General features: G+C 68.5%; 212 protein-coding genes and 2 pseudogenes (1 of these 214 cut by a window edge). 143 read left to right on the top strand and 71 right to left on the bottom strand.

Features of this window, described 5'->3' with window-relative positions; translation table 11 throughout:
- The 11 genes in view from DFQ14_RS09100 to DFQ14_RS09050 are tightly spaced (at most 24 nt apart) and all read left to right on the top strand, a layout consistent with a single transcriptional unit that may run on beyond the window.
- A protein-coding gene (locus tag DFQ14_RS09100; RefSeq protein ID WP_114452736.1) for a carbamoyltransferase family protein crosses the window boundary here: on the top strand, positions 1–946 show its 3' portion. The gene continues 689 nt to the left of window position 1, outside the view; the window shows 946 of its 1635 coding nt (coding positions 690–1635); its start codon lies beyond the left edge, outside the window; it ends in the stop codon at positions 944–946.
- Positions 943–2457, top strand: a complete 1515-nt coding sequence (locus DFQ14_RS09095; protein ID WP_114452735.1) for an HAD-IIIA family hydrolase — start codon at positions 943–945, stop codon at positions 2455–2457. The genes DFQ14_RS09100 and DFQ14_RS09095 overlap by 4 nt, the downstream gene beginning before the upstream one ends.
- Complete coding sequence (locus DFQ14_RS09090) at positions 2454–3470, top strand: glycosyltransferase family 9 protein (protein ID WP_114452734.1); 1017 nt, start codon at positions 2454–2456, stop codon at positions 3468–3470. Before DFQ14_RS09095 ends, DFQ14_RS09090 begins: the two co-directional genes overlap by 4 nt.
- On the top strand, positions 3467–4432 hold the full coding sequence (locus tag DFQ14_RS09085; protein WP_114452733.1) for a glycosyltransferase: 966 nt from the start codon (positions 3467–3469) through the stop codon (positions 4430–4432). The genes DFQ14_RS09090 and DFQ14_RS09085 overlap by 4 nt, the downstream gene beginning before the upstream one ends.
- Positions 4429–5652: a glycosyltransferase gene (locus tag DFQ14_RS09080; protein ID WP_114452732.1), complete on the top strand. Its 1224-nt coding sequence runs from the start codon at positions 4429–4431 to the stop codon at positions 5650–5652. Before DFQ14_RS09085 ends, DFQ14_RS09080 begins: the two co-directional genes overlap by 4 nt.
- Positions 5649–6254: a D-sedoheptulose-7-phosphate isomerase gene (locus DFQ14_RS09075; RefSeq protein ID WP_114452730.1), complete on the top strand. Its 606-nt coding sequence runs from the start codon at positions 5649–5651 to the stop codon at positions 6252–6254. Before DFQ14_RS09080 ends, DFQ14_RS09075 begins: the two co-directional genes overlap by 4 nt.
- Positions 6251–7651 (top strand): PfkB family carbohydrate kinase, encoded by a 1401-nt coding sequence (locus DFQ14_RS09070; RefSeq protein WP_114452729.1) that lies wholly within the window; start codon positions 6251–6253, stop codon positions 7649–7651. Before DFQ14_RS09075 ends, DFQ14_RS09070 begins: the two co-directional genes overlap by 4 nt.
- A 24-nt stretch (positions 7652–7675) precedes the next feature.
- Positions 7676–8365 carry an SDR family oxidoreductase gene (locus tag DFQ14_RS09065; protein ID WP_114452727.1) on the top strand — a complete coding sequence of 230 codons (690 nt, stop codon included), beginning with the start codon at positions 7676–7678 and terminating at the stop codon, positions 8363–8365.
- Complete coding sequence (locus DFQ14_RS09060; protein ID WP_246195446.1) at positions 8356–9333, top strand: glycosyltransferase family 9 protein; 978 nt, start codon at positions 8356–8358, stop codon at positions 9331–9333. The genes DFQ14_RS09065 and DFQ14_RS09060 overlap by 10 nt, the downstream gene beginning before the upstream one ends.
- The gene (locus DFQ14_RS09055; RefSeq protein ID WP_114452723.1) at positions 9330–10247 is read left to right on the top strand and encodes a UDP-glucose/GDP-mannose dehydrogenase family protein; all 918 of its coding nucleotides are present in this window, start codon (positions 9330–9332) and stop codon (positions 10245–10247) included. The genes DFQ14_RS09060 and DFQ14_RS09055 overlap by 4 nt, the downstream gene beginning before the upstream one ends.
- Positions 10199–11512 (top strand): UDP-glucose dehydrogenase family protein, encoded by a 1314-nt coding sequence (locus DFQ14_RS09050; RefSeq protein WP_114452862.1) that lies wholly within the window; start codon positions 10199–10201, stop codon positions 11510–11512. The genes DFQ14_RS09055 and DFQ14_RS09050 overlap by 49 nt, the downstream gene beginning before the upstream one ends.
- A 72-nt stretch (positions 11513–11584) precedes the next feature.
- On the opposite strand, the gene DFQ14_RS09045 is transcribed toward DFQ14_RS09050, so the two are convergent.
- Positions 11585–11845, bottom strand: a complete 261-nt coding sequence (locus DFQ14_RS09045) for a DUF6480 family protein (protein WP_114452721.1) — start codon at positions 11843–11845, stop codon at positions 11585–11587.
- 134 nt (positions 11846–11979) lie between these two features.
- Between DFQ14_RS09045 and DFQ14_RS09040 the strand changes: the two genes are divergently transcribed.
- Complete coding sequence (locus DFQ14_RS09040) at positions 11980–12648, top strand: HemK2/MTQ2 family protein methyltransferase (protein ID WP_114452719.1); 669 nt, start codon at positions 11980–11982, stop codon at positions 12646–12648.
- Entirely contained in the window at positions 12623–12862 is a 240-nt protein-coding gene (locus tag DFQ14_RS09035) for a CDGSH iron-sulfur domain-containing protein (protein ID WP_114452717.1), read from the top strand. The genes DFQ14_RS09040 and DFQ14_RS09035 overlap by 26 nt, the downstream gene beginning before the upstream one ends.
- A gap of 40 nt (positions 12863–12902) precedes the next feature.
- Here the strand turns inward: DFQ14_RS09035 and DFQ14_RS09030 are convergent, their stop codons facing one another.
- Genes DFQ14_RS09030 through DFQ14_RS09020 form a run of 3 tightly spaced genes read right to left on the bottom strand, consistent with a single transcriptional unit; the run spans position 12903 to position 16271 of the window.
- The gene (locus tag DFQ14_RS09030; RefSeq protein WP_114452715.1) at positions 12903–13928 is read right to left on the bottom strand and encodes an iron-containing redox enzyme family protein; all 1026 of its coding nucleotides are present in this window, start codon (positions 13926–13928) and stop codon (positions 12903–12905) included.
- A gap of 58 nt (positions 13929–13986) precedes the next feature.
- Entirely contained in the window at positions 13987–15159 is a 1173-nt protein-coding gene (locus DFQ14_RS09025) for a carboxylate-amine ligase (RefSeq protein ID WP_114452713.1), read from the bottom strand.
- Positions 15160–15197: 38 nt separating this feature from the next.
- Complete coding sequence (locus tag DFQ14_RS09020) at positions 15198–16271, bottom strand: NAD-dependent epimerase/dehydratase family protein (RefSeq protein ID WP_114452711.1); 1074 nt, start codon at positions 16269–16271, stop codon at positions 15198–15200.
- Between the two features lie 234 nt (positions 16272–16505).
- On the opposite strand from DFQ14_RS09020, the gene DFQ14_RS09015 reads away from it, so the two are divergent.
- From DFQ14_RS09015 to DFQ14_RS08995, 5 genes are all read left to right on the top strand, one after another.
- Positions 16506–18302 carry a thiamine pyrophosphate-requiring protein gene (locus DFQ14_RS09015; protein ID WP_114452709.1) on the top strand — a complete coding sequence of 599 codons (1797 nt, stop codon included), beginning with the start codon at positions 16506–16508 and terminating at the stop codon, positions 18300–18302.
- A gap of 70 nt (positions 18303–18372) precedes the next feature.
- Positions 18373–21486 (top strand): FAD-binding and (Fe-S)-binding domain-containing protein, encoded by a 3114-nt coding sequence (locus DFQ14_RS09010; RefSeq protein ID WP_114452707.1) that lies wholly within the window; start codon positions 18373–18375, stop codon positions 21484–21486.
- A 124-nt stretch (positions 21487–21610) separates the two neighbouring features.
- A complete protein-coding gene (locus DFQ14_RS09005; RefSeq protein WP_246195444.1) occupies positions 21611–22030 on the top strand; it encodes a phage holin family protein in 420 nt (139 codons plus the stop codon).
- A complete protein-coding gene (locus DFQ14_RS09000; protein WP_158546682.1) occupies positions 22027–22389 on the top strand; it encodes a DUF3618 domain-containing protein in 363 nt (120 codons plus the stop codon). The genes DFQ14_RS09005 and DFQ14_RS09000 overlap by 4 nt, the downstream gene beginning before the upstream one ends.
- A gap of 41 nt (positions 22390–22430) precedes the next feature.
- A complete protein-coding gene (locus DFQ14_RS08995) occupies positions 22431–23297 on the top strand; it encodes a glycosyltransferase family 2 protein (protein ID WP_476702817.1) in 867 nt (288 codons plus the stop codon).
- 48 nt (positions 23298–23345) lie between these two features.
- Here DFQ14_RS08995 and DFQ14_RS08990 read toward each other — a convergent pair whose 3' ends face one another.
- Complete coding sequence (locus DFQ14_RS08990; RefSeq protein ID WP_246195443.1) at positions 23346–24785, bottom strand: MFS transporter; 1440 nt, start codon at positions 24783–24785, stop codon at positions 23346–23348.
- A 489-nt stretch (positions 24786–25274) separates the two neighbouring features.
- On the opposite strand from DFQ14_RS08990, the gene DFQ14_RS08985 reads away from it, so the two are divergent.
- Both DFQ14_RS08985 and DFQ14_RS08980 read left to right on the top strand, forming a co-directional pair.
- Complete coding sequence (locus DFQ14_RS08985; RefSeq protein WP_114452698.1) at positions 25275–26078, top strand: SDR family oxidoreductase; 804 nt, start codon at positions 25275–25277, stop codon at positions 26076–26078.
- Between the two features lie 74 nt (positions 26079–26152).
- Positions 26153–26446, top strand: a complete 294-nt coding sequence (locus tag DFQ14_RS08980; protein WP_141921306.1) for a DUF3040 domain-containing protein — start codon at positions 26153–26155, stop codon at positions 26444–26446.
- A gap of 39 nt (positions 26447–26485) precedes the next feature.
- On the opposite strand, the gene DFQ14_RS08975 is transcribed toward DFQ14_RS08980, so the two are convergent.
- Together DFQ14_RS08975 and DFQ14_RS08970 are read right to left on the bottom strand one after the other, a co-directional pair.
- The gene (locus tag DFQ14_RS08975) at positions 26486–26893 is read right to left on the bottom strand and encodes a DUF6292 family protein (RefSeq protein ID WP_114452694.1); all 408 of its coding nucleotides are present in this window, start codon (positions 26891–26893) and stop codon (positions 26486–26488) included.
- 100 nt (positions 26894–26993) lie between these two features.
- Positions 26994–27449, bottom strand: coding sequence for a hypothetical protein (locus DFQ14_RS08970; protein ID WP_114452692.1), 456 nt, complete (start codon positions 27447–27449; stop codon positions 26994–26996).
- Between the two features lie 181 nt (positions 27450–27630).
- Between DFQ14_RS08970 and ligD the strand changes: the two genes are divergently transcribed.
- Positions 27631–28626, top strand: coding sequence for a non-homologous end-joining DNA ligase (gene ligD, locus DFQ14_RS08965; RefSeq protein WP_114452690.1), 996 nt, complete (start codon positions 27631–27633; stop codon positions 28624–28626).
- 117 nt (positions 28627–28743) lie between these two features.
- On the opposite strand, the gene DFQ14_RS08960 is transcribed toward ligD, so the two are convergent.
- Together DFQ14_RS08960 and DFQ14_RS21850 are read right to left on the bottom strand one after the other, a co-directional pair.
- Complete coding sequence (locus tag DFQ14_RS08960; protein ID WP_114452689.1) at positions 28744–29727, bottom strand: TIGR03557 family F420-dependent LLM class oxidoreductase; 984 nt, start codon at positions 29725–29727, stop codon at positions 28744–28746.
- 89 nt (positions 29728–29816) lie between these two features.
- Positions 29817–29984, bottom strand: a complete 168-nt coding sequence (locus DFQ14_RS21850) for a hypothetical protein (protein WP_158546681.1) — start codon at positions 29982–29984, stop codon at positions 29817–29819.
- Positions 29985–30238: 254 nt separating this feature from the next.
- Here DFQ14_RS21850 and DFQ14_RS08955 point away from each other — a divergent pair, with 254 nt between their 5' ends.
- Both DFQ14_RS08955 and DFQ14_RS08950 read left to right on the top strand, forming a co-directional pair.
- A complete protein-coding gene (locus tag DFQ14_RS08955; RefSeq protein ID WP_114452688.1) occupies positions 30239–30805 on the top strand; it encodes a hemerythrin domain-containing protein in 567 nt (188 codons plus the stop codon).
- A gap of 156 nt (positions 30806–30961) precedes the next feature.
- Positions 30962–32023, top strand: coding sequence for an AI-2E family transporter (locus DFQ14_RS08950; protein WP_114452686.1), 1062 nt, complete (start codon positions 30962–30964; stop codon positions 32021–32023).
- Between the two features lie 67 nt (positions 32024–32090).
- Here the strand turns inward: DFQ14_RS08950 and DFQ14_RS08945 are convergent, their stop codons facing one another.
- Positions 32091–32291 carry a DUF2795 domain-containing protein gene (locus tag DFQ14_RS08945; RefSeq protein ID WP_114452685.1) on the bottom strand — a complete coding sequence of 67 codons (201 nt, stop codon included), beginning with the start codon at positions 32289–32291 and terminating at the stop codon, positions 32091–32093.
- A gap of 107 nt (positions 32292–32398) precedes the next feature.
- Here DFQ14_RS08945 and DFQ14_RS08940 point away from each other — a divergent pair, with 107 nt between their 5' ends.
- Positions 32399–32692 (top strand): hypothetical protein, encoded by a 294-nt coding sequence (locus DFQ14_RS08940; protein ID WP_114452861.1) that lies wholly within the window; start codon positions 32399–32401, stop codon positions 32690–32692.
- 63 nt (positions 32693–32755) lie between these two features.
- On the opposite strand, the gene DFQ14_RS08935 is transcribed toward DFQ14_RS08940, so the two are convergent.
- Positions 32756–33598 carry an MBL fold metallo-hydrolase gene (locus DFQ14_RS08935; RefSeq protein WP_114452684.1) on the bottom strand — a complete coding sequence of 281 codons (843 nt, stop codon included), beginning with the start codon at positions 33596–33598 and terminating at the stop codon, positions 32756–32758.
- 158 nt (positions 33599–33756) lie between these two features.
- On the opposite strand from DFQ14_RS08935, the gene DFQ14_RS08930 reads away from it, so the two are divergent.
- Complete coding sequence (locus DFQ14_RS08930; protein ID WP_114452683.1) at positions 33757–34296, top strand: DUF488 domain-containing protein; 540 nt, start codon at positions 33757–33759, stop codon at positions 34294–34296.
- A gap of 89 nt (positions 34297–34385) precedes the next feature.
- Here the strand turns inward: DFQ14_RS08930 and DFQ14_RS08925 are convergent, their stop codons facing one another.
- Positions 34386–34565, bottom strand: a complete 180-nt coding sequence (locus DFQ14_RS08925) for a helix-turn-helix domain-containing protein (RefSeq protein WP_257233610.1) — start codon at positions 34563–34565, stop codon at positions 34386–34388.
- A 479-nt stretch (positions 34566–35044) separates the two neighbouring features.
- Between DFQ14_RS08925 and DFQ14_RS08915 the strand changes: the two genes are divergently transcribed.
- A complete protein-coding gene (locus DFQ14_RS08915; protein ID WP_114452681.1) occupies positions 35045–35836 on the top strand; it encodes an SDR family oxidoreductase in 792 nt (263 codons plus the stop codon).
- A gap of 40 nt (positions 35837–35876) precedes the next feature.
- Here the strand turns inward: DFQ14_RS08915 and DFQ14_RS08910 are convergent, their stop codons facing one another.
- Positions 35877–36677 carry a 3'(2'),5'-bisphosphate nucleotidase CysQ gene (locus tag DFQ14_RS08910; protein WP_114452679.1) on the bottom strand — a complete coding sequence of 267 codons (801 nt, stop codon included), beginning with the start codon at positions 36675–36677 and terminating at the stop codon, positions 35877–35879.
- A gap of 272 nt (positions 36678–36949) precedes the next feature.
- Between DFQ14_RS08910 and DFQ14_RS08905 the strand changes: the two genes are divergently transcribed.
- From DFQ14_RS08905 to DFQ14_RS08875, 7 genes are all read left to right on the top strand, one after another.
- Positions 36950–37432: a nuclear transport factor 2 family protein gene (locus DFQ14_RS08905; RefSeq protein WP_114452677.1), complete on the top strand. Its 483-nt coding sequence runs from the start codon at positions 36950–36952 to the stop codon at positions 37430–37432.
- A gap of 124 nt (positions 37433–37556) precedes the next feature.
- Positions 37557–38747 (top strand): hypothetical protein, encoded by a 1191-nt coding sequence (locus DFQ14_RS08900; RefSeq protein WP_114452675.1) that lies wholly within the window; start codon positions 37557–37559, stop codon positions 38745–38747.
- Between the two features lie 4 nt (positions 38748–38751).
- Entirely contained in the window at positions 38752–39546 is a 795-nt protein-coding gene (locus DFQ14_RS08895) for an SDR family oxidoreductase (protein WP_114452674.1), read from the top strand.
- Between the two features lie 20 nt (positions 39547–39566).
- Positions 39567–40727 carry a sulfotransferase family protein gene (locus DFQ14_RS08890; RefSeq protein WP_114452672.1) on the top strand — a complete coding sequence of 387 codons (1161 nt, stop codon included), beginning with the start codon at positions 39567–39569 and terminating at the stop codon, positions 40725–40727.
- Positions 40728–40907: 180 nt separating this feature from the next.
- On the top strand, positions 40908–42071 hold the full coding sequence (locus DFQ14_RS08885; RefSeq protein WP_114452671.1) for an acetyl-CoA C-acetyltransferase: 1164 nt from the start codon (positions 40908–40910) through the stop codon (positions 42069–42071).
- A gap of 44 nt (positions 42072–42115) precedes the next feature.
- Positions 42116–43306 (top strand): NADH:flavin oxidoreductase, encoded by a 1191-nt coding sequence (locus DFQ14_RS08880; protein ID WP_114452859.1) that lies wholly within the window; start codon positions 42116–42118, stop codon positions 43304–43306.
- A 62-nt stretch (positions 43307–43368) separates the two neighbouring features.
- Positions 43369–44409 (top strand): MBL fold metallo-hydrolase, encoded by a 1041-nt coding sequence (locus tag DFQ14_RS08875; protein ID WP_420810143.1) that lies wholly within the window; start codon positions 43369–43371, stop codon positions 44407–44409.
- A 109-nt stretch (positions 44410–44518) separates the two neighbouring features.
- Here the strand turns inward: DFQ14_RS08875 and kstR are convergent, their stop codons facing one another.
- Positions 44519–45145, bottom strand: a complete 627-nt coding sequence (kstR, locus tag DFQ14_RS08870; protein WP_114452858.1) for a cholesterol catabolism transcriptional regulator KstR — start codon at positions 45143–45145, stop codon at positions 44519–44521.
- 134 nt (positions 45146–45279) lie between these two features.
- Here kstR and DFQ14_RS08865 point away from each other — a divergent pair, with 134 nt between their 5' ends.
- Genes DFQ14_RS08865 through DFQ14_RS08855 form a run of 3 tightly spaced genes read left to right on the top strand, consistent with a single transcriptional unit; the run spans position 45280 to position 48332 of the window.
- On the top strand, positions 45280–46518 hold the full coding sequence (locus DFQ14_RS08865; RefSeq protein WP_114452668.1) for a glycosyltransferase family 4 protein: 1239 nt from the start codon (positions 45280–45282) through the stop codon (positions 46516–46518).
- A gap of 4 nt (positions 46519–46522) precedes the next feature.
- A complete protein-coding gene (locus DFQ14_RS08860; protein WP_114452667.1) occupies positions 46523–47248 on the top strand; it encodes a class I SAM-dependent methyltransferase in 726 nt (241 codons plus the stop codon).
- A complete protein-coding gene (locus DFQ14_RS08855) occupies positions 47241–48332 on the top strand; it encodes a prenyltransferase (protein ID WP_114452666.1) in 1092 nt (363 codons plus the stop codon). The genes DFQ14_RS08860 and DFQ14_RS08855 overlap by 8 nt, the downstream gene beginning before the upstream one ends.
- On the opposite strand, the gene DFQ14_RS08850 is transcribed toward DFQ14_RS08855, so the two are convergent.
- On the bottom strand, positions 48288–48926 hold the full coding sequence (locus DFQ14_RS08850) for a class I SAM-dependent methyltransferase (protein ID WP_114452857.1): 639 nt from the start codon (positions 48924–48926) through the stop codon (positions 48288–48290). The two genes, DFQ14_RS08855 and DFQ14_RS08850, sit on opposite strands and share 45 nt — an antisense overlap.
- 198 nt (positions 48927–49124) lie before the next feature.
- On the opposite strand from DFQ14_RS08850, the gene DFQ14_RS08845 reads away from it, so the two are divergent.
- The 6 genes from DFQ14_RS08845 (at position 49125) to DFQ14_RS08820 (ending at position 56391) form a co-directional block, all read left to right on the top strand.
- Positions 49125–51341 (top strand): acyl-CoA dehydrogenase family protein, encoded by a 2217-nt coding sequence (locus DFQ14_RS08845; RefSeq protein ID WP_114452664.1) that lies wholly within the window; start codon positions 49125–49127, stop codon positions 51339–51341.
- A 93-nt stretch (positions 51342–51434) separates the two neighbouring features.
- Positions 51435–52538, top strand: coding sequence for an acyl-CoA dehydrogenase family protein (locus tag DFQ14_RS08840; protein ID WP_114452662.1), 1104 nt, complete (start codon positions 51435–51437; stop codon positions 52536–52538).
- A gap of 8 nt (positions 52539–52546) precedes the next feature.
- Positions 52547–53719 carry an acyl-CoA dehydrogenase family protein gene (locus DFQ14_RS08835; RefSeq protein ID WP_114452661.1) on the top strand — a complete coding sequence of 391 codons (1173 nt, stop codon included), beginning with the start codon at positions 52547–52549 and terminating at the stop codon, positions 53717–53719.
- 19 nt (positions 53720–53738) lie between these two features.
- Positions 53739–54776 carry a bifunctional MaoC family dehydratase N-terminal/OB-fold nucleic acid binding domain-containing protein gene (locus DFQ14_RS08830; RefSeq protein WP_114452660.1) on the top strand — a complete coding sequence of 346 codons (1038 nt, stop codon included), beginning with the start codon at positions 53739–53741 and terminating at the stop codon, positions 54774–54776.
- Between the two features lie 2 nt (positions 54777–54778).
- Entirely contained in the window at positions 54779–55222 is a 444-nt protein-coding gene (locus DFQ14_RS08825) for a hotdog family protein (RefSeq protein WP_246195438.1), read from the top strand.
- Entirely contained in the window at positions 55219–56391 is a 1173-nt protein-coding gene (locus tag DFQ14_RS08820) for a lipid-transfer protein (RefSeq protein ID WP_114452658.1), read from the top strand. The genes DFQ14_RS08825 and DFQ14_RS08820 overlap by 4 nt, the downstream gene beginning before the upstream one ends.
- 97 nt (positions 56392–56488) lie before the next feature.
- Here DFQ14_RS08820 and DFQ14_RS08815 read toward each other — a convergent pair whose 3' ends face one another.
- The 7 genes from DFQ14_RS08815 to kstD all read right to left on the bottom strand — a co-directional run bounded on the left by DFQ14_RS08815 (position 56489) and on the right by kstD (position 64558).
- Positions 56489–58243, bottom strand: a complete 1755-nt coding sequence (locus DFQ14_RS08815) for a P-loop NTPase fold protein (protein ID WP_114452657.1) — start codon at positions 58241–58243, stop codon at positions 56489–56491.
- A 221-nt stretch (positions 58244–58464) separates the two neighbouring features.
- Positions 58465–59256: an SDR family oxidoreductase gene (locus tag DFQ14_RS08810; RefSeq protein WP_114452656.1), complete on the bottom strand. Its 792-nt coding sequence runs from the start codon at positions 59254–59256 to the stop codon at positions 58465–58467.
- The gene (locus DFQ14_RS08805; RefSeq protein WP_114452655.1) at positions 59253–60134 is read right to left on the bottom strand and encodes a MaoC/PaaZ C-terminal domain-containing protein; all 882 of its coding nucleotides are present in this window, start codon (positions 60132–60134) and stop codon (positions 59253–59255) included. Before DFQ14_RS08805 ends, DFQ14_RS08810 begins: the two co-directional genes overlap by 4 nt.
- Positions 60135–60143: 9 nt before the next feature.
- Positions 60144–61211 carry a ferredoxin--NADP reductase gene (locus DFQ14_RS08800; RefSeq protein WP_114452653.1) on the bottom strand — a complete coding sequence of 356 codons (1068 nt, stop codon included), beginning with the start codon at positions 61209–61211 and terminating at the stop codon, positions 60144–60146.
- A gap of 10 nt (positions 61212–61221) precedes the next feature.
- Positions 61222–61566 (bottom strand): hypothetical protein, encoded by a 345-nt coding sequence (locus DFQ14_RS08795; protein WP_114452651.1) that lies wholly within the window; start codon positions 61564–61566, stop codon positions 61222–61224.
- A gap of 5 nt (positions 61567–61571) precedes the next feature.
- Positions 61572–62732 (bottom strand): 3-ketosteroid-9-alpha-monooxygenase, oxygenase component, encoded by a 1161-nt coding sequence (locus DFQ14_RS08790; RefSeq protein WP_114452649.1) that lies wholly within the window; start codon positions 62730–62732, stop codon positions 61572–61574.
- 86 nt (positions 62733–62818) lie between these two features.
- Entirely contained in the window at positions 62819–64558 is a 1740-nt protein-coding gene (gene kstD, locus DFQ14_RS08785; protein WP_114452648.1) for a 3-oxosteroid 1-dehydrogenase, read from the bottom strand.
- A gap of 131 nt (positions 64559–64689) precedes the next feature.
- Between kstD and DFQ14_RS08780 the strand changes: the two genes are divergently transcribed.
- The 7 genes from DFQ14_RS08780 to hsaB all read left to right on the top strand — a co-directional run bounded on the left by DFQ14_RS08780 (position 64690) and on the right by hsaB (position 72433).
- Positions 64690–66306 (top strand): FAD-binding protein, encoded by a 1617-nt coding sequence (locus DFQ14_RS08780; protein WP_246195436.1) that lies wholly within the window; start codon positions 64690–64692, stop codon positions 66304–66306.
- Between the two features lie 123 nt (positions 66307–66429).
- Positions 66430–67353: an acetaldehyde dehydrogenase (acetylating) gene (locus DFQ14_RS08775; protein WP_114452646.1), complete on the top strand. Its 924-nt coding sequence runs from the start codon at positions 66430–66432 to the stop codon at positions 67351–67353.
- A complete protein-coding gene (gene dmpG / locus DFQ14_RS08770) occupies positions 67350–68411 on the top strand; it encodes a 4-hydroxy-2-oxovalerate aldolase (protein ID WP_114452645.1) in 1062 nt (353 codons plus the stop codon). The genes DFQ14_RS08775 and dmpG overlap by 4 nt, the downstream gene beginning before the upstream one ends.
- A gap of 139 nt (positions 68412–68550) precedes the next feature.
- A complete protein-coding gene (hsaA, locus tag DFQ14_RS08765) occupies positions 68551–69729 on the top strand; it encodes a 3-hydroxy-9,10-secoandrosta-1,3,5(10)-triene-9,17-dione monooxygenase oxygenase subunit (protein ID WP_114452643.1) in 1179 nt (392 codons plus the stop codon).
- Positions 69730–69979: 250 nt separating this feature from the next.
- The gene (hsaD, locus tag DFQ14_RS08760; protein ID WP_246195435.1) at positions 69980–70858 is read left to right on the top strand and encodes a 4,5:9,10-diseco-3-hydroxy-5,9,17-trioxoandrosta-1(10),2-diene-4-oate hydrolase; all 879 of its coding nucleotides are present in this window, start codon (positions 69980–69982) and stop codon (positions 70856–70858) included.
- 26 nt (positions 70859–70884) lie between these two features.
- Positions 70885–71787, top strand: coding sequence for an iron-dependent extradiol dioxygenase HsaC (gene hsaC, locus DFQ14_RS08755; RefSeq protein WP_114452640.1), 903 nt, complete (start codon positions 70885–70887; stop codon positions 71785–71787).
- A gap of 61 nt (positions 71788–71848) precedes the next feature.
- Positions 71849–72433, top strand: a complete 585-nt coding sequence (gene hsaB, locus DFQ14_RS08750) for a 3-hydroxy-9,10-secoandrosta-1,3,5(10)-triene-9,17-dione monooxygenase reductase subunit (RefSeq protein ID WP_114452855.1) — start codon at positions 71849–71851, stop codon at positions 72431–72433.
- A gap of 92 nt (positions 72434–72525) precedes the next feature.
- Here the strand turns inward: hsaB and DFQ14_RS08745 are convergent, their stop codons facing one another.
- Both DFQ14_RS08745 and DFQ14_RS08740 read right to left on the bottom strand, forming a co-directional pair.
- Positions 72526–74157, bottom strand: a complete 1632-nt coding sequence (locus DFQ14_RS08745; protein WP_114452639.1) for a FadD3 family acyl-CoA ligase — start codon at positions 74155–74157, stop codon at positions 72526–72528.
- A gap of 7 nt (positions 74158–74164) precedes the next feature.
- Positions 74165–75328: a steroid 3-ketoacyl-CoA thiolase gene (locus DFQ14_RS08740; RefSeq protein WP_114452638.1), complete on the bottom strand. Its 1164-nt coding sequence runs from the start codon at positions 75326–75328 to the stop codon at positions 74165–74167.
- A gap of 247 nt (positions 75329–75575) precedes the next feature.
- On the opposite strand from DFQ14_RS08740, the gene DFQ14_RS08735 reads away from it, so the two are divergent.
- A complete protein-coding gene (locus tag DFQ14_RS08735) occupies positions 75576–76802 on the top strand; it encodes a cytochrome P450 (protein ID WP_114452637.1) in 1227 nt (408 codons plus the stop codon).
- A gap of 112 nt (positions 76803–76914) precedes the next feature.
- Here the strand turns inward: DFQ14_RS08735 and DFQ14_RS08730 are convergent, their stop codons facing one another.
- From DFQ14_RS08730 to DFQ14_RS08710, 5 genes are all read right to left on the bottom strand, one after another.
- Positions 76915–77349, bottom strand: coding sequence for a nuclear transport factor 2 family protein (locus DFQ14_RS08730; RefSeq protein ID WP_114452636.1), 435 nt, complete (start codon positions 77347–77349; stop codon positions 76915–76917).
- A gap of 118 nt (positions 77350–77467) precedes the next feature.
- Entirely contained in the window at positions 77468–78337 is an 870-nt protein-coding gene (locus DFQ14_RS08725; RefSeq protein WP_114452635.1) for a TIGR03619 family F420-dependent LLM class oxidoreductase, read from the bottom strand.
- Positions 78334–79506: a thiolase domain-containing protein gene (locus DFQ14_RS08720; RefSeq protein WP_114452634.1), complete on the bottom strand. Its 1173-nt coding sequence runs from the start codon at positions 79504–79506 to the stop codon at positions 78334–78336. Before DFQ14_RS08720 ends, DFQ14_RS08725 begins: the two co-directional genes overlap by 4 nt.
- Positions 79503–80564, bottom strand: a complete 1062-nt coding sequence (locus tag DFQ14_RS08715; RefSeq protein ID WP_114452632.1) for a thiolase domain-containing protein — start codon at positions 80562–80564, stop codon at positions 79503–79505. Before DFQ14_RS08715 ends, DFQ14_RS08720 begins: the two co-directional genes overlap by 4 nt.
- Before the next feature lie 16 nt (positions 80565–80580).
- Positions 80581–81579 (bottom strand): Zn-ribbon domain-containing OB-fold protein, encoded by a 999-nt coding sequence (locus DFQ14_RS08710; RefSeq protein ID WP_114452854.1) that lies wholly within the window; start codon positions 81577–81579, stop codon positions 80581–80583.
- A 111-nt stretch (positions 81580–81690) separates the two neighbouring features.
- Here DFQ14_RS08710 and DFQ14_RS08705 point away from each other — a divergent pair, with 111 nt between their 5' ends.
- The 3 genes from DFQ14_RS08705 (at position 81691) to DFQ14_RS08695 (ending at position 85096) form a co-directional block, all read left to right on the top strand.
- A complete protein-coding gene (locus DFQ14_RS08705; protein ID WP_114452853.1) occupies positions 81691–82767 on the top strand; it encodes an LLM class F420-dependent oxidoreductase in 1077 nt (358 codons plus the stop codon).
- Positions 82768–82849: 82 nt separating this feature from the next.
- Positions 82850–84391, top strand: a complete 1542-nt coding sequence (locus DFQ14_RS08700; protein WP_114452852.1) for an acyl-CoA synthetase — start codon at positions 82850–82852, stop codon at positions 84389–84391.
- Positions 84392–84625: 234 nt separating this feature from the next.
- Entirely contained in the window at positions 84626–85096 is a 471-nt protein-coding gene (locus tag DFQ14_RS08695) for a pyridoxamine 5'-phosphate oxidase family protein (RefSeq protein ID WP_114452631.1), read from the top strand.
- A 67-nt stretch (positions 85097–85163) separates the two neighbouring features.
- Here the strand turns inward: DFQ14_RS08695 and DFQ14_RS08690 are convergent, their stop codons facing one another.
- Positions 85164–85982, bottom strand: a complete 819-nt coding sequence (locus tag DFQ14_RS08690; RefSeq protein ID WP_114452629.1) for a crotonase/enoyl-CoA hydratase family protein — start codon at positions 85980–85982, stop codon at positions 85164–85166.
- A gap of 87 nt (positions 85983–86069) precedes the next feature.
- Here DFQ14_RS08690 and DFQ14_RS08685 point away from each other — a divergent pair, with 87 nt between their 5' ends.
- Both DFQ14_RS08685 and DFQ14_RS08680 read left to right on the top strand, forming a co-directional pair.
- Complete coding sequence (locus DFQ14_RS08685) at positions 86070–87716, top strand: acyl-CoA synthetase (RefSeq protein ID WP_179951527.1); 1647 nt, start codon at positions 86070–86072, stop codon at positions 87714–87716.
- 42 nt (positions 87717–87758) lie between these two features.
- Positions 87759–88862: an NAD(P)H-dependent flavin oxidoreductase gene (locus DFQ14_RS08680; protein ID WP_114452625.1), complete on the top strand. Its 1104-nt coding sequence runs from the start codon at positions 87759–87761 to the stop codon at positions 88860–88862.
- 89 nt (positions 88863–88951) lie between these two features.
- Here DFQ14_RS08680 and DFQ14_RS08675 read toward each other — a convergent pair whose 3' ends face one another.
- Both DFQ14_RS08675 and DFQ14_RS08670 read right to left on the bottom strand, forming a co-directional pair.
- Positions 88952–90079 (bottom strand): acyl-CoA dehydrogenase family protein, encoded by a 1128-nt coding sequence (locus DFQ14_RS08675; RefSeq protein ID WP_114452623.1) that lies wholly within the window; start codon positions 90077–90079, stop codon positions 88952–88954.
- Positions 90080–90112: 33 nt separating this feature from the next.
- Positions 90113–91291, bottom strand: coding sequence for an acyl-CoA dehydrogenase family protein (locus DFQ14_RS08670; RefSeq protein WP_114452621.1), 1179 nt, complete (start codon positions 91289–91291; stop codon positions 90113–90115).
- A 325-nt stretch (positions 91292–91616) separates the two neighbouring features.
- Between DFQ14_RS08670 and DFQ14_RS08665 the strand changes: the two genes are divergently transcribed.
- From DFQ14_RS08665 to DFQ14_RS08595, 15 genes are all read left to right on the top strand, one after another.
- A complete protein-coding gene (locus DFQ14_RS08665) occupies positions 91617–91829 on the top strand; it encodes a ferredoxin (protein ID WP_114452619.1) in 213 nt (70 codons plus the stop codon).
- A gap of 84 nt (positions 91830–91913) precedes the next feature.
- Entirely contained in the window at positions 91914–93002 is a 1089-nt protein-coding gene (locus tag DFQ14_RS08660) for a Zn-dependent alcohol dehydrogenase (protein ID WP_114452617.1), read from the top strand.
- A 139-nt stretch (positions 93003–93141) separates the two neighbouring features.
- Positions 93142–94650 carry an aldehyde dehydrogenase family protein gene (locus DFQ14_RS08655; RefSeq protein ID WP_114452615.1) on the top strand — a complete coding sequence of 503 codons (1509 nt, stop codon included), beginning with the start codon at positions 93142–93144 and terminating at the stop codon, positions 94648–94650.
- 18 nt (positions 94651–94668) lie between these two features.
- Positions 94669–95424: a glucose 1-dehydrogenase gene (locus tag DFQ14_RS08650; RefSeq protein ID WP_114452613.1), complete on the top strand. Its 756-nt coding sequence runs from the start codon at positions 94669–94671 to the stop codon at positions 95422–95424.
- A gap of 73 nt (positions 95425–95497) precedes the next feature.
- Complete coding sequence (locus tag DFQ14_RS08645) at positions 95498–96292, top strand: MlaE family ABC transporter permease (RefSeq protein WP_114452611.1); 795 nt, start codon at positions 95498–95500, stop codon at positions 96290–96292.
- 5 nt (positions 96293–96297) lie between these two features.
- Complete coding sequence (locus DFQ14_RS08640; RefSeq protein ID WP_114452851.1) at positions 96298–97176, top strand: MlaE family ABC transporter permease; 879 nt, start codon at positions 96298–96300, stop codon at positions 97174–97176.
- Complete coding sequence (locus DFQ14_RS08635) at positions 97173–98534, top strand: MCE family protein (RefSeq protein WP_114452610.1); 1362 nt, start codon at positions 97173–97175, stop codon at positions 98532–98534. The genes DFQ14_RS08640 and DFQ14_RS08635 overlap by 4 nt, the downstream gene beginning before the upstream one ends.
- Positions 98531–99568 carry an MCE family protein gene (locus DFQ14_RS08630; RefSeq protein ID WP_114452608.1) on the top strand — a complete coding sequence of 346 codons (1038 nt, stop codon included), beginning with the start codon at positions 98531–98533 and terminating at the stop codon, positions 99566–99568. Before DFQ14_RS08635 ends, DFQ14_RS08630 begins: the two co-directional genes overlap by 4 nt.
- Positions 99565–100593, top strand: coding sequence for an MCE family protein (locus DFQ14_RS08625; protein WP_114452607.1), 1029 nt, complete (start codon positions 99565–99567; stop codon positions 100591–100593). The genes DFQ14_RS08630 and DFQ14_RS08625 overlap by 4 nt, the downstream gene beginning before the upstream one ends.
- A 2-nt stretch (positions 100594–100595) precedes the next feature.
- Positions 100596–101792: an MCE family protein gene (locus tag DFQ14_RS08620; RefSeq protein ID WP_420810147.1), complete on the top strand. Its 1197-nt coding sequence runs from the start codon at positions 100596–100598 to the stop codon at positions 101790–101792.
- Between the two features lie 6 nt (positions 101793–101798).
- The gene (locus tag DFQ14_RS08615; protein WP_114452604.1) at positions 101799–102989 is read left to right on the top strand and encodes an MCE family protein; all 1191 of its coding nucleotides are present in this window, start codon (positions 101799–101801) and stop codon (positions 102987–102989) included.
- The gene (locus tag DFQ14_RS08610) at positions 102986–104158 is read left to right on the top strand and encodes an MCE family protein (protein WP_246195433.1); all 1173 of its coding nucleotides are present in this window, start codon (positions 102986–102988) and stop codon (positions 104156–104158) included. Before DFQ14_RS08615 ends, DFQ14_RS08610 begins: the two co-directional genes overlap by 4 nt.
- Positions 104159–104307: 149 nt before the next feature.
- Positions 104308–105258, top strand: coding sequence for a DMT family transporter (locus tag DFQ14_RS08605; RefSeq protein WP_114452603.1), 951 nt, complete (start codon positions 104308–104310; stop codon positions 105256–105258).
- A gap of 212 nt (positions 105259–105470) precedes the next feature.
- Positions 105471–106340 carry a dihydropteroate synthase gene (gene folP, locus DFQ14_RS08600; RefSeq protein ID WP_114452602.1) on the top strand — a complete coding sequence of 290 codons (870 nt, stop codon included), beginning with the start codon at positions 105471–105473 and terminating at the stop codon, positions 106338–106340.
- A gap of 90 nt (positions 106341–106430) precedes the next feature.
- Positions 106431–107411: a glucosyl-3-phosphoglycerate synthase gene (locus DFQ14_RS08595; RefSeq protein ID WP_114452601.1), complete on the top strand. Its 981-nt coding sequence runs from the start codon at positions 106431–106433 to the stop codon at positions 107409–107411.
- A 96-nt stretch (positions 107412–107507) separates the two neighbouring features.
- Here DFQ14_RS08595 and DFQ14_RS08590 read toward each other — a convergent pair whose 3' ends face one another.
- Together DFQ14_RS08590 and DFQ14_RS08585 are read right to left on the bottom strand one after the other, a co-directional pair.
- Complete coding sequence (locus DFQ14_RS08590; protein WP_114452599.1) at positions 107508–107765, bottom strand: hypothetical protein; 258 nt, start codon at positions 107763–107765, stop codon at positions 107508–107510.
- A gap of 252 nt (positions 107766–108017) precedes the next feature.
- Positions 108018–108806 carry an IclR family transcriptional regulator gene (locus DFQ14_RS08585; protein ID WP_114452850.1) on the bottom strand — a complete coding sequence of 263 codons (789 nt, stop codon included), beginning with the start codon at positions 108804–108806 and terminating at the stop codon, positions 108018–108020.
- 181 nt (positions 108807–108987) lie between these two features.
- Between DFQ14_RS08585 and DFQ14_RS08580 the strand changes: the two genes are divergently transcribed.
- Complete coding sequence (locus DFQ14_RS08580; RefSeq protein WP_114452597.1) at positions 108988–110106, top strand: 5-methyltetrahydropteroyltriglutamate--homocysteine S-methyltransferase; 1119 nt, start codon at positions 108988–108990, stop codon at positions 110104–110106.
- Positions 110107–110279: 173 nt separating this feature from the next.
- Positions 110280–110984, top strand: coding sequence for a class III extradiol dioxygenase subunit B-like domain-containing protein (locus tag DFQ14_RS08575; RefSeq protein ID WP_114452595.1), 705 nt, complete (start codon positions 110280–110282; stop codon positions 110982–110984).
- On the opposite strand, the gene DFQ14_RS08570 is transcribed toward DFQ14_RS08575, so the two are convergent.
- Entirely contained in the window at positions 110939–112654 is a 1716-nt protein-coding gene (locus DFQ14_RS08570; RefSeq protein WP_170206309.1) for an FUSC family protein, read from the bottom strand. The two genes, DFQ14_RS08575 and DFQ14_RS08570, sit on opposite strands and share 46 nt — an antisense overlap.
- Positions 112655–112700: 46 nt before the next feature.
- On the opposite strand from DFQ14_RS08570, the gene DFQ14_RS08565 reads away from it, so the two are divergent.
- Together DFQ14_RS08565 and DFQ14_RS08560 are read left to right on the top strand one after the other, a co-directional pair.
- Positions 112701–113255: a MarR family winged helix-turn-helix transcriptional regulator gene (locus DFQ14_RS08565; RefSeq protein ID WP_114452593.1), complete on the top strand. Its 555-nt coding sequence runs from the start codon at positions 112701–112703 to the stop codon at positions 113253–113255.
- Between the two features lie 49 nt (positions 113256–113304).
- The gene (locus DFQ14_RS08560) at positions 113305–114084 is read left to right on the top strand and encodes a 3-oxoacyl-ACP reductase (RefSeq protein WP_114452848.1); all 780 of its coding nucleotides are present in this window, start codon (positions 113305–113307) and stop codon (positions 114082–114084) included.
- A gap of 20 nt (positions 114085–114104) precedes the next feature.
- Here the strand turns inward: DFQ14_RS08560 and DFQ14_RS08555 are convergent, their stop codons facing one another.
- Together DFQ14_RS08555 and DFQ14_RS08550 are read right to left on the bottom strand one after the other, a co-directional pair.
- A complete protein-coding gene (locus DFQ14_RS08555) occupies positions 114105–114527 on the bottom strand; it encodes a PPOX class F420-dependent oxidoreductase (RefSeq protein WP_114452591.1) in 423 nt (140 codons plus the stop codon).
- Positions 114528–114674: 147 nt separating this feature from the next.
- Positions 114675–116402: an AMP-binding protein gene (locus tag DFQ14_RS08550; protein ID WP_276513325.1), complete on the bottom strand. Its 1728-nt coding sequence runs from the start codon at positions 116400–116402 to the stop codon at positions 114675–114677.
- Between the two features lie 154 nt (positions 116403–116556).
- Here DFQ14_RS08550 and DFQ14_RS08545 point away from each other — a divergent pair, with 154 nt between their 5' ends.
- The 4 genes from DFQ14_RS08545 (at position 116557) to DFQ14_RS08530 (ending at position 120214) form a co-directional block, all read left to right on the top strand.
- Entirely contained in the window at positions 116557–117423 is an 867-nt protein-coding gene (locus DFQ14_RS08545; protein WP_246195431.1) for a LuxR C-terminal-related transcriptional regulator, read from the top strand.
- A gap of 148 nt (positions 117424–117571) precedes the next feature.
- The gene (locus DFQ14_RS08540; protein ID WP_114452590.1) at positions 117572–118018 is read left to right on the top strand and encodes an NUDIX hydrolase; all 447 of its coding nucleotides are present in this window, start codon (positions 117572–117574) and stop codon (positions 118016–118018) included.
- A gap of 400 nt (positions 118019–118418) precedes the next feature.
- On the top strand, positions 118419–119165 hold the full coding sequence (locus DFQ14_RS08535) for a formate/nitrite transporter family protein (RefSeq protein ID WP_114452845.1): 747 nt from the start codon (positions 118419–118421) through the stop codon (positions 119163–119165).
- 80 nt (positions 119166–119245) lie between these two features.
- Positions 119246–120214 (top strand): NAD(P)H-dependent flavin oxidoreductase, encoded by a 969-nt coding sequence (locus DFQ14_RS08530; RefSeq protein WP_114452588.1) that lies wholly within the window; start codon positions 119246–119248, stop codon positions 120212–120214.
- A gap of 9 nt (positions 120215–120223) precedes the next feature.
- Here DFQ14_RS08530 and DFQ14_RS08525 read toward each other — a convergent pair whose 3' ends face one another.
- From DFQ14_RS08525 to DFQ14_RS08515, 3 genes are all read right to left on the bottom strand, one after another.
- The gene (locus DFQ14_RS08525) at positions 120224–120718 is read right to left on the bottom strand and encodes a hypothetical protein (RefSeq protein WP_246195429.1); all 495 of its coding nucleotides are present in this window, start codon (positions 120716–120718) and stop codon (positions 120224–120226) included.
- A 176-nt stretch (positions 120719–120894) separates the two neighbouring features.
- A complete protein-coding gene (locus tag DFQ14_RS08520; RefSeq protein ID WP_158546680.1) occupies positions 120895–121605 on the bottom strand; it encodes a class I SAM-dependent methyltransferase in 711 nt (236 codons plus the stop codon).
- A 134-nt stretch (positions 121606–121739) separates the two neighbouring features.
- The gene (locus DFQ14_RS08515; protein WP_114452585.1) at positions 121740–122627 is read right to left on the bottom strand and encodes an MBL fold metallo-hydrolase; all 888 of its coding nucleotides are present in this window, start codon (positions 122625–122627) and stop codon (positions 121740–121742) included.
- A gap of 205 nt (positions 122628–122832) precedes the next feature.
- On the opposite strand from DFQ14_RS08515, the gene DFQ14_RS08510 reads away from it, so the two are divergent.
- Positions 122833–123669, top strand: a complete 837-nt coding sequence (locus tag DFQ14_RS08510) for an aldo/keto reductase (RefSeq protein ID WP_246195427.1) — start codon at positions 122833–122835, stop codon at positions 123667–123669.
- A gap of 7 nt (positions 123670–123676) precedes the next feature.
- On the opposite strand, the gene DFQ14_RS08505 is transcribed toward DFQ14_RS08510, so the two are convergent.
- A complete protein-coding gene (locus tag DFQ14_RS08505) occupies positions 123677–124693 on the bottom strand; it encodes an AraC family transcriptional regulator (RefSeq protein ID WP_114452582.1) in 1017 nt (338 codons plus the stop codon).
- A gap of 122 nt (positions 124694–124815) precedes the next feature.
- Between DFQ14_RS08505 and DFQ14_RS08500 the strand changes: the two genes are divergently transcribed.
- The 3 genes from DFQ14_RS08500 to DFQ14_RS08490 all read left to right on the top strand — a co-directional run bounded on the left by DFQ14_RS08500 (position 124816) and on the right by DFQ14_RS08490 (position 128894).
- A complete protein-coding gene (locus DFQ14_RS08500; protein WP_114452580.1) occupies positions 124816–126276 on the top strand; it encodes a flavin-containing monooxygenase in 1461 nt (486 codons plus the stop codon).
- Between the two features lie 73 nt (positions 126277–126349).
- Positions 126350–127270 carry an alpha/beta hydrolase gene (locus tag DFQ14_RS22265; RefSeq protein ID WP_158546679.1) on the top strand — a complete coding sequence of 307 codons (921 nt, stop codon included), beginning with the start codon at positions 126350–126352 and terminating at the stop codon, positions 127268–127270.
- A 28-nt stretch (positions 127271–127298) separates the two neighbouring features.
- On the top strand, positions 127299–128894 hold the full coding sequence (locus tag DFQ14_RS08490) for a GMC family oxidoreductase (protein ID WP_476702818.1): 1596 nt from the start codon (positions 127299–127301) through the stop codon (positions 128892–128894).
- Between the two features lie 6 nt (positions 128895–128900).
- Here DFQ14_RS08490 and DFQ14_RS22550 read toward each other — a convergent pair whose 3' ends face one another.
- The gene (locus DFQ14_RS22550; RefSeq protein ID WP_158546678.1) at positions 128901–130499 is read right to left on the bottom strand and encodes an aldo/keto reductase; all 1599 of its coding nucleotides are present in this window, start codon (positions 130497–130499) and stop codon (positions 128901–128903) included.
- Positions 130500–130786: 287 nt separating this feature from the next.
- Here DFQ14_RS22550 and DFQ14_RS08480 point away from each other — a divergent pair, with 287 nt between their 5' ends.
- The 5 genes and pseudogenes from DFQ14_RS08480 (at position 130787) to DFQ14_RS08460 (ending at position 135202) form a co-directional block, all read left to right on the top strand.
- Entirely contained in the window at positions 130787–131689 is a 903-nt protein-coding gene (locus tag DFQ14_RS08480) for a sugar phosphate isomerase/epimerase family protein (RefSeq protein ID WP_114452572.1), read from the top strand.
- 134 nt (positions 131690–131823) lie between these two features.
- Positions 131824–132739 (top strand): annotated as a pseudogene (locus DFQ14_RS08475) (RtcB family protein).
- Entirely contained in the window at positions 132736–133173 is a 438-nt protein-coding gene (locus DFQ14_RS08470; RefSeq protein ID WP_114452571.1) for an archease, read from the top strand. The pseudogene DFQ14_RS08475 and the gene DFQ14_RS08470 overlap by 4 nt, the downstream one beginning before the upstream one ends.
- Before the next feature lie 107 nt (positions 133174–133280).
- On the top strand, positions 133281–134252 hold the full coding sequence (locus tag DFQ14_RS08465) for a hypothetical protein (protein ID WP_114452569.1): 972 nt from the start codon (positions 133281–133283) through the stop codon (positions 134250–134252).
- Positions 134253–134359: 107 nt separating this feature from the next.
- Positions 134360–135202: an SDR family oxidoreductase gene (locus DFQ14_RS08460; RefSeq protein WP_114452568.1), complete on the top strand. Its 843-nt coding sequence runs from the start codon at positions 134360–134362 to the stop codon at positions 135200–135202.
- Positions 135203–135225: 23 nt separating this feature from the next.
- Here the strand turns inward: DFQ14_RS08460 and DFQ14_RS08455 are convergent, their stop codons facing one another.
- The 3 genes from DFQ14_RS08455 to DFQ14_RS08445 all read right to left on the bottom strand — a co-directional run bounded on the left by DFQ14_RS08455 (position 135226) and on the right by DFQ14_RS08445 (position 138993).
- Complete coding sequence (locus DFQ14_RS08455) at positions 135226–137595, bottom strand: lysylphosphatidylglycerol synthase transmembrane domain-containing protein (protein ID WP_114452567.1); 2370 nt, start codon at positions 137593–137595, stop codon at positions 135226–135228.
- Between the two features lie 120 nt (positions 137596–137715).
- The gene (locus tag DFQ14_RS08450; RefSeq protein ID WP_114452566.1) at positions 137716–138384 is read right to left on the bottom strand and encodes a YbhB/YbcL family Raf kinase inhibitor-like protein; all 669 of its coding nucleotides are present in this window, start codon (positions 138382–138384) and stop codon (positions 137716–137718) included.
- A gap of 90 nt (positions 138385–138474) precedes the next feature.
- Positions 138475–138993 carry a mycothiol transferase gene (locus DFQ14_RS08445; RefSeq protein WP_114452565.1) on the bottom strand — a complete coding sequence of 173 codons (519 nt, stop codon included), beginning with the start codon at positions 138991–138993 and terminating at the stop codon, positions 138475–138477.
- Between the two features lie 207 nt (positions 138994–139200).
- Between DFQ14_RS08445 and DFQ14_RS08440 the strand changes: the two genes are divergently transcribed.
- Genes DFQ14_RS08440 through DFQ14_RS08430 form a run of 3 tightly spaced genes read left to right on the top strand, consistent with a single transcriptional unit; the run spans position 139201 to position 142885 of the window.
- Positions 139201–139704: a 2Fe-2S iron-sulfur cluster-binding protein gene (locus DFQ14_RS08440; protein WP_114452564.1), complete on the top strand. Its 504-nt coding sequence runs from the start codon at positions 139201–139203 to the stop codon at positions 139702–139704.
- Positions 139701–140678 carry an FAD binding domain-containing protein gene (locus DFQ14_RS08435; RefSeq protein ID WP_114452563.1) on the top strand — a complete coding sequence of 326 codons (978 nt, stop codon included), beginning with the start codon at positions 139701–139703 and terminating at the stop codon, positions 140676–140678. Before DFQ14_RS08440 ends, DFQ14_RS08435 begins: the two co-directional genes overlap by 4 nt.
- Positions 140679–140734: 56 nt before the next feature.
- Entirely contained in the window at positions 140735–142885 is a 2151-nt protein-coding gene (locus DFQ14_RS08430) for a xanthine dehydrogenase family protein molybdopterin-binding subunit (RefSeq protein ID WP_114452562.1), read from the top strand.
- 31 nt (positions 142886–142916) lie between these two features.
- On the opposite strand, the gene DFQ14_RS08425 is transcribed toward DFQ14_RS08430, so the two are convergent.
- Entirely contained in the window at positions 142917–143564 is a 648-nt protein-coding gene (locus DFQ14_RS08425) for a TetR/AcrR family transcriptional regulator (RefSeq protein ID WP_114452561.1), read from the bottom strand.
- Between the two features lie 108 nt (positions 143565–143672).
- Between DFQ14_RS08425 and DFQ14_RS08420 the strand changes: the two genes are divergently transcribed.
- Positions 143673–145745: a fatty acid desaturase gene (locus tag DFQ14_RS08420; protein ID WP_114452560.1), complete on the top strand. Its 2073-nt coding sequence runs from the start codon at positions 143673–143675 to the stop codon at positions 145743–145745.
- Between the two features lie 43 nt (positions 145746–145788).
- Here the strand turns inward: DFQ14_RS08420 and DFQ14_RS08415 are convergent, their stop codons facing one another.
- On the bottom strand, positions 145789–146592 hold the full coding sequence (locus tag DFQ14_RS08415) for an IclR family transcriptional regulator (RefSeq protein ID WP_114452559.1): 804 nt from the start codon (positions 146590–146592) through the stop codon (positions 145789–145791).
- A gap of 308 nt (positions 146593–146900) precedes the next feature.
- On the opposite strand from DFQ14_RS08415, the gene DFQ14_RS08410 reads away from it, so the two are divergent.
- The 3 genes from DFQ14_RS08410 to DFQ14_RS08400 all read left to right on the top strand — a co-directional run bounded on the left by DFQ14_RS08410 (position 146901) and on the right by DFQ14_RS08400 (position 149972).
- The gene (locus DFQ14_RS08410; protein ID WP_114452558.1) at positions 146901–148265 is read left to right on the top strand and encodes an MFS transporter; all 1365 of its coding nucleotides are present in this window, start codon (positions 146901–146903) and stop codon (positions 148263–148265) included.
- A 36-nt stretch (positions 148266–148301) separates the two neighbouring features.
- Positions 148302–149420 (top strand): 5-methyltetrahydropteroyltriglutamate--homocysteine S-methyltransferase, encoded by a 1119-nt coding sequence (locus DFQ14_RS08405; RefSeq protein WP_114452557.1) that lies wholly within the window; start codon positions 148302–148304, stop codon positions 149418–149420.
- A gap of 135 nt (positions 149421–149555) precedes the next feature.
- Positions 149556–149972, top strand: coding sequence for a DUF5313 family protein (locus DFQ14_RS08400; protein WP_114452556.1), 417 nt, complete (start codon positions 149556–149558; stop codon positions 149970–149972).
- A gap of 119 nt (positions 149973–150091) precedes the next feature.
- Here the strand turns inward: DFQ14_RS08400 and DFQ14_RS22020 are convergent, their stop codons facing one another.
- Positions 150092–150247: a hypothetical protein gene (locus DFQ14_RS22020; protein ID WP_170206293.1), complete on the bottom strand. Its 156-nt coding sequence runs from the start codon at positions 150245–150247 to the stop codon at positions 150092–150094.
- Between the two features lie 57 nt (positions 150248–150304).
- Here DFQ14_RS22020 and DFQ14_RS08395 point away from each other — a divergent pair.
- The 5 genes and pseudogenes from DFQ14_RS08395 to DFQ14_RS08375 all read left to right on the top strand — a co-directional run.
- Positions 150305–150949 (top strand): annotated as a pseudogene (locus DFQ14_RS08395) (glycoside hydrolase family 2 TIM barrel-domain containing protein); the annotation flags it as partial.
- A 48-nt stretch (positions 150950–150997) separates the two neighbouring features.
- Complete coding sequence (uidB, locus tag DFQ14_RS08390) at positions 150998–152365, top strand: glucuronide transporter (RefSeq protein WP_114452554.1); 1368 nt, start codon at positions 150998–151000, stop codon at positions 152363–152365.
- Between the two features lie 62 nt (positions 152366–152427).
- Positions 152428–153666: a D-mannonate dehydratase ManD gene (gene manD / locus DFQ14_RS08385; protein ID WP_114452553.1), complete on the top strand. Its 1239-nt coding sequence runs from the start codon at positions 152428–152430 to the stop codon at positions 153664–153666.
- The gene (locus tag DFQ14_RS08380) at positions 153656–154216 is read left to right on the top strand and encodes a gluconokinase (RefSeq protein WP_114452552.1); all 561 of its coding nucleotides are present in this window, start codon (positions 153656–153658) and stop codon (positions 154214–154216) included. Before manD ends, DFQ14_RS08380 begins: the two co-directional genes overlap by 11 nt.
- An 80-nt stretch (positions 154217–154296) precedes the next feature.
- Complete coding sequence (locus tag DFQ14_RS08375) at positions 154297–155127, top strand: SAM-dependent methyltransferase (RefSeq protein ID WP_114452551.1); 831 nt, start codon at positions 154297–154299, stop codon at positions 155125–155127.
- A gap of 206 nt (positions 155128–155333) precedes the next feature.
- Here DFQ14_RS08375 and DFQ14_RS08370 read toward each other — a convergent pair whose 3' ends face one another.
- Together DFQ14_RS08370 and DFQ14_RS08365 are read right to left on the bottom strand one after the other, a co-directional pair.
- Complete coding sequence (locus DFQ14_RS08370; protein ID WP_246195424.1) at positions 155334–157256, bottom strand: bifunctional sugar phosphate isomerase/epimerase/4-hydroxyphenylpyruvate dioxygenase family protein; 1923 nt, start codon at positions 157254–157256, stop codon at positions 155334–155336.
- Positions 157243–158154 (bottom strand): shikimate dehydrogenase, encoded by a 912-nt coding sequence (locus tag DFQ14_RS08365; protein ID WP_114452550.1) that lies wholly within the window; start codon positions 158152–158154, stop codon positions 157243–157245. Before DFQ14_RS08365 ends, DFQ14_RS08370 begins: the two co-directional genes overlap by 14 nt.
- A gap of 321 nt (positions 158155–158475) precedes the next feature.
- Between DFQ14_RS08365 and DFQ14_RS08360 the strand changes: the two genes are divergently transcribed.
- Both DFQ14_RS08360 and DFQ14_RS08355 read left to right on the top strand, forming a co-directional pair.
- Complete coding sequence (locus tag DFQ14_RS08360) at positions 158476–159159, top strand: TetR/AcrR family transcriptional regulator (protein ID WP_246195422.1); 684 nt, start codon at positions 158476–158478, stop codon at positions 159157–159159.
- A gap of 254 nt (positions 159160–159413) precedes the next feature.
- A complete protein-coding gene (locus DFQ14_RS08355; protein ID WP_246195421.1) occupies positions 159414–160781 on the top strand; it encodes an MFS transporter in 1368 nt (455 codons plus the stop codon).
- Positions 160782–160851: 70 nt separating this feature from the next.
- On the opposite strand, the gene DFQ14_RS22250 is transcribed toward DFQ14_RS08355, so the two are convergent.
- The 3 genes from DFQ14_RS22250 to DFQ14_RS08345 all read right to left on the bottom strand — a co-directional run bounded on the left by DFQ14_RS22250 (position 160852) and on the right by DFQ14_RS08345 (position 162833).
- Positions 160852–160980 carry an MFS transporter small subunit gene (locus DFQ14_RS22250; protein ID WP_257233605.1) on the bottom strand — a complete coding sequence of 43 codons (129 nt, stop codon included), beginning with the start codon at positions 160978–160980 and terminating at the stop codon, positions 160852–160854.
- Complete coding sequence (locus tag DFQ14_RS08350) at positions 160977–162356, bottom strand: L-lactate MFS transporter (RefSeq protein WP_114452549.1); 1380 nt, start codon at positions 162354–162356, stop codon at positions 160977–160979. The genes DFQ14_RS22250 and DFQ14_RS08350 overlap by 4 nt, the downstream gene beginning before the upstream one ends.
- A gap of 210 nt (positions 162357–162566) precedes the next feature.
- A complete protein-coding gene (locus tag DFQ14_RS08345) occupies positions 162567–162833 on the bottom strand; it encodes a GlsB/YeaQ/YmgE family stress response membrane protein (protein WP_114452548.1) in 267 nt (88 codons plus the stop codon).
- A gap of 288 nt (positions 162834–163121) precedes the next feature.
- Between DFQ14_RS08345 and DFQ14_RS08340 the strand changes: the two genes are divergently transcribed.
- Positions 163122–163673 carry a hypothetical protein gene (locus DFQ14_RS08340; RefSeq protein WP_338072589.1) on the top strand — a complete coding sequence of 184 codons (552 nt, stop codon included), beginning with the start codon at positions 163122–163124 and terminating at the stop codon, positions 163671–163673.
- Here DFQ14_RS08340 and DFQ14_RS08335 read toward each other — a convergent pair.
- The 6 genes from DFQ14_RS08335 to DFQ14_RS08310 form a co-directional block, all read right to left on the bottom strand.
- Positions 163619–164233, bottom strand: coding sequence for an SAM-dependent methyltransferase (locus DFQ14_RS08335; protein ID WP_114452547.1), 615 nt, complete (start codon positions 164231–164233; stop codon positions 163619–163621). The two genes, DFQ14_RS08340 and DFQ14_RS08335, sit on opposite strands and share 55 nt — an antisense overlap.
- 155 nt (positions 164234–164388) lie before the next feature.
- The gene (locus DFQ14_RS08330) at positions 164389–165426 is read right to left on the bottom strand and encodes a C40 family peptidase (protein WP_114452546.1); all 1038 of its coding nucleotides are present in this window, start codon (positions 165424–165426) and stop codon (positions 164389–164391) included.
- A 181-nt stretch (positions 165427–165607) separates the two neighbouring features.
- A complete protein-coding gene (locus DFQ14_RS08325; RefSeq protein WP_114452545.1) occupies positions 165608–166474 on the bottom strand; it encodes a cytochrome c biogenesis CcdA family protein in 867 nt (288 codons plus the stop codon).
- Positions 166471–167190 (bottom strand): DsbA family protein, encoded by a 720-nt coding sequence (locus DFQ14_RS08320; RefSeq protein ID WP_114452544.1) that lies wholly within the window; start codon positions 167188–167190, stop codon positions 166471–166473. The genes DFQ14_RS08325 and DFQ14_RS08320 overlap by 4 nt, the downstream gene beginning before the upstream one ends.
- A gap of 59 nt (positions 167191–167249) precedes the next feature.
- Positions 167250–168200 carry a M56 family metallopeptidase gene (locus DFQ14_RS08315; protein ID WP_114452543.1) on the bottom strand — a complete coding sequence of 317 codons (951 nt, stop codon included), beginning with the start codon at positions 168198–168200 and terminating at the stop codon, positions 167250–167252.
- On the bottom strand, positions 168197–168574 hold the full coding sequence (locus DFQ14_RS08310; protein WP_114452542.1) for a BlaI/MecI/CopY family transcriptional regulator: 378 nt from the start codon (positions 168572–168574) through the stop codon (positions 168197–168199). The genes DFQ14_RS08315 and DFQ14_RS08310 overlap by 4 nt, the downstream gene beginning before the upstream one ends.
- 224 nt (positions 168575–168798) lie before the next feature.
- Between DFQ14_RS08310 and DFQ14_RS08305 the strand changes: the two genes are divergently transcribed.
- From DFQ14_RS08305 to DFQ14_RS08285, 5 genes are all read left to right on the top strand, one after another.
- Positions 168799–169119, top strand: coding sequence for a rhodanese-like domain-containing protein (locus DFQ14_RS08305; protein ID WP_114452541.1), 321 nt, complete (start codon positions 168799–168801; stop codon positions 169117–169119).
- A gap of 241 nt (positions 169120–169360) precedes the next feature.
- A complete protein-coding gene (locus tag DFQ14_RS08300; RefSeq protein ID WP_114452840.1) occupies positions 169361–169630 on the top strand; it encodes a metal-sensitive transcriptional regulator in 270 nt (89 codons plus the stop codon).
- A 219-nt stretch (positions 169631–169849) separates the two neighbouring features.
- Positions 169850–171277 carry an MBL fold metallo-hydrolase gene (locus tag DFQ14_RS08295; protein WP_114452540.1) on the top strand — a complete coding sequence of 476 codons (1428 nt, stop codon included), beginning with the start codon at positions 169850–169852 and terminating at the stop codon, positions 171275–171277.
- Positions 171278–171342: 65 nt separating this feature from the next.
- Positions 171343–171939 (top strand): rhodanese-like domain-containing protein, encoded by a 597-nt coding sequence (locus DFQ14_RS08290; protein WP_114452539.1) that lies wholly within the window; start codon positions 171343–171345, stop codon positions 171937–171939.
- Between the two features lie 21 nt (positions 171940–171960).
- Positions 171961–172773, top strand: a complete 813-nt coding sequence (locus DFQ14_RS08285) for a sulfite exporter TauE/SafE family protein (protein ID WP_257233604.1) — start codon at positions 171961–171963, stop codon at positions 172771–172773.
- 12 nt (positions 172774–172785) lie between these two features.
- On the opposite strand, the gene DFQ14_RS08280 is transcribed toward DFQ14_RS08285, so the two are convergent.
- Positions 172786–173250 carry a YgaP-like transmembrane domain gene (locus DFQ14_RS08280; protein WP_246195417.1) on the bottom strand — a complete coding sequence of 155 codons (465 nt, stop codon included), beginning with the start codon at positions 173248–173250 and terminating at the stop codon, positions 172786–172788.
- 311 nt (positions 173251–173561) lie between these two features.
- Between DFQ14_RS08280 and DFQ14_RS08275 the strand changes: the two genes are divergently transcribed.
- From DFQ14_RS08275 to DFQ14_RS08240, 8 genes are all read left to right on the top strand, one after another.
- Entirely contained in the window at positions 173562–174086 is a 525-nt protein-coding gene (locus tag DFQ14_RS08275; RefSeq protein ID WP_114452537.1) for a universal stress protein, read from the top strand.
- Positions 174087–174258: 172 nt separating this feature from the next.
- A complete protein-coding gene (locus DFQ14_RS08270; RefSeq protein WP_114452536.1) occupies positions 174259–174735 on the top strand; it encodes a hypothetical protein in 477 nt (158 codons plus the stop codon).
- A 252-nt stretch (positions 174736–174987) separates the two neighbouring features.
- Complete coding sequence (locus DFQ14_RS08265) at positions 174988–176196, top strand: site-2 protease family protein (protein ID WP_114452535.1); 1209 nt, start codon at positions 174988–174990, stop codon at positions 176194–176196.
- A 5-nt stretch (positions 176197–176201) separates the two neighbouring features.
- Entirely contained in the window at positions 176202–177314 is a 1113-nt protein-coding gene (locus DFQ14_RS08260) for a CapA family protein (protein ID WP_114452534.1), read from the top strand.
- A 215-nt stretch (positions 177315–177529) separates the two neighbouring features.
- Positions 177530–177811, top strand: a complete 282-nt coding sequence (locus tag DFQ14_RS08255) for a metal-sensitive transcriptional regulator (RefSeq protein WP_114452838.1) — start codon at positions 177530–177532, stop codon at positions 177809–177811.
- 49 nt (positions 177812–177860) lie between these two features.
- The gene (locus DFQ14_RS08250) at positions 177861–178070 is read left to right on the top strand and encodes a heavy-metal-associated domain-containing protein (protein ID WP_114452837.1); all 210 of its coding nucleotides are present in this window, start codon (positions 177861–177863) and stop codon (positions 178068–178070) included.
- A 50-nt stretch (positions 178071–178120) separates the two neighbouring features.
- The gene (locus DFQ14_RS08245; RefSeq protein ID WP_114452533.1) at positions 178121–180451 is read left to right on the top strand and encodes a heavy metal translocating P-type ATPase; all 2331 of its coding nucleotides are present in this window, start codon (positions 178121–178123) and stop codon (positions 180449–180451) included.
- Positions 180452–180598: 147 nt separating this feature from the next.
- Entirely contained in the window at positions 180599–181570 is a 972-nt protein-coding gene (locus DFQ14_RS08240) for an Acg family FMN-binding oxidoreductase (protein WP_114452836.1), read from the top strand.
- 149 nt (positions 181571–181719) lie between these two features.
- Here the strand turns inward: DFQ14_RS08240 and DFQ14_RS08235 are convergent, their stop codons facing one another.
- The 4 genes from DFQ14_RS08235 to DFQ14_RS08220 all read right to left on the bottom strand — a co-directional run bounded on the left by DFQ14_RS08235 (position 181720) and on the right by DFQ14_RS08220 (position 186017).
- The gene (locus DFQ14_RS08235) at positions 181720–182835 is read right to left on the bottom strand and encodes an acyl-CoA dehydrogenase family protein (protein WP_114452532.1); all 1116 of its coding nucleotides are present in this window, start codon (positions 182833–182835) and stop codon (positions 181720–181722) included.
- 130 nt (positions 182836–182965) lie between these two features.
- Positions 182966–184000 (bottom strand): acyl-CoA dehydrogenase family protein, encoded by a 1035-nt coding sequence (locus DFQ14_RS08230; RefSeq protein WP_114452531.1) that lies wholly within the window; start codon positions 183998–184000, stop codon positions 182966–182968.
- Positions 183997–185154 carry an acyl-CoA dehydrogenase family protein gene (locus tag DFQ14_RS08225; RefSeq protein ID WP_114452530.1) on the bottom strand — a complete coding sequence of 386 codons (1158 nt, stop codon included), beginning with the start codon at positions 185152–185154 and terminating at the stop codon, positions 183997–183999. Before DFQ14_RS08225 ends, DFQ14_RS08230 begins: the two co-directional genes overlap by 4 nt.
- An 11-nt stretch (positions 185155–185165) precedes the next feature.
- Positions 185166–186017, bottom strand: coding sequence for an enoyl-CoA hydratase (locus DFQ14_RS08220; protein WP_114452529.1), 852 nt, complete (start codon positions 186015–186017; stop codon positions 185166–185168).
- 134 nt (positions 186018–186151) lie between these two features.
- On the opposite strand from DFQ14_RS08220, the gene DFQ14_RS08215 reads away from it, so the two are divergent.
- Genes DFQ14_RS08215 through DFQ14_RS08205 form a run of 3 tightly spaced genes read left to right on the top strand, consistent with a single transcriptional unit; the run spans position 186152 to position 188803 of the window.
- Positions 186152–187333 (top strand): acyl-CoA dehydrogenase family protein, encoded by a 1182-nt coding sequence (locus tag DFQ14_RS08215; RefSeq protein ID WP_114452528.1) that lies wholly within the window; start codon positions 186152–186154, stop codon positions 187331–187333.
- Entirely contained in the window at positions 187330–188100 is a 771-nt protein-coding gene (locus DFQ14_RS08210; RefSeq protein WP_114452527.1) for an SDR family oxidoreductase, read from the top strand. Before DFQ14_RS08215 ends, DFQ14_RS08210 begins: the two co-directional genes overlap by 4 nt.
- Before the next feature lie 49 nt (positions 188101–188149).
- Positions 188150–188803 (top strand): TetR/AcrR family transcriptional regulator, encoded by a 654-nt coding sequence (locus tag DFQ14_RS08205; RefSeq protein ID WP_114452526.1) that lies wholly within the window; start codon positions 188150–188152, stop codon positions 188801–188803.
- 105 nt (positions 188804–188908) lie between these two features.
- On the opposite strand, the gene DFQ14_RS08200 is transcribed toward DFQ14_RS08205, so the two are convergent.
- The 5 genes from DFQ14_RS08200 to DFQ14_RS08180 all read right to left on the bottom strand — a co-directional run bounded on the left by DFQ14_RS08200 (position 188909) and on the right by DFQ14_RS08180 (position 193934).
- A complete protein-coding gene (locus DFQ14_RS08200) occupies positions 188909–189088 on the bottom strand; it encodes a hypothetical protein (RefSeq protein ID WP_114452525.1) in 180 nt (59 codons plus the stop codon).
- Positions 189089–189276: 188 nt separating this feature from the next.
- Positions 189277–190326 (bottom strand): acyl-CoA dehydrogenase family protein, encoded by a 1050-nt coding sequence (locus DFQ14_RS08195; RefSeq protein ID WP_114452524.1) that lies wholly within the window; start codon positions 190324–190326, stop codon positions 189277–189279.
- 113 nt (positions 190327–190439) lie between these two features.
- A complete protein-coding gene (locus tag DFQ14_RS08190; protein WP_114452523.1) occupies positions 190440–191246 on the bottom strand; it encodes an IclR family transcriptional regulator in 807 nt (268 codons plus the stop codon).
- Positions 191247–191350: 104 nt separating this feature from the next.
- The gene (locus DFQ14_RS08185; RefSeq protein WP_114452522.1) at positions 191351–192571 is read right to left on the bottom strand and encodes a M24 family metallopeptidase; all 1221 of its coding nucleotides are present in this window, start codon (positions 192569–192571) and stop codon (positions 191351–191353) included.
- Between the two features lie 10 nt (positions 192572–192581).
- Positions 192582–193934 carry an MFS transporter gene (locus tag DFQ14_RS08180; protein WP_114452521.1) on the bottom strand — a complete coding sequence of 451 codons (1353 nt, stop codon included), beginning with the start codon at positions 193932–193934 and terminating at the stop codon, positions 192582–192584.
- Positions 193935–194484: 550 nt separating this feature from the next.
- Here DFQ14_RS08180 and DFQ14_RS08175 point away from each other — a divergent pair.
- The 5 genes from DFQ14_RS08175 to DFQ14_RS08155 all read left to right on the top strand — a co-directional run bounded on the left by DFQ14_RS08175 (position 194485) and on the right by DFQ14_RS08155 (position 199912).
- Positions 194485–195849, top strand: a complete 1365-nt coding sequence (locus DFQ14_RS08175; protein ID WP_114452520.1) for an MFS transporter — start codon at positions 194485–194487, stop codon at positions 195847–195849.
- Between the two features lie 228 nt (positions 195850–196077).
- A complete protein-coding gene (locus DFQ14_RS08170; RefSeq protein ID WP_141921303.1) occupies positions 196078–196476 on the top strand; it encodes a hypothetical protein in 399 nt (132 codons plus the stop codon).
- A 73-nt stretch (positions 196477–196549) separates the two neighbouring features.
- Positions 196550–196933: a DUF5313 family protein gene (locus DFQ14_RS08165; protein WP_114452518.1), complete on the top strand. Its 384-nt coding sequence runs from the start codon at positions 196550–196552 to the stop codon at positions 196931–196933.
- A gap of 153 nt (positions 196934–197086) precedes the next feature.
- Entirely contained in the window at positions 197087–198418 is a 1332-nt protein-coding gene (locus DFQ14_RS08160; RefSeq protein ID WP_114452835.1) for an aspartate aminotransferase family protein, read from the top strand.
- Between the two features lie 135 nt (positions 198419–198553).
- Positions 198554–199912, top strand: a complete 1359-nt coding sequence (locus tag DFQ14_RS08155; protein WP_246195413.1) for a uracil-xanthine permease family protein — start codon at positions 198554–198556, stop codon at positions 199910–199912.
- Positions 199913–199917: 5 nt separating this feature from the next.
- Here the strand turns inward: DFQ14_RS08155 and DFQ14_RS08150 are convergent, their stop codons facing one another.
- Positions 199918–201054: an FAD-dependent oxidoreductase gene (locus DFQ14_RS08150; RefSeq protein WP_114452516.1), complete on the bottom strand. Its 1137-nt coding sequence runs from the start codon at positions 201052–201054 to the stop codon at positions 199918–199920.
- A 311-nt stretch (positions 201055–201365) separates the two neighbouring features.
- Between DFQ14_RS08150 and DFQ14_RS22015 the strand changes: the two genes are divergently transcribed.
- The 17 genes from DFQ14_RS22015 (at position 201366) to DFQ14_RS08070 (ending at position 220748) form a co-directional block, all read left to right on the top strand.
- Positions 201366–201518, top strand: coding sequence for a hypothetical protein (locus DFQ14_RS22015; RefSeq protein WP_170206307.1), 153 nt, complete (start codon positions 201366–201368; stop codon positions 201516–201518).
- A 302-nt stretch (positions 201519–201820) separates the two neighbouring features.
- Complete coding sequence (locus DFQ14_RS08145) at positions 201821–202525, top strand: class I SAM-dependent methyltransferase (protein ID WP_420810140.1); 705 nt, start codon at positions 201821–201823, stop codon at positions 202523–202525.
- A 507-nt stretch (positions 202526–203032) separates the two neighbouring features.
- A complete protein-coding gene (locus DFQ14_RS08140; RefSeq protein ID WP_114452515.1) occupies positions 203033–204946 on the top strand; it encodes a 2-oxoacid:acceptor oxidoreductase subunit alpha in 1914 nt (637 codons plus the stop codon).
- Positions 204943–206004, top strand: coding sequence for a 2-oxoacid:ferredoxin oxidoreductase subunit beta (locus DFQ14_RS08135; protein ID WP_114452514.1), 1062 nt, complete (start codon positions 204943–204945; stop codon positions 206002–206004). The genes DFQ14_RS08140 and DFQ14_RS08135 overlap by 4 nt, the downstream gene beginning before the upstream one ends.
- A gap of 155 nt (positions 206005–206159) precedes the next feature.
- Complete coding sequence (locus DFQ14_RS08130) at positions 206160–206843, top strand: polysaccharide deacetylase family protein (protein WP_114452833.1); 684 nt, start codon at positions 206160–206162, stop codon at positions 206841–206843.
- A gap of 141 nt (positions 206844–206984) precedes the next feature.
- Positions 206985–208346 (top strand): nucleotide sugar dehydrogenase, encoded by a 1362-nt coding sequence (locus DFQ14_RS08125; protein WP_114452513.1) that lies wholly within the window; start codon positions 206985–206987, stop codon positions 208344–208346.
- A gap of 10 nt (positions 208347–208356) precedes the next feature.
- Positions 208357–209772: a carboxylate--amine ligase gene (locus DFQ14_RS08120; RefSeq protein ID WP_179951524.1), complete on the top strand. Its 1416-nt coding sequence runs from the start codon at positions 208357–208359 to the stop codon at positions 209770–209772.
- Entirely contained in the window at positions 209769–210998 is a 1230-nt protein-coding gene (locus tag DFQ14_RS08115) for an NAD(P)-binding domain-containing protein (protein WP_114452512.1), read from the top strand. The genes DFQ14_RS08120 and DFQ14_RS08115 overlap by 4 nt, the downstream gene beginning before the upstream one ends.
- A complete protein-coding gene (locus tag DFQ14_RS08110; RefSeq protein WP_114452511.1) occupies positions 210995–212449 on the top strand; it encodes a sugar transferase in 1455 nt (484 codons plus the stop codon). The genes DFQ14_RS08115 and DFQ14_RS08110 overlap by 4 nt, the downstream gene beginning before the upstream one ends.
- The gene (locus tag DFQ14_RS08105) at positions 212446–213633 is read left to right on the top strand and encodes a glycosyltransferase (protein ID WP_114452510.1); all 1188 of its coding nucleotides are present in this window, start codon (positions 212446–212448) and stop codon (positions 213631–213633) included. The genes DFQ14_RS08110 and DFQ14_RS08105 overlap by 4 nt, the downstream gene beginning before the upstream one ends.
- Positions 213630–214619 (top strand): NAD-dependent epimerase/dehydratase family protein, encoded by a 990-nt coding sequence (locus DFQ14_RS08100; RefSeq protein WP_114452509.1) that lies wholly within the window; start codon positions 213630–213632, stop codon positions 214617–214619. Before DFQ14_RS08105 ends, DFQ14_RS08100 begins: the two co-directional genes overlap by 4 nt.
- Positions 214620–214635: 16 nt before the next feature.
- Positions 214636–215862, top strand: a complete 1227-nt coding sequence (locus DFQ14_RS08095; RefSeq protein ID WP_246195411.1) for a glycosyl hydrolase family 18 protein — start codon at positions 214636–214638, stop codon at positions 215860–215862.
- 27 nt (positions 215863–215889) lie between these two features.
- Positions 215890–217275, top strand: a complete 1386-nt coding sequence (locus tag DFQ14_RS08090) for a glycosyltransferase family 2 protein (RefSeq protein ID WP_114452831.1) — start codon at positions 215890–215892, stop codon at positions 217273–217275.
- A gap of 166 nt (positions 217276–217441) precedes the next feature.
- Positions 217442–218143, top strand: coding sequence for a LuxR C-terminal-related transcriptional regulator (locus tag DFQ14_RS08085; RefSeq protein WP_246195546.1), 702 nt, complete (start codon positions 217442–217444; stop codon positions 218141–218143).
- Between the two features lie 7 nt (positions 218144–218150).
- Positions 218151–219320, top strand: coding sequence for a glycosyltransferase (locus tag DFQ14_RS08080; RefSeq protein ID WP_114452508.1), 1170 nt, complete (start codon positions 218151–218153; stop codon positions 219318–219320).
- A gap of 60 nt (positions 219321–219380) precedes the next feature.
- Entirely contained in the window at positions 219381–220034 is a 654-nt protein-coding gene (locus DFQ14_RS08075; RefSeq protein ID WP_158546677.1) for a sensor histidine kinase, read from the top strand.
- A gap of 24 nt (positions 220035–220058) precedes the next feature.
- Positions 220059–220748 (top strand): response regulator, encoded by a 690-nt coding sequence (locus DFQ14_RS08070; RefSeq protein WP_114452829.1) that lies wholly within the window; start codon positions 220059–220061, stop codon positions 220746–220748.
- Between the two features lie 97 nt (positions 220749–220845).
- On the opposite strand, the gene DFQ14_RS08065 is transcribed toward DFQ14_RS08070, so the two are convergent.
- A complete protein-coding gene (locus DFQ14_RS08065; RefSeq protein WP_114452506.1) occupies positions 220846–222402 on the bottom strand; it encodes an acetolactate synthase large subunit in 1557 nt (518 codons plus the stop codon).
- A gap of 157 nt (positions 222403–222559) precedes the next feature.
- Between DFQ14_RS08065 and DFQ14_RS08060 the strand changes: the two genes are divergently transcribed.
- The 3 genes from DFQ14_RS08060 to DFQ14_RS08050 form a co-directional block, all read left to right on the top strand.
- Positions 222560–223729 (top strand): alcohol dehydrogenase catalytic domain-containing protein, encoded by a 1170-nt coding sequence (locus DFQ14_RS08060; protein WP_114452505.1) that lies wholly within the window; start codon positions 222560–222562, stop codon positions 223727–223729.
- A gap of 1282 nt (positions 223730–225011) precedes the next feature.
- Positions 225012–226697, top strand: coding sequence for a glycine/sarcosine N-methyltransferase (locus tag DFQ14_RS08055; protein WP_114452504.1), 1686 nt, complete (start codon positions 225012–225014; stop codon positions 226695–226697).
- 66 nt (positions 226698–226763) lie between these two features.
- Positions 226764–226936, top strand: a 173-nt coding sequence (locus DFQ14_RS08050) for an S-adenosylmethionine synthetase N-terminal domain-containing protein (RefSeq protein WP_257233617.1), incomplete at its 3' end; no start/stop codon positions are given.

The following is a 226936-nucleotide window of genomic DNA, read 5'->3' as shown; positions in this document are numbered from 1 at the left end:
CTGGTCCCGATGGGCTCCGCGCCGCGCGCCCGACGGGGAGTTGCTCGACGAGCACGCCGAACTCGCCGCCAGTGTCCAGGCGCGACTGGAGGAAGTACTGCTCGAACTGGCGGGATGGTTGCACCGCCAGACCGGCAGGCGGCGGTTGACGCTGGCCGGCGGAATCGCGTTGAACTGCGTGGCCAATACCCGGCTCGCCGAGGAGGGTCCCTTCGACGAGGTGTGGGTCCAGCCCGCGGCGGGTGACGCGGGCACGGCGCTGGGAGGTGCGCTGCACCTGGCCGCCGAGCACGGGGAGCACATCCGTCCTATGCCGGGGGCGGACCTCGGGCGGGGATTCGACGATGCCGAGATCGCCGCCCGGCTCGATGCCGCCCACATTCCCTACGAGAGGCCGGCCGATGTGGCCCGGGAGGCCGCCGAGGCGGTGGCCCGCAACGAGATCGTGGGCTGGTTCCAGGGACGCAGCGAGTTCGGCCCGCGCGCACTCGGGCACCGATCCCTGCTGGCCCATCCCGGCCACGCGGGCAACGTCGAGCGCCTCAACGAGGTCAAGGGACGGGAGCAGTTCCGTCCCGTGGCACCGATGGTGCTGTCCGAACGGGCCGGGGAGATCTTCGGCCGGGGACCATTGCCGAGCCCGTACATGCTGTTCGTGCACGACGTGGATCCGCTGTGGCAGGAACGCATTCCTGCGGTGGTGCATGTGGACGGAACGGCCCGGATTCAGACCGTGGACCGGGCGGCCGAACCTCTGCAGGCGCGGATGCTCGACGCGTTCGCCGCCGAAACGGGGATCCCGGCCGTGATCAACACGAGCTTCAACACCGCGGGCAGACCCATGGTCGACGATCCGACCGACGCGCTCGAATGCTTCGGATCCTCGCCCATCGACGTTCTCGTGCTCGGCCCGTTCGTCGTACGCAGGCCGGGGAGTGCGGCATGAGTACCGGCTGTATCGCTTACACGGTCGTGGTCCCCACCACGGGGCGCGCCAGTCTCGGCGCGCTGCTGGCGGCACTGGAGACCACACCGGCGCCGCAGGAGATCGTCGTGGTCGACGACCGCCCCGGTGCGGATGCTGCCCTGCCGGTGCCGTCCGGCACGGTCCCGACACGAGTCGTGCTCTCCGGTGGCCGGGGACCGGCCGGAGCGCGCAATGTCGGCTGGCAGCAGGCCACCACGCCGTGGGTGGTCTTTCTCGATGACGATGTCGTGCCCGCGGCGGGATGGTCCCGGGCCTTGCAGCGGGACCTGGCCGAGGTCGACGAGGAGACCGCCGGGTGCCAGGGAAAGATCGTCGTCCCGCTGCCGCACGATCGCGCGCCGACCGATCTCGAACGCGGCACCGCGGGGCTGGCGCAGGCATGGTGGATCACCGCGGACATGGCCTACCGGCGGGACGTGCTGGCCCTGCTGGGCGGATTCGACGAGGAATTCCCGCGCGCCTACCGGGAGGACGCCGATCTGGCGCTGCGCGTGCGGATGCTGGGTTACCAGCTGACAAGCGGCTCGAGGAACACCTTCCACCCGGTCCGGGCCGACGGGTTCTTCGCCAGTGTTCGTGCCCAGGCGGGCAATGCCGACAACGCCGTGATGCGCCGCAAGTACGGCAGGAATTGGCGCCGGCGTGCGGGGGAGGGACCGGGCCGTATCGGGCGGCACGCGGCCACGACGGCCGCCGCGCTGGTGAGCACGGCCGGAGCCGGACGACCGACGTGGCGACCGGTCGCCGCGGCGGGCGCGGCAGTGTGGCTGGCGTTGACCGCCGAGTTCGCCTGGCGACGTATCGCCCCCGGACCACGCACACCGATGGAGACCGCCAGGATGCTCGTCACCAGTGCCCTCATTCCACCCGTGGCGTGCTGGCACCGGGCTCGCGGTGAGTGGCGCAGCCGCTCGGGGCGGAAGCGCGGGCGGCACGGCGCTCCGGCGGCGGTGCTGTTCGATCGGGACGACACCCTCATTCACGACGTCCCCTACAACGGTGATCCACGGCGGGTGCGTCCGATCGCCGGCGTGCGCGAGGCATTGGAGACCTTGCGCAACCGCGGGATCGCGATCGGTGTGGTCAGCAACCAGTCCGGAGTGGCTCGCGGACTGATCGACGAGCACCAGCTGCGCACCGTCAACGACGAGGTCGAACGGCATCTGGGGCCGTTCGGTACCTGGCAGGTGTGCGTGCACGGCGAGGACGACGGATGCGCGTGCCGCAAGCCCGCTCCCGGGCTGATCACGCGGGCGGCGCGCGCCCTCGGCGTTCCCGCCGGCTCCTGCGTGGTCATCGGCGACACCGGGGCCGACGTGCAGGCCGCGATCGCGGCGGGCGCCCGCGCGATTCTGGTGCCGACCCACCGCACGCTTCCGGAGGAAGTCCGCAGCGCGGACCGGGTGGCCGAGGTGGCGCAGACGGTCACGTACGCGGTGCGGCGGGTTCTGGAGGAGGTCCCGCGATGAGCGAGACGGTTCTGGTGGTGCGGCTGGACAATGTCGGCGACGTGCTCCTGGCGGGCCCGGCGGTGCGCGCGGTGGCCGACGGAGCCGATTCGGTCGTGATGCTCGCGGGCCCCCGAGGACGTGCGGCGGCCGAGCTGCTGCCCGGTGTGGACAGTGTCATCGAGTGGTCGGCCCCATGGATCGACCCGGAACCGCGGCCCGTGGAGCGGGCCGAGATGCTCGAGTTCGTCGACCGCATCCGCGCGGTCGGACCGAGCCGGGCCCTGGTGTTCACCTCGTTCCATCAGTCCGCGTTGCCGCTGGCGCTGCTGCTGCGCATGGCCGGGGTCGACTGGATCGGCGCGATCAGCGAGGACTACCCGGGATCGTTGCTGGACCTGCGGCACACAGTGGACGGTGACCCTCCGGAGCCGGAACGGGCGCTGTCGCTGGCTCGCGCGGCGGGTTTCACGCTGCCGGAGTCGGACACGGGACGGCTGGCCCTCCGCAGGCCCCTGCCGGACGTCGCGGACAAGGTCGGCGATCCCGGATATGTCGTGGTGCACCCCGGCGCTTCCGTGCCGGCACGGGAGTGGCCGCCCGATCGGTGCGCCGCCGCGGTGCGGTCGCTGGCCGCGGAGGGATACCGCGTGGTCGTCACCGGCGCCTCGGGCGAGTCCGCGCTGACCGAGCGGGTGGCAGGCAACGTGGCGACCGATCTCGGTGGCCGTACCGGGCTGGCCGAACTGGCCGCGGTACTCGACCGTGCCTGTGTGGTCGTGGCCCCCAACACGGGGCCGGCCCACCTCGCCGCAGCGGTGGGCACCCCGGTGGTGTCCCTGTTCGCACCCGTGGTGCGCGCCGCGCGCTGGGCGCCCTACGGCGTGGCGACGACCCTGCTCGGCGATCAACAGGCACCGTGCCGGGACACTCGCGCGAGGGTGTGCCCCGTGCCCGGTCACCCCTGCCTGTCCGAAGTGGGCGCCGACGACGTCGTCGAGGCGGTCGAAGCGATGACGGGGGCGGTGGCATGAGGATCCTGGTCTGGCATGTCCACGGTGCGTGGAGCACCGCTTTCGTGCACGGCGATCACACGTACCTGGTGCCGGTCACACCGAACCGGGACGCCGACGGGCGGGGCCGTGCCCGGACGTATCCCTGGCCCGACAATGCCGTCGAGGTCACCGCCGACGAGCTGCGTAGCACCGACGTCGATGTCGTCGTCCTGCAGCGGCCGCACGAGATGGAGTTGACCGAGAAATGGCTCGGTCGCCGCCCCGGTATCGACGTGCCCGCGGTGTTCGTCGAGCACGACACCCCGCGTGGCGAGGTGGCGAGCACACGACATCCGCTGGCCGAGCGCAGCGATATCCCCATCGTCCACGTCACACACTTCAACGCGGTGTTCTGGGATTGCGGCCGGGCGCCGACCACGGTGATCGAGCACGGAATCGTCGATCCGGGACACCACTACACCGGAGAGCTCGAACGCGCCGGTGTGGTGATCAACGAGCCGGTGCGCCGCGCGCGCATCGCGGGGACCGACCTGTTGCCCTCGTTCGCACCGGTCACCCCGCTGGACGTCTACGGAATGCGGGTGGGCGAGCTGCCGGAATGGCTCGGCATCGCCCGGGACCGGCTCACGGTGCACGAGGATCTGCCGCAGCAACGGATGCACGCCGAGCTGGCCCGGCGGCGGGTCTACCTGCACCCGTTCCGGTGGACATCGCTGGGCCTGTCCCTGGTGGAGGCGATGCACCTCGGCATGCCGGTGGTCGCTCTGGCCGCGACCGAAGCGATCGAGGCGGTCCCCGCCGAGGCCGGTGTCGTGTCGACACGGCCGGATGTACTCACCCACGCCGTCCGGGAATTCCTGGGCGACGCCCACAGAGCCGAGCAGGCGGGACGGGCCGCTCGCGCCGCGGCGCGGGAGAAGTACTCGCTGGAACGGTTTCTCGCCGCGTGGGACGGACTGTTGCAGGAGGTGACCGGATGAGAATCGACATGGTCTCCGAGCACGCGAGTCCGCTCGCGGCGTTGGGGGGAGCCGATGCGGGTGGGCAGAACGTCCACGTCGCCGAACTGGCCAACGGGCTCGCCCGGAGAGGGCACCAGGTGGTCGTGCACACCCGGCGGGATTCGGCGGACCTTCCGGACACGGTCCGGGTCTCGCCGGGGGTCACGGTCGAGCACGTGCCCGCGGGACCGCCGCAGGCGATCCCCAAGGACGACCTCCTGCCGTACATGACGGAGTTCGGCGACCACCTGGCCGTCCGATGGCGCACGCAGCGCCCCGATGTGGTCCACGCTCACTTCTGGATGAGCGGTGTGGCCGCGCGGCGCGGTATCGCCGGGCTCGACGTGCCGATGTTGCAGACCTTTCACGCTCTGGGCCGGGTCAAGCGCAGGCACCAGGGCCACAAGGACACGAGCCCGCCGCAACGCGAGCGGATCGAGGCCGAGCTGGCCCGCAACGCCGATTTCGTGGTGGCCACGTGCTCGGACGAGGTGGTCGAGCTCACCGAAATGGGAGTCGCGCCCGAACACACCGCCGTGGTGCCCTGCGGGATCGATCTCACCAAGTTCGTTCCCACCGGCACCGTCGCCGACCGCACCGAGCGGCCCCGAATCCTCAGCATCGGGCGGCTCGTGGAACGCAAGGGTGTCGACACCACCATCGCCGCGCTCGCGGGTGTTGCCGATGCGGAACTGGTCATCGCGGGCGGGCCGGAACGCTCGACGTGGGACGCCGACCCGGAAATCGCCCGGCTGCGTTTCGTTGCCGAGCAGGCCGGGGTGGCCGAGCGGGTCCACTTCGCCGGCCAGCTCGCGCATTCCGATGCCCCGGCGATGTACCGATCGGCCGACGTGGTGGTCAGTGCCCCCTGGTACGAGCCGTTCGGCACGGTTCCGCTGGAAGCCATGGCGTGTGGGGTGGCCCCGGTCGTGACCGCCGTGGGTGGTCATCTCGACACCGTGATCGACGGTGAGACCGGGCTGCTGGTACCGCCCCGGGACAGCCACACCCTCGCGAGCCGGCTGCGCACCCTGCTTGCCCGACCCCGCTGGCGCTGCGACCTGGGCAGGGCCGGGGTCGGTCATGTCCGGGCGCGGTACGGGTGGGACCGGCTCGTCCGCGAGACGGAATCGGTCTACCGGCGGGCCCTCGAGCACAGCGGGGCGTCGGTGGCCGCGTCGACGGGAGGCAGGCCGTGATCGAAGAACACTTCACAGCGTTGGAGCGTGCGGCACGCAGAGCCCGAACGGCGGCGCCGACGCTGCACGCATGGGCCGGGCATCTGGCTGCGGTGCTGGAAGGTGGCGGCCGGTTGCTCGTGTGCGGCAATGGCGGCAGCGCCGCCGAGGCGCAGCACCTCACCGGTGAGTTCACCGGCCGCTTCCTGCGGGACCGCAAGCCCTATGCGGCCATCCCGCTGCATGCCGACACGTCCGCGTTCACCGCGATCCTCAACGACTACGGCGAGCAGGACGTCTTCGCGCGTGGCGTGCGGGCGCACGGTCGCGCGGGCGACGTCCTCGTCGCCCTGTCGACCAGCGGGCGGAGCCAGAACGTCGTCGCCGCGGCCAAGACCGCCCACGAGATCGGGATGACCACCTGGGCGCTGACCGGTCCGGGGCCGAACACCCTGGCTGCGGTGTGCACCGATGCCGTTGTCATCGACGCACCCGGTGTGGCCACGGTTCAGGAAGTCCACCTGGCGCTGATCCACGGGCTGTGTGCCGCGTTCGACGAAGTGACCGCAACGCACGGAGCGGCCGCGGCAGGTGAGACCTCGCGGGAGGAGGCTGTTCGATGAGGCGCGAGGCGAGCGGACACGCGCCGCTGGTGATCGTCGGTGACGTGCTGCTCGACGTCGATGTCGACGGCCACGCCGAGCGGTTGTGCCCGGACGCTCCGGTCCCGGTGATCGATGTGCTGGCGCGACGAAGCCGGCCCGGTGGCGCGGGTCTGGCGGCGTTGCTGGCTGCACAGGAGGGCACGCAGGTCACCCTCGTCGCCGGAATCGGCGACGACGAAGCCGGCCGGACACTGACCGGGATGCTCGACGAGCAGGTGGAACTGGTGCCGCTGGCTTTCCGGGGAACGACGGCGTGCAAGACGCGGGTGCGCGCGGCGGGCCAGTCACTGGTTCGCATGGACTCCGGCGAGGGAGCCGTGCTCGACGAGCCGCTCGGCGAACACGCGCGCGCTGTCCTGCAGAATGCCGGCGCCGTGCTGGTGGCCGACTACGGCCGGGGCACCACGCACAACGCGTCGCTGCGACACGCCCTCGGCGACCTGCCCCCGTCGGTGCCGCTGGTGTGGGATCCGCACCCCCGGGGTGCCGAGCCGGTGGCACGCGCCGATCTGGTGGTCCCCAACCGGTCGGAAGCAGCCGGGTTCGATGCGCTCGCGCAGCAGCCGAGCGCGCCGCCCGGCACGGCCGAGGCACTGCTGAAGCGGTGGGGCTGCGGGGCGGTCGCGGTGACCTTGGGGGCCGAGGGCGCCGTCCTGGCCTCCGGCGTCGGAACGGAGACGTTTGCCGCCTCACCGGTGGACCCGAACGTGGACGTGGATACCTGCGGGGCCGGCGACAGCTTCGCCGCCACCGCGGCACTGGCGATGTCCCGCGGGGCGAGTTGTGCCGAAGCCGTGGCAGCAGCGGTCGAGGAGGCCGGCCGGTTCGTGGCCCGAGGCGGGGCGGGCAGGCTGGCGGCGGCGATCCCGGACCGGCAGCAGCCGATGCCGTATTCCGGGAGAACCGACGCTTTCGACGTCGCCGCGCGGGTTCGCCGCCGGCGAGGGCGGCTGGTGGCCACGGGCGGGTGTTTCGACCTGCTGCACCCGGGGCACGTGCGGCTGCTCGAGCGCGCACGCGCCCTGGGGGATGCTCTCGTCGTCTGCCTGAACTCCGATGTTTCGGTGCGGCACCTCAAGGGGCCGGGCCGTCCGGTGGTGTGCGAACAGGACAGGAGGCGCCTGCTGCTGGCTCTCGAACCGGTCGATGCCGTGGCCGTGTTCGACGAGAGCTCCCCGGCAGCGCTGCTCGACGAGCTGCGGCCCGATGTGTGGGTCAAGGGTGGTGATTACGGCGGCGTGGCGATTCCGGAGAGCGAGGTCGTCCGCCGCTACGGCGGATGCACCGAGATCGTCCCGATCGAAGACGGGTACTCGACGAGCAGGCTGCTCACCTCACTACGAGCGGTCGGCTGAGGGAACACCTCGGAAAGGAGACACATGAAATCCCTGGGAAATGTCCTCATCACCGGTGGTGCGTCGGGACTCGGGGCCGCGACCGTGCAGGCCGTGCTGGACAACGGCGGCACTCCCCTGGTGATCGACCGGAACGCGCCCACGGCGGAGGTCGCCCACGTCCGGGCGGACCTCGCCGACCGCGAGGCGACCGAGAGCGCGGTGCAGGAGCTGGCCCGGTCGGCCGGGGACCGGATCGACGGGGTGTTCACCGCTGCGGGGGTCGACTCCTGCGGTGCCCTGGATTCGGTCGACGCGCAGGAATGGGAACGGGTGGTCCAGGTGAACCTGCTGGGCACCGTGGCGGTGGTTCGTGCTGCGCTGCCGTATCTGACGAGCAGCGCGGGGACGGTGGTCACGTGCTCGTCGACCCTGGGAATCAAGGCGGTCCCGGACGCCACGGCCTACTGCGCATCGAAGGCCGGCGTGCTGGGATTCTCCCGTTCTCTTGCGGCCGAGACCGCGGGACGTGTCGGGGTGACCACGCTCGTACCCGGCGGGATGCACACGGCGTTCTTCGACGGGCGCGACGAGCAGTACAAGCCGCCGGCCGATGCGAAGCTGAACCGGCCGGAGGATGTCGCCGAGACCGTGCTGTTCGCCTTGCGGCAGCCACCCGGCTGCGAGGTCCGCGAGATGGTGGTGTGCTCCTCCGAGGAATCGTCGTGGCCGTAACGGAGCAGTACACCGTTCTGGTCCTGCGTGCCCTGGGCCTCGGTGATCTGCTGACCGCCGTTCCGGCGTTGCGGGGGTTGCGGCGTGCTTTTCCGGACGGCCGGATCGTGCTCGCCGCTCCCGCCCCGCTCGCCGACCTGCTGCCGTTGATCGGAGCCGTGGACACGCTGTGGCCGACCGCGGGACTGCGGGAGTTCGGCCGACCGGACCGGGCCCCGGACATCGCGGTGAACCTGCACGGCAGCGGACCGGAGAGCATCGAAGCCCTCCGGGCGGCCGATCCTCGGCGCATCATGACGCATGCCCATCCGTCCTTTCCGGAACTCGACGGACCACAGTGGGTAGACGACCAGCACGAGGTGCGCCGGTGGTGCCGCCTTCTGGGCCACTACGGTACCGAGGCCGACGAGAGCAGGCTGGATCTTCAGCGTCCCGGGCGGGGCAGTGATCGGCCCGGTGCGGTCGTTGTGCATCCGGGTGCCAGCCACCGCGCACGGCAATGGCCTCCGGAATGCTTCGCCCGGGTCGCGCGCCGGCTCGCCGACCGCGGACACGACGTGGTGATCACGGGCAGTGCGCAGGAACGAGCGCTCGCCGAGGGCATCGCCGAGGGTGCGGGCCTGCCCCGTACGACGGTGCTGGCCGGAGGCACCGACCTGTACCGGCTCGCCGCGCTGGTGTCGGAGGCGAGCCTGGTGGTGTGCGCCGACACCGGGCTCGCCCATGTGGCCACCGCCTTCGCCACGCCCTCCGTGATCCTGTTCGGTCCGGTCTCGCCCCGGCACTGGGGCCCGCCCGACAAACCACGCCACGCCGCGCTGTGGGCGGGCAGCGTGGGCGACACGTTCGCCGACCGGCCGGATGCGGGGCTGCTGCGCCTGTCGGTCGAGGACGTGCTCGAGGCGGCGCAGCGAGTGCTCGCCCACGCCGCGGAACTCGACACCGCGGGCAGGGGAGGTGTTCGATGACGGCGCAGGAGCGCAGAATCACCGTCGTGGGCAGCGGCCCGGCAGGCCTGACCGTGGGGGCGGGCCTGGCCTCGCTCGGGCACCGTGTCGTGCTGTGCCCGGCGGCGGTGTCCGGCACGCAGGAGCACGAGCCCCGGTTGCCCGAACTGGTGCGCCACGGCCTGTTGACCGGCAGGCTCCGCTTCGTCCGCGAGGTCACCGACGGGATGGCCGATCCGGACACGGTCTTCGTGTGCGCCGATCTCCGCACCTTCGACGCACTGGCTCGCGCGGTGCCGCGGGGCTGCGTCGTCGTCAACGCCTCGACCTCCTCGCGGGAACGGGCCGAAACGCTCCACGCCCGGCTGCGTCCCGGCGTCCCGCTGGTGAGCAATCCGCTGTTTCTCCGCACCGGCACCATGGTGCGGGACTTCCTCCAGCCCGACCGCATCGTCATCGGCGCCGATACCCGCGATGCGGCCGAACACGTGAGTTCGCTGTACCGATCCGTCCGGGCCCCGCTCGTGCGTACCGATGTGCGCAGCGCCGAACTGGTCGGTCACGCGGTCGACGGCTACTTCGCCCTCAAGCAGTGCTACATCAACGCGCTCGGCGGGCTGTGCACAGCCGTCGGAGCCGACATCGACAGCGTGGCCGAAGCGCTGGCCTACGACGACCGGATCGGCGACTGTGCCATGACACCCGCACCGCTGCCCACCGATCTCCGGCACAGCCTGGAACTGCTGTCGCAGGCGGCCGAGCCGGGACAGGAGCTGCTGCACAGCGCGGTTGCTTTCGACCGTCCCGGGAGCGGCCCGCACGGACGGGGCGGGAGCTTCTCCGAGCGGCCGGACCGGGACGTTGACCCGAGGGGAGGGTGGTGCGCGTGTTCACCCGCCGGATCGTCATCGTGGGAACCGGATACGTGGGGCTGACCACGGGGGCGTGCCTGGCCTCGCTGGGGCACCACGTGGTGTGCAGTGACGTCGATGCCGCCAAGGTGCGGCACCTGTCGCGGGGCGAGGTGGACATCCTCGAACCGGACCTGGCCGAACTGGTCCGGGACGGGCTCGCCTCCGGGCGGCTGACGTTCGTGGTCGGAGCGGCCCGCGCTGCCGCCGAAGCGGAGATGGTGTTTCTGTGCGTCCCCACACCGATGGGTGCGGACGGAGGCGCCGACCTGGCAGCCGTGGAATCGGTGACCCGCGAGATCCGGGACCTGCTGCCGCACGGGTGTGTGCTGGTCACGAAATCCACAGTGCCGGTCGGCACCTCGGCACGGGTGACCGAGCTGGTGCGCCGCGAGGACGTGCCGGTGGTCAGCAACCCGGAGTTCCTGCGTGAGGGTTCGGCGGTGCGGGACTTTCTGCACCCCGACCGGATCGTGGTCGGCTCCGCCAGCCGGGATGCCGCGCAGCAGGTCGCGGACCTGTACGCGCGGCTGGAGGCGCCGACCGTGCTCGTCGACGCCGCCAGCGCGGAGATGGTCAAGTACGCGGCGAACTGCTTCCTCGCGCTGCGACTGTCGTACGTCAACGCCCTCGCGGAACTGTGCGAGCACTCGGGAGCCAACATCGCCGACGTCACCGCGGGGATGGGATACGACCGGCGCATCGGGTCGTCGTGCCTGCGGCCCGGACCGGGATGGGGCGGCTCGTGCCTGCCGAAGGACACCCGGGCGCTGATGCAGGTCTCGGAGGCGGTCGACTTCGACTTCTCGCTGCTGCGGGCCACGATCTCGGCGAATACCCGCCAGCGCGAGCAGATGGTGGCCAAGATCGCCGAGGCCTGCGGGGAAGGCCCGGAGAGCTCGCTGAAGGGCGCCCGGATCGGCGTGCTCGGCCTGACCTTCAAAGCAGGTACCGATGACCTGCGCGACTCACCCGCCCTGGGGGTGGCGCACCTGCTGGCCGAGCGCGGGGCCGAACTGGTCGCCTACGATCCCGGCGTGCGGGCCGACGATCCGCGCCTGGAGGGGATCGTGACGCTGGTGGACGATCCGTATCAGGCGGCCAAGAGCGCGGTCGGGATGGTGCTGCTGACCGACTGGCAGGAGTTCCGCACGCTCGACTGGCCGAGGGTGGCGGCCGTCCTGGACGGTCCGGTGGTCGTCGACACCCGCAACCTGCTCGACCCGGAAGTGCTGCACCGCGCCGGAGTCTCCTGGTACGGCGTCGGACATCCGCCGATGCGGACCTGAGTGCCCGTCTTCGAGCCCGGCTCTGTCGCTGCAGCGATCGGCCCGGTTCGGATGTCCGCGCAGGCGGGACTTTCAGGTCAGCATGCCGACCGCCAGCATGACGAAGAACAACGCCACCAGCACCGCGATCAGAGCGATGCCGATGAGCCACAGCCATTTCATCGGCCGCGCTTCGGCGCGCTGTGGGTGCGAGACGCTGTCGGTGGCCGAAGCCGATTCCGGGGGTGTCTCGCCCGGAGGAACCGAACCACCGGGCTCCAGGCCGGGGGTTTCCTCCGGGTCCGGGTGCTGCGAATCCTGGTTGTCCGGTTCCTGGGGGTCACGGGCTGACATGCTCGCTGGTTAACCCGAGCGCCGGATCTCGAAACCCGCTCGCGCTCGCCGGCCCGCTCGGCACGGTGCCTGTTGATACCGGCTCACCGGAGACGACCGGTTTAGGCACCGGCCGGCGAGGTACACCCGATGGTGTGTGGTTACTCAGAGCGCCCGGAGTGTACCGACCTCAGGCCGATACCCGACTTCTCGTCGAAGCCATGCGACAAGCCGCACTGCCGCTGGGGGCGCGCGTGCTCGATGTGGGGACCGGGACCGGCGTTCTCGCCGTGGCAGCGGCACGGGCCGGTGCCACGGAGGTGACCGCCGTCGACATTTCCCGGCGAGCGGTGCTGGCTGCCCGCCTGAACACCCGGATGCGGCGACTGCCCGTCCGGGTCGAGCACGGTGATGTGCCCGATCCCTCCACCGCGAGTCGCCGATTCGATGTGGTTCTGGCGAATCCGCCGTACGTGCCCTCGGCCGGGCCTTTCCCGCCGGAACGTGGTGGTGCCCGCTCCTGGGACGCGGGCAGCGACGGGCGCGCCGTCCTGGACCCGCTGTGCCAGCGGGCATCACATCTGCTGGTGCCGGGAGGGACGTTGCTGATCGTCCACTCGGCACTGTGCGGTGTGGACCGGACACTGACGCGGTTGCGGCAGTCGGGACTGAAGGCCACGGTCGTCGCCCGGCGACCGGAGAGGTTCGGACCGGTGATGCGCGAGCGGATCGACCTGCTGGAATCCCGCGGCATCATCGAACCCGGGCAACGGTACGAACAATTGGTGGTGATCCGCGGTGACCGACCCGAGCCCCCGGCCTGACCCGGAAGGCGGACAGCAGGGGCGCGACAGGCGCAGGGTGACCGTGGTGCCCGACGGCCCCCTGCTGATCGAGGGGCCGGTGGAGCTGGTGCTCGCGGACGGCACCGCGGTCGAATCGGACCGCTTCGTGGTGGCGGTGTGTGCCTGTCGCCGCAGCAAGCGCTATCCGTTCTGCGACACCAGCCATCGGCGGCGCGTCCGGACGAACGAGTGAACGCCAACTTTCGTTACTTCTATACGGGTGAAAGTTCCGTTCACTCCGTTCGTTCTGTGGAAAGAGGGCGCCGCAGCGACGTCCTGCCCTCGTGCCAGGCGCCGAACAGATGCCGGGCCAGCTTGCCCTCCAGCAGCTCGGTCGCCTGGATGCCGAAGACGACATCGGCGGTCAGTTCCGGTTCCCTGTCGAGCAGGTCCCCGATGACATCGCGGCGCATGATCTGCTCGTGGACCGCGTCGGCCTCGATGTGCTCGGTGAAGAACAGGATGCACTCCGCAGCGGCGCCGAGCCGTTCCAGACCACGGGCCAGGCGCTGTGCGCTGGGCGCGGTGCTGATCTCCGCGGCCGTGAAGTGACCGACCAGAGCGCCGCGCAGTCCCCGGTGCAGGCCCAGCATCGACATGAGGTTGACGATGCCGATCGCCGGGGCGGGCACGTCGTCGAGATAGTGCAGGTAGCCGGAATCCAGTCCCGCAGCGTCCATGAGATCGGCGAAGAGCCGGGCGTGGACCCGCTCTCCCCGGCCCCCGCCGAACTCGTCGAACTCGACCGCGACGAGAGCGGCCTTGGCCTGTCCCTGCAGGCGGGGAATCACCCAGGCATGCGGGTCGGCTTCCTTGAGGTGATAGATCGACCGGTGCGCGAAGTACTCGCGCATCTGCCACCACTCGGCTGTGTCCCGGAGATGGTGCGAGAGGCTTGCACCCGGCACCGGCTCGGTGAGCAGGTCGTCGAGGACGCCCGTGACATCGGTACCGCCGTCGACGTCCGAACGCAGCGCGTGCAGGAAGCTCCGTTCGAGCGCGGCGCGTGCCCGCAACAGCTCGGGATCCCACTCCCATGCCGCAGACACCGACCGGAAACCGCGATAGTGCAACTCGTAGCAGACGTGCAGGGCCAGCGCCAGGTCATCACCGTAGGGATCGGCCCGGTCCACCTCCGCCTGTGGCAGGGGGACCGGCGAGCGGTCGTGCGCGAGAGCGGTCACCACGGCCTCGGACAACGGCCCGCGCGGTTCGGGCAGTGTGGGGCTCACGACTCGGGCAGTGCCGATGGCACTCATGCCGACCTCCGAAATACGAAGAGAACTCTCACCGTCGGAGTACCCGCAGCCGCAGCTCCTACCCGTGCTCCGTGCCGATGGTTTCCGCCTTCGGGACACGGTCCGGGCAGCCGGGAGCGGTTCGTTCGGCGAGCATGTGGATCACCGCGTCGGAGCCGTTTCGCGCGGCGCCACGCTGCCGTTCGGCACCGATGCCCCACCGGAGAACGAACGCCAGGCACCGGCGAACGGCGCCGAGGTCCCCGGTCTCGTCGAGCGCGGGCCGCACCCGTTCGAGCAGCTCGTGGACGAGTTCGATCGCCGGAATCCGCTGCTCGGTCACCGGATGCACGCCGTGGCCGCGAAGCCCGAAACGCGCTGCCGCCCAGACCGCGGCCGCCGCGACCTGGTCGGGCACCGCAGGAGCCTCGACCCCCGCGGAGAGCTCGGCGAGCGCGGTGCGGACCAGGGCACGGCCCAGCGCGGCTTGCAGGGTCGCCTCCTCGGCCGTGATCGCCGCGTCGGCCACCCGCAGCTCCACGGTGGGCAACCGTGGTGACGGGCGGGCCAGCCAGAACGACATGCCGGTGTCCATGAGGACTCCGCAGTCGACCAGCTGTGACACCCGAGCGTCGTACTCGGCCGCCGAGGTGAACCACGGTGGCATTCCGGCCCCGGGGAATCGGGACTGCTGCACCATGCGCCAGCTCGCATAGCCGGTGTCGCTGCCGCCGTGGAACGGCGAGTTCCCGGACAGAGCCAGCAACGTCGGCAACCACGGCCGCAGATGGTTGATCACGGCCACGGCGGTGTCGCGATCCGGGACGCCGACGTGAACGTGACAGCCGCACGCCTGGTAGTCGGTGATCACTCCCCCGTAGATCCGTGCGCTCCGGGTGAAACGTTCGCCAGGGGAGACCGGAGGCGGGGGACCGCTCAGCGGGGGAGTGCCCGAGGAGACCAGCCGCACCCGTTCGAGTCCGGCCGCGGCGCCGAGGCGGTCACGGGCCTTCCGGAGCTGCCCGCGTAGCTCCGGGAGGGTGGTACAGATGCCGGTCGAGGCTTCGACCTGGGTCTCCATCAATTCCGGATGTACCGCCGCTGCCGGAAGCCGGTCGGCCACTCGCGCCAACACCGGCGAGGCACCGGGAAAGGGACGACCGGATACGTCGTCGACCAGCAGGAACTCCTCTTCCACCCCGAACGTCGCGCCCGTGGCGGTGGCAGCATCCGGCGGTGCGTGAGCACGCATCACATCTCCCCGGCAGGCCGGACCCGCCGCACGACTGCTTATTGGCGCTCACCGACGCCGGTTTTGAGTTCCTGCACCCTGCCGCCGGGGATCTCGGGAGCCAGCGGCGGTGTGTCGGCTCCCCCGTGGTGGCGCAGTCCCTCGACGAAGGCGGAAATGGCCTCGGTGGAGCTGTACCGGGGAGTCCACCCCAGTTCCGTGCGGGCTCGTGTCGTGTCCATGATCGGAAGGTGCAGCACCGCATCGAACAGCTGTGGTGAGGCGGGTACCAGGTGCAGGGTCCATGCACCGGCCAGAGCGGCGCGTACCGGCGCGCTGGGGATCCGGACGGTACGGGTACCGAAGAGTTCGGCGAGTTGCGGCCCGTCGATGATCGGATCGGCAGCGATGTTCACCGCTCCGCGTACCGGCGTGTGCACGGCCAGCCGATAGGCCTCGGCGGCGTCCGCCGTGTGCAGCGCCTGGAAGCGCAACCCCGGCATGTCGGGAATGGCGGGCAGCAGTTCCGGGTGCGCCAGGCGCTCGGGCAGCAGGGGGCCGGCGAACAAGCGCCGCTGCTGGGAGGCCGATTCGTGCTTGAAGATGAATCCCGGGCGCAGACGCGTGATGCGCAGGTCGGGGTGCTGCTGCTCGAACGAGTCGAGGCACCGCTCGACGTAGGCCTTTTCCCGGGTGTAGGCCGCAGCCGGCCACCCGTGCGTGGGCCACTGCTCATCGACCGCACGGGTCTTCGGCCCCGGAGAGTAGGCCCCGACCGAGGACGCGTAGACGAGGTTGCGCACGCCGGCCTCGGCGACCGCGTCGAACACGCGCAGACTCCCGTGCACGTTGTTGCGCCAGGTCGTGGCGGGATTGTGCGTGGGCTGGAAGATCCACTCCAGGTGCACGACCGTGTCGAGACCGCGAAAGCGCGACACCAGGTCATCGGTGCAGGCATCGGTACCGATCCACTGCACCTTCGGCGAGGACCACGTCGCTTCGCGGCGTGACAGAGCCCGGACCTCGGCGATCTCGGGATCGTGGCTCAACGCCTCGACGAGACTCGTACCGACATTGCCGGTCGCGCCGAGGACGGCCACGCGTGTGCCGCCGGACTGGGTGTGCTCGGCCATCGATAACTCCGTCGGGAACATGTCGGCAGGGGTTGCCTCGCGGATGCCCGGTCACTGCCGCGCCAAACCATCGACGCGGTCCTGCGGGCGGGGTCCGGTAGTTGCCGGGACGGGAGCACGGCGCGGGTCGCCGGGCGAGCCCGACTCGCCAGACACCGGAGAGTGTGACGCGGGCACTGATCGGGTAGCCGTGTCGACGACGAGGCAAGCGGCGAGAACAGGGAGCGAGCCCCCATGGCACAGCAGGTCGCGGATTTCGTGGTGCAGCGTCTCCGGGAATGGGGAATTCACTCCATCTACGGTTACCCCGGCGACGGCATCAACGGTCTTCTCGGTGCTTTGAACCGTGCCCAGGGTGACCCGGAGTTCCTGCAGGCCCGGCACGAGGAGATGGCGGCGTTCATGGCGACCGGCCATGCGAAGTTCACCGGCAACATCGGGTGCTGTACCGGCACGTCCGGGGGCGGAGCGGTACACCTGCTCAACGGTCTCTACGACGCCAAGCTCGACCGCAAGCCCGTGCTGGCGCTGGTGGGGCAGCAGAAACGGGTTTCGCTGGGTTCGAACTACCAGCAGGAGATCGACCTGACCACGCTGTTCCGGGACGTCTCGGAATTCGTCCAGGTCTGCATGGAACCTGCGCAGGCGCGAATGCTGGTCGACCGGGCGATCAAGACCGCACTGACCCGCCGCGGCGTGGCCACACTGATCCTGCCCGGTGACGTGCAGGAGGAAGAGGCCGTCACCTCGCCGCCGCGCATGCACGGTTCGACCTACACCAGCGTCGGCTGGAGCCGCCCGCGGATGTTGCCGGACACCGCCGAACTGCAGCGGGCAGCCGAGATCCTCAACGGCAGCAGCAAGGTCGCCATGCTGGTCGGGCAGGGAGCCCAGGAGGCCCGCCAGGAGGTGCTCGATGTCGCCGACAAACTGGGGGCGGGCATCACCAAGGGGCTCGTCGGCCGCGCGGTCGTGCCCGACGATCTGCCGTACGTCACCGGACCGATCGGGTTGCTCGGTTCCGCGCCCAGCGACGAGATGGTGATGAACTGCGACACGCTGTTCGTCGTCGGCTCGAGCTTTCCCTACGCCGAGTGGCTGCCCGAGGAGGGCTCGGCGCGAGGTGTCCAGATCGACAACGACGGCACGATGGTCGGTACGCGATATCCGATGGACGCCCATGTCGTCGGGGACGCCAAGGAGACCCTGCAGGAACTGCTGCCGCTGCTCGAGCACAAGCAGGACCGCTCGTGGCGGGAGACGATCGAAAGCAACGTGCGCGAATGGGAAGGCGTCCTCGATCGGCGCGCACACCAGGAGGTCAACAAGGTCAATCCCGAACTGGCGGCCCGGGAGCTGTCCCCCCTGCTGCCGGACAGGTGCATTCTCACCTGCGACACGGGGTCCATCACCAACTGGTGGGCGCGGCACCTGACACTGCGCGAGGGGATGGACGCCTCGCTGGCGGGGACGCTGGCCAGCATGGGGCCCGGCACTCCCTACGCGATCGCGGCCAGGTTCGCCTACCCCGACCGGCCGGTCATCGCCTTCGTCGGTGACGGGGCCTTCCAGATGAACGGCATGCTCGAACTGATCACCGTGCAGCGCTATCCGAACCGGATGCGCGGAGCCCCCCTGATTTTCTGCGTCTTCAACAACCGGGACCTCAACCAGGTCACCTGGGAGCAACGCGCGATGGCCGGTGATCCCAAGTTCGAGGCCTCCCAGGACATTCCCGACGTGCGCTATGCCGAGTTCGCCAGAATGCTGGGACTCGAGGGGATCCACTGCGACCGGCAGGACCGGGTCGCCGATGCGTGGCAGCAGGCCCTGGCCGCGGATCGGCCCGTCGTCCTGGAATTCGAGGTCGACCCGGAGGTCCCGCCGATCCCGCCGCACATCAAGCCCGATCAGGCCAAGAAGGCGGCCAAGGCCGTGGCGTCCGGAGACCCGCAAGCCGCAGGCATCACCAAGACCGGATTCCGCCAGAAGATGGCCGAGTTCTACGAGAAACTTCCCGGCAACAGCTGAACACGCCCGGCCCTCGGACCCGCTTCCGGAACCGTCGAGCACGGCTCGACAGAACAGGAAAGGTGTGACCATGGCCAGCGTCGACGTCGAGTTACAACCCCCTCGACGGCGTCCTGAGAACTCCGTGGACATCGAGGCGCTGCAGCGTGACCTGGATTCGCGAGTGGATGGCGAGATCCGGTTCGATGCGGGCAGCCTCGGGGCGTATGCCACCGATGCGTCGAACTACCGCCAGGTTCCCCTCGGACTCGTGGTGCCCCGGTCCGTGGAGGCCGGGGCCGAGGCGATCGCCGTGTGCCGGGAGCACGGCGCGCCGGTACTGTCCCGCGGGGGAGGAACCAGTCTGGGTGGGCAGGCCACCAACGCGGCGATCGTGCTCGACTGGACCAAGTACTGCCATCGCCTGCTGTCGGTCGATCCGGACAACCGCACGTGCGTGGTCGAACCCGGAATCGTGCTCGACGACCTCAACGCCCAGCTCGCCCCGTACGGGCTGGAGTTCGGGCCGCGCCCCTCCACGCACAGTCACTGCGCGCTCGGCGGCATGATCGGCAACAATTCCTGCGGAGCCACCGCCCAATGGTCGGGCAAGACCAGTGAGAACACTGTCGGCCTGGAGATGCTCACCTATGACGGTCTGCGTTGCTGGGTGGGACGCACCGGCCGGGACGACTACGAGCGCATCGTGGCCGAGGGGGGCCGCCGGGCGGAACTCTACCGGGGCCTGGCCGAGCTGGCCGAGCAATCGGGGGATCTCGTGCGGGAGCGCTTCCCCGACATCCCCCGGCGAGTTTCGGGTTACAACCTCGACGCATTGCTTCCCGAGCAGGGGTTCGACCTCGCGGGACTCCTGGTCGGCAGCGAGGGCACTCTCGCCACGGTGCTGCATGCCGAATTGGCGCTGGTTCCGGTGCTGGAGCACACGACGATGCTCGTGCTCGGCTACGACGACATCGTCGATGCGGCCCGTGCCGTGCCGGACATCCTGGCCAACAGCGAACCCACCGTCCTCGAGGGTGTCGACGACCGGCTCATCTACTTCGAGCAGGTGAAGCGGCTTTCCGAGGAAGCCCGGCAGATGCTGCCCGAGGGAGCCGGTTGGCTCCTGCTGCAGTTCGGCGCGCACACCCGCCAAGAGGCCAATGATCAGGCCGATCGGCTGCTGGAGGCGCTGTCCAGGACTCGCCACCACCCGCGGGTGAATTTCTCCGACGACACGGCCACGGAGCAGGAAATCTGGCGAGCCCGGGAGGCAGGGCTCGGTGCCACGGCCCGTCCACCGGACATGCCCGACACCTGGCCGGGCTGGGAGGACTCCGCCGTGCCCCCGGATCGGCTCGGTGACTACCTCGACGACCTGCGGGAACTGTTCACCGAGTACGGTCTCGGCAGGCCGTCCCTGTACGGGCACTTCGGTCAGGGGTGCGTCCATGTCCGCATCCCCTTCGATCTGTTGACCGCCGGCGGCATCGACAACTTCACGCGTTTCCTGCAAGCCGCCGCGGATCTCGTGACCGACTACGGCGGCTCGCTGTCCGGTGAGCACGGTGATGGCCAGGCACGCGGCCCACTGCTCGATCGCATGTTCGGTACCGAGGTCGTGGGCCTGTTCGAGCGGGTCAAGGAACTGTTCGATCCCGGCAACAGGATGAATCCCGGCAAGGTCGTGGCGTCCTACCGTGCCGATGAGAACCTGCGACTCGGTACGGACTGGCATCCCGAGCAACAGGACACGTATTTCGGCTATCCCGAGGACGACGGCAGCTTCGGGCGCGCCGCCATGCGCTGTGTCGGCATCGGCAACTGCCGCAGCCTCGAACAGGGGCAGGTGATGTGCCCGTCGTACAAGGCCACCGGTGAAGAGGAGCACTCCACCCGTGGCCGGGCCCGGTTGCTCTACGAGATGCTCAACGGGCACGGCGACGGGCCGATCACCGACGGGTGGCGTTCGGAACGCGTCCGTGACGCGCTGGACCTGTGCCTGGCCTGCAAGGGCTGCAAGAGCGACTGCCCGGTCAACGTGGACATGGCCACCTACAAGGCCGAGTTCCTCTCCCACCACTACCAGGGGCGCGTGCGGCCCGCGGCCCACTACTCGATGGGGTGGCTGCCGCTGTGGGCCACTCTCGCCGAGCGCGTCCCCAAGCTCGCCAACGCGGTGCTGCACGCGCCGGGACTGGCCGGGCTCGGCAAGCGCGCTGCCGGGATCACCCCGGAGCGCGACGCTCCGCTGTTCGCGGAGGAGACCGTCCAGCAATGGTGGCGCCGCCGGACCGAGCGCGAGCCCGACCCTGCAGGGCAGCGCACGGTCGTGGTCTGGCCGGACACGTTCACCAACCATTTCCATCCGCACATCGGACGAGCGGCGGTCCGCGTGCTCGAATCGGCCGGATTCGACGTCGTGGTCCCGCAGATGCCGGTGTGCTGCGGGCTGACGTGGATCTCGACCGGCCAGCTCGCCACCGCCCGAAGGGTGCTGCGCCGGACGTTGCAGTCCCTGCGTCCCTGGCTCGAGGCGGGAACTCCCATCGTCGGACTCGAACCCTCCTGCACGGCGGTGTTCCGTTCCGACGCGCCGGAGATGATGCCCGCCGACCAGGACGTGGCTCGACTGGCGGGGCAGGTGCACACCCTGGCCGAACTCCTGGTCGGCCGGGCACCCGAGGGCTGGCAGCCGCCGCAGCTGTCCCGACGCGCCGTGGTGCAGACCCACTGCCACCAGCACGCGACCGTCGGATTCGATCCCGACACCGAGATCATGCAACGTGCCGGGATCGACGTGCGGCCCGTCGGTGGCGGGTGCTGCGGTGTGGCGGGCAACTTCGGTTTCGAAAAGGGGCACTACGACGTGTCGATGGCCTGCGCCGAGGAGGCGCTGCTGCCCACCCTGCGGGAGACGACCCCCGAAACTCTGGTGATCGCCGACGGCTTCAGCTGCCGCACCCAGATCGAGCAGGCGGGCACCGGCCGGACCGCGATGCACCTGGCCGAGGCCCTGCATCTCGGACTCGTCGGGGACACCGGCGGACCGTATCCCGAGCGCGGTGCGGACCGCCCTGCCGCCGGCCGCACCGCGGAACGAGTGGTGAGCGCGGCCACCGCGGTGGCGGCGGGCTCGGCGGTGGCGGGGCTGGCCGGACTGCTGCGCAAGGGCCGCTCCGTTCCGGCGCGGCTGCCGAAGTGATGCATGTGCCCGCCTCGCAGTGGGTATGCAGCCGGGTAGCAGCAAGCGCGCCGGCAGGCGCGGGAGGGTGGGCTGTTCGAGGCGGCAGGTACGTGATCGGCCAGTGACGAGGAAGGCAATGACCGTGAACGAGACTCAGGACTTGCACAAGGACCCTGTATCGGAGCGCTCCACGACCGAGCTGGTCCGCGACCTCGGGGAGCAGCTCTCCACGCTCATCCGCACGGAACTGCGGCTGGCTCAGCGGGAACTGCAGCACAAGGGCAAGGAAGCGGGCAAGGGAGCCGCGCTGTTCGGCGTCGCCGGTGTGGTCGCCGGATTCGGTGGGCTGGCCATGCTCGCCGCCGTCATCCTGCTGATCGCGATCGTGCTTCCGGTATGGCTGTCAGCGCTCATCGTGGGCGCCGGGCTTCTGCTGATCGCCGCTGCCATCGCGGTGCTGGGGCGCTCCCAACTGCGCAAATCGACACCGCTGATGCCGGAGGACGCCGTCGGCGGAGCCCAATGGGATGCCCGGATCCTGAAAGAGGCGACGAAGAAATGACGAACACGCAATCGGGCGGGGAAGACAAGCGCCCGCCGTATCCGGGCACCCCCAGTACCGAGGAAGAACATCTGCACACCGATCGTGACGTGGCCCGGCGCGAACTCGGGGAAACCATCGACGCGCTGGCCCGCAGGGCGGACCTGCCCACCCGGTCCCAGCAGGCGGCGCACACCTACATGGTCAAGGCCCAGGATGGTGCCGCCACCCTGGCACGGTCCGTGCGCCGTGGCCGTGAGTCCGGGATGCAGTGGGTGCTTCTCGGGCTGCTTGCCGCCGCTGCCGCGCTGGCCTCGGTGCTGGGGCTCGTGAGGTTGCGGCTCCGTCGTCGCCGCTCGAACCGGTACTCCCGCCGATGACAGCCGGGAGAGAGGGCGACGCGAAGGTGACCGTGGCGGTCATGACGCACAACCGCCGGGAGGAAGTGCTCCGCACCCTCGAACACATGACCGCGTTGCCGGATGCGGCGCCGATCATCGTCGTGGACAACGCATCGGCGGACGGCACGGCCGAGGCCGTCGCCACGCACCACCCGCAGGTGCTGCTGCTGCGCAGCCGGGCGAACCTGGGAGCCGTGGCGCGGAACCGGGCCGTGGAACACGTCGACACACCGTATGTCGCCTTCTGCGACGACGACGTTCGCTGGCAGCCGGGTGCGCTGAGTCGCGCGGCCGAGCTGCTCGATCGGTATCCGGCGCTCGCGGCGGTGACGGGGCGTTGCCTGGTCGAGCCGGATCTCGCCGAGGACCCGTTGACGCCGGAGATGCGCGAGTCCCCGATCCCGGCACCGCCCTGGCTGCCGGGACCGGCCGTACTCGGGGGGTTGGCCGGTACCACGATGTTTCGCACCGCGCCGTTCCGCGAGGTCGGTGGCTATTCGACACGGCTGTGGTTCTGCGGGGAGGAGGAACTGCTGTCGATCGATCTCGCCGCCCGCGGTTGGTGGACCTGTTTTGCCGAGGACGTCCTCGTGCACCACAGTCCCTCCGAAGCCAGGGACTCCGGGTGGCGCCGCCGGATCGGTATCCGCAACACGCTGTGGACCACGTGGTTGCGCAGACCCTGGCGGAGCGTGCTGCGCCGCAGTGCCGCCGTGCTGTCCTCGTCCCCGAAGGATGCCCCCACCCTGCGGGCGGTGGCCGAGGCGGCCCGCGGGCTGCCGTGGGTTCTCCGGGAGCGGCAGGTCGTGCCCGCTCGGGTCGAACGGGACCTGTGCCTGCTGGAGGAACCGCAGCGGAACTCCCGAGCCCGTCGCTACGTCGGGTGAGGCTTCCCGCCACGGCCGGGGGTGGTGCTCGGCGTCGGCTGCCCGGTTTCAGTGCCCGGAATCCGTGATCGGTACGGCTTCCGTCGCGTGCTGCCTGCCCGTGCCGGGACGTGTCCGGTCGGCCGTCGTGGTCACCGGGTCCGCATCGGCGGGCTTGTCGATGCGGAACAGCCACCGCGGATTCCGTGCCGGGCGGGACCCCTCCCCGGCAGCCGGCTCCGGGGTCGGCTGGTGTTCCTGCGGCTGTGGCTGCCCGGTGTCCGGTGCGGGAACCGTGACCAGCTGAGCCCACTTGCGTTCGGCGGGCATTCCGCGCCGCTCCGGCATCCGGGCGAAGTGGACCCATGCAGCCACCGTTGCCAGCGAGGTCACCAGACCGGCCAGCTGCAGCGCGTGGCCGGGGCCGGCCTGCTCGCACAGCCACCCGAGCACGGGCCCGCCCACGGCGCCGGAGGCCGCCGTGACCATGCCCTTGGCGGACAGGACACGCCCGCGCATCTCCTCGTCCGAATCGAGCTGGATCCGCGTGCTCATGGTGGTGTCGATGACCACCGCGCCTGCCGCGATCGGCAGGAGGACGGCGGCGAAGAGCAGCAGTACCGGCGCTGTTCCGCTCAGCATCTGCAGCAGGCTCGTGCCCAGCGCCATGCCCAGCAGGATGCGCAGGGTGAGCTCCTGGCGGGAGGCGGCCAGGAAACCGCCGAGCACGGTGCCGACCGCGAACACCACCGACAGCACGCTGTAACCGGCGGCTCCGGCCCCCAGTGGGCCGTGGCTCATCGCCGCCATCGTCACCTGGTAGTTGCGTCCCAGGCTGGAAAGTACGAAACTCAGCACGAACAGCACGATCATCGGCCGGTGCCCGAGGACGTAACGCAACCCCGCTTTCGCGCCCGCCTTCTCGGGGGAACTGACGGCCAGCCGGTACATCGACTCCGGCCGGACCCGCTGGATCGCCACCAGCACACCGACGAAGCTCAGGGCGTTGAGCAGGAACAACCATCCCTCGCCGGTGACACTGACCAGTGCTCCGGCCAGGCTCATGCCGAAGATCCTGCCGCCCGAGCTGATGACCGAACCGAGGCTGAGGGCGTTGCTCAGGTCCTCCCGGGAGACGAGTTGGGAGCCGAACCGGCCCAGCGCCGGGCCGTCGAAGACGGTCACCGTGCCCGAGATCAGGGCGATGCCGAATATGGCGGCAAGCGGGGCACCCGTCCAGGCCACCACGGCCAGGCACAGGGCCAGCAGCGCGTGCAGGGTCTGCGTCACGAACAGCACGCGCCGTACCGGCCAGCGATCGGCGATGGCACCTGCCCACGAGGCCAGGAGCACGCGGGGCAGCGCCAAAAACATCAGCGACAGGCCGAGCAGGCTCGCCGAGCCGGTCATCGTGAGGACGAGCCAGTTCACTCCGAGGTTCTGCATCCACGCGCCGGTCACGGACACGAAGTCGGCAACGGCCCAGCGCCGGTAATTGGGATGCTTCAACGCGCGGAATGTGGTCGCCAAGGACGGGCGGGAGATCTCGGTCCTCCTGAAGACACATCGGCATACCCGGAAGCGGACCCGCAGGGCCCCGGCATGTCCGCGCTACGGAGTCACGAGTCGTGGAGACGAACGCCGGAGTCGGGGTCTGTGCCCGCGGCCGCGGGCACATATCGACATCAGCCACTCTGACAAAGCTATATCGATTCCGATACCGAATGTGTTTGCTATCTCAAGAAGTGCTTACCCATGAGTGGTAGTTGTGTGCTTTCTCGGAAGAAATTGACTACACAGGGTCAAAAAGGTGGCAATGATCAGGGACGTCTGCTCGCGCAGGCCCCTTCCTGCTCCGCGCGCCCGGCCGGGTTTCGGTATGCGCCGTGCCGGGAATTCCGCTGCTGACTCGAAGTCTGCGTTGGGGGAGGGGCGATCGTGACCAGGCGCGAGCAGGCACCGGGGCAGCAGCAGAAGCCCCCTGGAAGCACGGGCGAGATGGAGCCCGAGCCGGATGACGAGATGCGGGCCTACGTGGGCCGTGGCTTGCTCGACGGCGCGCGCACCCTGGTCACGGGGGGTGACTCGGGGATCGGTCGCGCGGTGTCGGTGGCTTTCGCGAAGGAGGGCGCCGACGTCGCGGTGGTGTATTTCGACTCGTCGGAGGACGACGATGCCGAGCACACCGCGAGCCTGGTGCGACAGGAGGGCAAGCGATGCTTGCTGTACAAGGGTGATCTTGCCTCGGAGGAGTACTGCGGGCACGTGGTCGACGATGTCGTGGACGGGCTGGGCGGTCTCGACGTTCTCGTCAACCACGCCGGAACCCAGTATGTCGAGTCGGACTTCACCCGAATCTCCACCGAGCAGTTCGACCGTACGTTCAAGGTCAACGTCTACAGCATGTTCTGGGTGATCCGTGCAGCTCTGCCGCATCTGACGCGGGGAAATTCGATCATCAACACCGGATCGGTCAACGGTCTTCGCGGCAACAAGTCGATGATGGATTACGCGACGAGCAAGAGCGCGGTGCACACGCTGACGAAGTCACTGGCCCAGTCCCTCGCACAGAGCGGTGTGCGGGTCAACTGTGTTGCGCCGGGACCGGTGTGGACCCCGCTGATCCCGTCGACTTTCCCGGAGGGCAAGGTCGAGGGGTTCGGTGGCCAGGCGCCGATGGGGCGGATGGGCCATCCGGACGAGATTGCCCCTTCCTATGTGTTCCTTGCCTCCGAGCTGCTGTCCAGCTACTACACCGGCCAGGTTCTGGCTCCGATCGGCGGTGAAACTCACCCGGGTTAGCGGGGAGGACAAGCCCGGGCGGGGAAGTGCTGTGCTTCGCGCTCGATCACCGAGGCGATGACGGGGAGGGCTCCATGCTCAGCAGACGAGAAAGAGAGACGCTGGCGGCTATCGAGCTCGGTTTGGCCGAGGAGGCACCACAGCTGGCTGCGCAGTTCCAGCGATTCGGCAGGGGGGACCCGCAGCTCGGCCACGAACGCGGGCGGCGACTGCTGTTCGTCATGATGCTGTTCTTCGCGGGACTGACGTTGGTGTGCCTGCTGGCCGGGCTCGTGCTCGGCGGCGTGGCCTCGGGGGTGCTCGCTGCCTCGATCGGTCTCGGAATGCTGTACTTCAAGAAGCGAGCGGGTCACCGCCGACCGTGGTGACTCGCGGACCCGGCCCTGCTCAGGCTGATTCCGGGAGTGTCAGCCGAAGTGGGAGAGCCGCCGCTCGAGATTGTCCTGATCGTTCGGGTGCCGAAATCCGGGAGGGGAGATACTGCCCGGATGGTTGCCCAGGGCAGCGTCTTCGAGGAACTGCCGCACGTCGCCTGCCTCCGGCAGAACGTCCCCACCGAGGTAGGACAGCGCGATCGTCTCGCCGTTGTCGTTGATCTGGATGCGCAGTGCCCAGCCGTTGACCTCGTCCCAGCTCAGCAGCAGGGGACGATCGGTGATGGTCGGCAGGCGGGAGGCGACCATGATGATCGCGATGGCCAGGTCCTCGTTGGCTTCGTAGTCGGTGGTGAGTGCCTCCTCGCCGAGGCACCGAGCGACCGTTTCCACGTAGTTTCCGAGTCCCGCCGCGATGCGGTTCGTCGGGTCCGTATACATTGTGAGCCCCCTCGAGTATCAGGCCTGCCCGCCCACCCGCGTGCACGCCGTGCGACGACATGCACGCGGGTGCGAATTCGTGCGTTCCGGCCGATGAGCACTACGGCCGGGATTCGGCTGTGCCGCTGCGGGATTCCCGGGCGGGAAATTGATCCGGCAGGGTCAGTACCTCGGCGATCACACCGGCCTCCTGAACCAGTACGGTGCAGTACGCCTCGGCGTAGGCACGCCGTACCAGCAGGGACCGGGCCTTGGACACGGGAGAGTTCGCCGGGGCGAGATCCCGGACCGTGGGCGTGATGGCCACCAGTGCTCCCTGCTCGTCGGGATGGCCGATTTCGGTGTTGCTGCGCCCGGTGGAGCGCAGCCACATGGCCACCGGGGAGTCGTCCGGTTGCACACGGACCCACACCTGTCCGGTCCGGCCCAACTCCCACGGAGTGCAGCGTTGCGCCAATTCACGAGCACTCTGCCGACCGGCGCTTTCCGCGGCGATGACGAGATCTTCCCATTCGCCGTGTGAGAGTACGGAATTGTTCAGGGTCTCCTTTTCCATCACCGGTCACCTCCGCCAAGAGCATTCTGCTCCGGGAATACCCACTACCGGAGGTCTCAATCCGAAAGACAGGCCGCGAGAATGCTCCCGGCCGAGTTGCTCGGTACCGGAGACACTTCTAGGTTGGAGATGATCGACAAAGTCGCCGGCACAGCGCCGGCCGTGCCGCGCGGGATGGCCGATGACACGGGATCCACAGGACATGCTGAGTGCCGAGGAACGCTCGCGGCTGCGCCGATGGACCGCCGGCGAGTGGGTGACGCCGATGCAGGCGACGCCGATCGATACACCGTTTTCCGATCCGGGTTGGTTGTTCGAGCCCAAGCTCGACGGTGTCCGGGTGCTCGTGGGTCGCGACGGCGGCGCGCCGACAATGTGGTCGCGCAACCACAAGCGTGTTGATCATTCCTATCCGGAGATCGTGGACGCCATGGCCGAGCAGGGTGTCGACCGGTTCCTCGTCGATGGTGAAGTGGTGGCCTTCGAGGGGACGCGGACCAGTTTCGCCGCACTGCAACGCCGGATCCACGTCGCCTCTCCCGAGGAGGCCCGTGCCACGGGTGTGCGTGTCCATCTCTACCTGTTCGACATGCCTGCTCTGGGTGGGGTGGACCTGCGGGCGGTGCCGCTGCGGACGCGCAAACGCCTCGTCGAGGCATGCTTCTCCTTCCGGGCACCGCTGCACTACAGCGGTCATCGCAACACCGAAGGCGAGAAGTTCTACCGGCAGGCGTGCGAGCGGGGCTGGGAAGGTCTCGTGGCCAAGAGGGCGGACAGCGGCTACGAGACCCGCCGCTCGCGGGAATGGCTGAAGTTCAAGTGTGTCGGTGAGCAGGAGTTCGTGATCGGCGGATTCACCGATCCGCAGGGCACACGCACGGGATTCGGCGCCCTGCTGGTGGGCTACTACGACGGCGCCCGGTTGCGCTATGCGGGCAAGGTCGGAACGGGATACGACGACAGGACGCTCCACGATCTGCGGCGGACAATGGCCGGGCTGGAGCGGAACGCCTGCCCGTTCGACGAACGGGTCGGTGAGCAGGGCGCTCACTGGGTCTCGCCGGAACTGGTGGCCCAGATCGCGTTCACCGAGTGGACCCGGGACGGCAAACTGCGCCATCCGCGCTTCCTCGGGTTGCGTCCGGACAAACCGGCACGGGACGTGGTCCGGGAATGAGCCACCGGAGACGTTGCGGGAGGTGGTTCCCCCGGGAGGCCGACGGGCGCCCGGACGTCCGGTGTCGGCAGACGGGGCGGTGATGACGCCGCCCCACCGATGGGTCGGGAAGAGGACTCAGCCCACGTCCTTCTCGGCCGCTTCGCGCAGCGCGGGCAACAGCTCACGCCCGGCGAAGTCGAAGAAGCCGTCCTGGTGCCGGTCACCACCGACCTGGACGAGCGCGATGTCGGTGTATCCGGCCTTCCAGAAGGCCGAGGCGGACGTGACGATGGGATCCGCCTCGGGGCCGCAGGGAATGCTGGCGGCCACGTCCTCGGGGCGGACGAACTGCGTGGCAGCCGCGAAGCTCGCCGGACCGGGCAGTTCGGCGTTGACCTTCCACCCTCCGGCGAACCAGCGGAACTGCTCGTGCGCGCGTTGCACCGCGGCCTGGCGGTCGGAGTCCCAGCACACCGGGATCTGACCGATCCTGCGCCCGGGGCCGCCTGCGTCTTCCCAGGCGCGGCACAGCTGCGCGTCCGGTTCCGTGCTGATCATCGCATCGACTCTGGGCGCGAATCGCCGGACCGACTGGGGGCCGGATACCGCGACCGCGACGGAGGGGCGTGTGCTCGGCAGGTCCCACAGCTTGGCCGAGTCGACGCGGTAATGGTCTCCGGCGTAGTCGAGGTACCCGCCGTCGAACAGCGAGCCGATGATGTCGACGGCTTCGGACAGCATTTCGTGGCGCACGTTGACCGGAGGCCAGCCTCGGGCGACCACATGCTCGTTGAGGTTCTCCCCGGCTCCCAGCCCCAGTGTGAAGCGATCATTCGACAGCAGCGCGATGGTGGCGGCCTTCTGCGCCACCACCGCAGGGTGGTAGCGGATGGTCGGGGTGGTCACGTAGGTCATGAGCTCGACCCGCTCGGTGGCCTGCGCAACCGCCCCCAGCACACTCCAGGCATAGGGGGAATGGGACTGCGAATCCAGCCACGGCGAGTAGTGGTCGCTCATGACCTCGAAGTCGAAACCGGCCCGCTCCGCCAACGGTGCGTGCCGCACCAGCTCCTGCGGGCCTGCTTGTTCGGTGAGCAGCGTGTATCCGAACCGGACCATGTCCTCAGCGTGGCAGAATCACGGATACCGGGCGCGCTGATGCACCGATGCGGTGAAGCCTTCCGGCCGCGCCCGGCCCGGAGCCCGCGTCAGTCGTAACCGCGGCAGATCGAGCTGTCCTGCTCATCGCCGTTCGCATCGATTTCGGCCGGAGTGGGAAAGCGGCTCGGATATGCACGCTGGCCGGGCGCGATGGATCCTGTGGTCGCCTCGTCGGCTTCCGGGTTCACGGTGATCTCCGGATCGGGATGGTGCATCGCAATCGCCTGTTTCTCCTCACACGAAGGCGGGGCGTGGCCGGTGTGCCACAACGTCGCCGCACAGCAGCTCGGTCGCACAGCGACTCCGCCGTCCCCGCCATCGGCGTTCTCACCAGGTTCTTCCCGGTTACCCCGCCCGAGCACGCGAAAACCTCACCCCCTTCGGTGCGACCGGGAATGTATGGACGCCCCCGCCCGTGGGTAGACACCGCGGTAGTAAGGCACCACTTCGATCTCAGGAGGACGAGTCGATGTCCGAGGCGACCCGGCAACGCGACATGATCGGCATGCTCATCGACGACCACCGCAGCGTGGAAGAGGCGTTCCAGCAATTCGAAAGCGGGGGGCTCACCCCCGAGCAACGGCGCAATCTCATCGACCACATCATCACCGAGCTCGTCCGGCACTCCGTTGCCGAGGAGCAGTACCTCTACCCGACGGCACGGGAGACCCTGCCCGACGGCAACGAGATCGCCGATCACGAGATCTCCGAGCATGCCGAGGCCGAGCGCACGATGAAGCAGCTCGAAAGCCTCGATCCGCACGACGAGCAGTTCACCAACACCGCCAACGAGCTGATCTCGTCGATCCGTCACCACGTGCAGGACGAGGAGAACGATCTGTTCCCGAAGCTGCGCCAGTCCTGCAGCTCCGAGCGGCTCGAGGAACTCGGCGGCAAGATCCAGCAGGCCAAGGAGACCGCGCCGACCCGGCCGCACCCCTCCTCGCCCACCAAGCCGCCCATGAACAAGATCCTCGACCCGGGTGCCGGCCTTGTCGACCGGGCCCGTGACGCGCTCACCGGCCGCTCGCACTGACGCTCGGTGGCGCGTACCGAGTCGCCCTTCGGTGCCGTTGCCCCGTTGACCGGTGGGCCGCTGACTCCTGCGGCCTGCCGGTCAGCACGGCTGGGCTGAGTCCCGAAGGGCAGCGTCGGTGACGGAGGTGCCGGGAAAGCTTCGGGGGACGGGTCGGTGAACAGCGGGCGCGCATCGAACAGCGAGGACGGGGGCGAAACGCCGATACTGCGAGCGGGGAAGAAGGCGTGGGCGGCGCTCGGCATCATCGCCGTGCTCGTGCTCGCGTGGCTGGCCGCCTCCCGGTTGGCTTCCGTCGTGGTGCCCGTGGTGCTGGCACTGTTCGTGGCGGCCGCGCTGGTTCCCGTCGTCGACGTGCTGTGCCGATTGCGCCTACCCCGGCCGTTGGCGGCATTGACGGCCCTGGTGGCCGCCCTCGCCTTGGTCGCGGGGGTGGTCGCGCTGGTGGTGCCGTCCTTCCTCGCGCAGTTGCCGGAATTGGGGTCCGCCCTCGGCCGCGCGACTGAGCGGCTCGATGCGATGCTGGCGCGCCTGCCCTTCGTCGGTGCGAACGTCGATGTGCGTGCGATCGCCCGGCAAGCAGCCACACGATTCTTCGGCGGCGGCTCGTTGCCTGCCGCACTCGGCATGGTGGTGACCGCGCTGGCATCGACCGTGCTGCTGCTCGTGGTGGTGCTGTTCTACCTGGCCGAAGGGCGTTGGTTGGCTTCGGCGCTGGTGGGATGGCTCCCCGCCTCCCGACAGGGGGAGGTCTGGGCGCTGGCCGTGCAGCTCTGGCAGCTCATCGGCCGATATTTCCGTGCCTTGCTGGTGGTGGCACTGTTCGACGCGGTGCTCATCGGCGTAGGCCTGTTCCTGCTCGATGTCCCGCTGGCGCTGCCACTGGCGGTGCTGGTCTACTTCGGAGCCTTCCTGCCCTATATCGGTGCCACCGTTTCGGGAGGGATTGCCGTGCTGGTCGCCTTGACCGAGCGCGGGGTGATCACCGCCCTCATCGCACTGGGCGTGGTGCTCGCCGTCCAGCAACTGGAGGGCAATGTCATCCAGCCCCTGGTGATGGGAAAGCTGATCCGGTTGCCCGCGTTCGTCGTGCTCGTCGCCATCGCCGTCGGTGCCGCGCTTCTGGGCGTGCTCGGTGCTTTCCTGGCGGTGCCGGTGACCGCCTGTGTGGAACGCGTGCTCGAACACGTGCGTGCGCGCGAAAGCTCCTGGCAGTGAGCACCCCGTCCCGTCGGTGCGCTCGGGATCGAGACGGTGGGTGCGGTGAGGCCACCGGGACGCGGGCTCAGGTTCCCTGCGCCACTTCGGCACTGACGGCATCGGCCCCGTCGTACGTCCGGTCCGGCAGGGTGCGCAGGGCGCGGAGCACCTCGTCGTCGGCTCCGGCCTGCTCGGCATTGCGGACCAGTTGTTCCTTGCTCACGGGATAGTCGATGATGCCGGTCAAGAATTCCTGCACGTGCAGCGGATCGGGTTGTTGCGTCATCGGTCACCTCCCGGTTCGATGCCCTGCTCTGCTGTTACCCGCCACGACGCGGATTAATCGACGAGCGTGCGTATGACTCGGCCGTGGCGGGGTAGCCGCGTGGCGTGATGCGAGGCAAACGCGACGGAAAACGAAGCCGTGCCGAGTACGAGCGCGGCCTGCCCGGTTACCACGACTACCTTGCCCGCGCCACCGGGGCGCCCTCCGGACTGAGCGCGCTGACACTGCGACTGTGGCTGGCAGGTTTCGGGTTCGTCTCCTGCACCGTGTTCGGGATACTGGTGCTGTACTTCCTTCCGCCGCTGGCCTGGTTCGGCTGGATCCTGCTCGTCCTCGCCGTGGTGGCGCTGATCGATTTCTTCTGGGTGCTGCACCGCAAGCGCCGCGGCGAGCCCGGCTGACGGCGACATTCCCCACCGTGCCCCGCTCATTGCGGTCGGCCGAGCACCGGATCGGTGGTGCGGTCAGCGTTCGGATCGCCGGAAGAAGTGGGATTCGCCGTGGGTGAGGTAGTGGAACTCCGTGTCGACGGAGGACTCGCCTGCCGCCTGCCGCAGATCGTCGAGCCCGGACTGGAAGACGGAGTAGTCGTTGTAGTGAATCGGTATCGCCTCGCGGGGATGCACGATCTCCACGGCACGCACGGCCTGCTGTCCGGTCATGGTCACCACGGTGCCCAGCAGCGTCGTTCCGCCCGCGTGGACCAGCGCCAGGTCGATGTCGGGATACCAGCGAGGAATGTCGTAAAGCCGCTCGTGCAGCAGCGTGTCCCCGGTGATGTAGAGCCGGAAGCGGTGATCGTCGCCCTGGTGGAAGTCGAGCATGGACCCCATGACCGGGGGCAGCAGACCCGCCACGTGGTCCGGGGCGTGCTTGCCGGGCATCGAGGTGATGCGCAGGCTCGCATCGCCTCGGACGACCTCCTGGGATTCCCAGGTGTCCAGTGCGTACCCGCTCGTGAATCCCTGCTCGGTGAGTTGCTGCACGGCGTGCTCGTTGGTGACGATCGGGATGTCCTTGTCCAGTTCCCGGGCGGCCACGTCGTCGAAGTGATCCCCGTGGTGGTGCGAGAGCACGATGAGGTCCAGCTCGCCGAGGTCGCCGATCTGGCAGGCGGGCTCCACCTCGCGGCGCGCGTAGGTGCCGTGTCCCAGGTGCACGTGCTCGCCCCGGTGCAGGAAGGTCGGGTCGGTCAGGATGGTGAAGCCCGCGTAGCGGATGAGGGTGGTCGCGTTGCCGATGAAGTACACCTCGCCCTGGTCGAAGTCCTCGGTTTCCCGCTGCGGCAACTCGATCGTCGTGTTCACGGCGACTCCTCTGCGTGGTTCGTGAAGGGATGCCGCCGGGATACCCGGCTGTTCTGTGCCGGGACACCATCCGGATGGAGGACGATCGGCGGAAGGGTCTGCAGGGCGGAAGAGCGCCGGTGGTACGGCACCGGTCGGCGAAGCGGAGACGAGTCGGCATGCGAGTGGTGACGGTTGGGCACGGCACCGCCTCACTGGAGGGACTCACCGAACTGCTCGGCCACGCCGGAGTGGTGACCGTGGTCGATGTGCGCAGCGCGCCCGGCAGCCGCAGGCACCCCTGGTTTGCCCGCAGCGAGTTGGAACGATCGCTGCCCGCACGGGGATTCGGGTATCGCTGGGACGAGCGGCTCGGCGGTTTCCGGAAACCGGCCGAGGACTCACCGGACCGGGCCTGGAAGCATCGCGCGTTTCGCGGCTATGCCGGGCACATGCGCACCGGGGAGTTCCGGGAAGCCGTGCGGGAGCTGCTGGCCGAGGTGGGTGAGCACCCGAGTGCGGTGATGTGCAGCGAGAGCGTGTGGTGGCGGTGCCACCGCCGCCTGATCGCCGACTATGTCCGGTTGGTGCACGGCATCGAGGTCGCCCACCTGATGCACGACGGGCGGCTGTCCGAACACCGGGCCATCGACGGTGTCCGGGTTCGCGACGACGGATTGTTGGTGTACGACGCGGGGCAACAGTCATTTGGTGCATAGGCGGGACCGGCTTGCGTTGCGGCCGGGTGCCTGCGTGACGGAAGCGGCTGAGCCGCTCACCCGCCGGCCGATACAGCGGGAGCGGGTGCTCAGTCCTCGTTGCGTCGTTCCCGCAGTTGGGTCTTCACCTCGGCCAGATCGAACCGCGCCTGCCCTCCAGCAGTGACAACGGCAGGTACCACCCAGCCATCACGCACCCAGCGCGCAACGGTCGTGCGACTCACGCCCAACTCTCGGGCCACCTCACTGGATGTCAACAGATGCGGCACGACGCCGAACGTATGAGCTTCGTAGCCTTATTGCGCGTCCGTTGATACTTTTAGAACAGAGAGCACAGATAGCACGTTTGGCACAGTTGGAGGTCCAATGGAGATCAAGTCGGAGGAGTAGCGGCACTACTGGATGCCGGTACCGCACCCGGACGGCAGGCGGTACGCCTTTCGGGGTGCCCGGCGGTGGTCGGGGTGTTCGCAGGCCGAGACGGTCTGCGGTGTGACCGTGCCGCTGGCGGCGCCCTCGGAGATGGACTGGATATGGATCCCCACCTGCGGCGCCTGTTGGGCCGCCCTGCTCGCCGAGCAGGGCAGAGAGCCCGATTCGGGGACGCGGCAATGAATCCGTGCCGATGCAGCAGGCGGGGCTGGATATGTAGAACGTGTTCCAGTAAATTTCCGTGGTGTGCGCCGGAGTTCGCTACTTCTACGACCACCGGCGCTTCCCGACGTCTGCTGCATATCCGGGGAGAGCGATGACGACGATCGCGGTCACAGGTTCGGCGTCCGGTATCGGGGCCGCCACGGTGCGGCGGCTCGCCGACCGGGGGCATCGAGTCATCGGGATCGACCTGAAAGACTCCGAGGTGCAGTGCGACCTCGGTACCGCCGAGGGCCGTACGAACGCGATCGAGCGCATCGGCGAGCTCTGCGAAGGCCGCCTCGACGGGCTCGTGACCTGTGCCGGGCTCGCGGGCACCTCGACCCGGCCGGGTTCCGACCTGGTGTCGGTGAACTACTTCGGCACCGTGGCGCTGCTCGAGGGATTGCACGGAACGCTCGCCGCCGCAGCGCAGCCCGCGGTGGTGTGCCTGAGCTCGAATTCCACGACGTGTCAGCCGAACTGGCCGACGGAGGTGGCCGAGGCCTGCCTCGCCGGTGACGAACCGCGGGCGCGCGCGCTGGCCGAGGAACACGGCGGGGTGGCGACCTATCCGGCGACGAAGGCCGCCATCGCCTGGTATGTGCGCACCTGCGCCCCCACCCCCGAGTGGGCCGGGAGCGGGATCCGGCTGAACGCGATCGCCCCGGGATTCATCGACACCGCGATGACCGCCGAGGTGCGTGCCGACCCGCAGCTCGGTGAGTTCGTCGACGCGTTCCCGACCCCACGGGGAAACCCAGGCGCGGCAACGGAAATCGCCGCGCTGGCGGAGTTCCTGCTCGGCGACGACGCCGGCCTGCTGCACGGGTCGGTGGTGTATGCCGACGGCGGCACCGACGCGATGCTGCGCGCCAAGGACTGGCCCGCCGTCTGGTCGGTGTAGCCCGGCAGGAGGGCGGCCCTCTGGTCCCTGCCTCGGCCTCTCAGCCCGTCCGGGTGCTCGCGGCGATGGCCTCGAGCAGGGGATCGGCGAGCTCGGGCAGGCAGATCAGCAGGCCCGGAAGGTAGGGGTGGGGCTGGTTGTACCGCAGCGGCGTGCCGTCGATGCGGCCGGCGTGCAGTCCCGCGGCGAGTACGACCCCGGCCGGTGCGGCGGAATCCCACTCCCACTGGCCACCGGAGTGGACGTAGGCATCGGCCTCACCGCTCAACACGGCCATGGCCTTGGCGCCGGCCGAACCGAGGGGGACGAGCTCGGCACCGACAGCAGCGGCCAGCTCGTCGGCGAAGGGCGGTGGCCGGGTATCGCTGACCACGATCCGGGGATGCTGCCGTGACCGCGCATTCGCGGCAGGCCGGATCGCGTTCTCACCGGTGTGGACGACACCGCGTGCGGGCTGGGCCACGGCGGCGGCGGTGATTCCGCGGCCTGCTTCCCACAGCGCGACGTGGACGGCCCAGTCGGTTCTTCCGGGAGCACCGAACTCCCGGGTTCCGTCGAGCGGGTCGATGATCCACACCCGACTGCTGCCCAGACGTCCGGAGTCGTCGGTGGACTCCTCGGACAGCACCGCGTCGTGCGGCCGCTGTGCTGCGAGACGGCGCAGCAGGAACTCGTCGGACTCGCGGTCGCCCTGCTCGCGCAGTTCGCCGGGGTCGGCATCCGCTTGCCTGCCACGAAGTTCCACCAGGAGCTCACCGGCCTGCCGGGCCAGCTGCTCGGCGAGCCGCGCATCGGTGACGTCCTCGGAGTCCCGCTGCGGCCCTTCCTCGACGATGCTCATCGCTCCAGCATGTCGAAGACGACGGCGGCCTGCGCCGCCGGGTCACCGCCGCGTCGTGCCCGGTGACGTGGGATGCCTGCCTGTCGAACACCGCACCGGATCCGTGCTCGGTGGTGCCCCGGAGCAGCACCGTGGTCTGCAGGTGGGACAGCTCGTATGTCGCGGCCATCATCGAACCTGCCGGTGGTGGAAAAAGTAGAACAAGTTCTTGAAAAAGGTCAAGCGACGTTGGAAGCTACCCAGAGCAGGTGCCGATGGAAGCGAGGCGAGACATGGATCTGCACGCGCTCGAGGAGATCCGCCGGGTGAAGTACCGCTACTTGCGCAGCATCGACCTGAAACGCTGGGACGAACTCGCCGGCACGCTCACCGAGGAGGCCACCGCCGACTACGGCACCCCCGTCCGCGGCGAGCCGCTCAGGCTCGCGGGACGCGACGCGATCGTGGAATTCATGCGGCAGAACCTCGGCCCGGACATCATCACCGTGCACTCGTGCAGCCAGCCGGAAATCGACATCGACGGGGACACGGCCGCGGGCACGTGGTGCTTCGACGACACGGTGATCGTGCACCGGCACCGGCTGATGATCCGGGGCTCGGCCTACTACGAGGATCGCTACCGGCGCGAGGCGGACGGTGCGTGGCGCATCGAGCACACCGGCTACGTGCGCCTCTACGAGGCCACGCTGTCGCTGGACGACGTGCCCAGCTTCCGGCTCACCGCGAACCGGTGGGCCGACGCCGTCGCGGGGTGAGTCGCGCGCCCGCCCCCGGCGGGCACCGTTGACCTTTACTAGAACTGGTTCTAGTCTCTCGTCGGGAGAAATCCGCTCTCCGGTGGCCTTCGCCCGCCGGGACCGGTCAGCGAAGGAGCCGCCTGTGCTCACGCAGTCGTTCGCGGATGCGATCGTCCAAGCCGAGAAGATCATCGCGGAAGCTCCGCACGTGGAGTCGGAACAGGACCTGCTCGAGGGCTACGACTACCTCGCCGGGAGCATCCGCGCGGCACTGCAGTCGGCGTGGGCCTACGAGCGCGACTTTCCCCGCTTCATCCGCTCGGCCACGCCCGCCACCAAGGTGGGCCTCGACAACCCCGACACGCTGTATTTCAGTGCCCGCATCCGGCCGGATGCGGAGTACCTCGTCACCGGAACCCGCGGCAGCACCGCGGACCTGAGCTTTCAGGTCCTCGACGGAGACTACTCACCGGCGGACGTGCCGGGCAGCTTGAGCGCCTTCGACGACCGGGACATCACGATCGGTGCGGACGGCACCTTCGAACTGCGGTTCCAGCCGAGTGCCGCATCCGGGGAGGCGGGCACGGCAGCGGCCGGCCCGGACCACTTCACTCTCGGCTCCGGTGCGGCGATGCTGCTGGTGCGCGAGGTCTACAGTGACTGGAACACCGAGCGGCCCGGCACGATCCGGATCCAGCGCGCCGACCGCATCGGCACGTCCCCGCCCGCACCGGACGGGGACCTACCGGCCAAGCGCTACAGCGCCGCGGGGAAGATCCTGCTGTCCCAGCTGAAGACGTTCCTCGCTTTTCCCGAGTGGTACTACCTGAACCTGCCGGTCAACACCCTGACCGAGCCCCGCTCGACGCCCGGCGGGCTCAGCACGCAGTTCTCCTCGGTCGGTCACTACGACCTCGCCGAGCAAGAGGCGATGGTGGTCACGGTGCCTGCCTCGGAAGCTCCCTACCAGGGCATCCAGCTCGGCAGCATGTGGTATGTCTCGATGGATTTCATCAACCACCAGACCAGCCTGAACACCGACCAGGCGCGTATCGACCCGGACGGCAGGATCCGCTTCGTGATCGGCGAGCGCGACCCCGGCCTGGCCAACTGGCTGGAGTGCACCGGTCATCGCCGTGGCTATGTGCAGCTTCGCTGGCAGCGGCTCGCCCGTGCGCTCACCCCCGCCGACGGCCCCGAGGTCGAGATCGTCGACATGGACGAGCTGCCGCATCGGTTGCCGTACTACGAGCGGGCGCGCGTGACGCCGCAGGAACGCCGGAATCGAATCGCCGCACGGCAGGCCGCTGTCGCCGACCGGATGCTGGGTTGAGGCGATGACACCCGCGGAACCGACGTTGCTGGACGGGAAAGTCGTCTTCGTATCCGGAGTCGGCCCCGGGCTCGGCAGGGCCATCGGCCTGCGCTGCGCCCGCTCCGGGGCCGATGTCGTGCTTGCCGCGCGAACGGGCTCCCGTCTCGATGAGGTGGCCGACGAGATCACCGATCTCGGGCGCAGAGCACTACCGGTGGCCGCCGACATCACCGACGCCGACGCGGCCGGGCACCTCGTCGAGACCGTGCTGGAGACGTTCGGGCGGGTGGACGCGCTGGTCAACAACGCGTTCGTGATCCCGCCCCTGGCCGATCTCGCCGAAGCCGACTTCGAACGGATCCGAGCCGGCTTCGAGACCAACGTCCTCGCCGCACTGCGGCTGACCAGGCTGTTCACCTCCGCGCTCGCCGAGAGCGGCGGCTCGGTGGTAATGATCAACTCTTCGGTGCTGCGCCACTCGCAGCGGCTGTTCGGGGCCTACCGGATGACGAAGGCGAGCCTGCTCGCCCTCGCGCAGAACCTGTCCACCGAGCTCGGTCCGAAAGGCGTGCGGGTCAACACCGTCGCCCCGGGCTACATCTGGGCCGACTCGCTCAAGTGGTATTTCGACCACCTCGCAGGCGAACGCGGCGTGGACCCCCAGCAGGTCTACGACGAGACCGCGGCCAACCTCGACCTGCGCAAGCTGCCGGAGCCGGACGAGATCGCCGACGCCGTGGTCTTTCTCGCCTCCCCCTTGGCTCGTGCGATCACGGGCCAATGCCTGGACGTCAACGGCGGGGAATACCACCACTGACCCGCTCGAGGAGCGAACTCATGTCAACAGGACGTGCCAGTGTCGGCACGGTCGAGGACCTGCACGACTCGGCGGCCAGGGTCACCGGGCTCGACGACTTCGGCGACGATGACCACCGGGAAGGGCTCGGCGTGCTGCTGGACTCCTACGCGCGCCAGGCCGGGCTGACGCCCCGGGGCAACAAGGTGACGCGTGCGCAGCTACGTGGTGCGCTGATGGCCCGCCAGTTCAGCGAGGCAGCTTGGCAGCGGTATCCCGAGTACACCGATGTCGCCATCGAGCGACCGATTTTCGTCACCGGATTGCCCCGGACCGGCACCACCGCGCTGCACCGGTTGCTCTGCGCGGACCCGCAGCACCAGGGTCCGGACCTGTGGCTCACGGAAGTCCCGCAGCCCCGACCGCCGCGGGAAACCTGGGAGGACAACCCGGTGTTCCGGCGGCTGCAGGAGGGCTACCGCCACCACCACGTGGAAAACCCCGAGTTCATGGGGGTGCACTACATGTCGGCCGACACGGTGGAGGAGTGCTGGCAGCTCCTGCGGCAGTCGATGATGTCGGTCTCCTTCGAAAGTCTCGCGCACGTCCCGGACTATTCGGAGTGGCTGGCCGCCCGAGACTGGACGCAGGCCTACCGCAGGCACCGGCGGAATCTGCAACTGATCGGGCTCAACGACGCCGGATGTCGTTGGGTGCTGAAGAATCCCAGTCACCTGTTCGCTCTGGATGCCATCATGGCGGTCTACCCGGACGCCCTGATCATCCAGACACACCGCGATCCCCGCACCGTCATCGCTTCCTCCAGCAGCCTCAGCAGGCATGCCACCGAGGGACACTCGCACGTGTTCCGGGACGAGGTCATCGGCCGCGATCAGCTCGATCTGTGGGCACGCGGCATCGAACGGTTCATGGCCGACCGCGCCCGCTACGATCCCGCCCGATTCGTCGATGTGCAGTACGAGGACTTCACGGCCGACCCGCTCGGCACCGCGGAAGCCGTTTACGACCACTTCGGACTGCCCTTCACCGAGCGGGCACGTGCGGCGATGGCCAAGGTGCACGCGGACGGCAAGGCGAGCGATCGCCGCCCCGCCCATCGTTACGCGCTCTCCGATTTCGGGTTGACCGCCGAGGAGGTCGACGAGCGGTTCGCCCGCTACCGACAGGCCTATCTGCGGTGAGCCGAGAGGGCGAGTCGGTGGCGGGTCATCGAAGCTCGACCCTCCGGGAAGCCGAGGGAGCAACTCCGCTCTACCAAGCAGGTGCTTGCTTCATCGTGTGATCCCGTGCAGGGTTGTGGCCGGGTTTGCGCCCCCGGGCCGAGAGTCGCCTGCGGGGATGTGGCGAGACGAGGAGTGAACATGGCCGAGGCGTACATCGTCGATGCCCTGCGTACGCCGGTGGGCAAGCGCGGCGGCTGGCTCAGCGGGATCCACCCGGCCGACCTGTCGGCCCACGTGCTCGGTGCGCTGGTCGACCGGACCGGTATCGACCCGGCGGATGTGGACGACGTGCTGTGGGGGTGTGTCGACGCGGTCGGCGCCCAGGCAGGCAACATCGGCCGCACGGGCTGGCTCGCCGCCGGATTCCCCGAGCACGTACCCGGGGTGACGATCGATCGCCAGTGCGGGTCCTCGCAGCAAGCGGTGCACTTCGGTGCTCAGGCGGTGCTCAGTGGCACGGCCGATCTGGTCGTCGCCGGTGGGGTGCAGAACATGAGCGCGATCCCGATCGGCAGTGCGCTCCGCGGCGGCGCGGACCTGGGCTTCCCGGTCGCCTACGGTCCGGATTCGGGCTCGGACGGCTGGCAGCGGCGCTACGGTGACGACGAGGTCACCCAGTTCAACGGTGCCGAGCTGATCGCGGAGAAATGGGGCATCTCCCGTGACGACATGGAGGAGTTCGCCCTGACCAGCCACCGGCGCGCGGTCGAGGCCATCGACTCCGGTCGCTTCGATGCCGAGCTCGCCCCGATCGCGGGGGTGCATCAGGACGAGGGACCGCGCCGGGACACCGGCAAGGACAAGCTCGCCGGTCTCGCAACGCTCCGGGACGGTGGCCGCATCACGGCGGGGGTGTCCAGCCAGATCTCGGATGGTGCCTCGGCACTGCTGGTGGCCTCCGAGCGGGCCGTCGAGCGGTACGGCCTGCGCCCCAGGGCGCGGGTGCACCACATCAGCGTGCGCGGTGACGATCCGGTGTTCATGCTCTCGGCGCCCATCCCCGCGACCCGGCACGCCCTGGACAAGGCCGGCCTGACCGCCGAGCAGGTGGACGTCGTCGAGATCAACGAGGCGTTCGCCAGCGTGGTGCTGGCCTGGCAACGCGAGATCGGCATCGACCCGGCGAGAGTGAACCCCAACGGTGGCGCCATCGCCCTCGGTCACCCCCTCGGCGCCACGGGAACGAAGCTGATGGCGACCCTGCTGCACGAGCTCGAGCGCACCGGGGGGCGGTACGGGCTGCAGACCATGTGCGAGGGCGGTGGGACCGCCAACGTCACGATCCTCGAACGGTTCGGCTGAGTCCGGTGGACAACGGCGAGAGGACTGCTTCGGAAGGGGACATCATGGCCACCGCATCTCCGGCTCCCGACGTCTTCGCCCCGGCGAAGCTGGGGCCGCTGACGCTGCGCAACCGTACGATCAAGGCGGCGACCTTCGAGGGGATGACGCCGGACGCGCTGGTCACCGACGACCTGATCGATTACCACGTGCGTCCCGCTGCCGGCGGTGTCGGGATGACCACCGTGGCCTACTGTGCGGTGGCTCCGGAAGGGCGTACCGAGCGCAGGCAGTTGTGGATGCGCCCCCAGGCGGTGCCGGGATTGCGCCGCCTGGCCGAGGCGGTCCATGCCGAGGGGGCCGCGATCAGCGCACAGATCGGCCATGCCGGTCCGGTTGCCGACGCCCGGTCGAACAGGCAGCCCGCGCTCGCGCCCACGCGGCAGCTCAACCCGATCAGCATGCGCGTCACCAAGGCGGCTCGCGAGACCGACATCGAGCGCATCACCCGGGCGCACGCTCAGGCGGCACGGACCGCCGTCGAGGCGGGTTTCGACGCCGTGGAAATCCACTTCGGACACAACTACCTCGCCAGTTCCTTTCTCAGCCCGGTGCTCAACAAGCGCGGCGACCGGTTCGGAGGCCCGCTGGAAAACCGCGCGCGAGTTCCGCTGGGGATCGCGCGCGCGGTGCGCGAGGAGGTCGGCGACCGGATCGCCGTCACCGCCAAGCTGAACATGGACGACGGCGTGCCCGGGGGATTCTGGCTGGACGAGAGCATCCGGGTGGCGCGGTGGCTCGAAGCGGACGGGAGTGTGGACGCGCTGGCACTCACCGCGGGCAGCTCGCTGTTGAACCCGATGTATCTGTTCACCGGTGACGTGCCCGTCCGGGAGTTCGCCGCCGGGTTCAAACAGCCGGTGCGCACGGCGCTGCGGTTGTTCGGGGGCCGGTTCCTGCACTCGTATCCCTACCGGGAGGCCTACCTGCTGGACCAGGCCCGCCAGTTCCGGTCGGCGTTGAGCATGCCGCTGATCCTGCTGGGAGGCATCACGCAGAAGGAGACGATGGACCTGGCGATGGCCGAGGGGTTCGAGTTCGTCGCGATGGCCCGCGCCCTGCTGCGCGAACCCGACCTGCTCGACCGGATGCAGCGGGAGGAAGCGACGAGGTCGCTGTGCATCCACTGCAACAAGTGCATGCCGACCATCTACGATCGCGAACAAGGCACACACTGCGTCCTCGCGCAACAGTGACCCGCGCTGCCGCGCGCACCGCCGGAAGTAGTCTGGGACGGCAACGAGGCGAACCCGGGAGGTTGACTTTGTCGGACGGGGCGACGCAGGGGCGGCACGCCTGGATCGAGCCGGGAGTGTTCGAGGTGGCTCCGGGAGTGCACCGGATCCCGCTTCCCCTGCCCAGCGACGGGTTGCGAGCTGTCAACGTCTACGCCATCGAGGACGGTGGGCAACTGGTGCTCATCGACTCGGGATGGGCACTCGAGGAAGCGCGTGACCAGCTCGAAACGGCGCTCGGCAAGCTCGGCTACGGGTTCGAGAACGTGCGGCGGTTCCTGGTCACGCACGTGCACCGGGACCACTACACGCTCGGTGTGACGCTGCGCAGGACGTTCGGCACGTCCGTGAGTCTGGGCATCGGAGAGCAGCCCTCCCTGGAGAACATCCTCGCCGGGCGCGCGGACGGCCAGGCCTCCGAGCTGCGCCGGTGGGGTGCCGGCGAGCTCGCCGCGCTGGTCGAAAGTGCCCGGGACGGGGACGACAAGCCGCCGGACCACTACGAGATGCCCGACGACTGGATCGAGGGCACGGCGGAGATCGAACTGACGACGCGCACGTTGCGTGCCGTGCCCACGCCGGGACACACCCGGGGTCACGTGGTCTTCGTCGACGCGAACTCCTCGCTGCTGTTCTCCGGAGACCACGTGTTGCCGCACATCACTCCGTCCATCGGGCTGGAACCGGCGCGTGCGGAGCTACCACTCGGGGACTACCTCGATTCGCTGCGGCTGATGCACAGCTACCCGGACATGCACCTTCTGCCTGCGCACGGGCCGATCGCCGACAGTGTGCACACCCGCGTCGACGAGTTGCTCGCCCACCACGACGAGCGGCTGAAGCAGACCGAGCAGGCGATCCGGAACGGTGCGGGCACGGCTCACGAAGCGGCGCTCAAGCTCGGCTGGACCCGGCACAACCGGCATCTGGAGGAGATGGACGAATTCAACCGGGTACTCGCCATCGGCGAAACGGCCGCACACCTGGATGTGCTCGTCGCCCGTGGCTCGCTGCGATCGTCGACCGTGGACGGAGTCGTGGAGTACCGGACCGTCGCTACCTGATGTGGCCTCCAACGCTGGGCAACCCCTTCTCTTGGAAGGACTGCATCTGAGAAGGCGGTTCACCGACCACCGCGCCAGGTCATGGTGAAGGCATTCCTTATGGGAAATGTCACCCGAGCAGCAGACGCACGGTCAGTTCCAGCCGGTTGGACACGTCGGACGCCGAAGCCCGGCGGGTGACCCAGGCCACCAGGTTCGACATCCACACGTCGCTGATGACGCGGGCGATCGCCTGCTCCCGCTCGGTCGGTTCGCCGTCGGCCATGGCCCGGGTGAAGAACCGGTCCACGAGCGCTCCCACCTGGTCGACCTCGTTGGCCGCGGAGGTGTCGGCGAACATGAACGCGCGCGTCATCGCCTCCGTCAGCTGGGGGTTGCGCTGCAGGCTCCGGGTGGTGCGGTTCAGCACGAACAGGACTCGCTCGTACGGGGTCTCCCCGGGGATTCTGGTGCGCTCCAGACGTTCCTGCGCACGCTCGAACTCCCGAGCCAGCCCGGTCACCAGCAGGTGGATCTTGGACGGGAAGTACCGGTAGAGGGTGCCCAGGGCCACATCGGCCTGTTCGGCCACCGCTCGCATCTGGACGGCCTCGTAGCCGCCCTTGGTGGCCAGTGCGATCGTGGCGTCGATGATCCGCCTGCGACGCTCGTTCTGAGCTGCGGAGCCGGTTGTCTCGTCGGCCAGCGGGTTCAGGACGTTGGACGCGGCCGCGTGCCGTCGCGGCGTGGTTTCCATGGAGTCGATCCCTCGATGTTCGTGGGAGGCCGGTCGTCCCATCACACGGACGGGTTAAGCTGAACGAACGGGTTTCGTTCAGAACATGTTTCAGTATACCCGGTCCGTGTCGTGGCGGCTGCGTGAGGTGAACCGTGCGAATCGCACTTCTGTCCTACCGGAGTAAGCCGCATTGCGGCGGTCAGGGCGTCTACGTGCAGCGTCTCAGCCGTGGTCTGATGGCGCTCGGGCACGACGTGGAGGTCTTCTCGGGCCAGCCGTACCCGGAGCTCGACCCCGGTGTGCAGCTCACCCCGGTGCCCAGCCTGGACCTGTACCGGGAGTCCGACCCGTTCCGCACCCCGCACTGGCGCGAGTTCCGCGACTCGATCGACCTCGCCGAGCTCGCGGTCATGTGGACGGCGGGCTTCCCCGAGCCGTGGACCTTCAGCCTCCGTGCGGCGAGGATCCTGCGCGACCGTGCCGACGAGTTCGACATCATCCACGACAACCAGTCCCTGGGCCATGGTCTGCTCTCGCTGCACCGCGTCGGGGTGCCACTGGTCTCCACGGTGCACCATCCCATCACGCACGATCGCCGGGTGGACCTGGCCGCGGCCACGTGGTGGCGCAAGCTCACCGTGCGTCGCTGGTACGGATTCCTGCGCATGCAGGGGCGTGTGGCCCGGAGTCTCCCGCGGTTGCTGACGGTCTCGCAGTCGTCGGCCGCGGACATCAGCACCGACTTCGGCGTCGCCCCGGAGCGGATCACCACGGTCCCGCTCGGTGTGGACCCCACCGTGTTCCGGCCTCCTGCCGCGCCGCGGGTTCCCGGGCGCATCGTCGCCATGGCCAGCGCGGACACGCCGTTGAAGGGCATCGGCACACTGCTGGAGTCGGTCGCCAAGCTGCGCACCGAGCGCGAGGTGGAACTCGTCCTGGTGGCCAAGCCGACTCCCGGCGGGACAACCGAACGGCTGATCGAGGAACTCGCGATCGGCGACGCCGTGCACACGGTCAGCGGGCTCGACGACGACGAGCTCGCAGGTCTGCTGGGCTCCGCCGAGATCGCCTGCGTGCCCTCGCTCTACGAGGGATTCTCGCTGCCCACCGTCGAGGCCATGGCATGTGCGACCCCGCTGGTGGCCAGTCGGGCGGGTGCGATTCCCGAGGTCGCCGGTCCGGACGGGCAGAATGCGGACCTGGTGGAGCCGGGAGACGCCGAGGACCTCACGCGGGCGTTGGGAGCTCTGCTCGACGATCCGCAGCGCGGGCGGCGCATGGGCGAGTCCGGGCGGCAGCGGGTGCTGCACCGGTACAGCTGGGAGTCCGTGGCCGCGGCCACGGTGGACTGCTACACGGAGGCGATCGAGGCGATGAGGGAAAGGCAGTGAAGCAGTGCTGACAGTGGACTTCACCACGCTCGGCATCCGGGCGGGGCAACGCGTACTGGATCTGGGTTGTGGTGCCGGGCGGCACGCCTTCGAAATGTACCGGCGTGGCGCCCACGTCGTGGCGTTCGACCAGGATGCCGCCGAGCTGGAGAACGTGGCCACGATGTTCGCCGCCATGGACGCCGACGGCCAGGTGCCGTCCGGTGCCAGCGCGAGCACGCTCACCGGTGACGCACTCGACCTGCCGTTTCCCGACGAGTCCTTCGATCACGTCGTCGCCTCCGAGATCCTGGAGCACATCCCGGAGGACGAGAAGGCCATGCACGAGCTCGTGCGCGTGGTCAAGCCGGGAGGGCGTGTCGCCGTGACGGTGCCGAACTGGCTGCCGGAACGGGTGTGCTGGGCGCTGTCGGACGCCTACCACGAGGTCGAGGGCGGTCACGTGCGGATCTACACGGCCGTCGAGCTGCTCACCAGACTGCGCAAGGCGGGCCTGCAGCCGGTGCACCGGCACCACGCGCACGCCCTGCACGCGCCGTACTGGTGGCTGAAGTGCGCGGTGGGAGTGGATCGCGAGGACCACCCGCTGACGAAGCTGTACCACCGGCTGCTGGTGTGGGACCTCATGCAGCGGCCGTGGCCGACCCGGGTGGCCGAGCAGCTGCTCAACCCGGTACTCGGCAAAAGTCTGGTGCTCTACCTGCGCAAGCCGGAGGCGGGCATTGCCTGACGTTCCCGAGGTGCAGGGAGTGCTGCCGGCCGACCGGGTCGTCGAAACCGCGCGGTCGATCGCCGCGACGCAGGAGAGCTCGGGAGCCATCCCGTGGTTCGCCGGTGGCCACGTCGACCCGTGGGATCACGTCGAGTCCGCGATGGCGCTGTCGGTGGCCGGACTGATCTCCGAGGCCGAACACGCCTACGACTGGTCGCGCCGCACGCAGCGGCAGGACGGTTCCTGGCCGCTGCAGGTGCGCGAGGGCCGGGTGGAGGACGACGCCGCCGACACGAACTTCTGCGCCTACCTGGCCGTGGGAGTCTGGCACCACCTGCTGATCACCGGTGACGACGGCTTCGCCGAGCGGATGTGGCCGTCGGTGCAGCGGGCGGTGAATTTCGTGCTGGGCGTGCAGCGGGAACGCGGGGAGATCGACTGGGTGCTCGACCAGTACGGCAGGACGGGCGGGGCGGCGCTGCTGTCGGGCTGTTCCAGCATCCACCACAGTCTCCGCTGCGCGCTGGCTGTGGCCAACCACCTCGGTGAGCCGCAGCCGGACTGGGAAGTCGCGCTCGGCAGACTCGGACACAGGCTGCGGCATCACCCGGAGGCGTTCACGCTGAAGGACCGCTACTCGATGGACTGGTACTACCCGGTTCTCGGCGGGGCGCTGCGCGGTGTTCCCGGAAAGCGGCGACTGTTCGACCGCTGGGCGGACTTCGTGGTCGACGGACTGGGCGTGCGCTGCGTGAACGACCACCCGTGGGTCACCGGCGCGGAAACCTGCGAGCTGGTGCTGAGCCTGGACGCGGTGGGCGAGCGGATCCCGGCCGTGGAGCTGTTCACCGCGATGCAGCACCTGCGGGATCCGGACGGCTCCTACTGGACGGGTCTGGTCTATGCCGACGGCAAGCGCTGGCCCGAGGAACGCACCACCTGGACCGGTGCGGCCGTGATCCTGGCCGCCGACGCCCTGTCTCGGACCACGCCGGGCAACGGGATCTTTCGTGCCGACGACCTTCCCACCGGGCTGGCGGATGCCGACTGCGGCTGTCTAGAGACGGCCGACCTCTCCACCGACACGCTCGAGCACCCGTAGGGAGCCGGCCGCGCGTACTTCGCGGAACGCCGCGCTGTCCACCGCACGCCGGTAGATCCGGTAGGGGGCCTGGCCACCGTCGTTCGGGTCGGGGAAGACGTCGTGGATGAGCAGTGCTCCTCCCGGCGTCACCCACGGTGCCCAGCCCTCGAAGTCGGCGGTGGCGGCGGCGTCGGTGTGGCCGCCGTCGATGAACAGCACGGACAGCGGGCTGCGCCAGAAACCGGCGGTCACCGGCGAGGACCCCACCATCGCGACGACCTGCTCCTCCAGCCCGGCCCGGGCGATCGTGCGACGGAACTCGCCCAGGGTGTCCAGCTTGCCGGTGTCGGCATCGACCAGGTCCGCGTCGTGGTACTCCCAGCCCGGCTGGTGCTCCTCGGAGCCCCGGTGATGGTCCACTGTGACGACCAGTCCGCCGGTGGCTCGCGCTGCGGCGGCGAGGTAGATCGTCGACTTGCCGCAGTAGGTGCCGACCTCGAGGGCGAGTCCCGTGCCGAGATACTCCGAAGCCGCCCGGTGCAGGGCCAGCCCCTCGTCGGTGGGCATGAATCCGACTGCTCGTTCGGCCTGCCGAAGCAGGTCCTCCGGCATCGTCGCCGGTGGCTGCTCGTGGTGTGCCGGTTGCGGGGGCGCCGCCGGTCCCTGCTGCACGGGGTTCTCCTTGTCGGTGGGAGTTTCGCTTGCCGCTGCCGAGCAAGCTTACTGATGGTGCGCTCCCGATCGGTTTCGGACTCTGGCGCATGTAGAACATGTTCTATTAGGCTGTGGCGGCACCGACGAGGAGGCGCCATGCCGATCGCGATCACCGACGAGCAGCAGGCACTGCAGGAATCGATCCGTGCGTGGGCGGGTCGATTCGACACCTCGGAGGTCCGGAACCGGGAGCCGGGAGAACGGAATCCTCGGCCGGCTCCCGGTGACCGGGAGGGGCGATGGAAGGAGCTCGCCGACATCGGCGTGCTCGCGATCGCGCTGTCCGAGGAATGCGGCGGTGCCGGCGGCAGTGTCGCGGATCTCGCCGCGGCGCTGGAGCAGGCAGCCGAGGCGCTGGTGCCGGGGCCGCTGCTGTCCAGCGTGCTCGCGGGGGTGCTGCTGGACCGAAGCCCGGATGCGCCCCTGGCCGAGAAGCTGCTCCCGCGGCTGGCCGATGGCCGAGCCTCGGCCGCCGTGGCCACGAACCCCGGCACGCTGCGGGCCGTGGAGACCGGCGACGGGGGACTGACCGTCTCCGGCGACGTGGACCTGCTGCCCGATGCGGGGGAGGTCTCCCACCTGCTGCTGTGCGCGCGGAGGGATCGGGATGCCCGCGAGGTGTGGTTCGTGCTCGATGCCGAACACCCGGGTGTGCGGCTCACCGACCGCCCCGCCCTGGATTTTTCCCGCTCGCTGGGTGGGCTCACGCTGCACGAGGCCGAGGTCGCTGCGGACGCCCTGGTGCCCGGGCTGGACACCACCGGAGTCGGCGACCTGGCGGTGACGCTGGCAGCGGCCGAGGCCGCCGGGGTGGCCGGGTGGTGCCTGCGCACGGCCGTTGAGCACGCCCGCACGCGTGAACAGTTCGGCAGCCCGATCGGTTCGTTCCAGGCGATCAAACACCTGTGTGCCGAGATGCTGTGCCGGGTGGAGCAGGCCGGAGCACTGGCGTGGGATGCGGCGCGGGTCTGTGACACGGCTCCGCACGAGCACCCGCTGTCGGCTGCCGCGGCCGGTTCCGTCGTGCTGGACGCCGCCGTCGAGACGGCCAAGGACTGCATCCAGGTGCTCGGCGGAACGGGCTTCACCTGGGAGCACGACGCGCACCTGTACCTGCGCCGGGCACTGGCGCTGCGCCGGCTGCTCGGCGGGTCCGCGTGCTGGCGCAGGCGAACGGCCGATCTGGCCCTGCGAGGAATGCGCCGGAACCTGCGGGTGGCGGGGGAACTTCCCGCGGGAGCCGAGCAGGACCGCGCCGCGGTGCGCGAGACGGTGGCCGGGATCGCGGCGCTTCCTCCGGAACAGCAGCGTGCCCGGCTGAGCGCGTGCGGTTACCTCGCGCCGCACTGGCCCGAACCCTACGGACTCGCGGCCGGACCCGCCCTGCAGACGATCATCGACGAGGAAGTGCAGCGGGCCGGCATTCAGCGCCCGGACCTGTCCATCGGGGCGTGGGCGGTTCCGACCGTTCTCGAACACGGCACCCGAGAGCAGCAGGAACGGTTCGTGTGGCCGACACTGCACGGCGAGATCACCTGGTGCCAGCTGTTCAGCGAGCCCGGAGCGGGGTCCGACCTCGCGTCGCTGCGCACCCGGGCCGAGCGCGAGCCGGGCGGGTGGCGGCTGTCCGGGCAGAAGGTGTGGACCTCGCTGGCGCGGCAGGCCGACTGGGCGATCTGCCTGGCGCGCACCGATCCCGAAGCGCCCAAACACCGCGGGATCACCTACTTCCTCGTCGACATGACCGATCCCGGTATCGAGACGCGCCCCTTGCGGGAGATCACCGGCGAGGCGGTGTTCAACGAGGTCTTCCTGGACGGCGTGTTCGTCCCGGACGGCAATGTGGTCGGCGATCCCGGACAGGGCTGGCGGCTGGCCCGGACGACCCTGGCCAACGAGCGGGTGGCGATGGCCGGTGGTTCCTCGCTGGGCGCCGAGGTCGAACGACTTCTCGGGCTGGCGCACCACGAGGACCGGGCGACGGAGTCGTACGAGTACGAGCGCATCGGCACGCAGGTGGCCGAGGGACTGTCGGTTTCGCTGCTGGGACTGCGGGCCACGGTGCGCCGGCTCAACGGCCGGGAGCCGGGAGCCGAGTCCAGTGTGGAGAAGCTCGTCGGGGTCCGGCACCGCCAGGATGCGGCCGAGGCCGCCCTGGAACTGCTGGGGCCGGACGGAGCCGCCGTGGACGGTGCGGCCGCCGGGCCCGCTCACGAGTTTCTGCTCAGTCGCTGTCTGAGCATCGCGGGCGGTTCGACACAGATCCTGCTCACGGTGGCCGCCGAGCGGATTCTCGGATTGCCGCGCGCGTGAACCTGCCGGTGACCGCTTCGAGGGCCCGCACCGCGGGAGGGCACGGCACATCGCGGTGCCCACGGGCAACGTTGTACGACACGAGGAGCCGATGTGGACTTCGCACTCGAGGAAACACCACAGGCGGTGCAGGATCTGGCCGCCGAGGTGTTGCGGCGCGCAAGCGAGCACGCCGAGAACGCGGGCACGTCCGGACCCGGCGCCGGCGAGGCGGCATGGCAGGCGATGGGCGAGACCGGACTGCTGTCCCTGGCCGTTCCGGAGCGTCTCGGCGGAGCGGGGCTGGGACCGCTGGCCACGGCGCTGGTGCTCGCCGAGGTCGGCAAGCGCACGATTGCGGTGCCCGCCCTGGCCTCGATGGCCTTCGGCACGCTCGCGGTGGTACGGCACGGCACGCGCGAGCAGCAAGACCGGCTGCTGCCGGAGATGGAGTCCGGGCGGGTACTCACGGCGGCGCTGAACGAACCGTCCGCACCGATGACCGGCACGCCGCACACCGTGGCGCGGCACGAGGGCGACCGGCTGGTGCTCTCGGGGACGAAGACCGGTGTGCTGCACGCCGATCGGGCGCACCGGGTGCTGGTTCCGGTCACGCTCGGCGGTGACGTCGGTGTGGTGCTGCTCGACCCGGCCGCCGGTGGTGTGTCGCTGTCCGCGGCGCCGACGTCGAGCGGGATACCGGCCTCGACGATGACCCTCGACGGTGTGCGGGTCCCGTCCGAGGACATGCTGGGGGACACCACGGGGCGCGGACTGCTCGACGACATCCACCGGTGCGCGACGGCCGGCCTCTGCGCGGTCGCCGACGGCGTGCTGGCCGGCGCCCTGGAACTCACCACCGAGCACCTGCGCACCCGGGAGCAGTTCGGCAGGCCGCTGGCGACCTTCCAGGCCGCTGCGCAGCAGGTGGCCGACGTCTACGTGGCCGCCCGCACCCTGCACCTGGCCACCCGGTCGGCGTGCTGGCGGCTGGACGAAGGACACGACGCCGCCGAGGATCTGGACGTCGCCGCGCTGTGGCTGACCGTGGAGATACCGCCCGCGATGCACACCTGCCATCACCTGCACGGCGGACTCGGGGTCGATACGACCTACCCGATGCACCGGCACTACTCGTGGATCAAGGACCTGGCCGTGCTGGCGGGGGGCGTCGACCCGGCGGTCGACCGGCTCGCCGACCGGGTCGCGAAGGCGTGAGGAGCCCGATGTTCATCGAACTCACCGACGAGCAGCGCGCCCTGCAGGCGCGGCTGCGCGAGTACTTCAACGACCTGCTCTCGCCGGCCGAACGCCGGTCGATGGCGACCGACCGGCACAACGCCACCTACCGTGAAGCCGTGCGGAGGATGGGCCGCGACGGGTGGCTCGGTGTCGGCTGGCCTCCCGAGTACGGTGGACACGGATTCGGCGAGATCGAGCAACTGCTCTTCGCCAGTGAGGCGGCGCGGGCCGACGTGCAGCTTCCCTCGGTCACCCTGCAGACCGTGGGTCCGACCCTGCAGGCGTTCGGCACGGCCGAGCAGAAGGAGTTCTTCCTGCCCCGGATCCTGTCCGGCGAGATCCACTTCGCCATCGGCTACACCGAGCCCGATGCCGGCACCGATCTGGCCTCGTTGCGGACCTCGGCCGTGCTCGACGGCGAGGAGTACGTGGTCAACGGTCAGAAGATCTTCACCACCGGCGCGCACGACGCCGACTACATCTGGCTGGCCTGCCGCACGAATTCCGAGGTCGCCAAGCACAAGGGCATCTCGATCCTCATCGTCGACACCACCGACCCGGGCTACTCGTGGACCCCGATCATCACCTGCGACGGGGCCCATCACGTAAACGCCACGTACTTCAACGACGTGCGCGTGCCGGTGCGCATGCGGGTGGGCGAGCAGGACCGGGGCTGGAAGCTGATCACCACCCAGCTCAACCACGAACGCGTCATGCTCGGACCGGCGGGACGCATCGCGGCGATGTACGACCGGGTGCGGGAGTGGGCCGCCACACGGGCACACCCGGACGGCACACCGGTGCTCGAGCTGCCGGACGTGCGCCGCGCGTTCGCCCGCGTGCACGCCTGCCTGCGCGTCAACGAGCTGCTCAACTGGCAGGTCGCGGCCTCCTCGGAAGTGGGACCCGCCGAAGTCGCGGACGCCTCGGCGACCAAGGTTTTCTCCTCGGAGCGGATCCAGCGGGTCGGCAGGCTGCTCGAGGACGTGGTGGGCCGCCACGGCGATCCGTCCGATCGCGACACGGCCGAACTCGCGGAATGGCTGGACGTGCAGGCCAAGCGCAATCTCGTGCTCACCTTCGGCGGGGGCGTCAACGAGATCCAGCGGGAACTCATCGCCACCGCGGGGCTCGGACTGCCGCGCGTACCACGTTGACCGAAAGGGGTCGCAACCCATGACCAGCACCGCCTCGAGTGCCACGGCCGCGAAGGACACCGGGCCGGCCCGCGACAACGAGTCCGTCCACGCCGCCGCGGAACGGATCAGTGCGGCAGGGGAGTCCCGGCCGCGTCCGGGACGCGACCCCGTCAACCTGCCGATGATCCACAACTGGGCCGAAGCCCTGGGGGACGGCAACCCCGTCTACACCAACGCCGAGTACGCCGAGACGTCCGTCCACGGTGGGCTCGTGGCCCCACCCGCCATGGCGCAGGTGTGGACCATGGGCGGGCTGCATCCGGAGCCGGCCCCCGACGATCCGATGCGGGCGATGACGGCCGCTCTCGACGAGGCCGGATACACCTCGGTGGTGGCGACCAACTGCGAGCAGACCTACCACCGGTACCTGCGGCACGGCGAGCACGTGGCCGTGACCACCAAACTGGAGGAGGTCACCGGGCCGAAACGTACCGGGCTCGGCGAGGGATGGTTCCTCACGCTGCGCTACACCTGGTACGTCGACACCGAAGCGGTGGCCGAGATGATGTTCCGGCTGCTGAAGTTCCGCCCCGCCGACGGCGACGAGCCCGCGCGGCCAACCCCCGAACCGGCCGGCGACAACACCGCCGACGAATCGGATCCCCGCACCGGATCACCGATCCTGCCCGCGATCAACCGCGACACCGCCTACTTCTGGGAAGGCACCGCCGCCGGGGAGCTGCGCATCCAGCGCTGCGGTCGGTGCGGCCTGCTGCGCCACCCGCCGGGGCCGATGTGCTCCGAATGCGGCGCGACGAAACCGACCCACCTGGTCGCCTGCGGCCACGGGCAGGTGTACAGCTACGTCGTGCACCACCGGCCTCCGGTGCCGGGCAAGGAACTGCCGTTGGTCATCGCGCTCGTCGAACTCGACGAGGGAGTGCGCGTGCTCGGCGAGCTGCACGGCATCGACCCCGACGAGGTCCACATCGGGCTCGACGTCGAGGTGTTCTTCCGGCAGGTCGACGAGCAGGTGACGCTGCCGTGCTGGCGCCCCCGAACGGAAGGGAAATGATCATGACCGTTGTCGCCGGGCGCACCCTGACGGCGCCCGAAGTCGTACCGGGGACGGCATTGCCGGAGGAACGCATCGAGGTCAGCCCCACCTTCGTGGTCAGCACCGCGATCGCCACCCGGGACTTCCAGGACGTGCACCACGATCGCGACCTCGCGGTCGCCAAGGGATCCGAGGACATCTTCCTCAACATCCTCACCACCACGGGGCTGGTGCAGCGCTACGTCACCGACTGGGCCGGGCCCGAAGCGCTCGTGCGCGGGGTCTCGGTCAAACTCGGAGTGCCCTGCTACGCCCACGACACGCTGACCCTGTTCGGTCAGGTACTCGAACAGGTGGAGGAATCGAGCGAGAACCGGCTCGTGCTGGAGGTCCTGGGACGCTGCGGTCGCGGGGAACACGTGCGGGGCACGGTGCGGCTGGTACTGCCGGAGGTGGAGTCATGAGCGGTGTATCCGGAATCGCGTCCATCGCGGGCATCGGTGCCACGGAGTTCTCCAAGGAGTCGGGACGCACCGAGCTCCAGCTCGCCGCGGAGGCCACCCGCACCGCACTGGACGATGCGGGGTTGGATCCGTCCGAGGTGGACGGCATGGTCACGTTCACGATGGACACCAACACCGAGACGGCGGTGGCGCGCGAACTCGGGATGGGCGAGCTGAGCTTTTTCAGTCGTGTCCACTACGGCGGCGGCGCCGCCTGCGCCACGGTGCAGCAGGCGGCCATGGCCGTGACGACCGGCATGGCCGAGGTCGTGGTCTGCTACCGCGCGTTCAACGAGCGTTCCGGGCAGCGTTTCGGCCAGGTGCAGCCTGCGGTGGCCGGCGCGGCCACCTCGGCCGGGGTGGACAACAGCTGGTCGTATCCGCTGGGGCTGGGCACCCCGGGGGCCCAGGTGGCGATGTTCGCCCGCCGCTACATGCACACCTTCGGCGCCACCAGCGAGGACTTCGGCCGGGTGGCGGTGACCGACCGCAAGCACGCGGCGACCAACCCGAACGCCTGGTTCTACCAGCGGCCGATCACGCTCGCCGAGCACCAGGATTCGAAGTGGATCACCGAGCCGCTGCACCTGCTGGACTGCTGTCAGGAAAGCGACGGCGGTGTCGCGATCGTGGTCACCAGCACCGAGCGGGCGCGGGATCTGCCGCATCCGCCTGCGGTGGTGCAGGCGGCAGCGCAGGGCAGCGGGTCGGACCAGTTCACCATGACCAGCTACTACCGCGATGATCTGACGGGGTTGCCGGAGATGGGGCTGGTCGGCAGGCAGCTGTGGCAGCAGGCCGGTCTCGGGCCGCAGGACGTGCAGGTCGGTATCCTCTACGACCACTTCACGCCGTTCGTGCTCGTCCAACTCGAGGAGCTCGGGTTCTGCGGGCGCGGCGAGGCGCGGGACTTCATCGCCGACGGCGCCGTCGAGCTGGACGGTCGGCTGCCGATCAACACTCACGGTGGCCAGCTCGGCGAGGCCTACATCCACGGGATGAACGGCATCACCGAGGGAGTGCGCCAGGTCCGCGGCACGGCGGTCAACCAGGTCGACGAGGCGCACAACGTCCTGGTCACCGCCGGTACCGGCGTGCCCACGAGCGGGCTGGTCCTCTCGGCGGAGTGAGACACGCCGCCGGCACTCGGCGGATCGAGTCGGCACCTGTGTTGCTTTCGGTTACGGTCAACGCAGGTGCCGCGGTCACCTGCATGGATCCGAGTGGCTATACGGCCATTCGGATCCATTCCAGTGCCTCGGAGAAACTGTTGGTCACGCCGACGGCTCCCAACTTGTCGGCCCATTTGCGCCTTACCGAGGTCACGCGTGCGACGTAGAAGACGACCGGGCCGGAGTACAGTTGCTGATCACGTAATTTCTGGAGATCCTCCAGTCCGGCGTTGTCGTTTCCGTGGCGGTTGATATCCGAGACGACCATATCGGGTTCGGCTCGCAACAGCGTCCGCTCCAATGATGTGTAGTCACTCGCGGTGTCCACCACGGCTCCCCATTCGCGCAATGTATTCACCATCCCTGCGGGGTCGGTGAATTCGAACTGCGGCTCGGCGAACACGTCGTCGACCACGAGTATGCGCAGGCCGCTCAGGTCGGCGTCCGCACCGAGGGGTCGCTGCTCGTAGCCGGCAGTGCCTTCGACCTGACTCCGGAAGCTGCGACGCTGCAGGTGCCTGCGTAGGCGTTCGAAGTCCGGATACTCTTTCAGTTGGCGGACCACGGAGGTGAACTCCTCGTCCGTCACCAAGCTGGGCAGCGGCTCGGGAACCTCCTGCTCGAGCTGCTCCAGCAGTCCGAGGAGCGTCGTGGAATCGCTTTCCCGGCCGGGTGGCTTGATTCCGTGCGCGGTGAACACGTGCTGCCAGTGTTCGCTGTCGGATTCTCCGAGCCTGATGCTGCTGCGGAGATTCCGGTAATCGAGGAACTCCTGCACGGGGTCCTGTGCGCTCGGACTCACCAGGAGTCGGTAGAAATCCGAATAGAAGTGCTGGAGCAACAGCACCCGAACCAGGGTTTCGGCGCCGAACTCCTGCCAGTTCCGGTCGAGATGGTACTCGAGTACGAAGCTGTTGATGAGTCGTTTGATGCGGCGCGGATTACGGCCGGTGCGCTCGCCGACGAAGCTGCCGAGTTGCTCGCCGAAGAGTCGATGTGTTCCCGAACGCAGCGCATAACCCTGGACCAGGCGATGTATCTGGTCCTGGCTCGGGGAGGGTGCGTGGTAGTTGACCTGCACGACTTTTTCGAGGTATTCGGATGCGCGCACGCTCGTCGCATCGGATTGCTGCAGATGACGCGAGAGCGCGGACTGGTCGCACCCGATCACGAACACGAGGCCGGGAACATCGAGGTAGAGCTTGATCGCCTCGCACACGGTGAGCACGACTTCGCCCGAACAACGATCGAGATCATCGACGAAGATCACCAGCTGCTGTCCGGGACCGCTCGAAGTCCGTGCCCAGTCCCGCGCCATTTCCTGCATGGCGGTGCGGATCTCGTTGCGCGACTTGGCATCCACCGACAACCGTGACCAGAGGTCATCGATCAGGCGTCGCATCCCGAGCGCACCCAACGCTGTTCCGAGCGCTATTCGCAAGATCGTCGTGATACGACTGTTCTGGGTGACCCTGTTATACGCCCTCCGGATGACGTTGCGATCGAACCGCAACAACACCGATTTGATCAGAACTTCCAGCGCGTCCGTTCCCGACGTCCACGCGTTGAACCAGACCGTGTGTATCCCGTTCACGTCATCGAGGCGGTGCTGCAGCTGCCGCATCAGACTGCTCTTGCCCATGCCCCATCCCGCATCGATGGCCAGAGTGAACGGTGTCGATTGGCGAGATGCCGTGATCAGGTCCGCCAGGCCGCTCACCATGTCGGCTGTGCCCAGCAGGTCATCCCGGTTCCCGGTCACGGGCTCGTCGTTGAGAACGACGAACTGCTCCTCGGCGAGCCTCTGCACGCCTGCTCCTTTCCGGTGCCACTGTCCTCGTCGCGAATCACGCTGTTGACCGAGGATTTCAGGTGCCACACGGCGAGTGAGCACAATGGAACACCCTCACCCGAACGGAGCAGCGGCATTCGAGCGAGGGCGATGTCGTACGAGGTTTGTGATGTGTGTGGACTCGGCGGAGTGCGGTCTGCATGACGATCAGTGTCGCCGACACCCGTCGGCGACGTGCCTTAAAGGTCCGGCAGGCCGAGATCGAGGGTGGGGCGGTCGGCTCCGCCGTCGACCTCGAGGACCTTTCCGGTGACGAACGAGCTCGCATCCGAGGCCAGGTAGACCACGGCGGCGGCGATCTCCGACGGATCGGCGATCCGCCCCAGCGGGGTCGCCTGCTCCACCTGCGTGCGCATCCCCTCGTCGGCGGTCACCAGTTCCAGCGCCGAGGTCGCCGCCGCCCCGGGCGCGATCGCGTTGATCCGCACCCGCGGGGCGAGGTCGTGGGCGGCCAGGCGCGTGTAGTGCTCCAGGGCGGCCTTGGCCGTGCCGTAGGTCAGGTAGCCGCGCCCGGCGACGTGCCCGACCCCCGAGGAGATGCCGATCACCGATCCGCAGCCGTGTTCCAGCAGATGCGGCACCGCGGCCCGGGTCAGCTCGTGGGCCGTGCCGACGTTGAACGAGAACGCTTTCTCGAGGTCCTCCGGTCCGGTGCCGAGGAAGTCCCCCGGCATCGCCCCGCCGACGTTGTTGACCAGGATGTCCAGCCGCCCGAACTGCTCCGTGGCCGCGGTGACCAGCTCGGCGGCCGCGCCCCGCTTCGACAGGTCCGCAGGTACGGTCACCGCCCGGCGTCCCGTTGCCGCGATCCGGTCGGCGACCTCGGTCAGTTGTTCCTCGGTGCGAGCGCAGAGGACGACGTCGGCGCCGGCCTCGGCGAGCGCGAGCGCGGAAGCCGCGCCGAGACCTCGCCCGGATCCGGTGACCACCGCGACCCGGTCGGTGACCGTGAAACGGTTCAGAATGCTCAAGATCGCAGCTCCCCTCGGTCGGTGGTAACGGTGATGTCGGACAGCACGGGGGTGTCGCCGCGTTCCACGGCGGAGGCGTTCGCCACGAAACTCCCGTCGCCGTCCTTCCAGACGCGGACGCGCACCGTCTCGCCGGGGAGGACCACGCCGGCGAAGCGCGCCGCGTAGGAGGAGACCCGCTCGGCCTGCCCGTCGAACAGCCCGTCGGCGAGGGCCTTGCACACCATGCCGTAGGTGCACAGCCCGTGCAGGATCGGTTGGGAGAACCCCGCCGAGGAGGCGAACTCCGGATCCGCGTGCAACGGATTGCGGTCTCCGCACAGCCGGTAGAGCAACGCCTGCTGCGGCAGCGTCGGTACCTCCAGGATCGTGTCCGGTTCCCGCTCCGGGAACTCGACGTGCTGCGACGAGCCCCGCGCACCGCCGAACCCGCCCTCACCGCGGGCGAAGATGCTCGACCGCGTCGTGCACAGCACCGTGCCGTCCGGATCGGTGGTCGTGGTCTCCTGCACGATCACCGCGGCTTTGCCCTTGTCGTGCACATCGGCGATCCGGGTTTGCGCGCGCGCCTTGCCCGCGGCCGGGATCGGCCGGTGGACGGTGATCTCCTGCCCGCCGTGCAGCACCGCCGCGAGGTCGATGTCCACGCCGGGAAAGGACACCGCGGGCGGCTCGCTGCAGTGGAAGTTCGGGGCGACGATGGCGAAGGTCGGCAGAACCCGCAGGTCCTGCTCGTAGGCGTAGCGGAGCTCGCGGGGGTCGGTCGGCGGATCACCCGCTCCGAGAGCCAGGTGATAGAGCAGAACGTCGGAGGACGTCCACTCGAACTCCTGAACCGGCAGGGTGGCGCCGAGGGCGACATCCGGATCGATGGGCATGGTGGGGCCTCACTCGTAGCTGATGTGGACTTCGTCGGTGACGGGCAGTGACTGACAGGCGAGGACGATGCCCTCGTCGAGATCCTCCTGCTCGAGGATCTGATTGCGCTGCATCTTCACCTCGCCGCTGTCGATGCGGCAGGCGCAGGCGCTGCACGCGCCCTGCCTGCACGAGTACGGGGCGTCGAGTCCCCGCTCCAGCAGCAGGTCGAGCAGGAGCTTGCCCCGGGGCCAGGCGAATCGACTGCGGGCACCGTCGAGGTCCACCTCGACCACGGCCTCCCCGTCCTCGGGCGCCGCTTCCTCGCCGGTGGGTTCGGTCGCTGCGTCGCCCGGGTCGAACGGGTTGTCCTCCAGGGACAGGAATCGTTCGATGTGGATCCGGTTGCGAGGCACTTCCATGTCCCGCAGCGCCCGGTTCGCGACCTCCATGAAGGCGTTCGGCCCGCACACGAACACGTCGAAGCCGGAAAACGGTTCGGCCAGGGCGCGCAGCGCGGCAGCCCCCGGTAGCCCCTGCACCGTCTCCAACCAGTGGATCACCGTCAAGCGCTGCGGATACTGCTCGGCCAGTGCTCGCAGTTCCGCGGCGAAGATCACCGAGTCCTGGTCCCGGTTGGCGTAGATCAGCACGATCCTGCCGCCGCCCTCGGCCAGAGCCGACTTCACGATCGAGATGACCGGTGTGATGCCGCTGCCGCCGGCGAACAGCAGCAGGTCCTCGTCCAGCGAAGCGGGGGTGAAGACCCCGGCGGGAGGCAGCAGCTCCACCGTGGTGCCCGGAACCACGTTGTCGCACAGCCAGTTCGAGCCGTACCCACCGTCGACACGCTTGACCGTGACCTTCGGAGCGGCGTCGGTGTGCGGGGAACTCGACAGCGAGTAGCACCGCCCCACCGGCCCGGCGGAATCGCCGGGCACGCGCAGGGTCAGGAACTGGCCGGGCCGGTAGGACATCGGTCCACCGGGCCCTTCCGGCACGGTGAACACCAGTGACCGGGCGTCGGCGGTCTCGTCGATGACCTCGGCCACTTCCAACCGGATGCTGTCGGTGGCAGGCAGCCGGGGTTCGGACATGGTCGGCTCCTCAATCCTCCGGTACCGGGATCCGTCCGTTCCGCACATCCTCGTCGATCCCGGCCTGCAAGGTCGTGCAGCTGTCCAGAAACGCCGTCACGCCGCCCTCGCCCACCCGGGAGGCGAACTCCGCACAGCTGCGGGACGGGTCGGTCTTCCACTGGATGCTCGTGTGCTTCTCGCTGTTCTTCTTCACCAGCACGCAGGTGCCGCAGCGACGGCACTCCACAGGGTGCATGCCGCCTTCGAGGTATTCCTCCCGATCGGCTGCGGTCTCCGCGCGCAACCTGGCCAGCACCTCGGGCCGGTCGCCGAATTCGGGTGCCTTGGCCCATGCGGATCCGTCGGCAGACACGCTGATCAGGCCCCGCTTCCGGATTCGGCTTCCTTGCGGGCGAGGTTCTCGGCGACCTCCTGCTCCCAGGCCCGGTTCGCCGTGGTCGTGTCGACCTCGAACTCGAATCGACCCGCCATGTCCTCGGTGACGTCCTCGACATCCACGTAGAACTGCTCGTACCAGCGGCGGAGCTGATACACCGGACCGTCCTCCTCGGTCAGGAGAGGGTTGTCGATCCGGGTCTTGTTCCGCCAGATCTCCACGTCCTGCAGGAATCCCACCCCGGTGTTCTTGGCGATCTTGGCCGCCATCTTGTCGGCCTGCTCGTCGGTGAGCCCGGGAAGTTTCTTGGCCAGCACGCCCCACTGCAGCACGAACGAATTCTCGGTGACCGGGTAGTGGCAGTTGATCAGGATCGTCTCGATCGTCATGCCCTTGTAGTCGTTCCACAGCCGGTCGATCATGTAGGACGGGCCGTAGTAGGAGGCCTCGGAACGGCCGAGGTTCTCCTCACCGGAGTAGTTGGACTGGGAGCCGACATCCGGGCGTCCCCGGGTGTTGAGGTACTGCGTGGCGATGTGCCCGTCGAAGACGTTCTTGAAGTACGTCGGGAAGGCGTAGTGCACGTAGAAGAAGTGCGCCATGTCGACGACGTTGTCCACGATCTCCCGGCAGTTCGAGCCCTCGATGAACACCGAGTCCCAGGTCCAGTTGCTCCACTCGTCGGAGAAGCACTCCTCGAGTTCGGGGATCGTCACGTTCTCCGGGGGCGGGTTTCCCTGCGGGTCGTTCCACACGAACAGCTGCTTGTTGCGTTCCATGCAGATCCAGGACCTCGTGCGGGCACGCAGGGGAATGCGCTTGGCATAGGGAATCCCGACACAGCGTCCGTTGCCCGCCCAGCGCCAGTCGTGGAAGGGGCAGGCCACCGCATCACCCTTGATCGTTCCCTGGGTGAGGTCACCGCCCATGTGTCTGCAGTAGCCGTCGAGGACGTTGAGCTCGCCGTCGGAGGATTGGAAAACCACGAGCTTGGTACCGAATGCTTCCACGGCGTGCGGGGCGCCGTCCTTGTACTGGTCGGCGAGCCCGAGACAGTGCCAGCCCCGGGCGAACCTGGTCGGTGGTGTTCCGACGTCGATGGTGCGGACCTCGTCCTGGCCGTTGCGTGCCGCCTGTGTCATCTCGTTCGTTCCCTCTCCTCGAGCCGCCCTCGCGCGGGTCGGTGCCGAGTCGTTCACGGTGTCTTCGAATTCGGTCGGTGTCGGCTCTACCTGCTTTCCTCCTGTGCCGGTCGCGGTCTTTGCGGTCGCTTTCCGGCCGCCGATGCGATGTGCAGCGCAGCGAGGTACCCGAAGGTCATCGCCGGGCCGAGAGTGGCCCCGGGGCCCGCGTAGGTGCGCCCCATGACCGCGGCGCCGGCATTGCCCGCCGCGTACAGGCCGGGAATCGTGCTGCCGTCGTCGCGCAGTACTCGCCCGTGCACGTCGGTGCACAGCCCGCCCTTGGTGCCGAGGTCGCCCGGAACGATCCGCACGGCGTAGAACGGGGCGGTCTCCAGCGCTGCGAGGCCGGGATTCGGGCGGTTGCGGGGGTCGCCGTAGTAGTGATCGTAAGCGCTGCGTCCCCGGTGGAAGTCCGCATCCTCGCCGTCGGCCGCGAACCCGTTGAACCGCTGCACGGTGACGCGCAGCTTCTCAGCCGGTACCTCGATGCGGTCGGCGAGCGATTCGAGGGTGTCCGCGCGGTGGACCGCTCCCGCCTTGTACCAGCGCCCGGGGAAGGGCTGGCGTGGTGCCAGGCCGGCGAAAACATACCGGTTGCGGTAGCGCTGATCGGCGATCAGCCAGGTCGGCATGTTGCGGGCGGGACCGTCGCCCTCGCCGTACATGGCGTGTACGGCGTCGATGTACGGAGCGGATTCGTTGACGAACCGCTCACCGCGTCCGTTGACCATGATGCAGCCGGGCAGGCTGCGTTCGGACAGGCAGAACCACGGCCCTCCGGTCAGCGGGATCGAGGGTCCCCACCAGGCGTCGTCCATCAGGTCCACCGCAGCGCCCCGGTTCCGTGCGGCGAGGATCGCGTCGCCGGTGTTGGCCCGAGCACCGACGGTCCACTGTGAACCGATGGGTTCGCGCTGATACTGCTTGCGCATCGGCTCGTTGTGCTCGAACCCGCCCGCGGCCAGGATGACGCCGTGCCGCGCGTGGACGACGTTGCGCCGGCCGGAGTCGTCCACCTCGACGCCGGTGATGCGTCCGTCGTCGTCGTGGACGAGATCGAGCAGTGGCGTGTCCAGCCACAGCGGAATTCCCGCATCGCGCAATCCCACCCGCAACCCGGCGGCGAGGGCCTGTCCGCGGGCCAGCAGGCGCTTTCCGCGCAGGTGGGCCCACAGCCACCGCAATCCCACACGCAGGGCGCGCACCGGTCCGCGCGGGTGGCGCGCGAGGAGATTGAGCCATCGGAAGTCGGCCTGGGTGATGACGAAGTTCGGCGGCGACCTGACGTAGTCGGGTTCCAGCTCGCTCAGGTGCTCGCCCAGAATCCGGCCGTCGAGCGGAGCGGGCTCGATCGACCGGCCGCGCGGGCGCCCTCCGGGGGCCTCCGGGTAGTAATCGGAGTAGTCGGGCACCCAGCGCATCCGCAGGGGTGTCTGCGGCAGTACCGAGGCAAGCATCGCCGGCCCGTTGTCGAGGAATGCTTGTTGCCGTTCTCGCGACGCGGTGCTGCCGACGATGTGGTTCAGGTAGGTCCTGGCTTGCTCGGGTGTGTCCTCGACGCGACTGCGGGCGAGGACGTCGTTGTTCGGAATCCACAGCCCTCCGCCCGAACGTGCGCTCGAGCCGCCGAAGTGCGGTGCTTTCTCCAGCACCACGGTGGTCAGTCCCTGCCGTGCCGCGGTGAGTGCGGCGGTCATTCCGGCAGCTCCACTGCCGACGACGACGACGTCGAACTCGCCGGCCGGGTGCCGGCCGGGTGTGCGTTCCGGAGTGGCCGCGGTCATGACACCTCCATGCTTTTGCTACTGAAACATGTTATAGTTTACGTCCCTCCAACGCTATGGTGTTGCCGACGAACTTGCGACCGGAGCGAGGGGCACAAGGACAAGAACCTGTTCCAGCAAGAGGAGGTGCGGTGGCCGAGGAGATACGGGCGGACGTGGTGATCGTGGGTTTCGGAGTGGCCGGGGCCTGTGCCGCCATCGAAGCCGCGCGGGCGGGTGCCGAGGTCGTGGTGGTGGACCGGTTCCGTGGTGGGGGAGCGAGCAGGCTCTCCGGCGGTGTGGTCTATGCCGGCGGCGGAACCCCGCAGCAGCGGGAAGCCGGTGTGATGGATTCGGTGGAGGCGATGCTGTCCTACCTCCGCATGGAGGTCGGCGATGCCGTTTCGGAGAACACGCTGCGGCGTTTTTGCGAGCAGAGCCCCGGCATGATCGCGTGGCTGCAGGAACAGGGGGTGCCGTTCGAGGGCAGCTTGTGCCCGTACAAGACGTCCTACCCGAGCAACCGCCACTACCTGTACTACTCGGGCAGCGAGTCCTCCGGAGGTTTTCGGGATGCGGCGCCACCGGCCCCGCGCGGGCACCGGACCAAGGGCAGCGGAACCTCCGGGGTCGTACTCTTCGATGTCCTGGCCGAGGCCGTGCGCGCGCACGGGGTGCGTGTCCTGACCCGGACCCGCGCCGGTGAGTTGATCACCGACGGCAGCGGCCGGGTGCGCGGAGTCGACTGCACCAGCCTGCAGGGCGCCCCCGGGCGGGTGCGGCGCGCCCATCGCGTGCTGAGCGACCTGGCGGCCAAGCCCGGCCTGTACGTGCCCGCACTGGCGAAGCGATTGCATTCCCGGGTCGAGCACCTGGAACGCGAGCACGGTCGCCCACTGCGCATTCACGCCACACACGGGATCGTGCTGGCCGCCGGAGGCTTCGTGGCCAACCGGGACATGATGCGCAGGCACGCCCCCGCCTACCGGGGCGGACTCCCCCTGGGGACACGCGGCGACGACGGCAGTGGCATCCGGCTCGGCACCGAGGTGGGCGCGGCGGCGGACAAACTGGACCGCGTCTCGGCCTGGCGCTTCATCACCCCGCCGAGCTCGCTGCTCGGTGGGGCACTCGTCGACGAGGCAGGTCGCCGGGTGTGCGACGAGTCGCGCTACGGTGCCGCGCTCGGGCAGACCCTGGTCACCGAGCACGGCGGTCGCGGCTGGCTGCTCATCGACGCGCAGCTGCGCCGCGAGGCGAAACGCCAGCTGCGCGAGCAAACGGTGTGGTTCCAGCGGTGGCAGACCAGGTACCTGCTCGCGGCGGGCTCGACCAGCGGCACGACGTTGGAGCAGGTCGCGAGCAGAGCCGGAATCGATCCGGCCGGTTTGCGGGCCACCGTGGAGGAGCACAACACGGCCGCCCGCCGAGGAGAGGCCGACCCCGCGGGCAAACCCGCGGAGTTCGTCCGCCCCCTGGACCAGCCGCCGTATGCACTGCTGGACGTGTCCGTCCGCCCCAGGCTCGCCTACCCGTGCCCGATGCTGACGTTGGGCGGACTCGCCGTCGACGAGGAAACCGGGCAGGTACGCAACGACAGCGGCGGCATCGTCGAGGGCCTGTACGCGGCCGGACGCTCGGCGGTCGGTCTGTGCTCGAACTCCTACATCAGCGGTCTCTCCCTGGCCGACTGCGTGTTCTCCGGGCGCCGGGCGGGCCACCACCTCGCCACGCTCACCACGAACGGGAGGTCCCGTGCTCACGACTGAACAGCGCGGCGCGCCGGTGCAGCGGCTGTGGGACACCGAGCTCGGTTCCGTGTCCCCGTCTTTGCGGGAGGGCTCCGTCCCCGCCGGGCCCCTCCGGAACTGTTCGTTCGACAAGGAGCCAACATGAACGAGCGCAAGCAGACCGCGGCGATCGTGGGAACCGGCAACATCGGTACCGATCTGCTCTACAAGCTCAGCCGGTCGCGCTGGATCGAGCCGACGTGGATGGTCGGGATCGACCCCACCAGTGAGGGGCTGCGGCGTGCGGCCGATCTCGGTGTGGCGACCGGTACGGCCGGTGTCGACGGGTTGCTCGACCGGGACGAGCTTCCCGACCTCGTCTTCGAGGCGACATCGGCGGCCGTGCACCGGGACAACGCCGCCCGGTACGCCGAGGCGGGCATCCGCGCGATCGACCTCACTCCCGCTGCGGTCGGCCCCTACGTCGTGCCCCCCGTCAACCTCGGTGAGCACCGCGATGCACCGAACCTGAACCTCATCACCTGCGGCGGGCAGGCCACCATCCCGATGGTGTACGCCGTGTCCCGCATCGTCGACGTCGACTACGCGGAGATCGTGGCCTCGGTGGCCTCGGTGTCGGCGGGGCCGGGTACCAGGGCGAACATCGACGAATTCACCCGCACGACCGGCACGGGCATCGAACGCATCGGTGGCGCCCGGCGCGGCAAGGCCATCATCGTGCTGAATCCGGCCGAGCCCCCGATGATCATGCGCGACACCGTCTTCTGCTCCCTCCCGCCGGAGGCCGACACCGACGCGATCGGTGAGTCGATCACCCGCATGGCCGCCGACATCGCCGAGTACGTGCCCGGTTACCGGCTGCTGTCCGAGCCCCAGTTCGAGGAGCCGTCCGAGGCCACCGGCGGGATGGCCCGGGTGGCGATCTTCGTCGAAGTGGCGGGAGCGGGTGACTTTCTGCCGTCCTACTCGGGAAACCTCGACATCATGACCGCCGCCGCGGTCCGGGTGGGCGAGGAGCTGGCCCGAGTGCAAACCGGTTTGCAGGACAAGGAGCGTGTGTCGTGACTCTTGCCCGGACCTACGCGGAAACACAGGATCTGCGCCTGACCGACACGTCGTTGCGGGACGGCTCGCACCACAAGCGCCACCGGTTCACCGCGGAGGAGACACGCTCCATCGTGTCCGCATTGGACGGTGCGGGTGTTCCGGTGATCGAAGTGACCCACGGGGACGGCCTGGGCGGCTCGTCGTTCAACTACGGGTTCTCCCGCACCCCCGAGCAGGAACTGATCGCCCTCGCGGCGCAGACGGCCACCACGGCCCGGATCGCCGTGCTGATGCTGCCCGGCGTGGGCATCACCGACGACATCGCCATCGCGCAGGACAACGGCGCTTCGATCTGCCGGATCGCCACGCACTGCACCGAGGCGGACGTGGCCGTGCAGCACTTCGGGTTCGCCCGCGATCGGGGACTGGAGACCGTCGGTTTCCTGATGATGGCGCACTCCCAGCCACCCGAGGTGCTGGCGAAGCAGGCACGAATCATGGTCGATGCCGGCTGCCAGTGCGTCTACGTCGTGGACTCCGCGGGTGCGCTGGTTCTGGAGCAGGTTTCCGACCGGGTCGCGGCGATCGTGGCCGAAGTCGGCCGGGAAGCGCAGGTGGGCTTCCACGGTCACGAGAACCTCGGCGTCGGGGTGGCGAACTCCGTCGCGGCGGCCCGCGCAGGCGCCGTGCAGATCGACGGCAGCGCCCGGCGCTTCGGCGCCGGTGCGGGCAACACGCCGCTGGAGGCGTTCGTCGGTGTCTGCGACAAGCTCGGCATCACCACCGGCGTGGACTTCTTCGCGATCGCCGATGCCGCCGAGGACGTGGTACGCCCCGCGATGCCCGAGGAGTGCCTGCTGGACCGCTCCGCACTGGTGATGGGCTATGCCGGGGTGTATTCGAGCTTTCTCAAGCATGCCGCGCGGCAGGCGGAACGGTACGGGGTCGGCGAGGCGGAACTGCTGGTCCGAGCGGGGCAGCGCAAGCTCGTCGGCGGGCAGGAGGACCAGCTCATCGACATCGCGCTGGAGCTGCAACGCGAGGCCGGATGCAGCGGCGCCGACCGTCGACACTGACGAGAACATGTTCTAGTGTGGGGTTCGTCGTGATGGCGCCGGGCATGCCGATGTCCCACCACACTGCCCCGAAACCGCGCCACGGTAGCCAGAACGCGTTGCATGCCGTGATCGCGCCGAGGACGAACGGGAGAAGCCGATGAGCGAGCAGGACAGCCGGCTGGTTGTCGACGGGGTGCGGGACCTGCTGCCGGCACTTCGTGAACGTGCCCAGAAAGCCGAGGACGCACGGAAAGTGCCGGAGGAGTCGATCGAGGCGCTGCAGGAGAGCGGCTTCTTCCGGCTGCTGCAGCCGACCCGTTACGGTGGGTACGAAGCCGACCCGGAGACCTTCTACACGGCGGTGAAGCTCATCGCAGGGGCCTGCGGTTCGACGGGCTGGGTGGCCTCCATCCTCGGTGTGCATCCCTGGCACCTGGCGCTGTTTCCGCAGCAGGCTCAGGAAGAAGTCTGGGGCAGCGATCCCGATACCCGCATTTCCTCCTCCTACGCCCCGATGGGCAAGGCGACGATCGTCGACGGGGGATACCGGCTGAGCGGGCGTTGGAGTTTCTCCTCCGGCTGCGACCATGCGACCTGGGCGTTCGTCGGCGGCCCCGCACTCGACGACGACGGCACCATGGCCGACTTCTGTACCTACCTGCTGCCGCTGGGTGACTACTCCATCGACGACGTGTGGGACACCGTGGGGCTGCGCGGAAGCGGCAGCAACGACATCGTCGTCGACGACGTGTTCGTCCCACAGCACCGGGCGCTGAGCTTCATGGCCATGTCCAAGACCCGATGCCCCGGTCACGAGATCAACACTGCCCCGCTGTACAAGCTGCCCTGGGGCACCGTGCACCCCACCACGATCACCGCACCGATCATCGGGATGGCCCAGGGCGCCTACGACGCGCACGTCGAGCACCAGGGCAAGCGTGTGCGCGCCGCCTACGCGGGGGAGAAGGCCAAAGAGGACTCGTTCGCCAAGATGCGCATCGCCGAGGCGGCCAGCGAGATCGACGCGGCCTGGCTGCAACTGACCCGCAACCTCGCCGAAGAGCTCGCGTTGCTGCAGGCGGGTGAGGAGATCCCGATGTCCCTGCGGCTGCAGGCTCGTCGTGACCAGGTGCGCGGCACCGGCCGCGCGATCGAGGCGATCGACCGGCTTTTCGAGAACTCCGGCGGCCGGGCGCTGGCCTCGGGAACGCCGATCCAGCGGTTCTGGCGCGATGCACACGCCGGCCGGGTGCATGCGGCCAACGATCCGGAACGGGCCTACACGATGTTCGGCAGCGGGGAGTTCGGATTACCCGTCAAGGACTCCATGGTCTGAGGGGTCGCGCGGACTGGTATGGCTGCCCGCTTGGTCGTACCGATCGTCCAAAAAGCGGCGTCAGCCGCTTGCACCTGCGCTAAGCAGCCGGCACCGCCGCGGGTTCTCAGGCGTCGTCCTCGCGAGGACAGTTGGCACGTGGCGTAGTAACTACTCGATGTGCCAGCTCCCGGAGCCGGGGCGGCGCCTGAGGTTCCGCCACCGGCACCGAGACACAAGTCGATCCGCACATCCTTTACAAGGAGAGATCGTGACCGCGACACATGAGGCGGCACTCAACGTCGAATCCACGAGCCGGACCGTGCAGCTGCCCTCGGGGCTGCGTCTGCACTACCACGAGGCCGGACAGGACCACGCCACCACGGTCGTGATGCTGCACGGCGGAGGGCCGGGCGCGTCGGCGTGGAGCAATTTCAGCCGGAACTTCGCCGTCTTCGCCGAGCACTTCCACACCATCGCGGTGGACCAGCCGGGATTCGGTGCCTCCGACAAACCCACCGATCACGGCCAGTACTTCACCCACAGCGCTTCGGCGCTGCACGAGCTGCTCGACGCACTGGGCATCGAGCGGACCCACCTGCTGGGCAACTCGCTGGGTGGTGGCACCGCGGTGCGCTACGCTCTCGACCACCCCGACCGCGCAGGCCGGCTGGTCCTGATGGGCCCGGGGGGTCTGAGCCTCAACGTGTTCTCCCCCGACCCGACCGAGGGCGTGCAGCGGTTGGCGGCCTTCGCCGCGCCGCCCGGGCCGAGCAAGGAGAAACTCGCCGAATTCCTGCGCACCATGGTCAGCGACCAGTCGCTGATCACCGAGGAACTGATCGAGGAGCGCTACGCGGCGGCCAGTACACCGGAGTCGCTGGCGGCGATGAAGGCGATGGGTGCCTCGTTCTCGCGCGCGGAGACGTTCGAGCAGGGCCTTCTCTGGCGGGAGGCCTACCGGCTGCGCCAGCGGGTGTTGCTGGTCTGGGGCAAGGAGGACCGCGTCAATCCCCTGGACGGCGCGCTGACGGCGCTGAAACTGATTCCCCGGGCGCAGTTGCATGTCTTCGACCGGTGCGGGCACTGGGCGCAACTGGAGAAATTCGAGGAGTTCAACCGCATCACCCGGGATTTCCTGACCCACTGATCGACAATCGAGGGAGTGTGGGTGCCATGGGCATTCGCTCGCTGGGATACCTGCGCATCGAGGCCACCGATATCGAGGCGTGGCGAACGTTCGGCCTGAAGGTCCTCGGCATGATCGAAGGCACCGGCTCCGACCCGGACGCGCTGTACTTCCGCATGGACGAGTTTCCGGCGCGGCTGGTGATCGTGCCCGGCGAGCACGATCGGCTGGCGCAGTCCGGCTGGGAGGTCGCCAATGCCGGAGAGTTGCAAGAGGTCAGGGAGAGCCTGGAGGCCGCAGGAGTCCCCTACAAGGAGGGCAACGCCGAACAGCTCGCCGATCGACGGGTCAACGAGCTGATCAGCTTCGAGGACCCGTCCGGCAACACGCTCGAGGTGTTCCACGGCGCTGCGCTCGAGCACCGCCGCGTGGTCAGCCCGTACGGGCACCGATTCGTCACCGAGGAGCAGGGGCTGGGCCACGTGGTGCTGTCCACCCACGACGACGAGGCGGCGCTGCGCTTCTACCGGGACGTGCTCGGATTCCGGCTCCGCGATTCCATGCGGCTGGCCCCCGAGTTGGTCGGCCGATCACAGGACGACGACCCGGCGTGGCTGCGGTTCTTCGGCTGCAATCCCCGGCATCACAGCCTCGCCTTCCTGCCGATGCCCACCCCGAGCGGAATCGTGCATCTCATGGTCGAGGTCGAAAACAGCGACGACGTCGGCCTGACCCTGGACCGTGCGCAGCGCCGGAAGGTCCCGATGTCGGCCACCCTGGGCAGGCACGTCAACGACCTGATGCTCTCGTTCTACATGAAAACGCCCGGTGGGTTCGACGTGGAATTCGGCTGCGAGGGCCGCCAGGTCGACGACGAGGACTGGATCGCCCGGGAGAGCACGGCGGTCAGCCTGTGGGGACACGACTTCAGCGTCGGCATGCAGCAGTAGAGGGAGTGTGCGGATCGGGTGTGTGGTGAAGCGGTGAGAGCCGTGTATGGAGGAGCAGGAAATGGTCGCTGACATCGTGTCCGAACCGCGGATCGACTCGAAGCACTTCCGGCAGGTTCTCGGACATTTCTGCACCGGGGTGACGGTGGTGACCGCTGCCGGTGACGATGAGCCCGTCGGTTTCGCCTGCCAGTCCTTCGCGGCGTTGTCACTGGAGCCGCCGCTGATCCTGTTCTGCCCGAGCAGGCACTCCCGCACGTGGCCGGTGATCGAGCGTGCCGGCAACTTCTGCGTCAACGTCCTGTCGGACGCGCAGCGTGAGGTGAGCACCGTGTTCGGTCGCGGTGGGGCGGACAAGTTCGCCGAGGTCCGGTGGAGCACGGCCCCGTCCGGAGCACCCTTGCTGGAAGGGGTGCTGACGTGGATCGACTGCTCGGTCGAGACGGTCCACGATGCCGGTGATCATTTCGTGGTGATCGGCAGGGTCCGCGCGCTCGGCGAGTACAGCGACGAGCGCCCGCTGCTGTTCTATCGCGGCGCCTACACGGGTATCGAGCGGGAACCCGCGCCCGTGGAGCCGGCCGGGACGTCGGCCGAGGAGTTCGACGCGTTTCTCACCTGGCCGCGCCCCGACGACTGGGTGTGATCACCGGAGCGGGCCCGGGTGCTGCCCGGACCCGCTGACTTCCGCCTCGCTGCCGTCGCCGCACCGGAGATGTCCGTGGGCGATGCCCGCGGTCAGTGCAGCATCCGCTTGAGGACCTTGCCACCGGGGTTGCGGGGCAGCTCGGTGCGGAACTCGACGTGCCGGGGCACCTTGAAGTTGGCCAGCCGCTGCCTGCAGAAATCCAGCACGTCCTGCTCGGACAGCGAGTGACCGGGCCCGAGTACCACGAAGACCCTGCCCACTTCACCGAGGCGGTCGTCGGGAGTTCCGATCACGGCGCTTTCGGCCACACCGTCGAGCCGGGCGAGCTCCTGTTCCACCTCCGCCGGGTAGACGTTGAAGCCGCCGCAGATGTACATGTCCTTGAGCCGGTCGGTGATCGTGAGGTAGCCGCGCTGGTCGATCCGGCCGACATCACCGGTGTGCAGCCACCCGTCGCTGTCCAGCGCGGAAGCGGTGGCTTCGGGATCGTCGCAGTATCCGAGCATGGTGTTGGGACCGCGCAGCAGGATCTCGCCGACCTCATCCGCGGGAAGACTCTCACCGTCGGGTCCTGCGATGCGCAACTCGAACCCGGCGGTCGGGCGGCCGCAGGTGGTGGACACGGTCACGGGATCGTCGTCGGGGCGACACATGGTCGCCACGACTGCCTCGGTCAGCCCGTACGCGGTGAGCACCGTGGAAAAGGAGAGCTCCTGCTGCATGCGCTCGATGAGCGCGACCGGCACCGTGGCCGCGCCGGTCACCGCCAGCCGGAGACCGGACAGGTCGTACTCGTCCCGCCGTGGTGAGTCCAGCAGGGACTGATAGAGCGTCGGCGGCCCGGGCAGTACCGTGATGCGCTCGCGATGCACCAGGTGCATGATCCGCTCGACGTCGAAAGCGGGGATCGGTACCAGGGTCGCCCCGCGCAGCAGGCAGACCAGGATACCCGCCTTGTAGCCGAAACTGTGGAAGAACGGGTTCATGACCAGGTAGCGATCACCGGCAGCGAGCTCCCCGCAGCTCGCCCACGCATCGGCGACACCGAGCACCTGCCGGTGGGCACTGATCGCTCCCTTGCTGCGTCCCGTGGTGCCCGACGTGTACAGGATGTCGCTGACGTCGGTGGGCCGGACCGCCGCGGCGCGTTCGTCGACCCGTTGCAGCGGCACCCCGGCACCGCGTTCGTCGAGCTCGCTCCAGTCCAGGACGTCCGGCTCGGTGGGAAGCTCGGCGCCCTCCACGGGAATCCGCAGCACGCTGCGCACACCGGGCGCTCCCGGAATCGGACCGGCGCCCGGTTCCTCTCCCGTGCCCGTGGTGCGCAGTTCGGCGAGCCGGTCCCGGCCGAGGAACGGTCCCGCCACGGCCAGCATCCGCGCATTGCTGCGGCGCAGCACGTCCAGGGTCTCGTGGCTGGTGAACCGCGTGTTGACCGGCACGAGTGTCGCTCCGACGTGCAGCACGGCCAGAGCCGTGACGACCCAGTGATGGGTGTTGGGGGCGTTGACGGCGATGCGGTCGCCGGGCGCGATTCCCTCGGCGAGCAGTGCCCGCGCGAGTCCGCGCACCCGTCGGTGCAGCTGCCGGTAATCGAGACGGACCTCGCCGCGGCCGGAATGGTCGACCACGGCCTCGGCGTCGCCGAATCGTTCCGTGGCACGGATCAGTGCGGCAGGCACGGTGGTCGGTACCGAGGTGCTCGCGTGTTCGGTGCTCATGGCCTGCTCAGACGCGTTCGATGATGGTGGCGGTGGACAGGGCGCCGCCCGCGCACATGGTGATCAGTGCAGTGGAGGCGTCGCGACGCTCGAGCTCGTGCAGGGCCGTGGTGATCAGTCGGGCTCCGGTGCTGCCGACGGGATGGCCCAGGGCGATGGCGCCCCCGTTGACGTTGACCCGGTCCATGTCCGGCTCGTGCACCTGGGCCCAGGACAGCACCACCGAGGCGAACGCCTCGTTGACCTCGAACAGGTCGATGTCACCGATCTTCATACCGCTGCGTTCCAGGACGCGGGAAGTGGCCTGGACGGGTCCGTCGAGGTGGTAGTACGGCTCGGCGCCGACCAGGCACTGCGAGACGATCCGGGCGCGCGGGCGCAGACCGAGCGCGGCGGCGCGGTCGGAGTCGGCCAGCAGCACGGCCGCGGCTCCGTCGGAGATCTGCGAGGAGGTGCCCGCGGTGTGCAGCCCGCCGTCGAGTACGGGTTTCAGCTCCCCGAGGGCTTCCAGGCTGGTTTCGCGCAGCCCCTGATCCCGGGTGATGAGCTGGGTACCGCTGGTGGGGTTCCCCGTTGCGTCGGGGACTGGGCAGCGCACGGGCACGATCTCCCGCTCGAATCGGCCCTCGTCCCAGCCGGCTCGAGCCCTGCGCTGGGAGCGCAAGCCGAAGCGGTCGACATCGGCCCGGCTCACTTCCCGGCGCTCGGCGATGCGGTCGGCGGCCGCGTACTGGTTGGGCAGGTCGATGTCCCAGGATTCCGGACGCGGGCGCCCCACGTCGGTACCGATGTTGGCGCCCAACGGCACCCGGCTCATCGCCTCGACGCCGCAGGAGATCCCGATGTCGATGGTGTCTGCGGTGATCAGTCCGGCGATGAGGTGCGTGGACTGCTGAGCCGAACCGCACTGCGCGTCCACGGTCGTACAACCGGTCCGGTGGGGAAGTGCCGAGTGCAGCCAGGCGGTGCGGGTGATGTTGCTCGACTGCTCCCCGGCCTGGGTGACGCATCCTCCGATGACCTGCTCGACGTCGTCGGGAGTGATCCCCGAGCGATCGATCAGGCCCTGCTGCGCCGCACCCAGGATCTCGGCGGCGTGCAAGGTGGACAGCCACCCTCGGCGCTTCCCGATGGGAGTACGCACCGCCTCCACGATCACCGGATTGCCCACGTCCGTCTCCTCTCGCCGCGCACCTGTGCCTGCACGGTAAAACTAGAACAAGTTCACACTCTTCGGCAAGGATGCGCGGACAGGTCGGAGAGCGGTGTGCAAAATTCCCGACGGAGACGATCTTGCCTGCTGGGAAAGAAGAGTTATAGGGGTTTACTTATCCGCCGTGCTGTGTTGTGGTTCATATAGAACTTGTTGCATTTTGTTCGTCGTGGGGTGTACGCACGCCGGATCGCAGGAGGTAGCCGTGGTTTCACCCAGCATCCCGAACGATTTCGATTTCACCGACCCGGACCTCTACGCCGAACGCATGCCGATGGCCGAGTTCGCCGAGCTGCGCCGGACGGCACCGGTGTGGTGGAACCCGCAGCCCGAGGGAAGTGGCGGCTTCGACGACGAAGGGTACTGGGTGGTCAGCAGGCACGCGGACGTCAAGGAGGTCTCGCGCCGCAGCGACGTGTTCTCCAGCAGGGAGAACACGGCCATCACCCGTTTCCAGGACGGTATGACCCGTGAGCAGATCGAGATGCAGCGCTACATCCTGCTCAACATGGATCCGCCGGAACACACGAAATTGCGTGGGATCGTCTCGCGGGGATTCACGCCGCGGGCGATCAACAGCCTGCGGGAGGCACTGCACGCCCGCGCCGAGAACATCGCAGGCGAGGCGCTGGCCGGTGGCACCGGGGACTTCGTCACCGACGTGGCCTGCGAGCTGCCGTTGCAGGCGATCGCGGAGCTGCTGGGAGTGCCGCAGGAGCACCGCAAGGACATCTTCGAATGGTCCAACCAGATGATCGCCTACGACGACCCCGAATACTCCATCGACCCGGAGGCGGCTGCCACCGAGGTGCTCGGCTATTCCATGAACATGGCCGAGGAACGCAGGCAGTGCCCGATGGACGACATCGTCACCAAGCTGGTGCAGGCCGATGTCGACGGGCAGGCGCTCTCGTCGGACGAGTTCGGCTTCTTCGTGCTGCTGCTGGCCGTGGCAGGCAACGAGACCACGCGCAACGCGATCACCCACGGGATGCACGCGTTCCTGCAGCATCCGGACCAGTGGGAGCACTACAAGGCAGAGCGGCCCGGCACCGCCGCCGACGAGATCGTGCGCTGGGCGACGCCGGTGATGTCGTTCCAGCGCACCGCCCTGGCCGATACGGAACTGGCCGGTGTTCCGATCGCGCAGGGACAGCGGGTGGCCATGTTCTACAGCTCCGCCAACTTCGACCCCGAGGTCTTCGACTTCCCGGAGCGTTTCGACATCACGCGGGATCCGAACCCGCACGTGGGATTCGGCGGCACCGGGGCGCACTACTGCCTGGGGGCCAACCTGGCCCGCCTGGAGATCGACCTGATGTTCAACGCGATCGCCGAGCACATGCCCGGCATCAAGCAGGTCGGCGAGCCCAGGCGACTGCGTTCGGGCTGGCTCAACGGCATCAAGGAATACCGGGTGCAGTACCGCTGAAACGCCGGGGAAAGGTCGCGGGCGGCGGGCACACCGCCGCCCGCGGTTGCTGCCCGGACGATCCGAGTGCTCGGCGCCAGCATGCGATTCTTCCCGAGGGCCGAACCACCGGTCACGGCTCGGCCGGGCGCATGGTCGTCATTGCCCGCTCGAACTCCCAGAAGGCACGCATCGAACGGAGAAGTCCGTCCTCGCCGACCGAGTACACGAAGACGCCTTCTGCGTCCATACTGGATCCGTCCGGCAGGAACGTCCGGATGAATCCGACGTTGGCCACCTCGTGTCCCGCGGCGAACGAGTCGCGGATGTGGAACTCGATGTGGGAGGCCTGAGCGATCGCGGTGTCCCAGAACGCGGCGATCCCCTCCCTGCCGTGATGGCCCCGCCCTTCGGGATCGAAGGGGGATGTCCCGACCGGGTCCTCCACGACCGCGTCGGGAGCGAACAGTGCCACCCACTCGTCCTTGGCTCCGCGCTCCACCGCGTGCACGGAGGCCAGTGCGGCATCACGTGCGGGGTGGGCCTCTCGGGTCGCGGTCCAATGCATGCCGACGCCGCCTCCCTCACCATCTGTCGTGGCTGCTCGAGGTGCCGGCCTTCAGCAGCCGAGGCGAAGCCGGAGTTTCCGCCACCGGCACCGCGACGCACACCGATCCACGCACTCTCTAGAACTTGTCGATGATCTCCTCGGCGAACCGGGCAAGCGACTCCTTCTTGGTCGCGATGTCGGCGTCGAAGCCGTGGCCGTGCAGCAACCAGGGCACCACGATCGCGTCGGTCACGCCGATTTCGGACTGCTCGCGATATCCCTCGAGATCGAACCGGTCCACGCACACGGCCTGGATCTCGAACGGGTCCTCGGCGCGCCCGGCCTCGGCGCGCAGTTCGGCCAGCCGATCGATGGTCGTGCGCAGCTCGTCCAGACGCATCATTGCCGACGCCCAGCCGTCACCGCGCCGCGCCGCGCGCCGGAGAGCCTTCTCGCTGTGGCCGCCGACGTAGACGGGCACCGTGCGCTCGGGGGCCGGGCTGATCTGCAACCTGTCGAAGCCGAAGAACCTGCCGTGGTGCTCGACCATGCCGCCGCCGAGGATCAGGCGCAGCACGTCGATCGCTTCGTCGACCCGGGGGCCGCGATGTTCGAAGGGTGCGCCGCACCACTCGAATTCCTCCGGCGTCCAGCCGAGCCCGACGCCCAGACCGAACCGGTCACCGGTCAGCCGGGCCACCGAGGCGATCTGGCGGGCCAGCAGCACCGGATTGCGCGGGCCGAGCTTGAGCACCGAGGTGTAGAAGCCGATCCGTTCGGTCACCGCCCCCATCGACGCGGCGGCGACCAGGGGATCCGACCACGGCGTGTCCGCCGTCCACATGCGCGTGCCGTCGGCGGTGTAGGGATAGTCGGCGGCCACGTCCTCGGAGTGGAACAGTGAATCCGGCAGGGCGATCGCCGAGAAGCCGCACTGCTCGGCGGTACGGGCCAGTTCGGTGAGCTGCTCCAGCGGGCACATGGCCACGGAGAGGGTGAATTTCAACGCCGGCCTCCCGGTTTGTCGGTGCCCACGATCCACATCGAGAAGTACTGCGAGCCGCCGCCGTAGGCGTGCCCGAGCGCGGTGCGTGCCCCGGGCACCTGGTGCTCGCCGGCGCGGTGCATCACCTGCATCGCCGCTTCGGCGAAGCGCAACAGCCCGGAGGCGCCGATCGGGTTCGACGACAGCACCCCTCCCGAGGGGTTGACCGGCAGCCGGCCGCCGATCCCGGTCTCCCCGGCTTCGGTCAGCTTCCAACCCGTGCCCTCCTGGGCGAATCCGAGATTTTCCAGCCACATGGGTTCGAACCAGGAAAACGGGACATAGATCTCGGCCGTGTCGATCTCGGACAGGGGATCGGTGATGCCCGCCTGCTTCCACAGCGCCGCCGCGGCCTCCCGACCGGCTTGCGGGTTGACCTGGTCGCGGCCGGCGTACGTGGTCGGTTCCGTGCGCATCGAAGTCGCATGGACCCAGGCCACCGATCCCGGAGAGCCATCCGCGGTGTCCTCGTCACCGAGCACGACGGCACAGGCACCGTCGGAAGAGGGACAGGTCTCGTCGTAGCGGATGGGGTCCCACAGCATCTGCGAGGACAGCACGGACTCCACCGACAGGTCCGATTGCCGCAGGTGCGCCCACGGGTTGCGGCTCCCGTTGCGACGGTCCTTGGCCGCCACCACCGCCCCGATGTGGTCGGGAGCGCCGGAGCGGCGGATGTAGGAGCGCACGTGTGGTGCGAAATAACCTCCCGCGCCGGCGCCGACGGGCATGTGGAACGGTGGCGTGATCGACAGGGCCCACATCGCGTTGGATTCGGACTGCTTTTCGAAGGCCACCGCCAGAACGCGCTTGTGCACACCGCCCTCGATCAGGCTGGCCGCCACGTTGCCGGTGGATCCGCCCACCGAGCCCGCGGTGTGCACCCGGATCAGGGGCTTGCCCGTCGCGCCCAGCGCATCGGCCAGCGGTAGTTCCGGCATCATGACGCCCTCGAAAAGATCGGGTGCCTTGCCCAGCACGACGGCGTCGATGTCCGGCCAGTCGAGGCCGGCGTCGGCCATCGCCCGGTCGATCGCCTCGCGGCAGAGTCCGCCCATCGACACGTCGGTGCGGCGGCTGGCGTGGTGGGTCTGCCCGGTTCCCAGGACCGCTGCCAAGTGCTTGCTCATCGGTGACCCTCCATCGTGCACACGAGGTTCTGCTGCAGCGCCGGACCGCTGGTCGCGTGCGCGAGCACCCGCCGGGCACTGCCGTCCATGATCCGCCGGGCGGCCTCACCGATCCGGGTCAGGCCCGCGGCGAACATCGGGTTCGCGCACAGCGCACCGCCGGACGGGCTGATGCGGACCTCGTCACCGAGCCCGATCGCCTCCCGGAGCACGAGTTCCTGATGGGTGAACGGCGCATGGAGTTCGGCCACCTCGACACCGTCGGTGCCCGCGGCGCGGGCCGCGCCGGCCGTCGACGGCGAGGTGGTCAATTCCCGGGCACCGAGGTTGCCCGATTCCATCCGGTGTTCCAGACCGGTGATCCAGGCGGGACGTGCGCACAGTTCGCGGGCACGGTCGGCGTCTGCCAGGATCACCGCCGAAGCACCGTCGGTGATCGGAGCGCAGTCGTGCGCGCGGAGGGGATCGGCCAGATAGGGCTCTGCGAGCAGCTCGGAGACCTCGGCGGCTCCCGAGATCTGGGCATGGGGGTTGGTGCGGGCGTCGGTACGGCACCGTGCGGCAACCGCGGCCATGTCCTGTTCGGTCCATTGCCCGGAATCCAGCCCCAGCCTGGCCTGCAGTCCGGCGATGCCGACCGAATCCGGCCACAGGGGGGCGGTGGTGTAGGGATCGAGCTGCAGGGCCAGCGTTCGGCGCAGGTCCCCTGCGGAGGACTTGCCGAATCCGTACACCAGCGCGGTGTCGACCTGTCCGGTCCGGATCTTGACCCATGCCTCGTACAGTGCCCACGCCGCGTCCATCTCCACGTGCGACTCGTTGATGGGCGGCACCGCTCCGATGGCGTCCACGGCGGCGACGAAGGAAAAGGCCCGTCCTGCCAGGTAGTCGGAGGACCCCGAGCACCAGAATCCGATGTCGCCTTTGGTCAGTCCGGTACCGTCCAGAACTTCGTGCAGAATCGGTACCAACATCTCGACACCGTTGGTGGTGCCGTACGTCTGCCGCGTGTTCGGTGCCTGGGCGAATCCGACGACGGCTACGTCAGGGTCTGTCACTGTCGCACTCCTGCCCTCAAAGGTGCCGGGCGTAGGACTCGTACGGCGCGTCCGGCTCCCCGGTGGGTTCGAAATGATCGATGTTTTCCAGCGTCGTGCCCCACTGGTCGCGGGACTTCCACGCCGCCCGGACGCGCATCCCCATCCGGACCTCCTCGGCCGCGCAGCCGAGGACCAGATGCAGGAAGGGGATGTCCGCCCCGTCCAGGAGGACGTAGGCGGCCACGTAGGGCGGCTTGATCCGCTGACCGAGGAACGGCACGTTGACGATGCAGAATGTCGTCACGGTCCCGGCATCCGGCAGTTCGATCTCGTCGGTGGTGGGAACGCCGTCGGTGGGGCAGGCCCCGCGCGGCGGAATGTAAACCTTGCCGCAGGCAGGGCAGCGCTGCCCGATCAACCGCCCCTCGGCGAGAGCGCGGAGATACTGGCTCTCCTCGGGAGAAGCCGAATGCCGGTAGTGCAGGTGCACCGGAGTGGTCGTCATCGCGACCGGTTCCTGCTGCTCGGAGGTGCTCTCGGGGAGCGGTGGGGCCTCGCCCGTGTGGTCGGCAGCGGTCCCGCCCGCGGCAGCGTCGTCCGGGACCGGATCGAAGCAGGCGATGTCGCGGATGCTGCCGACAGGGGCGTCCGACCACCGCACTCGCACGCGCATCCCGGTGTGCATCTCCTGCGGGGAGACCACGTCCACCGCGTGCAACAGGGGTGTGTCGGCACCGTCGAGCCGGATCAGGGCCCAGGCGAAGGCGTGTGCCAGCGGTTGGCCCTCCAGGGGGTGCGGCGTCCACGACCAGCTCAGAACCGTGCCCTGTTGGCCCACCTCGACGAAGTCGTCGAGAGCTTCGGCGGTGATCGGGTCGTATTCGACGACGGGAACGTGGACCCGGCCGTCGGATCCGCGTACGCCCTCGATGCGGCGCTGTCGCAGTGCGGTGGCGAAACGCCCGAGTACCGGCCCGAGGGAGCGGGTGTAGTCGAAACCGACCTCGAGCGGGGCGCTGAGTGGTTCGGAAATCCCAGTCACACGCCGAAGTGAAACACGTTCTCGCGAATGCGGCAATGGTTCGAGCAGGATGGAGCGGTCATCGGGGTATCACCGAACAAGCGGCGATGCAGGGAGGTTCTCGTGAAGGTCGCGCTGCAACTCGGTTATTGGGGTGCCATGCCACCGCAGCATGCGCAGGAACTTGTTTCCGAAGCGGAGCGAGCGGGATTCGACGGTGTTTTCGCCGCCGAGTCCTGGGGCTCGGACGCGTTCACACCCCTGGCCTGGTGGGGTTCGACCACCACGCGGGTGCGGCTGGGTACGTCGGTGGCGCAGCTGTCGGCGCGGTCGCCGGCCGCCTGTGCGATGCACGCGCTGACGCTGGATCACCTCTCCGGCGGTCGCTGCGTGCTCGGGCTGGGAGTGTCCGGTCCGCAGGTTGTCGAGGGCTGGTACGGGCAGCCGTTCGAGAAACCGTTGGCGCGCACGCGGGAATACGTCTCGATCGTGCGCCAGGTGCTGGCGCGGCAACAGCCCGTGCGCAACGAAGGGCCGCACTACCCGTTGCCCTACCACGGCCCCGGGTCGTCGGGTCTCGGCAAGTCGCTGCGCCCGATCACGCATCCGCTGCGCGCGGACCTGCCGATCTGGTTGGGAGCCGAGGGGCCGCGCAATGTCGCGCAGACCGCGGAGATCGCCGACGGCTGGCTCGCGGTGTACTACTCGCCGCGGCTCGCCGCGGTCTGCGAGGAGTGGCTGGCCGAGGGGTTCGCCCGGCCGGGAGCACGCCGCACCAGGTCGGAGTTCGAGGTCGCGGCGCACTGCCAGGTCCTCGTCACCGACGATGCGGCGGCCGAGAGGGCCGGGTTGAAGCCGTCCCTGGCTCTCTACCTCGGCGGTATGGGCGCTGTCCGGAGGAACTTCCACGCCGATGTGTTCCGCCGCATGGGATACGCGGAGGCGGTCGAGGAGGTGGGGCTGCTGTTCCGGGAGGGGCGCCGTGAGGAGGCCGCCGCGGCGGTGCCGGACGAACTGGTCGACGAGATCGCGATCATCGGGACGCGCGAGCGCGTGGTCGAGCGCGTCCGGCAGTGGGAGCGGTCGGGTGTGGACACTCTGCTGGTCGGCTGCCGGGATGCGGAGCAGGTCCGGACGGTGGCCGAGGTGGTGCGGGAGAGCGGATCCGCCGATTCACCGGTTTCGACCTTGCCTTCTTGATGAAACACGTTCTAGATTCTGGTGTGATTCGTGCCCGCCCCGGTGGGCACCACATCGTGGACGGGAGTGTGCCGTGACCGTCATGGGCCTGTGGAACATCGCGGAGGAGTATCCGGATTCGGTGGCAGTGGTCGATCCGGACGGCCACGAGATGACCTACCGGGAATTGGCCTCCGCCGCCGATCGCATCGGGCGAGGACTGCAGAGCAGGGGACTCGAGCCGGGTGACAGCATCGTGCTGATGTTGACGAACGGTGCCGACCTGCTCGCCGCGTACTTCGCCGCGCTGCAGACCGGGCTGTACGTGGTGACGGTGAACTGGCACCTCGTCGCCGACGAGGTCGCCTACATCATCGACGACAGCGCGGCGAAGGCGTTCTTCGCGCACGAGGACTTCACCGGGGTCGCCGCCGACGCGGCCGCCCGCAGCGACCTGCCCGCCGCGGCGCGGTGGTCGGTGGGGGAGATCCCCGGCTTCCGGCCGCTTGCCGAGCTCGGTGCCGACGAACCCGTCGAGCGGCCGGACGTGCGCACCGCGGGATCGCCGATGCTGTACACCTCGGGCACCACCGGGCGCCCGAAGGGAGTGCGACGGCCACTGACCGGTGCCGACCCGGACGAGGTGCCCGAGCGGTCACGGGGATTCTTCGCGCTGTTCGGCCTGGAGCCCTTCGACGGGCACGTACATCTGTGCGGATCCCCGATGTATCACACGGCCGTGCTCAACTTCGTGAGCATTTCGATCCAGCTCGGCCACACCGCGGTGCTGATGGGCCGATGGGATGCCGAGGAGATGCTCCGACTCGTCGACCGCCACCGGGTGACGCACAGCCATATGGTCCCCACCCAGTTCCACCGCTTGCTGGCCCTGTCCGAGCAGGTCCGCGCGCGCTACGACGTGTCGTCGCTGCGCGCGGTCGTGCACGGCGCAGCTCCGTGCCCGCCCGAGGTCAAGCGACGCATGCTGGAATGGTGGGGGCCCGTGATCATCGAGTACTACGCGGCCACCGAAGGTGGCGGGACGTCGATCGGCGCCGAGGAGTGGCTGAGTAAACCCGGGTCGGTGGGACGGGCCTGGCCCGGGTCCGTCGTGCGGGTGCTCGGTGAGGACGGCGCCGAGCTTCCGCCCGGAGAAGTGGGCACGGTGTACATGCGGATGCACGGTTCGAGCTTCGAATACCACGGGGATGCCGACAAGACCCGCAAGTCCCATGTCGGCGATCTTTTCACGCTCGGTGACGTGGGGTATCTCGACGAGGACGACTATCTCTACTTGTGCGACCGCAAGAGCGATATGATCATCTCCGGTGGGGTGAACATCTATCCCGCCGAGGTCGAGAACGCGCTGGCGGTGCACCCGCAAATCGCCGATGTCGCGGTGTTCGGAGTACCCAACGACGACTGGGGCGAGGAGGTCAAGGCGGTGGTGCAGGTCGCCGAGGACACCGCCGGTGGGCAGCACCTTGCCGACGAACTGATGGAGTTCGCTCGCCGGCGACTGGCGAAGTTCAAGCTCCCGAAGAGCATCGACTTCACCCCCGAGCTTCCCAGGGATCCCAACGGCAAGCTCTCCAGGCGCAAGCTCAGGGATCCGTACTGGGCCCACCGCGACCAGGCGATCTAGGAGTGCCTTTCACGTTCGACCTGGCGCGGTGGTCGGTGAACCGCCTTCTCGGATGCAGTCCTTCCCGGAGAAGGGGTTGTCCAGCGTTGGAGGCCACATCAGGGAGCCACTCTCCATCACGTGGCCCCTGCCTTGCATGAGCCTCAGCCGGGGCCATGAACGGTAACAGCCGGAGCCGGTCGGTTCGCTCAGGCTGAGCACTCGTGCAAAAACCATCCTGAAAGGGCTCGTTAGATGGCAGGCAGCCGTCGTGACCGGATTCGGATGTCTCCGGACGAGATCGAGGACTTCCTCTCCGAGCAGCACACGCTCATCGTCGCCAGCCACGGTCACACCGGGCATCCGCACCTGGTGCCCATGTGGTTCGCGTTCCTGGACTCCGCGATCGTGTTCTGGACGTACGGGTCCGCCCAGAAGACCGTGAATCTGCGCCGCGATGCGCGAATGAGCTGCCTGGTCGAGGCGGGGGAGAGCTACGAGGAGTTGCGCGGTGTGTTCCTGGAGGGACACGCCCACCTCTCGGAGGATCCCGCCGAGATCCAGCGGGTGGGCGAGGCCATCGCGCAGCGTTACGGCGGAGGCCCCCTGGACGAATCGGGGCGGGAAGCGATACGCAGCAAAGGCGGCAAACGGGTGGCCGTGGTGTTCGAGAGCACCCGGGTGGTCAGCTGGGACCACCGCAAACTGGGTCCGGGCGTCTACTGAGGAGTCCTTTTCGGGTGATCGATGAATGCACTCCTGAAGCGACGCCCGGCTCCTTCCCCGCCCTTGTCTAGCGGCCGCGAAATTCGGGGATCCGCTTGTCGGCGAAGGCCCGCGGCCCTTCCTTGGCGTCCTCGCTGCCGAAGACGGCCATGCCGAGACGGGTGTCCACGGTGAACGCCTCGTTCTCGGGCATACCCTCGGTCTCGCGCATGGTCTGCAGGATGGCCTGCACCGCCAGCGGCCCGTTGGCAGCCACCGACTCCGCCAGCTCCATCGCCTTGTCCAGAGCCTGTCCGTCCGGTACGACATGGCCGACCAGGCCTATTTCCTGCGCTTCGAAGGCCGACAGGTGCCGGCCGGTCAGCAGGATCTCGGCGGCCCGCGTGTAGGGAACCTGCCGCGGCAGCCGCACCGCGGAACCGCCGAGCGGGAACAGTCCCCAGCGGGCTTCGGAGACGCCGAAGCGTGCGCTCTCTCCGGCCACCCGGATATCGGTGGCCTGCAGGATTTCGGTGCCGCCCGCCACGGCAGGCCCCTCCACTGCCGCGATGAGCGGCTTGCTCAGGCGCCGTCCCTTCAGCAGTGGTTCGATCACCGACAGATCCTGTCCCGCCGCGCTGTCGCCGGGATGTTGGCTGTTCATGGCCTTGAGATCGGCGCCCGAGCAGAAAGCACCGTCCGCCCCGGTGAGCACGCAGACCCGTATCTCATCGTTGCCGTCCACTTCGTCCCAGGCCTGTCGCAGGATGGACAGCATCGACGCGGACAGGGCGTTGCGCGCCTCGGGGCGGTTGAGCGTGACGACCAGGACATGCCCGTGCTGCTCCACGAGGCAATCCGGCTGCTGCGCGTCCTGATTCCGGGTATCGGATTGTGCCGATGTCATCGTGGGCGCCTCCGGAGAAGAAGAAGTTCTTCGGCCGAACGGGTCAGGCCATTGTCACGAATGATAACACGTTCTAGTTTGTTTCGGGTGGCACACAATATCGCAGATCTCTTCGAGCACGCAGTTGACTTGACCCCCGAACGCGTCGCCGTGGTCTGCGGCGAGCGTCGCCTCACGTACCGGCAACTGGAGCAGCGAGCGAACCGCCTCGCCCACTACCTCGCGGACCGGGGAGTGGGGCAGGGCTCGCACATCGGTGTGTACTCCCGGAACTCCATCGAAGCGCTGGAAACGATGATCGCCGCGTACAAGCTGCGCGCCGTGGCGATCAACATCAATTACCGCTATGTCCCCGGCGAACTGCGCTACATCTTCGACGACGCCGATCTCGCGGTCCTCGTTCACGAACGCAGGTACTCACAGCGAGTGGCCGAGGTCCTGCCCGACATCGACGGCCTGGACACCGTGCTGGTCGTCGAGGACGGCACGGACGGTGATCACTCCGCCTACGGGGGAGTCGAGTACGAGTCCGCCCTGGCGGAGGGTTCGCCGGACCGCGACTTCGGCGAGCGCAGTGACGACGATCTCTACCTGCTCTACACCGGCGGCACCACGGGTCAACCCAAGGGGGTGATGTGGCGCCACGAGGACGTCTGGCGCACCCTCGGGGGTGGCATCGACTTCATGACGGGAGAGCCCGTCGCCGACGAATGGCAGCAGGCCCGCCAAGGAGCCGAGAGCGGCGGGCTCGTCCGATTGCCTGCCGCACCCTTCATCCACGGTGCCGCCCAGTGGGCGGCGCTGGGCAACCTGTTCGCGTGCAGCTCCGTGGTGTTCGTGCCGGAGTTCGACGCCCACGAGATGTGGCGCGAGATCGAGCGCAACGGTGTCAATGTTCTGGCCATCACCGGCGACGCGATGGCTCGCCCCCTCATCGAGGCCTACCACCAGGGCGACTACGACGCTTCCTCCCTGGTGGCCATCTCCAGCAGCGCGGCGCTGTTCTCCCCCTCGGTGCAGGAGCAGTATCTGGAGGCGCTGCCCAACGTGGTGATCACCGACTCGATCGGTTCCTCGGAAACCGGGTTCAGCGGTATCGGCGTGGTGGGCAAGGGCAGCGAGAACTCCGGAGGTCCCCGGGTCAATGCGGGCACCTCCACCACTGTCATCAGCGATGACGGCAGGGTTCTGCAGCCGGGAACCGGCGAGGTGGGTTGGCTGGCTCGCTGCGGCCACATCCCGCTGGGCTACTACAACGACCCCGACAAGACCGCATCGGTGTTTCGGGAGATCGACGGCCGGCGCTACGTCGTTCCCGGCGACTACGCCCGGTTGGAAAGCGACGGGCAGATCACCATGCTCGGTCGGGGGACCATGAGCATCAACACCGGCGGGGAGAAGGTGTTCCCCGAAGAGGTCGAGGGAGCGCTGAAGTCGCACCCCGACGTGTTCGACGCCCTGGTGGTGGGTGTCCCCGATGAGCGCACGGGGCAGCGCGTCGGCGCTGTGGTCCAGCCCAGGCCGGGTGCGACCCCCGACCTCGACACGCTCGCCACGTACCTGCGGGAGCACATCGCCGGATACAAACTGCCGCGAACCCTGTGGCTGGTCGACGAGATCAGTCGATCGCCGAGCGGCAAGCCGGACTACCGGTGGGCGCGGCGTCATACCGAGGAACGCGAGCCCTCCTCGGCTGTGCGGCCACGCTCCACCCCCGTTGCCGACTCCCGCTGATCCGACGTCCATCGACCCGAATCCCTCCGAAAGGACCGATCCATGCGTACCTCACTCTGCGACACACTCGGCGTCGAGCATCCGATCGTCGGCTTCACGCCCTCCGAACACGTCGCCGCGGCGATCAGCCGCGCCGGTGGGTTCGGCGTGCTCGGGTGCGTGCGATTCAACGACGCCGACGAGCTGGACAGAGTTCTGGACTGGATGGACCGCAACACCGACGGTCGGCCCTACGGGGTCGACATCGTGATGCCGTCGAAAGTCCCCACCGAAGGCACCGATGTGGACCTGGCGGAGATGATCCCGGCCGAACACCGGGAATTCGTCGATCGGACGCTGGAGCGGCTCGGCGTACCGGACCTGCCGGAGGAGGACGAGCAGTCGGATTCGGTGCTGGGCTGGTTGCACTCGGTGGCGCGCTCACATGTCGATGTCGCCCTGCAGCACCCGGTGAAGCTGATCGCCAACGCGCTCGGGTCCCCGCCCCGGGACGTGATCGAGCGGGCTCATGACCACGACATCCTCGTGGCGGCGCTGGCGGGCAAGGGCGAGCACGCGCAGCGGCAGGTGGATGACGGCGTGGACCTCGTCGTGGCCCAGGGACACGAGGCCGGCGGGCACACCGGTGAGATCGCCACGATGGTGCTCGTCCCCGAGATCGTCGATGCGGTGGGGGATCGGGTTCCGGTTCTGGCGGCCGGGGGAATCGGTTCCGGGCGGCAGGTGGCCGCCGCGCTCGCCCTCGGAGCCTCCGGGGCGTGGATGGGATCGTACTGGCTGTCCACTGCCGAGTACGCGCTGACCGCCGGGGACACGGCGATGCAGCAGGCGCTGTTGAAGGCCGGCTCCGGCGACACGGTCCGCTCCCGGATCTACACCGGCAAGCCGGCCCGGTTGCTCAAGACCCGGTGGACCGAGGCGTGGTCCGAGCCCGGCGCTCCGGAACCGCTGCCGATGCCGCTGCAGAACGTTCTGGTCAGCCAGGCGCACCGGCGCATCATGCGCTCCGACGACCCCGAGGTCGTGTCGATGCCGGTCGGGCAGATCGTCGGCCGGATGAACGAGATCCGCCGGGTCGACGACGTGATGGCCGGCCTGCTGCGGGAGGTCGACGAGACATTCGCGAGGCTGGACAAACTGCGCTGAGGCGTGCGGATGGCGGTGCGGCTCCTGCCCTTGTCCGCACCGCCGTCGTTTCCGGCCGGGCGCAGTCCTCTGCGCCCGTTTTTCGAGAACTATTCCTCGATCGCCTCGGCGGCCAGGGTTCGGCCGATGTGGCCGAGCTGCGCGGTCGCCGCACCGAGGGTGAATTCGTGGTACTTGGCCGCGACGAAGTACCGATGCAGATGGTGGTCGAGATCAATGCCCACGCCACCGTGGACGTGCACGGCGGTGTGGGCGACTCGGTGACCGCCTTCGGCGGCCCAGAACTTCGCCGTGGCCGCCTCGGTGTCACAGGGAAGCCCGTGCGAGGCCAGCCACGCGGCCTGCCACATCGTCAGCCGGACCGCTTCGACATCGATGTAGGCATCGGCGAGGCGCTGCGCCACGGCCTGGAAGCCGCCGATCGGGTGGCCGAACTGCACCCGGTCACGAGCGTACTCGGCGGTCAGTTCCAAAGCTCGTTCGAGCACTCCGAGCTGTCCGGCGCACAGGCCGATCGTTCCGTGGCGCAACATCAGGTCGAGAATCTGCGGCCCGTGTTCGACACCGCCGAGTACACGATCCTGCGCCAGTGACACCTCGGAGAGTTCGAGCCACGCCTCGGTGCCTGCGCCGGTGACTCGCTGGCTTTCCAGGGTCACTCCTCGGTCGCCCGGCGCGACGAGAAAGACCGCAGGTCCCTCGGGGGTCGTCGCGGGCACCAGGACGAGATCGGCCACCGGTCCGGCGGGGACGGTGGTTTTGGTCCCGTTGAGCACCCAGTGCTCGCCCGAGCGGTCGGCACGGGTCGACGGCGTGCGCGGATCCGCACTGCCCTCCTCGACCATGGCCGCGGTGAGGACCGTCTCGCCGGCCCCGGCGGGTACCGCCCAGCGGTCCCGCTGCTCACGAGTACCGAACCGGGCGAGTGTGGCGGCGGCCAGTACCACGGAGGACAGGTACGGCACCGGCGCGGTCGCACGTCCCATTTCGATCAGCACGCTGCACTGCTCCAGCAGGCCGAACCCGGCACCACCCACGTCGGGTGGCAGGGTCGCGCCGAGCACGCCCGCCCGCCCCAGCTCCTTCCACAGCGCACGATCGAACCGGCCGCTGTCGGAGTCGAGCTCCCGAAGGCGTGCGTCGGTGACGTGGTCGGCGAGGATGTCGGTGGTCAGTCCTGCGAGATCCTGCTGGGCTTCGGTCGGCGAGAAATCCATGTCTGCCTTTTCGCGTCGGCGGTGGGGGTGTGGTCAACGATGGGCTCGGGGCAGGCCGAGTCCCACCGTGGCCACGATGTCGCGCTGGACCTCATTGGTTCCGCCGCCGAAAGTCAGGATCAGCGACGAGCGGTGCATGCGCTCGATCCGCCCCCGCAGCGCGGCGCCACGGGAGCCCTCGCGTATGCACGCGGCGGAGCCGAGTACCTCCATCAGCAGCCGGTAGGCGTCGGTGGCGAATTCGGTGCCGAACACCTTCGTCGCCGAGGCGGCAGCCGGAGCGGGTTCCTGATCGGCGGTCCAGGCGATCTTCCAGTTCATCAGTGTGAGGAACTCGACTCCCGAATGGACCCGTGCGAGATGGTGCTGGACCCACTCCTGGTCGATGACCCGCCGGCCGTCGGCGAGCTCGCTGCCCTGCGCCCAGGCACGAACCTCATTCAGTGCCGAGCGCAGCGGGGCAGCGGAGGTGAGTGCGACGCGCTCGTGGTTGAGCTGGTTGGTGATCAGTGGCCACCCCTCGTTCTCGGTGCCCACCAGGGCGGAGGACGGCACGCGCACGTCCTGGTAGTAGGTGGCGCTGGTCGTGGGACCTGCGACGGTGTGTACCGGCGTCCAGGAGAATCCGGGCGCATCGGTGGGCACGACGAGGATGCTCAGGCCCTTGTGCTTGCGCGCGTCCGGGTCGGTGCGGCAGGCCAGCCAGACGTAGTCGGCGTACCGGATCAGGCTCGTCCACATCTTCTGCCCGTTGATCACGTACTCGTCGCCGTCGCGGACGGCGCTGGTGCGCAGCGCGGCGAGGTCGGTCCCGGCCTCGGGTTCGGAATACCCGATGGCGAAGTGGATGTCGCCGGCGGCGATCCGCGGCAGGAAGAAGGACTTCTGCTCCTCGGTTCCGTACCGCATGAGCGTGGGCGCGACACTGTTGAGCGTCAGGAACGGAACCGGCACACCGGCGATGGCCGCCTCGTCGGTGAAGATCAGCTGGTCGAGCATCGTGCCACCGTGGCCGCCGTATTCCCGGGGCCATCCGAGCGCCAGCCACCCGTCGGCGCCCATGCGGCGCACGATGTGTTTGTAGGCCGCACCGTCTCCGTAGTCCTCCTGGGAGTTCAGCTCCGCACGGAGCTGCGGCGTCATCAGTTCCGCGAAGTAGGCGCGCAGCCGTTGTCGCAGATGTTCCTGTTCCGGGGTGTAGGTGATACGCATGCATGCTCCTGAGCCGAGCCGGGCGACGCGCCGCTCACTCTTATGAAACGTGTTTCAGTGAATATATCCGGGTGTGCACCCGGAGTCGAACACCGGCGCGGAGTTCTTCCGGATGGATCTTGCCCGGTGCGTCATGATGTATAACGCGTTCTACCAATGAGCAGGGAGACGGCGGAAGACCTCTTCGCGTGGTGGTCGCGATGGCCGGAATCGGAAGCGGCGGGAAGCGTGACCTGTCTCTCACGTGCTCGTTGAGGGACTGACGTGGCGACCCGGTCGTGCGTGGCGGTACGGCACGCCCGGCAAGGCGAACAGGGAGGGACCGATGGAGGTCAGTGTCGATCCTCGGCTGTGCGAGGCGAACGGAGTGTGCGTCGGGCTCGCGCCCGGTGTCTTCGCGCTGGACGACGAGGAGATGTTGCGGATCCGGCAGCCCGCCGAGGACTCCGAAGAACTGGAACGTGTTGTCAAAGCTGTTCAGTTGTGCCCGAAAGGAGCGCTCGAAATCCGCACTCCCGAGTCGGAACCCAACCCTTGAGGTAATTGATAACACGTTCTAGTGTGTTCCACGTTACACACACTCGTGCAGAGCGGCCTCGGGGCCAGTGAGGAGACAGGGCCGGTGAAGGCAGCGGTACTGAAGCAGATCGGTGATGACAAGCTCGATATCCGTACGGACGCCGCCACCACCGGCCCCGGTCCCGAGGAGGTCCGCGTCCGGATCCGGGCGTCCGGGATCTGCCACAGTGATGTGTCGGCGATGAACGGATCACTGCCCACGATGGCGCCCGGCGTCATGGGGCACGAGGGTGCCGGCGAAGTACTGGAAACGGGCAGCGCGGTCACCGACCTCGACCCCGGGGACCGGGTGGTCATTTCCTTCGTGCCGCCGTGCGGCGGCTGCCCCCATTGCCTGCGGGGACAGCCGAACCTGTGCGAGGTGCACACGGTCGCCGCATTCACCTCGCCCCGCTTCGAGGTCGGCGAGGAACCCGCGTTCGGCTTCGGCGGATGCGGGACGTTCGCCGAAGAAGTGGTCGTGCCGCGTAGCGGGGCGATCAAGGTCGATGACGAGGTTCCGTTCGAAGTCGGTGCCCTGCTCGGTTGCGGGGTGCTGACCGGCGTCGGCGCCGTGATCAACACCGCCGCGGTCGAGCCGGGTTCCACCGTGGCCGTCATCGGATGTGGTGGTGTGGGGATCTCGGTGATCCAGGGGGCCCGGCTGGCCGGCGCGACACGGATCGTCGCGGTCGACCCGGACACGGACAAGCACGCGTCCGCCCGGCGGTTCGGCGCCACGCACGTCACCACACCGGACGGCCTGCAAGAACTGAACGATTCGGTCACCAGTGGAAGCGGGTTCGACTACGCCTTCGAGGTCGTGGGGCTGGCCGCAACCATCCGCACCGCCTACGACGCGACCAGGCGAGGTGGCAGCGTCGTCGTGGTCGGCGCCGGAGGCCCCGAGCAGAAAATCGAATTCACCGCGCAGGAACTGTTCATCACGGAACGAAAGATATTGCCGTCCTTCTACGGCTCGGCCGATCCGCGCCGCGATGTCGGTCGGATGGTGGAGTTCTGGCGAGCGGGCCTGCTCGACCTCGAGGGCATGGTCAGTACCCGCATGTCTCTCGACGACGTCAATGCCGGTCTGGATGCGCTCAAGGACGGCACCAACGGTGTTGTGCGGCAGATCGTCACTGTGGACTGACGGCGCTTTTCGACCTCCGAGCACAGCACGACGAACGGAGCCGGCCGTGGACGGCTCCCGGACATCGGGTCCGGGTCGCAAGGCCGCCACGTAGCCGGTGCCGGATCCACGCAGGATCGATCGACGAGGAGGATGAGCGATGACGCTGACCATGCAGCAACATCGTGAAGAGGTGGGGATCAAGGACGGCCTGCTGCTCGTGGACGGGCAGTGGCGGCAGGCCCGCCGGGAAACGACCTGGTCGCACCAGCACCCGGCCACCGGGGAATCGATCGGTGAGTTCGCGGTGGCCGGCTCCGAGGACGTCGACGAGGCGGTCCGTGCGGCCCGCCGCGCGTTCGACGATGGACCGTGGCCGCACATGCGTGCGGGCGAGCGCGCGCGGCTGCTGAACGGTTGTGCCGCTCTGCTGCGCGAGCACACCGACGAGTTGCGCGCCCTGCAGGCACTGGACAACAGTGTGCCGCTGTCCTTCGGATCCATCTACGCGGGGTCGGTCGCCGTCGCGGCCGATGCCTTCGATCACCATGCGGGATGGATCGACAAGGCAGGCGGCCAGACGTTCGCGCCGTATCAGGGCGGGGACCACCTCGCGATGACCTTCCGCGAGCCGATCGGTGTGGTCGGTGCGGTGCTGCCCTGGAACGCGCCGTTTCTGCTGTTCGCGCAGAAGGTGGCCCCGGCACTGGCCGCAGGGTGCACCGTCGTGCTCAAACCTTCGGAATACGCCACGTTCAGCGTCCTGCGCATGGTGGAGCTGCTCGTCGAGGCAGGCTTGCCGCAGGGAGTGATCAACGTGGTCACCGGTCCGGGAGATCCGACCGGTGAAGCACTGATCACCCACGAACAGATCGACAAGGTCAGTTTCACCGGCAGCCGCGAGGTGGGGCGGCGGATCGTGGAGGCCTCGGCGGGCACCATGAAGCGGGTCTCGCTGGAACTCGGTGGCAAGAGTCCCGCGATCGTCTTCCCCGATGCGGACGTCGGGATGGCCGGAATGACCGCCATGGGCATGGTGACGATGGGCCTGTCCGGTCAGGCCTGCATCGCCCACACCAGGGCTCTGGTGCACCGCGACGTCTACGACGAATTCGTCGCCGCCGCGGAGATGATCGCCGGCTCGGTGACCTACGGTGACCCCTTCGATCCCGGCGTGCAGGCGTGCCCACTGATCAACGAGCGACAGTTGAACCGGGTCCTGGGGTATGTCGAGAAGGCCCATGAGGAAGGCGCGCGACTGGTCACGGGGGGAGACAAAGCCGGCGGGGACCTCGGTGCGGGCCATTTCGTGACGCCGACGATCTTCGCCGATGTGGACAACTCGATGAGCATCGCCCAGCAGGAGATCTTCGGTCCGGTGCTGTCCGTGGTGCCGTTCGACGACGAGGACTCGGCCATCGGGATGGCCAACGATTCCGAATACGGCCTCGGCGCCGGTGTGTACACCGCGGATGCGCAGCGCGCGTTCCGGGTGGCGCGCCGGGTGCGATCCGGAACCGTCGGGATCAACGGTTTCCAGGTGGAACCGCACCTTCCCTTCGGCGGGTTCAAACAATCCGGTCTCGGCCGCGAGGGTGGGCAGGCGGCTTTCGAGTCCTACACGGAACTCAAGACCGTGATGATGCCGCTGACCGACGAGATGATGTGACGACGGGAGAAACCGAGCATGCCGCGTCTACAGGACAAGGTCGCGATCATCACCGGCGCGTCCCGGGGGCAGGGAGCGGCCGAGGCGCGCCGATTCGTGGCCGAGGGGGCACGTGTCCTCGTCGCCGATGTCGCCGATGAGGACGGCAAGAGCCTGGCCGACGAACTCGGTGAGGCTGCCGTCTACCACCACCTCGACGTTTCCTCGGAGGACGAGTGGGCAAGCGCGGTGAGCGCCGCCGAATCCGCGTTCGGCCGCGTCGACGTGCTGGTCAACAACGCGGGCATCCTGCATTTCTCCGCGCTGGCCGAGACGAGTCTGGCCGACTACGAACGCGTCGTCCGGACCAACCAGATCGGCACGTTCCTGGGCATGCGGGCCGTGATCCCGTCGATGGGGCGAGGCGCTTCCATCGTCAACCTGTCCTCCGTGGAAGGACTGGCCGGTATGCCGTTTCTGGTGTCGTACACGGCGAGCAAATTCGCCATTCGCGGGATGACCAAGGTCGCGGCGATGGAGCTGGGACAGCAGGGAATTCGGGTGAACTCGGTGCATCCCGGTGTGATCGACACCCCGATGATCCAGGACGCGGCCGGTGGCGACATGGACACGTCCTATGTGGGCAAACGGGTCGCGCTGGGCCGTGTGGGACAACCGGACGAGATCGCCGATCTCGTGGTGTTCCTGGCCAGCGACGAGAGTTCGTACTGCACGGGCGCGGAATTCGTCGCCGACGGAGGAGCGACCGCAACACATTCCCTGCTCCAGACCTGAACGCTTCCGCGGAAGACGTGATGGGTGTGGAAGTAGCGGTTGAACAGTCACCGAGACCTTGCGGGAGTCGCCGATGAGTTCTCCGGGCGCCAGCCATCGCGTTCCCCTCAGCGCCGCGTTCAACCAGGTCGGCCGCATGTCCACGCTGGGCTGGCAGGTGTTGCGGGCCATCCCGCGCCGTCCGTTCCCATTCCGCGAGTTCATTCAGCAGTGCTGGTTCTTCGCCAGCGTGACGATTCTGCCGACCGCCATGGTGGCGATCCCGTTCGGTGCGGTCATCGCGATGCAGCTCGGGTCGTTGACCAAGCAGATCGGTGCCCAGTCGTTCACCGGCGCGGCCAGCGCCCTGGCGATTCTGCAGCAGGCCAGTCCGCTGGTCACGGCACTGCTGGTGGCAGGAGCGGGCGGTTCGGCCGTGTGCGCGGACATCGGAGCACGCACGATCCGCGAGGAAATCGATGCGATGGAGGTGCTGGGTGTCTCGACGATCCATCGCCTGGTCGTGCCGAGGGTGCTCGGCGCCGTGGTGGTCGCGGTCCTGCTCAACGGACTGGTCACCGTCGTCGGCGTACTCGGTGGGTACTTCTTCAACGTGATCCTGCAGGGCGGCACTCCCGGCGTGTACCTGGCCAGTTTCAATGCCCTGGCTCAGCTGTCCGATCTGTGGATCAGTGAGTTCAAGGCTCTCCTCTACGGATTCGTGGCCGGGGTGGTGGCCGCTTACCGCGGTCTCAATCCCGCCGGAGGGCCGAAAGGGGTCGGTGATGCGGTCAACGAGGCCGTCGTGATCACTTTCCTGCTGTTGTTCCTGCTGAATCTGGTGATCACCGGCATTTACCTGCAGATCGTCCCGCCGAAGGCGTTGTGATCGCCATGGCTGTGCTCGAAGCGGCTCCCCGGTCCACCTCGCGAACAGCGCGCAGCTGGGCCCGGCTGCGACTGCTGAGCGCCCGCCCCGGGGAAGCACTGGCCGGTCTCGGCTGGCAGCTGTCGTTCTACGTGCGTGCGCTGGCGATGGCGCCCTACACGCTGAGCAGGTACCCCAGGGAGACCTTGCGGCTGCTCGCCGAGGTGGTGTTCGGCAGCGGGGCGTTGGCCGTCATCGGCGGCACCCTCGGCGTCATGATCGGTATGACCGTGTGCACGGGTGCGGTGGTCGGCCTGCAGGGGTACTCCTCGCTCGACCAGCTCGGCACGTCGGCCCTGACGGGGTTCATCGCGGCTTACTTCGATACCCGCGAGGTGGCTCCCCTGGCGGCCGGGCTGGCGCTGTCGGCCACCGTCGGGTGTGGGTTCACCGCCCAGCTCGGGGCCATGCGCATCTCCGACGAGGTCGACGCCCTGGAGGTCATGGGCGTGCGTACCGTCTCGTACCTGGTGACCAGCCGCGTGCTGGCCGGGGTGGCGGCGGTGATCCCGCTCTACGTGGTGGGCCTGCTCGGCTCCTACCTCGCCTCCCGGCAAATCACCGTGTGGTTCTACGGTCAGTCCGCCGGGACCTACGATCACTACTTCCATCTGTTCCTGCCACCGCAGGACGTGTTGTGGTCGTTCGGCAAGGTCATCATCTTCAGCGTGGTGGTGATCCTGACGCACTGCTACTACGGATATACCGCCCGTGGCGGACCCGCGGGCGTCGGTATGGCCGTGGGCAAGGCCGTGCGCACGGCCATCGTGCTGGTGGCGATTCTCGACTTCTTCCTGAGCCTGGCGATCTGGGGCTCGACGACCACGGTGAGGATTGCAGGGTGAATCGACGGTTCTACGGCGGCAGACGCTACTACCAGCTGTTGGGAGTGGCATTCCTGGTTGTCGCCGCAGTGTTCTTCGCCGCGACGATCGGCGTGTATCGCAAAGCTTTCACCCCCGTCGTTGCGGTCACGCTGAAAACCGACCACGTCGGAACCCAGATGAGCGTGGGCGCCGATGTCAAGGCACGCGGCGTCATCGTCGGCGAGGTCAGCAACATCGAAGCCTCTGCGGGACACGCGACGATGCGCCTGGCGCTGCAGCCGGACAAGGTGGACATGCTGCCTGCCGATGTGTCGGCACGGCTGTTGCCGAAGACCTTGTTCGGCGAGCGCTACGTCGCCTTGCAGATCCCCGAGAAGGCCGGCGGTGCGCATCTCGAGGCCGGTGACGTGATCGGTAAGGACCGCAGTGCTGCCGCGATCGAGATCGAGAAGGTCCTGGGCGAACTGATGCCGTTGCTGCAGGCGGTTCAGCCGCAGAAGATGGCGCTCACCCTGAACGCGGTGTCGCAGGCGCTGCAGGGCCGTGGTGAACAACTCGGTGACACGTTGGTGCGCATGGACGCCTACCTGGAAAAGCTCAATCCGGCGCTACCGGAACTGCAGGAAGTGCTCGGCCGCCTCGACGATGTCTCGGACACCTACGCCCGTGCAGCGCCCGACGCCCTGCAAGCGCTGAGCGATCTCACCACGACCACGAAGACCGTTGTCGAGCAGCGGAAACGGATCCAGGGCATGCTCACCACGCTGACCACCACGTCGGTGAACACGACCCGGTTCCTCGAGACGAACCGGCAGAACCTGATCCGTCTGGCAGGCACGTCGCGCTCCACGCTGGAATTGTTCGCCAAGTACGCCCCGCAGTACCCGTGCATGCTCGCACAGATCGCCGACAGCATCCCCACGGCACAGCATGTGTTCGGCAAAGGTACGGACAATCCGCACATTCAGAAAGTGACCATCGAGGTCGCCGACGGACATCACAAGTACGTCCCCGGGCTCGACGATCCCCAGTACCTGGATCAGCGCGGTCCGCGCTGTTACGAGCAGGCGCAATACCCGGAGACCTTTCCCCAACACCCGCCCGGTGGGCCGATCAAGGACGGTTCCCGGAAGTCGGTCTCCTCGGACGAGGACGACGAAACACCGAGCTCGACGGCGGATCCCGCCGGGACCGCACCGCAGTTCGCGGCGGGTAGCTCGGCCGGCGTCCCCGAACTGGCCAACTCGCCCGCGGAACAGCGATTCCTCGCGGCGCTGCTGGCACCGTCCCTGGGCACCGCACCGTCGGAAGTGCCGGGATGGAGCAGCCTGCTGGTCGGCCCGTTGTTCCGTGGCGCGGAGGTGACGGCGCGATGAGAGCGATCACCGGACCGGCGCTGAAGATGGCGGTCTTCGCCACCGTCACGATCCTGCTGACCACGGTACTTGCCATGGTCATTCTCGCCGGATCGAGTTCCGGCCCGATGTCGGCCTATTCGGCGAGGTTCACCGACGCCTCGGGCGTGCAAAGCGGCGACGAGGTCCGGATCTCCGGAGTCAAGGTCGGGCAGGTGACCTCGGTGGAGTACGAGGACAAGCACGCCCTGGTGCATTTCGACGTCCGTTCCGAGCGCACGCTGGCCGGCGACACCGAGGCATCGGTCAAGTACCTCAACCTGGCCGGGCAACGATATCTCTCGCTGGAGGCCTCGCTGGACGGGCAGCAGGATGTGCTCCGGCCGGGCGAGACGATCCCGGCGGAACGAACCCGCCCGGCATTGGATCTCACCGAGCTGTTCAACGGTTTCCGTCCCCTGTTCCAGGCGCTGTCGCCGAAGGAGGTCAACAAACTCTCCTTCGAGATCATCAAGGTGCTGCAGGGCCAGGAGGGCACGGTGGAGAGCCTGCTGGCCCACACCGCGTCGCTGACCTCGACGATCGCCAAGAAGGACGAGGTGATCGGCAAGGTGATCGACAATCTCAACCACGTGCTCGGCGAGGTCAACGCTCGCAGCCCGCAGCTGTCCGAACTGATCGCATCCCTGCAGCGCATGGTCAGCGGATTCGCCGAGCAGCGCAAGCCGATCGGTGAGGCCGTCTCGGCGCTCGACGAGCTGACGCACACGACCGAGGGGTTGCTCGAGCAGGCGCGCCCGCCGTTGAAGAAGGACATCGCGGAGCTCCGCAATCTGGCACAGGGGCTCAGTGACGACCTTCCGAAGATGGAACAGGACCTGCAGACACTGCCGCACCGGCTCGAATCGCTGACCCGCACCGTCAGTTACGGGAGTTGGTTCAACTTCTTCCTGTGCCGGATGTCGGGCACCATCGGCATCTCCGAACTGGATATCGAGGTGCCGATTCTGCCGCTACCGCCCGGGCAGATGCCGGAGAGGTGTTACGAGTCATGAAACCGCTGCGTGAACGCAATCAGGCCACGATCGGAGTGATCACGCTGGTGGTCCTGTGCCTGGCGGCCACCGGCGCCTTCTTCTCGAAGGAGCTGCTCGGCAACGGCGAGTCCTACTCCGCACACTTCACCGAATCGGCCGGTTTGACCTCCGGAAACGAGGTGCACGCCGCGGGGGTGAAAGTCGGCGAGGTGACGGACGTCAGTCTGGACGGAAATCGGGTATTGGTCGACTTCACCGTCGACGGTGTCCGGCTGGGCAGGCAAACCACGGCCTCCATCCGGATCAAAACCCTGTTGGGGGAGAAATACCTCCAGGTGACGCCGCGAGGATCCGGAGAGCTCGATCCCGCGAAGACCATCCCGACCTCCAAAACGACCGCACCGTTCGACATTCCCGAGGCCGTCACCGAGTTGACTCGCACAGCCGGGCGGATCGACACCGATCGGCTCGCCAAGAGCTTCCGGGTCATGTCGAAAACGCTCGAGGGCGGCACCCCCGAGATGGGCAAGGCCCTGAAAGGTCTGTCCCGGTTGTCGAAGACGGTTGCCTCCCGCGACGAAAAGCTCGCGAAACTGCTCGACAACGCCGGAGGTGTCAGCAAGATCGCCAAGGAGCGCAACGAGGAGGTGCGCACACTGATCGCGGACGGCAACCTCCTCCTGACGGAACTGCAGCGACGCAAAGATGCGATCGACTCGCTGCTGCGGGGGACGCGGGAACTGTCCACACAGGTGCGCGGAATGATCGCCGAAAACAGCAAGCAGCTTCGTCCGGCCCTGCAGGAACTGGACAAGTTGACCGGGATGCTGCAGCGCAACCAGGACACGTTGCGGGATTCGATCAAAGCTCTGGCCCCGTACATCCGGGGTTTCACCAACACCACCGGGTCCGGGCAGTGGTATGACGGCTATCTCTGCGGCTGGGTCCCACCGCCGATCAGCGCCGGCCCGGTGCAGACGGCCCCGAAGAAGTGCGAGGTCCCCGTGCCGGAGGAGCACAACTCTCCGGGAGGTGGTTCGTGAGCATCACGGCAGTGACTCGCTTCGGCACCACACGAGTGCTCGTCTTCGGCAGCGTGCTGGTTCTGCTGCTCAGCACCGTGCTGTGGTGGGTCCTCCAGGAATCCGGCACCCGCATCACCGCCTATTTCGACAAGGCCGTCGGTCTGTATCCCGATTCGAGCGTCCGTGTCCTGGGCATCGAGGTCGGCGAGATCGAGAGGGTGACTCCTCGAGGGGGACGAGTCCGCGTGGACATGCACGTCGACGCGGGGGTGACGATCCCGGCGGACGCGAAAGCGGTGGTGGTGGCCCCCAGTCTGGTCAGCGACCGCTACATCCAGCTCACCCCCGCCTATGCGGAAGGGCCACGGATGTCCTCCGGCGCCACCATCCCGAACGATCGCACGGCGACACCGGCCGAACTGGACGAGCTGTATCGCAACGTCAACAAGTTGTCCAAGGCACTCGGCCCGGAGGGGGCGAACAAGCGAGGAGCACTGTCGGACCTGCTCGACAGCGGTGCGAAGGCCCTCGACGGCAACGGGGAGACGCTCAACGCGACGGTCGAACGGCTCGGCGAATTGGCCACGACGTTGTCGAACTCCGAAGAGGATCTCTTCGCCACGGTGGACAATCTCAACGAATTCACCGCAACCCTGGCCAAAAGCGACCGACAGATCCGGCAGTTCTACGGAAAACTCGCCGACGTCACCGGTTTTCTCGCGGGGGAACGCGAGCAGGTGGGGGCGGCGCTGAGCTCCCTGGCCACGGCGTTGACCGACGTCAAGAAGTTCATCGAGAACAACCGTGCCACGGTTTCGTCGAACGTGGAAAACCTCACCGATATCACGCAGGCACTGGTGGATCAGCGCAAGGCCCTGGCCGAGGTGATCGATGTGGCACCGCTCGGCGCCTCCAACTTCGTCAATGCCTACGACGCCGAGACCGGCGCCATCGGTGTGCGTGTCCACATCAACGAACTCACTCACCCGCCCGTGTTGATGGTGTGCAAGCTCCTCGAGTACAGCACTCCGAAACCTGTTCCGGAACAGGTGGACAAGGCCTGTGACAAGCTTCAGCCCGTCCTCGACGGGACGCTGAAGCTGCCGTCGGTGGGCGAGACGTTGCATCACCTGCAGCAGGGGGAGCTGCCGCCACTGCCGCTACCGGTACTCGAGGTGACACCGACAAAAGGCACGGGACTTTCCGGCGGGGAGTGATCGGTGATGAACGGGAACAGGATCGTGGCAGGGGTGCTCGTGGCGTCGCTGACGCTCACGGGGTGCGGCGTAGCGGGGTTGCCCGACATGCACAGCATCCCGTTGCCCGGTGGGGCCGAGCTGGGTGAGCACCCGTACCGCGTGACGGTGCACTTCGCGGATGCGCTCAATCTCGTGCCTCAGGCAAGCGTGCGCGTCAACGACGTCGCCGTCGGCAAGGTCGAAAGCATCCGGCTCAGCGAGGACAACGCCACGGCCGTGGTGACGGTCCTGGTCAACGGTGATACTCGCCTGCCCGCGAATGCCACCGCCCGCCTGCGTCAATCGAGCCTGCTGGGGGCGAAGTTCGTCGAACTCGGTGCCCCCGCGAAGGCACCGGCCCGGGGCAGGCTGTCCGACGGAGCCGTGATCCCGCTGGAACGGACCGGCCGGAACCCGGAAATCGAGGAAGTCCTCGGCGCTCTGTCGATGTTGCTCAACGGTGGGGGCATCGCCCAGCTCGGGACGATCACCGAAGAGCTCAACGCGGCCCTGTCCGGCAACGAGCCTCAGCTGCGCTCCCTGTTGGCCAACCTGGACGAGACGGTCAGCCGGCTCGACAGCCAGAAGGACGACATCACGCGAGCCATAGACGGGATGAACCGGCTGTCCAGCACTCTGCGCTCGCAAACCGGGAACATCACCACGGCCCTGGAGGAACTGGGGCCGGGAATCGAGGTCATCAACCGGCAGCGGGACCGGCTGGTGACCATGTTGCAGTCCCTCGATCGGCTCTCCGCGGTGACCGTGGACACGATCAACAAGAGTCAGAAGGACCTGATCGCCGATCTCCGCGCGCTGGAGCCGACGCTGCGCAAACTCGCCGAGACCGGGGAAGCGCTGCCGAAAGCGATCGGCTACCTCGCGACCTATCCGTTCCCCGAGTACGCGATGAAACCGCTCAAGGGCGACTACGTCAATACGGACGTACGGCTCGACCTGGACTTGAGCAACATCCTGGAGCAGATGGTCGATTCGGAGCCGTTGTTGCCGTTGCCGCTGCGAAACCGGGTACAGCAGGGCAAGGACGCCTCCTCCCCGGCCGTGCCGCCGCAGGATTCGGAAGGTGCACCGGAGGCCGCGCCCGGTAGCCCGGAACCACCCGCGCAGGACGGACCGCCCGCGGTGCTCGACAACATTCTCGGAGGGTCGCGATGATCGCACGGGCAACGCGAGTGCGTCTCGCCCTGTTCCTCGTGATCGCGGTGGTCGGGATCGGATACACCGGTGCGCAGTATGCGGGCCTCGACCGGCTTTTCGGTGGAGACGGGTACACGGTGACGGTGCGGATGGCGGACTCGGGTGGTGTGTTCACCAACGCCGAGGTCACCTACCGTGGGGTCGCGGTCGGCCGGGTGGTCGGGATGCGCCTCACGAATTCCGGTATCGCCACCGAGCTGCACATCGAGTCCTCGGCCCCGAAGATCCCCGCCGATACGCGAGCCGCCGTGGCCAACCGGTCGGCGATCGGGGAGCAGTACGTGGATCTGCGGCCGGACGACAATCGGGGTCCCTACCTCACCGAGGGGTCCGTGATACCGGAGCGTCGCACGACGTTGCCTCCGGCACCGGAGTCGCTGCTGGTCCACCTCGACCGGCTGGTCAGCAGCATTCCCACCGACTCGCTGCGCACCGCGGTCGACGAGGCGGGTGCGGCCTTCCGGGGAACCGGTCCTGACCTGCAACGGATTCTGGACAGCGCCGACTCGTTCATCGCGACGGCCCACGACCACCTACCACAGACCACGGGGTTGATCGGCAACAGCAACGTGGTGCTGCGTACGCAACAGGACCAGTCCCGGCGCATCCTCTCCTTCAGCAAGGGTGCCCGGCAGATCGCCGCACAACTCGAGAAGTCGGATCCGGATCTGCGTACGTTGATCGAAGCAGCCCCCGCGGCCGGCAAGCAGATCGACCGGTTCCTGCACACCAGCGGCAACGACCTCGGAGCGCTGGTGGCCAACCTGCTGACCACCACACGGATCACGGACAAACGTCTCCCGGCGATGGAACAGATGCTGGTCGCCCTGCCGGTGATCGCCGCTTTCTCCCCCTCGGCGTCGCAGCCGGGCAACGACAGCGGGCATTTGGCGGCGACCCTGAACTTCTTCAACCCCATCTCGTGCACCGAGGGTTACGAGGGGACCAAACGGCGGCCGGGCAGCGTGACGACCCCCGCGCCGACCAACTACGATCTGCACTGCGCCGAACCCTCGGACAGCCCGATCAATGTCCGGGGGGCTCGCAACGCGCCGTCACCGGGCGTGCCGGGAGAGCCCGTCCCGCATCCGCCCCCGCTGCCCTTGGCGGGCTCGCAGGACCGGTGACGGGTGTGTGTCTCCTCCTCGCGAGCGGGCGCTTCTCCGGGCGTGCGGATCGGCGATGGTGTTGGCGGTAGTGCTTCGGGAGGAATGTATCGGCAGCACCATCGGGTTGAGGGGATATGGCCGGGTCCTCGTCGTGCTAGGGGGCGGCGATGTGGGTCATCCTGCTGGCTCTGCTCGCGGCGGCGCTGTCGGCGCTGAGCGCCGCGGGCGAGCAGCACGCGGCCTCCCGGCTGGCCGGCGCCGCCCGGTCCAGCCGGCGGCGCGGGGTCGGCCTGCCCGCGGCCGTACCGCCGTTGCAGCCCGGCGCGCGGTTTCGCCGCTGCCGGATGCGCAGACGGCTGGGGTACGGTGCCGGATTCGCGGCGGCACTGCTGACCAGCCCGCTGTGGCTGGCGAGCTGGATGCTCGATGCGGGGGCGTTCTTCGTGCAGGCCACGGCTTTGCACGTGGGATCGATCTCGGCGGTGCAACCGTTGATGGTCACCACGCTGCTGTTCAGCCTGCCGTTGGCCGCGCTCGGCACCGGACGTCGGCCGGGAAGCGGTGGCTGGGTCGGGGCGGGGATGATCTGTGTCGGCCTGGCGATGGTGCTGTCCACCCGATCCCTGCCTGCCGCCGAAACCATCCGCCGTGTCCCACTGCTGGTGGCGATGGGCGTCGCCGTCCTGGCGGCCCTCGCGCTGGTGGCCTCGAGCCGTGACAGGTCACCGGTGTCGCGGGCGGCGCTGCTGTCGATGGCCGCGGGCGTGCTGTTCGCCGTCGGCGCGGCGATCACCAAACTCACCGCCGCCACGTTCACCAGTGCAGGACTCACCGGCCTGCTCACCAGCTGGACCGGATACACGCTGGCCGCGGTGTCCCTGACCAGCTTCTCCCTGCAGCAAGCCGCCTACGCCAGCGGGCCGCTGGCCCCCTCGATCACCGCCATCGTCATCACCGACCCGCTCGTCTCCTACGTCCTGGGGGTCGTCGGTTTCGGCGAGTCGCTCCTTCTCGGCGGCGGCACCCTCCTGCTCGTCATCGTGGGGATGCCCGTCCTCGGCCTGGGGGTGGCGCTGTTGGCGCACTCCCCACTGCTGGCCCGGTCACCCCCGCGCTGACCTCCGGAAGTCCGGGTCGATGCCGGGGAGACCGAACTCGACGCGTCGCTGCGCTGCCGCCCGGCCCTGGACAGGCGACCGGAGCTCCCGGCCGGCGGACCACGTCGTCGACGTGTACAAGCGGTGCGTGGTTCGCCTCGCGTGTGGGCGCTGTCAGGCGCATGTGGGACGTTGGGTGAGGTAGTGATGGTGAGCAAAGCGGGTTGGTGAGTATGCGCAGGACCGTGCGTTTTCGGGGGCGAGAGCTCGCTCGGGAACGGCCGCTGGTCATGGCGATCGTCAACAGAACACCGGACTCGTTCTACGACAAGGGGCGGACCTTCGCCTTCGAGACCGCGATGTCGGCGGTGGAGCAGGCGGTCGAGGAGGGTGCCGATATTGTCGATATCGGCGGTGTGAAGGCCGGGCCCGGTAGTACCGTGGACGTGGACGAGGAGATCGAGCGCACCGCACCGTTCGTCGCCGAGGTGCGGGCGAGGTTTCCCGAGTTGGTGATCAGCGTGGACACGTGGCGGCACGAAGTGGGGCGTGCCGTGTGCGCGCAAGGAGCGGATCTGCTCAACGACACCTGGGCCGGTGCGGATCCGAAGCTGGTGGAGGTGGCGGCCGAGTTCGGCACCGGCTACGTGTGCTCGCACACCGGTGGCGCGGTACCGCGCACCAGGCCGTTTCGGGTGCGCTACGACGATGTCGTCCGAGCTGTGCTGGAGGAGACCACCCGGCAGGCGGAACGCGCGGCGATGATCGGCGTACCGCGCGAGGGGATTCTGATCGATCCCACGCACGACTTCGGTAAGAACACCTGGCAGAGTTTGGCGCTGCTGCGCCACACCGACGCGTTGGTGGACACGGGATGGCCGGTTCTGATGGCGCTGTCGAACAAGGATTTCGTGGGGGAGACACTGGGGTCCGGGCTCGAGGACAGGGTGACCGGGACGCTCGCGGCGACCGCGTTGGCGGCGCATGCGGGCGCTGCGGTGTTCCGGGCCCACGAGGTGCGCCAGACCCGTCAGGTCCTGGAGATGGTGGCCAGTATCGACGGGGCACGGGACCCCGCCTCGACACTGCGGGGCTTGACGTGACGGCGATTCGCCGCGGCCGCCACCTGCCCACGATGCCGGTGAGCGTGGAGCCGGGGCCTCGAGATTTCCGTCGACGTTGAGGGGAGTGGAGTGACACCCGAGACACAGCGGTGGTTCGCCGCCCGTACGTGGCAGGAGCCACGGTGGTCCGTCGAAGAACTGGTCCGGGCGAAACGGGGCAGGACGGTCAGCGTCGTTCTGCCCGCGCTCGACGAGGAGGACACGGTCGGTGAGATCGTGGCGGCGATCATGCCGTTGACCGGGTCGGCCCGCGACCGGCCGCTGGTGGATGAGGTCGTGGTGCTCGACTCGGGATCGGTGGATCGCACGTGTGCGGTCGCGCGAGCGGCCGGGGCACGTGTGGTGGGTCGGGACGAGGTTCTCACCGATTTCGAGCCGCGGCCGGGCAAGGGCGAGGTGCTGTGGCGTTCGTTGGCGGCGGTGTCCGGTGACCTTGTCGTGTTCATCGACTCCGATCTGGTCGACTTCGACGCGCGTTTCGTACCCACCTTGCTCGGTCCCCTGCTCACCTCCGCCGACCCGGTGCTCGTGAAGGGTTTCTACCGCAGGCCGCTGCGCCTGCCCCAGGAGGGTATCCAGGAAGCCGAGGGCGGCGGGCGTGTTACCGAACTCCTCGCACGCCCCGTGCTGGCTTCCGTGCGTCCCGCGCTGACCGGGGTCGTACAGCCCCTGGGTGGGGAATACGCAGCACGCCGGGAGTTTCTGGAGGCGGTGCCCTTCGCTCCCGGATACGGGGTGGAGACCGGTCTGCTGATCGATGCCTACGACCGGCACGGGCTGGACGGTCTGGCACAGGTGAACCTCGGCGTGCGCAAGCACCGCAATCGCGGGCTGCTGCAGCTCGGCGTGATGGCTCGCCAGATCCTGGCCACGGCACTGTCCCGCTCGGACGACCCGCGTTCCGGGGCCGGCGAGCACGGTGACGCCGCTGCGATGCTGCCGTACACCCAGTTCGTGCAGGTCGGGCAGGAATGGATACCGCACGAGCAGGAGGTGCTGGTCCAGCAACGCCCACCCTTGCGCAGCGTCCGCGAAGGATCCGGACGGTGACGGACGGCAGGGGCCTCGCCCGTGCCCGGTGATCGCCGTTTCGGCCACCCACCGCTCATCGGTCGGTGGCCGAGCACGGCATGGTGACCCGCGGTGTCACGTGTTCATCTTGTTCCTCAGCTTGGCCATGCCCCGCTGGCTGCTTTCCTCTTCCAGGCGCAGGGCGGTGCCCAGAGCGAAAAAGGTGGGGGCCCATTCCCCGACGAAGATCCCCCACCGGTCGGCGCGATCCAGGTTGGCCTTTTCTTTCCTTTCCGAGACCAACCACGACAGAAAGCTGGCCCCGATCGAAATGGCCCCGGCCGTGAACATCATTTCCGAGGTCACTCCCGACTCGTGTAGCTTGCGCAACATCGGCATCCTCCTGTGCTTGGTGGGAAGCTTCGGTACTCGCTCAAATACCCTGCTTGCGCCGACGCCAATCCCTCGGCGGGGAAAAATAAATTTCGGGTATGTGGTGCGATTTCGGTTCGGTGCAGGCCACGGACAGTGGTCGGTGGCAGCCGGATCCGGCGGCACTTGCGGGGAGGGCGCACGATCGAGACCGTGGTGCAGCGGCACAGGATCGTGCCGGACCTCCGGCGCCGGTGCCTGCCCGCGGGTGCCTCACCAGGTGCCGGGAGTGCGCATCCCGCGGGAGATTCCGCGTGCCGCGGCCCGAACCGTGGGGATCAACGATGCCGGTCGCGTCCCGGCGCCCTGCACGACGAGGGACACGCTCGCGGCGATGTCTCCGTCCGGCCCGAAAACGGGTGCGGCCACCGACACCGCGTCCTCGGTGACCTGCCCGTCGCTGATCGCGAACCCGTTCCTGCGCACGGCGGCAAGCATGCTGCGCAACTCGGTCGGATCGGTGACGGTCTCGGTGGTGAAGCGCGGCAGCGGTGTGCTCAGGACCTGTTCCTGGACCTCCATCGGGGCGTGAGCCAGCAGAACGAGACCGACTCCGGTGGCAGACATCGGAAACCGCCCGCCGACACGCGTGCGGACGGGGACGGCCCGGCGTCCGGCGATGCGTTCGACGAAGACGACTTCGGTGGTTTCACGGACGGCGAGCTGCACGTTCTCGTGGGTCACCTCGTAGAGGTCCTCCAGGAACGGCAGGGCCAGTTCCCGCAGCGCCAGGCCCCGTGGGGCCAGCGCCGCGATCTCCCAGAGTTGCAGCCCGATCCGGTACCGCCGGTCGTGACTGCGCTCCAGGAATCCCGACTCCGCCAGCTCGCCGACGAGGCGGTGCGTGGTGGTCATGGCCAGCCCGGACCGGTGTGCGATCTCGGTGAGGGTGAGCTCGGGCCGCTCCTGGGTGAAAGCCCGGAACACGTCCAGCACCTTGCCGGTGGCCGTCCTGGGGGCGGCACTGCCACCGGGCTGTGGTGGCTGCCACCGATCGGTCATCACCATCTCCCGATGTCGCTGTCCGCACATCTCCGTCGGCGCGCAGAATGACGGATGCCGACACATATTGAAAACCCGATTTCCGTTGGGCGGAAAAACAATTGTGTCGAGTTTCTCGTTGCGGTGTGCTATTCGTCACCGACCTTCCTTTTTCGTGATCCATGATTTAATGTCGCTTCGTATGGCACGACGTAACTTTCCCCCGTATCGAGCAGATCATGTCGGCAGTCTGCTGCGTCCCGACTATTTGATGCGGGCACGTGAGGAGTTCGCAGGCGGCCGTATCTCCGCCGACGAGCTCAAGCAGGTGGAGGACAAGGCGATCACCGAAGTGGTGGCCATGCAGGAGGAGGTGGGTCTGTCCACCGCCACCGACGGCGAGTTCCGTCGCACCTCCTGGCACATGGACTTCATCTACCAACTCGGCGGGGTCACCAAGGTCGACTCGAACCTCACCGTGGAGTTCCACAACGACTCCGGCGACATCGAGTTCACCCCGTCGGCGACCCGGGTTGTCGACACGATCGACCTGCCGCAGCCGATCTTCGCCGATCACTTCAAGTACCTCGCCGGACAGGTCAGCACCGCGACGCCGAAGCTGACCATCCCGTCGCCGAGCATGGTCCACTACCGCGGTGGGCGAGCCGCGATCAGCGAGGAGGTCTACCCGGACATCGAGGAGTTCTGGAACGACCTCTCGGCCGCCTATGCTCGCCAGATCCAGGCGATGGGTGAACTCGGCTGCCGCTACCTGCAGCTCGACGACACCAGCCTTGCCTACCTCAACGACCCGAAGCAGCGCGAGAAGCTCGCGGCCCAGGGCGAGGACGCCGAGCGCCAGCATCTGCGCAACATCAAGCAGATCAACGCCGCGCTGGCAGGGCGCCCGGAGGGAATGGCCGTGACCACGCACATGTGCCGTGGCAACTTCCGTTCATCCTGGGTGGCCGAGGGCGGCTACGAGTTCGTCGCCGAGGCGCTGTTCAGCGAGCTGGACGTGGACGGCTTCTTCCTGGAGTACGACGACGAGCGCTCGGGCGGTTTCGCGCCGTTGCGGTTCGTCCCCAAGGACAAAGCCGTGGTACTCGGGCTCGTCACCACCAAGCGCGGGGAACTGGAGTCCAAGGACAACCTCAAGCGCCGGATCGAGGAGGCTTCCCGCTACATCGACCTCGACCAGCTGTGCCTGTCGCCGCAGTGCGGATTCTCCTCCACGGAGGAAGGCAACGCGCTGGATTATGAGCAGGAAGTCGCCAAACTCCGTCTCATCGCCGAGACCGCCCGGGAAGTCTGGGGCTGACCCGGCGCGGGGGAGGGTGTCGTCGAACGGACCTGAACGCCCTTCCCCGGTCGAGAGGTGACATCGACGTGCGAGGGACCGTTCTCCCGGTCCCTCGCACGTTGCTGTCCGCAACGTTGCCTGCCGGACGATACTCCCGCGGACACGGCACACCCGACTGATATGAAGTAGGCATGCTCGTAGCGGCAGGAGTGTTCCCACATCCCCCGGCCCTGGTGCCGCAGGTGGCGGGACAGCGGGCCTTCGAACTCGAGGGGTTGCGTGCCGCCTGCGCGGAGGGTCTGGCACGGCTGCTTCGGTCCCGACCGGATCTGCTGGTGGTCGTCGGTGGTGCGCAACACACGGTCTCGTACTCCTGGCCCGTGGCGGGAACACTGGCTCCTCACGGGGTGGATCTCGAGGTCGGAACGGGCGAGGCCGTCCTGCCGCTGTCGCTGACGATCGCGCGCTGGCTGCTCGAGAACCATCGCGGTGGCCCCGTTCCCGCCTTCGAGTCGGTGGCCTCGGACGCGTCACCGGAGAAATGTCTCGAGCTGGGGCGGTGTGTTGCGCAGCGCTCGCAGCGGGTGGCCCTGATGGTCATGGGAGACGGCTCGGCATGCCGGGACACGCAGGCGCCCGGTTTCCACGATCCCGATGCGGTGCCGTATGACGATCACCTCGCACGGGCGCTCGGGGACGGCGATGTGGAGGCGCTGGTCGCGCTGGACCCGGCGATGTCCGAGCGGCTGTTGGTCTCCGGCCGCGCGGCGTGGCAGGTACTCGCCGGGGCCGCGCGCGACCGGCCCGTGCGCGGTGAACTCCTCGACTACCGGTCACCGTACGGAGTCGGCTACTTCGTGGCTTCCTGGCAGCTCGAACCGGACCGCGAGGACTGAGCCGCCGCGCCGGATCCCCGCCTGTCGTCCGCCCCTGTTGCCACGGGCAGGCAACGCGCTCTGCCATCGGGGCTGTTCAGGCCTTCGGGACTGTCCAGCAGCACGTAGGCCCGGTGGGAGATGTCGAGCAGTTCCTCGGTGGGCAGTTTTGCACGACGCACCTCGCCGTCGGCGACGTCGTAGGCCTCGTGCAGCTCGACCAGAGCACTGCGCAGTCGATCCGGTTGTATCGGGTCCGCAGCGCTGAGTTCGCGCACTCGTGCGAGTGCCCGTTGCACGCGGGACAGCCATGCGCGGTTCGGCAGCAGCCATGCCACGCCCACGGCGATCGCGGCGCCGAGCAGGGTGGCCCACAGGCGATGCAACACCAGCTCGCCGGGGCCCGCCGGAGAAGCCAGCGCGCTGACCAGCAAGGCCACCGGTGTCGCGAAGAACAGGCCGAAGGCGTAGTTGACCAGCACGGTCATCTCCGCGCCCCACTGCAACACGGCGAGCAGGATGATGATCATCCATGGGGCGGGATGGGCCGAGAGCAGGCCGAGTCCGCCGAGCACGCCGAAGACCGTGCCGGAGATGCGCTGCAGCATCCGCGGAACCGACCGCGATGTGCTGGTGGCCTGCAGGACCGATACGGCCGAGACCGCAGCCCAGTAGGCGTGCCCGATCCCGAGCAGGTTGGCTGCTGCTCCCGCGACGAAGGCGGCCGTGCCCACTCGGAGCGCGAAGGGACGCAGCCAGGTCCCGGCGTGTCGCCCGGGGCGCAGGGCCGCGCGCAGGACCTCGCGGATCACCTTCCACCGGGACACCGGTGTGGGCGGAACGAGCGGCCGCGAGTCCCCCTCGGGGACGAGACCGTGGAACCGTCCTCCGCGGCGAAGTTCGGTGGCGGTGGCTCGAATGTCGTCGATGGCCACCTCCGCACCGTGGTCCGGGATCAACAGGGCCTCGCAGGTCTCGATCGCCCGGACGAGGTCGAGATGTTCCGCGGTGTCCCGGTGGCGGCGGCCGACCAGAGCGACGCTGTTCCAGGCCGTTTCCACGGCGGCCGCGGCGCGGTGCCGTGTGGTCAGGTCCGGCCGTGCCGCCAGGTGCGCGGCGGTCGCCTCGAGCGCGGCTGCCACGGCCCTGCGCTGCGGGCCCAACCCACTGACCACGGCGCCTGCGGTGCTGACGGCCCAGGCGAACGCGGCGCTGACCGCGGTGACGGAGATGTGCGGTCCCAGATCCGTCGTCGCCAGTGACAGGTGCGCGCAGGCACCGGTGGCGAAAGCGAAGATCAACCCGCCGGGAGCACCGAGATGCACGGCGGTACCGGCCGCGGTGGTCACGGCGCCCACGACCGCCGTCGCCAGCAGCGCCAGCGGCTCGTGCCAAACACTGCCTTCGGCGAACACCGCGATCACGTCGCCGATCGCCACGGCGAGCACCATCGACACGGCCACCACCGCCAGGGTGCGGGCCTGCTGCCGGTACGGCTCGCTGCGGGCGTGGACGCTGGTCAGCGCCCCGAACACCGCGCCGGCCACCAGGTCCAGTCGACCGATCTGGAGCAGTGTCGTCAGCGGGACCAGCATCGACAGGAACGCTCTGATCGCGGGCCAGACCAGGGGCCCGCCCTTGCGAAGGCGGAAGGTTTCTCGGAGATGCCGGGTCAACACGCTACCATGCACGTTCTTTTATTGTACGCAAGTATTTTACAGGTGGTATATTAGTGAGGTGAAGAGAACATCCGATCTCATTGACACGGCGAGAGAGCAGTGGCATGAGGTCCGTCCCGACCTGGACACCACCAGTATCGACGTGATCGGGCGGGTCCTGCGCGCTGCGGCCGTCCTGCGCAGGCGCCTGGATGCGACGTTCGCCGAGGAGGGGCTCAACCGCGCCGAGTTCGATCTGCTCTGTGCCCTGCGCCGCACCGGCGCACCGGTGACCCCGGGTCGGCTCAACGAACTGACCGTGTCCTCGGGGGCGGCCACGACCAAGCGAGTCCAGCAGCTCACCGAGCGCGGCCTGCTGGAGCGCACCTCCGATGAACGCGACCGGCGGAGCGCGCGCATCGCCCTCACCGACCAGGGCAGAGACGTGATCGACCGGGCCTTTCCCCGCAATCTCGAAGCCGAGCGACAACTGCTGTCGGCATTGAGCGCTCACCAGCGCGAATCCCTCGCCGGCGGCCTGGCCGAGCTGCTGCACGCACTGGAAGGAACAACCGCTCCCGTCGGCCGCACCGCCGGCACCCGGGGCGGTGGTCCGGCCGAGAGCGAGGAATGATCGGGGACCGTCCCGCCGAGCGGTTTCCGGCCTCGTTACCGTGATGGCCATGCACGATCGCGAGACGCCGCTGGCCGAACAAGTTGTCGTGGTCACCGGCGGCGGGCGCGGCCTGGGAAGATCCATCGTGCGCGCCTTCGCCCGAGAAGGGGCGTGTGTCGCGGTCAACTACCGGCGCAGCCGTGAGCAGGCCGAAGCGCTGGCCGCCGAGATCGGCGAGGACCGCGCCTTCGCGGTTGAGGCGGACGTCACCGACGAGTACCAGGTGAACGAGCTGTTCGCGGACGTTCGAGCACGTTTCGGCATGTCCGCTACGACCGTGGTCAACAACGCGCTGGCCGACTTCTCCTTCAACGGCGACGCGCGCCCGCACGCCGACCGGATCCGTTGGGACGAGTTCTCCGCCCAGTTCGAAGGTGGTGTCCGCGCCGCGCTCAACACCGTGCAGGCCGCCTTGCCCGACCTGCGCGCGCAGGGATCCGGGCGCATCATCAACATCGGCACCAACCTGTTCCAGCGCCCCGTGGTGCCCTACCACGATTACACCGCGGCCAAGGCCGCACTGCTGTCGTTGACCCGGACCATGGCCACGGATCTCGGGCCGGACGGGATCACGGTGAACATGGTCTCCGGCGGTTTGCTGCGCACGACCGATGCCAGCGCGGGCACTCCCGAGGTCGTCTTCGACGGCATTGCCGAGAGCACACCGTTGCGGCACGTGGTGGCCCCGGAGGAGTTCGCCGACGCGGTGCTGTTCTTCGCCTCCCCGTGGGCACGTGCCGTGACCGGCCAGAACCTCGTCGTCGACGGTGGGTTCGTCACCGACTGACTCCACCGCGCCGGACACGGTCAGTGGTGGGTGACGTCGGTGTTTTCCGCCGCTCCCCATCCGTGCCAGCGGACGATCTCGATCCGGGCGCTGATCCGGTGGCGCTCGCGCACGGGATACCGGTCGCCGGTGTAGTGCCGGGCGAGCCGGTCGATGTCGGTCAGCTCCGGGTCGTCGACCAGCTCGGCCACCCGGCCCTGCAGGCTCACGTGGGTGTACCAGTCCTCCGAGGACAGCACGGTCAGCGTCACGCGGGGGTCGGCCCGCATGTATTCCAGCCGCTTGCGCCCCTCGTCCATGTTGACCAGGACCCGGCCGTCCTCCCAGAGGTACCAGGTGGCCACCGAGACGGGTTGCCCGTCCGGTCGCACGCTGGTGATCACCGACGGGTTCGGCCGGGCCAGGAGCTCGCTGACCTTCTCGGGCAGGGGCGGCTTCGCCACGGCACACCTTCCTCGCGTCGAGGGGACTGCTGCGCCTGCGATGTTAGTGGCCGCAGGAGAAAACAGCCTGCCGATCGCAAGGCGGCACCGGCCCCCCGCGCGGCGGTACCGCCCCTGCTCCCTTTTTCGCCGATGTGTCCTGCACGCTCACGCGCGCAGTTCGGGAAAGTCGGTGTCGGCGTACTCTCCCTCCACCTGCTCCCGGTCGCTGCCGCGGTCCCGCTCGTGTTCCCGGCCGCGCAGCTCCACCCGGCGGATCTTGCCGGAGATCGTCTTCGGCAGCTCGGCGAACTCCAGGCGCCGGATCCGCTTGTACGGTGCCAGGTTCTCCCGCGCGAACTTCAGAATCGAGTGGGCGGTGTCGTGGCCCGGTCGGTGATCCGCGGTCAGCGTGACGTAGGCCTTCGGCACTGCCAGGCGCACCGGATCCGGCGAGGGCACCACAGCGGCCTCCGCCACCGCCTCGTGTTCCAGCAGCACGCTTTCCAGTTCGAACGGCGAGATCCGGTAGTCGCTGGCCTTGAACACGTCGTCGGCGCGGCCCGTGTAGGTGATGTAGCCGTCGGCGTCCCGGCTGCCCACATCACCGGTGTGGTAGTAGCCGTCGCGCATGACGTCGTCGGTGCGCTCCGGGTCGTCCCGGTAGCCGACCATCAGTCCCAGCGGCCGGTGGTTCAGGTCGAGGCAGATCTCGCCCTCCTCACCCTCCTGGCCGGTGGCCGGATCCAGCAGGGCGACGGTGAATCCCGGCAGCGGTCGCCCCATGGAGCCGGGTTTGATCTTCTGTCCGGGTGTGTTGGCGATCTGCACCGTGGTCTCGGTCTGGCCGAACCCGTCGCGGATCGTCACTCCCCACGCCCGGCGCACCTGTTCGATGATCTCCGGGTTCAGCGGCTCTCCCGCGCCCACCACCTTGGTGGGTGGGGTGGGCAGCTGCGTGAGATCGGCCTGGATGAGCATCCGCCACACCGTCGGCGGGGCGCAGAAACTCGTGACTCCGCAGCGCTGCATGTGCCCGAGCAGCGCTTGCGGATCGAACCGCGTGTAGTTGTACAGAAACACACAAGCGCCCGCGTTCCACGGTGCGAACACGTTGCTCCACGCGTGCTTGGCCCATCCGGGCGAGGAAATGTTCAGGTGGACATCGCCGGGCTCCAGCCCGATCCAGTACATGGTCGACAGGTGCCCGATCGGGTAAGTGGCATGGGTGTGTTCGACCAGCTTGGGCTGTGCGGTGGTGCCGGAGGTGAAGTACAGCAGCAACGTGTCCGAGGCCTTGGTGTCGCCGTCCGGGGTGAACTGCTGCTCGGCCGAGCAGGCATCGGCATAGTTCAGCCATCCCTCGACCGGTGCGCCCACCGCCACGCGGGTGTACTGGCCGGCAACGGCCTCGAACTTCGCCGTGTCCGCCGAACGCACCACGACGTGCTTGGCATTGCCGCGCTGCACCCGATCGGTCAGGTCCGCTGCCTCCAGCAGTGTCGAGGCGGGGATCACCACCGCCCCCAGCTTCATGGCCGCGAGGATGGTCTCCCACAGCTCCACCTGGTTGCCGAGCATCAGGATCACCCGATCACTCCGGCGCACGCCCTGCTCGCGCAACCAGTTCGCCACCCGGTCGGATCGCCGGGAGAGTTCGGCGAACGTCAGCTTCGTCTCCGAGCCGTCCTCCTCGACGATCCACAGCGCGGGCCGGTCGGCCGATTCCGGTTCCGTGCCGAGCGCGTCGAACCAGTCCAGTGCCCAGTTGAACTCGGTCGGCTGCGGCCATCGGAACTCGGCGCATGCCTGCGCGTAGTCCTCCCGGTGCGTCAGCAGGAACTCCCGTGCCTGCCGGAACTGCGCACTCCGGGCGATTGCTGCGTCGTCGTTCACCAAGGACTCCTCTCCTCACCGCCGGCTCGGGCGCTGTCGACTCTGTGCCGGTGGCGCGGCGACCGCCTTCCCGTCGTGCGATCACCGGACACCGCCTGGGGTTATGCTCCACATCACAGGCCGGATCCACTACCCCCGAAAAGGGGTGAGCACGATGGAACAGACGCGACATCCGCTGATGCGCCCCGACGACGGGGACGCGTTCCGACAGGCCCTGCGGTCGGTGCAGCGACGTACCGACGTTCCGCTGGCCTTCGGCGGCAGGCTGGTGGACGGTGCCCTTCGCCTGTCGGAGTTCCGCGGAGCGCGCACGACCGGCCTGCGCGGGCTGAACGTCCTGCCCGGCGCCGGCCTCGGTGGTTACGTCGTTGCGCACGGTCGGCCCGCCGGGGTCAACGACTACGAGTCGGCGAGAGCGATCACGCACGACTACGACCGTCCCGTACTCGGGGAGGGGATTCGCTCGGTCGTCGCCGCTCCGGTCACAGTGGACGGATCGGTTCGTGGTGTGCTCTACGGAGCCGTCCGCGCCGTGCTCCCGCTGGGCGATCGCGCGACGGAGGCTCTGATGGAGGCTTCCCGGGGGTTGGCCGAGGAACTCGCCGTCCGGGACGAAGTCGACCGGCGGATGAAACTGCTGCAGGCAGCCGCGATCGACGAGCCGGTTCAGGGGCGGGACCAGGTCACCGCCGAGGAGGTTCGCGAGCTGCACACCGAATTCCGCAGCATCGCCCAGGCGATGGACGACACCGAACTCCGCGACCGGTTGCGGCAGGCCTGTGAGCGGCTCGCCCATCTCGGCACGGGGCGGAAAACCGACACGATCTCGCCGCTGACTCCACGCGAACTCGACGTGCTCGCCCAGGTCGCGCTCGGCTGCAGCAACGCCGAGACAGGCAGACGCCTGTCGCTGGTTCCCGAGACCGTCAAGGCCTACCTGCGCAGCGCCATGCGCAAGCTCGGGGTGCACAGCAGGCACGAGGCGGTCGTGGCCGCCCGGCGCCAAGGTCTGCTGCCCTGACCGTGCGGCACGGTGCTGTTCCCGCGAACATCCGCCCCTCCCTTGAAGTCACCCATCCCGCACGGCGATGATGATCGCGCCGAACCGACCGTCAGGCACGCGAGGCAGAGGTGCTGCGTCACCGCTTTCTCGAGAAGGAAGAGGCAGTATGGGATTGCCCGAGGTCACCGACTTGACCCGGCTGGATGCCGAAGACGGCGTCCAGCAGCAGGCGGTCGGTGCGGTCGTCGACCACGAGGGATCCGTCCTGCTGCTGCAGCGCCCCGCGGAAGACGTCCGGAGTGGGGAATGGGAACTGCCCTCCGGTGCCGTCGAACCCGGTGAGGACCTCATGACCGCCCTGCGCCGCGAGATCACCGAGGAAACCGGTCTGGTGGTCTCCGAGGTCCTCGGTTATCTCGGCGCCTTCGACTACACCTCCGACAGTGGCATGCACACCCGCAGGCACACCTGGTCGGTTACCGTCACCGGCGTCGATGAGGTGGACCTGAGCGAACACGAGGCCCACATGTGGGTCGGTCCCTCCGACGAGTACCCGATCAGCGCGGAAGCCGCCGTGCTGATCCGTCAACACTTCCATCCCGCCAACACGTAGTGGCCGATACCCGGCGACACCCGCCTGCCGCACCGCTTGTCGGAGGCCGGTGACCTTCTCAGCGGGCACCCACTGCTCGTCGGATCCGGTACGGGCGACTGCCGCGTGATCGTCGCGCACTCACCCCCTGTGGGGGCTTTGCGTTCCCGGCGGAAGGCTCTGCCACACTGGCCGTCCGCGGGTCGCGCAGCTGTATCGCCGACCGGCGAAATTCCCCATCTTTTCGGTAGCCACAAGGCGTTCGCGACCGCGCGCGCCCGGAATCGGGATGTCCGAGAAACAAGCAGGAACCCTTCGAGACGAACACAGGTAGGTCGTGATCACCAAGCAGACGGAGCAGCCCGCCCGCACCGATACCTCGCGCGAGACGCGAGGCCAGTGGCGATTGCGCGAGAACGAGGTGAACCGTGCCATCGATCGGATCATCGAGCAGGGGCGCCCTCGCCTGCACCGAACGTGGCCGCAGTTACTGGCCACCGCGCTCGTCGCCGGGGTGGAAGTGGCCCTGGGTGTGCTCGCCCTGCTCACCGTCCAGCAGAGCACGGGCAGTTCCCTGCTGGCCGGGTTGGCCTTCTCGGTCGCGCTGATCGCGTTGCTGCTCGGTCATGCCGAGCTGTTCACCGAAGGTTTCCTCGTGCCGATCGTGGTCGTGGCCGCCCGGCAGGCCACATGGCGGCGCCTGGCGCGTTTCTGGGCGGGCACGCTGGTGGGCAACCTCCTCGGCGGCTGGATCTTCATGGGAATCGTGATCACCGCCTTTCCCGAGATCCGCTCGACGGCCATCGAGACGGGAGGTGAGTTCGTCCATGCGGGCATATCACCGCAGAGCTTTTGTCTGGCCATCCTCGCGGGCAGCACCATCACGCTGATGACCCGCATGCACAACGGCACCGACAGCGACATGGCGAAACTGGCCGCCAGCGCGGTCACCGGCTTTCTCATCGTCGGTACCGGCATGCATCACTCCGTGCTGGACTCGCTGCTCATCTTCGGCGGGATCCACGCCGGAGCCGGGTACGGGTACGCGGACTGGATTCTGTGGTTCGGCTGGGCGATGTTGGGCAACATCATCGGTGGCGTCGGCATCACCACCGCCCTGCGGCTCATCCGCGGCTACACCCGCATCCACGAGTGGCGGCACAGCTGACGCGCGTCTCGCATTCCGGGAACGAGGACCGGTGGGCGATAGGCTCGGCCGGGTTCTACGGAGTGTGTGGAGGGTTTCGGATGTCGATCGCGACACGGGCCACCGAACTTCTCGGTGTCGAGCACCCGATCGTGCTGGCGCCCATGGGTGATGTCTCGGGTGGTGAACTGGCGGCTGCTGTCAGCCGTGCCGGAGGGCTCGGTCTGATCGGTGGCGGATACGGCGACGCGAACTGGTTGACTCGCGAGTTCGACGCCGCCGCGGGAGCCCGGGTGGGCTGCGGTTTCATCACCTGGTCGCTGGCCCGGCAACCGGATCTGCTCGATGTGGCCCTGGAGCGCGATCCGGTGGCCGTGATGCTGTCGTTCGGGGACCCGGCCCCGTTCGCGGAGCGGGTCAGAGCCTCCGGCGCGGTGCTGCTGTGCCAGGTCCAGAATCGCGGCCAGGCCGAACGCGCACTGGACGTGGGCGCCGATGTTCTCGTGGCGCAGGGCACCGAAGCCGGCGGTCACGGCTACGGTTCCCGGACCACGCTGACGCTGGTCCCGGAACTCGCCGACCTGGTCGACCGGCGCGGTTCGGAGGCGGTGGTCCTGGCGGCGGGAGGAATCGCCGACGGTCGTGGACTGGCGGCGGCACTGACGCTGGGAGCTTCCGGTGCTCTGGTCGGGACTCGCTTCTACCTGGCCGCGGAAGCCCTGAGCACCCCGCAGGCCCGGGACCACGCGGTGGGCGCCACGGGTGAGGACACCTGCCGGACCACGGTTTACGACATCGTGCGGGGCTACCCGTGGCCGGAGGGACACACCGTCAACACGCTCGGCAACGACTTCGTGTCCCGGTGGCACGGTGCGGAATCCGAGTTGCAGCGCGATCTCGGGAACGCCGCCGCCGAATACCGGCGGGCCGTCGCCGAGCGTGACTACGACATCGCCAACGTCTTCGTCGGTCAGGCGGCGGGCCTCGTCGATTCCGTACTGCCCGCCGCCGACATCGTCACCGACATCGCCGACCGGGCGGAAGTGATCCTCGGAGGGCTCGTCCGGTAATCCCGGTGCTCAGCGGGAGCGTCGCTTCCGGTTTCTCGGCGCGTGGAGACCCTTGCTCAGTGCCCAGCCGAATGCGCCGGTGATCGCGCCGACGAGTGCTCCGGTGGCGATGCTGCTGAGCACCGCGAACGCGCGCAGGACGAACACTTCGAGGCCGGCGGGAAGTGCCCCTGCCAGGTTGCCGCCCAGCGCGGGTGGATCATCGCCGAACGTTTCGTGCCAGAAGAGCTGATGTCCGGCTGCCAGGAACAGCCCGTACACCAGTCCGACCACCAGTAGCGCGAAGAACGGGTTGGTGACTCGCGCCCGGAGCACGACCACCAGCCAGACGATCGGTGGCAGGAAGACCAGCAGGGTGTTGAGTGGCCCGGGGCCGGCCAGTCCCAGGTCGTGCACGACGACCCGGGGAACGGCCAGTGCCGCCAGCAGCACGGTCACCGGAAGAGACAGGGAAACCGTGCCGGTGGCCCGGTCGGTGTGGGTCATGCGCATGGTGCGTCCCATCCACGCTCGTAGGCCACCGTGAAGCGCCGGTGGCTACCTTGCTCGATCGAGCGTCGCAGGGCTGCGGCCGCTGCCGCATCGGTGAGCACCCCGAGCTTTCCCGGAGCACGGAACCGGAGACACCGCTGCGCGAGCTACTGAGATAGTGCGAACAGTAACTTCAGTGCCGGTCGAATTCAATCCGTCCCGGAACGAGACGATCGGCGCCGCAGGCAGTGAATGTTCACGGTGGGAATCCGCGTGTCCGCGGTCGAAACATGCCAGTCGGTGGCGGCCTCGGCGAGGAACTCGTCGGCGTGCGGGCGCTTCGGATCGGCGAGCCAGACCTCACCGGAGGTGTCGACCAGCTCGGGCAGCAGCGTGCGCAGCCAGGAGACGTTGCGCTGCTCGTAGAGGACATCCGCGGCGAGAACGAGCTGCCACGGTGCTCGCGCGATCAACGGTTCCGGCTGTTGCCAGGAGCCTTCCGCGGTTTCCACGGTCACGCCGTTGCGGTGTGCATTGGCGGTGGTGAAGGCGAGTGCATCCTCCGAGCGGTCGGTGGCCAGCACGTGCCCCCCGGCCAGTGCCGCGGCGATGCTGGGCAGCCCGAGACCGCAGCCGAGTTCGAGCACCGACAGGCCGTCGAGCGTGCGTTCCGAGACCGCGTGTGCCAGTTCGATGCCGCTGGGCCACAGTTCGGCCCAGTACGGCGGGAACTGGATGTCGTCGTTGTTGTCCTCGTAGAGCAGGTCCGTGCCTTGCCGCGGGTGGGCGAACCGCACCTTCCCGCCGTGCACCGTGATCTCGCCCGTGACGACGTCGTACCGCGGGTTCGTCCGCGGCCGTGTTTCGCCGTCGGGCCGTGCTCGCTGGGCCTGCTGCGCCTTGTCCCGTGTTCGACTCACCGATGCACCATCCTGCCGGATGCCTCGTCCTCTGTTGCCTACCCGGCCGGGGTGTCGCCGAACCGGCGCGGTGCCCTGCCGGGACCAGCGTGGAAGAGAGCCGGCGAGAAACCGACCGGTGACGATCCCTCCCGTTACAGGGCGAGCGGGATGGGGCCGCCCGCCGACTGCAGCATCGCCTGGGCCGCCACCGCCACATCAGGGGGATACCGGTGGGTTTCGGCGTGGGCCACACGGAGGTTGGCGGCGTGGCGTTCGGGTTCGTGCCAGTCGGACCACAGGGCACGGGCCCGGGTTTCCAGGGCGTCGAAGTCCGGGTGGTCGGTGCCGTCGACGGCGTCCAGCAGCCACTGCAGGTAGGCGCGGACGGCGGGCAGCGACCGGCCGTGTGGGTCGAGCGGGCCGTGACCGGGTACGAGGGTGGTGGCTTCGAAGCCGGCCAGCCAGTCCAGGGTCTCGAGCCACCCGGTGATCGAGCCGTGCAGGGCCAGCGGGGTGACATCGGCGAAGACGAGATCGCCGGTGAACAGGATTCCCTCGCGGGGAAGCCAGACGACGAGGTCGCCGTCGGTGTGAGCCCGCGTGGGCACCGGGAGGATCTCGGCACTCGGTCCGCCGAGATCGATGTGAGTCGGTGCGGTGATGGTGTCGATGTGCTCCGGAGGTGCGATGTCACCCCAGGTCGAGCATTCGAACACCCCCGGATGGGTGTGGGGTCCGGTGGTGATCTCGGCTGCGGCCGCGGCGGAGGCCATGACCGACCCACCGGCGGCGGCCACGAGCCCGGCGCCGTGGGCGTGGTCGCCGTGGGCGTGGGTGAGCACGGCCGAGATCGGGTTGCCTGTGGGGCCGGCGGCCTTCAGCAGGCGCCGGGACCGTGCTTCGGTGGCGCAGGTATCCACCAGCAGGGTCCGGTCCGGCCCGGTGATCCAGCCCGCATTGTTGAGGAACCACCCGCCCGGTAGCTGCAGGTAGGCCGTCACGTTCGCGGTCAATGACTGCACAACCGGTTCTGCGGGCACGGCAGGTCCTTTCCGTTGTCGCACCTCGGTGGCGGCCACCCGAGACCGTGGGAGGGTGCGGATCATCCCATCGTCAGAGCCTGACGCGGCGAACCCGTGGACGTCAACGCCTGCCGTCACGGCCTTCGATGTGGCATGTCCGCGCCTGGTCGTTTTCCGGCCCCGCTTGGCTCCTGTCCGCGGGGCGCGGGAGACAATGACCGCGATGGATACTGCTGCCGCGCCGCTTGTGGAGTTGGTCAACGGGGCCCGGATGCCGCAACTCGGTTTGGGAACCTGGCCGTTGGATGATGCTGATGTCGAGGTCGCGGTTCGGCGTGCCCTCGATTCGGGATATCGCCTGGTCGACACGGCCGAGAACTACGACAACGAGGTCGGGGTCGGTCGGGGGATCGCCGGTAGCGCCGTGGCGCGTGAGGACATTTTCGTCACCACCAAGTTCAATCGCCGGTGGCACAGTGTCGACGGTGCGCGTCGGGCTTTCGAGGCCAGTGCCGAGCGGTTGGGTGTGGACTACATCGATCTGCTGCTGATTCACTGGCCGAATCCGGAGCAGGATCGCTATGTCGAGGCCTTCGCGGGTCTTGTCGAGCTGCTGCGGCAGGGTCGCGTTCGTGCGATCGGCACGTCGAATTTCAAGCCGGCTCATCTGGATCGGATCGTGTCCGAGACCGGGGTGGTGCCCGATGTCAACCAGATCCAGCTGCACCCTCGGGCCACCCGTGCCGGTCTGCGCGAGTTCCATGCCGGATACGGCATTCTCACCGAGTCGTGGAGCCCGATCGGGCGGGGTGGTGACCTGCTGGAGGAGCCGGTCATCGCCGAACTCGCCCGGCGATATGGCAGGACACCTGCTCAGATCGTTCTGCGTTGGCATGTCGAGCTCGGTCTGGCCGTTGTTCCCAAGTCGGCCGATGCGCAGCGGATCGGGCAGAACATCGACGTGTTCGACTTCGCTCTCGACTCCGACGACATCGCGCGGCTTTCCGCATTGGACAGCGGCGAGGAACCCGCACCCGACTCCGACGTCTTCGGGCACTGACCGGTGTTCAGCGGCGGTGCTGTGCCGCGAATCGGCGGGGTGACATCCCGTGCCAGCGTTTGAACGCGTGCACGAAGGTGGCGGTCTCGGTGTAGCCGAGTTCGGCGGCGACCTGCGCGACGGTCAGCTCACCGGCGGCGAGCAACTCCACCGCGCGGCGCCGACGGGACTGGGCCACCAGGTCGCGGTAGGTGACGCCGTGCTCGGCGAGTTTGCGGCGCAGGGTCCGCGTGCTGACATTGAACTCCCGGGCCATGTCCGGCAGTTTCGGGGGCGGACCGTGGTAGCCGGCGAGCATGGTGCGGACCTGGCTGGCCGCGTCGGCAGGAAGACTGCGCGAGCGCAGGAGCTGCTCGCACTGCGCTTCGCACAGGGCGGTGGTGTGGCTGTTGGCCTGCGGTAGCGGCTGATCGAGATAGCGCCGGGGAATGCCGTAGTGGTTGTCCGGCTGCTCGAAAGCCGGTGTGGTCCCCAGCAGTTGCCGATGCGGCCGGATGTCGGAGGGTCGCGGAGTCCGGAACCCGAGGCTGTGCGGGGCGAAGGTGAGCCCCAGCCCCTCGGCGTGTATCCGCAGTGCGGCGGTGATGTCGCGTTCCACCAGGAAGGCGCGCACCTCCGGGGGCAGGTGGGCGTCGTGCACCGTGTAGCGCAGTTCCTCGCTGTCCTCGCTGGTGGTCATCTCGCAGAACGCGTAGGTGAGCTGGTAGTAGCGCATCCCGAATGACACGGCCGAGCGCAGGGTGGACCTGCTGGAGACGGCGAACCCCCAGAACCCGTAGGTGCTCAGGTGGTAGCGGTCGCCAGCGATGACCCCGAGACCGGGGACCTCGTCGAGTTCGGACACGAGGTTGTGAATCAGAGCCAGTTCCTGGACGGACTCGATTTCGGCGTGCGGATTCTCCAGTGCCGCCTCGTCGATGCCGGTGCCGTGCAGACAGCGTGCGGGCGGAACGTCGTATTCGCCGGCGAGCCGGGTGAGCAGATGGGCGCTGGTGATGCTGCGCGGCATGCGCCAGTTCGACATGTACCCCCTCACGTGTGGCCGAAAAACACAATTCGCTGGCCGATTGTGCCATGGAACACAACGTCTCGGTTGGCTAGCGTGACGAGTCGTCCTGCACCGACAGCGATGGCGAGGAGAGCTCGATGCGGTCGACGACGAAACCGACGGTGGCGATCATCGGCGCCGGCTTCGCCGGGATCGGTATGGCCATCCGTCTCAAGCAGGCCGGATATCCGGTGACCGTCTTCGAGCGGGAAGCAGACCTCGGTGGGGTGTGGCGGGACAACACCTACCCGGGTGCGGCCTGCGACATCCCCTCGCACCTGTACTCGTTCTCGTTCGAACCGAAACCGGACTGGACCCGCCGGTACGCGACGCAACCGGAGATCCTGGACTACTTGCGGCACTGCGTGCACAAGTACGGGCTCGGCGCGCACATCCGTTTCGGTACCGGCATCGCCACGGCCGAATTCGACGAGCAACGCGGGCACTGGAGGCTGACCACCGAAGGCGGCGAGACGATCGAGATCGATGCGCTCGTCAGTGCGTGCGGGCAGTTGCGCATCCCGGCACTGCCGGACCTGCTCGGCCGGGACACCTTCGCCGGGCCCGCCTTTCACACCGCACGTTGGGACCACCGGCAGGATCTGACCGGCAAGCGCGTCGGCGTCATCGGGACCGGGGCGACAGCGGTGCAGGTGGTTCCGGCCCTGGTGGACTCGGTGCACGAACTGCGGCTGTTCCAACGCACGCCGCCGTACCTGGTGCCCCGGCCCGACCGTGCGTATCCGGCGTGGCAGCGTCGGCTGTTCGCCCGCTTTCCGCTGCTGCAGAAACTCGGCCGTGCCAAGCTGTTCGCCCAGCACGAGGCCCGTGTCCTCGGCTTCGGTTACGCGCCGCGGATGCTGCGTGTCTCCGAGGTGCTGTTCCGGCGCAGACTGCGCAGGCAGGTACCGGATCCGGACCGGCGTGCCGCGCTCACCCCGGATTACCGGATCGGGTGCAAGCGGGTGCTGGTCTCGAGCGACTTCCACCCCGCCATGAACCGCGCGAACCTGGCCCTGGTGACCGACTCCGTCCGCGAGATCGTTCCGGAGGGTGTGCGCACCGACGACGGCCGGGTGCACGAGCTCGACGTGCTCGTCTACGCCACCGGGTTCCGCACGCAGGACTTCCTGACCCCGATGCGTGTCCTCGGCCGTGGCGGACGCGACCTCGACGAGGAATGGCGGGACGGTGCCCGGGCGCACCTGGGGATCACGGTCCCCGGCTTTCCCAACTTCTTCCTGCTCTACGGGCCGAACACGAACCTCGGCCACAACTCGATCATCTACATGATCGAGAGCCAGATCGCCTACGTGCTCGATGCGCTGCAGCGCCTGCACACCCGGAGGTTGCGCTACCTCGACGTGCGCGTTCCCGCGCTGCGGGAATTCGACGAGCACGTCCAGCGACGGCTGCGCAACACCGTGTTCAGCACCGGCTGTGACAGCTGGTACATCGCCGACAACGGGCGCAACGCCAACAACTGGCCCTCCTCGGTGCTGGCATACCGGCGCCTGACTCGCTCTCTCGATCCCGCCGAGTACGAACACGCCCGGTAGTGCCGTGGTCTCCTGCACCACCGCACAACCCGAGCCCGGAATGCCCCCAGCCGAAAGCGGAGGAACATTGTCCGTGAAGCTTCCCCCGTCCCCGGTGCGTGCCCCGGTGCGTGCCGCGGTGCGTGCCGCGGTGCGTGCCGCGCTGCGCCCGGCCCTGAAAGCGGGCGTGTCTCCCACGCTGCAACGCCGCTGGCTGGACGCTTCGGCGCTGGCTCTGCCGATGCCGGCCGGTGTTCGTGCCGGACGCGGTGTCCTGTCGGGAGTACCGGGGCGCGTGCTGGTCCCCGAGCGCAGCGAGCCGCACACCGCCGTGGTGTACCTGCACGGCGGTGGCTACGTGACCGGTTCGTCGTTCGCGTACCGCACGCTGGCCGCGCGGATCGCGGAATGCTGCGGGAGTCGGGTGTTCGTGCCGGACTACCGGCGCGCTCCGGAACACCCGTATCCGGCCGCGGTGGACGATGCCGTGGCCTTCGTCCGCGGTGTGCAGGCCACCGGCGTGCGACGACTGGTTCTCGCCGGGGACTCGGCAGGGGCCGGAATCGCGCTGGCGGCCGCAGGGCGGTTGCGCGATATCGGTGTGGATGTGCCCGAGTTGCTCGGGCTGCTCTCGCCGTGGGTCGATCTCACCTTCACCGGGGATTCTCTGCGCACCCGAGCCGGTCGGGACCCGTTGCTGCGGGAGACGTGGCTGCGCGAATGCGCGGTGGGGTATCGCAGGTTCGAGTCCGCCGAACACCCGGAACTCTCCCCGTTGCGGACCGACCCGGCGCACCTGCCGCCGCTGCTGATCCAGGCGGGCACCGACGACATCCTGTTCAGCGATGCCGAGCGGCTCGCCCGGCGAGCCGACGAGGCCGGAACCCTGCGCAGCTACCGGCGTTTCCCGGGGCTGTGGCACGATTTCCAGCTCTTCGCCGGCCTGCTGCCCGACGCCGACGAGGCGGTGGCGGCATTCGGCGGCGAAGTGCACGCCGCACTGCACACGGCGTGAACGCACTCCGGTGCCGCGATCGAGGAGGATTACAGTGGACGAACGGCACGACTACGTGGTGGTGGGGTCGGGATCGGCGGGGGCGGCACTGGCCGCCCGCCTCAGCGAGGACCCGAGCAAGCGCGTGCTGCTGCTGGAAGCCGGCCCCCGGGACCGCGCGATGAACCTGCACATCCCGGCGGCCTTCGCGAAGCTGTTCCGCGGCCCGTACGACTGGACCTACGACACCGAGCCGCAGCCGCAACTGGGCCACCGCAGACTGTTCTGGCCGCGCGGCCGGGTACTCGGCGGCTGCTCCTCGATCAACGCGATGATGTGGGTGCGCGGGCTGGCGGCCGACTACGATGAGTGGGGCGAGCTCGCCGGCCCCGGCTGGAACTTCGAGTCCGTTCTCGACTACTTCCGCCGCATCGAGGACACCGAACGCCCGGACGGTGAACATCAGGGTCGCGGCGGACCCATGCGCGTCGGCAGGCAACGGGATCCCAACCCGCTGACCGCGGAGTTCCTCGCCGCCTGCGAGCAGGCAGGCATCCCCCGGACCCGGAGTGTCAACGGCGCGTGCGCGGACGGCATGGCCGAAACGATGGTCTCGGTGCACAACGGTCGTCGTTGGAGCACCGTCGACGGGTACCTGCGCCCGGCACGCCGCAGGCGCAACCTCGTGGTGCGCCCGGGCGCGCAGGTCACCCGGGTGCTCTTCGAAGGCCGGCGGGCCGTCGGGGTGGAGTATCTGCGCGGGGACCGCCGGGAAGCGGTGCGGGCCGACGCGGAGGTGATCCTCAGCGGCGGTGCGGTCAACACCCCGCAGATGCTGCAGTCGTCCGGGATCGGCCCGGCCGAGCACCTGCGGGAGTTCGGTGTCGAGGTGCTCGCCGACAGCCCGGAGGTCGGTGCGAACCTGCAGGACCACCTCACCGCGGGTTTCGTCGCAGGTACCAATTCCACCGCCACGATGTTCGCCGCGGAAAGCCCGCGTCAGCTGCTGCGCTACCTCACCACACGCCGCGGGATGCTCGCCTCCAACGTCGCCGAGGCGTACGGGTTCGTGCGCACCGACCCGGCCCTGCAGCATCCCGACATCGAGATCGTGTTCGTTCCCGTGCCGTTTCTGGCAGAGGGGTTGGCGGCCCCCTCGCAGCACGGTGTCACCGCGGTCGCCGTGCTGCTGAGGCCGGAAAGCCGGGGAACCGTGCGGCTCGGCTCGGCCGACCCGCTCGCCCCCGCCAAGGTCGATCCCCGGTATCTGACGGATCCGCAGGGCACGGACCGGCGCACGCTCGAGGACGGCATGCGGATCGTGGAGCGCGTGCTGGCCACGCCACCGCTGGCCGACCACGTCGGCGAGCTGCTGCAACCCGCCGGGGAGCTGGGCACGGCCGAGGCCCGGAGCGCCGCGATCGAGCAGCACTCCCAAACCCTGTATCACCCGACGAGCACGTGCCGGATGGGCCGCGACGCGGATTCCGTGGTCGATCCCGAATTGCGGGTGCGCGGGGTGGAGCGGCTGCGGATCGCGGACGCCTCGGTGATGCCCACGGTGATCCGCGGGCACACCAACGCACCGTCGATCGTGATCGGCGAGCGGGCCGCGGACCTGATCCGCGACGCATCGCCGCGCTGAACCGGCTCACGCTCCCGCGGGTACGTCGAACTCCTGGGCCACGGAGCGGCCGAGGGCGTCGAGTTCCTCGAACTCCTCGTCGTTGAGCGTGATCGCGGCGGCGGCGATGTTCTCGTCGAGATGCTCCACCGAGCTGGTGCCGGGGATCGGCAGGATCGCCGGTGAACGGTGCAGCAGCCAGGCCAGCGACAGCTGGGCGGTGCTGACGCCGTGCCGGGTGGCGGTGTCGGAGAACGAGTTGCCCGGTTCGGCGAGGATGCCCTGGGCGATGGGAAACCAGGGGATGAAGGCGATGCCGAGCTGCTCGCACCGTTCCAGCACCGACTCGGATTCGCGGACGACGATGTTGTAGCGGTTCTGGACGGTGGCGATGTCGAGCCCGAACTCCAGAGCTCGGTCCAGGGTGTCCACGTCGATCTCGGAAAGCCCGAGGTGGCGCACCACGCCCTCGTCCTGGAGGGCTTTGAGAGCGGCGAACTGGTCGTGTTCGGGAGTACCTGGGTCGATGCGGTGCAGTTGCCACAGGTCGATCCGCTCGACGCCCAGGCGCCGGCGGGATGTCTCGGCCTGCTGGCGCAGGTAGTCGGGGCGGGCGAAGGGATGCCACTCGCTCGGACCGGTGCGCAGCAACCCGACCTTGGTGGCGATGACCAGGTCGTCGGGGTAGGGGCGCAAGGCTTCGGCGATCAGTTCCTCGTTGATGTCGGGGCCGTAGCTGTCGGCGGTGTCGATGAAGGTGACGCCCTGCTCGACGGCGTGGCGCAGGACGTTCTTCGCCGCCTCGCGATCGGCGGGGGGACCCCAGATGCCGGGTCCGGTCAGGCGCATCGCGCCGTAGCCGAACCGGTTGACCGTGAGATCACCACCGATCGTGATGGTGCCTGCTTTGCCTGCGGGCGACGGAGTGTTCATGCGTTTCCCCTCGACGTTCGTGGCAGCCACCTCCTGGCGTACCCGCAGTGCGGCGGTCTCACGCGAGGAATCCGGCGCGGTGGTGTGCACGCCCACAGCCGGGTCTTGCGGGGCCGGATCGGCTCGTTGCGGCGATATTCGGGACGGTGGTGTTCGACGGGATGATGCCTCGGTGAGAATGTCCCAGCCTTCGCGCTCCGGGGGCCAGTTCGCCGTGAGGGTCGCGTGCATGGTGGCGATGACCCGGTCGGGCACGCGTGGCGCGTGGCCGCTGGCGCCGACGGTGGCATCGCGGCGGGCGTTGCGTTCCAGACAGACCGACAGGGGCGGCAGCACCAGGACCGCGGCGGCGACCGCTGCCTGCTCCCGGGCGATGCGCAGCAGTTTCCTGCGGTCCCCGGCCCGGGCATTGGTGGCATCGACGATGACCACCCGACCCGCGGCGAGGTGCCGGTCCAGGTCGGAGTGCAGCGCTCGGATGGCGCGTGGTGTGGCGGCCTGATCGGCTTCCTCGCCCCAGGGCGACAGGCGCGCCCGGTAGGCATCCAGGCTCAGCACGCGAGCCTGCTCGCCCAACTGCGCGGCATAGGCCGCCGCGAGGGTGGACTTGCCCGAACCGGGTGGGCCGGCCAGGGCCAGCAGGGCAGGTCCGGAGAAGACACCGGGGGGAATGGTCGTGGTGAGCGCGGACATCCCTTCCTCTCTCGACGGAAAAACCCGGGGCGGCAACCGGCTACCCCGCTTCCCGCTCGTCGTCGACATCGACGGTATCCAGCCCGATCGCCCGGTTCGCGCGTTCCGTGCCGCAGCGGGAAGCGAAGAACAGCCGGTGCTCCGGCCGACCCCGCTGTTTTCGTATGGCCGCGGGAGCCTCGCGCACCCCGCATCGGCACGGTGTAAGCGGCGCGCGCCCGTGGGTAACCGCAGGGCATGATGCTTTCCCGATCATCTCCGGGCACGGTGCCTGCGGAGCTGTTCCGATGAAGCTCGGACTGCTCACGGCGTCCCTGCCCGACGAGAGCCTCACCGGCGTCGCCGAGCGGGCGAAAGCCGCCGGGCTCGAGGCGCTCGAGGTGGCCGCCTGGCCTCCGGGCAGCCAGGCGCCGAGCCATGTCGACGCCACCCACCCGGCCGGGCAGGGCACCGAGTGGGTGCGTTCGGAAATCGCGCGGCACGGCTGCACGCTGTCCGCGCTGGCCTACTATGACAATCCGCTGCATCCGGACCCCGACGAGCGCGAGCGGGTTCACCGGCACCTCCGGGCGTGCATCACGGCCGCGGGCAGGCTCGGTGGCGCCCCGGTGGGCACATTCATCGGCCGGGATCCGACGCGGACCGTCGCGGAGAACCTCGCCGAGGCGGAAAGGATCTTCCCGCCGCTCGTGGAGCAAGCCACCGAGCAGGGCGTCCGGCTCATGATCGAGAACTGCCCGAAGCACGACTGGCATCCCGACGGCCTGCCCGGCAATCTCGCCTACTCGCCCGAACTGTGGGAGTGGCTGTTCGACCTCGGGCTGTACCTCAACTACGACCCCTCGCACCTGCCGGGGCTGGGCATCGACCCGGTAGCGGCGCTGCACCCGTACGTCGGGCGAGTCGCCCACGTGCAGGCCAAAGACGCCGAGGTGCTTGTCGAACGCCGCGGCCGCTACGGCTATCCGGGGCCTGTGGTCGAGCGGGACGAGCCGGGATGGTGGCGCTACCGAGTTCCCGGGCTCGGCGAGATCGACTGGAAACACGTGATCGACACCCTCCGCGAGGGCGACTACGGCGGGGTGATCTCCATCGAGCTCGAGGACCCGACCCGAGGTGACACGCCGGGTGATGTGCAGGCGGAGCTGGACATCGCCTGCCGGACCCTGCGGCCGCTCGTCGCGGCATGAGGATCGGATGAGCCCGGGCATCCGGAGCGCCCGATCGCTCGAGTGGTTGCGGCACAGGGCTGCCGGGTAGCCCGGAGTGGTCCGGCCCCGTTCCGGCGTGCACGGGCAGACGGACGTGCGGGGGAGTGTCGGGTATGGAACTTGCCGAGGAAACCCCGTACCGCTTTCGCATGGAGCCTCGAGGGACATGCGAGTGCCGGGAGTGGTTTTCGCGTCGCGAGCGCTGCTTCCCGAGCCGGGCGAGCAGCAGGTTCTCGATCAGGTCGCCCACGTTGCCGCCCTGCCGGGGATCGTCGGGGCCTCCTACGCGATGCCCGACATGCACTGGGATACGGTTTTCCGATCGGGGGCGTTGCGGCGACCGATGTCGACCATGGCGGCGTCGTGTCCCCCGGAGGCGTCGGTTTCGACATCTCCTGCGGTGTTCGCCTGCTTGCGGGAGAACTCACCGGGACGGAGCTGTCACCGGTGCTGCCGCGCATCATGGAGGGTCTGGATGCGGCCATCCCCCGCGGTGCGGGCCGCGGTGCCGTGTGGAAGCTGTCCGGAAAGCGGGAACTCGGCAACGTGCTGCTGGGCGGATCGCGCTACGCGGTGGAACAGGGCCATGGTGAGCAGCACGATCTCGACGGTCGGCAGCACCGTGTCTGCGTGCACCGGAAGGGAGCCACCCGCGCCCTGCCCGCAGGTCATGCCGAACTCCCACCGGACCTCCGCGCGGTCGGCCAGCCCGTGTTGATCCCCGGCTCGATGGGCACAGCCTCCTACGTGCTCAAGGGAATACCGTCCGGGGACGCGTTCTTCTCGACCTGCCACGGCGCGGGCAGGGTTCGCAGCAGGCACCAGGCGGCCCGCTCGACCAGCGGCAAGCACCTGCGCGAGGAACTCGGGCGGCACGGAATTCGCGTGCGGGGAGCCTCCCCCCGTGGCCTGGCCGAGGAAGCCCCGGACGCGTACAAGGACGTGTCCGAGGTGGTCGAGGCCGCCGAGGGCGCGAACCTGTGCCGCAAGGTGGCCCGGCTCGTGCCGGTGGGAGTGGTGAAGGGGTGAGCCACTCTCCGGACCCCGAGCACCGGCGGCGCGGTCACCGCAACGTGCCGCACACGGCCGACGTGCGCCTCGAGGCATGGGCGCCGCATCGCGAGGACTGCCTCGTCGAGGCCGTCGCGGGTCTGGTGGAGAGCTTTGCCGAACCGCCACCGGAAGGCAGCTGGACCGTCACCGTCGACTTCCCGAGCGGTGACGACGAGGCCACTCTCGTGTCCGTGCTCGACACGGTCATCCACCTCATGGAAACCCGGGATGGCCTCCCGGTCCGTGCCGGGGCCGAGTCCTGCGACGGCGGGGTCCGGATGCGCTTTCACCTGGCAGACCTGCGGCAGGTCGACATCACCGGCGCGGTCCCGAAGGCGGTGACGTGGCACGAGCTCCGGTTCCGCAGGCACGAGACAGGGTGGTCCTGTGCTGCCACGATCGACGTGTGAAAACCGGAAGCGATCGAAGACCGCGCGGGACACCTTCGGGAGAACAGGTCCCCGATGAGTAGTTCCGCTCTGCCGGGTGCGGTTCGGAGCCTGGTGGAGTGGCCGGCATGAGCGTTCACGATGGTGCCGACGATGCTTCGGAAAGACCGTGGTCCACCTCGCGGGGGTGCATGGGGACCGCGGCGCTGTTGGGGTTCAATCTCGTGCTGGTGGGATGGTCGCTGAGCAGACTTCCACTGCACGCACTGTCCGTGGTACCGGGTTCGTCGCCGCAGCACGGTGTGCGCGACACGATCTTTCCGGTTTTCCTCGCCTGCATTGTCACCGCTGTAGCGGTGGGGCACCTGTGGTTCATGGCTCGCGTACTGCGATTGTGCGGGACTCTGCGGCCGGTGCCCACACTCTTGGTGGGCATTGCCGTGTCGACGGCACTGATTCTCGTCACGGGGGTGCTGCTGTGGTCGTCGCTGGAGCCGGATCCGCTCCGGCTGACCGGTGCCTTCGCGTTTCCGGTGCTGGGGGCGGTGGGATGTGCCTCGGTGGTGCGGCTCGCACCCCGCACCACCGACGTTCCGGAGATTCCCCGGCCCACCTCCCGAGGAGCGATCGCAAGCGCCGGAATGCTGGGTGTCAATTTCGTGCTGGTCGCCTGGTCATCGCTGATGTTCTGGGCGCTTTCCATGCTCGGGATGGGCATGTCGTCCCGGCAGGAGCCCCCGATCCTCGTGATTTCCGTGTATTGCGTCCTCACCGTTGTCGCGGTGGTGCAGGTGTGGTTCCTGATCCGCATGATGCGGTTGACCGGTGTCGCCAGACCTGCGTCGATGCTGCTGTTGGCAGTCGTTACCTCGATCGCGTCGGCTTTCGTGGTGGGCATGGTGCTGTGGGGCCTGTGGTGGCAGTGGCAGTGGGTATTCGGCTACGCATTGGTCGTTCCTCTATTTTCGGCACTGGCCGCCGCCGGCTTCGGCCTGACGGTGCGGCTCGCACACCGCACCGGGATTCTGCTGACGCTCGCGCTCGTGGCGCCGGTGGTCACCATCGGTGGAGTCCTCATCCTGAGGGTGTTCCGGTGGTAGTCCCCCTTTCTCCCGAAGGGGCCGTTGCGCCTCGGGACACGTTCGGAGAGCACCGGGTCTTGTCGGTCGGCCGCATGGGCGCCCGGACAGCGGGGTAGCCACCGGGCATGACGGAAAGGCACGAGGGGGATCCCCTGACGCAGCGCAGGCCCGAGCACGAGGGAGCCCGTACCGCTGTCGTCACGGGGGCCGATTCCGGGATCGGGCGGTCCATCGCCGTGGCGCTGGCGGGCGGCGGAGTCGACGTCGGCATCACCTACCACGAGGATCAGCAGGGCGCGGACCGCACCGCCCGAGAGATCCGGGAGCAGAGCGCCGGCTGCGCCGTGCGTCGACACGACCTCACCGACATTCCGACCTCGGCCAGTGTCGTCGACGAGCTCGCCGACGAGCTCGGTGGTCTCGACGTGCTGGTCAACAACGCCGGGTCGGGAAGTGCCGGGATGGTGACGGACATGGACTTCGACACCTGGCGCCACGTGCTCTCCATCGATCTCGACGGCGCCTTCGCCTGCACGCAACGCGCCATCCACCACATGATCCAAGGGGGGCGAGGCGGGCGCATCATCAACATCACGAGCGTGCACGAGCACGCTCCTCGCGTGGGCGCGGCCCCGTACTGCGCGGCCAAAGCCGGCCTGGGCATGCTGACCAAGGTGCTCGCCCTGGAACTGGCCGAGCACGGCATCACCGTCAACGCGGTGGCTCCGGGCGAGATCTCCACACCGATGACCGGGCAACACGAGCAGGACCCGGCGTCGCAGGATCGCCCGGGAATACCGCTGGGTCGGCCGGGCCATGCCGAGGAAGCCGCGGCCGCGGTGGCGTTCCTGGTCACCCCCGCGGCCGGATACATCACCGGCTCGTCCGTGGTCGTGGACGGGGGGATGCTCAACATGGGACCTCAGGCCGGTTCGCACATGTCCGGCAATGATTGGCGCAGGCCCTGAAGTGCTGCGCGCAGACCACACGCTCAGATGATCTCGTGGTGCTGCAGATAGCGGAACATGGCGATTCCGGGAAGGACCGGTAGCCAGTAGGTCAGCAGCCGGGAGACGAGCACGGCCGTCACCGAGGTGGCCGGTGCGATTCCCACTGCGCCGAGCCCCCCGATCATCGCGGCCTCCACCGCGCCGAGGCCTCCGGGCGAGGGTACGAGATGGCCGATCGTGTTGCCGATGACGAACACGGTGAGCACGGCGGCCACCGAGAAGTCCGGGTGGAAGGCGGCCAGGCTGGCGACGAGACCGAACCCGGAGATCAGCAGGTAGCCGAGAGCACCCCCGAACAGTTGTGCGGCACGAACCGGGTGACGCAGCGTGTCGAGCAACTCGCGGGCGACTTCCCGCGACGGCTGGACGATCCGGCGGCGCCCGAACGGTGAGGCGACGAGGACACCGATGAGGACCAGGATGCCTGCCGCCGCCAGCACGACCGGCCATCCGGTCGGGATCGACAGGTTGCGCGGCACACCGGAGGACCCGGTCACGAAGACGCCGATGACACTGAAAAGTACCGCCACAGCACCCGTGCCCGCCTGGTTCAGCACCGTGATCCCGACCGCCGACGAGCGGCGCAGACCCAGGCGCTCGATGTAGATGAGATTGATGCCGAAAAAACCCGCCCCGCCCGGTGTGGTGCGCCCGGTGAACGCGGCGGCCACCTGCACCGCGGTCGTGCGCCAGAACGGCAGGGGAGTCCGGCTGGAACCGAGCAGGGAAAGCGCCGACATCGGGATCGCCAGGATCCCGGTGGCCACCGCCGCCGCGAGCCAACCCCAATGGGCACGGCGCAGTTCCTCCAGCACACCGCTCATGTCCGACAGCCGGGGCAACAGCAGGTAGACGGCTGCCCCGGTGAGGAGCAGACCCACCAGGGTGGCCGGACGCACGGGAGAGCGAAATCCCGGAATCGGACACCGGATGCGGTCGGCGAGAGTCTCGCGCAACTCGGCGAGCAGGTATCGGTTCGTGGCGGGCTGTGCCAGGACCCGCCGGGGCAGCGCCAGGGGGCGCAGGTTCACCAGTGCCGCCTCGAGCCGGTCGATCGGCAGCGCCCGCATCGCGGTGGTCACCGTGCGATCGGTGCCTGCCACCGCGGCCAGCGAGACCAGCGCCTCGGCGAGGTCCTGGGCGAGCCGCGTCGCACCCGCACCGGCCTGGCCGAACGTGAAGCTGAGCAGCCAGGGCCTGCGCTCGGCGTCGACGAGGATGTTCTTGGCCCGCAAATCGTGGTGGGCGATACCCGCCTCCGCCAACAGCGCGACCTGGTGCCAGATCGCCTCCAGCAACTCGTCGTCGAGTTCGCCGTCCGGCAGCTGCGTCAGCCGACGCCCGTCGATCTGCCGGTGCACCAGCAGCGGCGGTGCGTGCTTGACGTCGGAGGCCAGCACGATCGCGGGAGTGCGCACCCCGGCCCGCTCGGCGAGCAACGTGACGTAGGCCTCGTGCTCGACCTCGTGGTGAGCACTCGACAACCGCGGTTCCTCCGGCACGTCCAGCACCGCGAGCGCCCGCCTGATCCTGTACAGGACTCCGGCACGCCGCTGCAGCCTGCGGACCACTTTCACCCGGAACGTTTCCCCGTTCTCGGTGTTCACGGAGAATTGTCGTGGCTCCAGCAACCGGTATGTCAGCGCTGTGACCGAGACCGGGCCGAAGCCGGACAGCTCCAGCTCGTGGCGGACGGTCTCCTCGGAGACCTTGTGCCCGGGAGCGCCCCAGAGGAGGTGGAACAGCGTGCCCACGCCCCAGCCGAGCAGGGTGCCCGACACCACCCCCCACGGCAGGTGATGGCCCAGGTGAACCTCCGCCGCGGCAACCAGCGCGATCAGGGGCCAGCCGGCGAGGCGCACCCGATTGCCGAGATACGGCACGAGCACCACGGTGAGCACGGTCACCACGGCCACACTCGTGGCGGGGAAGAAGACTTCGTCGGTGGGCTCGGGCAGGATCCGCTCCGGGACCGGGCGAGGGCCCAGCAGCCAGTGCAGCCCCTTGGCGAGCCCCCACGTCACACCGCCCGCGGAGGCGCACAGCAGCCCGAGCCGGATCCGCTTGAGGTACAAGGCGGTCGCGGTGACCGCGGTAATGCCTGCCCAGGAGCCGCACCAGGTCAGCGCGACCCACACCGGGTCCGACACCGCGGGGATTCTGGCCAGCTGTTGAAAGATCGCGATTTCGACCGGATTCGCGGGCACCAGGGCCAGCAGCACACTGGCGGCCAGCAGCCCTCCCGCGACGAGGAGACGGATCAGGTCACGGGGATGGCGGCCGATGGACAATCGCCATCGGGGATCCGGGGAACCCTTTCCTGTGCTTGTCGATCCGCTGGTGCTGTGCACTGCTCCATGAACTCCTGACCGTTCGGCAGGCGGATGCGGCCCATTGTCTCCCCGGCCGACGAGGGGCCGAAATCACCCGCACCGACATCGTCCGGGACGATGCTCTGCGAACGCAGAGGCTCACCGCTCGTAGAGTCCGACGATGGTGCCGCGGGCCAGCTCGGAGCCGGAGAGAGCCCGACGCAGGTCGTCAGGGGTGGATTCCGCGTCGAGATTCAATGGCTCGCCGGAGGCGTAGATCCGGAAGAAGTAGCGGTGCGAGTCGTCTCCGACCGGAGGGTGCGGTCCGCCCCATCCGGATTCCCCGAACCCGTTGCGGGACTGTATGGCCCCTTCCGGGAGCTGCCCTTCGGCCAGGCCGGTGGTCGACGGCGGGATCCTGGACACCAGCCAGTGCACGAAGGAGCCGCTCGGCGCGTCCGGATCCTCACACAGCAGCGCGATCTCCTGCGTACCGTCCGGGATCCCCTCCCAGTCCAGTGCCGGGGAGACATTCTCGCCGTCCCGGCTGCATCGCAGCGGAAGAAGGGTGTGGTCGTTGAACGTGCTGCTCCGCAGCTGGATCCCCCCACCCTCGATGTCCCGTTCCACGCCCTGCGCGCCGGGTGAGCCCGCGGGACGCCTGCCTGCCGGTTCGCCGGTCCGGGGATCCGTCGGCAGCGGGTTGTCCTGCTGGAGCTGCTCGTTGGCCGCCTCGTCCGCGTGCTGATCGGGCACGCCGTGCTTTTCGTAGTCGTTGCGCAAGCGTGCCCGCTTGATGTCGTACTTGTGGCTGCCGGGTTCCGGCATCGGTACCACCTCATCTCGGGGCCGGCCTGGATAACTTGACGTGATCCTGCTCGGACTCACGGGATTAACCGGATCGGTGACGTCCGAAACTCACCGCGCGTGGTTGCGTTGGAGGATGCCGCGGACGAAGGCCGCCTGTCCCGCATGCTGCAGGCCATCGGCGACCACACTGACCAGTCGCACTCCGAGCGAGGTCGGCGGATCCCAGGACGGATCCACGATCCGCGGGAGGTCGGCGTCGGTGAGCTGCTGCACGTAGCGGATCGTCTGCTCGTGGACGGCGTCGTGGTAGTCGGTCAGCAGCTTCCCGGAGGACACCCGCACCGCTGCGACGTCCTCGGTGGTGTGGCCGAACCCGGTGTCCAGTCGGTCGAGCGGCAACCCGAACCGGTCCACCCAGCCCTGTGCGGTCCAGACCTGCTCGAACCGAGCGGCGTCGGCGATGTGATCGTCCTGGACCCGGGTCAGGTGCCAGACCAGCCAGCCGATGGAGTTCGCCTCGGGGTCGGCCCGAAATGCCAGCTGCTCCGGGTCGAGACCCTCGACCGCCTCGTGGGTGGCTTCCCGGACTCGGCCGAACGCGTCGACGAGCACCTCAGCGCTGGTCATCCGGCTTGCTCCTTTCGCGGAGGAGGTGGGGACAGCTTGCCGCTGCGGACGCTGTCGTCACTGTAAGGCCGCTGCCGGTATCCGGCAGGGCCGTGGCGCGGCGCGTTGTGGCCGGGGCGCGTTGCGGGCATGATCGGATGGAGCGTCCGGCGGGGCAGTCGGGTCGCAGAACCTGCGGTACGGACATGCGGTGAGTGAGGGAGGCGCATGGAGGCGGAGATCGCTCTGACGGTGGACGGCACGCGACGGTCGCTGTCGGTGGACACCCGGACAACGGTGCTCGACGCGCTCCGCGAGCATCTCGGCGCGACGTCCCCGAAGAAGGGCTGCGACCACGGTCAGTGCGGTGCCTGCACGGTGCTGGTCGACGGCCGCCGCGTGACGACCTGCCTGAGTTTGGCGGTCGCCCACGACGGCGCCGAGATCACCACCGCCGAGGGCATGGCCGACGGTCGGGAACTGCACCCGATGCAGCGATCCTTCCTCGACCACGACGGATTCCAGTGCGGATACTGCACGCCCGGACAGGTTTGCTCGGCGGTGGGCATGCTCGCCGAGGCCGAAGCCGGCTGGCCGAGTGCGGTCACCGACGACCTCACCGCTCCGGTCGAACTCGACGAGGCCGAGATCCGGGAACGGATGAGCGGCAACCTGTGCCGATGCGGGGCATATTCGAACATCGTCGCCGCGATCCGGGAGAATGTTCGGTGATCCCCTTCGACTACCGGCGAGCCACCGACGCCGAGGCGGCGGTCGACCTCGTCCACGGACATCCCGGCGCGACATTTCTGGGCGGGGGGACCAACCTCGTCGACCGCATGAAGCTCGGCGTGTCCGAACCCGAGATGCTGGTCGATGTCAGCCGGCTGCCCTACGACACGGTCGAGCCACTGCCCGGCGGTGGGGTGCGCATCGGAAGCGCGGTGCCGAACAGTGACCTGGCCGCGCACCCGCTGATCCGGGAACAGTATCCGGTGCTGTCGCAGGCGCTGCTGGCGGGAGCGTCCGGACAACTGCGCAATCTCGCCACCACCGGTGGAAATCTGCTGCAGCGCACCCGGTGCGTGTATTTCCAGGACGTGACCACGCCCTGCAACAAGCGCGAGCCGGGCTCGGGATGCTCGGCCCGCGGGGGATACACCCGCCAGCACGCGATCCTGGGCGCCTCACAGGCGTGCGTGGCCACCCACCCGTCCGACATGGCCGTGGCCCTGGCGATGCTGGATGCGACCGTGCAGGTGCAGGGCCCGGACGGCTCCCGGAAAATTCCGGTGGCCGAGTTGCACCGGCTGCCGGGCGACGAGCCGGAACGCGACACCGTGCTCGGGCAGGCGGACCTGATCACCGCGGTGGACCTGCCCGAGCTCGCGATGGCGACCCGATCGACCTACCGCAAGGTCCGCGACCGGGCCTCCTACGCGTTCGCACTGGTGTCGGTGGCCGCGGCCCTGGACGTCGCCGACGGCACGGTCCGGCAGGCGCGGATCGCCTTCGGCGGGCTGGCGCACAAGCCCTGGCGCGCCGCCCGTGCCGAGGAGACCTTGCGCGGAGCACCGGCCACGGAGGAGGCGTTCCGCGCCGCCGCCGAGGCCGAGCTGGCCGAGGCGACCCCGTTGGCGGACAACGCGTTCAAGGTGCCGATGAGCCGCAACACGCTGGTGTCGGTGCTTCGCGACCTGGCGTAGGCCACTGCCCGATGCGCTCTGCCCGCCACGGCAGCGACGAACGAGGAGAAGTCCCGATGCGCGTGTCCCCACGCAACAGTCCGGCATTCGGCACCGAAGCGGCCGCCGTGGAGACCGGTGGCACGAGCCTGGCGGCAGTGGCACCGGCCGAGACGGCCCCGGCCGAGGTGGCCCCGGAGCGGCTCGGTGCATCCCGGGAGCGCCTCGACGGTCCCGCCAAGGTGACCGGGACCGCACCGTATGCCTACGAGCACCCGGTCGAGGAACCGGCCTACCTGCATCCGGTGCAGGCCACGATCGCGCGTGGGCGGGTCACGAGCATCGACACCGGCGCGGCGGAGGCGGTGCCGGGGGTGCTGGCGGTGCTCACCCACACCAACGCACCCCGCTTGGCCGATACCGAGGACGCCGAACTGGCGGTGTTGCAGTCCGACGCCGTCGCCTTCCGCGGCCAGTTCGTCGCCGCCGTGGTGGCCGAGACGCCGGAGAGTGCGCGCCACGCGGCGGATCTGGTCCGGGTCGGCTACGGCGAGCAGCCGCACGAGGTCGAACTCGGCCCCGAGGGCGGCACGCCGGCCGCGCGCACCGACCACGGTGACCTCGAAGCGGCGATGGCCTCGGCGGCGGTCGTACTGGACCGGACGTATACGACGCCGATGCAGCACAACAATCCGATGGAGCCGCACACGACCATCGCGCAGTGGACCGCCGACGGGCTGACCTTGCACGAATCCACGCAAGGGGTCTATTCGGTGCGCAGCGTCGTGGCCCCGGTGTTCGGTCTCGACCCCGAGCAGGTGCAGGTGTTCGCCCCGCACGTCGGGGGAGGTTTCGGCTCGAAGGGGTTGCCGCACGCGCCGCTCGTGCTCACGGCGCTGGCTGCTCAGCGCAGTGGTGGCAGGCCGGTGAAGTTCGCGGTGACCCGGCAGCAGATGTTCGCGCTGACCGGCCACCGCACGCCCACGAGCCAGCGGATCCGGCTGGCCGCCGATGACCGAGGACGTCTGTCGGCGATCGGCCACGACGCCTTGGAGCACACCGCGCGGATCAAGGAGTTCTCGGAAGGCAGCTCCACCGCGTCGGGAATCATGTACGCGGCACCGAATCGCCGCATCACCCAGCGGTTGGTGCCGCGGGACGTGCCGGTGACGTCGTGGATGCGCGCCCCCGGCCACTGCCCGGGCATGCACGTCCTGGAAACGGCGATGGACGAGATGGCCCAGGCCTGCGGGGTGGATCCCGTCGAGTTCCGCATCCGCAACGAACCCGAGCTCGACCCCCTGTCCGGAAAGCCCTTTTCCAGCCGCAACCTGGTCGCGTGCCTGCGGGAGGGGGCCCGCCGGTTCGACTGGCAGCGGCGCGATCCCGCCGCCGGTGTCCGGCGGGAGGGCGATTGGCTGGTGGGCACCGGTGTGGCCGCCTCGACGTATCCGACCCACGTTTTTCCGGGATCGTCGGCGCGGATCCGCTACGAGGGCGGGCGGTATGCGGTGTTCATCGGCGCGGCCGACCTCGGCACCGGCGCATGGACCGCGCTGGCTCAGATCGCCGCCGAGGCGCTGGAGGTCCCGTTCGAGGTGGTCGATCCGCACATCGGCAGCACCGAGTTCCCCACGGCCACCGTGGCCGGAGGCTCGACGGGCATCACCTCGTGGGGCTCGGCGATCGTGCAGGCCGCGACCTCCTTCCGTGACCAGTACGGCACACAGCCCCCGGAGGGAGCCGAAGCCGAGGGGGCGACACAGCCGAACCCGGATGCCGAGCGCTTTTCCATGCACGCTTTCGGAGCGCAGTTCGCCGAGGTGCGGGTCCATGCCGACACCGGCGAGATCCGGGTGCCGAGGATGCTCGGTGTGTTCGCCGCCGGGCGGATCGTCAACGCGCGCACGGCCCGGTCGCAGCTCATCGGGGGGATGACCATGGGGTTGTCCATGGCGCTGCACGAGCACAGCGTGCTGGACTCCCGCTTCGGGCACGTGGTCAACCACGACTTCGCGGGCTACCACATCGCCGCGCACGCCGATGTGGACTCGATCGAGGCGGCCTGGATCGACGAACACGATCCGCACGTCAACCCGATGGGAACCAAGGGGATCGGCGAGATCGGCATCGTCGGAGCCGCTGCGGCCGTCGGCAACGCCGCGTACCACGCCACCGGCGTCCGCGTGCGGGACCTGCCGCTGACTCCGGAGAAGTTCCTGCGCTGAAAGCCGGTTCCCACCGGCACCTGGCGCGGGCTCAGTGCTCGGACGTGCTCGTCCGGGAGTCGGCTTCCGAAGCGGTGTTGTGCGTCGCGGCCAGTACCCGCCGGGTGAGCCAGCGGATCCGGTCGACGGCGTGCTCGATCGACCCGTGAGGTTGGGTGAGGTGGCTGAGCGTGAGACGAACGACCGCGTCGATGAGCGCATCGAGTTCTCCAGGGGCCGGCTCGATATCGGTGTAGAGGGCGCGGGTGTCGGCGAGGACCGCCTCGACGGCGCGTTGGAGCACGGGTTCGGGCCGTGCGGTCAGCAAGGGCAACAGCCCGTCGGTGGTCCCCTGTGGAGCGGAAACGATCGCTTTGATCAGCGGATTGTCGGCCCCGGTGCGCAGGGTGTACTCCACGGCTGCGGTGATGCCCGACTCGGCGTCGCTGCCGTGTGCGTGCAGATGGTCGGACACCCCGGCAAGGAACCGGTCGGTTTCCCGGGTGACGACGGCTTCGGCGAGCCTGTCCTTGGAGCCGATCTGCTTGTACACGCTCTGCCTGCTCACCCCCACCCGTTCGGCGATCCGGGACATGGTGACGCTGTCCCAGCCCTCGGCACAGGTGATGTCGGTAGCGGCGTCGAGGAGACGGTCTCGCAGCAGGGTACGGACCTCGGCGTGGAAGTTCGGCGTCCCCATGTCGGGGAGTGTACAGCAGTGCCGATCGCGGATCCGTTGTTGACATATTTCTTTGATTTGTCTGTACTGCTGTCATCATCACTGTATATGTAAACCACAGGAGTGTTGATGTCGATCGCCGAGGAAGGCACGGCAGCGGGTCCGGTGCTCAGTGAGGCGGAGGCACAGGCGGTGCGACGCGGTGTGCCGAATCCCGGAATCGCGCTCCCGCGGGCGGCGGTGCCGACGGTGGTGCTGTTTGTCGCCACGGCGGGGCTCTGGGCACTGGCCACGTGGCTCGTGCTCGGCGGGTTCGGCCGGTGGTGGCTGTTGCTGTCGATCCCGCTGCACGCGCTGGTCACGTTCGCGATGTTCACGGTGCTGCACGAGTCGATCCACCACGCGGCGGGCCGGTGGCGCTGGGTCAACCAACTCCTCGGACGGCTGTCGATGCCGTTCGTGGCCGCATGGGGCGCTTTCCCGATGCTGCGCTACATCCACATCGAGCATCACCGCAACACCAACGAGGACATCCACACCGACCCCGATGCCTGGAGCGAGCACGGACCGGCCTGGCAGCTGCCGCTGCGGTGGATCACCATGGACGCCTGGTACCTGCGTTTCTACCTTCCTCGGCTGCCACGCAGGCCCCGCGGTGAGCTCGCCGAGGACGCCGCCGTGCTCACCGCGGTCGTCGCGGGAACGATCGCCGCGGTGGTCACCGGCCACCTGTGGGAACTGGCGGTGATCTACCTGATTCCGCAGCGGATCGGGCTGGGAGTGCTGGCCTGGTGGTTCGACTGGCTTCCTCACCACGACCTGGGGGTGACCGCCAGGAACAACCGCTTCCGCGCCACCCGGGTGCGCGTCGGATGGGAGTGGCTGTTCAATCCGCTGATGTTCTACCAGAACTACCACCTGGTCCACCACATCCACCCGACCATCCCGTTCTACCGCTACGTGCAGGCGTGGCAGCGCACCGAGCAGGACTATCTCGACCGCAACGTGCCCATCGCCACCGCCTGGGGCCGCGAGCTCAGTCCCTCGGAATACCGCGCGTGGCGGCGCATCACCGAATCCTTCGACCACGATGAGGTTTCCGAACCGGAGGACGGACGCGCTCGCGTGCGGTTCCACCGGTTGCGGGTGGCCGAGGTCCGGCGACTCACGCCGCAGGCGGTCTCGGTGACCTTCGACGTGCCCGACCGGCTGCGTGACACCTTCCGATTCACCCCGGGCCAGCACGTGGCCGTGCGCACCGAGATCGACGGGCAGGAGGTACGGCGCACCTACTCGATCTGCGCTGCGGCGGACTCGGGTGTCCTGCGCATCGCCGTCAAGCAGGTCGACGGCGGAATCTTCTCCGAGTACGCCAACACCCGGTTGCAACCCGGCGACGAACTCGACGTCCTGCCACCGAGTGGTCCATTCACTCTTCTCCCGCAGCCGACCGCCGGCCGCCACATCGCGGCGATCGCCGCGGGAAGCGGCATCACCCCCGTGATCTCCATCCTGGCGAGCACGCTCGATGCCGAACCCGACAGCCGTGCCACGCTGCTCTATGCCAATCGTGACGCCGACTCGACGATGTTCGCCGACGAATTGACCATGTTGGTGCGGCAGTTCGAAGGCAGACTACGGATCCTGCACTTCCACTCCCGCGTGAGCGAGGCGAGCAACGATGCCGCAGGTAGCCACGAGCACACCATTCCGGCACGTCTCGATGCCGACCGGCTTCGCGCTCAGCTGGGCAGACAGCCCGGCCTGGCCGGCGCCGACGAATGGTTCCTCTGTGGACCTGCCGGGCTCGTCGATCAGGCACGCGAGGTTCTCGATGCACATCGTGTGCCCGCCGAGCGCGTTCACAGGGAGCTGTTCACCGCTGCGACGGGGCAGGCCGCGGTGGACGGGCTCGAGGAGGTCGTGCCCGCCACCGTGACCGTCACGCTGGACGGCGAGCGGACGCACGTGGCCGCCGAGGCCGGCGAATCGCTGCTGGAGGCCGGGCTGCGTGCCGGTATCGACGCCCCGTACTCGTGCACCGGTGGCGCCTGTGCCACCTGCCGCGCGACCCTGCGGAGTGGAACCGTCCACATGGAGCAGAACCACGTGCTGTCGGAGCAGGACATCGACAACGGCTGGGTGCTGACCTGCCAGTCGCGTCCCACCAGCAGCCGTATCGAGATCGACTACGACCGTTGAAGCCTCTTTTGCGGGGACAGCGTGCTGTACGTGCGGCGCGGCATCAGGACGGGATGCGCCGGGCGGAGTCGTCCGGCGTGGGGCGGGGAACATACAGCGAACGGGTGATCGACCGCGCTGCGGACTGCACAACCGGGGCGAGCATCGCCGGTTGGGCACCGTCGGCGCGAACCACGAGGGAGACCGCGGCGATCACGGTACCGTCCTGGTCCGTCACCGGTGCGGCCACCGAGAGAGCGTCGGTGGTGACCTGGCCGTCACTGACGGCGAAACCGCTGTGCCGGATGTCGGCCAGCTTCGCCCGGAGCGTGCCCGGATCCGTAATGGTCCGGGACGAGTAGCGTTCCAGCGGCGTTTCGAGCAGTTCCTGCTGGATCTCGACGGGAGCGTGGGCGAGCAGGACCAGCCCGACTCCGGTGGCGTGCAGGGCGAACCGGCCGCCGACGCGGGTCCACACGGGCACGGCGCGGTGCCCGGAGATGCGTTCGACGAACACGACCTCGGTGTCTTCCCGGACGGCGAGCTGGACGTTTTCCCGGGTGAACTCGTAGAGATCCTCCAGGAACGGCATGGCCGCCTCGCGCAGTCCCAGTCCGCGCGGGGCGAGGGAGCCGAGTTCCCACAGGCGCAGCCCGATGCGGTAGCGACCGTCGGGACCGCGCTCCAGCGCGCCCCACTCGAGCAGTTCGGCCACTCGACGATGGGCGGTGGGCAGCGACACCCCGGCACGCCGTGCCAGCTCACTGAGCGTCATTTCCGGTGCTTCGGGTGTGAAGGATTCGAGCAGGGCGAGCACCTTGGCGGTCACCGACCGCCCCGTTTCCGGTCTTCGCTCGAGAGAGGTCATGGCTGGCTCGTTTCGTGCCGCAAGGCACCGGTCGTGTTCTCGGGTCCGCTGGACGGTAACCCGTACCGACATCCTGCACCAGCTCTTGAACGTGCTGGTGAGCGCCGATTTTCCCGCGCTGCGCCCGGTGGGGCGAAAAACTGAGTCTTTCAACTGTTGAAAACGCGGGTGGTGTTGTGATCGAGACATCGCGACACTGCGGCAAATCCTGGGCAAGAACCACGGCATTCGATCGAGCAGAAGGACCGTATTTCCATGATCACTCTCGTGTGCGTTGTCTCCGTCGCAGTCGGGCCGGGTGAGCGGAGATGAAGCACCCGCTGAGCACCGCCCTCGACGAGGGACCGATGAAGCGATTCCAATGGCTGGCGGTCGTGGTGTGCATCCTGCTCAACATGCTCGACGGGTTCGACGTGCTCGTCATGGCTTTCACCGCCGACGCGGTATCGCAGGAGTTCACCCTCAGCGGCACGATGCTCGGGTTGCTGCTGTCCGCCGGTCTGGTCGGAATGGCAGGTGGGTCGCTGTTCGTCGCTCCCTGGGCCGATCGGATCGGACGCCGTCCGCTGATCATGCTCTGTCTCGCGGTCGCGAGCGCGGGCATGCTGCTGTCCGCGGCGAGCCAGTCGCCGGTTCAGCTCGCGGTGCTGCGCGTGCTCACGGGACTCGGTATCGGTGGCATTCTGGCCTGCAGCAATGTCCTTGCCAGTGAGTACGCATCCAAACGTTGGCGTGCCCTGGCCGTGAGCCTCAATTCCACCGGTTACGCGCTGGGCGCCACGTTGGGCGGCATGTTCGCGATCGTCCTGCTGTCCTCGTTCGGGTGGCGTTCGGTGTTCCTGTTCGGTGGTCTCGCCACCGCGGTCGCGATCGCGCTGGTGTTCTTCTGGTTGCCGGAATCGCTGGACTTCCTGCTGACGAAGCAGCCGCAGCGCGCGTTGCAGCGGGTCAACGTGCTGGCTCGCAAGCTCGGGCAGGCCACCCTCGACCGGCTTCCGGATCCTCCGTCGGCGAAATCGGCAGGGCCGGGCGGCAAGGTCGGTGCACTGTTCGCGCCACACCTGCGGCGCTCCACGGTGCTGTTGTGGGTGGCCTTCTTCTGCGTGATGTTCGGCTTCTACTTCGTCACCAGCTGGACGCCGAAGCTGCTGGTCGAAGCCGGTCTCTCCGCCAAGCAGGGCATTACCGGCGGGATGCTGCTGAACCTGGGCGGCATCTTCGGCGCGGCGGCGATCGGCGCGCTCGCGGCGCGATTCCGGCTGCGCAACGTACTGATCAATTACCTGGTCGTCACCGCGGTGCTGCTCGTCGGGTTCATCTCCTCGACGTCGATGCTGGCTGTGGCCTTCGTGCTCGGTGCGTTGGTCGGGTTGCTCGTCAACGGCTGTGTCGCCGGTTTGTATGCGACCGCGCCCGCTCTCTACGACACCTCGATTCGCACGACCGGTGTCGGTTTCGCGATCGGGGTCGGCCGTGGCGGGGCGATCCTGTCGCCGACCATCGCCGGGGTGCTGCTCGATGCCAACTGGGCGCCGGAGCACCTCTACATCGCCGTCAGCGTGGTATTCCTGGCGACAGCGGCCGCGCTGTTGCTGTTGCGTACCGACGGTGTCCACGGCACCGCTCCGCAGGATCCGGCCACACCACCGATGGAGGAGTCCCCGGCCCGGTGAACCGCAGTTTCCCGATGAATCCGTGAGGTGGTATCCATGTCCGAATCCCGCACCACGCCTCCCTTCCGCGCCGATCACGTGGGCAGCCTGCTCCGGCCGCCGTACCTGCTGCAAGCCCGGCAGCAGTACGACTCCGGACTGATCGGCGCGGAAGAACTGCACACCGCCGAGGACAAGGCCATTCGCGAAACGGTGCAGCGGCAAGCCGACATCGGCCTGCGCAGCGCCACCGACGGCGAATTCCGCCGCAGCTCCTGGCACATGGACTTCATCTACCAGCTCGGTGGGATCACGCAGTCCGACGAACACATGCACGTGGAATTCCGCAACAGCGACGGAACGCTGGACTTCTCGCCCGCCGCGATGCGGGTCAACGACACGATCACCCTGGACAGGGCGATCTTCGCCGACGACTTCCGCTTCCTGCAGGACAACACCGACGCGACGGCGAAGCTCACCATTCCCTCGCCCAGCATGGTGCACTACCGCGGTGGCAGGGCCCAGATCGATCCCGAGGTGTATCCGGACGAGGAACAGTTCTGGGCCGACCTGACCGCGGCCTATGCCGAACAGATTCGCCGCATCGCCGAGCAGGGATGCCGCTACCTGCAGCTCGACGACACCAGCCTCGCCTACCTCAACGACCCGCGGCAGCGCGAGCTCATCGCAGGTCGTGGCGACGATGCCGAGCACCAGCACGAGCGCTACATCCGGCAGATCAACGCGGCGCTGGCGAACCGGCCCGAGAGCCTGCACATCACCACCCACATGTGCCGGGGCAATTTCCGGTCCTCGTGGGTGGCCGAAGGCAGCTACGAGTTCGTGGCGGAGGTGCTGTTCAACGAGCTGGCGGTGGACGGCTTCTTCATGGAGTTCGACGACGAGCGTTCCGGCGGTTTCGAGCCGCTGCGCTTCGTGCCGAAGGGCAAGCAGGTCGTGCTCGGCCTGGTCACCACCAAAAGCGGCGAGCTGGAGAGCAAGGACACGCTCAAGCGGCGCATCGAGGAGGCGAGCAGGTTCGTCGATCTCGACCAGCTCTGCCTGTCACCGCAGTGCGGGTTCTCCTCCACCGTGGAAGGCAACGCGCTGACGCAGGAACAGCAGTGGGCGAAGCTGGAACTCGTCGTCGAAACCGCCGAGGAGGTCTGGGGCTGACCGGCCGAGGGCACCGGCCCGGGAACAGGTCGTCTTCGTCGGGGGGTCGCGCCGGTATCGTATGCGGGGACGGCGTGCCGGTGCCCGGGCACGTCGTGGACACGGACTCGGTTCCACAGCCTCAAGGTGACGACCATGCCCAGTGACAGCGAAACCGGAAGCATCAACCGCCCCAACCCGATCCAGTGGATCTGGTATGCCTACGGCGGACGACTTCCGCAACGCTACCGGGAGTGGGTCCTCCACGACGTCACGTGTCGCACCTGGGCGTGGCGGCACATCGCCCGGATCTTCGTGCAGATTTCCCCGGGGCTACTGGTGCTGCTGCTTCCCGGGCCGCTGTGGATCACTGCCATGGCGGTGATCGGCGGGGTGCTCATGGCGCTGTTGTATTCCACGTCGTCCATGGTGGAAAGCAATGAGCACCGCCTGGCCAAGCACGGCTACCCGATCGGTACCGGGCAGGCGAAGCGCGCCGAAGCGGCCGAGGCACTGCACGCCGAGGAAGCCGCCCGCTACGCCGCGCGCTACCGCAACCAGCCGCTCGAATGATCCGGAGTTCGCGGGACTGCCCCGTCGCTACCGATGTGGCCCGCACTCCGGCAACGAAGTAGTGGCGAGGACTGCGCGTGGTCGGGTGGTTGGAGCAGCCCCCACCACGTTGCGAGCCCTCAGGTATCTGCTTGCAGGTAGTGCGCACAGTTCTCCACGGCGGCGAGCAGGTCCCGGTCCTCGGCCAGGTCGGGATCGAGGGACGCGATGACCCGGCGTACCGGATCCGGTGATTGCGCAGCCGGGACGAGTTCGGCGGCGCGGGGATCCCGCACGTCCCTGGTGCGCAGGTGGATCAGCCAGCCCGCCAGGGTGGCGACAGCGCTGTCGAGACCATCGGGGAGGAGACCCGGCGCACCCATCTGCAGGCGATCCGCGAGCTGGTGGCCCGGGACAAGAACCACCCGAGTGTGGTGCTCTGGAGCATCGCCAACGAGCCGGAGTCGGACACCGAGGCTTCCCGGAAGTACTTCGAGCCGTTGTTCGCCGAGACCCGCAGACTCGATCCGTCCCGGCCGGTCGGGTTCGTCAACGTCATGCTGGCCCCGGCCGACGCGTGTGTGGTCACCGAGCTGGCCGATGTCGTGATGCTCAACCGCTACTACGGCTGGTACGTCCACTCCGGCGACCTCGCCGCCGCCGAACGCGGCCTCGAGGAGGAGCTGAACGCCTGGGCCGCCCGGCACGACAAGCCGATCATCATCACCGAGTACGGCGCCGACACCGTCGCGGGGCTGCACTCGATCACCCCGCAGCCGTGGACCGAGGAGTACCAGGTCGAGCTGCTGGAGATGTACCACCGCGTCTTCGACCGCAACGACGCGGTGGTCGGCGAGCAGGTCTGGAACTTCGCCGACTTCGCCACCGCGGCCGGTTTCGCCCGGGTGCAGGGCAACAAGAAGGGCGTGTTCACCCGAGAACGTCACCCCAAGGCAGCCGCGTTCGCGCTGCGTCGCCGCTGGCGCACCGATGCCTGAGCCCGTTCCCTCCTGACCTTGCAACCCCCGCTCCGGGGAGGAGTCGCCATGAAACTCCGCATCAGCCAACTGTTCGGCTACGCGGCCGGGGATGCGGGCAACAACCTGGCCTTTTCGATGGCCTCGATGTTCCTGCTGCTGTACTACACCGATGTGGCCGGGATCCCGGCTGCGGCGGCAGGAACGATCTTCCTCGTCGTGCGCATCTGGGACGGCATCGGTGATCTCATCGCCGGCCGACTCGTCGACAAGACCTCCAGCCGCTGGGGCAAGTTCCGCCCGTGGCTGCTGTTCGGCTCGGTGCCGTTGTTGCTGCTCAGCGTCGCGACGTTCCACGTGCCCGATTGGGGCCTGACCGGCAAGCTGATCTATGCCTACGTGACGTATGCGGCGCTGGCCATGGCCTACAGCCTGGTCAACATTCCGTACGGATCGCTGGCCGCGGCGATGACCCAGGACTCCATTGAGCGGTCCAAGCTGGCCACCGCCCGGACGATGGGTGCGGCCGCGATCATGCTGCTCCTGGCCTTCGTGATTTCCCCACAGGTCAAGAATGCCGAGAACCTGCAGTACTCGCTGACGATGACCACCCTGGTTTTCGTGGTCGTCGGTGTCGCGCTCTACCTGTTCACGTTTGCCACCGCTCGGGAGACCGTGCATCGCGACATCGAGCACGTCAGCCTGAAGCAAAGCTTGATCACGCTCAAGCGCAACCGCCCGCTGATCCTGCTGTGTGCCAGCTCGCTGTTCTTTTTGACCGCGATGTTCTCGTTGCAGAAGATCGGGATCTACTACGCCCGGGACGTGCTCGGCAATGCGAATTACTACATCGCCATCACGGTTGCCCAGATCGGCCTGATGTTCGGGTTGGCGCCGTTCGTTCCGAAGATCGTGCGCAGGTTCGGCAAAAAGAACGGCTACATCGGTGGCGCTCTGGTCATGATCGTCGGCTCTCTGGGCGTTCTGTTCGCACCGGCCTCGATGCCGTACGTCGCCATCGGGTTCTTCGTTCTCATCGGCGCAGGCCTGGCGGTGGTCAACGTTCTGCTGTGGTCGTTCGAGGCGGACACGGTGGAGTACGGCGAGTGGAAGACCGGCGCACGTACCGAGGGCGCGACGTATGCGGTGTTCTCCTTCGTGCGCAAGCTCGGTCAGGCCTTCGGTGGCTCGGCGGCGGCTTACACCATCGGGCTGGCCGGTTATGTCGGCGGTGCACAGGTGCAGAGCGCCTCGGCTCTGTGGGGCATCCGGGCCGCTGCCGGTTTGGTTCCCGCGGTCCTGGCGGGCATCGCCATCGCGATCATGGTGGTCTATCCCCTGACCGAGAAGCGGTTCCGCGAGATCACCGCCGAAGTGGTGCAACGCCGTGCCGAGCGCGACGCTGAAGACTCCCAGGCGTCGATGCCCGGCGCCTGAGCCCGCACGTGTCATGGACACGTCATTCGATTGATATTCATGTCGAGACAAGGAGGAGCGCTGTGCTCATCGAGCGCGCAGACGTCATCGTCAGCAGTCCGGGCCGGAACTTCGTCACGCTGAAGATCACCACCGACGACGGGGTGGTGGGATACGGCGACGGCACCCTCAACGGCCGGGAGCTGGCGGTGGCGAGCTACCTCGAGGGCCATGTCGCTCCGCTGCTGGCCGGGCGCGATGCCCACGCGATCGAGGACACCTGGCAGTACCTGTACCGCGGGGGATACTGGCGGCGGGGCCCGGTCACCATGGCCGCGATCGCCGCGGTGGACACCGCCCTGTGGGACATCAAGGCCAAGGTCGCCGGGTTGCCGCTGTACCAGTTGCTCGGTGGAGCCAGCAGGCAGCGGTGCCTGGTCTACGGCCACGCCAGCGGCCAGGACATCCCCGAGCTGTTCGACTCCGTGCGCGAGCATCTCGCCGAGGGGTTCCGCGCGATCCGCATCCAGACCGGGGTGCCGGGGCTGGACTCGGTGTACGGCGTCGCCTCCAGTTCGGCGGCCTCGGTGGGCGGGGACACCCGCTACGACTACGAACCCGCCCGTCGCTCGGCGTTGCCCGCCGAGGAGAGCTGGGACACCCGCGCCTATCTGCGCCACGTCCCCTCGGTGTTCGAGGCGGTGCGCAGCGAGTTCGGCGACGAGATCGCGTTGCTGCACGACGCGCACCACCGGCTCACTCCGATCCAGGCGGCCAAGCTGGGCAAGTCGCTGGAGCCCTATGACCTGTTCTGGCTCGAAGACGTCACCCCGGCGGAGAACCAGGAAGCCCTGCGCTGGGTGCGCCACCACACCACGACGCCGCTGGCGATCGGTGAGGTGTTCAACACGATCTGGGACTACCAGTACCTGATCTCCGAACAGCTCATCGACTACGTCCGTTCCCCGATCACGCACGCGGGCGGCATCACCAGCGTGCGCCGGATCATGGATTATGCGGCGCTGTATCAGGTGAAGTCCGGGATGCACGGGCCCACCGACGTCTCACCGATCGGGTTGGCCGCGGCCGCACACCTCGGTCTGGTGCTGCACAACTTCGGCATCCAGGAGTACATGGTCCACAGCGAGCAGACGCGGGAGGTCTTCGGCCCGACCCACGAGTTCGCCGACGGTGGCCTGCGCCCGAGCGAGGAGCCCGGGCTGGGGATCCACTTCGACGAGGATCTGGCGGCGAAGTACCCGTACGAGCGGGCGTACCTGCCCGTGAACCGACTGCTCGACGGGACGGTCCATGACTGGTGAGCTGAGCGAGCACGCGCCGCAGCAGGTGGCCGCTGCGGCACGGTCGCTGTCCTGCGATGCCGTGGTCGTCATGGGTGTCTCCGGCTGCGGCAAGAGCACTGTCGGGGCAGCCCTGGCGCAGCGTGTGGAGTGGCGGCACCTCGATGCCGATGACTTCCACCCGCAGCACAACGTCGACAAGATGCGTGCCGGTACCCCGCTGACCGACGCCGACCGCATGCCGTGGCTGGAGCGACTCCGGGACGAGCTGGACCGGCGGGTCGCGGCCGGGGACCCGGTGGTGCTGGCCTGCTCGGCGCTGAAGAAGGCTTACCGTGAGGTCCTGCGGGGCAGCGCCGGTGTGGTGGGGTTCGTGCACCTGCGGGCGGGGCGGGAGGAGCTGGCCGAGCGCCTCGCAGGCAGGGACGGCCACTTCTTTCCCGCCGCGCTCGTCGACAGCCAGTTCGCCACGCTGGAAGAGCCGGACGCCTGCGAGCACGTGCTGACCGTCGGCGCCACGGAGCCACCGGAACGCATCGTCGAGCGTGTGCTCGAGACCTGGCAGGTGTGAGCAAGCCGAGGATGCTGGTGGTGGCGGGGGGTGGGTGGTTAGGTTGTTGATCGACGGTGTTGGCGAGCCAGGGAGAGGTCATGGATCGGCACAGGAACGGTGATGATCAGTGGCAGCTGTCGCCGGGTGCTGCAGCGGGGCTGGATGTGCAGCATCCGAACGCGGCCCGGATGTATGACTACTACCTGGGCGGGGCGGCGAATTTTGCCGTCGATCGTCAGGCGGCGGAACAGGCGCTGGCGATCACCCCGGAGATCGGCCGCTTCGCGCGGGCCAATCGTTCCTTTCTCGGGCGGGCGGTGGCCCAGCTCTGTGAGCAGGGCATTGATCAGTTCCTCGACCTGGGATCCGGCGTTCCTACCGTCGGCAACGTTCACGAGATCGCCCACCGGCACAACCCCGAGGCCCGCATCGCCTACGTCGATATCGAGCCGGTGGCGGTGTCCCATGCCCGCCAGCTGCTCGACGACGACCCGCTGGTGAGTGTCACTCAGGCTGATATTCGCCACCCCGGTCAGGTCCTGGCCGCGCCCGAGGTGGCTGGTCTGCTGGACTTCGACCGGCCGGTGGCGGTGCTGGCGGTGGCGATCCTGCACTTCGTGCCCGATACCGAGGACCCGGCCGGGATCATGGCCACCTACCGGGACGCGTGCGTGCCCGGCAGCTACCTGGTCCTGTCGCATGCCGCGGCGATCACCATGACCGCCCAGGAAGCCTCCGCCGGTCAAGAGCTCTACCGCGGCACGACCACTCCACTGTGGCCACGCAGTGCCGAGGAGATCACCCCGATGCTGGCCGGCTATCACCTCATCGAGCCTGGCCTCGTTCCGGTCGACCAGTGGCGCCCCGATGCTCCCACCGACACATCCGCCAATGGCTACGGCGCCGTCGGCCTCCTCTCCGCCTCGTAGTCGTCGGTCGGATCGACTGCCGCAAGCAGCGCTTTTCGACCTCCAGGAATCAACCGGCGCGTTGCCAGGGACGCGATGGATCTCCTGCTCCCGTTGTGCCGCAGGCATCGGCAGGAAGGTGCGCGGGATGGTGGCGCGACCCGGGCGGCTCGGCGCGCCCGGGGCACCGTTCTCCCGGGGCAACGGAATGCCGGCACCGCACCGGCTCATGTGTGGACCGGTCTCCGGGCGCTGCCGGTGACCCGCTGCCTGCGGTGGGCGGCCATCCGGACCGGCGCGTTGGCGGCACCGTAGCCGCTGTATCCGCCGATGCGCTGCACCACCTCGAAGAAGACCCGTGATCCGAGTACCTCGGTGTAGAAGTGCAGGAACTCGCCGTGCTCGTCGCGGTCGTAGAGCACGTTGTGCGCGCGCATCGCGGCGAGCAGGTCGGGATCGAGGGCCAGGCGTGCGTCCAGATCGTCGTAGTAGTTGCCGGGAATCTCCAGCAGGGGTGCCCCTCGTGCGCGCATCGCTCGCGCGGCGGCGATGGCGTCGTCGGTGCCGAAGGCGATGTGTTGCGGGGCGGGAACTCCCGGAGCCCACTCCTCGCCGCGGCGCAGGACCGTCACGCTCAGCGCGATCCGGACATCGCGGCCGGGATTCGTCACGGCGCGGCTGCGGATCAGGCCGAACGGTGCGGCGAACTCGGCGGTGGTTTCCGGCTCCAATCCCAGCACCGAGCGGTAGAACAGGGCGGCTTCATCGAAGTGGTCGAAGGGTTGGGTGAGCGCGACGTGGTCGGTTCCGGTCAGCCCGGTGCCGGTATCCGCCGCGTTCCCGGTGGGAGTGAAGTCCGCCGACCAGGTGGCACCGTGCTCCCCGGTGGGGCAGAAGAACACCGAGGTCCCGTCCGGGGCGGCGACGGCGTGCAGGATCGCCTCGTCCGCGCCACGGTTGCGTGGCAGGACGGGGGACAGCAGCGCTTCGGCGCGCTGGGCGGAACGTGCCGGATCGGTGCTTTCCACGGCCAGCGCGTTGACCGCGGCGGCCGGTTCGCCTGCGGCGTCCTGCTCGGACCGGCCGCCGCCGTTGAGCAGGATGCGGGCCTCGCCCTGCTGCCACAGCTGCACCGGCTTGGAACGGTGCTGCCCGGTGTGGGTGAAGCCGAGTTTCGCCAGTGCGTCCGCGACCGGAGGACCGGAGGTCTCGGTGACGGCCAACTCGGTGAAGGCGTGCCCGGCAAGCTCCGGAGCTGCGGGCAGCTCGATGGTGGAAGCGGGGCGCCGAGCCGCTGTGTCCCTGTTTGCCACGACCCGTTCCTGCAGGGTGAGCAGCGAACGCATCGCGTCGACGGCGGCGCGTTCGGGGTCGGCCTGGCGGAACACGTCGTTGAAGACCTCCAGCGACAGCGGCCCGCGGTAGCCGGCATCGAGCACGTGTCCGAGGAATCCCGCCAGGTCGAAGGCGCCCTGACCGGGAAAGAGCCGGTGGTGCCTGCTCCACTGCAGCACGTCCATGTCCAGCCGGGGCGCGTCGGCCAGCTGCAGGAAGAACAGCTTGTCGCCGGGGATGGAGCGGATCCCGGCCGGGTCGTCGCCGAGGGAGAGGATGTGGAAGCTGTCCAGGCACACCCCCAGCGCGGGATGGTCGGCACGCCGGACGATCTCCCAGGAATGCTCGTAGGTGTGGACATACCGGCCCCAGGCCAGCGCCTCGTAGGCGATGCGCAGGCCGCGCTCGGCGGCTCGGTCGGCCAGGGTGCGCAGCTGCTCGGCGATGAGATCGTCGTCCTGCGCGGCGTCCGGGGCCACCGATGAGCAGACCAGGATCGTGTCCGCATCGAGCTGCTGCATCAGCTCGAGCTTGTGTTCGGCGCGGCGCAGGTTCGCGGCGAACCTCTCCTGCGTGGCCGAGTCGAAATCCCGGAAGGGCTGGTAGAGATCGACCGACAGACCCAACTCGAGGCAGCGCTGCCGGATCTGTCCCGGTGACCAGGGTGCGGCGATGAGATCGTTCTCGAAGATCTCCACCCCGTCGAAGCCGGCGGAGGCCGCCGCGGTCAGCTTGTCCTCCAGCGTGCCGGACAGACACACGGTGGCGATTCCCGTGCGCATGCCGCGACCGCGGCGGATGTCAACGGTCGGCATGATCCTCCAGACCTCCTGCCGCTTCGGCTTCGGCGAGCATCGCGAAGTGGCCCAGCATCCGGTCCGCGTCGGGGTCGGTGCCGGTGAACAGGCGGAAAGCATCGGCGGCCTGGAAGACCGCCATCCCGCCGCCGTCGAGGACGCGGCAGCCCCGAGCGCGTGCCGTACGTACGAGTTCGGTGTTCAGGGGGCGGTAGACGACGTCGGCCACCCACATTTCGGGCCGGAGCAGTTCGGCCGGAACCGGCAGGCCGGGGTGGGCGGCCATGCCGGTGGGAGTGGCGTGGACCAGGCCGTCGGCGTCACCGAGTGCGGCGGCCAACTCCTCGCCGCCGCCGTCCAGCCGGCCGGTGGTGACACGGTCGGTGCCGAAGTACGCGCCCATCGCTGCCGCGAGGGCCGCGCTGCGGTGCTGGTCGACGTCGAGAATGCGGACCGATCCGGCGCCGAGGGTGAGCAGGGCATGGGCGACGGCGGCGCCCGCACCACCGGCACCGAGCAGCACCACGCGGTCCAGCGGAGCCTCCGACAGCCCCCGGTCGAGGTTGCGTGCGAAGCCCGACCAGTCGGTGTTGTGGCCGACGGCTTTGCCCGCGGTGAACACGACGGTGTTGACCGCGTTCAGGGCCGCGGCATCCGGGGAGAGTTCGTCGAGATGCTCGAGGGCGAGTTGCTTGCACGGGTGCGTGACGTTGAGGCCGTCGTACCCGGTCAACCGGGAGGCGGTCAGGATGTCGCCGATCGCGGTGGCCGGCTGCTCGAGCTCGTCGAGATCCAGGCGGCGGTACAGGTAGCGCATGCCCAGCGCGTCGGCCTCCCGCTCGTGCAGGGGCGGCGTCAGGGACGGGCCGATTCCCGAGCCGACCAAGCCGATGAGGTAGCTGCTCTTGTCGCTCATGCCGACACCGTGCCCCGGCTCGTCGCGTCCTGCCGCCGGGAAGCCGGTTCGGCGATAGGACGGCTGGGAACCGTGTGAGCCGTCCGGAACGAGTCGGGACGGCATCCGGCCGGAGCGAGTGAGCTGGGCTCGAATGTGATCAGGGGCACGGCCTCTCCTCCCGAAGTGATTACCGTGAACGTACCAGATAGTTCATTACAGGTGCTCTGATGCCGATGTGCGATGAGCACCGCTCGGCTCGTGATGTGCCGGGTGGTGGGGACAAGGGGCGGAGGCCACTTAGGGTTGGGAGGACTCAGGACCCGCGCGAAAGGGGGACCGGTGGCCGCACCACTGTCCGACAACCCGCCGGCCGATCCCTCATCGCCCGGCGCGGAGCGGCAACGCGATCCCGACCGGACCCGTGTCGAGATCCTCGACGTCGCCACCCGCGAGTTCTCCGAGCAGGGCTACGCCGGTGCCCGAGTGGACGAGATCGCCGCCAAGACGCGCACGACGAAGCGGATGATCTACTACTACTTCGGCAGCAAGGAGCAGCTCTATCTCGCGGCGCTGGAGCGGGCTTACGCGACGATCCGCTCGACCGAGCAGGAACTCGACATCGAGCACCTGCAGCCGGTCGAGGCCATCCGGCGGCTGGCCGAGCTGACCTTCGACCACCACGAGTCGCACCCGGACTTCATCCGGCTGGTCAGCATCGAAAACATCCACGGCGCCAAGCACATCGCGAAGTCGGAGAGCCTGCCGGGTCTGGCGAACCCGGCGCTGGACGTGCTGACACGCATTCTCGAGCGGGGGCGTGCGGACGGTGACTTCCGGGACGATGCCGACGCTCTCGACGTGCACATGATGATCAGTGCGTTCTGCGTCTTCCGCACCGCCAACCGGCACACCTTCAACGCGATCTTCGATCGGGACATGCTGGACCCGACACACCGTGACCACTACCGCACGATGCTCGGCGATATGGTCCTGGAGTACCTGACCGCTTGCCGAGGCAGGTAGGGCCGCTCTTGACAGCGCGCGAAAGGCGCTTCAGGATCCGTGAATTAACTAACCGGTTCATACATAGTTTGTCACCGGAATCGGCGACTGCGGCACTCCGAGCGGAAAACATCCGCGTGAGCAAGCCGCCATGGTCGCTACGAGCCGGGCTCGACAGTGCCCGAGCCATGTGACCGGGCCCCTACCCAGGAGGTGGCCGGATCGCCACCACGGTCCACTGCTGCCCAGCGACGGCACCGACTACAGGAGCACACGTGACCAAGCACCCGCCCGGCCCTACGGCGACACGCATCGCCGAACAGGGCAAACCCCGCAGAGCCGCGCTCGCTGCCTGGGTCGGCAGCGCACTCGAGTACTACGACTTCTTCATCTACGGCACTGCCGCTGCTCTGGTCTTCCGCAAGATCTTCTTCCCGGCGGCGGACCCGACGACCGGCACGCTGCTGGCGCTGGCGACCTTCGGGGTCGGCTACGTGGCGCGCCCTGTCGGGGCGTTCCTCCTGGGCCACGTCGGGGACAGGATGGGCCGGAAAAAGGTCCTGATCTTCACACTGATGTTGATGGGGCTGTCGACGTTCCTGGTCGGGTGCCTGCCGACCTATCAGGACATCGGAATCCTGGCGCCCGTCGCGCTGGTGGTGTTGCGGCTGCTGCAGGGACTGTCGGCAGCCGGTGAGCAGGCCGGCGCGAACTCGATGAGCCTCGAGCACTCGCCGGAGGACAAGCGCGCCTACTACACGAGCTTCACCCTCAGCGGGACCCAGGGAGGGCAGATCATCGCCACGGCGGTCTTCCTGCCCATTGCGGCACTGCCCGAACAGCAGTTGCTCGCCTGGGGATGGCGGATCCCGTTCTGGATCAGTGCCGTGGTCGTGCTGGTCGGTTTCCTCATCCGGCGCACCCTGGACGAGACACCGGTGTTCCAGGAAGAGGTCTCGAACAACGAGGCGACCCGGACCCGGCTGCCGATGGCCGTGCTGTTCCGCGACCACTGGACCGCGGTGCTTCGCATCATCGTCGCCGCCGTCATCGCCTCGGTGAGCACGATCTTCACCGTGTTCGCCCTGAACTACGCGGTCAACACCGTCGGCCTGGACCGCACGTTCATGCTGTGGGTGGGTGTCCTGGCCAACACCGCGGCGCTGGCGGCGATCCCGCTGTGCGCCAAGCTGGCCGACCGGATCGGGCGCAAGCCGGTGTTCATCACCGGATCGCTGGGCAGCGCCGCGCTGATGTTCGCCTACCTGTGGTCGATCTCTGTGGGCAACTACCCGCTGATCCTCGTCTCCGGCATCCTCATGTTCGGTGTCGTCTACAGCGCGACGAACGGGATCTGGCCCTCCTTCTACGGCGAGATGTTCCCCACCGGCGTTCGCCTGTCGGGAATGGCGATCGGCACGCAGATCGGTTTCGCGATCGCCGGTTTCATGCCCAGCATCGCGGTCTGGGCGGCAGGGACCGGCCAGGACAGCTGGCTCGGCGTCTCGCTGTTCGTCGCGGTCCTGTGCCTGGTCAACGTGATCGCGGTGGCCTCGGGCCGGGAGACCTACAAGGTTCCCACCGCCGAACTCGGCAAGAAGCAGGACGAAACGCCCTCGGAACCTGTTTCGGTGCCGGTCTGAGTCGCCGAAACCAGCCGAGTCGAAGAAGACAGGCGGGACCGCTGCGCCGAGCACGAGGGGGCGGCGGTCCCTACCCTGCGAACAGCAGAGTGACCTTCTGGATCAGTGCGTAGACGCCGTAGGCGAACGGCAGACCCACCCACGCCCAGCCGAACACCAGCAGGGCCTTCCGGCGTCCGCTCGCTTCGTGCACGGTCATCGCTGCACTCCCCTCGTCCCGGAGTCGGCGGTGCTCTCGGAGTCCGCCTCGACGGCAGGCTCGTGATACTTCGGATGCACCGGGCGTACCAGCTCGTTGGCCGTGAAGCCGACCAGCAGCAGCCCGATCATGATGTACAGCGACAGGGCGTACAGCTGCGGCCCGGATGCTCCTGCCCGTTCCTGTGCGTCCGCGATCGCGTTGACCACCAGGGGCCCGAGAATCCCGGCCGCGGACCAGGCGGTGAGCAGCCGCCCGTGGATGGCGCCGACCTGGTAAGTGCCGAACAGGTCCTTCAGGTAGGCCGGGATCGTCGAGAACCCTCCGCCGTAGAAGGAGATGATGAGCATCGCGCTGAGCACGAACACCGGCACCGACGTGTCACCGGCCAGCGCGATCACCAGGTAGAGCAGGGCACCGACTCCGAGGTAGAGGCGGTAGATGTTCTTGCGTCCCACCACATCCGAGGTGGACGACCACACGAACCGCCCGGTCATGTTCGCCAGCGACAGCAGTGCGACGAAGCCCGCTGCGGCTCCCGCCGCCACCGGTGTCGCGGTGCCCGCGAAGAAATCCCGGATCATCGGAGCGGCCTTCTCCAGGATGGCGATGCCCGCCGTGACGTTCAGGCACAGGACGACCCACAGCAGCCAGAACTGCGGGGTACGCAGCGCGTTGCGTGCCGAGACGTTCGCCGTCGTGATCATGGATGCGGCCGAGGAATTCGTCGGTTCCCAGCCGCGCGGACGCCACCCTTCCGGAGGCACCCGGACCAGGACGGTGCCCAGCGACATGAACACCGCGTAGACCAGGCCGTGCACGAGGAAGGATTGCGCGATGGCTGCGCGCCCGTCGCCGAACGCCTCCAGCATCCCGGCCGACCAGGGTGAGGCGATCAGCGCACCACCGCCGAACCCCATGATGGCGATCCCGGTGGCCATGCCGGGGCGGTCCGGGAACCACTTCATCAGGGTCGACACCGGGGAGATGTAGCCGATGCCCAGTCCGATGCCGCCGACCACGCCGTAGCCGAGCACCACCAGCCAGTACTGGCCCAGCGCCACTCCGAGCGAGGAGACGAGAAACCCGGCCGAGAAGCATACGGTGGCCACGAACATCGCCCAGCGTGGACCGTTGCGCTCGACCAGTGTGCCCCCGAACGCCGCGGACAGCCCCAGCATGACGATGCCCAGTTGGAACGGCAGCGCACTCGCCGTTCCGGACAGGCCCATCTCGGTCTCCAGGGGAGACTTGAACACGCTCCAGGCGTAGACCTGGCCGATGGACAGGTGCACCGCCAGCGCCGCGGGCGGTACCAGCCATCGACTCCAGTCGGGTGGGGCGATGATGCGTGAGCGGGCGAGGAATCCTCCCATGACGAAGCCCTTCGAGTCGGTGCCACGGCCACACGGGGAACGGCACGGAACTCTAGCGGGCGAAGATCGTCAACGCGAGAGGTTTCTCACATTGCTCAGTGGTCGCGCGGATCGGGGCCGGCTGGCCGGATGTGTGCGGTCGCTTCGGCAAGCGGCGTCAGCCGCCTTCAGCCACCCGCACCGCTACCCAAGCCGGCCCGTGGACCCTCTTTATTGGCGCAACTTCTTGCGGCGCGAACCGGTGATGCTTTCGGCGGTGCCGATCAGCGCGACCGCGGCGACGACGGCGACGACGAAGCCGAGGACGTTGAGTTCGAAGATGCCCCCGGTGCCCAGCAGACTCGCGACCACACCCCCGATCACCGAACCGACCAGCCCCAGCAGCAGGGTGGCGAGGATGCCGAGGTTCTGTTTGCCGGGTTTGACCAGGCGCGCCAGGGCGCCGATGACCAGGCCCGCGATGATGAATCCGATCATGGTCGGCTCCTCCGCGTGTCGAGTCCGGTCGGACGCGCCGACCGGACGTGGTGGTGACGGTGTCGTCCCTGTCTCCACTCTACGATCTCGACGTACCCGGCTGTGGAGATCGGGGAGTCCGTGTCCCCCAGGAGAGGTGACCGTTCCGCATTCGGCGGGGCGCCGACATCGCGGTGGTCGCTTGCGAGCCGTGCAGGACCGCCCGCGATTCCCGATATACTACGATGGGTAGTAGATTGACGTCCCGCTGACGGTGGGAGCCGTCGCACGCGAAAGGGGAGACCGGCCATGCGTCGATGGACAGCACGGCAGTGGTGCGCCGCGGCCGGTTCGGCCGTGCTCATCGTCCTGGTGATGGGCTTCGCCACCGCGATCATCGACAATCCGGTCTTCGTGCGGATGGTTCCCGCACCGTGGTGGGCCTATCCCGCGTGGATCTCCTCGGCGGTTCTGCTCGGGTTGCTCGTCGCCACCTACGTGGCCCCGCGTGGGCAGGAAGCCGCTGCCGGGCAGCGGCATCAGCGGCGCAGTCTGGTGGGAGGAGCGCTGGCCTGGTTCGCCGTCGCCTGCCCGACCTGCAATGTGCTCGTGGTGACGGCGCTGGGCGTGCACGGAGCCGTGGCCTGGTTCCAGCCGTTGCAGCCGGTGCTCGCGGTGCTCTCCCTGGTGCTGCTCGCTCTCGCGCTGCGTAGCCGGTTGCGCAACGTCGAAAGCTGTCCGGTTCCCGGAACATCCCTGCGTGCACGTCTCGGCTTCCCGCCGCGTGCCGATGCGGGGCAGGGAGGTCAGGAAGCGGCGCGCCGAAATTCGACGACGACGTCCAGCGCCGGGCGGGGCTGATCCGCCACGGCTCGTTCGCGTTTTTCCGCGGTTTCGGTGGTGAGTTCCGTCCACGAGCTCAGGTCGGCCAGCACGTCGTGTTCGTCGTAGAGCACCGCGGGATCCGGCGGCCCGCCGACGCCGTGGGTGAGGTTGTCGCTGTGGTGGCCCACCACCAGCAGCGTGCCGCCGGGTGCCAGGGCCGAGGCAGCGCGCTGCAGTGCGGTGCGCCGCTGCTCGGCGGGCAGGTGCAGGTAGACGACCAGGACCAGGTCGTACTGTCCCCCGGGGGTGTGGGACAGCACGTCTTCGACCACCCACCGCACCCGGCCCGCGGCCTCGCCGCCGCGGCTTTCGGCGAGTTCCCGCGCCTTGTCCATCCCCACTGCCGAGAAGTCCACGGCGGTGACCTGCCACCCGCGCTCGGCCAACCAGAGTGCGTTGCGCCCCTCGCCGGCGGCGAGGTCGAGCGCGCGGCCGGGAGGCAGCTCCGCGGTGTGCTGCTCGACCCACCGGTTGGGGCCGGCGGTCCACAGCAGAGCGGTCTCACGGTAGCGTTCGTCCCAGTCGTGGGCGTCCATGGATGTCCCCTTCTCGAAAGGCGTCTCCTCCGGCTTCGGAGGCCGGTTGTGATGACCGGATCGTGACGGGCACAACGAGCCGGAGGGGCCGCTCGCCCGCCACGTTCACTCGCCGGACGCGAACGAGTGCTCCGGCCCGAGGTCTTCCCGGACGCTCAGCCGGCCATGCGCCGCACGGAGTGGATGTCGCCGATCACCTTGTAGCCCTCGACCTTGACGTTCTGTCCCGTGGTGGGTGCGTGCACGACCTTGCCGTTGCCGATGTAGATCCCGTTGTGACTGGCCGAATCGTAGTAGAAGACCACATCGCCGGGTTTGACCGCGCTAACGGAGACGGCCCTTCCCGCGTTGATCTGGGTCCTGGTCGAAGCGGGCAGGGAGACGCCGGCCTGCTCGTAGGACCACTGGACCAGTCCGGAACAGTCGAACCGGTTCGGTCCTTTGGCGCCCCAGACGTACGGGGATCCCTGCTTGCTCAGCGCGGCGTTGACGGCGGCGACTGCCGCACCGGATCCGGCGATGGATCCCACGTCGGTGGATCCGCTGCCTGCCAGCGCGGCCCGTTCTTGTCCGCTGAGCCTGTTGTACTGCTGTTCGACCTCGGCGATCTGCTCGTCCATGGCCTCTTTGCGGCGAGCGATCTCCTCTTCGAGGCGGGCGGCCTCGGCCTCGGCTTCGGCGGCGGCGTCGCGCGCGGCCCGGGCCCGCCGTTCGGCTGCCGCGGCCTCGCGGGCGGCTCTGGCCACTGTCCGGATGACCTTGTTGTGCTCGGCGGCGAGGTTGTCCAGGACCGCTGCCCGGTCGAGGTACTCGTTCGGGGACTCGCTGACCACCAGCGCCGAGAGCTTGTTCAATCGGGCTCCCTGGTAGGAGGCCTCGGTCAACTGGTCGGCCTTGCCGCGGAACTTGCGTTCCTCGGTCCGGGCCCGAGCGGCTTCCCGCTCGGCTCGCGCAACGGCGGCTTCGGCGCGCGCGAGCTCCTCCTGGCGGGCCTGATGATCGTCCTGGGCCTTCTTGTAGTCCTCGGTGAGGACCTCGGCCTTGCGGGCGAGGTCGCGGAGCCGTTGGGCCGCTTCGGAGGCGGTATCGGGGGGTTCGGGGGCTGCGGCCGCTTCGGGGGCACCGACACCGAGTGCGGCGACGAGGGTCATGGCAGCCGCAGCGCGCGCACGTTTCGGTCGGGACGGGGGCATTCGGGGCTCCTTCGTGCGTTTTTCCGAGGCGTTCAGCAGGCGGGGCGCTCGGGAGCCGGACATCGGCCGTTTCGAGCGGGGAGCTCGGCCGGTGTCCGGCGGCTGTTACCGGCCGGTCCGGGGAAGATCGCCCGGTGTTCATCCAAACGAGTGGATAACAAGGTGATCACCACAGGGTCAACTATCGGACTCGGTGGTGGTCGACACGCGACCCCGCTGAGGGCGTGTGCTCACGACGGAGACGATGCCGCCACCGCAGCACGACGATCAGCGCCAGCAGCGCTCCGGCGAACAGCAGGGTGAGATTCGAGACATGTCCCGAGGTCCGTCGCAGCCACACCCCGAAGGTGTACTGGGCGTCCACGCCGATCGGGCTGCCGAGGCCCGCAGTTCCGTCGGTGATCACGAACAATGCGCCGATGGCGATGAACAGCAGTCCCGAAGCGAGGTTGGTCGTGTGGACCCGGAGCCGGCCGAGTGCCAGTTCCCGTCCGCGCAGCCAACGCCTGCGCCCCAGGTCGAAGCGCTCCCACAGGGCCGCGAGCAGGAACAGGGGAGCTGCCATTCCGAGAGCGAACACCGCCAGCAACATCGCCCCGTACAACGGGTTGCCGCCCGCTGCCGAGACCGTGAGCACGCTGCCCAGCAGCGGGCCTGCGCAGAAACCCGCCAGCCCGTAGACGGAGCCGAGCGCGAACACCGAGACCCCGGAGGAGATCGGGATGCGCCCGACCCTGCGCCGGGCGGCGGTCACCCCGAATCCTCTGCCCGTGATCTGCAGCGTTCCCAGGCCCATCAGGACGACTCCGCTGACGAGGGTGACCGTGCCACGGCGCTGCGCGAGCAGGGCCCCGAACAGTCCCGCTGCCGCGCCGAGCGGTACCAGAGTCAGGCACAGCCCGGCGTAGAACAGCAGGGTCCGCATCACGAGCTTGCCGAGGTTGTCGAAGGCGTAGGCGAAGAACGAGGGCAGCAGCAGCGCCGAGCAGGGGCTGATCAAGGTCAGCATCCCGCCCAGGAGTGCGCCGAGGATGCCGATTCCGGTCATCGCGCTTCCTGGCGGGCCTGCTCGATCGTCGAGACGAAAGTGCTGAGCGGTTGCGCCCCCATGATCGGCTCACCGTTGACGAGGAACGTCGGTGTGGCCGACACCCCGATGCGGGTTCCTTCTGCGACGTCCCGTCGGATGGCTCGATCCACGGCGGGATCCTGCATATCGGCCTTGAACCGCTCGATGTCGGAGATTCCGGCCTGCTCGGCGTAGTCGATCAGCTTCGCCGGGGGCAGCTCGGGTTTTCCCCGCCGAGGAGCGTGCGAGTAGACCACGTCGTGGAACCGCCAGAAGGCGCCCTGGCGTGCCGCGGCCCGGCCCGCTTTGGCGGCCCGGTCCGACTGGGGGCCGAAGACGGGGAAGTCGCGCCACTCGATCCGCAACACCCCGGTTTCGACGTAGCGCTTCTTCAGCTCCGGGGCGACCTCGGTGGCGTATTTCGCGCAGAACGGACAGCGGAAGTCCTCGTAGGCCACAAGCACCACGGGGGCGTCCGTCCGACCCATGGCCATCGGGTCGTCCGGTTCACGGCGGGCCGGCGAGTCCAGCGGGCTGTTCCGTGGCTGCTCGGCGCTCGACTCGGCGGCCTCGGTGCTCGACTCGCCTCCGCGATTGATCAGCATCGACCCGAGCAGTACCGCGATGACGGCAACCAACACCGCCACCAGGGCATTGAGGTTCCGCAGTCGTTTCTTCCCGCCTGTCGTGCCCATGTTGGCTCCGTTTCGCCGTTTCTACTACGGAGCATCGTATATACGACGTGGCGTAGTGGTCACATGGGGGAACCGATGCTCAGGCACAGCAGCAGCACGAAGCCCGTGATGAGACCGATTCCGAGGACGGCCGGTGAGAGTGACGTCAGCACCGCTGTCGCGTAACCGGCGCGGTGCCGCATCCCGTTGCGGGGCGCTTCTCTTGTCGGATCCAGCCAGCGCAGCCGCAACTCGACCGCCTGCCGGGACATGGCCAGAGCCGCCGCGGGAACGGAGACGCCGCCGACCGCACGCAGCGCGGCCCGCACGCTGTCCGGACCGCAGGAGCGAGCCGCCGCCGCGTCGGCGGAGAGTTCCGCCAGCACCCGCACCACCGGGGGCGCGGCGCGGAACAGCGGCACGAACGGCAGAGCCCGAGCGAGTACCTCCACGAGCAGTACGAGTCCGTGATGGCGCCCGCGCAGGTGCGCTCGTTCGTGCGCGAGGATGGCCGCCTGGGTCTCGGTGGACAGCCGGGTGATGCCGGTGGTGGCGACGATCGCGCCCTGGCGCCCGCCGACGCTGTAGGCCACGGGCGTGTCCTCGTGCAGCCAGAACAGCGAGTCCCGCTTCCCGGGGTCGGATTCGCCGAGAAATTTCAGCGCCGCGAGGTGTCGGTACCTGCGGGCGGAGTCCTGGCTGCGCAGCCGAACGGCGACGAACGCGGTACGCAACGCGACGCCCAGCACCATCGTGATCCCGGAGACGCGCAGGATCGTTTCCCAGAAGTGCTGTCCCGTGTTGATGCAGGCGGTGGCCATGCCGATGAGGCCATCGGTCGAGGAAGCATACGGCATGCTCAACAGCGTCGCTCCGACCGCGGCGGTGGCGAGCACGGCCAGCACCGAGGCGATCCATCCGGTCAGCGCCGAACCGGGGTGGATGCGTGGCGAGACGCTGCGGTGCAGATACATCGGGCCGAAGACGCCGATGAGCACCGCAGCGGCCAGCAAGCCCAGCGCGACGGTCATGATGGTCCACCATCGGGCTGTTCGGGGGACTGATTCAGTGCGCGGCGCAGCAGCTCCGATTCCCGCTCGGAGACCGACCGGGCGAAGTGCAGCAGCACGGACTCCGCGTCCCCGGAGGAATCGAGTACCTCGCGCAGCAGCCCGGCGCCGGCTTCCTCGCGACTGCGGGCCGGTGTGTAGTGATAGGCGCGGCCGGACATGGTGCGGCGCACCCATCCCTTGGTGTGCAGGTGATCGAGCACGGTCATCACCGTGGTGTAGGCGAGCTTGCGCTCGTCGGAGAGGTGTTCCAGCACGTCCCGGACGCGCAGCGGTTCCCTCGCCGCCCACAGGACGTCCATGACCTTCAGTTCCAGCTCACCCAGCCCGAGCACGGCGACGAGTCTAGCCGTTGCGGGTGAGCGGGAACGAGGGTGAGGAGAGCGGCAGGAACCGATCGCTCCGCCGGCCGGTGATACCGCCACATCGGGTGGTTCGGAAGGTGCGCTCGGACCCTCGCATGGCCCACTCGAAGGTCGGGTAACCGGAAGCAGTGGGGCGCGGAGTTGGTACGACTGTGCGGCGCGTCGAGCTCGGAATCGTTCCGCGAGGAGAGGCCATGGATCCGCGTGAGGTGCACGAGAAGCAGGACCAGTTGCAACTGGTCGATGTCCGGGAGCCGCAGGAGTGGCAAGCCGGACGCATTCCCGGATCGCAGTGGATCCCGATGGATGAGCTGTCCGCTCGCATCGGTGAGCTGGATCAGCAGCATCGGGTGGTCACGATCTGCCGTAGCGGCAAGCGCAGTGGCGAGATGGCCGAGTTCCTGAACGGCCGCGGGTACCGTGCCGACAATCTCGACGGGGGAATCCGGGCCTGGGCCGAGCAGGGCCTGCCGGTGCGCACTCCCGATGGTGAGCAGCCGGGGAAGGTGGCATGAAACCGCCACGTCGCCGTCCACATCGATCGTGAGGGGTACCAGCGGCTGCTCAGCGAGCTCTCCCGAGATGGCCCCGAATCGGAGGCGGCGGAGACGACGCGCGGTGATGCGTGCGAGGCCCGCTCTCCGGCGGAGTTTCGCACGCCCCGAGAACCCCGTGACCGGGGTCACCTTCCACTGCTTCTCGTGGAGGAATACCCCTGGGGGTATTTTGGTTACGAAGGTAGTGGAGGTGATTGCCATGGAGATGAAGCCGGAGCTGGTCGGCGATGCGCTGACGCGTCTGCGCCGCGCCCAGGGGCAGTTGAGCGGTGTGATCGAGTCGATCGAGGAGGGCGGTGACTGCGCCCAGACGTTGACTCAACTGGCCGCCGTGTCGCGGGCGTTAGACCGTGCGGGCTTCAAAATCGTGGCCAGCGGGCTGCGTCATTGCCAACAGTCGCGGGACGACGGCGATGAACCGGAGATGACCGAGCAGGAGCTGGAGCGATTGTTCCTCTCGCTGGCCTGACCGAGGTGCCGCCCGGTCGCGGGGCGGCGTGTTTTTCGAACATGTCTGCTCGTGTATCACACGTATACGCCCCGGGGTATGTGAGAACAATGCGGTGAAACAGACGCGCGGAGTGACGGTGCAGGACTCAGCTGCCCGTAGGCGTGCGTGCGGTGCCGGTGCCCGGTGGCGCGCCGGTGGAGGAAGCATCGGTCGAACAATCGAAGGAGGGACGCAACGATGAGTACGACCGCGGTACGGGAACTCGATGAGCAGCTTGCCGGTGACTTGGCGGTGGAGGTGATCGCCACCTCGTCGCTGGGTGACCGGAGTTATCTGGCCACCGATGGTGCGGTTGCCGTGGTGGTGGATCCGCAGCGCGATGTGGACCGCTTCATCGCCGCGGCCGGGCGTTCGGGGGTGCGGATCGCCCTGGTGCTGGAGACGCACGTGCACAACGACTACGTCTCCGGCGGGCTGGAGCTGGCCCGGCTGACCGGCGCCGACTACGGCGTGGCGGCAGCAGACGAGGTGCCGTTCGAGCACACGCCGCTGGCCGACGGTGATGTCGTGGAGCTCTCGGAGCGGATGCGGGTGCGGGCGGTGGCCACCCCGGGGCACACGTATCACCACCTGTCCTACGTGCTGGAGGGTGAGCAGGGCCCGGTGGGAGTGTTCACCGGCGGGTCGTTGCTGTTCGGCACGACCGGGCGTACCGACCTGGCCGGGCAGCAGCACAGTCACGAGCTGGCCCGGCACCAGCACGCCTCGGCGCGCAGGCTCGTGCAGACCTTGCCGGACGGGGCGCAGATCTGGCCCACGCACGGGTTCGGCAGCTTCTGCTCGGCCAGTCAGGCTTCCGGGGATTCGGCCACGATCGGTGAGCAAAAGGAGGTCAATCCGGCGCTGACGCTGGCCGAAAACGACTTCGTGGAGCAGACCCTGTCGGGGCTGGACGCCTATCCCGCCTACTACGCCCACATGGGGGTGCGCAACACAGAGGGTCCCGAGCCGCTGGATCTGCGCGCTCCGTCGCGGGCCACGCCGGAGGAGCTGTCCCGGCGGCTCGACGGCGGTGAGTGGGTCGTCGACCTGCGCTCCCGCAAGGCCTACGTCCACTCGCACCTGGCCGGCACCGTCAGCCTGGGGTTGGACGGGCCGATGGCCACCTGGCTGGGCTGGATGATCGACTGGGGTGCGCCGATCACGCTGCTCGGTGAGACCCCGCAGCAGGTTGCCGAGGCGCAGCGGGAGCTGGCCCGCATCGGCATCGACACGTTCTCCGCCGCCGCCACGGGACAGCCGCGGGAGCTGGCCGCCGAGGCCGAACAGGTACGCAGCACGACCACCGCCACCTTCGCCGACCTCGCCGCTGTCCGCGACGACGGCGGCGACGGGTTCCCCGCAGCGGATGTGGTGCTGGATGTGCGCACGAACAACGAGTGGCAGGCCGCGCACGTCGAAGGGGCGGTGCACATCCCGCTGTACGAGCTCAAAGACCGCACCGACGAGGTGCCGGCGGGCACGGTGTGGGTGCACTGCGGCAGCGGGTACCGCGCCACCGCCGCGGCCTCGCTGCTCGAACACGCCGGACGCGAGGTGGTGCTCGTCGACGATTCCTTCGGCAACGCAGGCGAGGCCGGCCTCGCCCTCACGCACGCCGCTTGAGACGCGTCGCCGAACGTTTGCACCGACCCTGATTTCGCTGTACGTCCCACGAGGAAAGGAGACCGATGTCCGCCACGACACCGGTGAGCATGGACACCCCGCAAGTGCGCAACCTGCTGGAGAACAACCCCCGAACCCGGCTGATCGACGTGCGCGGCCCGGGCGAGTTCGCCGCCGCCCACATTCCCGGCTCGTACAACGTGCCGCTGGACCTGTTGCGCGAGCACCGCAGCGAGCTGACCGCCGACCATGAGGATCCGATCGTGCTGGTGTGCGCCTCCGGTGGACGCGCCGAGCAGGCCCGCACCGTGCTGGAGCGGTCCGGTTTGGACCACCTCAGCGTGCTGGACGGTGGGATGACCGGCTGGCAGCAGCACGACGCGCCGGTGAACCGTGGTTCCGGGATCTGGGGCATGGAACGCCAGGTGCGGCTGACCGCCGGGCTGCTGGTGCTGACCGGCGTGGTGGCCAGCACCGCCTACGAGCCGTTGAAGTGGCTCGCCGGGTTCGTCGGCGGCGGTCTGACCTTCGCCGCGATCACCAACACCTGCGCCATGTCGCGGGTGCTGGGCCTGCTCCCGCACAACCGCACCCCCAAGGCCGATGCCGGGACCATGCTCGAAGCCTTGACCGGAAGGCGACCGGAGGCCGCCGCGAGTTGACGGACCCGGGACACGCCCGCGATGTCGTCCGCGGGCATGGAAACAGGTGATCACGTGATTCTGGCGGGCATTTTCGGTGCGATCATCGGCCTGGCCATGGGGCTGCTGGGAGCCGGCGGGTCGATTCTGGCCATTCCCGCCCTCGTCTACGGAGTCGGTCAGCCCTTCCAGGTCGCGATCCCCACCTCGCTGGCCGTGGTCGCGATCTCCTCGCTGGGTGGGCTGCTGCCTCGACAGCGGCGTGCCCAGGTGCAGTGGCGGGTCGCCCTGGTCTTCGGTGCGGCGGGCGCCCCGGCCACCTTCGCGGGGGCGGCGCTGGCCCGCCTGATTCCGCAACGCTGGCTGCTGCTGTCCTTCGCCGCGCTCATGGTCGTCGTCGCGGTGCGCATGCTGCGCGGCCGAGACGAGGGCGGCGGAGCATGCCGCACCGGAGAAGGCGGCATCAACTGGCGCAGCTGCCTGCCCAAGGCCGTCGCCACCGGTGCCGGAGTCGGTGTCCTGACCGGACTGTTCGGCGTCGGCGGCGGCTTCGTCATCGTCCCCGCACTGAGCCTGCTGCTCGGACTCGAGGCCCAGCAGGCGGTGGCGACCTCGCTGATCATCGTCCTGCTCAACTCGGTGGCCGGATTCTCCGCCCACGCCGGCACCACCCACTTCAACTACGCCGTGCTGCTCGTCTTCGCAGCAGCCGCACTGGTCGTGTCGATCCTGGCTGCCCGACTGGCCACCCGACTGCCCTCGAAAACGGTGAAGCAGTGGTTCGCCTACGTCGTCCTCGCCGTCGCCGCCGGAATCGCCACAACCGCGCTCCTCAACCCCGCCGCACTCGGATAGCGGGCAGGTCGCCTACCGCTTGCCTGCGGCGTCCAGTGCCCGTTGCGCGGAAGCGGTTGCGTCGCCGGTATCGGACGCCATGTCGACGAAGTCTCCACGCAGTGCTTTGATCGCCGTTCGTTCGGCGTCGATTTCGTGCCGCGTACGGCTCCCCCAACGCCGGAACACCGCGATCGGTGGGCACCATCCTTGCACGGCATGCTGAAGAAGAAAGGCGGGCACCACTGCGGCCAGGATCAGCCACCGCCGGGAATGAGTGGTAGCCAGTGCCACGCTCACGAGGCTGATGGTTGCGGCGTTCGCTTCGAGCGTGCGCTCGATATCCCAGCTGCGGTCGAGGTCGGTGACATGGTGAGTCACTTCCGCCGATGGTGCGTCGACGCAGCGAGCGATTCGTTCCAAGCGTTGCTGATCAAGGTGACGGGTCACGTCCTTCGATGAATGCGTACGCCCCCGATCCATCTCCCGCTGCGGCATGCTGTCTCCCCTTCCGGTGGTGAGTTTCCTCCCGGGGGAGTACCCGGTGGCCCTTCAGACAGTCCTCCCCTCCGCCTGCGGGAGCACACGGATCCCGTGCCCTGCTGCGCGGGGGATGCGGTCCGACAACGTGGCGAACCGGCCCTGCGGTGGCGCGGGCTTGTTGTGAGCCCGTCCTGGGTACCCCGTTCGTGTCCACTCGGTGAGCGTGGGCGGAAGATGTGGGGCCGGAGAGGGGAGTGCGCACTCATCGAGCGGACTGATCCGGCATTCGAATCGGTGGCGGGATGCGATCTGCGGAGGAGGAAGTCATGCCCGGAGAGGAACCGATCGTCGTGGGAGTGGACGGATCGGATGCCAGCATGCGTGCACTGCGGTGGGGCTTGCAGGAAGCCAGGCGGTGGTCCTCACCGGTGCACGTGGTCGCGGCGTGGGAGTCCCATGCCGTTCTCGGTGGACCTGCACCGGTCCTGAGGCAGCCCGAACGGGCACCGCATCGCCTTCACGAGGAGTACCGGCAGAAGCTGATCCGCACCGTCCGCACCTGCACGGCGGATCTGCCGTCGCCGCCCGATCTGCACGTGGAGCTCGTCGAGGGGCACGCCGCGGAGGTACTGGTGCAGCACTCGGCACACGCCGCGATGCTGGTTCTGGGCGACCACGGGCGCGGACGTGCTTCCGAGGCGATGCTCGGCAGGACGGCGCTGCGTTGCATCCACAAGGCCCAGTGTCCGGTGCTGATCCTCCCGGCCGGGATGGGAATGGACACGACGGCCGAGGAACGAGGATCCCGGCCCGCAACCGCGTCCTCGGTGGCGGAGTCCCGGAACCGGTGAGTCACGGCGCGGTCCGGTTGTGCCGGTGGGCATGAGGTCGAATGATCTCTGCCGCGCACGGCTCGATGCGGCGGGACCACGTTTTCGCTTCCGCATTTCCGACATCGACCGATCGGGTCGGTTTTCTGCGTCGGTCGATGAATCGAGTGGGTGCGGTTTTTCGGTACTGTCCATGCCCGCTCGATCGTCCGAGTTTCGCGAGCGGTGCGAGGTCCTGTTGCTGCCGAACAGCGCTTCCCGAGGTCTGCGGCGGGCGGCTTCCTGGGCGGACCTGCAGGAAAAGGCAAACGGTAGGATGCCCGTACTTCTCGGGGAGCGAAGCGAGGTGGGGATGGACCCGGACCCGACAATTTTGGATGCTCTTGCGGCCATCCATGTCTATGGGGCCCAACGCAGCACGCACGCGAGCGCGGCATGGCTCGATGGGACACATGTCGAGTTGGACTTCGACACTCTGGAAGTGCTCCACAAAAGTGGTCTGGTGTCCTATGCACCCGGACGGTTCAACACACTGCGGGTGCGGGTGAGCGCGGACGGCGCTGTGCTGTTGCGCGAGCACGGAGGTCCGCACGTGGACCACCACCAGGTGTGGAAGGCGGCAGCGGAACACGACCGGCGAGACGGGAAAAGGCATCGGCTCAAGCGCTGAACGGTCGAGCACCGAATGCCGGTCTGCTCGGTACGAAAAGCAGGCCGTCCCTGAGACGGACGCGGAAAAAAACGCGCCTGCTGTATCGGTGCAGGACTCCAGCGCGGCAGTGGAGTGCGGAAATTTCCGGCACCGGGCGAGTGGTCTCCCGAATCGGGCACACTGAAGATGCGCCCCGAAAGGGCGACAGGGTAATGCGGGACCACGAGGCGTCCGCTCCCTGAACGTTGTCACACACTGAACGGTGCGGCGATGAAGGAAACGATCCGGCTGGGGCGTATCGCCGGAGTGCGGGTCGGGGTGCACTGGAGCGTGGTGGGCATCGTGGTGCTGGTGGCTGCCGGGTTGGGCGGCTACCAGCTTCCCGAGGCTTTTCCCGGCCATTCACAGGTCGGCTACGCGCTGAGTGGGGTGGCCGCTGCCGTGCTCCTGGTGGGATCGCTGTTGGGGCACGAGATGGCACATGCCGTCGTGGCCAGGAGAAACGGCGTGTCCGTGGAGGGCATCACCTTGTGGCTGCTGGGCGGGGTCGCCCGCTTGCGCGGAGAGGGCCGCACTCCCGGTGCCGAGTTGCGCATCGCGGTGATCGGCCCGGTTGCCAGTGCGGCGCTGGCGGCGGTGTTCGGTGCGGCCGTGTGGGTGGCGGGGAGTCTCGAGGCCCACGACTTGGTGTCGGCCGTGTTGGGCTACCTGACCCTGCTCAACCTGGCGCTGGCCGTGTTCAATCTGGCTCCCGCGGCGCCGCTGGACGGTGGGCGAGTGCTGCGGGCGGTGCTGTGGCTGTGGCGGGGTGATCGGTTCAAGGCCGCCGTATGGGCGGCACGGGCCGGGCGCGGTCTGGGATTCCTGCTCATCGCCGGGGGACTCGTGTGGTTGTCGACGCGAGGTGCCGAGGGTCTGTGGTGGGTCCTGCTGGGCTGGTTCGTCATGAGCATGGCCTCGGCCGAGGAGCAACAGGCGAAGGTCGGCGTCACGCTGTCCGGGGTGCGCGTGCGCGACGTGATGGCCGGCCCGGTCGGGACCGTCGACGGGCGGTTGACGGTCGAGCGGTTCCTGCGGGATGTGGCGCCGGGCCGGGAGCACGCCGCCTTTCCGCTGCTGGACGAAGCCGGGCGGCTCGACGGGCTGATCACCCTCTCCCGGATCAGGAGTGCCCTCCACCGGCAGCGGGAGGAGGTGACTCTGCGGGAGGTCGCCTGTCCCGCGGAGCAGGTCCCGGTTGCCGAGCCGGACGAGCCGCTGGCAAGCGTGCTGCCCCGCCTGAATCAGGGCGCCGAAGGGTGCCTCCTGGTCTTTCACGCCGGCGAGCTCGCCGGCGTTGTCTCGTCGTCGGACATCAGCCGGGTGGCAGCCGAACACGGCCTGTCCGTGACGCTTCCCGGCGGTGCCGGCACCGGGCGGGAACAGGCGAAACCGCCCCCGCCGGACTGGTGGTATCCGGGCGGACAGGGGCCCCGGTGAGCCGATTGTCCGCTGGACCGGTGACCCTGTTCCTCTGCGGTGATGTGATGCCGGGGCGGGGAGTCGACCAGGTCCTCCCCCATCCCGGTGACCCGAGCCTGCGGGAGGCGTACGTCCGCGATGCGCGGACGTACGTGCAGGCGGCCGAAGCGGTCAACGGCCGGATCGGCCGTCCGGTTCGATTCTCCTGGCCGTGGGGAGTCGCCCGGAGAGTGCTGGCCGAGACGGCACCCGAGGCCCGGGTGATCAACCTGGAGACCGGCATCACTCGCAGTGCGGAATTCGCCCCGAACAAAGGAGTGCACTACCGCATGAGCCCCGGCAACGTTCGTTGCGTGACCGCGGGACGGCCCGATGTGTGCGTCCTGGCCAACAACCACGTGCTCGACTTCGGCCACCGGGGGCTCGAGGACACGCTCGCAGCGTTGAGCGGTGCCGGGCTGCACTGGGCGGGAGCGGGGCGGGACGTGGGGGAGTCGAGGCAGCCCGCGATCGTTCCCGCCAAGCGGGGAGGGCGCGTGGTGGTCTTCGCGGGCGGGGTGCCTTCCAGCGGTATCCCGGCGAACTGGGCTGCCGGCGTCGAGCGGCCCGGCATCCACGTCCTGCCGGACCTTTCCGAGGCCACCGCCACCGCATTCCTCGAGCAGGTGAGAGCGGTGAAGCAGCCGGGCGACATCGTGATCGCCTCTCTGCACTGGGGTACGAACTGGGGATACCACGTTTCGGACGACGAGATCGGCTTCGCGCACCGATTGCTCGACGGCGATGTGGATGTCGTCCACGGGCACTCCTCGCACCATCCGCGCCCGATCGAGATGTACCGGGACAAGCTCGTCCTCTACGGCTGCGGTGACTTCATCGACGATTACGAGGGCATAGCCGGTCACGAGGAGTACCGCGATGACCTGCGCCTGCTGTACTTCCCGTCGGTGGAACCGGATACCGGCAGCCTGCTCGGCCTGCGGATGGTTCCCGTGCAGGCCCGGAGAATGCGGCTGCACCCTGTCGCAGGCCCGGACGCCGAGTGGTTGCACTCGGTGCTGGCGCGAATCAGTCGGCCCTTCGGGGCCGGGGTGGGTCTCGAACCGGGCGGCACGTTGGTGCTCCGGCGGGACTGATCGCTCGGTTGCGGTGCGCCGATGCTCCGACTGCCGCGGTTGGGCGGGAGAGCTCGGCAGCGCCGTGAGGATTTGGCGGCGATGCGTTCTCCGCCGGAAAGCGGTTCGATATCGCCCGAGCAGGAGACGCTGATTTTGACACCCTTACCCCCTAGGGGTATAAGAAGAGGGGGATGGGCGAACCGGAGAGCTTCCGCGGAACCGAGGAGGGCGCGATGCACGGCTACACCCAGGACAAGGACGAGTACGCCGCACGGTTGCGTCGTATCGAGGGGCAGGTCCGGGGCCTGGCCAAGATGATCGACAACGACCAGTACTGCATCGACGTGCTCACCCAGATCAGCGCGACCACCAAGGCGCTGCAGTCCGTGGCGCTGGGCTTGATGGACGACCATCTCAAGCACTGCGTCTCCGAGGCGCTGACCGAAGGCGGCGATACCGCCGACGAGAAGGTGCGCGAGGCCAGCGAGGCGATCGCCCGCCTGGTGCGTTCCTGATCGTGCACCACGAATGATCCGTGACGACAAGTCGAGAAAGGCGCGTTTCATGATCGAGACCAGCTACACCGTGACCGGGATGACCTGCGAGCACTGCGTGAAATCGGTGACCGAGGAAATCAGCGAGGTCAGCGGTGTCTCCGATGTGGCGGTGGATCTGTCCACCGGTGCGGTCACGGTGACCAGCGCCGAGCCGGTCTCCCACGCCGATGTGCGTGCCGCCGTGGAGGAAGCGGGCTACGAGCTGGCGGAGCGCTAGGAGTCGCTGCCGGCGGTGGTGATCTGATCGTGGTGAGCAGGAGGGATTCCATGAGTACCGGTACCGACCCCTCGCAGGCCCCGTCCGGGCAGGAGGTCGAGCTGGCCATCAGCGGTATGACCTGCGCCTCGTGCGCGTCCCGGATCGAAAGGAAGCTGGGCAAGCTCGACGGGGTGACCGCCACGGTCAACTACGCCACCGAAAAGGCCAAGGTCGCCCACCCGGCGGACATGGATCCGCAGCGGCTGCTCGAGCAGGTCGAATCCGCCGGGTACACCGCCACCCTGCCACGGCAGGCGCGTGCGGCAGTCCCCTCCGCGGGAGACGGCGAAGCCGCGGAGTCGACGCAGCCGCTGCGGCAGCGGCTGCTCGTCTCCGCAGTGCTGTCCGTCCCGGTCATCGTCCTGGCCATGGTGCCCGCGTGGCAGTTCACCTACTGGCAGTGGATCTCCCTGACGCTGGCGTCGCCGGTTGTGGTCTGGGGTGCATGGCCGTTCCACCGTGCCGCGTGGACGAATCTGCGCCACGGCGCCACCACCATGGACACGCTGGTCTCGATGGGGGTCTCGGCGGCATTCGGATGGTCGCTGTACGCCCTGCTGTTCGGCACCGCCGGGAAGCCCGGCATGACCCATGCCTTCGAGTTCTCCGTCGAGCGCGGCAGCGGGACCGGCTCCCTCTATCTCGAGGTGGCCGCCGGCGTGACGACGTTCCTGCTCGCAGGCCGGTATTTCGAGGCCCGCGCCAAGCGACGCTCCGGGGCGGCGCTGCGCGCCCTGCTGGAACTGGGGGCCAAGGAGGTCGCGGTTCTGCGCGACGGCCGGGAACAGCGCATCCCGACCGAGCAGCTCGCCGTCGGGGACCGCTTCGTCGTCCGACCCGGGGAGAAGATCGCCACGGACGGGGTGGTCGAGGAAGGCTCCTCGGCCGTGGACACCAGCATGCTCACCGGCGAGTCCGTCCCGGTCGAGGTGCAGCACGGCGATTCCGTGGTGGGGGCCACGATCAACGCCGGAGGTAGGCTCGTCGTCCGTGCCACCCGCGTCGGTTCGGATACCCAGCTGGCCCGGATGGCCAAGCTGGTCGAGGACGCGCAGACCGGCAAGGCCCGGGTGCAGCGGCTGGCCGACCGCATTTCCGCGGTGTTCGTGCCCATCGTGATCGCCCTGGCACTGGGCACCCTGGCCTGGTGGCTGGTCATCGGAGCCGGAGCCACGGCGGCGTTCACCGCGGCGGTCGCGGTGCTGATCATCGCCTGCCCCTGCGCGCTCGGGTTGGCCACCCCCACCGCACTGCTGGTCGGCACCGGCCGCGGCGCCCAGCTGGGCATCCTCATCAAGGGCCCCGAGACCCTGGAATCCACCCGCCGTGTCGACACCGTCGTACTCGACAAGACCGGAACCGTCACCACCGGGCGGATGGAGCTGGTCGAGGTTCAGCCGGCCGAGGGAATCGACGAGTTCCGCACTCTTGCGCTGGCGGGTGCGCTGGAAAGCGGCTCGGAGCATCCGATCGCCCAGTCCATCGCACGCGGTGCTCGTGAACGCACCGGCACCCTGCCTGCCATCGAGGAGTTCACCAACGTCGAAGGTCTCGGCGTACAGGGCATCGTCGACGGTCATGCCGTTCTCGTCGGGCGGGCGAGCCTGCTGGAGCGGTGGGGCCTCCGGCTTCCCGAGGAGTTGGCCACAGCCGAGCGGGCCATCGAGCAGCGGGGAAGCACCGCCGTGCTCGTTGCCTGCGACGGGGAAGTGAGCGCGGTGCTGGCCATCGCCGACACCGTCAAGCCCACCTCCGCCGAGGCCGTGCGAGGACTCCGCGATCTCGGCTTGCGGCCGGTGTTGCTGACCGGCGACAACGAGACCGTCGCCCGCGCCATTGCCACGCAGGTGGGGATCGACGAGGTCACCGCCGAAGTGCTGCCGCAGGACAAGGTCGCGGTCGTCGAACGGCTGCAGTCCGAAGGCAGGATCGTGGCCATGGTCGGTGACGGTGTCAACGACGCCGCGGCACTTGCCCGGGCCGATCTCGGCCTGGCCATGGGCACCGGCACCGACACCGCCATCGAGGCCGGTGATCTCACTCTCGTGCGCGGCGATCTGCGAGCCGCCATCGACGCGCTTCGCCTGTCCCGCCGCACTCTCGGCACGATCAAGGGCAACCTGTTCTGGGCCTTCGCCTACAACATCGCGGCCCTGCCCCTGGCCGCGGCCGGGCTGCTCAACCCGATGATCGCCGGAGCCGCCATGGCATTCAGCTCGGCCTTCGTCGTCGGCAACAGCCTCCGCCTGCGCGGCTTTCGCAGTACCGCCACCGGCGCCCCGCTGCCCGAGGTGCATGCGGGCGGTCATCCGGAGCACGCACCGGCGCACGCGCGCTGACGGCCCGGAGCGTCGTCGCCGCGGTCTCGTCGGTGCGCCCACGTCGTGACCTGCTGCGGGCAGGCCGCGAGAGTGCCATGGTTGTCGGTGCGGAGCTACCGGATCTCATCGGGGACTCCACTCGGGGCGGAACCGGAGGTGATCGGGATGGACGAGTTCGGAGCGGCACATCCGTCGGATGGCGAACCGGCCGAGAACGGAGCCTGGTCACCGGACGAGGTCGCGGTGCTCACCGAGGCGATGGACCAGGCACCCTCGGTGCACAACATCCAGCCCTGGTCGCTGGGGGTGAAGGAGCGCACGGCGACGATATACGAGCAGGTGGGTCCGGAGCTGAGCAGGCACGATCCGGAAGGGCGGGACCGGCGCATCTCCTGCGGGGCGGCGCTGACCAATCTCGTGCTCGCGGTGGCCGACCTCGGCTGGGAGCCGCAGGTGCGGCGGGATCCGGAGGGGGCGGACCGCCCCGAGGCCGTGGCCGCCGTCACCGGTCACCGGCGCGGGGAGACCGGTGACAGCGAGAGCCGGCGCTATGAGGCGATCGCACGGCGCGCCAGTTACCGCCAGGCGTTTCACGACCGCGCCGTGCCCGAGGACATCCGGCAGAGGCTGCTCTCGGCCGCCACCTCCTCGACGGTGCAGGCGGAATGGGTCGGCAGCGCGGATGTCGCGGCACTGGCTCGTCTGCTGATCTATGCGGCGAGTGTCCACCGTGGTGACCGTTCCTACCAGCGTGAGCTGGCGATGTGGACCCTGGAGGAGGGTGTTCCGGCCGAGCGGGGAATCCCCGCCGAGGCGCTCGGCTCCGAGGGAGTGCCCGCGGTCGGGCTGGCCACCTCGGAGGTGCGGATTCCCGATGAACACAAGCTCGCCGAGCGGATCGCGAAGGAATCCATCCTCGTGCTGACCACCCCCTCGGACGAGCCGGGCGATCACCTGCACGTGGGAGAGGCGATGGAACTGGCGTGGCTGGAAGCCGTGAGCCAGGACACCGCCGCCTCGGTGATGACCCAGCCGCTGCGGTTGTCGGAAGTGCGCACCCGTCTGGTGGAGATGCTGGGAATCTCCGGAGTTCCGCAGGTGCTGATGCGGTTCGGCTATCCGCGTCCGGCTGAGTGAGGTGCTCCTCGGAGTTCATCGTTCAGGGCACGTGCGGCGGCCAGGATCGTCCGCACCGTGCAGGGTCCCGGCACATCGCCGCGCCAGCCCGCAGCGCGGGCCCTCGAGTTCGCGGGCCGTCCGTCGCTAAGCCGCGCGGTGCTTTCCGGTCAGCCCAGCTCCAGCAGGGGTTCCAGCCGCAGGCGGTGTTGCCGGGGGGTGCCGAACAGTTCGGCCCCGGAGTGGGCCCGTTTGAGATGCAGGTGCGCTTCGTGTTCCCAGGTGATACCGATGCCGCCGTGCAGCTGGATGCCTTCGGCGGCGACATCGGCGTATGTTTCCGAGCAGTACGACTTGGCCATCGCCGCCCATTCGGTGGCCCGGTCGGATCCGGTGGCCACAGCCCAGCTCGCGGCGTAGGACAGTGACCGTGCCGACTCGACGGCCACGAACAGATCCGCGAGCCGGTGCTTGACGGCCTGGAACGAGCCGATCGGTCGACCGAATTGCTTGCGTGCCTTGGTGTACTCGACGGTCTCGTGCAGCCACCGCTGTGCTGCCCCGACCTGTTCGGCGGCGAGCGCGGCGGCGGCGACGTCGAGGCACCTCTCGAGCGCCGCCCCGGCAGCGCCCTCGGTACCGACGAGGAAGGCGGGGGCCTGCCGGAGCCGGAATTCGGCCATCCGGCGCGTGATGTCCATCGGGGCGGACTCGACCAGACAGTGCGGTATCGCCTCGGGAGCCAGTTCGAACAGCGACAGCCCGCGGGTGGTAATGGCGACCACGAGCACCACATCGGCCTGGGCGCCGTCGAGGACGAACGCCTTGCGTCCGTCGAGCAGCCAGCCGTGGCCGTTCGGCCGCGCGGTGGTCGAGCAGGCCGAGGTGCTCCACCCGTGCTCCGGCTCGGCCCAGGCGAGGGTCGCCACACTCTCGCCCGAGGCGATTCCGGGCAGCAACCGGGCCCGGGCGGCAGGGTCGTCGGCGGCCAGCAGAGTCTGCGCACCCACCACGGCGCTGGCCAGGAACGGGATTGCCACGAGCCTCCTGCCGAGTTCCTCCACGACGATGTTGGTTTCGAGCAGACCGGCCCCGAGCCCGTCGTGCTCCTCCGGAACGGCGAGGCCGTGCGCACCGATCCGCCCGGCGAGTTGCTGCCACAGCGCCGTGTCACAGCCGGGATCGGGTGTCTCCGGGGGAGGGATCGAGGCTCCGCCGTGCCGTTCGAGGAGGCTCCGAACGGTGCGGCGCAGCTCCTCCTGCTCGTCGGTGAACGCGAAATGCACAGTGCTCTCCGGAACTCGTCGTGGTGCGCTGGTCGTGAGTGCCTGTCTTCGAATTGGTTCTTCGCTTGCGGAATCAGCCGGAGCAGGGTGACCGACCACCCGACCAAGTCCCGGCACGGTCGCTGATGGGTCACATCGTCTCGGGACCCCCCACCGGCACCGACGGATCGAGGGCGAGGGCGTCGGCCACCCGTCGGCGATGCCACGTGGGTGTGCCCCAGGCCGAGCGCAAAGCGGTGGCCTTGGTCAGCCAGAGATGCAGGTCGTGTTCCGTGGTGTAGCCGATGGCGCCGTGCACCTGAAGAGCGGTACGGGCGGCCGCGTATGCGGCATCTCCCGCGACGATCTTGGCCGCCGAGGCGTCGCGGCCGCTGCAGGAGGCCCCCGACGTTGCCGACAGGCAGGCTCCGTGCACCAGGGGGCGGGCGAATTCCAGTTCGAGCAACGCGTTCGCCAGGTGGTGCTTGACCGCCTGGAACTCCCCGATGGGACGGCCGAACTGGTGGCGTTCGGACACGTGACGGGTCGCCAGGTCGAGCAGGCGCCGCCCGATGCCCAGCAGTTGCGCCGCGCATCCCAGCGCGCCACGGTCGAAAGCCTCGCGCACCGAGGCGGCATCGTTCTGGAACCGAACGGTGGCACCGGTGGTTTCCACGGTGAACAGCCTGCGAGCCGGATCGAAGGACTCCTGCCGCAGCAGGCGCGGGTCCTCGACGGCGGTGACTCGGTCGGATTCACAGAGCAGGACCACGTCCGCCTGGTCGGCGTCGAGGGCGTAGGGCACGTGCTCGGCGATGGCCACGGTCGCCAGGGACTGCCCGGCGGCCACCTGTTCCAGCCACGGCCGACCCTCGGATTCGGATGTGTCGGGCAGCAGGTGCGGCAGCACCGCGAGCGACTCGACGATCGGGCCGGGCAGGCCCGAATAGCCGAGCTGCTCGAGGCAGATGGCGAGTTCCACCGGCCCGAGCCCCAGCCCCCCGGCCTGCTCGGGTACGGCGACACCGGTGAGCCCCATGTCGACGAGGTCGTGCCAGACCTTCCACCAGTCGCCGGTTTCCCCGGCGGCCCAGGAGCGGGCGATCGCGGGAACGTCGACGGAGCCGAGCAAGTCCCGGAGCGCTGTAGCCATGTCCTGCTGCTGGCTGGTGCGTGTGAACTTCATCGGGATCCCCTCGGCAGGCCGAGAACGCGTTCGGCGATGACGTTGCGCTGGATCTCGTTGGTGCCCGCATAGATCGGCCCCGCCAGCGAGAACAGGTAGCCGTCCAGCCACGCCCCGGCCTCGGGGGCCTCCGGCGCGTTCGGGGTCAGCTCGGCCGAGGGGCCCAGCAGCTCCAGCGCCGTCTCGTGCAGAGCGATGTCCAGCTGGGACCAGTACACCTTGTTGAGGCTGGCCTCCGGTCCGACCGAGTCACCGTCGAGGATCCTGCTGACGGTTTCGAAGGTGGCCAACCGATAGGCCTGCGCGCCGATCCACGCGTCGACCACCCCGTCCCGGGCCGTGCTTTCCGGGCGGGGACGCCAGGATTCCACCAGGCGCCGCGCGGCGGCGAGGAATCGGCCCGGGCTCCGCAGGGAAAGTCCACGCTCGCTGCTTGCGGTGCTCATCGCGACACGCCACCCGTTGCCGACCTCACCGAGCACGTCGGCATCGGGAACGAACACCTCGTCGAGAAAGATCTCGGCGAAGGCGGGTTTGCCGTCGAGGCGGCCGATCGGGCGCACGGTCACGCCCTCGGCGTCGAGCGGGAACAGGAAGTACGTGAGTCCCCGGTGGCGCTCGGCCTCGGGATCGGTGCGGAACAGTCCGAAAGCCCGGTCCGCGAACGCCGCCCGCGAGCTCCAGGTTTTCTGCCCGGACAGTCGCCACCCGCCGTCGACCCGGTGTGCGCGGCTGCGGATCCCGGCGAGGTCGCTGCCCGCCTCCGGTTCCGACCAGGCCTGTGCCCACACGTCGGTGCCGTCGGCCATCCTCGGCAGGAAGCGGTGGCGCTGTTCGGCGGTTCCGTGCTCGAACAGGGTGGGAGCCAGCAGGAAGATCCCGTTCTGGCCGACGCGCCCGGGCGCTCCGGCCGCGTAGTACTCCTCCTCGAACAGCAGCCACTGCACCAGCGAGGCGTCCCGGCCACCGAACTCCTCTGGCCAGGCCACCACCGACAGGCCCGTCTCGTACAGTGTGCGCTCCCAGCGCCGGTGGGCGGCGAAACCCTCCTCGGTCTCCAGGGACGGCAGCGGGGTGGTGGGCACGTGGGTGCGCAGCCACTCGCGGACCTCGGCACGGAACTCGAGGTCGGCGGGAGAAAACGACAGCTCCATGAAAGCCTCACCTACTTCTCACCGGCCGCGCGCTTCATGCCGCGCGCATCCATACCGCTCAGCGAATCCTGCTCGACTTCGGCGTTGTGGGCGTGTGCCAGGTGATGCAGGCCGAACACGGAGTCGAGCCCGTTGTGCATGCCCATCAGATCCTCGGCCTGATTCACGGCCTTCTTCGCCAGCGACAGGCCGAAGCGCGGCATGCCGGCGACGTCCTCGGCCAGCTCGACCGTGGCGTCGGTGAGCTGCTCGGACGGCACGACGCGATTGACCATGCCCACCTCGTAGGCGCGCTGGGCGGTGATCCGCTTGCCGGTGAACAGGAACTCCTTGGCCATCCTCGGCCCGAGCACCCAGGGGTGGGCGAAGTACTCGACACCGGGAATGCCCATGCGCACGACCGGATCGGCGAAGAAGGCGTCCTCGGCGGCGACGATGAGATCGCAGATCCAGGCCAGCATGAGCCCTCCCGCGACACAGGCACCCTGTACCGAGGCGATGACCGGTTTGGGCATCTCCCGCCACCTCCGGCACATGCCGAGGTAGACCTCCTGCTCTCGCGCGAACCGCGATTCGCCGCCCTGCTTGTCCGTGTGCCCCCACCACAGCCCGGCTCGCCGCTCGTAGGCCACGTCGACATCCCGGCCCGGGGTGCCGATGTCGTGCCCGGCCGAGAAGTGCTCGCCGGCTCCGGCCAGCACGATGACCGTGACCTCGTCGTCGGCGCAGGCACGGTAGAACGCCTCGTCGAGGGCATAGGTCATGGCCGAGTTCTGCGCGTTGCGGTACTGCGGGCGGTTCATGGTCACCACGGCGATGTGCTCGCGGCGCTCGTAGCGCACCACCGGTTCTTCCTGGGTCATGGAGGCGCTCCCTGTGCGGTTCGGTTCTGCCCTGGCTGCATCCGGCTGTTCTTCGATGGTCACCGACAATAGCGGAGCAAACAAGTGCTTGGTAGGGTCCGGACGGAACGACGGCGGTGTGAGGTGGTGCGGCAGTGGATCTCGCCGACAGCGAGCAGGAGGCGGCTTTCCGTCGCGAGATACGCGAGTGGCTCGGTGACCACCTCACCGGCGAATTCGCGAAGGCGCGCGGGCTGGGCGGCCCCGGACGTGAACACGAGGCGTTCGACCTGCGACTGGCCTGGGATCGCCATCTCGCCGAGCACGGCTGGACCTGCCTGGGCTGGCCGGAGGAATTCGGCGGCAGAGGCGCCTCGATCCAGCAACAGGTGATCTTCCACGAGGAGTACGCACGGGCGAACGCGCCCGTGCGGGTCGGCCACATCGGCGAGGAACTGCTCGGCCCGACCGTGATCGCGTTCGGCACTGCCGAGCAGCAGGAGCGGTTCCTGCCGCCGATCGTGGAAGCGCGTGAGCTGTGGTGCCAGGGCTACTCCGAGCCCGATGCGGGGTCGGATCTGGCCAACCTGTCCACGGCAGCGCGGCGGGACGCCGACGAATGGGTGATCCACGGGCAGAAGGTGTGGACCTCGCTGGCCCACGTCGCCGACTGGTGTTTCCTGCTGGCCCGAACCGATCCGGAGACCTCCCGGCATCGCGGACTGTCGTGCCTGCTGGTTCCCATGGACCAGCCAGGCGTCGAGGTACGGCCGATCCTGCAGCTGACCGGGACTTCGGAATTCAACGAGGTGTTCTTCGACGGTGCGCGTACCGCGGCGGACAACGTGGTCGGCCCGGTCGACGACGGGTGGCGCGTGGCCATGGGCACGCTCGGTTTCGAGCGGGGAGTGGGCACGGTCGACCAGCAGGTGGTTTTCCGCCGTGAGCTCGCGGCGATCACGGAACTGGCGAAGTCCAACGGTGCCGTCGACGATCCGGTGCTGCGTGACAAGATCACCCGGGCCTGGACCGGCCTGGAGATCATGCGCTTCAACGCGCTGCGCACCCTGACCGGCGTGGCCAACGGGACAGCCGGCCCGGAGGCCTCCATCGCCAAGCTGTACTGGGCGCGGTTCCACCGGGGGCTCGGTGAGCTGGCTGCCGAAGTGGCCGGTGCCTCCGGCCTGGTCGCCGGGGATGCCCCGTACGAACTCGACGAGTGGCAGCGGCTGTTCCTGTTCACCCGCGCCGACACCATCTACGGGGGATCCGACGAGATTCAGCGCACCATCATCGCCGAGCGCGTGCTCGGACTACCCAGGGAGGAACGCCGATGAGCGGGCCGGAGTCCCACGATCTGCTGGCGGGTCGAACCGCCGTGGTGACCGCGGCTGCCGGAAGCGGTATCGGTTCGGCGACAGCGCGCCGGATGCTCGAGGAGGGCGCGCGGGTGGTGATCGGCGACTGGCACGAGCGCAGGCTGGAGGACACCCGAGCGGAACTGGCACAACTACCGGGCGCCGAGGTGCTCGCCGTGCCGTGCGACGTCACCGACGAGGACCAGGTCGGCCGCCTGCTCGAGACCGCCACCACCGAGTTCGGCCGTCTCGACGTCCTCGTCAACAATGCCGGGCTCGGCGGGACCGCGCCGATCCAGGAGATGACCGACGAGCAGTGGAACCGGGTGCTCGACGTGACTCTGAACGGCACGTTCCGGTGCACACGGGCGGCGGTTCGTCTCTTCGGCGAGCAGGGCGATGGGGGTGTGGTGATCAACAACGCCTCGGTCGTGGGATGGCGCGCGCAGGCCGGGCAGGCGCACTACGCTGCGGCGAAGGCCGGGGTGATGGCCCTGACCAGGTGTGCCGCGCTCGATGCGGCACACCTGGGAGTGAGGATCAATGCGGTGGCGCCGAGCCTGGTGATGCATGCGAACCTGGCGAAGGTGACCTCCGACGAGTTGCTGGCGGAACTGACCTCCCGGGAGGCGTTCGGCCGCTCGGCCGAGCCGTGGGAGGTGGCGAACGTGATCGTGTTCCTGGCCAGTGGCTACTCGAGCTACCTCACCGGTGAGGTCGTCTCGGTCAGCAATCAGCATCCCTGAAGGAGCGATCGTCGGCCCGGATCCGCCGATCGCCCCCGGTGAGAGGACAATGATCGTGGTGAGTACCAAGCGTGTGTCCGCCCGCGGCCGTGCTGCGGCCCCCGAGTCCGGTAACGGCGGGTCCGAGCGGCGCGCGGAACTGCTGGCCATCGCGGCGGACCTGTTCGCCACCAGTGGCTTCCAGGGCACGACCGTGCGGGAGATCGCCGACACCGCGGGCATCCTGTCCGGCAGTCTCTACCACCACTTCGACTCCAAGGACTCCATGGTGGACGAGATCCTGCGGGAGTTCCTGGAGTATCAGCAGAAAGCCTATGACGACGTACTCCGCGACTCACCCGATGCCCGCACCGCCATCGCCGAGCTGGTCCGGTGCTCCTTCCGAGCCATTCACCGGTACCGGGCCGCGGTCGCGATCTTCCAGAACGAATCGGGCTATCTGACCCGGTTCGAGCGGTTCGACTACCTGCGCAAGGCGTCGGCCGACATCGAGCGGACCTGGAAGCGGGTCCTGGAGGACGGTCGGCGAGCCGGTGTCTTTCGCTCGGACCTCAATATCAAGCTCGCGTACCGGTTCATCCGGGACACGGTGTGGACCGCCGTGCACTGGTACAACCCTCGCGGACGGATGACGGCCGGTGTCATCGCCGAGCAGTACATCCGGTTTCTCTGCGACGGCATCATGGCGCCGGGGCAGGAGTGACGCTTGCGGAAGCGGTCGCCGAGTGCCCGGACCGCCTCGGTGACGAGCCGCTCGATGAGCCGTTCGCAGTGACGGTGACCGCGGTGCAGGACGCCGCGCAGCCGGTCACTCCTCGGGTATCGCGGCGATCTGGCGCTCGATGTCGGCGTCGAGCTCGGTCAACCGCACGCGGAGCCGCTCGGCGTAGGAGGACGAGGCGGCCGTCAGCTGGGTGGCGAGGTGACCGTACTCGGCCAGTAGCGTGGGCAGACTGCCCGCGTCGTCGTGTCGAGAGGGATACGCCATTGGTCGATGGTGTGGGAGGAGGCGGCCACTCGGCGACTCAATCGGGGGAGGATCAGGCGCGCAGTGCGTGGATTTCGCTCGATCGGGTGATGACTGCCCGGGAAAAGCCCGACTCGTCGCGACGGGTCCGTACGAACTCGCTACGCACCACGTGGGGGCCGTGCGGTTGTCGTCGTCTTCCGTGGTGGTCACTCGAACTGGGCGAGATGCCACCGCAGTTGCCCTTCGGTGGGAGCTTGGATGGGCAGGAACGCCGCTTCTCGGAGCCGACGGCTGGTGCCGCTGCTCGCTACGTAACCGGCGCCACCCCGAACGGTGGCTTCCAGTCCGGTCGCCTCGCCCGCGGTTCGTGCGGCACCGAGCCGCAGCCGCAGTAAGTCCCGGCTGCTCGACCGATGGGGGGCCTGTGCGAAGTCGAACAGCCGCCGGCGCACGGAATCATGACGTTGAGCGAGCTCGGCGAAGTCATCGGTGAATTCCGCGTTGAGGCCGGTGAGTCGCTCACCGATGTGGTGTCGCGAGGCGCCTGTCAGACCACTGCAGTACGCGCTCTGGATCAACAGGAGCGTGGGTCGAAACGACCGCACGAACCCGGGAAGGTCCTCGCTGAGTATCGCTGCAGCAGGGACCTCGACATCGGTGAGAGTCACGGACGAGGAGGCCGTCGCACCGAGCGTCAGCAGATCGGGAGCACTGTGGACGGTCACTCCGGGGTCGGTGGTACGCACGTGGACGACCATGCCGCTGCCGTCTTCGAACCGGGCGGGTACCGCGACGAGCGCGTCGTCGAAGAGGTTCGACGCCCAGTTGATCGGTCCGTTCAGCCGCACGCCGCTGCTCGTTCTGGTCGCGACAACCGGTACCGGCTCCAAACCCGCGACGTGTCGCATGGCGGGGGCGATCGCGGTCGCGCCGATTCGGGTACCGGCGCGCAGTCCGGCCAGTTCCGAGGTGGACGCCGGTCGGTCCGAACTGCTGAGGTAGTCGATCACCATACGTTGGGCCCACAGTGCGAACGCGGAACTCAGGCAGGCGGAGGCGACGTCCTCGACAACGAGGAGCATGCTCGCCAGCCGACCCTGCGTGGTGTCCGGGACACCGAGGTCGAGCAGACCGAGTTCACCGAGCATCCGTATCCCGGGCCGGATGTCGGACTCGCACCGATCCACCGCCGCAGCATGCGCACCGAAGAACGCCGCGACCTTCTCGCGGCCCTGGTAATCCGTGTGCATGGCCATGTTCTTACCGGTGATCCGGCTGGTTGCGACAGAGGGCTGTGTCTGCCGGGCGAGTGAATTGACCATGAGGCAATAGCCGTGCCTGGTGACGCGATGTGCATCACGTCATGCGGTCATCCCTCGGCCTCGCGCCTGCCCGCGCCGAGCCGCTCGGAGATCTGCGCTGCTGTGTCCCGCACTATCTCGGCCAGCTGGGCACGCAATTCGGACGAGATCCGGAAACTGGGCGCGGACAGCAGCAGGGCAGCCGAAACGTGACCGCGGTGATCACGCACGGGGGCGCTGATACCGACTTCCTCCACATTGGTCTCTCCGGCATTGACGGCCACCCCGGTGGAGCGGACCTCCGAGAGTCGATTCAGGTAGCGCCGCACGGTGTACTCGTCGCTGTGGCCGCCGCGCATGAGGTGGCCTTCGAGAAGCGCGCGGACCTGGTCTTCGGGCATGTCGGTGAGAAACACCTGAACCGAGGCGCTGGCCGAAGTCGAATACCGGGTTCCGATGGGGGTGGTGTGCTTGACCTGTTTGGGACTGGCCACCTGCTCCACGGAGACGGACTCGTGGCCGCTCCACACGACCAGGGCGCTGGTTTCGCCGGTGCGTTCGGTGAGCTGCTCCAGCGCAGGGTAGGCGATGCGGCGCACATCGAGGTTGGCCAGCAGGGGACCCGCCAGCCCGATCAGCCCCAGGCCGAGGCGGAAACGTCCGCTTTCGGAATCGCGAACGACCAGATCCATCTGCTCGAGCTGGCCGAGGATCCGGGACGCGGTGCTTTTGTGCAGGTTTATTCTGCGAGCGATTTCGGTGACGCCCAAAGCGGGCTCGTCGACGGAGAAGGCATGCAGGATGCGGATACCGTTGTGCAGCACCGAGGGAGTGTTCCTGGTGTCCTGCTGCTCGTGGTCGCCGTTGTCGGTCATCTCGCGCTACTCCGTGCTGAGCCGATGGGGGCCCAGGGTATGTGGTGACCGGTGCGCACGGGGGGTGGGGCCCGTGCGCACCGGGGCTCGGGAACGGCTCGGGGTCAGGGGGTGAGGATGTTGTGCTCGGGCCCGTAGGGATAGCCGGTGATGTTCTCGGCACCGTCTTCGGTGACGACGAGGATGTCGTGTTCACGGTAGCCGCCTGCGCCGGGCTGGCCCTCGGGGATCGTGATCATGGGTTCCATGGATACCACCATGCCCGGCTCGAGGACGGTGTCGATGTCCTCGCGCAGTTCCAGGCCGGCCTCGCGACCGTAGTAGTGCGACAGCACACCGAAGGAGTGCCCGTAGCCGAAGGTGCGCTTGTCCAGCAGACCTTCGGCTTCGAAGATGGTGTTCAACTCGGCGGCGATGTCCTTGCAGACCGCACCGGGGCGGATCAGCTCCAGGCCACGCTCGTGCACGGCGGTGTTGACCTTCCAGTACCGCAGCTGCGCCTCGGTGGGCTCGCCGTAGACGAGGGTGCGTTCCAGGGCGGTGTAGTAGCCGGCGATCATCGGGAAGCAGTTCAGGCTCAGGATGTCGCCGCGCTGCACCTGCCGGGTGGTGGGCCAGTTGTGCGCACCGTCGGTGTTCACGCCGGACTGGAACCACACCCAGGTGTCGCGCAGCTCGGCGTGCGGGAAGGTCGCCGCGATCTCGCGGGTCATGGCCTGGGTGCCTGCCAGGGCCACCTCGTACTCGGGAACCCCCTCGGTGACTGCTTCGGCCACGGCCGCGCCGCCGATGTCGGCGATGCGGGCACCCTGCTTGATCAGGGCGATCTCCTCGTCGGACTTGATCATGCGCTGGGCCATGGTGGCCGCCGAGATGTCGGTGAGCTCGAAGCCGGGCAGGACCTCGGCGAGCTGGGCGCGCAGCATCGGCGGGATGTGGTCGTCTTCGACACCCAGGCGTCCGCGCGTGAGGCCGGCATCGGCGAGCACGGTGGCGATGGCGTGCTGGAAGTTGTCCCGTTGCCAGTCGGTGTAGACGAGGTTGTCGCCGAAGCTGCGTCGCCAGGGCTGGCCGGCGTCGATGTTGGCGGTGACGGTGACATGACTGCTGGGGGTGACCACCAGCGCGTAGTTGCGACCGAAGGCGGTGTAGAGGAAGTCGCTGTAGTAGTTGATGTTGTGGTAACTGGTGAACACCGCCGCGTCCACACCGGAATCGGCCATCGCCTTGCGCAGCGCGGTCACCCGCCGCTGCATCTCGCCCTCGGAGAACGTCGGCGTGACCGGCTGTCCGTTGGGGATGTTCTTGAGACGGTCCAGGTTCATTCGAATCTCCTCATGCAGTGGTGTCGACCGGAGTTGCCGTCTGCGACGGCTTGCCGGTCCGGACGGGATCGCGGGGCGAGATGCCACGCGCGAGACTGATGGACAGTGCCGCGACGAGACCGGCCGCGGCCAGGTACCAGGCAGGGGCGAGGTTGCTGCCGCTGCTGTGGATGAGGAAGGTCGCCACGAACGGCGCCGTTCCTCCGAACAGGGCGTTGGCCAGGTTGAAGCTGAACGCGAATCCGCTGTAGCGGACCCGGGTGGGGAACAGCTCCGCCAGGTAGGAGGGCAGGGTGCCGTCGTTCATCGTGAGCATGACGCCCAGCCCGAGCTGAAGCAGCATGATGCCGACGAGACCGGCGGTTCCCACCAGCAGGAACATCGGTACGGACAGCAGCGCGAACACGATCCCGGCGGCGGCGAGCACGGCCGGACGCCCGAAACGGTCGGACAGCCGTCCCATGAGGAACACGGAGCCGATGTAGCCGCACAGCGCCACTGTGGTCGACAGGAACGACGCGGTCTCGTCCAGCTGCAGCTCACTGGACAGGTAGGTCGGCATGTAGGTGAGCAAGGTGTAGAACCCGACCGCGTTCAGGCAGGCCACGCCCAGCCCCACGAGAATCGCACGCTTGTTGTGCAGGAAGGTTTCCTTCAGCGGTGTCCGCGTCCGGGCCTCCTCCTGCTCCAGGGCCCGGAATTCCGGTGTGTCCTCCAGCTTGGTGCGGATGTAGCGACCGATCAGGCCCAACGGTGCCGCCAGCAAGAACGGCAGCCGCCATCCCCATGCGGCCATCTGGTCGTCGGAGAGTGTCGCCGTGAGCACGGTGACCAGCACCGAACCGAACAGCAGCCCGGTGGCCGTGCTGGCCGGTACGACACTGGTGTAGACGCCGCGGCGGCTCTTCGGCGCGTATTCGAACAGGAACGAGGCCGCGCCCGCGTATTCACCGGCGGCCGAGAAGCCCTGCACCAGCCGGACCAGCAGCAGCAGTACCGGTGCCGCGAGCCCGATCCGCTCGTATCCCGGCAGCAGCGCGATCGCGAAGGTCGAGACCGACATGATCAGGATCGACAGCGACAGAGCGGTGCGGCGCCCGACCTTGTCACCGAAATGACCCCAGAACACGCCGCCGACCGGTCGGATGATGAACGAGATCGCGAACACGCCGAACGTGGCCAGCAGCCCCGCCGTCGGCGAGGTCTCGGGGAAGAAAACCAGGGCGATGGTGGCCGCGAGATAGCCGTACACGGCGTAGTCGAACCACTCGACGAAGTTTCCGATGAAGCTCGCCGCGACGACCCGGCGCAACGCCGCCGGTCTCGGCTCTTCGGTATCGCGACCCGGGAGGGTTTCGCTCACCGCACTCCCCCCTCAGGGAATTGTGCCGACAGGCCGGGTGTCCGGCAGCCCATCGGCGATGGACAGGTATCTGGTTGCCGCGCTCGGAGGACTGCACGACATTCGCAGTACCGCACCACGCTGTACTGGCACTGACTGAATTTGCAACTCGGTTGCGATGAAAGGAACCTAGGTGGCGACTTACTCGGAGTCAAGACGTCACGTCAGGATTGGCCTGCTCTCGGCGTCCCCGCTGTGAAGAGGGCTTTCCTTGTGTTACGGGGTGATGATGTTCCCGCTGCGTTCTCTCGGTGCAGGCGCAGTGAGCTGCGAAGTTGAGTAATGTGGCACGCGGTGCATGCTGGCGGGATTTTGTTGCAACTTTGTTGTCCACAATGAAACGTGAGCTGGCTCTCTGTCTCTCCCCGTGCGCCGTACCGGCTGCATGGAACGGCCCCTCGATCGAGCGGGGATTGACTTCGTCCTCCTGCGTGGTCACTGTTGTACGCGTCACAGACCGACTGGTCGGTACCAACGAGACGCTGCTTCTGTCGGAGGAGGAGATCGGTTCATGACCGCAGCGCGGGCCGAGAGCACACTGTCCGGCCGGCGACCGCCCGCCAAGCTCATGGCCGCGGGACTCGTCGGAAGCTCCATCGAGTGGTACGACTTTTTCATCTACGCCACGGCGGCCGCGCTCGTGTTCGGGCCGCTGTTCTTTCCCGGGACGTCACCGCTGATCGGCACCCTGCTGTCCTTCAGCACCTTCTGGGCGGGTTTCATCGCCCGCCCCATCGGCGGCCTGATCTTCGGTCACTTCGGTGACAGGCTCGGTCGTAAGCCGGCACTGGTGACGTGCCTGACGCTCATGGGCGCGGCCACCTTCCTCATCGGCGTGCTGCCGACCAGCTCGTCGATCGGTGTGGCCGCCCCGATCCTGCTCGTGGCACTGCGTTTTCTGCAGGGCATCGCGGTCGGTGGCCAGTGGGGCGGACTCGTGCTGCTGCTGACCGAAAGTGCCGGAAGCCGCCGCAGAGGTCTGGCGGGAACCTTCGGTCAGATGGGAGTGCCGATCGGCGTCATCCTGGGGAACACGTCGTTCCTTCTGGTCAGCGCCCTCGTTTCCCCGGAGGCGTTTCTCGCGTGGGGATGGCGCATCCCGTTCCTGGCCAGTGCCGCGCTGTTCCCGGTTGTTCTGTTCATCCAGCTCCGGGTGGAGGACACACCGGTGTTCCGGGAGCTCCAGCAGCGCAAGCAGGCCGAAGCGGCCCAAGTGGTGCAGGCGCCGCTGCTGGAGGTGATGCGGACACACGGCCGGCGCATCCTGCTCGGATCGGGATTGCTGTTCGCCTCCAACGCCATCTTCTACATCAGCATCGCGGGCGTGCTCGACTACGGCACCCGGGAACTGGGCCTCCCCCGGGACATCCTGCTGCTCATCAGTCTGGCTTCCTCGGCGGTCGGCATCGCGGTGATCCTCGCGGCCGGTGCCTTGTCCGACCGGATGGGCCGCAGGCCGCTCATCCTCGCCGGCGCCGGTGTGATCGCGGTCTGGGCGTTCCCCTTCTTCTGGCTCGTCGACACGGGATCGCTGCTGTTCATCGCCGTTGCCGTAACGGTGGGCGGTATCGGGTCGAGCCTGGCCTATGGCCCCCTGGCGGCTTACCTGGGCGAGCTGTTCGAGCCGCGGGTGCGCTACTCGGGAGTCTCCCTGGCGTACCAGTTGGCAGCCATCCTGATCAGTGGCGGCACGCCGTTCATCATGACCGCGCTGCTGGCCGCGACGGGGACTTCGACATCGGTGTCGGTGTTCCTCCTGATCATGGGGCTGGCCACGTTCCTGTCGGCCTTCCTGCTGCCCGAAACGGGCTCGGCCGCTGCCCAGGCGGAGACCGACGAGGAAATCGAGAGCTCAGGAGCAGCGCCCGCGTCCTGACGTCTCCACGAGAAACGACACGGCCCCCGCACCGATTCGGGTCCGTCCCGGTCGGCGCGAGGGCTTTTTGCGTGCGTCGGATCGCGCCCAACGTATGCCCGGATCGACACCCTCACCGGGAGGCCGCGATCGGTGACCGAACCGTCGGGACTCACGCCGATCACCAGTTCACGTTCCGATGGCGCAGCGGGACTTTCCCGCGCGCTCGACGGCAGGCAGTATGCACGTATGCGAACTGTGCTGCTGGCGGCCGGCTCCAGTGAGGTGTTCCTCGATGATCGCGGCCCGGAACGCGTCCTGCGGATGAGTTGGCATGCCGAGCATCGGATCGTCGTGCTCAGCCTCTGGAGCGGCAATCGCTGCACGGCGACCTTCCGGCTGCCCATCGCCCAGGTCCCTGCGGTCGTGCAGGCACTGACCAACGGACTCGCCGAACTCGCTCAAGCGACCGAGGTGGGAGCCGCGCGCCGCGACGCGGTGGTGCGGCAGCTGTGGAACGAGCCCGCTGCCGCAGCGACCGCCCCGCGGCAGCGTATGCCCGACGGGGCGTCGCGGATGTCGGTTCGCGCGGTGGATGCCGTGATCCGGGCCTGCACTCGGTTGCGCACCAGATTGGATCGCCGGTGAGCAGCGGCGAAAGCGTACCGCTCGACCCGACGGCGAGACAGCCGTATCGAGGTCGAGGGCTATTCTTCCCGGAATGGGCATGTCGCGTCCGAACCCGTTGCAGTGGGTCTGGTACGCCTACGGCGGGAAGCTGCCGGACCGCTGTGCCGAGTGGGTGCTGCACGATGTGACCTGCCGCACGTGGGTGCTGCGGCAGCTGGCACGGGCGCTGATGCAGTTGGCTCCGCTGTGCGTGGTGGTGTTGCTGCTGCCGGGGCCGCTGTCGATCCGCGTGTGGGCGACCGTACTGGGCTTGCTGGTCGGCCTGTTCTACTCGGTGAGTGCGATGGTCGAAACCGCCGAGCACCGGGCGATCAAGCACGGCCATGCGCCGGGACTGGCCCGAGAAACCCGGGAACTGTACCGGGACGTGCGGCGGGAGACGAAGTGGGCGGCCCGGCGCCGTCGAGAGCGATGACGGCACGAAACACCGGTGGTTGCCGTCCGGACTGCCGTGGATACCGGCCGCATACCTGTTGCACCTGTATGCCCCGGGTCATACGTTCGACAACCGGGGGCCGGCGGTGCCGAGCCGGCTCCGTCACAACCACGAAGGGATGACATGGGCTCGATGAACACCGGGAACGAGGCGGATGCCACCGGTACCCACGCCGAACTGGCCAAGCGCCGCAAGGCGGTACTGCCGGAGTGGCTGACCACCATGTACGCCGAGCCCATCGACATCGACAGCGGCGAGGGGCGGCACGTCCGGGACGCCGAGGGCAACCGCTACCTCGACTTCTTCGGCGGCATCCTGACCACCATGACCGGCCACGCGGTGCCCGAAGTCACCGCCGCCGTCAGCGAGCAGGCGAGCAGGATTCTGCACTCGTCCACGCTGTACCTGAACCGGCCGATGATCGAGCTCGCCGAACGGGTGGCCGAGCTCTCCGACATCGACGACCCCCGGGTGTTCTTCACGACCAGCGGCACCGAGGCCAACGACACCGCCCTGCTGCTGGCCACCGGCTACCGGGCCTCGAATCAGGTCCTGGCGCTGCGCAACAGCTATCACGGGCGCTCGTTCTCCTCGATGGCGGTCACCGGCAACCGGAGTTGGTCGCCGACGAGCCTGTCTCCGGTACAGACCTTCTACGTGCACGGCAGCCGCCGACGCGGAACCCCGATGGCCCAGCTGTCCGATGCGGAGCTGACCGAAGCGTGCGTGGCCGATCTCGAGGATGTGCTCGATCAGCTGCACGGTAACGTCGCGTGCCTGATCGCCGAGCCGATCCAGGGCGTCGGTGGGTTCGCCACACCGCCGGACGGGCTGTACGCGCGGTTCAAGGAAGTCCTGGATCGCCACGGGATCCTGTGGGTCAGTGACGAGGTGCAGACCGGCTGGGGCCGCACCGGCGAGCACTTCTGGGGATGGCAGGCGCATGCCGACAACGGCAAGCCCGACATCGTCACCTTCGCCAAGGGACTGGGCAACGGGCTGTCGATCGGCGGTGTCGTTGCCGACGCCGAGGTGATGAACAGTGTCGCCGCGAACTCCATCTCCACGTTCGGCGGCAGCCCGGTGACGGCCGCAGGTGCGCTGGCCAATCTCGACTACCTGCTGGAGCACGATCTGCAGCGCAATGCCGCACACGTCGGTGCGATCCTGCGCGCGGAACTCGACGGAGCTCTCGGCAGCGCTTCGGCCGTGGCCGACGTGCGCGGTAAGGGGCTGATGATCGGTGTCGAGCTCGCGGACCCGGACGGGCAGCCGGCACCGGAGCTGGCCGCCGAGGTCCTGGAGGAAACCAAGCGCCAGGGCGTCCTGGTCGGCAAGGGTGGCCTGCACGGCAACGTGCTGCGCATCGCCCCGCCGCTGAGCGTGACCGAGTCCGAGGTGCGCGAGGGTGCGCGCGTGCTGCTGGACGCCCTGCACACGGTACCGTCGCCCGAGGCGAGCTGACCCGCGGAAAGGACTCCCGGGCAGGCATGGGGCGAGCCCTGTCGTGCGATGACGGTGACCGGCCGTGTCCGTGAAGTACCGCAGCGCAACGCGTCCCTTTCGTTTCCGGATGCGGCCGTGCGAGAGACTTCCGCGGTGACCACAGGCACCGAACGAACGACGACCACGGCACGGAAACTGGGCCTCGGCTGGAAGTTGCACGGCGACGGAACCACTCCGCGCCCCGGGGAGTCGGTGGCTCCCGACGAGCGACTGTCCTGGCCACGCACCCTCGGATTCGGTGCCCAGCACGTGGTCGCCATGTTCGGCGCGACCTTCGTGTTCCCGGTGCTGATGGGACTGGATCCGAACCTGGCGATCATGGTTTCGGGGGTGGCCACGATCCTGTTCCTGCTGATCGTGCAGGGCAGGATTCCCAGTTACCTCGGCAGCAGTGCCTCGTTCGTCGGGGCGGTCACCGCGATCAGGGCCGGCGGCGGTGACAGTGCGACCGTCACCGGCGCGATCCTCGTCGCGGGAGCCGTGCTCGCGGCGATCGGGGTGATCATCCACGTCGCCGGGGCACGAGCGTTGCAGCGCCTGCTGCCTCCGGCGGTGTCCGGCGCCGTGGTGATGCTCATCGGATTCAACCTGGCCCCGGTGGTGGCCGAAACATACTGGCCGCAGGATCAGTGGATCGCGCTGATCACGATGGTGATCGTGCTGGTCTGCAGTGTGCTGCTGCGGGGGCTCTGGGGGCGGATCGCCGTCTTCCTCGGGCTCGTGGCGGGATACGGGCTGTCCTGGGTCTTCGACCGGTGGTTCGGAATGCTCCGGTCGCCGAACGCCTCCGGCGAGGTCGTCGAGCGTTTCCGGGTCGACCTGAGCGCGGTCGCGCAGGCCGACTGGCTCGGGTTGCCGACACTGCATGCCCCCGACTTCGAGGCTTCGGCGATCGCCCTGGTTCTGCCCGCCGTCATCGCGCTGCTCGCCGAGAACACCGGGCACATCAAGGCCGTCGGGGAGATGACCGGCCGTGAGGTCGAAAGCAGCCTGGGGCGCGCGATCTTCGCCGACGGCTTCACGAGTACGCTGTCGGCTTCGGTCGGCGGGCCCCCGACGACGACGTACGCGGAGAACATCGGTGTCATGGCGGCCACCCGGGTGTACTCGACCGCGGCGTACTGGGTGGCGGCTCTCGTGGCGATCGTTCTCGGTCTGTGCCCGAAGTTCGGTGCGGTCATCGCGGCGACACCGGGGGGAGTGCTCGGCGGTATCACGGTGGTGCTCTACGGCATGATCGGTCTGCTGGGAGCCAGGATCTGGGTGCAGAACCGCGTCGACTTCGCCGATCCGGCGACTCTGCTGCCGCTCGCCGCCGGGGTGATCGTCGGTGTCGGCGGGGTCTCGCTGCAGGTGACCCCGCAGTTCAGCTTCGGCGGTATCGCGCTGGGCACGATCATCGTGCTGTTGGGGTACCACTTCCTGCGCGCCTTCGCTCCCACCCGCCGGTAGCGGAACTATGCGGCATCGGAGGGACGTGTGCGCGATCGCCGCTGATGGCCCGGTTCCCCTCCGGGACGGGAAAAGCCGCGCACGGCAGCAGTGACGGCGCAAGCAGCGGAGCGGCCGGCGCGGTTGGCGCCGACCGTGCTGGCCGACGGGCCGTAGCCGACCAGATGCAGCCGCGGTTCGGCGACGGCCTGCGTGCCATCGAGCCGGATTCCCCCACCCGGCTCACGGAGGCCCAGCGGAGCGAGATGGTCGATGGCCGGGCGGAAGCCGGTCGCCCACAGGATCGCGTCCGCGGCGACTTCCGTGCCGTCGTTCCAGGCCACGCCGGTGGGGGTGATCCGGTCGAACATCGGTGACCGTTCGAGGACGCCGCGCTCGTGGGCGCGGCGGATCGCGGGAGTCGAGGGCAGGCCGGTGAGGCCCACGATGCTGCCGGGCGGTAGCCCCGCACGGACCTGTCGCTCGACCGTGGCCACGGCCGCCCGCCCGTCCTCGGAGGTGAATTCGGTGCCGGTGAACACCGGAGGACGCCGTGTCGCCCAGGTGGTGGTGGCGACCCGGGAGATCTCGGAGAGCAGTTCCACCGCCGAAATACCACCGCCCACGACGATGACGTGGTGGCCCCGGAATTCCTCGGCGTCGCGGTAGTCGGCGGTGTGCAACTGGCGGCCGGTGAACGATTCCTGTCCCGGACAGTGCGGCCGGAACGGGTGGGTCCAGGTGCCGGTGGCATTGATGACCGCGCGAGCCGACCAGCTGCCTGCCGAGCTTGCCACGAGCAGGCGGTCGCCGTTGCCACGGCGCACGGCAGTGACCCCGGCCGGGCGAAGCACGGGCAGGTCGAAGGCCTTCTCGTAGTCGCCGAAGTACTCGGCGACGACGTCGGCGGCCGGGCGCGTTTCGTCCTTGCCACCGAAGGCGAGGCCCGGCAGATCGTGGATCCCGTGGACGTCGTCGAGTCGCAGTGAGGGCCACCGGTGCCGCCAAGCACCGCCGGGCCCGTCGGAGCGATCGAGCACGACGAACTCGTGGTGCGACGCGAAGCCCTGGCGGTGCAGGTGGTAGGCACTGGACAGGCCCGCCTGGCCCGCGCCGATCACGACGACGTCGACATGGCGGGCAGCGGGGTCGCCCGGTTGCATCCGGCTCGTCACACCAGAGGAACAATCGCTGCGGTACAGGCTTTCCGACGGGGATGGAAACGTGGTGTGTGCCACCGAGTGCGTGCTTGGCGGATGGTCCGATCGAGTGCGATCGAAAACACCCGGTACCCCTTCCCACGGGAATACGGGTAGGCCCTATCATCGTTGTTGCAAGTGGTTGTTCGCCCCAACCTCTTCCGGTCTTTGTTGGAATCGTCCCTGCACGCGCCCGACTGCATGTCTTCGCGCGTGCGCGCGTGCGCGCGCGGGAACCGGAGGTGGGTAAGGTAAGCAGAAAGGAGGCAACGGCAGTGGCAGCGGTATGGGTGACTCTGACGAGCGAGGCAGTCGTGCTGCTGGCGGTGGTAAGTGCCGCGGTCACGTGGGTACGGCAATCCCCGACGGAAACCGCTGAGCAGGAACTCGGGCAACCGGCCACGCCGTTGCCCGAACAGCCGGCCTGACGAGGCACACGGGCTTGCTTTCGTCGGGCAAGCCCGTGAACCCGGTGCACCGGAATGTGCCGGTGCACCGATTTTTCCGGTGATTTTTCGAGAAAAACCCGGCCCGTTGTTTTATCGTCGGTCTTCGTTTCTTCGTTACCCGACGCGATTTTTGTTTTTGTCGTGCTCGCCGGGACTCGGACTCCGGTGGGCCGACGGGTGCCTTTTCGCGTGCGGAGCTGTCTTCGTCGCCGAGGCGGATGTGGGCCGGTCCGGGGGGCAGATACGCTGTGAACGTCAGACCCCCGATCGAGAAGGCAACCGTGAGCGCACCGCAGCAGCCCAACGAGCAGTGGACCGAGATGCAGTCCCGCCAACCCGCCGGTTCGCCGGAAGCCGTCGGCGCTGCGGCGAAGGGGGGCTCCCGGTCCGTGTGGAGCGAGTACCGCACGTTCGTGCGCAGAGCGCTGCGGGAGCCGTCCACGGTCGGCGCCGTCATCCCCAGTTCCCCGGTACTGGCCAGGGAAATGGCGAGAGTGGTGCCCACGTCCGACCACCCGGTGGTGGTGGAACTCGGACCGGGCACCGGTGCGCTGAGCGGAGCGGTGGCCGAGCGGTTGCCCGCCGCAGGCAGGCATATTGCCGTCGAACTCGACACGGGCATGGTCGAACACCTGCGCACCAGCATGCCGTGGCTGGAAGTCATCCAGGGCGATGCCCAGCAACTCGGACAGCTCCTGACCGAGGCGGGTGTGCAATCCGTCGATGCGGTGGTCAGTGGCTTGCCGTGGTCGCTGTTCGCCGGTGACTCGCAGACCCGCATTCTCGAGGAGGTCGGCGGGGTTCTCGTCCCGGGCGGCGCATTCACCACCATCGCCTATGCCCATGCACTGGGGATGCCCGGTGCGCGTTCGTTCCGCCGCCGTCTCGGTCGGGCATTCGACGAGGTCGTCACGACACGCACCGTGTGGCGCAACCTTCCCCCGGCGCGGACCTACGTCTGCCGCCGCCCGTCCCGCTCGGGATGACCTCGATGCGGTGTGGCCGATCTCCACGCGGTAACCACCGGCCCGGTGAGGTGCGTCACCGCGCAGTACGGGCAATGAATATGGTTTACATCACAACCGCGGTTTTCGGTCGCTCGCGCGGGCAAAATGCCGACAGCCGAATCGGATGATATCTCCACAGCGGATTCCCGTGCTGCTCCGTGGCCGCATGGCCGGAACAAAACAGGTGGGCAGAGAGGTGCGTGCGGGTTTTCCCGTTCGCGGGAATTCGCCGTGCCGCTCATCGTCGAGCCGCTGTCGCCGGAACCGCAACGGTGAACGGTGACACAGCGGATCGCTGCCCGGTGTCATCCCAGGGAATGGGCGAGTGGTCGAAGGGCTTCGGCTACCGGTAGTAGGCTCTGTGCCGGGACGTGGCGTGATCGGCGGCCTTGAGCGGTGGCCGCGTCCCGCGGTACGAAACAGCCGCAGTGGTTGCGCTGCTGCAGGATGCGGGGCTGCCCTGCACGGTGAAAGGGAACTGGTCAAGTGACAGCGACGAACGGGCATCGGCCCGCGGAACAAGCGGGGGCCGGCACGGCCGGTGCTGCGCAGGACACCCGCAAGGTCAACCGCGTGGTGATCCGGTTCGCGGGAGATTCCGGCGACGGAATGCAACTGACAGGGGACCGATTCACCTCGGAAGCTGCGGCGTTCGGCAATGACCTGGCCACGTTGCCGAACTACCCGGCCGAGATTCGCGCACCCGCGGGGACGCTGCCGGGTGTGTCCAGCTTCCAGCTGCACTTCGCCGACTACGACATCCTGACACCGGGGGACCGCCCGGATGTGCTGGTGGCGATGAACCCGGCGGCGCTGAAGGCCAACATCGCCGATCTTCCGCGTGGCGGCACCCTGGTGATCAACACCGACGAGTTCACCAAGCGCAACCTGAAAAAGGTCGGCTATGAGACCAGCCCGCTGGAGACCTACGAGCTCGAGCCGTACGTGGTCCACGAGGTGGCCATGGCCGAGCTGACCAAGGGTGCGCTGGCCGAGACCGGTCTGTCGCGCAAGGAGGCCGAGCGAGCCAAGAACATGTTCGCGCTCGGGTTGCTGTCGTGGATGTATTCCCGCCCCACGGAAGGCACCGAGCAGTTCCTGCGCGAGAAGTTCGCCAAAAAACCGCAGCTGGCCGAGGCCAATGTGCTGGCCTTCCGGGCGGGCTGGAACTACGGCGAGACCACCGAGTCGTTCGCGGTGAGCTACGAGGTGGCCCCGGCCACCCTGCCGCAGGGCACCTATCGGCAGATCACCGGGAACCAGGCTCTGGCCTACGGTCTGGTGGCCGCGGGGCAGCGCAGCGAGCTGCCGGTGTTTCTGGGCAGCTACCCGATCACCCCGGCCTCGGATGTGCTGCACGAGATGGCCAAGCACAAGAACTTCGGGGTGACCACCTTCCAGGCCGAGGACGAGATCGCCGGGATCGGGGCGGCACTGGGGGCCTCGTTCGGCGGCAGCCTGGGAGTGACCACCACCTCGGGGCCGGGGCTGGCGTTGAAGTCGGAGACCATCGGGCTGGCGGTGGCGTTGGAGCTGCCGCTGCTGATCTGCGACATCCAGCGGGGCGGCCCGTCGACGGGGATGCCGACCAAGACCGAGCAGGCCGACCTGCTGCAGGCCCTGTACGGGCGCAACGGGGAATCACCGGTGCCGGTGCTCGCCCCGCGCTCACCGGCGGACTGCTTCGAGGTGGCCCTGGAGGCCGCCCGGATCGCGTTGACCTATCGCACCCCGGTGGTGCTGCTGTCGGACGGGGCCACGGCCAACGGCTCCGAGCCGTGGCTGATCCCCGAGGTGGACCAGCTGCCGGACCTGCGGGTGTCGTTTGCCACCGAGCCCAACGCGCCGGACGGTTCCGGGGAGTTCTGGCCGTATCTGCGTGATCCCGAGACCCTGGCTCGCGACTGGGCGATCCCGGGCACACCGGGCACCGAGCACCGGGTCGGCGGGCTGGAAAAGGCCGACGGCAAGGGCAACATCTCCTACGATCCCGACAACCACGACACGATGGTGCGCCTGCGGCAGAGCAAGGTCGACGGCGTGTCCGTGCCGGACCTCGCTGTCGACGACCCGTCGGGGCAGGCCCGGGTGCTGGTGCTCGGCTGGGGATCGCCCTACGGGCCGATCGGGGCAGCCTGTCGCCGGCTGCGCAGCAACGGCCACGCGATCGCGCAGGCGCACCTGCGGTATCTGAATCCCATGCCCGCCAACCTCGGCGAGATCCTGCATGCCTACGACCGGGTTGTGGTGCCGGAGATGAACCTGGGGCAGCTGGCGATGCTGCTGCGATCCCGGTACCTGGTCGACGCGCAGTCCTACACCAAGGTGGCGGGCCTGCCCTTCCAGGCAGAGGAGCTGGAAAACGTGCTCACCGACATCGTGCAGGGGGTAGAAGCGTGACGACCGATCTGGGTCTGCCCGCCCTCGGTGGATTGGACAATGTGCCGACCACCGACGAGCAGCAGAAAGCCAAGGACTACAAGTCCGATCAGGAGGTGCGCTGGTGCCCCGGGTGCGGCGACTACGTCGTGCTCAACACCATCCAGGCGTTCCTGCCCGAGCTGGGTCTCAAGCGCGAGAACCTCGTGTTCGTGTCCGGCATCGGCTGCTCGAGCCGGTTCCCGTACTACATGAACACCTACGGCATGCACTCCATCCACGGTCGCGCGCCGACGATCGCCACCGGGCTGGCCACCACCCGCCCCGACCTGTCGGTGTGGGTGGTCACCGGTGACGGCGACGCGCTGTCCATCGGCGGCAACCACCTGATTCATGCGCTGCGGCGCAACGTCAACCTCAAGATCCTGCTGTTCAACAACCGCATCTACGGGTTGACCAAGGGCCAGTACTCGCCGACCAGTGATCAGGGCATGGTCACCAAGTCCACCCCGGTCGGCTCGCTGGACACCCCGTTCAACCCGGTCTCGCTCGCGTTGGGTGCCGAAGCCTCGTTCGTCGGTCGGGCGCTGGACTCCGACCGCAAAGGCCTGACCGAAGTGCTCACCGCCGCCGCGCAGCACCGGGGCAGTGCGGTGGTCGAGATCTACCAGAACTGCCCGATCTTCAACGACGGCGCCTTCGACGTGCTCAAGGACAGCGACGACAAGCAGCGCCGCCTCATCCCGCTGACCCACGGGCAGCCGATCACCTTCGGCCCCGACGACGAGCGCTACGGTGTCGTCCGTGACGGCCAGGGCCAGCTGCAGGTGGCCAAACTCGACGAGGTCGGCGAGGACGACATCGTGGTCCACGACGCCGAGGCCGTCGACACCGCCCAGGCCTTCGCGCTGTCCCGCCTCGGTGGCCAGGACCTCAACCCCACGGTCACCGGCATCTTCCGGGCCGCACCCCGGCCCACCTACGACGATCAGGCCCGGGCCCAGACCCGCCAGGCCGCCGAGGCCAACCCGCCCGACCTGCAGGGTCTGCTCACCGGCAACGACACCTGGACCATCTGACGGAGAGGCAGTACCCCGGCGACGGGAGTCGTCGCCGGGAGTCGTCGCCGGGAGTTCTGTCGTAGGGTCCGGTGTGGACATGTCGTCGATGGGATTGGTCCACCGTGACACAGCCGACCAGGACCCGCAGTACCGGCACGTTCCCTCTCGTGCTGATGTATCACTCGGTTTCGCCGTACACGCAGGACCCGTACCGGGTGACCGTGTCTCCCCGGCGTTTCGAACAGCAGCTGCGGTGGCTGCGCCGGCGCGGACTGCGGGGGACCTCGATGCGGGAGCTGCTGGCAGCCGAGCGAACCGGACGCTCCCGTGGTCTGGTCGGCTTGACCTTCGACGACGGGTACGCGGATTTCGCGCGGACCGTGCTTCCCACTCTGCACCGGTACGGCTTCACCGCGACGGTGTTCGTCCTCGCCGACCGGCTGGGCGGGCACAATGCGTGGGATCCGGAGGGGCCCCGCAAAGCGCTGATGACCGAACAAGAGGTGCGTCGGGCCGCCGACAGCGGCATGGAGATCGGATCCCACGGGATGCTGCATCGGCCGCTGGGCTCGGTCACCGAGGCGGCACTGCTCGACGAGGTGCAGCACAGCCGCACCGTGCTGGAGCGCATCACCGACCGGCCCGTGCCGGGTTTCTGCTATCCGTACGGTGACGTGAACGAACGGGTGATCGAGGCCGTGCAGGCCGCCGGATACGACTACGGCTGCGGCATCTGGCGCTCGGCACTGTCCGGCCGGCACGCGCTGCCCCGCACGTATGTGGGCGAGCGGGACCGGGGGCTGCGCCTGCACGCCAAGCGGGTCCGGCACGAACTGACCTGTCGCACCGCGCGGTAGTACCGCGCCTTCACGGCCGGTGTGGCCCGATCTCCTGCGTACTGGGTAGACACACTCCCCCCGCTGCAGGAGGACCGGACCTGCCCGCCGATGTCACTGTTTCCCCGAGCTCGACGGTGTGCCGGACACGAGGGGGAGGCAGTGACCGAGACTTCACTCGCACTTGCGGTCAATGGTCGCGAGCATCATCTGCGCGAGAGGCTGGTGGCGTACTCACCGGCAGACGTGCCCGGTCGGGGCTGGTCCGCAGTGGATTCGGTGGCCGTGGTGGGGCTGGGATACGTCGGGTTGCCCACGGCGTTCGGCCTGTGCGAGGCAGCACTGCACGTTACCGGCATCGACACCAGCGACAGCCGGCTGGCCGCCATCGAGCGAGGTGAGGTGGATCTGCCCGAGTGCGAGCAGGCCAGGCTGGTGGACGCGGTCGCAGCGGGCGGCCTGCGGCTGACCGGAGACCCCGCCGTACTCGGCGAGGCCGATGCGGTCATCATCTGCGTTCCCACCCCGGTGGACGAGCAGCACACGCCGGACCCGATGGCCTTGAACCAGGCCTGCGCAACCGTGGTGGCCCACGCTCACCAGGGGCAGACGATCATCCTCACCTCGACGAGTTTCGTGGGTACCACCCGCAGCCTGCTCACCGAACCGCTCGAACAGCGGGGTCTGACCGTCGGCACCGACGTGCATGTCGCATTCAGCCCGGAGCGGATCGATCCCGGCAATCCGGAGCATCACCACAGCCGGACGCCGCGGATCGTGGGCGGGGCGACCGCGGCCTGCGCCACGCGGGCGGCCTCGGTGATCGAGAACGTGACCGACTCGGTCTACCTGGTCGGTTCCCCGGAAGCGGCGGAGCTGACCAAGCTGTACGAGAACATCTTCCGCGCTGTCACGCTGGCTCTGGCCAACGAGTTCTCCGACATCTGTGCCCACTTCGGTCTGGACCCGATCGAGGTGACCCTCGCGGCCGGGACGAAACCGTACGGTTTTCTCGCGGGCTTCCCCGGACCCGGCGTGGGCGGGCACTGCATCCCGTGCGACCCGCACTACCTGCTGTGGCAGCTGCGGCAGCACGAGCAAGCCGCGCCGCTGATCGAGCAGACCATGCGCTCGATCGAACGGCGTCCCGAACGCGTCGTGGAGCGAGCGCTGCAGGTACTCGCCGAGGCGGACGTGGAGCCGGCGAGAGCGCGGGTGCTTCTCGTGGGGGTCAGCTACAAGGCGGGAGTGCGTGATCTGCGGGAGTCTCCCGCACTGCCGATCCTGTCCGGCCTCGCCCGGCACGGTGTCCACGTCGCTTATCACGATCCGTTGCTGCCGCACGTCCCACTGCAGGACGGAACCCGGCTCACCAACCAGGAAGCACCCGATGCCCGGCAATGGGACCTGGCTGTGATCCACACGGTGCATCCGGAGATCGACTACCGCTGGGTGCGTGACTGCGCACGCGTGCTGGATGCGACCTACCGGTTCGACCTCGTACCACACCGGCAGCTCGTCTGAGGGGACCGCAGTGGCCACACACAGCGGGACGAGCAGCTCTCCCGGCAGCACCACTTGCCCCTCCGGGGCCGGATTCGACACCACCGCGGCGGCGGTGGTGCTCAAGCTCGACCCGAACGTGTTCCACCACGGCGGGTTGGGAGTGATCCGCAGTCTCGGGCGTCTCGGCGTGCCGGTGTACGGGGTGCACGAGGATGCGCTGGCACCGGCGGCACATTCCCGCTACCTGCACGGCCGCTGGCTGTGGCGCCCCGAGGCGGCCGACCCCGACCGGGTGCTGGACGGTCTCGCCCGCCTGGCCGAGCGTATCGGGCACCGCTCGGTGCTGCTGCCCACGGACGATGCCGGTGCGATCCTGCTGGCCGAGCATGCCGACAGGCTGCGTCCGTGGTTCCGCCTGCCCGCACTCGCGCGGGATCTCCCGCGCATCGTTGCCGGGAAGGATTCGCTGCACCGGCTGTGCGAAGAATGGGACCTGCCTCGTCCGCTGACCGTGCTCACCGACTCGTGGGGCGAGATGCTGTCCTTCGCCGCGCAAGTGGGATTTCCGCTGGTCGCCAAACTCGCCGCGCCCTGGCGCAGCCCTGCTGCCTCCGGGGTCCGCAGCACCACGATCGTGCGCGGCGGGCAGGAACTGTCCGCACTGCGCAGAGCCTGTGACCGGGCAGGCGGTGCTGCATTGATGCTGCAGGAGTACTTGCCGGGCGGTCCGGGCAGCGACTGGTTCTTCCACGGCTACTGTGCCGCGGATTCGACCTGCCTGCCCGCATTCACCGGAGTCAAGGAACGTTCCTACCCGGCACAGGCGGGGTTGACCAGTCTCGGGCGGTGTGCCGACAACCCGGTCCTGCGGCGGCAAGCCACGGACGTCCTGGCCCGGCTGTCCTTCCGGGGGATCGTGGACCTGGACTGGCGCCGGGACGAGCGCGACGGCCAGTACAAGTTGCTGGACTTCAACCCCCGCATCGGAGCGCAGTTCCGCCTGTTGCGGGACCGGGCCGGCATCGACGTGGCCGTGGCGGCCTATCTCGATCTGACCGGTCAGGCCGTTCCCGACGGCGATCCAGTCGTCGGTCGACGGTTCCTGGTGGAGAACTACGACCCCATCGCGGCATTCGGCGACTGGCGCAGCGGCCGAATCGGGCTGAAGGACTGGGCCGCCTCGCTGCGCGGGGTGGACGAGTCGGCGTGGTTCGCGCGGGACGACCTGGCGCCGTTCGGCCTGATGTGCGTGCGGATGGGATGGCGTGCCGTGACACGCCCGTTCAGCCGCTCCGCGCGCTCGCCTCGCCGGCAACAACCCGCATACCGCCCGGGTCGCGCGGGAGATTCGCGCGGTGCGGTGATGTCGCCGGGTGGGCAGGCAGCGCCCGGGACCGGAGGCGGCAACTCCTGTATTCGTCAATTCGGAAAGGACCTTGCATGAACGAAACCGTCGACGTGGCCATCGTGGGTGCCGGTCCGTACGGTCTGTCGCTGGCCGCACATCTCCGTGGCGCGGGTGTCCGGTATCGCCAGTTCGGGCTGCCGTTGAACCTGTGGCGTACCGCGATGCCGCGAGGGATGTACCTGAAGTCGCAGGGATTCGCCTCCAGCCTGTCCGATCCGTCCGGCCGGTACACGTTGGCGCAGTTCTGCCGGGAAACCGGACGCGACTACGCCGACTGCGGCATGCCGGTGTCGCTGAAGACCTTTCTGGCCTACGGCGCATGGTTCCAGCAGCACCAGGCACCGGATGTCGAGGAGGTCCTGGTCACCGAGATCACCGGCAGCCGGGGACAGTACGAACTCGCCCTGTCCGACGGCGGGTACGCCCGGGCGCGCTCCGTGGTCGTCGCCGCCGGGGTCGAGCACTTCGCCCACATCCCCGGAATGCTGTCCGGTCTGCCGCCCGAGCTGTGCTCGCACAGTTCCGCACACACCGATCCCGGCGCTTTCCGCGGGCGTGAGGTCGTGGTTCTCGGCCGGGGACAGTCGGCGCTGGAATTCGCCGCCCTGCTGCACGAGTCCGGCGCGTCGGTGCAGCTGGTCACCCGCGCACCCGGGATTTCCTGGAACGGTCTGCCGCTCGATCCGGCCCGGCCGTTGCTGCGCCGCCTGCGGGAGCCCGAGGCGGGGCTGGGATCGGGGTGGGGAACCTGGTTCTATTCCCGGCACCCGCGCTGGTTCCGTCACCTGCCTGCGCCCACCCGGGTGCAGCTGGCCCGGACCGCGCTGGGGCCTGCGGGGGCGTGGTGGCTGCGCGACCGCGTGGAGGAGCGATTCCCGACCCGGCTCGGCCACTCCCTGCAGTGGGCCGAGCCCGCGGGTGATCGCGTGCGGTTGCGGCTGCGTGGCCCCGGTGGGGAAGCCTCGACGCTCACCGCCGAGCACGTCATCGCTGCCACCGGATATCGTCCCGATGCCGGGCGACTGCCGTTTCTGAGCTCGCAGCTGCGTGCCCGGCTGCGCACCATCGACCGCACCCCGCAGGTCGAGTGGGACTTCCAGTCCTCGGTGCCGGGACTGTTCTTCATGGGCGCGGCGGTCGCGCCGACATTCGGTCCCGTCATGCGCTTCGTCTACGGTGCCGACTACGCGGCACGCCTGGTGACGAGCCGATTGGCGGCAGGGGCCCGAACGTCGCGCACCGTGGAAGGGGCCGGTCGATGAGCGCGACCGAACTGGCCCCCGGTGCCGGTGAACTCCCGCAGGAAGCCTCCGCAATCGGCGCGCGGGCACCGCTCGTGCTCGCTGCGGACCAGAACGATCGCAGGCCCGCGCACGGCACCGCGCCCGCACGGCAGCCGGGACGATTCGTGCCCTTCCTGCTGGTTCCCGCCATCGACGGTCTCGCGTTGGCGACCTCGGCCGTGGTCACCGGATTGGGATGGTTCGGCGCGCTGTACGCCCCGATCGTCCTGCTCGCCCTGGCCGCCGACGGGCAACATCGTGCTCGTCTCTGCCTGCGCGTGTCCGATCAGGTGCCGCGGCTCGCCGCTGCCGCCGCCTGGCCGCTGATCCTGCTGTTGCCGTGGTGGCCCGTCGAGGGTGCGGTGGCCGCGGCCCTTCTCACCGCGGGCATGCTGGTCACCTTCCGCGGGGGCGGCTACCTGGCCCTGCGGGCGGCACACCGGCACGGCCGGTTGCAGGAGCAGGCGCTGATCCTGGGATCGGGGCCGTTGGCGCTCGAGATCGCCCACCTGCTGGGCGAGCACCCCGAACTCGGAGTGCGTCCACGAGGATTTCTCGATCACCGCCCACCCGGACGGGATCCGCTGCCCTCGCTCGGCCGCCTCGAGGAACTCGATGCCGTGGTGGCCGGGTACGGCATCAGTCGCATCATCGTGTGCAGCCCCGCTGCCTCCGAGTCGGAACTGACCTCGCTGCTGCGCGCCTGCCGGCCGCTGCCCGCCGATGTGTGCGTGGTACCTCGGCTCCACGAACTGGGGATGGCGCTGCCGCGAGGATGTCTCGACGAGGTGTGGGGGGTGCCGCTCGTCCCGCTGCGGCACCACGCGCACACCCGGGCGGGCACCCGGGTGCGGCGGGCGTTCGACCTGGTCGTCGCAGCGCTGCTGTCGGTGGTGGGCGTCCCGCTGCTGGCGGTTCTCACGGCCGCGGTCCGCATCAGCAGCGGTCGCGGGGTCTTCTTCCGGCAGGAGCGTGTCACCCGCGGGGGAAGGACGATGTCGGTGGTGAAGCTGCGCACCGTCGTACGGGATGCACAGCAGGGCTGGGTGGTGCCACAGCAGCAGTGCACACGGCTCGGTGGCCGGCTGCGGGCGCTGCACTTCGACGAGCTGCCGCAGCTGCTCAACGTCGTGCGCGGGGACATGTCCCTGGTGGGGCCGCGCCCGGAACGGCCGTACTTCGCGCTGCGCTTCGCGCGGGAGATCCCCCGCTACTCGGACCGGCATCGAACGCCGGGCGGAATGACCGGATGGGCGCAGGTGCACGGGCTGCACGGTGACACCTCGATCCGGCAGCGGGCGAGATTCGACAACCAGTACATCGAGTACTGGTCGCTGTGGCTGGACGCGGTGATCGTGGCCAGGACGTTGGCGACCGTGCTCGTCGGCAGCGGATGGTCTCGCTGCCTGTCTCGGGGAGGTCCTCGGTGAAAGTTCTGCACGTGATCACGGGCCTGGGCGTCGGTGGAGCCGAACTGCAGTTGCGTTCGGTGCTGCGGCACACGCGCCACGACGCCGAGGTCGTCACGCTCTACAACCCGGGCGAGGTGGCCGAGATGATCTCACGCGAGGGCGTGCGCGTGCACGATCTCGGCATGACCAGCAACACCGAGGTCCCCGCTCTGCTGCGGTTGTGGAGACTGATCCGGCGTGGCGGGTACGACGTGGTCCACACACACCTGTATCGGGCCTGTATCTACGGCCGTATCGCCGCGCGGCTGGCAGGTGTCCCGGTCGTGGTGACCACGGAGCACTCGATCGGCCGGACACACCTGGAACGCAGGCGCATGACCCGAGGGGTGCAGGCACTGTATCTGGGCACGGACCTGTGCTCGGACGCCACCATCGCGGTCTCGGACACGGTGGCCGACAGGCTCGTGAAGTGGGGCGTGCAGCGGAACAAGATCACGGTGATCCCCAACGGTGTCGACTTCGGCAGGGTCGCCTTCGACGAGTCGCACCGCGCGCGCATCCGGGCGGAGTTCGCGATCCCCGGCGAAGCTCGAGTCGTCGGTGTGCTGGGCCGGCTGGATCCGAACAAGCGTTTCGACCTGGTGATCGAGGCAATGGCTCCGATGCTGGACGCCACGACCAGGCTGCTGCTCATCGGAGAGGGTCCCGACCGCGACCGCCTCGAGAGCGTGGTGCGCGAGCACGGCGTGTCCGAACGGGTCGTCTTCGCCGGTGAGCGCCACGACGTCGCGGCGATGTTGTCGGCCATGGACCTGTTCGTGGCCTCTTCCGACCAGGAGACCTTCGGCCTGTCGGTGCTGGAAGCGCTGGCCAACGGTATGCGCGCGCTGTACACGACATGCCCCGCGATGGACGACATCGACACCGACCGTGCCCGCGCGGTACCCGGTGAAGTGGCGGGAATGCGCCGGGAGATCGCCGCCGAGCTCGCCCGGATGGAGCCCTCATGGCCGGGATCGTCCGGCGGGCCCCCGCGTGAAACGGTGCCAGCCATCCACGACAGGTACGGGATCGAGTCCGTCACCGGCAGGATCGACGATCTCTACGAGGGTCTGCTGACCCGGCGTGGGCCGCGGCCACCGCACCCGGCACCCGCTTCGGTCGATGCCTCGCTCGCCGAATCGACGGGAGGGCACCGATGAGGGCACTGGTCACCGGCGCTGCCGGCTTCGTCGGCTCCCACCTGGTCGAGCACCTGCTGGCGAAGGGCCATCATGTCGTCGGCCTCGACGACGTGAGCACCGGGTGCGAGGAGAACTTGTCCGCGATCACCGGGCATCCCGAATTCCGGCTGGTGCACGGCACAATCCTGGACCCCGCCACGGTCGACGATCTCACCGCGGGGGTGGATGTGGTTTTCCACCTGGCCGCTGCCGTCGGCGCGTTCGTCATCCGGGACCGCACCCTGGAAAGCCTGCTGACCAACCTGCACGGCACGGAGAACGTCGTGCGGGCCGCTCATCGGCACGATGCTCGTCTGCTGCTCGCTTCGACCAGCGAAATCTACGGCAAGAACGGCAAGGTCGGGCTCTGCGAGGACGACGATCGCCTGATCGGATCGCCGCTGAAGTCGCGGTGGTCCTATTCCGAGGCGAAAGCCCTCGACGAGAGCCTCACCGACGCCTACGTGCGCGAACACGGCCTGCGAGCGGTGATCGCCCGGCTGTTCAACACCGTCGGTCCCCGCCAGAGCGGCCGCTACGGCATGGTCGTCCCGCGGCTGGTGGCCCAGGCGCTGCAGGGGGCGCCTCTGACCGTTTTCGGGACCGGCGAGCAGGTGCGCTGCTTCTGCCACGTCGGGGATGTCGTGCCGGCCCTGGCGCGGCTCGTCGACGTCGAGCAGGCGTTCGGCACGGCGGTCAACCTCGGTAGTTGTGAGCAGGTCTCGATCGCGGGCCTGGCCGACCGCGTGCTCGAGGTGACCGGTTCGTCCAGCCGGATCGTGTACCAGCCCTACGAATCGGTGTACGGCAGCGGTTACGAGGACATGTGGCGACGGGTACCGGACTGTTCGCGCGCACGGGCGCTGATCGGCTTCCGCCCCACCCGGACGCTGGACGACATCATCCGGTCGGTGGTCGACGAGCAGACCCGGCAGAACCGGGCGCCCGCGACTTCCGCGTCATGACGGCGAGGCCGGCGCGATGGGACACGACGCGGTCACGACCGGGCTCTTGGCGATGTTCGCCCGCCGAAGCCGCAACGGCCGGAAGTGGCGGGGGGCCGATCCGGCACGTCCGTCGGTGTTTCCGGGGACGCGCTCCTCCCGCGACACGCATCGGAATCGGCATATCGAGGGGCTGGTGTACCTGGTGATCCTGCTGCTGTGCGTTCTCCTGCTGGCCATGGTGTCGGTGTCCCGCACGGCACCCGCGCCCATGCCCACGGGCCACTGGAATCTCGTCGTGGCGTCGGTGCCGTTCTGGAACCTGGATGCGGGCACGTCGACGCTGATGGAGCACCGCCGGGCCGTCAACCAGGTGTCGCCGTGGATGTACGGGCTCGGCGCCGACGGCCGCATCGTCCCGCAGTTCCCGCCGGACCAGGCCGACGATGTGGCCCGGCAGTTGCAGACACTGCGGGAGTCGGGGCTGCCCGTGCTGCCGACGCTGGCGAACACGACCCGGGGGCGATGGGCCTACGAGCCGGTCGCGCAACTGCTGCACGATCCCCGGCGCAGGCAGGAGCACATCACCGACATCGTCGCCCTGGTGCTGCAAGAGGACTACGCCGGGATCGACATCGACTACGAGAACCTGCGCGCCGGCGACCGGGAGGAATTCACCGGCTTCGTCACCGAACTGGCCGCGGCTCTGCACGCCCGGGGCAAGCTGCTGTCGGTGGCGCTGTTCGCCAAGACCACCGAGGCGGGCTATGACCAGCGCAATGTCGCTCAGGATTACGCGGCGATCGGACGTGTGGCCGATCAGGTTCGGCTGATGGGCTACGACTACCACTGGCCGACCTCCGGCCCGGGACCGGTGGCGCCGATCGGCTGGATCGAAGACGTGCTGCGCTACGCCAAGACCCGAATACCCGCGCACAAGGTGGTGCTGGGGGTGCCGCTCTACGGATACGACTGGGTGAACGGATACGGAACACCCGTGACCTGGGAAGAAGCCTCCCGGATCGCGGCGAGCCACCAGGTGCGGGTGCGGTTCGACCCGGCGAGCAGTTCGCCCTGGTTCCGCTACACCGACGCCCGGGGGCGTGAGCACGAGGTGTGGTTCGAAAACGCCGCGAGCTCGCAAGCCAAGTTCCGGGTGGCCCGGCAGGCCGGCATCGGCGGTGTGTACCTGTGGATGTACGGCCCCGCGGATACGGGCACCTGGTCCGAACTGCACGAAACGCTGCTGACCGACATGCGGTGATCCGGACTCGTGGAAGGGCTGTGTGCGGTGATTCCCTGGTGGCTGCTCGCCATGTTCGTCGTCGGCACCAACTTCGCGCTGTGGGCAACGGTCGGATTGCTGCGGCTGCTCGACGGGGCAGTGGCACGCCACCGTGCGAGCAGGCGCACATCCGGCGGGGTCCACCGCCTCCGCAAACGCGCCGCGCGCGGTGCTGCGCCCGCTCGGCCGGGCTCGCTGTCCGTCGACGACGTCGCCGTGCTGATCGCCGCGCACAACGAGGGACCGGTCATCGCCGACAGCCTGCGGGCCGTCCTGGAGGTGGTGCCCCGGGCGAACGTGCATGTCGTCTCGGACGGCTCCACCGACGACACGTTCGACGTGGCGTGTCGGTGCGGGGTCCGGGTGATCCGGACGAGCACCAATCTCGGCAAGGCGGGAGCACTGCAGGAAGCCATCGAGCGTTTCCGGCTCGTCGATCGCTTCGAGGCCGTGATGCTGTTGGACGCCGACACGCGGGTCGACCCCGGATACTTCCGGGCTGCCCTGCCCCTGTTCGACGACCCGCGCATCGTGGCGGTGGCCGGTTGCGTGCGCAGTGACTGGTGCCGCAGCGGCCTGTCCGCGGTGGGAAAGCTGCTGGTGTGCCACCGGCAACGGATCTACGCGTTGACCCAGTACCTGTTGAAGTTCGGCCAGACCTGGCGCCGTGTCAACGCCACCCACATCATTCCCGGGTTCGCGAGCCTGTACCGCACGGAAGTCCTGCCGCACATCGAGGTGAACCCGCCCGGCCTCGTGATCGAGGACTTCAACATGACTTTCGAGGTGTACCGGAAACGGCTCGGCAAGGTCGGGTTCACTCCGTCGGCTGTGGCCGTCACCCAGGATCCCGGAACCCTGGGGGACTACGTGCGCCAGACCAAGCGGTGGGCTCTCGGACTGTGGCAGACCGTACGGCGGCACCGCCTTCGTGCGGACCTGTTCAGCGGCATGCTCGTCCTGTTGCTGTTGGAACAGCTGACAAGCAGTGTCCTGCTCGTGCTGCTGCCGCTCGTGCTGCTGCTGCTCGTCGTACCGGAACTGCTCGGGGCCGTACTCGCCGTCCCGGAGGTGGCCGCGATCCACGGCTTCGTGACCACCCATGTCGGCTTCGGCACGCTGCTGTTCGGCGTCGTGCTCCCCGATCTCGCACTGACGTGCGCCGTGGCCCTGTTCCTGCGCAGGACCCGGTTCCTGGCTTTCGGTGCCCTTTTTCCGCTCCTGCGGATTCTCGATGCCGTGATCGCGCTGTATGCCCTGCCGCTGGTGTGGTTGTCGACATCGACGGGACGGTGGCGCAGTCCGAGCAGGCGGGAACTCGGGGCCGAGACGATATCGGACACCGGCTCACCGGCCTCATCGGACACCGACTCACCGGCCTCGGCCGCCTGAAAACGGTTTCGCGAGCCTGCGGGTGCGCACCCGCACGGGGCCGCGCGCTCCCGGCAACCCCGGAGAGCCCGGGTACTTCTCCGGCCCCGGGTACTTCGGTGGAGGGACGGCCCGCCTGCTTCACGCGGACAACCCGACGGTTTCGGGGCACAGTTGTCCGGTGAGCATGGTACGGGTGTTTCTGGTGGACGATCACCGGATGTTGGCCGAGGCGCTGACGGCCCGGCTGTCGGCCACGCCGGATCTGTGGGTGGTCGGACAGTCGGCGCCGCAGGACCCCGGCTTGACCGATACCGCCGCGCGGCTGCGTCCCGACGTCATCGTGATCGATGTCGAACCCCTCGGCCCGTCCGTGCGGGGGGTGCTGGAACGACTCGCCGCGGCCTGGTCGGCGGCACGCATCGTCGTCCTCACTGCGGGGCGGGGCGATCGATGCGCTGTGGAAGCCGCGCGCGCCGGAGCAGCGGCGTGGGTGTCGAAGGAGTGCGGGGCCGAGGAGCTCATCGGCATCCTGCGCGGAGTCTGCCGGGGTCACTCCTGGTTTCCGCCCGAGGTGCTCGGCGCGGTCCTGTGCGCGCTGCGCGACGATGTCCGCCGAGCCCGGGAGCGAAGTGGCCCGCTGGATGTGCTCAGTGACCGCGAACGCGATGTGCTGCTCGGTATGACGGAGGGAAAACGGGGTGGCCAGATCGCCGAAGACCTGTTGATCTCGGCTCAGACCGTGCGCACCCACACCCGCAGCATCCTCGCCAAACTGCGCGTGCACAGCCAGCTCGAGGCGGTCAGCGTGGCCTGTTCTGCCGGGCTGAGTGCCTCCGAGAGCCCTGCGACGGGCGTGCTCGCACGGCGGCAGGACTCTCGGTGGTGATCGCCGGATGAGCAGTCCGATACGGGTGGCCACGGTGATCACGCGCATGGAGGGGGGCGCGGGTGTCCTGGCCCTGCGTGGAGCCCGGGCTCTCGATCCGGACAGGTACCGGGTCACGCTCGTCGCGGGCAGCGGGGGGCGGTTGCTCGACCAGGCGGCTTCGGCCGGGCTGGAAACGGTGCTCGAACCGGCTCTCCGTCCCACGATCGAGCCCCGGCGCGACCTGCAGGCCCTGCACCGGCTGACCGGAATGTTCACCCGGAGAGGATTCGACGTCGTGCACACGCACTGCGCGAAGGCCGGAGCGGTGGGGCGACTGGCCGCGCGCCGGGCACGCACACCCCGGATCGTGCACACTTTCCACGGGTTTCCGTTTCACGCCTTTCAATCGGCGGCACGCAGGCGGGTCTACATCGGTATCGAGCGCATGCTCGGCCAAGACACCGATGTCGCGCTGTGCGTGGGTTCGGGCGTGGCCGCCGAGGCAGTGCGACGCGGTGTGGTCCTTCCCGACCGTGTCCGCACCATCGGCGGGGCCGTGGACCTCGACGCGCCGGTGTGTACTCCCCAGGCACGCCTGCGTGCGCGCCGCGCGCTGGGGCTGGACCCGGGCGGTGTGGTGGTGGGAACGGTGGCGCGCCTGACCTACCAGAAAGCGCCGGAGGACTTCGTGACCGCGATGCGGGCGCTGGCACGGTACGACGTGCAGGGGGTTTGGGTCGGCGACGGGGAGCTGGCCGACGAGGTTCGGCGGCTCGTCATGCGGGGGCGACCACGGCCGCGGGTACTGCTGGCCGGTGAACGTACCGACGTCGGCAACCTGCTCGCGGCGTTCGACGTGTTCGTCCTTCCCAGCCGCTACGAGGGCCTGCCACTGGCCGTGCTGGAGGCGATGGTCTGCGGGATTCCCGTCGTCGCCACCGCGGTCAACGCGGTGACCGATGTGGTCGTCCCCGGCGAGACGGGGCTGCTCGTGCCGCCGGAGCGTCCGGAGCTGCTGGCCACGGCTGTGGCGCATATGCTCGACTCGCCCGCAGAAGCCGCACGGATGGCCTCGGCTGCACGCTCGCGTGTGGACGAGCGTTACAGCGAGGCTGCCCTCGCCGAAGTGCTGGCGGCGACTTACGACTCCGGTGCCCGGCAAGCCGGTGTCGTTTCTCTGCGACCCGGCGGCTGACGTTCGCCGACTCCGCGTCGGATCCGTGCTCGTCTTGTGATGGTGGAAGAAGGAGCGACCGTGCACGAAGGATCGAACCTGGTGGCCAGGACGCGGCCGGAGCCGTCCCACTCCACCGAGGACCTCGGGCGGTTGTGGGGCCTGGTGCACGACCTCGGTCAGGGGCTCGGGGCGCTGTCGCTGCTCATCGACGCGATCGGCGATGACCCGGAGCTGTCCACAGAGGCTCGGCGTCGCCTGGACCTGGCGGAGCAGGAGCTGTCCAGGCTGATCGGGATCGCCACACTGCCTGCCGAAGAGCCGGTGTTCGAAACGATCGATGTCCGTGAGGTGCTGGAGAGTCTGGTGTCGTTGACGGCTCTGTCCGGCCGGACGACGATCACCCTGCGGCCCGGCGTGGATGTGGCACTGTGCACGGACAGGACACTGCTGTGGCGGATGGTGGCCAATCTCGTCGACAACGCCGCCCGAGCGGCGGGGCCGGACGGCACCGTGGAGGTCGCGGTCGGGACCGGTCCCGACGTGACCATCGAGGTGATCGACGATGGCCCCGGATTCGGTGGCGGTCCTGCGGGCATGGCCTCGCTGGGACTCGGCATCGTCACCGAGCTCGCGCGGTGCTGCGGAGCTCACCTGCGGGTCTGCCCGGCCGAACACGGTGGCACGCATGCCCTGCTGAGCTTTCCTCGTGCCGGGCAGCTGGGGAACATGTGATCTCACGAGGGCGCGGGGGCTGTGATGGTCGACTTGGTTCTGGGCGATGACCACGCGGTTTTCGTCGATGCTCTCAGCGCGGTGCTGCCCCGGAACGGGTTCACCGTGCTGGCCACGGCGGGAAGCGCGCAGGGTACGGTGGCCGACGTTCGCCGACACCGGCCGGACCTCTGCCTGCTCGACCGGTACTTCGCCGACGGCGACGGGCTCGACGTCATCGGTGACGTGCTCGCGGCGGGAGGCGGCAGCACGAAAGTCGTGATGCTGACCGCCGACCGGGACGCCCGCGGAATGCAGCGGGCCCTGACTGCCGGGGCAGCCGGCTATGTCAACAAAATGTGCGGTGTGCAAGCTCTGGTCACCGTGCTCCGGCGCGTGGCGAACGGGGACGTGGTGACCGATCCGGCGGCCGTACCGCAGCGCCGCCCGTCGCGGGCCCGTCCTGCGCCTCCGCTCATGGCGCCCCTCACGGGACGGGAGCGGGAATGTCTCGGGCTGCTCGTGGCAGGGGCGAGCACGGGCACGATGGCCGAGGAGCTCGGCGTGTCCGCGACCACGGTGCGCACCCACGTACAGGCCCTGCTGACGAAACTGGGAGTGCACTCCCGCCTGGAGGCGGCCACCTTCGCCGTCCGGCACCACCTGCTCGCCGAGGCCGAGATTCCGCGGAGCCGTTCGGCGGGCGGAGCACTGTCTCCCGAGGTCGCTCCCTGAGAGGCCGCGTGCAGCGCAGCTTTGTTCCCGCACACGAGGCCGAAGACCTCGCGGCAGCGCTCGAGGCGACCATCCCGGTGGGCCTGCGCAACGGTTCTCACAGCAGGGCCTCGATGAGGTGGGGCCCCGGTTCGGCGTGAGCACGGTGCAGGGCATCGACGAGTTCCTCGCCGGTGGTGGCCCGGATGCAGGCAACACCGAACCCGGCCGCCAGGGACATCCAGTCCGGAGCGGGGTTGTCGAGGCCGGTCATACCCGTGGCGGCCGTACCGGGTTGCCGTACCCCCGCACGGTGCAGTTCGGCCTCCAGGATCCGGTATCGCCGGTTGGCGCACACCACCGTGGTCACGTCGAGTCCTTCCCGCGCCTGCGTCCACAGGCCCTGCAGGGTGTAGAGCGCACTGCCGTCGGCTTGCAGGTCGATGACGGGCCGCTCGGGACAGGCGATCGCGGCTCCGGTCGCCAGGGGGATGCCCATGCCGATGGCGCCGCCGGTCAGCGCGAGTTCCGTGTGCGCCGGCGCCGCGCAGGCCAGCTTCGAGTACGCGGCCGCCGAGGAGATCCCTTCGTTGACCACGATCGCGGCCTCCGGTTGGGTGCTCACGATCGCAGCGGCAACGGCGGAAGGATCCAGCGCGCCGTGCGGGGGCTGTACTCGCCTGCGCTCGGCTTCGGTGATCGCTCCCGTCGCGTTGTGGGTGGCCTCGCTGTGGGTGCTCTCGGCGAGTTGTTCGAGACCACCGAGGGCGTTCTCGTCCGGAGTCGCCAGCGTGTGCACACGCATCGAGGCGGGCACCGGGACACCGGGCAGCTCCGGATAGCCGAAAAAGGACACCGGCGTGATGGCCCCGATCAGGATCAGATCCGTGAACTCGTCGAGAAGCCGCAGCTGATCCTCGGGGAAATATGGCAACGAGCGCAGCTGCGGCACGGTGGGATCGCGATCGATACGAGCGGGCGAGCGCTCCGTGAGTACGTCCCCGCCCGCCGCGTGCGCGATCCGCGCAGCGGTGCGGAGGCCTTCCGGGGTCAGTGCCGACCCACCCAGCAGCAGTGCTGGCCGTCCTTCCCCGGCGAGAACCTTCGCCACCGCGTGTACTTGCTGATCGTCGACCAGGGGCAGTGGCGGAGAGGCCGCGATCGGGGCCGGCTCCCCGCCGTGACTCCACATGTGGTCAGCGGCGGCGATGAGCGTGGCGGGCAGACGCCGTGTCGCGGCGGACTGCCAAGCTCGGGCGAAGTCGGCAGCCGCGGACCGGGCGGAACCGGTACGGCCGACCCAGCCGGAGACCGGGCGGGCGAGTGATTCGATGTCGCCGGCCAATGGCGGATCGTGGGGCTGGTGCCAGCTCGCGTGCTCACCGACGACATTGACCACCGGCGAGCGGGCGCGGCGAGCGTTGTGCAGGTTCGCGAGGCCATTGGCCAGTCCCGGTCCGAGGTGCAGCAGGGTCATGGCAGGTGTGCCGGTCATCCGCGTGTACCCGTCGGCGGCACCGGTGACGACTCCTTCGGACAGGCCCAGTACCGAACGCACTCCCGGCATGTCGTCGAAGGCCTGGACCAGAGACATCTCGGTCGTTCCCGGGTTGGCGAAGCAGATTTCCGCTCCCGCCGCCTTCGCCGTCCGCAGCAAGCTCTCCGCACCGTTCACGCACCGCTCCTCACACCCGGGATGCCTCGCCGGACATGCTCTATGCCGCCTCGACGCGGGGCAAGGGACGTGTGGTCCCTCACGAGTGTCCGCGGTGGTTGTCCGCCGCAGTCACCGGGTATTTCCGCTGCACGGACACCAGTGAAGGAGGCGCGGTATGAAAGCAGTCGTATGGCAGGAGCCGGGCACGGTGGAACTGCAGGACGTGCCCGATCCTCGAGTGCAGCAGTCGACGGATGCGATCGTGCGGCTGACGATGAGTGCCCTGTGCGGTACCGACCTGCACATGATCCGCGGCACCTTCCCCGGCATGGCACCGGGCACGGTCCTCGGCCACGAGGGAGTCGGTGTGGTGGAGGAAGTGGGCAGTGGCGTGCGGGCATTCCAGCCCGGCGACCGGGTCGTGGTGCCCTCGACCATCGCCTGCGGTACCTGCTCGTACTGCCGTGCCGGTTACACGGCGCAGTGCGATACCGCCAACCCGAACGGCCCGCTGGCCGGGACCGCGATCTTCGGGGGTCCGGAAGCGACCGGAGGGTTCGCGGGCATGCAGGCCGGGTACGTGCGGGTGCCGTTCGCCAACGCCAACCTCGTGGCGCTGCCGGACAGCATCATCGACGAGCAGGCGATCGTGATTTCCGACGTGCTGCCCACCGGATGGTTCGGGGCTCGCCTGGCCGAGGTCGGTGTGGGGGACACGGTCGCGGTGTTCGGGTGCGGGCCGGTCGGGCAACTCGCGATCGCCTCGGCCTGGTACCAGGGAGCCGGGCGAGTCCTCGCGGTGGATTCGGTGGCCGGCCGGCTGGAGACCGCCCGGCGCCAGCACGCGGAGCCGGTGGATTTCAGCGCCGAGGAGCCGGTGGCAATGCTGCGGGAACTCACCGGGGGAATCGGCCCGGACAGGGTGATCGACGCCGTGGGAGTGGATGCATATCCGCAGGCCGAGGGCAGCGAGTCCGAGCAGGCACAAGCCTCCGGTGGTGGCACGCTCGCCTGGAGCCATGGCACCCTGCCCTCTCAGGCCGCTCGGTGGGCCGTTCAAGCGGTCGCGAAGGCGGGCACCATCGGCGTCATCGGGGTGTACCCACCGACCTTCGAGTCCTGGCCGATCGGCAGCGCGATGAACAAGAACCTCACCGTGCACATGGGCAACTGCAACCATCGTGCCCTCATGCCCCGGCTGGTCGATCTCGTCGCCAGTGGCGCACTCGATCCATCGGCGATCCTGGAACGCCAGGAGCCGATGCGTGACGCGGTGCAGGCTTACCAGGCGTTCGACCAGCGCGAACCCGGGTGGATCAAGGTCGCTCTCGAGGGATTGACCTGATCGCGGCTCCGGTGCGACGCATCGTTGTCCGCGCACGAGGCCCTCGACGAGGGCCTCGCGGCACCGTTGCCCTCCGGCTCTGCTCGCGGCGCCCGGAGCACCCGCGACACCCACGAGCGGGTGTGCACCCGACCGGGTGACGGTGCTGTCCGCCCTGCGGCGGGTACGCGATCCGTTCGGCGGTATCGCGTACCCGGATGCGCGGACCTCTCGGACGATCCGGCGGAAAGAGCCGACATGTCGAGTCGCGTATCGGGAAAGTGAACTCGACCGGATACCCCGGAGTTTCGCCGCCGAGTGCTTTCAGGAACCAAAAGCCGAATGGGTGAATTATCACACCGACCGCCGGTGATGATTGTTCACAACGAGAGCTCGGCAAGTGTCCTCGGTGATGGAAAACACCGCGTTCGGACTTTCTTCGCGAGCACACCGCCGAACAGGAACGGTGCGAGTCGAATTACCGCGACTCGAGCGGTGGCGAATATCCCTTCGCGGGCGACGGCGCGTGCCGAGGGAGCACTGAATGTGGAGCCTGCCCGCGGCTCTCCCCCGGATCGGCACCGCCGAGGCTGACCGATGTGCCTCGTGGGCTTGCTCTCGCCGGCCTCTCGCTGCACGTGGAGCCCACTTGCCCGGCGAGGCCCGCAGCGGCGGCTTCGCCGGTGGTCGTGGCGCGACGTCTCTGCACGGGCAATCAGTGTAACACGCGCCGTCCCGTCTTCGATGGAAAGGACACAAGAGAATAGAAATTCACCGCAGTGTCCCTGGTGAATGCCCTGGTGAATGCCCTGGTGAATGCCCTGGTGAAAATTCTCTTCGGCGAAACGGTTGCCTCGTTTGTCGTCGCTGTGGTACATGCTGCGCACGCGCAGTATACGCATGAACACGCTATCTCGTGTTTACCGGATTGTGACTTCATGTCGAATTGCGCCAATTGATGCAGGTAAGAGCGCATTTATTTACCCTGAGTGTTCACTCGAATCACGCGATCATCGCATTGCTATGATCAGGGTCACACGTTTGTGCGGTTGATTTCTGCGTTTATTCCCCTAGATTGAGTCCTCGGCGCACGGACTTTGCGCCGGGATCGGACGGCAAAGGTGCCGGCCGAGTGTGATGACCGGTGACAGCGCGCGGCCTGGAGATTCGGCCGCCCACACCGATCCGGCTTTGCCGTGAGAAGAGGCTGCCCGGCGCGTCCGTGAGAGCTCGGCGCGGGCCGATGCCCGCGCGCCCGAGCGGTGCAGTGGCGCATGACCAACGCGAGTGGTGGGAGTGAAGTATGACCAAGAGTGTGGACGATCTTGCTGAAGGGAAGACATCTGAACCGGTTCATCAGGAGGCTCAGACCTTCGGCGACAACCCGCTGGAAGTGCGCGACACTGATCACTACACGCAGGAGTACGTCGGCGGCTTCGTCGACAAGTGGGACGACCTGATCGACTGGAAGAAGCGTTACGAGAGCGAAGGTCAGTTCTTCGTCGATCAGCTCAAGGCCCGTGGCGTCGAGTCGGTTCTCGACGTGGCGACCGGCACCGGCTTCCACTCGGTTCGCCTGCTCGAAGAGGGCTTCGAGACCGTGAGCGCCGATGGCAGCCCGCAGATGCTGGCCCAGGCCTTCACCAACGGGCTCACCTACGGTGGGCACATCCTTCGGGTGGTCAACGCCGACTGGCGTTGGCTGAACCGGGACGTCCACGGTGAGTACGACGCGATCATCTGCTTGGGGAACTCGTTCACGCACCTGTTCTCCGAGCGGGACCGGCGCAAGGCGCTGGCCGAGTTCTACGCCATGCTCAAGCACGACGGCGTACTGATCATCGACCAGCGCAACTACGACTCGATCCTCGACAACGGCTTCTCGAGCAAGCACACCTACTACTACGCCGGCGAGGACGTCTCGGCGGAGCCGGACCACGTCGACGAGGGGCTCGCACGGTTCAAGTACACCTTCCCGGACAAGTCCGAGTACTACTTGAACATGTACCCGCTGCGGAAGAACTACATGCGGCGGCTGCTGCGTGAGGTCGGCTTCCAGCGGATCGACACCTACGGTGACTTCCAGGAGACCTACGGCGACTCCGAGCCGGACTTCTTCATCCACGTGGCGGAGAAGAGCTACCGGGAGGAGAACGAGCTCTCGGAGGTGTACTCCAACGCGGTGCACACCGCTCGGGACTACTACAACTCCGAGGACGCCGACAACTTCTACTACCACGTCTGGGGCGGCAACGACATCCACGTCGGCCTCTACCAGACCCCGGACGAGGACATCGACGCTGCCTCGCGCCGGACCGTGGAGCGGATGGCGAGCAAGGTCGAGATCACCCCGGAGACCCGGATCCTCGACATCGGGGCCGGCTACGGTGGTGCTGCCCGTTACCTGGCGCGGACTTACGGTTGCAAGGTGGCCTGCCTCAACCTCAGCGAGGTGGAGAACCGGCGCAACATCGAGTTCAATCGCGCCGAGGGACTCGACGAGCTGATCGAGGTCAGGGACGGTTCCTTCGAGGACATCCCGTACCAGGACAACGCCTTCGACATCGTGTGGTCGCAGGACGCGATCCTGCACAGTGGTGACCGGGAGCGGGTGCTGGAGGAAGCCACCCGTGTGCTCAAGCCCAGCGGTGAGTTCGTCTTCACCGACCCGATGGCGGCGGACAACGCCGACCAGAAGGCGCTCGGGCCGATCCTGGAGCGCATCCACCTGGACACGATGGGTTCCCCCGGTTTCTACCGCAAGGAACTGGCACGGCTGGGTCTGCAGACCTTCGAGTTCGAGGACCTGACCTCCTACCTGCCCGTGCACTACGGCCGAGTGCTGGAGGTCCTGGAAAGCCGCGAGAGCGAGCTGGCCGACCGGATCGGCGAAGAGTACCGGAAGAACATGAAGACCGGCCTGCAGAACTGGGTCAGCGGCGGCAACGCCGGCAACCTCGCGTGGGGCATCATCCACGCGCGGGCCTGAGACCTGTACGTAACGACAACGTCGAATCTCCCGACAGCGGAAAGGTGAGTAATACCCGTGACTGAGATGAACCGCAGGCTGTTCACCAGTGAGTCGGTGACCGAGGGTCACCCGGACAAGATGGCCGACTCGATCAGTGACGCGATCCTGGACGCGATGCTGGCGCAGGACCCGCGCAGCCGCGTGGCCATGGAGACGATGATCACCACCGGTCAGGTGCACTTGGCCGGTGAGGTCAC

It is taken from the genome of Halopolyspora algeriensis (assembly GCF_003337235.1).
Lineage (GTDB): Bacteria > Actinomycetota > Actinomycetes > Mycobacteriales > Pseudonocardiaceae > Haloactinomyces > Haloactinomyces algeriensis.
Note: the sequence above shows the minus strand (reverse complement) of the source record. Positions and strands in the feature narration are given on the sequence as shown.

Excerpts from the sequence above, each read along its gene's own strand:
- hsaC (WP_114452640.1), top strand. The coding sequence starts at position 70,885 with ATGGGCATTCGCTCGCTGGGATACCTGCGCATCGAGGCCACCGATATC.
- DFQ14_RS08280 (WP_246195417.1), bottom strand. The coding sequence starts at position 173,250 with ATGCCGCAGCGGGAGATGGATCGGGGGCGTACGCATTCATCGAAGGAC.
- DFQ14_RS22550 (WP_158546678.1), bottom strand. The coding sequence starts at position 130,499 with ATGTCCGCGCTCACCACGACCATTCCCCCCGGTGTCTTCTCCGGACCT.
- DFQ14_RS08510 (WP_246195427.1), top strand. The coding sequence starts at position 122,833 with ATGGATACTGCTGCCGCGCCGCTTGTGGAGTTGGTCAACGGGGCCCGG.
- DFQ14_RS08465 (WP_114452569.1), top strand. The coding sequence starts at position 133,281 with ATGAGCGTTCACGATGGTGCCGACGATGCTTCGGAAAGACCGTGGTCC.
- DFQ14_RS08790 (WP_114452649.1), bottom strand. The coding sequence starts at position 62,732 with ATGACACAGGCGGCACGCAACGGCCAGGACGAGGTCCGCACCATCGAC.
- DFQ14_RS08525 (WP_246195429.1), bottom strand. The coding sequence starts at position 120,718 with ATGGGACGCACCATGCGCATGACCCACACCGACCGGGCCACCGGCACG.
- DFQ14_RS08055 (WP_114452504.1), top strand. The coding sequence starts at position 225,012 with ATGACCAAGAGTGTGGACGATCTTGCTGAAGGGAAGACATCTGAACCG.
- DFQ14_RS08205 (WP_114452526.1), top strand. The coding sequence starts at position 188,150 with ATGATCGTGGTGAGTACCAAGCGTGTGTCCGCCCGCGGCCGTGCTGCG.
- DFQ14_RS08185 (WP_114452522.1), bottom strand. The coding sequence starts at position 192,571 with ATGAACCTGGACCGTCTCAAGAACATCCCCAACGGACAGCCGGTCACG.
- DFQ14_RS08450 (WP_114452566.1), bottom strand. The coding sequence starts at position 138,384 with ATGCCGGAACCCGGCAGCCACAAGTACGACATCAAGCGGGCACGCTTG.
- DFQ14_RS08365 (WP_114452550.1), bottom strand. The coding sequence starts at position 158,154 with ATGAGCGACAAGAGCAGCTACCTCATCGGCTTGGTCGGCTCGGGAATC.
- DFQ14_RS08110 (WP_114452511.1), top strand. The coding sequence starts at position 210,995 with ATGAGCGCGACCGAACTGGCCCCCGGTGCCGGTGAACTCCCGCAGGAA.
- DFQ14_RS09080 (WP_114452732.1), top strand. The coding sequence starts at position 4,429 with ATGAGAATCGACATGGTCTCCGAGCACGCGAGTCCGCTCGCGGCGTTG.
- DFQ14_RS08325 (WP_114452545.1), bottom strand. The coding sequence starts at position 166,474 with ATGACCGGAATCGGCATCCTCGGCGCACTCCTGGGCGGGATGCTGACC.
- DFQ14_RS08300 (WP_114452840.1), top strand. The coding sequence starts at position 169,361 with ATGGAGATGAAGCCGGAGCTGGTCGGCGATGCGCTGACGCGTCTGCGC.
- DFQ14_RS08805 (WP_114452655.1), bottom strand. The coding sequence starts at position 60,134 with ATGCCCATCGATCCGGATGTCGCCCTCGGCGCCACCCTGCCGGTTCAG.
- DFQ14_RS09020 (WP_114452711.1), bottom strand. The coding sequence starts at position 16,271 with ATGGCCGAGCACACCCAGTCCGGCGGCACACGCGTGGCCGTCCTCGGC.
- DFQ14_RS08270 (WP_114452536.1), top strand. The coding sequence starts at position 174,259 with ATGCCCGCTCGATCGTCCGAGTTTCGCGAGCGGTGCGAGGTCCTGTTG.
- DFQ14_RS08410 (WP_114452558.1), top strand. The coding sequence starts at position 146,901 with ATGAAGCACCCGCTGAGCACCGCCCTCGACGAGGGACCGATGAAGCGA.
- DFQ14_RS08800 (WP_114452653.1), bottom strand. The coding sequence starts at position 61,211 with ATGTCCGAACCCCGGCTGCCTGCCACCGACAGCATCCGGTTGGAAGTG.
- DFQ14_RS08430 (WP_114452562.1), top strand. The coding sequence starts at position 140,735 with ATGCGCGTGTCCCCACGCAACAGTCCGGCATTCGGCACCGAAGCGGCC.
- DFQ14_RS08665 (WP_114452619.1), top strand. The coding sequence starts at position 91,617 with ATGGAGGTCAGTGTCGATCCTCGGCTGTGCGAGGCGAACGGAGTGTGC.
- DFQ14_RS21850 (WP_158546681.1), bottom strand. The coding sequence starts at position 29,984 with ATGCACCATCCCGATCCGGAGATCACCGTGAACCCGGAAGCCGACGAG.
- DFQ14_RS08850 (WP_114452857.1), bottom strand. The coding sequence starts at position 48,926 with ATGCCGGAGGACCTGCTTCGGCAGGCCGAACGAGCAGTCGGATTCATG.
- DFQ14_RS08545 (WP_246195431.1), top strand. The coding sequence starts at position 116,557 with ATGGAACAGACGCGACATCCGCTGATGCGCCCCGACGACGGGGACGCG.
- kstD (WP_114452648.1), bottom strand. The coding sequence starts at position 64,558 with ATGACCGCGGCCACTCCGGAACGCACACCCGGCCGGCACCCGGCCGGC.
- DFQ14_RS08210 (WP_114452527.1), top strand. The coding sequence starts at position 187,330 with ATGAGCGGGCCGGAGTCCCACGATCTGCTGGCGGGTCGAACCGCCGTG.
- DFQ14_RS08305 (WP_114452541.1), top strand. The coding sequence starts at position 168,799 with ATGGATCCGCGTGAGGTGCACGAGAAGCAGGACCAGTTGCAACTGGTC.
- DFQ14_RS08915 (WP_114452681.1), top strand. The coding sequence starts at position 35,045 with ATGACGACGATCGCGGTCACAGGTTCGGCGTCCGGTATCGGGGCCGCC.
- DFQ14_RS09085 (WP_114452733.1), top strand. The coding sequence starts at position 3,467 with ATGAGGATCCTGGTCTGGCATGTCCACGGTGCGTGGAGCACCGCTTTC.
- DFQ14_RS08540 (WP_114452590.1), top strand. The coding sequence starts at position 117,572 with ATGGGATTGCCCGAGGTCACCGACTTGACCCGGCTGGATGCCGAAGAC.
- DFQ14_RS08645 (WP_114452611.1), top strand. The coding sequence starts at position 95,498 with ATGAGTTCTCCGGGCGCCAGCCATCGCGTTCCCCTCAGCGCCGCGTTC.
- DFQ14_RS08380 (WP_114452552.1), top strand. The coding sequence starts at position 153,656 with ATGACTGGTGAGCTGAGCGAGCACGCGCCGCAGCAGGTGGCCGCTGCG.
- DFQ14_RS08460 (WP_114452568.1), top strand. The coding sequence starts at position 134,360 with ATGACGGAAAGGCACGAGGGGGATCCCCTGACGCAGCGCAGGCCCGAG.
- DFQ14_RS08560 (WP_114452848.1), top strand. The coding sequence starts at position 113,305 with ATGCACGATCGCGAGACGCCGCTGGCCGAACAAGTTGTCGTGGTCACC.
- DFQ14_RS08670 (WP_114452621.1), bottom strand. The coding sequence starts at position 91,291 with ATGCGTATCACCTACACCCCGGAACAGGAACATCTGCGACAACGGCTG.
- DFQ14_RS22250 (WP_257233605.1), bottom strand. The coding sequence starts at position 160,980 with ATGACCGTGCACGAAGCGAGCGGACGCCGGAAGGCCCTGCTGGTGTTC.
- DFQ14_RS08080 (WP_114452508.1), top strand. The coding sequence starts at position 218,151 with ATGAGCAGTCCGATACGGGTGGCCACGGTGATCACGCGCATGGAGGGG.
- DFQ14_RS08745 (WP_114452639.1), bottom strand. The coding sequence starts at position 74,157 with ATGAGCACCGAACACGCGAGCACCTCGGTACCGACCACCGTGCCTGCC.
- DFQ14_RS09055 (WP_114452723.1), top strand. The coding sequence starts at position 9,330 with ATGACGGCGCAGGAGCGCAGAATCACCGTCGTGGGCAGCGGCCCGGCA.
- DFQ14_RS09030 (WP_114452715.1), bottom strand. The coding sequence starts at position 13,928 with ATGAGTGCCATCGGCACTGCCCGAGTCGTGAGCCCCACACTGCCCGAA.
- DFQ14_RS08675 (WP_114452623.1), bottom strand. The coding sequence starts at position 90,079 with ATGGATTTCTCGCCGACCGAAGCCCAGCAGGATCTCGCAGGACTGACC.
- DFQ14_RS08335 (WP_114452547.1), bottom strand. The coding sequence starts at position 164,233 with ATGGACGCCCACGACTGGGACGAACGCTACCGTGAGACCGCTCTGCTG.
- DFQ14_RS08320 (WP_114452544.1), bottom strand. The coding sequence starts at position 167,190 with ATGGGCACGACAGGCGGGAAGAAACGACTGCGGAACCTCAATGCCCTG.
- DFQ14_RS08290 (WP_114452539.1), top strand. The coding sequence starts at position 171,343 with ATGTCCGCCACGACACCGGTGAGCATGGACACCCCGCAAGTGCGCAAC.
- DFQ14_RS09000 (WP_158546682.1), top strand. The coding sequence starts at position 22,027 with ATGACGAACACGCAATCGGGCGGGGAAGACAAGCGCCCGCCGTATCCG.
- DFQ14_RS08420 (WP_114452560.1), top strand. The coding sequence starts at position 143,673 with ATGTCGATCGCCGAGGAAGGCACGGCAGCGGGTCCGGTGCTCAGTGAG.
- DFQ14_RS08445 (WP_114452565.1), bottom strand. The coding sequence starts at position 138,993 with ATGACCAGCGCTGAGGTGCTCGTCGACGCGTTCGGCCGAGTCCGGGAA.
- DFQ14_RS08820 (WP_114452658.1), top strand. The coding sequence starts at position 55,219 with ATGAGCGGTGTATCCGGAATCGCGTCCATCGCGGGCATCGGTGCCACG.
- DFQ14_RS08500 (WP_114452580.1), top strand. The coding sequence starts at position 124,816 with ATGCGGTCGACGACGAAACCGACGGTGGCGATCATCGGCGCCGGCTTC.
- DFQ14_RS09025 (WP_114452713.1), bottom strand. The coding sequence starts at position 15,159 with ATGCGTGCTCACGCACCGCCGGATGCTGCCACCGCCACGGGCGCGACG.
- DFQ14_RS08350 (WP_114452549.1), bottom strand. The coding sequence starts at position 162,356 with ATGGGAGGATTCCTCGCCCGCTCACGCATCATCGCCCCACCCGACTGG.
- DFQ14_RS08575 (WP_114452595.1), top strand. The coding sequence starts at position 110,280 with ATGCTCGTAGCGGCAGGAGTGTTCCCACATCCCCCGGCCCTGGTGCCG.
- ligD (WP_114452690.1), top strand. The coding sequence starts at position 27,631 with ATGACACGGGATCCACAGGACATGCTGAGTGCCGAGGAACGCTCGCGG.
- DFQ14_RS08265 (WP_114452535.1), top strand. The coding sequence starts at position 174,988 with ATGAAGGAAACGATCCGGCTGGGGCGTATCGCCGGAGTGCGGGTCGGG.
- DFQ14_RS08225 (WP_114452530.1), bottom strand. The coding sequence starts at position 185,154 with ATGGAGCTGTCGTTTTCTCCCGCCGACCTCGAGTTCCGTGCCGAGGTC.
- DFQ14_RS08115 (WP_114452512.1), top strand. The coding sequence starts at position 209,769 with ATGAACGAAACCGTCGACGTGGCCATCGTGGGTGCCGGTCCGTACGGT.
- DFQ14_RS08590 (WP_114452599.1), bottom strand. The coding sequence starts at position 107,765 with ATGTTGCGCAAGCTACACGAGTCGGGAGTGACCTCGGAAATGATGTTC.
- DFQ14_RS08230 (WP_114452531.1), bottom strand. The coding sequence starts at position 184,000 with ATGAAGTTCACACGCACCAGCCAGCAGCAGGACATGGCTACAGCGCTC.
- DFQ14_RS08695 (WP_114452631.1), top strand. The coding sequence starts at position 84,626 with ATGGCAGGCAGCCGTCGTGACCGGATTCGGATGTCTCCGGACGAGATC.
- DFQ14_RS09045 (WP_114452721.1), bottom strand. The coding sequence starts at position 11,845 with ATGTCAGCCCGTGACCCCCAGGAACCGGACAACCAGGATTCGCAGCAC.
- DFQ14_RS08480 (WP_114452572.1), top strand. The coding sequence starts at position 130,787 with ATGAAGCTCGGACTGCTCACGGCGTCCCTGCCCGACGAGAGCCTCACC.
- DFQ14_RS08835 (WP_114452661.1), top strand. The coding sequence starts at position 52,547 with ATGTTCATCGAACTCACCGACGAGCAGCGCGCCCTGCAGGCGCGGCTG.
- DFQ14_RS09070 (WP_114452729.1), top strand. The coding sequence starts at position 6,251 with ATGAGGCGCGAGGCGAGCGGACACGCGCCGCTGGTGATCGTCGGTGAC.
- DFQ14_RS08340 (WP_338072589.1), top strand. The coding sequence starts at position 163,122 with ATGCGTCGATGGACAGCACGGCAGTGGTGCGCCGCGGCCGGTTCGGCC.
- DFQ14_RS08400 (WP_114452556.1), top strand. The coding sequence starts at position 149,556 with ATGCCCAGTGACAGCGAAACCGGAAGCATCAACCGCCCCAACCCGATC.
- DFQ14_RS08940 (WP_114452861.1), top strand. The coding sequence starts at position 32,399 with ATGCGAGGCAAACGCGACGGAAAACGAAGCCGTGCCGAGTACGAGCGC.
- DFQ14_RS08975 (WP_114452694.1), bottom strand. The coding sequence starts at position 26,893 with ATGTATACGGACCCGACGAACCGCATCGCGGCGGGACTCGGAAACTAC.
- DFQ14_RS08960 (WP_114452689.1), bottom strand. The coding sequence starts at position 29,727 with ATGGTCCGGTTCGGATACACGCTGCTCACCGAACAAGCAGGCCCGCAG.
- hsaB (WP_114452855.1), top strand. The coding sequence starts at position 71,849 with ATGGTCGCTGACATCGTGTCCGAACCGCGGATCGACTCGAAGCACTTC.
- DFQ14_RS08845 (WP_114452664.1), top strand. The coding sequence starts at position 49,125 with ATGCCGATCGCGATCACCGACGAGCAGCAGGCACTGCAGGAATCGATC.
- DFQ14_RS08690 (WP_114452629.1), bottom strand. The coding sequence starts at position 85,982 with ATGACATCGGCACAATCCGATACCCGGAATCAGGACGCGCAGCAGCCG.
- DFQ14_RS08625 (WP_114452607.1), top strand. The coding sequence starts at position 99,565 with ATGAAACCGCTGCGTGAACGCAATCAGGCCACGATCGGAGTGATCACG.
- DFQ14_RS08605 (WP_114452603.1), top strand. The coding sequence starts at position 104,308 with ATGTGGGTCATCCTGCTGGCTCTGCTCGCGGCGGCGCTGTCGGCGCTG.
- DFQ14_RS08285 (WP_257233604.1), top strand. The coding sequence starts at position 171,961 with ATGTCGTCCGCGGGCATGGAAACAGGTGATCACGTGATTCTGGCGGGC.
- DFQ14_RS08980 (WP_141921306.1), top strand. The coding sequence starts at position 26,153 with ATGCTCAGCAGACGAGAAAGAGAGACGCTGGCGGCTATCGAGCTCGGT.
- DFQ14_RS08100 (WP_114452509.1), top strand. The coding sequence starts at position 213,630 with ATGAGGGCACTGGTCACCGGCGCTGCCGGCTTCGTCGGCTCCCACCTG.
- DFQ14_RS08530 (WP_114452588.1), top strand. The coding sequence starts at position 119,246 with ATGTCGATCGCGACACGGGCCACCGAACTTCTCGGTGTCGAGCACCCG.
- DFQ14_RS08295 (WP_114452540.1), top strand. The coding sequence starts at position 169,850 with ATGAGTACGACCGCGGTACGGGAACTCGATGAGCAGCTTGCCGGTGAC.
- DFQ14_RS08580 (WP_114452597.1), top strand. The coding sequence starts at position 108,988 with ATGGCACGACGTAACTTTCCCCCGTATCGAGCAGATCATGTCGGCAGT.
- DFQ14_RS08640 (WP_114452851.1), top strand. The coding sequence starts at position 96,298 with ATGGCTGTGCTCGAAGCGGCTCCCCGGTCCACCTCGCGAACAGCGCGC.
- DFQ14_RS08885 (WP_114452671.1), top strand. The coding sequence starts at position 40,908 with ATGGCCGAGGCGTACATCGTCGATGCCCTGCGTACGCCGGTGGGCAAG.
- DFQ14_RS08220 (WP_114452529.1), bottom strand. The coding sequence starts at position 186,017 with ATGACCCAGGAAGAACCGGTGGTGCGCTACGAGCGCCGCGAGCACATC.
- DFQ14_RS08175 (WP_114452520.1), top strand. The coding sequence starts at position 194,485 with ATGACCGCAGCGCGGGCCGAGAGCACACTGTCCGGCCGGCGACCGCCC.
- DFQ14_RS08650 (WP_114452613.1), top strand. The coding sequence starts at position 94,669 with ATGCCGCGTCTACAGGACAAGGTCGCGATCATCACCGGCGCGTCCCGG.
- DFQ14_RS08880 (WP_114452859.1), top strand. The coding sequence starts at position 42,116 with ATGGCCACCGCATCTCCGGCTCCCGACGTCTTCGCCCCGGCGAAGCTG.
- DFQ14_RS08240 (WP_114452836.1), top strand. The coding sequence starts at position 180,599 with ATGGACGAGTTCGGAGCGGCACATCCGTCGGATGGCGAACCGGCCGAG.
- DFQ14_RS09095 (WP_114452735.1), top strand. The coding sequence starts at position 943 with ATGAGTACCGGCTGTATCGCTTACACGGTCGTGGTCCCCACCACGGGG.
- uidB (WP_114452554.1), top strand. The coding sequence starts at position 150,998 with ATGAAACTCCGCATCAGCCAACTGTTCGGCTACGCGGCCGGGGATGCG.
- DFQ14_RS08345 (WP_114452548.1), bottom strand. The coding sequence starts at position 162,833 with ATGATCGGATTCATCATCGCGGGCCTGGTCATCGGCGCCCTGGCGCGC.
- DFQ14_RS08630 (WP_114452608.1), top strand. The coding sequence starts at position 98,531 with ATGAGAGCGATCACCGGACCGGCGCTGAAGATGGCGGTCTTCGCCACC.
- DFQ14_RS08250 (WP_114452837.1), top strand. The coding sequence starts at position 177,861 with ATGATCGAGACCAGCTACACCGTGACCGGGATGACCTGCGAGCACTGC.
- DFQ14_RS08720 (WP_114452634.1), bottom strand. The coding sequence starts at position 79,506 with ATGAGCAAGCACTTGGCAGCGGTCCTGGGAACCGGGCAGACCCACCAC.
- DFQ14_RS09015 (WP_114452709.1), top strand. The coding sequence starts at position 16,506 with ATGGCACAGCAGGTCGCGGATTTCGTGGTGCAGCGTCTCCGGGAATGG.
- kstR (WP_114452858.1), bottom strand. The coding sequence starts at position 45,145 with ATGGAAACCACGCCGCGACGGCACGCGGCCGCGTCCAACGTCCTGAAC.
- DFQ14_RS08095 (WP_246195411.1), top strand. The coding sequence starts at position 214,636 with ATGGGACACGACGCGGTCACGACCGGGCTCTTGGCGATGTTCGCCCGC.
- DFQ14_RS08610 (WP_246195433.1), top strand. The coding sequence starts at position 102,986 with ATGATCGCACGGGCAACGCGAGTGCGTCTCGCCCTGTTCCTCGTGATC.
- DFQ14_RS08190 (WP_114452523.1), bottom strand. The coding sequence starts at position 191,246 with ATGACCGACAACGGCGACCACGAGCAGCAGGACACCAGGAACACTCCC.
- DFQ14_RS08830 (WP_114452660.1), top strand. The coding sequence starts at position 53,739 with ATGACCAGCACCGCCTCGAGTGCCACGGCCGCGAAGGACACCGGGCCG.
- DFQ14_RS08245 (WP_114452533.1), top strand. The coding sequence starts at position 178,121 with ATGAGTACCGGTACCGACCCCTCGCAGGCCCCGTCCGGGCAGGAGGTC.
- DFQ14_RS08070 (WP_114452829.1), top strand. The coding sequence starts at position 220,059 with ATGGTCGACTTGGTTCTGGGCGATGACCACGCGGTTTTCGTCGATGCT.
- DFQ14_RS08130 (WP_114452833.1), top strand. The coding sequence starts at position 206,160 with ATGTATCACTCGGTTTCGCCGTACACGCAGGACCCGTACCGGGTGACC.
- DFQ14_RS08825 (WP_246195438.1), top strand. The coding sequence starts at position 54,779 with ATGACCGTTGTCGCCGGGCGCACCCTGACGGCGCCCGAAGTCGTACCG.
- DFQ14_RS08655 (WP_114452615.1), top strand. The coding sequence starts at position 93,142 with ATGACGCTGACCATGCAGCAACATCGTGAAGAGGTGGGGATCAAGGAC.
- DFQ14_RS08170 (WP_141921303.1), top strand. The coding sequence starts at position 196,078 with ATGCGAACTGTGCTGCTGGCGGCCGGCTCCAGTGAGGTGTTCCTCGAT.
- DFQ14_RS08315 (WP_114452543.1), bottom strand. The coding sequence starts at position 168,200 with ATGACCGTCGCGCTGGGCTTGCTGGCCGCTGCGGTGCTCATCGGCGTC.
- folP (WP_114452602.1), top strand. The coding sequence starts at position 105,471 with ATGCGCAGGACCGTGCGTTTTCGGGGGCGAGAGCTCGCTCGGGAACGG.
- DFQ14_RS08890 (WP_114452672.1), top strand. The coding sequence starts at position 39,567 with ATGTCAACAGGACGTGCCAGTGTCGGCACGGTCGAGGACCTGCACGAC.
- DFQ14_RS08945 (WP_114452685.1), bottom strand. The coding sequence starts at position 32,291 with ATGACGCAACAACCCGATCCGCTGCACGTGCAGGAATTCTTGACCGGC.
- DFQ14_RS08985 (WP_114452698.1), top strand. The coding sequence starts at position 25,275 with ATGGAGCCCGAGCCGGATGACGAGATGCGGGCCTACGTGGGCCGTGGC.
- DFQ14_RS08700 (WP_114452852.1), top strand. The coding sequence starts at position 82,850 with ATGGGCCTGTGGAACATCGCGGAGGAGTATCCGGATTCGGTGGCAGTG.
- DFQ14_RS08680 (WP_114452625.1), top strand. The coding sequence starts at position 87,759 with ATGCGTACCTCACTCTGCGACACACTCGGCGTCGAGCATCCGATCGTC.
- DFQ14_RS08730 (WP_114452636.1), bottom strand. The coding sequence starts at position 77,349 with ATGCATTGGACCGCGACCCGAGAGGCCCACCCCGCACGTGATGCCGCA.
- DFQ14_RS08955 (WP_114452688.1), top strand. The coding sequence starts at position 30,239 with ATGTCCGAGGCGACCCGGCAACGCGACATGATCGGCATGCTCATCGAC.
- DFQ14_RS08165 (WP_114452518.1), top strand. The coding sequence starts at position 196,550 with ATGGGCATGTCGCGTCCGAACCCGTTGCAGTGGGTCTGGTACGCCTAC.
- DFQ14_RS08085 (WP_246195546.1), top strand. The coding sequence starts at position 217,442 with ATGGTACGGGTGTTTCTGGTGGACGATCACCGGATGTTGGCCGAGGCG.
- hsaA (WP_114452643.1), top strand. The coding sequence starts at position 68,551 with ATGAGCGAGCAGGACAGCCGGCTGGTTGTCGACGGGGTGCGGGACCTG.
- DFQ14_RS08150 (WP_114452516.1), bottom strand. The coding sequence starts at position 201,054 with ATGCAACCGGGCGACCCCGCTGCCCGCCATGTCGACGTCGTCGTGATC.
- DFQ14_RS08275 (WP_114452537.1), top strand. The coding sequence starts at position 173,562 with ATGCCCGGAGAGGAACCGATCGTCGTGGGAGTGGACGGATCGGATGCC.
- DFQ14_RS09090 (WP_114452734.1), top strand. The coding sequence starts at position 2,454 with ATGAGCGAGACGGTTCTGGTGGTGCGGCTGGACAATGTCGGCGACGTG.
- DFQ14_RS08930 (WP_114452683.1), top strand. The coding sequence starts at position 33,757 with ATGCGAGTGGTGACGGTTGGGCACGGCACCGCCTCACTGGAGGGACTC.
- DFQ14_RS08440 (WP_114452564.1), top strand. The coding sequence starts at position 139,201 with ATGGAGGCGGAGATCGCTCTGACGGTGGACGGCACGCGACGGTCGCTG.
- DFQ14_RS08585 (WP_114452850.1), bottom strand. The coding sequence starts at position 108,806 with ATGACCGATCGGTGGCAGCCACCACAGCCCGGTGGCAGTGCCGCCCCC.
- DFQ14_RS08425 (WP_114452561.1), bottom strand. The coding sequence starts at position 143,564 with ATGGGGACGCCGAACTTCCACGCCGAGGTCCGTACCCTGCTGCGAGAC.
- DFQ14_RS08195 (WP_114452524.1), bottom strand. The coding sequence starts at position 190,326 with ATGGCCATGCACACGGATTACCAGGGCCGCGAGAAGGTCGCGGCGTTC.
- DFQ14_RS08160 (WP_114452835.1), top strand. The coding sequence starts at position 197,087 with ATGAACACCGGGAACGAGGCGGATGCCACCGGTACCCACGCCGAACTG.
- DFQ14_RS08330 (WP_114452546.1), bottom strand. The coding sequence starts at position 165,426 with ATGCCCCCGTCCCGACCGAAACGTGCGCGCGCTGCGGCTGCCATGACC.
- DFQ14_RS09010 (WP_114452707.1), top strand. The coding sequence starts at position 18,373 with ATGGCCAGCGTCGACGTCGAGTTACAACCCCCTCGACGGCGTCCTGAG.
- DFQ14_RS08200 (WP_114452525.1), bottom strand. The coding sequence starts at position 189,088 with ATGGCGTATCCCTCTCGACACGACGACGCGGGCAGTCTGCCCACGCTA.
- DFQ14_RS08415 (WP_114452559.1), bottom strand. The coding sequence starts at position 146,592 with ATGACCTCTCTCGAGCGAAGACCGGAAACGGGGCGGTCGGTGACCGCC.
- DFQ14_RS08995 (WP_476702817.1), top strand. The coding sequence starts at position 22,431 with ATGACGCACAACCGCCGGGAGGAAGTGCTCCGCACCCTCGAACACATG.
- DFQ14_RS08405 (WP_114452557.1), top strand. The coding sequence starts at position 148,302 with ATGTCCGAATCCCGCACCACGCCTCCCTTCCGCGCCGATCACGTGGGC.
- DFQ14_RS08970 (WP_114452692.1), bottom strand. The coding sequence starts at position 27,449 with ATGGAAAAGGAGACCCTGAACAATTCCGTACTCTCACACGGCGAATGG.
- DFQ14_RS08910 (WP_114452679.1), bottom strand. The coding sequence starts at position 36,677 with ATGAGCATCGTCGAGGAAGGGCCGCAGCGGGACTCCGAGGACGTCACC.
- DFQ14_RS08615 (WP_114452604.1), top strand. The coding sequence starts at position 101,799 with ATGAACGGGAACAGGATCGTGGCAGGGGTGCTCGTGGCGTCGCTGACG.
- DFQ14_RS08905 (WP_114452677.1), top strand. The coding sequence starts at position 36,950 with ATGGATCTGCACGCGCTCGAGGAGATCCGCCGGGTGAAGTACCGCTAC.
- DFQ14_RS08255 (WP_114452838.1), top strand. The coding sequence starts at position 177,530 with ATGCACGGCTACACCCAGGACAAGGACGAGTACGCCGCACGGTTGCGT.
- DFQ14_RS09065 (WP_114452727.1), top strand. The coding sequence starts at position 7,676 with ATGAAATCCCTGGGAAATGTCCTCATCACCGGTGGTGCGTCGGGACTC.
- DFQ14_RS08895 (WP_114452674.1), top strand. The coding sequence starts at position 38,752 with ATGACACCCGCGGAACCGACGTTGCTGGACGGGAAAGTCGTCTTCGTA.
- DFQ14_RS08370 (WP_246195424.1), bottom strand. The coding sequence starts at position 157,256 with ATGCCGACCGTTGACATCCGCCGCGGTCGCGGCATGCGCACGGGAATC.
- DFQ14_RS08775 (WP_114452646.1), top strand. The coding sequence starts at position 66,430 with ATGAACGAGCGCAAGCAGACCGCGGCGATCGTGGGAACCGGCAACATC.
- DFQ14_RS08505 (WP_114452582.1), bottom strand. The coding sequence starts at position 124,693 with ATGTCGAACTGGCGCATGCCGCGCAGCATCACCAGCGCCCATCTGCTC.
- DFQ14_RS08060 (WP_114452505.1), top strand. The coding sequence starts at position 222,560 with ATGAAAGCAGTCGTATGGCAGGAGCCGGGCACGGTGGAACTGCAGGAC.
- DFQ14_RS08375 (WP_114452551.1), top strand. The coding sequence starts at position 154,297 with ATGGATCGGCACAGGAACGGTGATGATCAGTGGCAGCTGTCGCCGGGT.